The following is a 230,686-nucleotide window of genomic DNA, read 5'->3' on the forward strand; positions in this document are numbered from 1 at the left end:
TGTTACAATGAGCTGGGTAATGTCGTGCTGGCGCATTATTTCCAGTGCGCTAACCGCGAGTTCAGTTTCCTCAATAGTTTTGGGTCCCCGGGTTAAGATATCCACTGCTTTCAGATCTGCCGGACTTGTATCCTTTTCCAGCATACGGCGGATGTCTCCGTCGGTAATGATACCTGCAATATTTCCATCGGCTTCTGTTACTACTACAGCCCCAAGGCGTTTGCTGGATATTTCATAGATGGCATCGCGAACGCTGCTGTCAGTTTTTACTTCAGGCTTTTGGTTGGTTTTGCTGAGGTCTCCAACTCGCAGGTACAACCTTTTGCCCAAGGCACCGCCGGGGTGGAAGCGCGCGAAATCCTGTGCAGAAAAACCTTTCAGGCTCAGCAGGCATACAGCCATGGCATCGCCCATTACCAACTGCGCGGTTGTACTGGTGGTGGGTGCCAGGTTATTAGGACACGCTTCTTTTTCAACTGTGGTATTAACAAAAAAATCAGCGTGTGTTGCCAGGTAAGACTGGTCGTTGCCACATATCGCGATAACCGGGTTGCCAAAATTTTTGATGAAAGGTACCAACACTTTTATCTCGGGGCTTTCGCCGCTTTTAGATATGATGATCACAACGTCATCGGGCTGTATCATGCCCAGGTCGCCGTGTATGGCGTCTGCGGCATGCATAAAGATGGCTGGAGTACCGGTAGAGTTGAACGTGGCTACGATCTTTTGTGCGATAACCGCACTCTTACCAATACCACTGACCACCACCCGTCCTTTAGAAACATGGATTGCTTCTATGGCATTAAGAAAATCTTCATTAATAAAACTCTTCAATTTTGCGACCGAACTGGCTTCCATTTCTATTGTATCCAGCGCCTGTTGCAAAACCGTGTCTTTTGAAAACATGGTGCAAAGTTAGCGCCATGTGCGATATCACACGAAAGTTTTATACTATAACGTTATCCAGCCGTATTTCTTTTCTGTATTTTTGACACGTATGAGCGAGCAGATCTCCACTTTTATTGCCAAAAGCAAGGTGAAAGCCAGCGACCTTGAGCATAAGCGCAAACTTGCTTTCAATATCCAGAAGTATGCCGAAACGGTAGTGAAGGGCAAGCAACAATTTTTTGATCTTGACCTGGCCCGCAGGCGCGCGAAGAACGTGAAGTGGAAGACCATGGAAAATCTCGACATGTACCTTGAGGAGTTTGAAAAGAACTTTACAGCACGCGGCGGCAAGGTGATCTGGGCCGAGACGGCTGACGATGCGTTGCAGGCAGTGTTAGATATCTGCAAGGAAAAAGATACAAAGCAGGTCGTGAAGTCGAAGTCGATGGTGACGGAAGAGATACACCTGAACGACTTCCTGGCCAAACACAATATCGAATCGGTTGAAACCGACCTTGGTGAATATATACAACAGCTGGATGGCGAAGCGCCTTACCACATTGTAACACCGGCCATGCACAAGAGCAAGGAAGACGTTGCGAAACTGTTTCATGAAAAGCTGGGTGTCGAGCCACATCTTTCTCCAGCCGAGCTGACACAAATAGCCCGCAAGAATCTCCGCGAAAAATATACCTCCAGCGAGGTGGGCATAACCGGTGGTAATTTTTTGATAGCTGATACCGGCGCAGTGTGCGTCAGTGAAAACGAAGGCAATGGCAGGTTATCTACCGCCTTCCCGAAAACGCATATCGCTATCGTGGGGATTGAAAAAGTATTGCCTTCTCTAAAAGACCTGTCGCTGTTCTGGCCTTTGCTGGCTACTTATGGAACGGGACAAAATGTTACAGTATATAATACCATATTTACTGGCGGCCGTCAGCAAGGCGAAGTAGATGGACCAACCGAAATGTATGTAGTGCTGCTGGACAATGGCCGCACAAATCTTTTGCGTAAAGAGGTACGTGAAAGCATGTACTGCATCCGTTGCGGATCGTGCCTGAATGCCTGCCCGGTATATAAGAACATAGGTGGCCACGCGTACGGTACAACTTATAGCGGTCCCATAGGTTCTGTGATCTCTCCGCATCTGAAAGAGATGAGCGATTTCAAGCACCTTAGCTATGCATCAAGCCTGTGTGGCAACTGTACTGAAGTATGCCCGGTGAAGATCAATATACACGAGATGCTGCTGGAGAACCGTCACATCGCTGTGGAAGAAGGTTATACAGATTTTAGTGAACGCGCCGCGTGGAAAGCCTGGAAGCTGGCAATGATGAACCGACCACTTATGAACATGGCAGGTGCAAAGGTGAAAAACAAAGTAGTGAATACACTGTTTGAGAAAAGCTGGGTGAATACGCGCGGACAGTTGCATTTTGGCAAAACGTTCAATCAACTGTGGAAAGAACGCAGTAAGCAATAGCCATAATGCAAGCGCCGATATACACAACTAAAAAAAGCAACCGGCTTATTTATGTGCTGGATTGGTTGTTTAACGAGCAGCTGAAAACCGGCTATAAGTTTATTGAAAGCGAGAACGAAGCCCGCGAAGAAAAATTTCTAATCTCGTACGGAGTAGAATTTCCAAACGCTCTTAACATACCTGATTCAGGTTTGCTTTGGGAAACAGATATCGCGCAGCAACAAATAAGAAAAGGAAGTAGGGAGAACACCCCAATTTTATTTGCAAGTGACGATGGTGCACACCAGTTGCCTTTCGATCTACTTTCCGCCATTTTTTTTCTTTTATCCCGCTACGAGGAATATTTAAGTTTCACGCCCGATAAACACGGGCGTTATCCGGCTACAAATAGCATTTTGTTTCGTGAAGGTTTGTTGGAGCAGCCTATTGTTGACGAGTGGGTTGAAAAATTCCGTCAATTGCTTCGGGCTCAGTATTCACTAGTCGTCGACGCACCGCGATTTAGCTTTCAGCCTAGTTACGATATAGACATTGCCTGGTCATACAAGTACAAAGGCGCGTATAGAACGCTGGGCGCGCTGGCAAAAAACATTTTGTCAGGAGACGTGGGCGTTGCCAAGCGGCAACTGAATGTCTTATCGGGCAAAGAGCAGGACCCATATGATAGCTTTGACTGGTTAGAGCAACTACACAAGCGTCTTGGCCTGTCGCCAAACTATTATGTGTTGGCATCTCTGAAAACAACTCCCTTCGACAAAAATATTCACCCGCAGCATCCGGAAATGCAGAAGCTCATCCGCTCACTTGCCGGTGAAGGCTCAATTGGATTACACCCTTCTTACTACGGTGATGAAAAGCAAGAATTGCTTGGAGAAGAAAAGGCGTCTTTAGAAAAGATCATTGGTAAAAAAATCACCAGTTCACGACAGCACTATATAAAGCTAACCCTGCCTGATACTTATCGTGCTTTGATGAGCATCGGGATTAGCAATGACTACAGTATGGGGTATGGAACCCACCTTGGTTTCCGTGCCGGCACCGGGCAATCATTTTTTTGGTTCGATATTCAATCAGACAAACAATCTCCGCTCCGCGTGCACCCGTTTTGTTTCATGGACACGACGGCTCATTTTGATCACGGATTGACTGTTGATGCGGCGTTTGAAAAGCTATATGAAATGGCGCAGCGCCTGAAGGCCTGCAATAGTCAGCTCACAACAATATTTCACAATTTTTCGCTGGGGACCGACAAACAATGGTCGGGTTGGAAAGAAGCATATTCGGCTTTTGTACAGAAAATTATTTCCTGATAACAACCTTTGTTCCTACACCCACGAAGGTGTAGAGTTCTTCAATATCCTTGTTCTTCAGCGCAACGCAGCCGTCTGTCCAGCCAACGCCCATCTCGATCATGTCATCACCACCTTTCCAGATGCCGTGTATGCCAATGTCACCACCTATCCTTGCCGACTGAGGAATTTTACCTTCTGCTTTTAGCTTATTGAATCTTATACGTGCTGAGTCATTTGGATAACTGAGTAACATGAATTTGTTATACTTCGAATTGGGATTTTTAGCTGAAATATGAAAAATGCCTTCCGGGGTGCACCTGTCGCCCTCCATACATTTATTCATCTTGGGATTGGGACCAAACACCGCGCGATAGTTACGCACCATGCGCTTCCTGTAAAAAACCTGGACGGTATACCTCGACTTATCGACCAGCACCATCACAGAGTCTTTGTTCAATGTATCGGGTGAGATCGGAACGCGGCGACCAACTGCCAATACTTTTGGAGTGATGGTAGTTTCGGTAATGCGCATCAAGCCCTGGCTGTACTGTATCTCGCGCACAATGTTGCCTTTGCCGTCACTATATTCTTTCAGGATCTTCAGATCGCGTGGTACATCTGTCTTCTTCTCCTGCGCCGTCGCGCAGAAAACAGTCATACCGGCAAGGACGGTAAATAATATTTTTAAGCCACTGTATTCTCTAATACTATGCTTCATAACCTAATAGCAGCGATAAAAACGGGATATACGAAACTAACGAAAAACCTTGAAAATTGCGGCGGCTGTGGCCGTTTTTAGGTTTTCTTTAGCAGGTGCGTTAAAGGCATGCGCTGTCAATTCGGCTATCTTTCTTATTTTCGATGATGCTTCCGCTGAGTTTTACAGAAGAGAATTACTTAAAGGCAATATATAGTATCCAACAACAGAATGGAATAGGTGAAGTTTCGGTGAATGAAATAGCCGAAAGGATGAATACAAGGCCGGCGACTGTAACCGATATGCTACGTAAGCTGTCGGAAAAACAACTGATCCATTACGAGAAATATAAGAAGGTGCAACTTTCTGCTACCGGCAAAAAAGAGGCGCTTGGTATCCTAAGAAAACATCGTCTCTGGGAAACCTTCCTGCATAAAAAGCTCAACTTTTCGTGGGATGAAGTTCATGAGGTAGCCGAACAGCTGGAGCATATCCATTCTCAAAAGTTAGTGGATAAGCTAGATGAATTTTTGGGCTATCCCGAATTCGACCCGCATGGCGACCCAATACCGAAGCCCAACGGCGACATGCCGTCTACTAGTGCAGTACCACTCTCAGATGCTGAGCCGAATAATCAATATAAGATAGTAGCTGTTCGCGATACCTCAACAGCTTTCCTCATGCAGTTGAAGAGATATAACCTGGAGATTGGGACACTTATTACCATATCGGAGAAAATGCCGTACGACAACAGCGTGCTGATTGAAAGCCAGGGAACCAATTACCAGCTTTCAGAGAAGATAGCGGGCAACCTTTTGGTCGTTTAGTTTTTGACTAACGGTTTTTTGTAAACAGGAACAGTAGAGCAGGGCTCTCCATACATCAGCGATTTTACCACAGGTCGAAGTTTGCTTGTAATGGCAACATAAGCCATATCAGGGATAGGCGTTTCGCCGCAGCCCTTTATCACAACTCGTTTGTCAGCATACTCAGTGACATCGATATCCGCGATACGTTGAATCAATACCTGTTTTTTCAGTTCTTCAGGAGTGCCGAAATTTACCGACGCCGCATGTGGCTGCAGGTAGGAGGCCGCCAGCATATAAGCCCACACTGGGATGATAGCATCTACAGAACAATAAAGAGATACATGCTTATTGGCGTAAGGACTCCAGTCAACCGTCTGCAGAGCCGTACGATAATCCTTTTCGCGCAATATCATCTCGCGAAACAAAAACGGCTTCAGATCGAAGGCTGCCGTTGCTTCATCTTTTAAAACGAACTCCGCAAGGTCCAGTGTTATTATCCCGCTTTCAGCGACTTTATTTACGATTGGTTCCATAAGACTCTACAAATTTACGAAAGGTTTTCGCGTCAATAACAAAACTGCCCCGGACATCCGGGGCAGTTTTAGTCAATACGGTCTTAAGATATTGTGATATTACAAATTCTGCGTATGGTATTTGATGGTTGCGGTTTTTCTAAGCACTTCCTGCATTACAGAAGCCAGCGTGTTTTTCGATTGCATATCTAACATTGCCTTTTGCTGGTTCAGGATCATTGGATCGTTAGGCATTGGTTTGTTGCCCCTCATAATAACACTGAGGTAGATAACACCGTCCTGTCCGGTAATGCCAGGTGACATTGTGTTAGGTTTGAAACCGTCGAAGAAGCAATAACCAACAGCTTTCGGCTCGTAACCGAGGTTAGGTGCAAATGGGCTAGCCAGGTTGAAAGAATCTGCTTGTTGTACAGGTTGACCAGCGGCTTGAGCTACAGCATCCAGAGATGTTGAAGACTTATACCTGTTTTTCAGCATTTCTGCTTTTTTTTCAGCCCGTACAGCTGCTTCCATGCCTGGACGCATAGCAGCGTCAAGTTTCATCAAACCTTTTTCTTGTTTGCTCGACAGTTTTGCTACAACATACCTGTTTTCCAATGCGAACACTTGAGATACATCCCCAACTTTCGCATCGTACATCCACCTGATGATCTCACGTGCAGAACCAAAGCCAGCGATCATGAAATCATTTGCTTTTACATTGTCGCCATTCCTCTTATTCAGGTTCTGCGTTTTAACTGCTTCATCAAATGCTTTTTCAGTATTGTTGCGGCCAGCAAATTCTGTGGCTTTTGCATAAGCTGCATTTTCAGTATTGTCGCCAGGATAAAGTGCCTTGCTAACCGTTGCGATCTTAACTGCAGGCTGCATACCTTTCCTTTCCAGTATTTCTATATAATGGTATCCCGCGTAAGCGTCGTTATCAACTTTCACTGTTTTTTTCTCCCCGGCACTTCCTTCAAAAGCGAAGTCAGCAAATTCTTTTGACAATTGACCTTTTTGCTGAAGGGTGAAGGTGTACTCGCCAGCTGTTTGCTTGCTGCCCGGGTCGTCGGAGTAACGTTCTACTACAGAACCAAATGGCGCACCACTTTTTATAGCAGCGATCGCACTATCCAGTTTCAGTTTTGCAGCGCTGTCGCTCAGCATTGGCTGGTTAGCATCTTCAATCTTTACAAGGATGTGCCTTACTTTAACTGAATCCGGCATGCTTTGTTTGTCCAGCACTTTTGTCATTTTGTACATACCGTTCTCGAAATATGGACCGTATACAGAACCGACAGGGGCGTTCATGATAGAGTCTGCATATAAAGACATAAATGATGCCTTGTTAACGAAAGCAGGATTGAATGGTTCTTCAGAATTGCGGTTCACAAAACTCTCTGCATCGGCAGTCGAAGAAAATTCTGTTTTGAGTTGATTCAATGATCCAAGTGCACGCGCAGTATCTTCAGAAGAAGGCGTCACGTCGAAAGAAATGTACTCAATGCTTCGTGTTGGTTCTTCAATAGTGTACTGTTTTTCTTTTTTCTTCATGTAAGCATTCAGGTCCTCATCAGTCACTTTTACTTCAGCGTCATTAATAACAGCATAAGGAACTTTTACAAACCTTGCGCTGGCAATAGTACTTTGCTCTACCAGTTGTTTGTCCAACAGGAATTTTGGAGTGTAAACAAAGTTGGTAAGCAGGTTGTTATATTTTTTATTCAGGTTATTCCTAAGCACATAAGCTTTGATAGCTTCCCATTCTTCACGGGCTTTACCAGTTGGATCGTATTGATCAACCTGTTGCTCAAAAGCTTTTACACGCTGAGGATCGAACATCCTGGTATCAGGATTTGCAAACACAGGGTATTGCTGAACGATAGGGTCTGGAGCTGCGCCATATATAAGGTCGCGCTCTTCTTCTTTAGTAGAAGCGATACCCAGTTTTTCACATTCAACCGCCATCAGCTTTTCATTGATCAGCTCACGCAGTGCCTGCTCGTTGATCTGTGCGCGTGTTGCATCGTCAAGGGTCCTTCCTTTAGAACTGTAATTATATAAGATCTCGTATTCTTTGATCCTTTGCTGGTATTCTCTGACGTCGATCTTCTCGCCATTAACGGTAGCAACACTCGAGTCCCGCCCAAACAGATCGCCGAATCTTCCGCTCGCAGCGTCCATTAATATGAAGCCCACCAATGCCAACACGATGATAAAAACCGTAAGCTTTCCGTATTTATCCCTGATTTTCTGAATTACAGCCATATAGGTTATGTATTAATTTATAAGGACGGCAAATTTAGAAGAAAAAACGACATTATGAAGCGTGGAGGCTTATTTATCAATATTATACGGATAATATATAATAAGTCGCTCTCATCAGGCTGATTTTTAAATCAGTCGAGAGGTTGGGAATAAATGTGGAATACTGTGGATTTCGTTGGTAAAAACAGGCTCATCTGCTGGAAATTTACCCAAGATGAGGTTGGCGCGATTTTTTTTAGTTGTTAATCGCTCGTTATTCACATCGGTTTACAGTATTCCCGTGGACGTTTTTACTAACGTGCACTACTATCCACATTTCCAGTATTTTATGTGAATATGCCCAACCAGCAAGGCTTTTCATTGTGAATAACCTTCGTCAGTGTGGGTATGAAATCAAAAACCTTAATTTGCAATAGGGATTCCGTTTTTGTTTCCCCAATTTCACACTGCTAATGATAATAGCTTCTTTTTAAAAAATCTTTTTATTCTTATTCTTATGGATGTGGATTTGAGAATTGCAGAGGAAAAAATCGACGAAATTGGATTTTTGAATGTGGAGATCGATCCGACTCTGGATCTTTTTGCAGAGATCGAAAAGTTGAAGAAAGAAAAGAATGCAGTGTTGTTAGCGCATTATTACCAGGAGCCGGATATCCAGGATGTGGCTGATTATATAGGAGATAGTTTGGGGCTAGCCCAGGAGGCTGCGAGGACCGAGGCAGACATTATTGTATTCGCCGGAGTTCACTTCATGGCCGAGACAGCCAAGATTCTAAATCCCAACAAAAAAGTTTTATTGCCAGATCTGAAAGCTGGATGTTCTTTAAGTGACAGTTGCCCACCTCCGGTTTTTAAACAGTTCAAGGAAAAGCATCCAGATCATTTGGTGATATCATATGTCAATTGTTCTGCGGGGATCAAAGCACTAAGTGATATTATCTGTACTTCTTCGAATGCACGCCAGATTGTGGAAAGCCTGCCGGAAGATCAGAAGATCATATTTGCACCAGACAAAAACCTGGGTGCATATATTAATAAGGTAACAGGTAGAAGCATGGTGTTGTGGAATGGAGCTTGCATGGTTCATGAAATATTTTCGTTGGAGAAGATCACCAAGTTAAAGAACCGACATCCTGACGCTAAACTTATTGCCCACCCCGAATGTGAGGATAGCGTTCTGAGATTAGCAGATTTCATAGGTTCCACGACGCAACTACTTAAGTATACACAAACCGACACCTCAAACAGTTTTATTGTTGCTACGGAAACGGGCATACTGCACCAAATGCAAAACAAGTCTCCGAGGAAAACCTTTATAGCTGCCCCGCCTGATAATGCTTGTGCATGCAATGATTGCCCGCACATGAAATTAAATACGCTTGAGAAGTTATACCTCTGTATGAAGTATGAACTACCCGAGATCGTAATGGAAGAAACAACGCGACTTGAAGCTAAGAAACCAATAGATCGAATGCTTGAAATGAGCAAGCAGCTTGGATTATAGCTGCTTGTTTAAAGTAATCGCAGTGTAAAGAATATTTACACTGTTGCTGGTATTTTGTTTTCTAAAGAAAAAATTTCTAATTTGGGTCACTTTTATCTGTTAATTTTTGTATCAAAAAAACGAGTATGAAAAAATCAGTTTTACTTAACTTAAGTCTATTGAGCATGGGCTTAACGGCTGCCGTTAATGCAGGTGCTCAAGGAACTCTTGCCTCAGACGCTGAAGTAATGGGTGCAAGGTTTATCGTAGATGCCCCGGCGTCTATCAGTGGCGTGAAAGATTTCACGTTCTCAAGCGACGGAACTACTCCCTGGGGTGGATCATTGAACACACCGGTTGAACACGTAGAAGTAGTTAAAGCTTCAGACAGTGAAGCTTGTACTTCGATCTCTCCAGTTGCTGCAGGTAAATGGGTGTTGATCTACAGGGGTAATTGTGAATTTGGTGTAAAAGCAAAGAATGCACAGACAGCTGGCGCTGCGGGTGTTATTATTTGGAACCACACACCAAACGAGTTGATAAACATGGGTGCTGGTGCTGTTGGTGCGACTGTTACTATACCAGTTACATTCGTTTCAAATGCTGATGGCCGTGCTATGACCAACCAGTTGTCAGCGGGTACTCCAGTTTTCGTTTCTATTTCTAAATGGGGTTTTAATAAAGCGCACGATCTGGCAATCGTTCCTGGTACGCCTGCACCTCCTCCAGGTCTTGCAGTGCCAATCAGCCAGTTTGATGGTACAGACATTCCTCAATACAGAGGTTATGTTGGTGGTTATGTAGCTAACACCGGTAACAATACCGAAAACAATGTTAAGCTGATTGCAAACGTTAGCTGGACTCCAACAGGCGGCAGCACTAGCCCTTACTACTCGGATACAGCAACTGCTGCTACATTCCCTACTGCAGATTCTATTAAATACGATCTGTTCTCTCCAGATCATTTTAGCTTCACTCCAAGCGGTACAGGTCGTTACGATTTCAACTACGCTGTTTCAGCTGATGATGCTGATGGATTCGCGTTCGATAATACGCATAATTTTTCTCTTAATATCACTCCGAATGCGTTCAGCCGTGGTCGTATCAATGTTCAAACACAAGAGCCGATCGTTACTAACCATAACAGGTTGGCTGATGCAGCTTCGAGCCTGACTTGGGGCCCGCTGTTTTACGTGAAGAAAGGTGGTTATCATATGAGCCACGTTATCTTCTCTGTAGCTGATCAGGATACTAGCGATCACGATCTGACTGACAGGAACGATGGTCTGGTGGAAGTATTTGTTTTCAAATGGACAGATGGTTCTAATGGCGGTCCAGCCGACGAAAGGATCCAGTCTGAAGAGCTGACTATTAAAGGTATCGCTGTTAAGAAGTTTACTACTCTCGATTCTAACAAGACTATGCTGAGCGCTTACATAGGCGATGCAGTTAGCGGTGCACCTGCACAAATCGTTACTGAGTCTAACTCTTACTATTGGTTTGCTGCGAACCTGAACACAGTATTCGCATTGAGCTCTGACAGGAACGCAAATTACCACGCTCGTACAGCTGCTGCTATGAAGTATGCTACAAGTAAAACTCCGGACTTCTGGTCGCCTGCTTTTATCGGTAGCGCTACCGATATCGCTCAGAACCCAGGTACCGATATCCGTATGTTCCCATTCGGTTTTGCTACCAGCAACATCGATTCTTTGACGGTTCCAAATGGTTCTGCTGTTCCTGCGATGACGTTCATCCAAGGTGTGTTCCCGGTAAATGTAAAAGAGACTGCTAAGGTTTCTGCTGATCAGTTCACTGTTTACCCTAACCCAGCTGTATCAAACGTTACTGCTAAGATCGGCCTGGCTAGCGCTACTGAGAAACTGCACATCAAGATCATCGATGGTCTAGGTCGCCAGGTTTATTCTGAAGTTCGTAAGAATGTACAGAATACTGAAGTTACTCTGCCTGTTACAAACTTGGCTGCAGGTAACTACTACATGATCATGATTTCTGATAATAATGCAATGGCAAGGCCTTTTACTATAGCAGGTAAATAAGCTAAGCTTAAAAAAGGATAAAGGCGGATCAATTGATCCGCCTTTATTTTTTGTATACCACTTTGCCTTTTACAATTGTGTAGAGAACCTTGGCGGTTCGAATGTCTTTTTCGCTTGCAGTAAGTAGGTCTGTATCCAGAATAGTTAGGTCTGCGTCTTTTCCTGGCTCAATACTTCCTTTGTCTTTTTCAAGAAATACACTTTTTGCTGCCCATATGGTCATACCTCTCAGTGCGTCTTTTCTGCTTAGTGCGTTCTCTTTTTGAAAACCATTCTCAGGGTTGCCTGAATTGTCTTTTCTTGCCACTGCCGTATAGAATGTAGCAATAGGACTTATCGCTTCTACAGGGAAATCCGTTCCTAATGCTATCCAACCATTTTGTTTTAGCAGATCATTGTAGGCATATGCTTCGTGTATACGATGAGGGCCCAATCTTGTTTCTGCCCAAGGCATATCTGAAATTGCATGTGTGGGCTGAACAGAAGGCACGATAGAGTAGTGGCCAAACTTATCGTAGTCTGACAGGTTTACAACCTGGGCGTGTTCTATCCGCCATCTTTTGTCGTTTTTTCCCAGGAGATGGTGACCATACATATCCAGGATAATTCGGTTAGCGCTGTCTCCAATAGCATGTGTACACAATTGCCAGTTGTATTTCATTGCGAGTGCTGCTAGTTTATCCAGTTGCGAATAAGAGGATAGGAGCATTCCCTTATGGCCAGGCATATCGGAATATTCTTTAAGCAGGCATGCACCTCTAGATCCAAGCGCACCATCAGAATATAGTTTGATGCCGTTTATCTGGAGCTGTCCCTGTTTAAAGGGGCCTTTTGCGGCGAAGGAGGAGAGGGTTGATTCATCCTGTGACAGGAGTAGGCTGTTGCCAATTGATAGCTTTCTGTCATTGTATAAGGTAAGTAGAAGATTAATAACGTCTGTTTTCACCCCGCAGTCGACCACCTCGGTCAGTCCTTCTGCGTAACATTCTTTCTCTGCATCCACCAGGTAGGTAGTAGCGATATCTTTTGGGAGCAGTGGAATAAGGCTTTCTACTGGTTCTGAAGCATTGTCTATCAGTATTCCGGTATGGCTGTACTTTGGTTTACTCCAGCCAGGTCCAAGGCCTTCTGATTGGCTAAAACAGCATGGCCATCTATTCTTTTCAATATCACAGGTTTATCTGGGAATAGCTTATCGAGGGTATCTTTTGTAGGGAATTGTTTGTTTGTCCAGTCATTTTGGTCCCAGCCTCTGGCGTATATCCAAGTGAGTTTGTTGGTTTGTTCGTAAGTAACCAATCGTTTTATAACATCATTAAAGGAGGTAGTGCCTACAAGGTCACATTTATAGGCATCCAGGGCATATCCGCTAAAGTGGCAATGGGCATCTATAAAGCCGGGGTATATAGCGGCATGAGGTAGGTTTAAGGTTTGTTTTGTTGCGTATTGTTGTGTGATAACTGTTTTATCGCCTGTGAAGACAATCTTTCCCTTGTCTATGACAACACCATCTGTTTGGTTGAAGGATGAATCTGCGGTATAGGTTTTACCATAAATAATAAGGTCCACCGGTTGTTGACAGTAGACTGCGGCAGATATTAGTGAAATAACGGTGGTCAGTAAGTATTTCATAGCTTAAAGATATAAGGTTCCACGTGAAACAATATGATTAATAAAGAGCCTTATGTTTCACGTGGAACTCTATTAGCGTTAGTGCACAATAGAAGTTTCACGTGGAACAATATGGAGTGTTAAAATGATAGCAATGTTCCACGTGGAACTATTATAACAATTCTATAATAGCTTACCAGTTCGTACCTTTGCACCCTTATGTTTCCAAAGTACGATGTTATTGTAGTAGGTGCCGGCCATGCAGGTTGTGAGGCTGCTGCCGCTGCTGCTAATATGGGTTCCAAGGTCCTGCTTATCACCATGAATATGCAGATGATTGCGCAGATGAGTTGCAACCCGGCAATGGGTGGTATAGCTAAGGGGCAGATTGTTAGGGAGATCGATGCATTAGGTGGGTATAGTGGTGTCGTTAGCGATAAGAGTATGATCCAGTTCCGCATGCTTAATAAGTCTAAGGGGCCGGGCATGTGGAGTCCCCGTACGCAAAACGACCGCATGTTGTTTGCATCTACGTGGAGGGATATGCTGGAGGCTACTCTAAATGTTGACTTTTGGCAAGATATGGTTAAGTCCCTCATTGTTTCACGTGGAACAGTTGAAGGAGTGGTGACCGGAATGGGGCAGCATATCTATGGTAAAACAGTGGTCCTGACAAACGGTACTTTTCTAAACGGGGTAATACATATCGGAGAGAAACAGTTTGGCGGTGGCCGTATGGGTGAAAAAGGAGCAACTGGACTTACTGAGCAGCTTGTAGAATTAGGTTTTGAAAGCGCAAGGCTTAAAACCGGAACACCTCCAAGAGTAGACGGGCGTAGCCTTGACTATTCAAAAATGGAAATACAGAATGGAGATGAAGAAATAGTAGGGTTCTCATACCTGCCTATCGACCGAATCAAACCTAGTCAGCAGCGTCATTGTTGGGTAACCTATACAAATGAAGAAGTACACGGCATTCTGAAAACCGGCTTCGAGAAATCCCCCATGTATCAGGGGAGGATAAAAGGGAGTGGCCCAAGGTATTGCCCAAGCATAGAAGATAAGATCAGCAGGTTTGCAGAACGTGAACGCCACCAGCTTTTTGTTGAGCCAGAAGGGTGGAATACAGTAGAGATCTACGTTAACGGGTTTAGCACATCTCTTCCGGAAGATGTTCAATACAAAGCAATAACAATGGTGCCCGGTTTTGAGAACTGCAAGTTCTTTAGGCCGGGTTATGCTATCGAGTACGACTATTTTCCACCTACACAGTTGAAGTTCACCCTGGAAACTAAACTCATCAGGAACCTTTTCTTTGCTGGACAGATAAATGGAACGACAGGATATGAGGAAGCTGCCTGCCAGGGATTGATGGCCGGCATCAACGCACACCAAAATGCACTAGATGCCGAACCTGTTGTTTTACAGCGAAGCGATGCATACATCGGGGTACTGATAGACGATCTGATAAATAAGGGAACAGATGAGCCTTACCGCATGTTTACCAGTAGGGCAGAGTTCAGGACGCTATTGCGACAAGATAATGCAGACCTCCGTTTGACTGAGCTTGGATATAAACTAGGACTGGCTAAGGAAGACCGGGTGGCGCTGGTTCGCGAGAAGAAAGAAAAGATCGAAAAAATAAAGGCCTTGCTGGCCGAGTTCCCTATAGAACCCGCACAAGTGAATGATTTCCTGGAGGCAAATGAATCTACGCCTTTAATTGAAAGAGCCAGGGCTATGAAGTTGTTGCTTCGGCCCGGCATAGGTTTGAAAGAACTGATGACGGCTATTCCTTCGCTGGAGGAAGCAATAAATGAAAATGATCAGTTGGTTCTGGAGCAGGTTGAGATACAGGTGAAATACGACGTGTATATCGAAAAAGAAAAAGAGCTGGTTAAAAAGATGGCGACCCTCGAGAATCTAACTATACCAGAGAGCTTTAATTATGATAAGCTGACAGCTTTATCGATGGAAGCCAGGCAAAAGCTAACTAAGATAAAACCCGGAACACTGGGACAGGCTAGCCGCATCAGTGGTGTCAACCCCAGCGATGTGCAGATTCTAATGGTTTACATGGGACGGTAATGGATATTCTGGCATCTATAACGCACTATTGTAAATACCAGGAACGCTGCCATAGCGAAGTGCGGGATAAATTGTTTGAGCTTGGATGCAGAGGGGCTGAGGTGGACGAACGCATAGCCGACATGATCGCTGGCGGTTTTCTGAATGAAGAACGATATGCGCGAGCCTACGCAAGGGGCAAGTTCCGCATGAAACAATGGGGACGCGTAAAGATCACCCAACAACTAAGGTTGAAGAAGGTATCAGATTACTGCATAAAAAAGGGGCTTACAGAAATCGATGCAGAAGAATATGAAAACGTGATCGTAAAAGTTCTGGATAAAAAATTGACAGAACTTAAGTCGGAAAAAAACATTGTAGCGCGGAAAGGAAAGATGTACCGTTATGCAATTCAAAAGGGATACGAATCGGAAATCTCACTCAGCATCATCAACGAAATGATCAGAAGACCAAAATAGGTAGAGCTCCAACTATTAAGTATATTTACAAAAAAGCCGAAAGATGGTACAGCAGGTTACAGAGGGGGTTAGCATTACTGTCGAAACATTTTATCAGCCGGCGCAATCAAACCCTGTCGGTTCTGAGTTTCTCTTCGCATATCGCATAACTATCGAAAATCTGAGTGACGTCCCCGTGAAACTTCTCCGTCGTCATTGGTATATTTACGATAGCAATGGCTCCTTCCGCGAGGTAGAAGGTGAAGGGGTTGTAGGGCAACAACCTATCATTGAATCTGGTCAAAGCTACCAATACGTATCGGCAGCTAATCTTAGAAGTGAAATAGGGAAAATGTACGGTAACTACCAAATGGAAAATCTGTACAACAAAAAGCTTATCACTGTGGCCATACCTGAATTTCAGCTCATGGCGCCTTTCAAGCTTAATTAACAATTTTACATCATTTTATTGAATTATTGGCAATAATTCCATTGCGGCATTTTTAAGTTCCACGGAGAGGGTTAAAAAATTATGTCCATGGTATTCTTTTGTAAGTAAATGGAATGTATATTTAAATTAGAATTTAATATACATGACACGTATTTACCGCTTTGCGCTGGTGCTTATCGCCTTGATAAGTATCAGACCGCACGTATCTGCTCAGTGCGACCCAATCTTAAGAACCGACAGCACCCAATGGCTTTTCAATGGTGCCGTATTAGCCAGCGATAAAGTTGGCAATACATTATATGTTGGTGGCAATTTTACAACAATGTCGAGGTACGCAGGAGGCTTCGTAAACATTGATGCAGCTACTGCAAATCCGCTGGCGCTTGGCAGCTGGCCAAAAGTAAACGGCGTTGTTAATACTGTTATCTCTGACGGTACCGGTGGTTATATCATAGGTGGCAGCTTTACGCAGGTGGGCACGACCTCGCGTAGCAATATTGCCCAGATCAATTCAAGTGGGCAGGTTACATCATGGAGCCCTACTGCTGATGGTGTTGTTAATACGCTTGCACGTTCTGGCAGCACTATATATGTAGGTGGTGCCTTTTTTAATATTGGTGGACAGCCACGTAACAGGATCGCTGCCATAGACTTGGCTTCCGGAGCAGCGACCAGCTGGAATCCTTCATCAACCGGTGTGGTTAATACTATTGCTGTAAGTGGTACTAACGTGTATGCAGGCGGAAGCTTCGCAAACATAGGTGGACTACCAAGAAATAATATCGCTGCACTGGATGCAACTACAGGTAATGCTACAACCTGGGATCCATCAGCCAGCTCTTCGGTAACTAAAATAATGATCAACGGCACGACCGCATACGTGGCAGGTAATTTCGCTATCATCGGCGGTCAGACCAGGAATTTCATAGCCGCAGTAAGCACTACTACCGGCCTGGCAGGCACGTGGAACCCTTCTCCAAACAGCCCTGTAATGGATTTCGAAATGAACGGTTCCAACATTTTGGTAGCCGGTTCTTTTTCGTCAATAGGCAGCCAGTCACGTAATGGTTTTGCAGAAGTAGATCCGAGCCTTGGTAACGCAACAAGCCTCAACTACTTGTTGCCCGCATCAACAGCTGTGTACGATATCAAATTATTTGGGAATGACCTGTACCTGGGGGGTACCTTCACGCTTACCTCAGGCCAGTCAAATCTAATTAAGATAAATAAGGCGCTTGGTACTATTACGCCATGGGAATGCAATCTCACAAGCGCTCCTGTGCGTGCAATAGAAGCTACAGCGACAAGAGTAGTAGCAGGCGGTTCGTTTAGCAACTATGTAAAAACAAGACAACGTATTGCAGCTATCGATTTTCTGACTGATACATTGATCAACTGGAGCACGACGGTAAACAGTACTGTAAACGCGATCGCTGCCACTCCAACTACCGTATATATCGGCGGTGCCTTTACCACAGTTGGTGGAACAACTAGAAACAGACTAGCCAGTGTGGATGCAACCACGGCGGCGCTCAGCACCTGGAACCCTGCACCGAGTAGCACTGTAAACGCTTTGAAATTAAATGGTAACACGCTTTATGTTGGCGGTGCGTTTACTTCGATAGCAGGAAATACGAGGATCTGTGCTGCATCATTCGACATTACCTTAAATACTTTGTTGTCGTGGAATCCACAGTTCAACAGCGGTGCTGTAAACGCAATCCTTATTAGTGGGTCAGAAGTATATTTTGGCGGTACGTTTACACAGGCGCAAAGCGTTACAAGAAACAGGCTGGCTTCTTTCAACCTGTCAACAGGTCTTGTGAGCGGTTGGAATCCTAATGCTGATGGAACAGTAACCTCGCTTGCACAGAATGGATCCAGCATTTATGCTGCGGGTTCATTCAATAATATCGGTTCACAATTTGCTCCCAGATTGTCAGAGATCAGTCAATCTACAGGCGTTGCAACAACCTGGGCTCCTTATCCCAGCGGTACTGTTAACTCGATAGCTATCGATGGCGGAAGGGTATTTGTCGGAGGTAGCTATGCTAACAACGGTGGTGTTGCACGTACCAATCTGTCTTCCGTTGAAACTGCTACAAGCAATGCAACAAGCTGGGATCCTGCAGCAAGCAGCACAGTGAATTATATAGGTATTCATAGCGGCAGAATGATCGTTGGCGGTTCGTTTAGCACTATTAGCGGTAGCAGCTACCCTAACGCAGTGCAATACAATTTGAAGGAAACTGCACCAGTTGTTAGCATTACTGGCAGATCAGTAATATGTGCATCAACTTCTGTAACGTTTACAGCATTCACAGATGTGGCTGGCGCTACTTATCAATGGAAGCGCAATAGCCTGAATGTAGGTACTAACAGTGCTACATATACGGTAGTCCCTGCGAACAACGACCAGATACAGGTAGTGATAACTGCGCCTGTGGGTAGCTGCTACAGCCCAACCACAGCGACAAGCAATACAATAACAGTTACGACAACAAGTGCGGTGACACCAACTGCCAGTGTAACAGGAAACTTTACGGTTTGCTCAGGAACTTCAACAACATATACTGCAAATACGAACGTTGCTGGTGGAACTTATGTATGGCGAATCAATGGAAACCCAACGGGTACCAGCGGTTCAACTTTCACGTATGTTCCATCTAACGGCGACCAGATATCGGTGCAGGTATTTCCGCCAACAAACGGGTGCTTCACACTGGCATCGGTAACAAGCGCAACTCAGACCATCACAGTAAATGTTCCTGTAGCACCAACCATCAGCATCTCAACACCAAACACTACGATCTGCGACGGAACTTCAGTTACATTTACGGCAACAACGAATGTTACAGGTGGTACATACCAGTGGAAAGTAAACGGCGTTGGCGCTGGCACTAACGCAAGCACATTCACCACATCTACACTGACCAACGGTGCAGTTGTTACCTGCGATATCACAATACCTGTTGGCGGATGTTTCACGGCAAACTCTGCTACCAGCAGCAGCATTACCATGACGGTGAACCCAAATGTTGTACCTACGCTTACCATTTCAGGAAACACATCTCCTTGTACCGGTTCTTCTACAACTTACACAGCAACAACAAATGTTACAGGTGCTTCGTACCAGTGGAAAAGAGGAGCCGCTAACATTGGCACTAATAGCTCAACGCTCACGTATGTGCCAACATCAGGCGACGTGATCACATGCGTAGTAACAAATCCACTGGGAAGTTGTTATACAACAGCAACTATTACCAGCAATGCGCTCACCATTACTCCTATGACTACCCTAACGCCGACAGCCAGCATTGCTGGTAGTACAACGGTATGCCAGGGTACTACTGTTACTTACACAGCTACTACTAACGTGGCAAATGCCACTTACCAATGGAAAGTGAATGGCATTAACGCGGGTAGCAACAGCTCTACGTTCTCCTTTACTCCTGCAAACGGTAACACGGTGCAATGTGTAGTTACACGCCCTGTTGGTCAAGGGTGTTATACTGTTAACTCTGCAAACAGCAACATCTTAACGATTACAGTAAACGCACCGGCAACACCAACATCAACTATTGCTACAGTACCAGCAGGTAATACTTCGGTATGCTCTGGTACACCGGTAGATTTCGCTGCAGCGACAAATGTTCCAGGCGGCACTTATCAATGGAAAGTGAACGGAGGTAATATTCCGGGCGCGACAGCTAGCACGCTCACATTTACACCGTCGAATCTTGATGTTATTACATGTACGGTAACTGTTCCATCCGGCGCATGTTTTGCTCCGTCGTCCGCAACAAGCGCCGGCATCACGATGAATATTATTACATCTACCGTTCCAACCATATCGATCGTTTCGGGTGGGAATAACGTTTGTGCTGGTACTACTGTGACGTACACCGCAGCAACAAATATCGTCGGCGGTACTTATCAATGGAAAGTGAATGGAGGAAATGTCGGAACCAATTTCAATACGTTCAGCTATACGCCAGTTAACGGTGATATTGTTTCATGCGTGATCAACGTGCCTGCAACCGGATGTTTCACATCGCCTACTGCAGCTAGTAACAATATCCTGATGCAGATCGAAACCCCGCTGAACCCAACCGTGACTGTTACGCCGAGTGCAACCACGGTTTGTGCGGGTGCAACTGTAAACTATACGGCTACTACAAATGTTACTGGCGCCTTCTACACATGGAAAGTAAATAGCGCAACAGTCGGAACTAACTCGCCGGCGTACAGCTATCAACCAATAGACGATGATATCGTACTCTGTATCGTAACAACACCTCCAGGCTGTTTCACAACAAACGTTGCTGGTAGTGTCATAGTGGTAATGACTGTAACTCCGCCAAACAGCCATCCTTTCAATATCGGAGCTCCAGGCATTGCTGAGGTAGGTTCAACAGTTAACGTTGGTGCAAATGTTCAATCTGCCGTAAGCAGCTACTCGATTAAGTGGTATAACAAAGGCGTTCTGTTTGCGACAACAAATACCAACACTACTTCTTATGTGAAAGGCCAGGGTATCGATACCATCACTGCGGTAATTACGCCTACAGATGCTTGTTATGCAGTTACTACCTCTGTTCCGGTATATGTATACTCTGTTGGAACAGGTGTAAATGATATAACAAAAGGTTTGATCAGCATCTATCCTAACCCATTCCAGGACAAAGTGACCATTGCAGGCACTAAGGCCGGAGACAAAGTCGTACTTTACGATGTGACCGGTAAAAAGCTCATGAACTGGGAAATAACTGAAACTCAGCCAGACCACGTGCTGAACATCGGAGATCTTCCAGCAGGGTCATATATGCTGCGTGTTACTGATGCAAACAATCAGCCGAAGATCAACCAGACATTGCAAAAGATGTAATTATTGATTTTTATAATAAAAAGGGGCGGATATCCGCCCCTTTTTCGTTTAAATACGGTGACGGCGGGTATTATTAACTTATTAATAATGGCTTTAAAGCTTTAAATCCGTACCTTTGCGCGACTTTTTAATAAAATAGACTGCACAACAGTACGAGTCTGAAGGGTTAGGTACTGGGGCGGAGACAAACAACGCACATGAATATTCGCAATATAGCCATCATCGCGCACGTCGATCACGGCAAAACAACACTGGTAGATAAGATATTACATGCCACAAAGGTATTCCGCGACAATCAGGAAACCGGTGAGCTGATAATGGATAGCAACGACCTGGAGCGTGAACGCGGTATCACTATCTTGAGTAAGAACATCTCAGTTACATATAAAGACGTTAAGATCAACGTTATCGATACTCCAGGCCACGCCGACTTCGGTGGTGAGGTAGAGCGCGTACTGAAAATGGCTGATGGCGTGATCCTGCTGGTGGACGCCTTTGAAGGCCCGATGCCGCAAACAAGGTTCGTACTTCAGAAGGCATTGCAGCTGAATCTTAAGCCAATCGTTGTTATCAACAAGGTTGACAAACCAAACTGCCGTCCTGACGAAGTGCACGATGCAGTATTTGAATTATTCTTCCAACTGGACGCTTCTGAAGAACAGCTGAATTTCACTACGCTGTATGGTTCTTCAAAGCAGGGCTGGTTCAATACTTCGTTAGATCAAACCGACAGCATCACTCCGCTGCTGGATACTATACTTGAAAAAGTACCCGAACCCAAAGTATCCGAGGGTAACCTGCAAATGCAGATCACCTCTCTGGATTACTCTACATTCCTTGGCCGTATCGCCATCGGTAGGGTTGTTCGCGGAAGCATCAAAGAAAACCAACCAGTTATGCTTGGCAAAACTGATGGCTCGTTTGAACGCAGCCGTGTGAAAGAGCTCTATGTATTTGAAGGCATGGGCAAGAAAAGAGTGGCTGAAGTGGGCGCCGGTGATATTTGCGCTGTTGTTGGTATTGAAGGTTTCCAGATCGGTGAAACGATCGCAGATGCTGAAAATCCTGAATCATTGCCTATGATTCCAATTGATGAGCCGACGATGAACATGCAGTTCAGCATCAATAACTCGCCATTCTTCGGCCGTGAAGGTAAGTTCGTAACAAGCCGCAACCTGCGCGACCGCTTAACCAAAGAACTGGAAAAGAACCTGGCACTGCGCGTTAGCGATACAGACGATGCCGATAAATTCCTGGTGTATGGCCGTGGCATTCTTCACTTGAGCGTACTGGTAGAAACGATGCGCCGCGAAGGCTACGAGCTGACTGTAGGACAGCCGCAGGTAATTGTAAAAGAAATTGACGGCCGTAAGTGCGAGCCATATGAAATATTGGTAGTAGACGTTCCGTCTGAATTCAGCGGTAAAGTGATAGACCTGGTGACACAAAGGAAAGGAGAAATGATGGTGATGGAAACCAAAGGTGAAATGCAACACCTGGAATTCGATATGCCATCACGTGGCCTGATAGGTCTGCGTTCGCAAATGTTGACCAATACAGCCGGTGAAGCTGTAATGGCACACCGTTTCAGCGAGTACAAGCCATGGAAGGGTGTGATCCCTGGCCGTAACAATGGCGTGCTGCTGGCGAAAGGTGCCGGTAGTTCAACAGGGTACTCTATTGATAAATTACAGGATCGCGGATCTTTCTTCATAGACCCAGGAGAGGAAGTATATGCTGGTCAGATAATCGGAGAACATATTAAACCGGGAGATCTTGTGGTGAACATCGTGGAAGGTAAAAAGCTGACCAACATGCGCGCCAGCGGTAGCGATGATGCAACCCGTATTGCGCCGAAGATCCAGATGACACTCGAAGAATGCATGGAATATATCCAACAGGATGAATGCATCGAGGTAACTCCTCAAAGCATCCGCCTCCGTAAGATCATGCTGGACGAAGAAGACAGGAAGAAATACCAGAAAATGTTGAAAGCAGAAGCCTAACAATATAAATAGCCCCGCAAGGGGCTATTTTTTTGAAATGAGTCGATAGGCAAGAAGTCTGCATCATTCCTTAATTTTGAAGTATGAATACCGAACAGAAGCTGCGTAAAACCCTCTCGGAGAGAATAATGATACTGGATGGCGCCATGGGTACCATGATACAGCGCTATAAGCTGCAGGAAGAAGACTACCGCGGCAACAGGTTCAAGGATTGGCATGTGGACGTGAAAGGCAACAATGATCTGTTGGCGCTTACCAAACCCGAGATACTGGAGGAGATCCATTACCAATATCTCAACGCTGGTGCGGATATAATTGAAACTAATACCTTCAATGCACAGGTAATATCGCTGGCCGACTACGAAATGCAGTCGCTGGCTTACGAGATAAACGTAGAATCTGCAAAGCTCGCAAAGCGTGCTGCTGCTAAATACATGGCCGAACACCCCGGTACAGAAAAATTTGTAGCCGGTGCCATTGGTCCGATGAACAAAACACTGTCGCTTTCGCCCGACGTAAATAATCCTGGTTATAGGGCGGCTACTTTCGATGAAATTGCTAGTGCATATTACGAGCAGGTGAAAGGATTGATAGATGGCGGCGCTGATATCCTGATCATCGAAACCATTTTCGATACGCTCAATTCAAAAGCTGCGATCTACGCGGTTAACAAATACTTCCGCGATACTAAAAAAGAACGTGTTCCGGTAATGATATCAGGAACGATCACCGATGCGTCAGGTCGTACGTTGAGCGGCCAAACGCTGGAAGCGTTCATGATATCGGTTATTCATGCCGAGCCACTGAGCATTGGCCTGAATTGCGCCCTCGGTGGCGAACAAATGCGTCCCTATGTAGAAGAGCTGGCCAATATTGCTCCCTGCTTTATAAGCTGCTACCCTAACGCCGGTCTGCCAAACGCTATGGGCGAGTACGATGAAACGCCGGAGCATACAGCTTCTGTTGTTGGCGAATTCGCCAGCCAGGGCTGGATCAATATAGTAGGTGGCTGCTGCGGTACCACTCCGGATCATATCCGCGCTATTGCGATAGAAATGAAAAAACACCAACCAAGACCATTACCGGTTCTGGAAACTGCATAAAGAAAAAGGGCTGCAACTGCAGCCCTTTTTTTATTTGCCTTTAAAAACCGGTTTTCTCTTTTCGAGGAAGGCATTTACACCTTCTTCAAAATCTTCTGAAGCTCCTGCCTGCACCTGCAGTTCTTTTTCCATCGCCAGCTGTTGGTCAAGGTTATTGCTGTATGACTCATTCATCAGGCGTTTTGTAAGGCCCAATCCTTTTGTCGGCATTTGTGCCAAGATCGTAGCGATCTTTTTTGTTTCTGCTTCAAAAGTATCGTCAGCAAAGCTTTTATAGATCATGCCCATGCTTACTGCTTCTTCAGCACTTACTTTGTCACCCAGCATAGTAAGTGCCAGTGCTCGCTGCATTCCTACCAATCGGGGTAGGAAGAACGTCCCGGCGCTATCTGGTATTAAAGCGATCTTACTGAACGCTTGTATGAAGCTGGCGCTGTTGGTTGCCAACACGATATCACAGGCCAGCGCAATATTAGCGCCCGCACCCGCCGCTACCCCATTCACCGCTGCTACGATTGGTTTCTCGATCTTGCGCAGGCGCTGAATAATTGGGTTGTAATGCTCCCGCACGATCTGTTCCAGCTCTGGTCCGTTTGGATCTATCGCCTCTCCCAAGTCCTGGCCAGCACAGAATGCCTTGCCGTTACCTGTTATGTAAATACAGCGAATGCTTTCGTCGTTTTCGCAATTGTCCAGCGCTTTTTGAAAGGCCAGCGCCATTTCGCGGTTAAAACTGTTGAATTTATCGGGGCGGTTGAGCGTGATGTACGCCACTCCGTTGTCTGTTGTAAAGAGGATCGAGCTCATAGCGGCAAAAATAACGGGGATTTTAATAATTAACTATATGCCTATTGCTTGCTATCTTCATAGCCGATTTCCCAGACGGTTATGTTAGTAAAAGTATTTGGCAGTGCTGTGCATGGTGTAGACGCTATCACGATCACCATAGAAGTAGATACCCCTGGCGGGAAAACAGACTACGTTATCGTGGGGCTGCCCGACAATGCGGTAAAAGAAAGTATTGAGCGTATTATATCGGCCATCAAAAATGTCGGCTTTGAGCGGCCGCGGATGAAAGTAGTGGTCAACATGGCGCCCGCTGATATAAAGAAAGTTGGCGCAGCTTACGATCTTCCGATCGCTATTGGTTGGCTCGCCGCAAGCGATCAGCTTGCGTCAGAGGAACTTGGCCAGTATATCATGATGGGTGAACTGTCGCTAGACGGCTCGCTACAGCCAGTGAAAGGTGCGTTGCCTATCGCCATACAAGCAAGGAAAGAACAATTCAAAGGATTGATATTACCAAAAGCCAATGCGCGCGAAGCAGCGTTGGTCAATAATCTCGACGTGTATGGTGTAGAGCATATTTCAGAGGTAATCGGCTTTTTCAACAAGACGACCGAGCTGAAGCCAGTAACCGTAAATACACGAGAGGAGTTCTTCGATGCCCAGGCTCATTTTGAGTTTGACTTTAACGATGTAAAAGGACAAGAGAATGTAAAACGCGCTTTGGAAATAGCGGCAGCAGGCGGGCATAATGCTATCCTGATAGGACCTCCGGGTGCCGGTAAAACTATGTTGGCCAAGAGGCTGCCTACGATCTTGCCACCCCTTACTCTGCACGAAGCACTTGAAACAACCAAGATACACTCGGTAGCAGGCAAACTTGCGTTCAATACATCCCTCATAGCCCAGAGACCGTTCCGTTCGCCACACCATACTATAAGTGATGTGGCACTGGTGGGTGGCGGCGGTACACCGCAACCTGGAGAAATTTCCTTAGCTCATAATGGTGTTCTTTTTCTCGACGAGCTACCTGAATTTAAACGCACGGTACTAGAGGTAATGCGCCAGCCAATGGAAGAACGCCGCGTTTCGATATCACGCGCCAAAGTCAGCATCGATTTCCCAGCCAGCTTTATGCTGATCGCGTCAATGAATCCCTGTCCATGTGGATATTTTAACCACCCGGAAAAAGAATGTACCTGTGCGCCGCCAATCGTGCAACGATATCTAAACAAGGTATCCGGTCCGCTCCTCGACAGGATAGACCTGCATGTGGAGGTCACGCCGGTGTCATTTAACGAACTCTCCTCAAAACAAACATCCGAACCAAGCGTTGATATACGGGACCGCGTAATAAAAGCGCGCGAGCTGCAGGCAAAACGGTTTGAAGACCAGACAGGCATTTACTGTAATGCGCAAATGAGCAGTAGACAGCTCAAAGAGATCTGTACCATAAATGCAGTTGGGCAAACGCTGTTAAAAACTGCAATGGACCGGTTGAACTTATCGGCCCGTGCATACGACAGGATATTAAAGGTTTCAAGGACAATAGCTGACCTCGCAGATAGTGCGGACATCAAACCGGAACACCTGGCCGAAGCAATACAATATCGAAGCCTTGACCGTGAAGGCTGGGCGGGGTAACCTAAACCTGGATATGAAAAAAGCACACTGGGGCTATTTGATCGTTGCAATGATCATTGCCGTTCCCCTATTTGGCAACCTGGATAGGCTGCCATTATTAGAGTGGGATGAATCGCGCCTCGCAACAAATTCCCTTGAAATGTTGGGCGGATCACGGAACCTGCTGGTGCCTACATTCGGCGGGGTACCCGACATGTGGAATTGCAAACCGCCGTTTCTTATCTGGATACAGGCCTTGTCAATGAAAGCATTCGGCATCAACGAGCTCGCATTGAGGTTGCCGTCAGCTGTGGCTGCAAGCATTCTATGCCTTTTTCTTTTCTGGTCTGTAGGTCTAAAATTGCGCAAGCCCGTACTCGCAATTATTGCTTGTGCAGTACTGGTAACTTCAGAAGGATATGTAAGCACGCATGGAACAAGGACCGCAGATTATGATTCTATGCTGACGTTGTTTACTACAATGTATGGCATGTTGTTCTTTCTTTTTTTTGAGGAAAGAAAACTTAAGTATCTATATGCGGCATTTGCCTGTCTCGGTCTTGGGGTTTTGACAAAAGGAGTTGCAGCAATGTTTTTTACTCCTGCAATTTTCATGTATGCACTGGTTAGTCAGAAACGGCGCTCAATATTTAGGAGTAGGCATCTATATATAGGTGCGTCACTGTTCTTAATGGTCTCATTAGGGTACTATCTGCTACGCGAGCACTACAATCCGGGATACCTGAAAGCAGTTTATGATAACGAATTAGGAGGAAGGTTTGCAAAAGTTAACGAAGACCATGTGGGCCCATGGGACTACTACCTGGAGTTTATGATCAGTTGGCGGTTTAATTTTTGGATATACACGTTACCCTTTGGAGTAATAGCTGGCGCCAGGAGTAAAAGCCCCACGATACAAAAGTTGACACTCTATACCAGCTTGTTAGTACTCTTCTTCTTTACTGTGATTAGTACAGCCAAAACAAAACTTGATTGGTACGACATGCCCATGTATCCCTGGTTGTCGCTCATTGTTGGCTTTTTCATTTATGCTGTTTACCAATACCTCTTGGTAGCGGCTGGGCGGCTGAAGGACGCAAAATGGCTAGCACCGCTGTCGTTCCTGGTGTTCGTTTTTATCGTGCCATACCGTGCTATATACCATAGTATTGTAAATCCCGCGATCGACTTCTGGTCGGTAGAGAACATGAACATGGGGTACATGCTGAAGGACGCAAAAGACAAAAAGATCAATATTGACGGGTATAAACTTGTTTGGGATGACTACGCCCCCAATCTCGAATGGTATCTTATGGCTTACGATGGCAGGGTCTGGGTATCACACCTGCGCAGCGACCAGATTCAAACCCAGACTAAATCCGGAGATAAGATCGCAATATTTAAAACTGGCACAAGGCGCCATGTCGAAGCGCAAGACTACCCGCTGAAGCCGGTTGACTCGTACCACGGCGTGATCATTTACCAGGTCTATTAGCGAGAAAATCTTTGTAGAGAATGCTAATTTTGCGCTCGCATGAAAATTTCCGCTACAACAGGATTCTTCATTTTACTGCTTATTATAGCCTATCCCCTATTCGGGAATCTGGGATATTATCCTATTAGACTTTGGGATGAGTCCCGAGTTGCTATCAATGCCTATGAAATGTTCAAAACAGGCGACTGGATCGTAACACGCTTCGATGGCGCTCCGGATATGTGGAACACGAAACCTCCCCTGCTTATCTGGATACAGGTAGGATTTATAAAGCTGCTGGGTTTGAATGATCTTGCGATACGGATCATATCTCCTATCGCTGCATTGTTTACCTGCATTTTTCTCTACTGGTTCTTCTTAAAAAAATTTGCTCAGCCTTGGTTAGCGATATTGGTATGTTTTGTTTTGGTCACATCGCAAGGCTATGTTAGAACGCATGGTACGCGAACGGGCGAATACGATTCGCTGATGGTGATGTTTACCACCATGTATGTGTTGTATTATTTCCTGTTCCTGGAAGATAGAAAGACAAAATACCTGTATGCATCGCTGATCACTTTAACGCTGGCTGTTTTGACCAAAGGAGTTGCTGCCGTAATATTCTTACCTGTACTCTTCATCTATACTATTTACAGAAGGCAGCTATTATCTATCCTTAAAAACGGACATTTCTACATAGGCATTTCCATTTTTTTAATTTTCGGCATCGGCTATTATTTCCTGCGCGATCACAACAACCCCGGTTTTATTGAGCAAGTACACATGAACGAATTGGGTGGCAGGTACATGGAAACAGATCATCCGGAGTTTGGCTATAGCTTTTATTGGCATTTTCTTACTTCCCGCAATTTCATTCGATGGTTAGTGTTGATGTTTGTTGGCAGTATACTAGCGTTTTTTTCGCTAAACAGGTTAATAAGAGAACTTACCATTTACAGCGCGTTGGCTGGAGGCTTTTACTTCCTGGTCGTATCTGTAGGCAAAACAAAAAACACCTGGTACGATATGCCCTGTTATCCGTTCTTTGCCATAATCACGGCATTGGGCATTTACATTATTTGCAAAACCATCCTGGAGTTCCCATCAACTAAAAGATATCTAAACGTTGGCGTAGTTACGATATTCCTCGGCATCATTAGCTGGCTGCCCTACTACGAGATCATAAAAGAGGCGATCAGGCCAGACTACCAGGATTGGTCGCAGGAAAATGACAGCATAACTTTTTACATAAGGGATATATTACACGGGAAAAGGAATGCTCAAGGGCTCGCGATAGCTAATGAAGGCTACCAGGCGGATATGGATTGGTACCAGCTGCTTTTGGCTGAACAAAACCGCACTATTCCCAAAATTGACTATAAAGCGATACCAGCCGGTCAAAAGGTTATTGCTTTTCAGCAAGCTGTAAAGCAGTATATTGCAACACATTACAATACGCGGATCATTGATTCGTTTAACACCCTGAGAGTTTACGAAGTAAATGGCACTAACTAATAACATAAAGCTTTCTATTGTTGTACCGGTATTCAATGAAGAACAGATCATTGAAGAGTTGGTAAGGCGTATGGTAAATGCCGCTGTCAGCGTAACGCCCGACTATGAGATCATTTTTGTAAATGACGGTAGTAAAGACCGCAGCCTGGAAAAACTAAAGCTCGCGAGTCAAAGCAACGAACGTATACATTATATCAGCTTTTCAAGAAACTTTGGCCACCAAATAGCCATCAGCGCAGGCATGGATAAAGCCCGCGGAGAAGCTATCGTTACCATTGATGGCGATCTGCAGGATCCGCCTGAGTTGATCAAGGAAATGTATGAGCAATTCCAGGCTGGCTACAAAGTAGTGTATGCTAAACGCTCAAAAAGAAAAGGAGAAACCTTTTTCAAACTTTTTACTGCCAAGATGTTCTACCGCCTCATGGCCCGCCTCGTTTCATTTGAGATACCGCTGGACGTGGGCGACTTCAGGCTGATAGGCCGCGATGTGCTGGACTACCTGAAGCGTATGAAAGAATACGATAAGTACATCAGGGGACAGATAGCATGGCTGGGTTTTAAAAGCACCTATGTAATGTTCGAGCGCGACGAGAGGAAATTTGGTACAACCAACTATCCTTTCAAAAAAATGTTGCGCCTTGCGTTCAACGGTATTACTGCGTTTTCCGATTCCCCGCTTAAAATGGCAACAAAGCTGGGTTTTGCAGTCTGCATTGTTTCTTTCTTGATATTGGTATATGCGTTGTACAGCTACTTTGTAGGGAAAACTGCAATACCGGGGTGGGCATCAACAATTATCAGCATCACCTTCCTTGGTGGTGTTCAGTTGCTATCGCTCGGTATTATCGGGGAATATATTAGCCGCATCATTAACAATGTGCGCGACCGACCGCTGTATGTAATAGATGAAACAACCTTATAGAAAAATAGGCGCTTATAATAAAGCGCCTATTTCTTTTACCAGTTCGGTGCGTGTTATCGGCACCCCTTTTATTTTGTTGTAGCCTACTGCGTCAATCATGTATTGATCGCGGATGATCTTCACCAGCTGGCCATTGTTTATTTCAGGTATCAGAACTTTCTTATAGTTCTTCAGCATTTCACCAAGGTTGCGTGGGAATGGGCGAACATAACGCAGCTGTGCATGTGCAACAGTTTTGCCTTGTGCCTGTAGTTCAGCTACGGCGCTCTTTATGGCACCATAAGTAGAGCCCCATCCGAGTACCAATAAATCACCTGTTTCAGGACCGCTATCCAATGTTTGCATCGGAATGTAGTCCGCGATGCGGTCCACCTTGGCCTGGCGGGTTTTCACCATGTGCTGGTGGTTATCCGGGTCGTACGACACGTTACCGGTAACGTCTTCCTTTTCCAGGCCACCTATGCGGTGCTCAAGACCTGCAGTACCCGGAACTGCCCATGGACGAACCAGTTTTTCGTCTCTCAGGTAAGGCAGGAATTTTGCTTCTTCGGCCGCCAGTTCTTTCTTAAAGTTTACAACGATCTCTTCGAGATCTGCGCTCTGTGGAAAGCGCCATGGCTCGGCGCCATTTGCAATGTAACCATCGCTCAGCAGGATAACCGGCGTCATGTGCTGCACAGCAATGCGTACAGCTTCAAAAGCTGCATCAAAACAATCGGACGGTGTAGACGCTGAGATAATAGGCATCGGGCATTCACCGTTGCGGCCATAATATGCTTGCAGCAGATCGCTTTGTTCTGTTTTTGTGGGTAGCCCTGTAGAAGGACCGCCACGTTGTATGTTCACGATCACCAGTGGGATCTCCAGCATTACTGCCAGACCCATGGCTTCAGCTTTCAATGCCATACCCGGACCAGATGTACTGGTAACCCCCAGGCTGCCACCATAAGAAGCGCCAATGGCAGAGGTAATGCCAGCTATCTCATCTTCGGCCTGGAAGGTGCGAACGCCAAAATTCTTATAGCGAGACAATTCATGCAGGATATCTGATGCAGGCGTAATTGGATAGGTACCAAGAAACAGAGATAAGTTTGATTTCTGGCCGGCAGCAACAAGGCCGTAAGCCAGTGCCGTATTACCGGTTATGCTTCTGTATTTACCTGCGGGTAGTTTTGCTTTTTCTACTTTATAGCGGGTAGTGAAAGCTTCCACAGTATCGCCATAGTTGTAACCAGCCTGCAGAGCCTTGATATTGCTTTCGAGGATGTCTGCGCGCTTACCGAATTTATCATTTAGGAAGCTGATGGTAGTGTCGAGATTGCGGTTGTACAGCCAGTACAAGAATCCCAATACGAACATGTTCTTTGCACGATCCTTCTCCTTAGTGCCCAGCTGGATCTCTTTCAGCGCTTCGCGCGTCAGTTTAGCAATGTCCATCTTGTGCAACTCGTACCCGGTCAGTGAGCCATCTTCCAATGGATTAACACCGTCAGGATAGTTAGCCAGGCGAAGGTTCTTATTATCGAAACCATCGGTATTGGCAATGATGATACCACCAGGCTTTAACGCCTTAAGGTTCACCTTGAGGGCGGCGGCGTTCATCGCCACCAGCACATCACAGCTATCACCCGGGGTGAATACCCTGTTGCTGGAGAAATGCAGCTGAAAACCGCTAACACCCGGCAGGGTTCCCTGCGGGGCACGGATCTCAGCCGGAAAATCAGGGAACGTAGACAGGTCATTGCCTATCAACGCAGTATTGTTTGTAAACTGGCTGCCTGTAAGCTGCATACCGTCACCACTGTCACCTGCAAATTTTATAACAACATCGTCTACTGTCTGGGTAGGAACTGGCATAATAAAAAAGTACGCCGCAAAGTTAGTTGTTTTTAAGCAGGTAGCCCTGAGTTGGAGCGGCTTGGCCTGTTTTTTATAAGGTTATTTAACTATTTCAAACTATCCCTATATATGGTACAGTTCAGTCAATTAACGTACGTTTGTATATACTGATTTTAAATGCGGCTTTCCCTTCTGATTTTTGGACTATTGTTGCTCGTTCGTGCGGATAGGTGTATCGGACAGGTACAGGAAATTAAACAACCCCGGATACTGATACTTTTAGACGGATCATCAAGCATGCTACAACCGTGGCAAAAGGACCAAACGCGCTTTAAAACCGCCGCACATATTATCACCACCCTCATGGATAGCCTATATAAAGTAAACAACCAGGTGGAGTTTGCTTTGAGGGTTTACGGGCACCAATATCCGGCCCAGCAAAATAACTGCTACGATACCCGCAGAGAGGTGATGTTCAGCAAAGACAATCTTACCCAAATGACCCTGCGCCTGGCTAACCTGCAATCGCTCGGGGTGTCGCCGATCGCTTTTTCGCTTAAAGAAGCCGCCGAATATGACCTGGTAGAACAATGGAAATATAATTACAGCCTGATATTGATCACAGACGGGGGAGAAAGCTGCGGAGGCAATATCTGCGACGTTGTAAAAACACTACTAGACAAAAAGATCAATTTTAAGCCTTATATCGTAAGCCTGGTGGATTATGCGCCATTAAGGGATCAGTACACATGTCTTGGCAACTACCTGCTGACTACTAAAGAAAACGATATACCAACTACTGTTGGAACTATTGTAGATGCCTACAAGCCAATGTTGCTGCTGAAAACACCGGTACAGAAAATAGAGCAGGTAACACAGAGCACTCAGCCTATTCCAAAGGCGGAAGTTCCCAAAGTAGTGATCAAAGCACCAGTTGAAGAAGCGCCACCAAGAACAAAAGAAGCAGTTGTGTTTCTGAATGCGCTCAGAGCAGCCAGGATAACCAGGCCGGATCTTGTAATACCAGCGCCCAAATATGCAAAAGTCGACAATCTGACCGTTCCCCGCGCACAACCGGAGCCGGTAGAGAAGCCGGTGGTTATAACTCCTCCGCCACCACCACCGCCACCCGTTGAGGTGCCAAGGCAAAAAGAGCAAGTTGTTTATCTGAATACTGGGAAAATAGCTTCTATCAAAATGCCGGAGCCGATTATCACCAAGCCACAGTATGCCCGCGTTGAAAAGATCATTGTACCTGCTTTAAAGCCAGAACCTGAAGAGCCACCTGTAGTTGCTGCTGCACCAAAACCAACCCCGCCACCACCGCCACCTGTGCAGCCCAAACCCGCACCGAAGCCTCCTGTTCAACCCGCGCCAAAACCAACCCCACCACCACCGGCCAACGAGCCTCCGTCAAAGCCGAAAGAGCCTAAATACAACATTGAACGCGAAGAGCAGGCAGAAACTACGCTTGAAGTCTATTTCACAGACGGCAAAGGCAAATTTTATCAAACTGCACCACAGATCATCCTGATAGACCCGAAAACAAACAACCCGGTCCACAAATTTTATCGCGCAGTGAATGTTGCTGGTAACCCACAACCTCAAAAGCTGCCTGAAGGTACTTATAACCTGACCGTGGCGGGGAAGAGCAACTTACTTATCCGTAATGTAGAATTAAAACCGAAAACCAAGAATAAGGTGTTGATCCAGGTGGGTAAAGCATCGCTTCGGTTTGAGTATGAAGATGACCCCAACCAGCCCGTGAAAGAGTACTCAGCGCGTGTAAAAAAGAATTTTGAACCAGGGCCGTTGTTTACACAGCTGTGTACACAAGAGCTGGAATATGATCCGGGTAACTATCATATCGAGATCAGCACACAGCCCCGCGACCACAGAAGCGTAGACCTTGATTTTGATGCCCTTGTTGTGATAAAAGTGGAAAAACCCGGCTTTGTACAGATAGCTAATACTAACACTATAGGAAAGGTAACTTTGTATTACGAACTAGGAGACCAGTTTGTGCCATTTTTTAAAATGGATGTAAATGGGGATATAAGCAAACAGAATCTTAGGTTACAACGCGGCCATTACAAAGCGGGCTATAATAGAACTCCGAATGTGCCGTATGCGCAGGAAACGTTGAAAGAGTTTACCGTAAAAACCAACCAAACAACAGAAGTTACACTGGATTGATCTATGAGTGACATCACAACCAGAACCATATCTGTAAAAAATACCGCGGACTACCAGAAGGTGTACGAGCTGCGTGAAGAAGTGTTGCGCAAACCCATAGGGCTTTCGCTGAAAGACGAAGACCTGAGCGGCGATGACCTGGATAAGATTATTATTGCTGAATCGGGTTCAGAGTTGTTGGGGTGCGTTATGATACACCCTACTCACGAAACTACTGTATTGAAGCTGCGCCAGATGGCGGTACAACCCAGCCAACAACGAAAAGGTATTGGCCAGCTGCTTATATCCGTAGCAGAGAATGAATGCAGGAGCGCTGGTGCGACAAGAATAATCTTACATGCACGCATTGAGGCGGAAGGGTTTTATAAAAAGCTTGGTTATGCAACCGTAAGCGATATTTTTAATGAAGTGGGTATACCTCACGTAGTAATGGAAAAACCACTTTAGTGAGATACTGCAAGCGAACAGAAGCAGGGCGCACGTTAAGGCTATTTAATAGTGCGGCCACCCTCCCCCCTGATTGGGATACATTGATCCCACCAGGTCATTTCCTGCGGTCTGACCAACTTCGGGTGTCGGAGCTATCGAAGCTGCCTGATCTGCAATTTTTTTACGTCCTGATATCGGACGGTGAAAAACCATTAGCTGCAGCCTACTTCCAATTGCTATCGCTCGACAATAAGCATATCAACAGTAAACTGGTCACTAAGCAGCAGGCAATTCTCTGGTCGTTGTTCACCAATGTGGCGCGGCCAAAAATGTTGGTAGCCGGTCATTTGTTCCGACACGATATCTGTTCTTTTTATTGGCAGCCCGAACTCACTCCTTTTGAGGCGTACCAATGTTATAAGCAAGCCATCGACTATACGTTAAAACAGTCGTGGGCAATGGCGGTATTGCTGAAGGACGCTGCATCGGAACTGACAACATATTTCCAGCACCTTTCGCCCGAATTTATTTTTCTGCGCAATGATATTTCCATGGAGCTTGAGTTGCCATCGGGGTGGAGCACTATGGCTGATTATGAGAAAGCACTGAAGCATAAATACGCCCAGCGCTTCAGAAAGATAAGATCAGCCTGGAACGAACTGGAGGTGAAAGAACTTTCAGTGCGGGAAGTAACAGAACAGAAAGACAAGCTCTTTTGGCTATATAACCAGGTAACAGAAAATCAGCAGGTCCGTTTGGGATTGCTGAGTGCCGATTTCCTGGTGCAGCAAAAAATGTTCTACAAAGATGAACTGCGTATCTGGGGTATTTACGAGGTCGGCAAAATCATCGGTTTTTATAGTGCATGGGTGAAGGACGATGTTTTCGACATGTTCTACATCGGCTTCGATTATTCCCGTAATGCCGATCTACAATTGTACTTTAATATACTTTTCTTCAGTATTGAGCAAGGGCTGAATTTCGGCAAAAAGAAAGTTATTCTAGGTCGCACAGCATTGGATGCAAAAGCCCGCCTTGGCTGCAGTCCGCATTACCTATCTACTTTTCTGTACATCCGCAATCGTTTTTTGCGCAATAGGGTGTTGATACTAAATAACAAGAGTTCTGCTAAAGAAGGTGCGTGGGAAGAGCGCCACCCGTTCAAGCCTGTTGCACAATCTTAAGATTGTGTTCTATTTTTAAAGCATAAAGCACACACATGACCCGGAAAGCACTGCTCAGTGTTACCCTATTTATAATTATCCTGTTCTTTTTTTGCAGTACCTACTATCACGAAATGCTGCACATGTGGCCGCGGGGTATACACGACTGGGCCCAGGCCGATCGACTTTCGCTGGCCATAAATTTTTACGATCGTGGGATGAATTTTTTTCTACCGGCTACACATAACCTGTGGCCTATAGATGGTATCACCGGGGTTGAGTTTCCGATACAAAGTTATGTAGCTGCTATTGGGGCCAAGATATTCGGGCGTAATCATATCAGTACTCTTTTCCGTTTGCTCGATGTGCTCATATCGTGTACGGGTCTTCTGTTTCTTTTCCTTGCGTGTTACCGGGCTACAAAAGACTTTGTCTTTTCGTTGGTGCCTCCGCTGTTCATGTTTTGCTCCCCTATCTATATCTACTATACCTGCAACTACCTTCCCGATGCCGCTGCCTGCTCCATTGCATTTATGTCGTTTTATTTTCTGCTCATCTACCTGGACAAACCAACAACCAAACCACTATTGTTCGCCATTGGCCTATTGACACTTGCCAGCCTTATCAAAACTTCTATTGCGCTGTATCTGTTCGGCTTTCTTGGCTACGTATTTTTACAGCGGGTGTTGCGCAAGCATGATTTTACAAAACGATCTAATTTCATTTACGCTCTCGCTGCTCTTCTTTCCGTTGGGGCATTGTCGTTTTACTACTTCTATAATCAATACCTGAACAATAAATACCACAGCGACATATTTATGTCGGCTCCACATCCTTTTGATTCGTGGCAAGAGGTGAGTTATTATTTTAATTCAGCATTCAAACAACTATGGCTGCCGGAATACTTCGTACTGCCGCAATACCTGATGTTTTTTGTGATCGTAACTGCAGCCATCCCGTTGCTATTTGCTACCCGCGATGGCAAACGCAGGATATTCATGTTGCTGATATTCCTGGCAGGTGTACTTTGTGTTGGAGCGCTGATGGGCGGCCAGTTATTGATACACGATTATTATGTTGTTTCTATATTCTTCCCTTTGGTTGCCTTTGCAGTATTGGTATCAGTAATTGCCATTCGAAAAGCCATTATCTATGAGGATGCATTACGGTCGATGCGTATTGCGATGGGTGCATCGGTACTCATCATTTTCTTCTTTGCCGATTTCCACATACACAAACGCTTAAAGCCGGACTACGGTGAGTTTAAGCCTGGTATTCCCTGGGCGGAAAACGGCGCATGGATACTGCAGGAAGCGAACGTACCGAAGAATGAAAAAGTAGTGGTGTTGAATGAAGATGCCCCGAACATAGCCTTGCTTTACCTGGACAGACGTGGATGGACTATCCCAAGCAAACAACGGGAAAACATGGCCGAGCTCAAGGCCATTATGAGGAAGCTGGATGCTACCGTTGTGGTGTGTGAAGAAGGATTGGGTCGCAGCATAATGGAAAACGATACAGCTGTTGCTTCTCTGTTTAAAACACTCGCTTTGAAAGACCGAGTTGCGGTTTTTCAATTGAGATAGCGCAAGGTTTATTGGCAACGATTTATTTTAAACTAAAACACACATGAACCGCAAGACGCTCATTAGTGTCGTACTGTTTTTGTTCATTATTCTATTTTTCTCCCTCACCTACTTTCGCTGGTTGGTCTACCAGGGGCCGTGTGGTGTACATGATTGGGCACAGGCAGACAGACTTTCGCTTGCTATCAGCTTCTATGACCGTGGGATGAATTTTTTTCTGCCGGCAACACAGAACCTGCATGCTACCGATGGAATAGTCGGTGTAGAGTTCCCATTACAAAGTTACCTTGCTGCTGTATTAGGCAATATATTTGGCCGTAGTCAGATCAGCATATTGTTTCGGCTGCTGAACACGGTGATCAGCTGCGTTGGGTTATCGTTTTTGTTCGCTGCATGTTTCAGGGCAACGAAGGACTTTGTGGTTTCCCTTGTGCCACCAATATTTATTTTTTGCTCTCCGGTATTCATCTACTACACCTGCAATTATTTACCCGACACGGCATCGGCATCGGTTGTCTTTGTGGGCTTCTACTTTATCCTGAAATACCAATACAATGCAAGGGTAAAAGACATGCTTGCTGCGATGGCGGTGTTAACGCTGGCAAGTCTCATCAAAACATCGGCCGCGATCTACCTCCTGTCATTTATGATGTATGTTGCCGTTCAAAAGATTTTCAGACCAAGCCTGGGCCGGAAACACAATGCCGCTTTCGTGTTTTCGGTTATTCTGTCGATAGCCGTATTAGCCGGGTATTACCAATACAATCAATACCTGAACGCGCGTTACGAAGGAGTGCTGTTTCTCGCAAAAGCCCGGCCGTTTTCCGGCTTGGACGAAGCAATGGCGTTCATAAACGGACCTTTGAAAAACAATCTGTTCAACGAATACCTCACAGAAGTGCAGTACCTCGTTTGGATGGCTATTGTTGCGGCAGCAGTACCGATACTGGTGCGAACAATGGAAGGTAAAAAACAACTCTTTTACCTGTTCATAAGCGCGGTAGGCGCTCTGGCTGTTGCCTGGCTTATGGGGAAGCAGCTGGAGGCGCACGACTATTACATCATTGTTATTTTACTCCCGGTAATAGTGTATAGCATCGTCATATCTGTGATCGCCATCCGAAGTGTTCTTGTATCAGGGGATAATTCATTCCCATTGAAAATTGGTACGGTTGCGCTGTTGATCATTATGTTTTTCTTTGCCGATTTCAGGCTACACCAACGGCTCAAACCCGGGTATAAGAACGGTTATACAGGCGAAATGCCTTGGGCAATTGGCGGTGATAAGTTATTAGACCAACTGGGGATACCGAAGTCGGAGCATATACTGGTGTTGAATGAATTACCACCTAATCTCGCGCTGGTATATTTCGATCGTCGGGGGTATCATCTTGATCCGGGCAACTGGAGCAATATGGGTCAGGTGGCCGCCCATATGGATGGATTTAAAGTAGACGTTGGCGTGTGCAGTGAGGAACTTGGGCGTAGTTTCCTTACCGACACCCTGTTTAAAAACAACTTTACCATGCTTGCTATAGAAGATGGTAAAGTTGTTTTCAGAGCTAAGAAATAGATTAGTGTGCTTCCAGCCAGTTAGCGCCTGTGCCTGTCTCTGCTAATACAGGTACACCGTTAGGTAGCGGCATGGCAGCTTCCATGCTTTCTTTGATGATCTGTTTTACCTGGTCCACTTCGTTATTTGGTACATCAAATACCAATTCATCGTGCACCTGCAATACCATACGGGTTTGCAGTCCGGATTTCTTCAACGCTTCGTGTACGCGTATCATGGCCAGCTTAATCATATCGGCCGCGCTGCCCTGTATAGGGGCATTGATGGCGTTGCGTTCCGCATAGCCACGTACGGTCTGGTTGGCCGACTGTATATCGCGCAGATGACGCTTGCGGCCTTTTAATGTCTGTACATAACCGAATTCGCGCGCAAAGTTGATGGTATCATCCATGTATTTTTTGATACCGCTGAAGCGTTTGAAATAGTTGTCGATGATCGTCTTTGCTTCAGTACGGCTGATCCCCAGGTTCTCGGCAAGACCGAAAGCAGACTGTCCGTAGATGATACCGAAGTTCACCGCTTTTGCTGCGCGGCGCATTTCGAAGGTCACATCTTTTTCTTCTACACCGTATACGTTTGCCGCAGTAGCGGTATGGATATCTTTATTTTCAACAAATGCTTTGATCATTTCTTCATCGCCGCTGATGGCCGCCACGATGCGTAACTCTATCTGTGAATAGTCGGCAGAAATGAGACACCAGTCTGCACTGCGTGAAGTAAACGCCTTGCGTATCTCACGTCCCCTGTCGGTGCGGATAGGAATATTCTGGAGGTTAGGATTGTTACTGCTCAGCCTGCCGGTAACGGCTACCGATTGGTTAAAGCAAGTGTGCACACGTCCCGTGCGCGGATTGATCAGAGTTGGTAGCGCGTCTACATAAGTGCTCTTCAGTTTGGTTAGCTCGCGGTAAGTAAGAATGTCATCTACTATTTGATGCTTGCTACGTAGCTTCTGCAACACATCTTCGCCGGTAGCGTACTGGCCGGTTTTAGTTTTCTTTCCGCCACCTTCCAGTTTCATCAGTTCAAACAACACCTCTCCCAGTTGTTTGGGTGAGCCTATGTTGAAACGAACACCGGCATGTTTGTAAATATTTTCTTCTGCCTGTTGTATGTCTTTTTCCAGTTCTTTCGAATAATCCTGCAGGAAGTTTACATCGAGTCCTACTCCTTCAAACTCAATATCGGTCAGCACCTGTACCAGCGGATTCTCGATCTCGTCGAGCACCGCTTTTACTTCATTTTTTACGAGCAACGGGTCGAATGAGTGTTTGAGCTGCAGCGTTACATCAGCATCCTCAGCCGCATATTCTTTTACTTGTTCCACCGGCACATCACGCATGTTCAGTTGGCCTTTGCCTTTCTTGCCAATTAGCGCTTCGATAGATACGGGCACGTAGCTCAGGTATTTAGCGCTCAGTGCATCCATGTTGCGTTTGCCCTCTGGCTCTACTACATAGTGCGCCAGCATAGTATCGTATATCTGTCCCTTCAGTTCAAAACCATACCATTTCAGCATGGTCATATCATACTTTATGTTCTGTCCAACCCAAGTGATATCTGCTTTGTCAAACACAGGTTTGAAACGCTGCAGCATAGAAACAACACCCTCGCGGTTATCGGGAACTGGCACGTAGTAAGCCTCTCCCTTCGTCCAGCAGAAACTCATGCCGATCATGTCAGCGAGATTGGCATCGATATTAGTTGTCTCTGTATCGAAAGAAAGCTCCGTTTGTTTCAGCAGGTTAACGATCAGCTCCTCTATTGCTACATCATCAGTCACCAGCTGATAAGTATGCGGCGTATTCTCGATATTGTTGGCAGCCAGCGGCACCAGGTCTTCGGCCTCTTCTACCAGTACTTCGTTTTCTACAACGGCAGCACCATTTTTAGTGGGGGTCGGTTTAGTTTTCTGAGCTACAGTATTACCGAACAGGTCGGTTGGGCCTGATTTATCAAAAGCGTTGAACCCGTCGCCCAGCAGGCGTTTGCCCAGCGCGCGGAATTCAAGCTCCGTAAATACTTCTGTCAATGCATCCGTATTCCATTCTTTTACACGGAAATCTTCCTCGTGGAAATTGCATGGCACATCGGTAATGATAGTGGCCAGTTTTTTCGACATGATGGCGAGCTCTTTACCGTTGCGTACTTTTTCGCCCAGCGCGCCCTTGATGTTATCGGCGTTTGCCAGGATATTTTCGAGGTTGTCGTATTCTGCCAGCAGTTTGGCTGCGGTTTTTTCACCTACGCCCGGTATGCCCGGTATATTATCAACCGCATCGCCCATTAGGCCCAGTATATCTATTACCTGTTCAACTCTTTTAATGTTCCATTTCGCACAAACTTCCGTAGGGCCCATGATCTCCACATTACCTCCCTGGTAGGCCGGCTTATAGATAAACACATTGTCCTTCACCAGCTGGCCATAGTCTTTGTCCGGTGTCACCATGTATACGGTGTATCCCAGATCGGCTGCTTCATGTGCCAGCGCACCGATCAGATCATCTGCCTCGTAGCCGTCGCATTCCATGCTGGGCAGGTTAAAGCCTTTGATGATACGCTTAATATCGGGTATCGCCGACAGGATATCCTCCGGGGCTTCCTGCCTATTGGCTTTGTATTCGGCAAAATCGGTATGACGTTCCGTAGGCGCATGAGTATCGAAAACCACTGCCAGGTGCGTCGGTTTTTCCTTATTAATAAGGTCCATCAACGTGGTGGTAAAACCAAACTGCGCATTCGTATTTCTACCGGTGCTGGTTATGCGCGGAGCACGGATCAATGCATAATAAGCGCGATAGATAAGTGCCATCGCGTCAAGCAAAAACAGCTTTTTCTCAGACATAGAGCTAAGTTACGCCAATGTCCTGTAGCAGCAATATGTAAATGAGTTTAATGCCTACCACTCATACTCTTTCTCCACCTTTTTCATCAGCCTGTCCACCAGGGTAAAAGTGGCCGGGCAGCGGTGCAGGTTCTGGATAAAGGTATCGTTGTAGAGATCGAATGGTTTTTTATTATGATGCGGGAACTCGGCGCAGTCTTTCGGGCGCACCTCGTAAATGGAACATTTATTATCTACCAGGAACTGGCAGGGCTGCTGTTTGTTTACCCAGTCGCCATCTTCTTCTTTCTCCAGCCATTTGTTCACAAATTCCTTTGGTTTCATGCCCAGGTGGGCCGAAATACGGGTAATGTCTGAACGCCTGAACGTAGGCGTCATGGTCTTGCAGCAGTTGGCACAGGCCATACAATCAACCTCCTTCCACATAGAAGCATCGGCTTCGGCCACTAGTTTTGGCATGTCTTCCGGCACTACATCGTCCAGTTTGTTAAGAAAAGCTGTCAATTTGCCCTTTTTGCGGGCTGCCACTACGCGAAAACGTTTCAGATCCATACGAAAGGTAAATATAATAGATTGCCCCAAAGGTTTGTACCTTTGCGTACTTTTTTCAAATTCAGGTAATCATAAGTTGTTGTGAAAGCGTATACGAGGCCGGCGGTTCTTCTTGTTGTATCACTCATTTTGGGAGGTGGTTGGCACAGCCATGCCCAAACAACAGACAGCCTGAAACAAGCGACTGATTCCGCCGTTGCTATTGCGCCTTCGAAAGCGCCACAGAAAGGCAGCTTCCGGGTGGCGGGCAAGGTAGTAGATAAACAAAGCGGCGAGCCTGTACCTTTTGCTACAGTATTTTTCCCTTATTCATCGGTAGGTACAGCTACAGAGGCTGATGGCAGCTTCAGCATAGATTTTGAAGAATGGCCTCATGACACCCTGCGAGTGCAGCTAATGGGTTACATGACGCAGAACAAACGTATTAGCCGCCAGGCACAAAACGACCAGCTCATTTTATCCCTTGAGAGAAACAGCGCCATACTGAACGAGGTAGTGATCAAAGCCGGCGAAGACCCTGCCTTGATACTGCTTAGAAAGATAGTTGAAAGAAAACCGCAAAATGACCCGGAACAGGCTAACAGCTATAGCTGCGAGACTTATAATAAAGTAGAGATCGACATTTTGCGGTTGAGCAAGGAGGAGTTTGAAAAGCTGCCGGTACCCTTTATTAAGAACCTGAGCTTTATTTATAATAACCTGGACACTGTTTCTGGTAAAGAGCCGTTCCTGCCGTTCTTCCTGGTAGAAACGCTTTCCGACTATTACACCCAGAAGGAGCCAAAGAAAACGCGCGAGATCATTAAGGCCAACCAAATAAGAGGTATCAACAACGAAAGCATTACCCAATACATGGGTAAGATGCACCTTGCCATAAATCCTTATGATAACTATGTGGTGTTTTTCGACAAACAGTTCGTTAGCCCGATCAGCGGCGCGGGTGCTGTGTTTTATAAATACCGGATATTAGATACGACTGAAATAGAAGGACACAAAGTAATATCAGTAAGCTTCCGTCCCCAACGACCTGGAGAGAATTGCTTTACAGGGATCTTTAAAGTGGTTGACTCTGTCTATGCCCTGCAGTATATCGAAGCCGAAGTTCCTGCCACCGCTAATATCAACTGGATAAAGAACGCTACTTTTTATAAGCAATATGCACCGGTTGCCGACTCCGCCTGGTTTTGTGTAAAAGAGAACCTGACAGCAGAGATCGTAGTTTCGCCTGATGTGATAAAGCTTCCCGGCTTTATTGGTCGCAGAACAACTATGTACCGAAACGTCAAGCTTAATGACGAGCGCGTTCATGAGATAGTTGAAAAGAACAAATTGGACGTGATCGTTAGCGACACAGCCCGCGGCAAATCGGAAAATTTTTGGTCGACGGCGAGGCACGAAGAGCTTAGTAAAAATGAACAGGCCATTTATGGCATGTTCGATACGCTGGAAAGCACCCCGACGTACAAACGGTTTAAAAATCTTGCGAGATTCTTTGTTACCGGTGGTGTGTTCGTCGGCCCGTTCGAATTTGGCCCATACTGGAATGTGTACAGCAAAAACGTTGTTGAGGGTAGCCGCCTCTGTTTTTCAATGGGAACAAATAAAAAGTTCTCAAAACAAGTTTACCTCAACGGCTATCTTGCTTATGGCACAAAGGATGAGAAGTTCAAATACAATCTGAGCGCACTCTGGTTGCCTAAGCGCCTGCCAAGAACATACTTATTCGCTTCGTATACCAGCGATATTGATAAAACCGTGAATTATTATGACGATGTAAGCTTTGACAACATTGTGAGCATGGCCATTCGCAAAAAAGGCATTCCGTACAAGTTTGTATTCAGTAGGGATGCGCGAGTGGAGGTATTTAAATCATACCAAAGCGGGTTTAGTCATAAGGTAACGGCAAAACGGAAAGATTACGATCCATATGACCCCCTACCATCAGTAACCATATTCACAGATAACCTCGGACAAACTAAAAGCACGATCACCAATACTGAGGTTGACATTGCCCTGCGTTATGCATATCGGGAACGTTTCCTGGAGGGTAACTATTACCGGGTAAGTCTTGGTAGCAAATACCCTATCGTGGAAGCGCACTATGCTAAAGGATTAAAGGATGTTCTGAATGGCGGATACAACTATCATAAAGTCAGTTTCACTGTCTCAGATGATGTGAGAATAGCGCCTTTTGGAGCTTTGTATTTCAACGTTTTTGGCGGCAAATACTTTGGTACGCTGCCCTACCTGCTGTTGGAAAATCACCCCGGCAACGAGAACTACTACTACAATAAGTACGCGTTCAATATGATGAACAAGTACGAGTTCCTTAGCGATCAGTATATCGGCGCCAATATTGAGCACTCTATAGGCGGGGGTATATTCAAATACATACCACTCATCAAAAAGGCACACCTTCGCCAGTTCTGGACAGCCAAAGGCGTTATCGGTAGCCTGAACAATGCAAACAGTGCGCTTAACCTTAACAAGGGCTATGCATTCAAAACGCTGGAGAGCGCCCCTTATGTAGAAGTAGGTACGGGTATCGAAAATATCTTCCGCTTATTCCGCGTAGACTTTGTGTGGAGGGTGTTACCTGAAGCAAGGCCAAACGAGCCGAAGCAGAAGTACTTCGGCATATTTGGCAGCATGAAGATCGACTTCTAGAGTTTCCAGTTGTCTAATATTTGTTGTGCGTGGTTTTTAGAGCGCACGCCTTTGATGATGTGAAAGATGTCTCCTTTTTCATCGATGAGGAAGGTAGTTCTTTTCACGCCCATGAATTTATGGCCGTATAAGTTCTTTTCCGCCCATACACCATATGTCTCGATGATCTTTTTATTTGGATCAGCCAGCATAGTGAACGGAAGCGAAAATTTCTCTTCAAATTTTTTGTGCTTGGTTACATCATCGGGACTAATACCGATGACAGTGATACCCTTTTGCTTCAGCAATGCATAATTATCGCGCAGGTTGCAGGCCTCTACTGTGCAGGTAGGAGTGTCATCTTCCGGATAGAAGAACAGCGCTACTTTTTGTCCCTTATAGTCGCTCAGCGAAACGGTGTTCCCGTTTTGGTCTTTTGCCTTTATTGCGGGCGCTTTGGCCCCTGGTTGTAGTTCCATGATCAGCGCGTAAAGTTATAGCGCAAAGTTCGACTATTGTCGTTTTCGTCCGAAACTGTAACCACCAGTGTATGTTCGCCTGCGGGGCAGTGTTCATCGAATTCGTAGAACCAGTTGTTGCCGCGCTGCTCAAACAACAGCCATTTGCCATCCAGCTCACCCCTGAAATTTTTTACAGACGTTATTTCATCTTTTGCCGTAAAACTGATGCGCGAAGCTTTGCTCAGGTCGGCACCGTCTTTTTGTGTTGGAGTTAATACAGGTGCTTCTGAGTCCACAACTAGCTTGTAGTCGCCAAAATTCCTGATAGGTGCCGTATACGCACCGTCTTTATAGGTTGCAGCTTTGCCTGTTTGCTCTTTTCCATCTATATATACCAGTGCCACCTTGCTGCGCCTATCGGCGGGTATGTTGTTATCGGGTGTTATGTATAGGTCAGTCCACATATGCAGTGGTACGTAGCTTTTATGGATATGGTGTATATCAGAATACCCGTTGGCGTGCGAGGTTTTGCTATATGTAAAACATATATCATCATACAGCGTGTTTTCCTGAAGGCGGAGATTAATGTTTTTATTGTTGAACTTATTGGGCTTGCCGGCAGTAAACGGTGTTTTGCAGGCGCCTGCCATTGTATCAAGAGGTTTGTATACCAACATACCGGTTATCGTGGTTGCGTTTCCTGCTGCATCTGTGAGTTCTATGGTGATCTCTTTCGTTAACTTGTCGTCAAAACTTATCGTGCCTCGTTGCGCTTTTAGTACGTCCGAATAGTCATAAATATGATTCAGCCGGTTGTCTTTGAGTTGAAATAACAGTTGTATCCACTTGTTTGTCTGTTTGCGCGCTTTATAGTCTACATAAGCATGCAGGTAGCGGGTTACGTCATACCCGATATCATCCAGGCGAATGCGCAACAATCGTTCATGGTCAGCAGTCAAGGTAGCCGTATAAAAATTCAGCGTATTACTGCTGCCATTCATGAAATCATTAGCATGTACACCAAGTCCGGTTTTGAGGGAATAAACAGCAATAGTATCGAAAGTATAACCTTTCCCTTTCTTTCTTATTGGCACTAACTCCACTTGTTGTTCATAAATGCTCTGGTTGGTACTGTATACCGCCAGTTCTATCGGCCTCGGCGCAATCGTATCTTCAATATCAAATCCAAATAGCTGCGGGTTAAGCGGATGCTCTGTTTGCGTATTGCGTATCTCAAAATGCAGGTGCGGCGCTGTTGAACTGCCTGTGTTGCCCGACCATGCTATTTGCTGTCCTTTTTTAACCGGGAACATGTCTGCTGGCACAGGCACATCTACTGCCCAATTTTCTTTTTGGTACTGCTGCTGCCTTATGAATTTCTGTACTTCCGGAACGAAATCATTGAGGTGAGCGTATAAGGTTGTGTAACCATTAGGATGGGTCACGTACAAGGCATGACCAAAGCCGCCGGTCTCCATTTTTATCCTCGAAATATAGCCGTCAGCTGCAGCATATACTTTTATATTTTCCTTGCCCTGGGTTTTTATATCCATACCACTATGAAAATGGTTTGGCCTGCATTCGCCAAAATTACCGGCCAGCGATATGGGTATATCCAATGGGTTGCGGAAATAGTTTTTGGGATATGCCTGGGCTTGAGCTTCGGCAACAATACCGGTAACACAAAGTGCCACTAACGTCAGGTATTTTTGAAACAGCATACAGCAAATTAAAACATCTGTGCAACTATATGCTTATAACTAGGAGCTAAAAATACCTTGGTCGAAATGCCGTAGCTTTGCCGCGGCCGATCCAGGCCAGTGTTATATGTTCGACAAGCTGAAAGATAAATGGAAGGTAAACGGTATACAGCTTCTGCTGATACTGTGTACGTTCGCTATTGGCGGCAGTTTGTGCGGCTACCTGGGGCGTAAAGTGCTCGAATATTTTGAGTTTGAAAAAGGAGCAGTGTGGGTGGCCCTGTATATTGCACTGATCACCATTTTTTGGCCGTTTTGTGTACTCATAGTAAGCATTCCGCTCGGCCAGTTTCCCTTCTTTAAAAATTATCTGGCCCGTATCGCCCGCAGAATGCGCATCACAAAATGATGCTTAGTGCAGTATCGCGCGCAATACCTCCAGAGACCTGACATTGCCAAAGTGCTGGGTGTGCCGGTGCAGGAATTCAAGATACCAGTCCAGCAGGTTGAACCGCATTTGCGAATTAATGCCCACTGTTTTCAGGGCTTCCATATCAGTACATTGCAAAAGCTGCGACAACGCCTTTGACTCGGCATCACTTAAGTATGGGGGTATTGCCGGCGGATTGGAAGCGAATACGCCTTCCTGTAAATGTAAGTGAGGGGTCTCGCTGCTGTAGTTTCCACTAATGTCAAACCCCATCAGCCGGCCGATGGCCACCAGGAAAAATATCGGATAGTTTGCTACATCCGACATCGGCTTTACATCCAGCTGTTTCAGGTATTCAAAACTGAAATCGTACGCTTCAGGCATGGAGGCATGCTCCGGCAATATGCGCAATAGCACTTCTACCGAGAACAATGCGATGCTATTTTTAACTATCTGCTCATGCAGCGACTGGTAGATATAAGCAGGCTGAAATTCTTTGATGCGCTGCAGGTTCTGCTGCTTCTGGTACACCACCATATCAAGCAACATGCCGGGCTGTAACAGTCCGGCACGTTGTTGCTTTTGTTTGGCGCTTCGTACTCCCTGTACCAGGTAGCTCTGTACACCATATAAGCGGGTGAATATGTTTACTATCAGGCTTGTTTCACCATATTTCAGCGCGCGTAAAACAAGCCCCTGTGTTTTTTGCACCATATTTACTCCATGAACACCATTTTGCCTACGTGCGTTTGCGATCCGTCACGGTTGGTAACGAATATCAGGTAAACACCCGACTGAGGACGCCTGCCTGTGTAGTCTTTACCATCCCATGTAGCCTGGCCACCATTTGCCTTTGTCCTGAATACCAGCTGACCAGAAATGTCAGTGATACGCACATCCGCATTCTCAACTAATCCTGTTATAGCGATAGTGCCATTGTAGCCACTGGGTACTGGGTTCGGGAAGGTTAGAACGTTAGTATTTTCTGCGCTGCCCTCTGTAGCCGTACCCCTAAAGCTTACCAAGCCTTCTTCAGTGCTTATATAAACGTCGCCGGTAATTGGGTCTATCGATATTGTCTGGATATTATTAGATGGCAACGGGCTGTTTTCTGCAGTAAAACGCATCAGTATCGCATCACCTTCCGGCGACAGCAGCCAAACGCCATTGTTAGTGCCTACCCATTTCCTGTTGCCACCGTCTACAGCTATGGCGCGTACCTGCTCATTCTGGAACAGGTAGCCGGCAAACTCGTCAAATTGTACTACGCGCAATTCAGCCTCACATTGCCTGCTCATCACAGAGCCCGGGCAATTAACTATACCTATACCATTTGCCGTGCCTATCCAGATCGAGTTGTTCTGGTCTTTGGCGAGCACGAAGACTTCATTGTCGGGCAGGCCGCCGCTTCCTTTTCCTGACACCAACTGGATATGTTGGTCGTCAACAGTATTATCGAGTGTTCCGTTATCGTCATACACGATAACACCACCACCACGAGGGGATGCCCACCATTTCTGGCCATTATCGTCGATGATGACATTCGCTGCGGCATTAGGATAAGGCCTTGAGTAAGGCACTGAATACTGATACCAGTTGCCGTCTTTAGCTTTCACCACGAGCTCGTGTACTCCGCCAAAAACATTCATCCACAGGTTGCCTTTATTATCGAATGCCAACCCCGATACACGGTAAGTACCACCGGCGCCAAAGCTTTCGTCAAAATATCCTTGTTTGAAGATCTCGTACGTTCCGTCGCCTTTTAGCACGAACAGGCCGCTTTGGTTCGAACCTGCGTATACGTTTCCATCTGGGCCCTTCACAATTTTTACAAAGTCAAAAGTGCTGTCGCCAAACGGAGGGTAGTCAAACATTTTATAGGGTTTCCACTTCTCGTCTTTGAACTGTGAAAAGCCCGAACGGTTGAAAGTGTATATCCAGCGCTCATCGTATCCGCCGTGCGCAACCCACAGTTCTTTATTCTTCGCGTATATATCAAATGAGGTATGCGTGGTAGGACCTTCGGGAATATCAGTGTTGAAATAGCTGCCGTTGGTCAGGTTGCGTCTTTTCAGTCCGCTGAGTTCATCGGCAATGTAAGTCGCGCCACCTTCGATCTCGACTACCTGTTTTGAGAATCCGTCTGTCGTGAATGAATCAACCAGCACGTAATTCACATTCATGCGCTTAACAGCGCCATTAAATGTCTTGAAGTTCTCGCTGATCCAGATACCGTCTTTGGCAGGGTCTATATGGCGGGTAAGTGTATCTGTGCGGTAAACAAACTTCAAACTGTTGTTCTCAACGGCAAACAGGCTATCAGCAGCGGTAACAAAAACCTTGTTTTGCGAAGAGGCTATGCTGATAAAATTCCTGCTCGTATCCAGCTTATTCCACGAAGCGAAATTCTGTATCGCAAGACTTTGTTTGCCGATAGAATAGAGGCCCTTTGGAGTGGAGGCGAATATTTCATTGTCGGTAGTAGTAACGCCGGTAACCGGTATCACCTGGTTGTTTACCGAGAAGGTGTAACTCTCCTTGATCTCACGGTCATCCAGGTTGATCACGATAATGCCCACATCCGTACTTAAGTAGGCAAGGCCGTTCTCAGTGAATATGTGGTTGATGTTTTTCGAACCCGTAACCGACTTTAGCTTCAGATCCGGGATATTATAAAAACTGCCATCCTGGAAGAGGTCGATGTTGCTATTGGCATAGGCAAGCACGGCTGTTTTTGTCTTGTTATCATAACCGATATAAGCCATACCTACATCCGACATGCCTTCCACCTTGCTATATGGGGTGATCTCGTTGGTAACGGTATTGCTGGTGTAAAAGCTTTTTTCGGCAGCTACGTATATTGTCGTGCCATCGTAAGCCACGCTCACGGCCTTATTGTAAGGCATATGCGCTCGCCAGTAGCCAATGGGACGATCCTGCGAAAATGCCGGGGAAAATGAAGACACGGCAAGAGACAATGCTGCCAGGCGTATATTCCAGTTCATAAGTGTAGAATGCAGTTATCAAATGTACTGAAATAAACGTAGGACGGCCTTCCTATATTGCCCGGCGCGCTATTTGCCTGCGTTAGCTAGCAAAAACTCTATCGTCCTTGGGAAGAAGAAGTGTTCCAGTTTATGGATGCGACCGGCAAGATCTCCGGCACTTTCGCCTTTGTTTACCAGGCAGCGGGCCTGTACTATGACATTGCCACTGTCGTATACTTCGTTCACATAATGTATGGTAATGCCTGACTCCATATCGCCCGCTTCGAGTACGGCGTTGTGTACATGGTGTCCGTACATGCCTTTGCCGCCAAATTTTGGCAGTAGCGCAGGGTGAATGTTGACGATCTTATTGGGGAATGCGGCAACTAAAGCATCAGGTATTTTCCACAGGAACCCGGCCAATACGATCAGCGCCGGAGTATGCGACTTTATCTCATCTATTAGTTCAGGATCGTTGAAACGCTGCCTATCAATAACGATTGATGGAATGTTTTCATTGCGGGCGATGTTCAGTACACCTGCCTCTGCTTTGTTAGAAACTATCAACGAAACCTTCGCGATGCCGGTGGTTTTGAAGTAGTCGATGATGGCCTGTGCGTTGGTACCTGTACCCGATGCGAAGATGACTAAGTTGTGCATACGAGTGGCAAAGGTACTAAGTACAGGCAATTTCCTAACTTCGGCTCATGAGCAGCGAGAAATTGCGATTGGACAAATATTTGTGGGCGATCAGGGTATTCAAGACCCGTACCCAGGCCACCGAGGCCTGCGACGAGGGTAAGGTAAAACTCAACGGTGCAAACGTAAAACCGGCTCGTGCTGTGGCCATCGGCGACAAGTATGACATCAAAACCCCTGCCCGCAAGTGGACCATTGAGGTGACCGGCCTGCTGCACAATCGTATGGGCTACGAGGAGGCAATAAAGAATTATGTGGACCTAACCTCAGAGGAAGACAAACAACTTAACCAGCGTATCAGCTCCAGCTTCTATACCGGAAAGCGCTTAAGCAAAACAGGCCGCCCGACTAAAAAACAGCGGCGCGACCTGAATGAATTATTTGACGGAGATACCGACGATCAATAAACCGAAACGAAATTACCTTTTCTTACCAGTATCCAGTTCCTGCCTATGTCCATGCTGCGATACAGGCCGAAGTCTGTAGCTGCATATACATATTCAAGCACCCTATTGTTCTTGTAAAAATCACTTTTAGCTGACAGTGAGCGAACATTAATACTTTGGTTAAGTCCTGCGCTTACGTTCTGGAATTGTGTGCTATTCAATGGTACCATATAGATACCATGAGCAGCTGTACCCACCAATAACAAGCGTTCAAACGGTGCTGTCATGCAGGTAACTTGTGCACCAGCAGGCAGGTCGGTATACTTGTCCCAGTTAGCGCCAAGGTTGTTGCTGTACCAAACACCATTCGTGCCGGTAGAGTCGGCAAGTACAACGGTGTTATTTACGTGCGAGAGGAAGAACTTACCCCCGGTAGGCAGTCCTGCCATAGGTTTGGTTTCCTGCCACGCAGCATCTCTGCCGGTTTTGAAGAAAATTCTTGAACCGGTGTGGTCAAATCCTACCACTTTGCCGTCTGCCAGGCGGGTAAATGAAGTAACAATTGGTAATGGGCTGACAGATCCCCAATTTGGATCTTTTTGCCACGTATTTCTTTTACCGCTTGAGTCACTGTAGATAACCCCACCAGGCACATTGCCTGCCATGTATATCCTGTCATGTTCAGGCACGTTCAGCATCATTGACTGCCACGGCGTATTGATAGCTGCCGATACACTGCCACTAATGGGGTTGAAGTTATAGTTATCGCCACCTTTCAGCTCCTTGCCAGCTGCAACAAATGCATCTGAGCCTACGGCAACGATAAGGTTGGTATCAGAAAAACTCATAGCCCTTATTATCGAACCATTTGATCCAAATGCAGTCCTCCAGTTATCACCATCATTGGTATACTCGATCTGTCCGCTTGAGTCGGCCAGGAACAGGCTGTAAGGCTTACTAATTATCTGGTTATTGTCTATTCCGTTATTCGGCTTTTTACAGCTTTGGGCCGTAAAGGCCAAAAAAGCTGCTGCTGCAAGTTTATAGACAACAGAAATATTGCGCATCGACGAAAATTTCATCAAGTTTATAAAAAATAGTTAACAAATCAAAGGCTTATGGTTAATACAAAGACAGTATTAATCGCCCTCCGGGTTTGTTCGGCTATTTCTGCGCGGTCAGCGCTTCGCTGCGGGCTTTGTTCATACGCATGGCAAAATCCATGATCTGCAACAAGCTGTTTTCCGACTGGTTGATGAAATTGATAGACATTTTATAGCTAAAAGCCGAAGAACTGAAGCTTCCGCCGGTAAAATGCACGTCTTTTAGTAGTTTTTTGCTTTCGGCGAGTGCTCTTTTGTCGGCGGTTGAAGGTACTAGGTCGTCGCTCAGGCTGTTCATCATGCCTTGGGCGTTGAAAAATATCCCGAAAGGATTGCCGGCAATTTCGGTTGCCCCGGCCTTGGACTGGCCCTTAAAGCTGCCTTGCAGGAAGCCGGTGGCGTTGGCAGGATGGTTGGCAATGACGCAATATTTATCGTCTATCAACAGCGTAGCCGTCGATCCGTCGGTCTTCAGGCTATAGCTATTATTCCCCGTCGCCTTAACAGAGCCACTCTTCACGGCCAGTTGCAGTAGTTTATTGAAGCTTTCCTTTTTCCCGATCTTCAGCGCGTATGTAAACTGCATATCGCCAGAATACTGGTATTTGCTGGCGGTGGTGTCGGGGGTATTTGTGGAATCGGTTACCACCACCACTTTATTTTGGGTGGTTGTATCCGCTCCGCTATGTTTGGTGGTATCAACGGTCAGCTTGAAATTGTTCAGCGATACGGCCATATCCCCGCTAAAAGCGCCCAATATCTCGTCGACCGACAGGTTTTGTCCAGACAGGGCCAGGTTGAGGAATCCCAGTATGCCGGTTTTGTCCAGCAGGCCCTTTACGCCCTCGGGCGCCAAGTGCCAGGCCATCAGCATGTCCAGGTTTTCGCCCGGCAGCCTTTCTATCATTTCTTTATCGGCATCAGTTTTACCCAGTTCCTTGGCTACAGGCTTCAGGCCCTCAGGTACATAATACAGGATATCACCGCCTATTTTGCCTGTTTCAAAATCAAATCCCGCCGATAATGCTGCATCTTTCCATAATGTATTCGACAGCGACAGCCCCATCATGTTGCCGGCGCCGGCAAACTCGCCCATCATCCGGTCATAGTTTATCCAAAGGGTAATGTCGTGGTCGGCGTTTTCCATTTTTGTGAAACGGTTATTGCCAGTAAGACTATTTTCTTTGGTAATGGTGAACGCCGTCGCCATCTCCGCCGCCAGTTGGGTAACATCGGTAGCTACCTGCTTAATGGCAAACGAATCAGGAAGCGTAGAATCCAGCGAAAGCTTTACGTCCGGCAGCTCTATTGAGTTCATAAGCACCAACAGGTCTTTGGTCCACCCGGCATACATACCCTCGGCCAGCAATGCTTCTTTATATTTTTCCTGGGGCTTGATCGCTGCTTCTGGAAAGTTCTTTGCTACGAAAGCCTCCCATTTAGCGGCATCCTCCAGCGGTACGAGCGCGGTTACGCGGTTGCCGTTTTTGAAACGTTTATCCTCCTTTATGTACACGTAGCTGGTGCTCATCATCTCGATGCCTATCTCTGCGGGGTCGGAGATCGCCGAACCGGTTTTTTCCTTCTGCATATCTTCCAGCAGCTTGCTCCCCATGATGGCATTCCAGGCCATCTTTTTGCCTATTTCTTTGGTGTTGAGGCCCACCACCACCAGGGCGTCTTTAGGAATATACTTTGCATGGTCGGGCATGCTGCTGCAGGCAGAGAGGCCAAGCACGATAACTAGTAATAGAGTACTCAAACGGTTCATAAACAGTAGAATTTACGCGGCAAAAATAGTTATGTTTTAAAAAAAATATCCCGTCCACTTTGGGACGGGATATTTTATATATCGGCCGCGGGCCGGAAAGGTTACAATTAATATTAGAATGGCAGGTCGTCTACATTCTCAGGAGAAGGATTGTAGAAGTTGTTAGGGGTGCCTTGTTGGCCGCCATTGTTATTGTTGTAAGAGTTGTTGTAAGCCGGTGCAGCCTGTGGAGCAGCCATGTTGCTACCTGCAGCAGCGCTTTCAATCCTCCATGCGTCCAGGTTAGTGATGAAGTTCACTTTACCATCACGTTCCCAACGGTTGCCTTTTATATTGAAACTTACTTTTACGCTATCGCCTTCGTTAAAACGGTCCAGGATGTCGCATTTCTGCTGCACCAGTTGCATCTTCGCATAGTTAGTATACACGTTGCCGTTGATCTCTTCTGCCAGTTCCAGTACAAACTCACGTTTCTTAAAGCGGTCATTCACCTGTTGCGCATCGTACTTAACCAATAATTTGCCGGTAACTTCTAAGCTCATTTTAGAAAAATTTAATTATAAAACAAATAATAGTATACTGTTGTTGAGGTTTGCAAATATAAAGGTTAGCCCAAATAAAAAGTGCCTTGTAAACAAGGCACTTTAAAAAGAAGGGAGGCTAAAGGGGCTCGAACCCTCGACCCTCAGAACCACAATCTGATGCTCTAACCAACTGAGCTATAACCTCCGTGTTCGAATGGGAAGCAAAGGTAGGGTAATTTCATGATTTCTCAATGATTTGGTCCTGCAAAAACTCAATTTTGTTTGACCCGGATCCGATACCTATCTAGCCAGGCACTTTTCATCACCGCCAACTCTACTACAGTTTTAACAAAAATTCCATAACCAAGCCATTATATTTGCGCTCTAATTTCCATCTATGATCAAACGTTTAGCCCTTGCAGCGGTCTTATTATTACCGGCAACCCTGCACGCACAGGATGTTGTTAAGGGCAGCTCTAATACTGCAGTACAGGTAGAAAAACCCGCCCGCGATTTTGTAATGCTGCAGGTAGCATACGAAGGATGGAAAGCGCCGGATAGCGTTAAAACCACAGGTTTCGGCAGGGCGTTCAATGCTTATATCTGTTACGATTTCCCTTTTAGTCCTAAATCTAACTTCAGCTTTGCAGCTGGTATCGGTATCGGTTCTTCAAACGTTTATCTCGACGACCAGCAGATAATTCTGACGGACACCATTGCCAAACAGGCGCGTTTCATTGCCGAAACAGACAACTTTAAAAAGTACAAACTGACCACTGCTTATGTGGAAGCTCCTTTTGAACTGCGCTTCTACGGCAACCAGGCGAACAGGAACAAAGGCTTCAAAGCTGCCGCTGGTCTGCGTGTAGGTACCCTGGTAGGTGCGCACACCAAAAGCAAGGACGGCGATACCAAAATTGTAGAGAAGGTAAATACCAAAAACTTCCTCGAAAGCTGGCGTTTCGCGACGACGCTCCGTTTAGGCTGGGGTAATTTCTCGGTATTCGGTGCGTACAACCTGACCGACCTGTATAAAGAAGGCCAGGGACCAAAGATCACTCCTTACCAGGTGGGTCTTTGTATCACAGGTCTCTAAAAAGAATAAACTTAATATGGAAAAAGCCGGCGACAGCCGGCTTTTCTATTTAATGTCACAAAGTTTAAATCTCGTAAGCTGCGCCTTCTATCGTCACCTGCACATTAGGGAAGATGGGCTCAGCTTCTGTCCTGAAAGGTTCCAGGTCGCGGTACTTCGAAGAAAAATGCCCGAGTAGCAATTGTTTAGCGCCAGCCATTTGCGCTACCAGTGCGGCCTGGCGAGCCGTGCTGTGAAAACGTGCCTCCGCTTTTTGCACGTCTTCGTCCAGGTAGGTGCATTCATGGTATATGGTATCCACACCTTTGATGTACTCCATGAATGATTCGGTAAATCCTGTATCGGCGCAGTAGGCATAGCGCTTCACTGCAGGTCCTTCTGCTGTCACCCAACCGTTCCTGATCACCCGGCCATCCTTGTGTATATAGTCTTCGCCGTGTTTCAGCCGGTCGTAGAAATAGGCTGGTATCTCAAATTCCCTGCATTTGTCGGGCAGTATTTTGCGGCCGCGGGTTTTACGCTCCACCAAAAAGCCATGGCATTGTATACGATGCTGAACCGGGAAACAGGTAACGGAGAAATTTTCTGTCTCCACCAGTTTGGCCGCACCTTCCGGCAGCTCGTGAAAATGGAACTCGTAACTCAATACCGTATCTGCTACGGTCAGTATCTGATCGAGTATCGGCTTCAGCTCTTTTGGCGCGTACAAGTGCAATGGCGCCGTGCGGCCCAGCAGGCTCATACTATTAATAAGTCCAGGCAAACCAAAATAATGGTCGCCATGCATGTGGCTGATGAATATGTGTTGCGTTTTCCGCCACTTAAAACCAAACCGCTGCAATTGTACCTGCGTGCCTTCACCACAATCCAGCAACAAGTCATCGCCATACACCGACACGACCTGTGCGGTAGGATGGCGGCCGAAAGCCGGCAGCGCAGAATTATTGCCGAGTATGGTGACCTTCATTACTATTCTTCATTAAACAAGTCCCGTTCCAGTATCTCCATACTGATGATGTCCACGGCTTCCACTTGTGTTGGGGCTATGTTAATGGCCATATCGATCTCGGTATCCTTCATCAGCTGCAGCACACCGCCCTGCACGCCGGTAAATACCAGCGACTGGCCGTTGCTATAACATTCTGCATGCAACTCTACCAGTTGTTCCAGTCCATCTTTATCTGCCGTTGTGCAGTTGCTGAGGTCGATAATGAAGTTTTGACTGCCGGATTGTGTAAGTTCTGTCCACTTTTCGCGCAGAGAACCTGACAAATTAGCATTCAGCGAGTTGAAAACCGGCGTAATCTGTATATATGTGGGGTTGGTATCAATTTTGAATTCCATACGGATGAGAATGTTTTAGTAGTTGGCTAAGCAGGGTTTAAAATTAACACATCGTCCGTTCTTTTTGGTCGTATATTGTATGTACACCTAAAATGAAAAACGAGAGCTAATAGAGAATACCGATATAACCAAACGCAATACTGAACCACCACTCTTTATCGTTAACTTTATTAAAACAAGGACTTACTAAATGGACTCAAATTTTTCACCCAAGGTCAAAGAGATCATCTCCTACAGCCGCGAAGAGGCGCTGCGGTTAGGTAATGATTTCATTGGCACAGAGCACCTGCTGCTTGGCCTGATACGCGAGGGCGAAGGCATTGCCGTACGCGTGTTGCAAAGCATGCAGGTAGACCTGTTTGACCTGCGCAAAGAACTGGAAATGGCGATAAAGGACAAGAGTAATAAGCCCCTTTCCAACATCAACAGCCTCCCACTTACTAAACAAGCAGAAAAGGTGATCCGTATAACTGTTCTGGAAGCGAAAGCACTGAAAAGCGCTACCGTTGAAACGGAACACCTGATGCTATCTATCCTGAAAAACAAAGAAAACGTGGCTACACAGATATTACATCAGTACGACGTTGACTACGAACGTTTTAAAAATGAGCTCGGCCTCATGCAGGGCGAGAATCCGCGTGCCGACTACGGTAGCGATCCAGGTTCGGAAGAATTCGAGGAGGATGATGAACGTCGCCAGTTTCAGCAGCAACGCCGCCAGGCTGGCAACGCTAAATCAAAAACTCCTGTACTCGACAATTTCGGTCGCGACATTACCAAGATGGCAGAGTTGGGGAATTTAGACCCCATCGTCGGTCGTGAAGAAGAGATCGAACGTGTATCGCAAATTCTCTCTCGCCGTAAAAAGAACAACCCGATCCTGATAGGTGAGCCGGGTGTTGGTAAAACGGCGATAGTAGAGGGTCTTGCACTGCGCATCGTACAGCGCAAAGTATCGCGCGTACTGTTCGACAAGCGCGTTATCAGCCTCGACCTCGCAGCGCTGGTAGCTGGTACCAAATACCGCGGCCAGTTCGAAGAGCGTATGAAAGCGATCATGAACGAGCTGGAGAAGAACAAAGACGTGATACTGTTCATCGATGAAATACACACCATCGTTGGTGCGGGTGGCGCTTCAGGTTCGCTCGATGCGTCGAACATCTTCAAGCCTGCGCTTGCCCGTGGCGATCTGCAATGCATCGGTGCATCTACCCTCGATGAATACCGTATGTACATCGAGAAGGACGGCGCTCTTGACCGCCGCTTCCAGAAAGTACTGGTTGAGCCACCAAGTGTTGAAGAGACTATTATCATACTGAACAACATTCGTTCGAAATACGAAGACTTCCACAACGTGACCTACGATCAGGATGCGATAGAAGCCTGCGTAAAACTGAGCGACCGTTATATGACCGACCGCCTGCTGCCCGATAAAGCAATAGACGTACTGGACGAGGTTGGCGCACGTGTGCACCTGAAGAACATCAATGTGCCGCAAAACATCCTCGAGCTAGAGAAGAAGATAGAAGACATCAAGCAGGAGAAGAATAAAGTGGTGAAGAGCCAGCGTTTTGAAGAAGCAGCCGCGCTGCGCGACAAAGAAAAACGCTTTGGCGAAGAACTGGAGAAAGCAAAAGCGGAGTGGGAAGAAGAAAGCAAGCACAAACGCTACCCGATACACGAAGAGCACATTGCTGAAGTGATCAGCATGATGACGGGTATACCGGTAATGCGTATGGTGGAAGCCGAAAGCGCAAAACTGCGCCGCATGGGCGAAGACCTGAAAGGTGCTGTGGTAGGTCAGGACGAAGCGATAGCAAAAATTGTAAAAGCGATACAACGTAACCGCGTAGGTCTGAAAGACCCGAGGAAACCAATTGGTTCCTTCATCTTCCTGGGTCCTACCGGTGTGGGTAAAACCGAGCTGGCGCGTGCACTGGCACGTTACATGTTTGATAGTGATGACGCGCTGATACGTGTGGACATGAGTGAGTACATGGAAAAATTCTCGCTCAGCCGCCTGATAGGGGCACCTCCCGGATATGTAGGTTATGAAGAAGGCGGACAGCTGACTGAAAAAGTACGCCGTAAGCCATACTCTGTGGTGTTGCTCGACGAGATCGAAAAAGCGCACCCGGATATCTTCAACATCCTGCTGCAGGTACTGGACGATGGTCAGCTGACCGACGGCCTGGGCCGCAAGGTAGACTTCAAGAACACGCTGATCATCATGACGTCTAACATTGGTGTACGCCAGCTGAAAGACTTCGGTACAGGTGTGGGTTTTGCAACAGCTACCAAAGTGGAACATGCGGAAGATCTTGGTCGCGGTGTGATAGAGAAAGCGCTGAAACGCACCTTCTCGCCAGAGTTCCTGAACCGTATCGACGACGTGGTGATCTTCAACGCACTGACAGAAGAACATATCGGCGTCATCATCGACATCATAATGAAAGACGTGCTGAAACGCCTGAACACGCTGGGCTTCTCGCTCGAGTTGATGCCAGGTGCCAAGAAGTTCATTGCTGAAAAGGGTTACGATCCGCAGTTCGGTGCGCGTCCGCTGCACAGGGCCATCCAGAAATACCTGGAAGACCCGCTGGCAGAAGAGATCCTCAACGGACACATCAAGGAAGGCGACGTTGTACATGCTGACTACGATGAGAACGAGAAGAAGATCACCTTCGCTATCGACCACTCAGCTGCTAAGAAAGAACCCTCAGCTCCGACTGAGTAATCATGTGGAATTGTTTTAGAGATACAACGGGCGGTGAATTCACCGCCCGTTTTTTTATTTTTAACCCATGAAACCCAAGACCAGCCTGCCTACCGTGCCGTTGACCGAAGAAGAGCGTTACCACCTGCAAACTATTTACGGGACAAGGATGAGAAATTTTGGGGGCGTAGCCCTGTTTCTGATGATGATGGGCTTGTATGGCAGCATCATGGGTTTTGGTAAGTCGAGCAGCTCACATAGATCTCATAGAACAGGATCGGAGTATAAAGCGTACGATTATGAGATCGCCGGCGTTGTATTAACGAAAGAACAAACGGGCTTTTTAATAGCAGGTTTGATGCAGGTGGTTATTTTAGGAAGCTGTGCGAGGATCTTCTTCAGACGCGTGCTACCGTTTAAAAAAGACCTTCGTTTAGGCGAGAAAGAAGTGGTGAGTTATACCATCGTCAAAAAGCGCTATTTCGAACATACTGGTCAGTGTTTCTTCAGCTTGAACGATCCCAACTATTTGCACCACGAAGTAGATACTGACGTGTATAATTCGATGAACGAAGGCGATACAGTGAACGTGTATAGAGGTGTCTATTCAAAGTATGTTTTTCAGAAGGACGCGAGGTTTTCGTTTATTTAACTTGGGAGGGGTCGAATTGTTTAAAGCTTGTTAGCATGCAAAAAATTCTTTTTGTTCAGGAAGTGGGCAACGATCAATTTGAAATTGAGTCATTGTGGTGCGAGGAGAAAGGAGAACATTACGTGGTTGATAATATTCCCTTCATCGCTAAAAACATAGCGCTGGGTGATATTATTATAGCCGAATACGATCAGGATGAAAAAGCATTTTATTTTGAAGATTTTATTGAGTTTTCAGGGAATAGTACGATCAGACTGCGTTTCCCCGATAGCGAAGAAATTGAAGAAGTCAGAAGAGAATTAGAAAGTCACGGCTGTTCAACAGAAGCTTTTTTGGAGAGATTGATAGTTTCCGTCAACGTTCCCAAATCTATTCAATATGCGCCGATAAGAGAATTTCTGATGGACGGAGAGCAAAACAATCGGTGGGAATTTGAAGAAGCGTGTTTAGCGCATGATTATTGAGAAGAAAAATTTCTTAGTGGTGTCAGGTGTTTCCACCTGACACAATGTAACGCCTACGTCAAATCTTCCAGCATAGGGGCAATCAGGTCCAAACACGTTTACTTTTATAGTAACTACACTGTCTTTATCCTTAAAACCGCCCGCATGCTCAGATATACCCTACTGGTTTGCCTTTTATCGGCGTCGCTAACCGGCTTCGCCCAACACACCAACATACAGATCGACAATGTCGATTTTCCGGAAGAGCCTTCTATCGCGATAGATCCCAAAAATCCTGCAGTACTGGTGGCAGGTGCCAACATTGCCAAAGTCTACGTATCAACCGATACCGGCAATACCTGGTCGGTCAATTACCTCACCTCTACCTATGGCGTGGGTGGCGACCCCATGATCATGGTAGACACTGCGCAGAAGTTTTATTTTTTCCACCTCAAAGGTTTCATGCAGCCATCGGAGATTGACAGGATTGTGTGCCAGCGCCTAGATAACCCTACAGGCACCTGGAGCAGCGGAACCTACTTTGGCGTGAACGGTACTAAAGTGCAGGATAAAGAATGGGCGATAGTAGACCGGAAAACAAATACCATCTATGTTGGCTGGACCCAGTTTGATGCCTATGGTAGCAGCAATACTGCTGATAGCTCTATCATCCGGTTTACAAAGTCGACCGACCAGGGACAGACCTGGACTACGCCTGCGCGACTGAATACTGTTGCCGGCGATTGTAAGGATGAATCGAATACAGTAGAAGGCGCTGTGCCGTGTATTGGTCCTAATGGTGAAGTATACGTGGCCTGGGTGGGGCCGCTGGGCCTCCTGTTCGACAAGTCGCTGGACCAGGGGCAGACATGGATGGCCAACGATAAGTTTGTATCAGCCATTGGCGGTTCAGGCTGGGATTACGACGTACCGGGCTTGATCCGCTGTAATGGGTTGCCTTTTATAGCCTGCGACCTGAGTGGCGGCGCTTACAACGGCAATATCTACATCAGCTGGAGCGACCAGACCAACGGGCCTAATAATACAGATGTTTGGTTGGTACGCTCTACCGATGGCGGCAACACCTGGCAGCCTAAAACAAAAGTGAATACGGATGCAGGGATCAGTCACCAATTCATGTCCTCCATGACCATCGACCAGGCAACCGGGTATATCTATGTGCTGTTTTACGACCGCAGGAACCATACAGGTACTAATAACACCGATGTTTACCTGGCAGTATCAAGAGACGGCGGCCAAACCTTTGTCGACCATAAGATAAGCCAGACGCCGTTCGAACCATTTACCAACCTCTTCTTTGGCGACTACACACACATCACAGCCCACAACAACATCATCAGGCCAATATGGGCAAGGATGGACCTGCCTACACTCAGTGTATGGACGGCAAAAGTGGATACTTCTTTATTGTTTCCCGAGGTGGACGTTCCCGATATCTATTCCGATAACGGAAGTGTATACCCCAATCCGTTTCAGAACACAACCTATATAGCGTTTAAGCTACGTGTACCAGCGCCGGTCTCGCTGGTAGTAACAGATGTCTTCGGTAAAAAAGTAGCCGTTCTCAAAGACAATGAATTGCTGGCAGCCGGCAAATACACCCTCGAATTTGATGCCCGTAGATACGGCGTACCTCCCGGCATTTATTATTTCAACCTGCGCAGCAGATCAGTGAATAAGGTGCAGAAGATCGTGCTTACGCAGTAGCCGAGCCCGAAGGACAACAAAGCTGAGTTGGTCACAATTTATTGCCGCGATGCTAAAAAGGGTGTTTTAGCGGTATGCATTAATATAATGGATTATATTTATGTAAGTTTAAATTGATCGATATGAGAGGAGTGTTACTTATCGCCGCGCTAGTAGTATTTGCCGTGGGCTGTAAAAAACCAACCGAAAAGCCAGCAAATCCTACGGAACCACAAATGCCAACAAGCACTGAAACAGGTGCAAACACTGTCGCGTGCAGAGTGAATAGTGAGGTGCATATTTATAAAGGAGTGCCAACATATTTAAACGCAGACGGGGTACTGTTTGGTCTTTATCCAGATCGCAATGAATACTTTTTGCAAGTAACGGCGGGCGGGATAGCGGAATATAAGGATAATATTTGGTTGCTATTATATGATACAGCAGTGCAATTGAACACACAATATCCTTTTTCAGTTACTGAAACTGACAAAAACCGAGCAGAATATTCAGTTGAAGCGGGGAGCTACTCAAAAATATATAAAACTAAAGGAAGTAGTGGGTTCATTAAATTTACACGGTATGATAAAACTGTTGCAGCAGGTACGTTTGAATTTGCTGCATATAATGATCAAGGTGAAAAAATTGAAATAACAGAAGGTTTTTTTGATATATCACGACCTCAATAGACACTCCCAATCTTGTACTATGAGACGTGCTCCTTTTAATGGCGCAAAGCACATTAGTCCTTTTCATTAATTTGTCGTATATTTGCTATAGATAAATATCTGCAAAAATGGTGGACACCAAGACGGACCTCACCGAATTTCTTTGATGCATCTGCCGCAGTCCTAAAACCCAAACCGAAAAAACTATCAAACATGACAACAAAATGCAACAAAATTTTTCGCGAGAACGCCTGTCAATACTATAACATGATTAATTGGCTGAATTTGATCTGAGGCAAAAAAACACCGGCGGCTACCAGATTAAAAGATTTATAAAAAAGGTTACAAAAGGTAGCATCGACACGGTTTAATCCGCTCAATATCAGCTCATAACAAAATTTTACGCAACCGACATTTTACAACACCGAAACACTCTGAATGTTACGCATTACCCTTGCTTCCCAACATATTGTAACTTAGTTCTGTCTATTAAAGACCTAACCGGTTAACTACAATGCGGAATTGCCTGGCTTCATTATCAGCACTGCTGGTAGTGTTCTTATTACCCTTTACAGCTAGCAGTCAAAACCTGGTACCCAATCCCGGTTTCGATAATGTGAACACCTGCCCCAACGGTTCCGGTTGCATCCTCTATGATCCCAGCTACACTACTTTCCAGTTCGTTCCCGGTTGGATATCGCCAGTCGCCTCACTTACACCCGATGCCTTCCATTCCTGCGCTCCGCCCAACAGCGGCGTCCACACACCGGAATCGGACTTCGGCTACCAGAAACCGCGCAGCGGCGGTGGGTATGCAGGCCTCATCATGTGGCAGGCCGAAAAACTGGGTTCCGGCTGGACCAATGACCAACGCGAATACCTGCAGTGCAAACTGCAGCAGCCGCTGACGGCGGGCCAGCGCTACTGCGTCACTTTTTATGTCAGCAATGCCATATCAAGTATAGCGGCCCTTAACCAGTTCAACTTTGTAGCCCTCGATGCTGTGGGCCTCAATCTTTCGTCCACCAGGCCTTCTACGCTTTCGGGTTCGGTAATGCCGCTGGCATCGCACGTAGCAGCTACCCCGGGCAATTTTTATACAGACTCTGCCGGCTGGACCAAAGTGCAGTCGGTTTATACCGCCGCCGGTGGCGAGCAATGGCTCACTGTTGGTTGCTTCAACCAGTCGGCCGCACCTAATTACCAGCTGCTTTTTCCGTCGACTCCAAACCCGGCTTTCAGGTACCGCTCTTACCTCTACTTCGATGATTTCAGTGTGGTGGCCATCACTCCCGGAGATACCATCAAACGTAGCTTCGATTCGCTGAGCTGTAAAAAAGACAGTGTCAATATGGTCCTAACCGCTCCGGATGATGAAGGGGTTTATTGGAACAATGGCAGTACAGGCCAGACGCTGACAGCAACGAAGCCCGGTACTTACTGGGTAAGGGCGCAACACAACTGCCAGGTGTACGTAGATACGTTTCATGTTAAATACGATCCTGCCAAAACCCTATACCTCGGTAGGGATACCGGCAACTGTATAGACCAGCCGTTCGTGATAAGGACAAACCCCGGGTTTACCAGTCATGCCTGGAGCACAGGTCAAACAGGCGATAGTATTACAGTAAGCAAATCGGGTGTGTATTATGTATCGGCCCAAAACGAATGTGGCCTGCAGCACGATACGATCAAAGTATTCATACAGCCGCCAACTGCCCCCCCTGTCGTATCAGACACTACAGTTTGCCAATTCAGTCCATCACCCACGTTAAATGTAAATGGCCCGAATATAAATTGGTATACCTACATCAGCGGTTTATTTGGTTTCCCGTACCAGCCAGAGATCACCACCTCGCAGCCAACAACCTTCACCTTTTATGTCACGAGTACTATTGACTATTGCGAGAGCGAAAAGGTACCCATGAACATTACGGTAAGGTATACACCGCATAAATCGCTACCCGAAGTAGCCGAGATGTGCGCGCGCTTCCCTGATTCGATAGGCACTTATTACCCTGACGTAACCTATAAATGGAGCACCGGCGAAATGGCCTGCTGTATCGTGCCTCAATACGACGGGGAATATCGTTTGGCTACTATCAATGAGTGTGGTACTTATTTTGACACGACCTTTGTTGAATTTTCTGCCTGCGACACCTGCATCGTAGTTCCCAATGCATTCATGCCCCACGGCGATTATAGCACCCGATTGTTCAAGGCTATTGTTACCTGCCCGATCCAGGATTTTGATATGAAGATCTTCAACCGCTGGGGTCAAATGGTATTTACCACCCAGGATGTAACTAAAGGATGGAACGGGTATTATAAAAATATACCCTGCGACCAGGGAACTTTTATTTATCTCATACAATACCACTCCCTGGCTTCGGGCAAACCACAGATATTAAAAGGCAATGTGACCCTGCTGCGGTAATATTTCTTTCATTTTCAGGAAAATTTATGCTGATATCGGGCATTTTCATGGTTGGGGCGCCTATCTATTGGTAACTTTGCGCTCTCATTCATGCAGCGTCCGTATACGATAGCATTGGTTGGTAACCCCAACAGCGGGAAGAGCTCACTGTTCAACGTGCTTACCGGCCTCAACCAGAAGGTAGGCAACTTCCCGGGTGTCACCGTCGACAAAAAGACGGGGGTATCCCGTATCACCGATTCGCTGAGCGTCAATATCATCGACCTTCCGGGCACCTACAGCCTGTACCCCAAAAGTGCAGACGAGCAGGTTACCTACGAGGTGCTGATAGACCGGAACAACCCTGACAGGCCAGATCTTATAGTAGTAATAGCCGACGCCTCCAACCTGAAGCGCAACCTGCTGTTCTGCTCGCAGATCATGGACCTAAAGATACCGGTGATCATTGCACTCACGATGAATGATATCGCCCGCAGGAAAGGTATTACCATAGATACCACCGGTCTGGAAAGGCTGATGGGCGTGCCTGTTGTGGCGATCAATCCGCGAAAGAACAAAGGTATCTCTGAACTCAAACGTGCCATGGCCGCAGTAAAGCAATCGGGACAGGTAAGAACCCCCGGCGACTTTATTGACGTAAAAGCCCTGACCGGCGAATGGCTGGAGGAAGTGAAGGAGATAGCATTGGTTGAAGGCAATTACAGTGCCCTGCACGTTGCTTGCAACTATTTGGAATTGGGGCATCTGAATGCTGCACAACGTATCCGCATAGGTGCCTTGCTGCATGAAGTGAATTTCCACAAAGCCAAAGTGCAGGCCGAAGAAGTGATGCAGCGCTACCAGAAGATAGCCGGCATTATGAACCAGTGTGTGGTAGAGGAGAGTCCGCTGAAACGTACCATCGTTAGCGAACGAATAGACAAGACCTTGCTGCATCCTTTGTGGGGCAACCTGATATTACTAACCGTTCTGTTCCTATTGTTCCAAAGTATTTTCTGGCTGGCCGAATACCCAATGACATGGGTAGAATCTGGCTTTGCATTTGTGAGCGAATGGCTTTCTGGAGTATTGCCCGATAACCTTTTCCGGGATCTGCTGATAAATGGTATTCTGGCAGGTATCAGCGGTATTGCTGTATTCATACCGCAGATCATGATCCTGTTTGGCTTCATCACCATTCTGGAAGACAGCGGTTATATGGCCCGTATCAGCTTCCTCACCGATAGATTGATGCGTAGCGTGGGATTGAATGGCCGTTCTGTGATGCCGCTGATCAGCGGCATGGCCTGTGCAGTTCCTGCCATCATGGCTACCCGTACCATTCAAAACCGAAAAGAGCGTCTCATCACCATCATGGTGACGCCACTTATGAGTTGCTCTGCGCGACTACCCGTTTATACTATTCTTATTGGCCTGGTGATACCCGATAAAAGCTTTGGGATATTCAACCTGCAAGGCCTTGTGCTGATGGGGCTGTATTTACTTGGATTCGTTATGGCGCTGATCGTTGCCCGCGTGATGAACTTCATCGTTAAGGTAAAAGACAAGACCTTCTTCCTGATGGAGCTGCCTGTTTACCGCGCACCACGCTGGAAGAATGTGGGCATCACCATGATAGAAAAGGCCAAGATCTTTGTGATGGATGCGGGCAAAGTGATCCTGGCGATCTCTATGCTGCTGTGGGTGCTGGCAACCTTTGGTCCACCGAAGCGTATGGAAAAGGTGGAGCAACAATACGCGGTATTAAAGCAACAGAATCCTTCACAGGCAGAACAGATAGACCGCGGCCACCAGACCGCCAAACTGGAAAACTCTTTTGCCGGCATCATGGGTCACGCCATAGAACCGGTTATTCGTCCCCTCGGTTACGACTGGAAGATCGGCATCGCCCTCATTACCTCCTTTGCGGCCCGCGAAGTGTTTGTAGGTACCATGGCTACTTTATATAGCGTAGGCAGCGAAGACGACGATGCCACTCTGCGTGAAAAGATGCGTAACGCCCGTTGGCCAAATGGGGAACCTGTATATACACTGGCCGCAGGTCTTTCATTATTAGTGTTTTATGTTTTTGCCATGCAGTGTATGAGCACAATGGTCATCGTTCGCCGCGAAACACGCAGCTGGGTGTACCCGCTTATACAGTTTGCTTATATGTTTGCCTTGGCTTATATCAGCGCCTTCATCATCTACCAAACGCTTCGTTAATGATTTTTAATTGGCTCGTTAACGATATTCAATCCTCTTGTTAAAGGCGTCAAACTCTGCCGCCATAAGCTGTTTTTAATAGACATTTGTTCCTTCGGGCCGGGGAGAGAGAACACCTGACCAATGCAACAAGTATCTGATTTCTTTAAAAAACTGCTTGACTCCGGCGATTTCATACCGCGCTGGCAGGACGGTAATTGGTCTGATTTTCATGGGTGGCTGCATATAGTTAGCGATCTGCTTATCTGGTCTGCCTACTTTGCTATTCCATTTATCATTATCCGTTTTATTACCGCCCGCAAGAATGCTGTGGCCTTCAACAATCTTTATGTTCTGTTTGCTGCATTTATCCTGGCTTGTGGATTTATTCAATTGATAGATGCCGTCATTTTCTGGAACCCGATCTATCGCGTAAGTACACTGGTCAAATTCATGACCGCTATAATTAGCTGGGTAACCGTTTTTGCACTCATAAAAGTTTTGCCGAAAGCATTTTCTTTAAAGACAGCATCCGAACTGCAGGCGGAAATTGACCTTCGTATTAAAGCAGAAAAAGAACTGGAGCAGAAAAATAAACTGCTTTCAGAAGCGGAAAAGATAGCAAAGCTGGGTTATGGCCAATGGGATATAGAAAGGGACAATGTTGTCCTCTCTGACGAAGGCTGCAGTATTTACGGTGTACCGAAAGGAAGCGAATTCTCATTTGCCGCGATCCTTGAAACGGTTCATCCGGAAGACAGGGACAAGGTTAAAGCTATCGTTGGCCGTATTATAGCCAACAGGCATTTTGAAGAATTCTCTTACCGGATAATTGTTGGAGATGCTATCAAATACCTGCGGGTGAACGGCGAGATGCGTTACAACAGCAATGGTGATATCGTGATGCTGATCGGTACGATGCAGGATGTTACGGAACGTCATCAGAGCCTTAGCCGTATCGAGCAGCAAAACAATGTTTTACTGGAGATCGCGTCCATCCACTCACATAATGTTCGTGGGCCGCTCGCTACCATCATGGGATTGGCGTCTATGTTCAACCAAAATGACGTATCAGACCCCGATAACGTGCTGATCATCGAAGGCATCAAAGTAGCCAGCGAGAACCTGGACACGATCGTTACCGATATTGTCCATAAAAGCTGGAATGTAGAACTGATGAGGCAACAGGAAAAATTAGCTTCAGAGATCGAAGCTGCTTAGAATTGTTTCTCCTCTTTTACTGTGTAGTAAAAGATGTGCTGAAGAATAGAAAGGACCAATTTCTTGCATTGCATTTTTACATAATGTAGCATACTATCCTCCTTCAAGTTTTTGTTATCAACAATGCAATGATAGACCTACGGTTTTTCCTCTGGTACAGTGTTTTCACGGTTTTTCGAAAAATGGGTGAAAACACGGTATGGCCTCTATCGGGCCACATACGGAGGTAAAAACTTAACTTCGCACCATGAATCTCCAGGCACCCGAACGTATTGCCAATTATATCGCCGGCGATCTGCAGGCTCCTATTAACGGAAAATATATAGATAACATCAATCCCGCTACGGGCTTGGTTTACAGCCAAACACCCGATAGCGATGCGAAAGATGTAGAAGAAGCTGTTGGTGCAGCGAAAGCTGCCTTTCCTACATGGAGCACTACCCCGCAGGAAGAGCGTTTTAAGATACTCAACCGTATAGCGGAACTTATTGATCAGAACCTCGATGCTTTAGCACTTGCTGAAACCAATGACAACGGTAAGCCACTTTGGTTAAGCAAAAAGGTAGACATACCTCGTGCTTCGAGCAACTTCCGCTTTTTTGCTACGGGCCTGATGCATGTTTCTACCGAAAGTCACAGCATGGAAGACAAGGCGATCAACTATACGCTTCGTCAGCCAATAGGTGTGGTTGGGTGTATCTCGCCATGGAATCTCCCATTGTATTTATTCACCTGGAAGTTAGCTCCTGCACTTGCAGCTGGTAACTGCGTAGTTGCCAAGCCTAGCGAGGTGACTCCAATGACAGGATACCTGTTAAGTGTTATCTGTCGCGAAGCTGGGCTGCCGGCAGGTGTTCTGAATATTATTCACGGCACTGGTCCTGATTGCGGTGCGGCAATAGTGGCGCATCCCGAGATCAAAGCCGTATCGTTTACGGGAAGCACACGTGCCGGTAAGGACATTGCTGCAACTGCAGCGCCAATGTTCAAAAAGCTGTCGCTGGAACTGGGCGGTAAAAACCCGAATATCATTTTCGCCGATTGCGATTGGGATAAGATGATGCGCACCACCCTGCAGTCATCTTTTGCTAACCAGGGACAAATTTGTTTGTGCGGTAGCCGTGTGCTGGTGGAAGAAAGCATCTACGAAAAATTCAAAGCTGAATTTATAGAGCGCGCCAGGAAACTCACCGTGGGCGACCCACTTGATGAGAATACAAGGCAAGGAGCTGTGGTAAGCAAAATGCATTTCGACAAAGTGATGGCTTGCATTGATCTTGCAAAACAAGAAGGTGGTAAGATACTGCTGGGTGGTAATGCGGTTAAAGGCAGTGGCCGAACCGAAAAAGGGTACTTTATTGAGCCGACTATCGTTGAAGGTCTTGGTCCTACATGTCGCACAAACATGGAAGAGATCTTTGGCCCTGTGGTTACGCTGCAGTCTTTCAAAACGGAAGACGAAGCTATGGCAATGGCCAACACAAGCGATTATGGCTTATCAGCAACCATATGGACACAGGATGTGAGCCGTGCTAATCGCGTAGCTGCAAAAGTGCACAGCGGCATCATCTGGGTGAACTGCTGGCTGCTGCGCGACCTGCGCACGCCATTCGGTGGATTTAAAAATTCAGGTGTAGGTCGTGAAGGTGGCTGGGAAGCTATGCGCTTCTTTACAGAACCCAAGAACGTCTGCATCGAGTTATAACTTTTTACTTTTACACTTTACTCCAAGATATGAGCGAACGTATTTCAACCGATAAAGCACCCAAGCCAGTAGGCTTGTATCCTCACGCACGCCGTGTAGGCAACCTGTTGTTCCTTTCAGGCATTGGCCCACGCACAGTAAGCGACGATATCCCAGGCCTGAAGCTGGATAAGAATGGCAACTTCCTGGAGTTTGATTTCGAAAAGCAGTGCCGCAACGTATTCGACAATGTGCGCATCGTGCTGGAAGAAAGCGGTAGCAGCTGGGATAAGCTGGTAGACGTAACCGTTTTCCTGGTAAATATGAAACGCGATTTCGCAGTTTACAACAAGGTGTATGCTGAGTACTTCAAAGACAATCAGCCTTGCCGTACCACGGTAGAGATCAACTCGCTGCCTACGCCTATTGCGATAGAGCTGAAGTGCATTGCAACTATCGACTAATAAAAAAGCCCCTGGCGGGGCTTACTAATAAATTATCCTGAGGGTGGAGTGCTGCTTACAGCGGCATATCCACCCTTACTTGTTTTGAGAATGATTTACCGCGGGCGTCTTTGCCATCTATCTTCCACATCACACTGCGCAATTCAACCGATAGAGGCTTTTGATTGGCAGAACGCACGTTTTTCACAGCAGCTAACCATTTTTGCTCATTCTTCCTGGTAGCCCTGCTGCTTCTTGCTTCGCGCGATACAGCGTTACGTATAGATGAAGGAGAGACCCTCGGCGCTGCCAGCCTGTTTTCGTTCAGTCCTGTGATTGTATAGCTATTACCTGCACTGCGCAGTGCTTCCCAGCCTGTGGTGGTGCTCAGGTTATCCAGCACCAGTGTACCCAGGTTGTTCTTAGCTACTACTACTGTCTGGTAGCGTTGTGAGATCTTATCGACTTTACCACCTGAAACGCGGATCTCCTTTCCATTTAGTGAACCGTTGCGCAGCGAGTATGATGTGCCTGAGCCTTTAGCCTCGACGCCGGGTATGAATAACGTCACGTCCTTCATGTCGATCTTCAAACCCTTGCCAGTTGGCGCTTCCGCTGGTTTTTCTTCAACACGCGCAGTTTTCGATTCAACCGGCTCCTCAACTGTTGCAGGCTTTTGGGCAGTATCGGTTTTAACGACTTCTGCTTCTTCTGTCGGCTCCGCAGCTTTTGCAGGTCTCATATCCATCACCCTATCTCCAAGGTATTGAGAATCTGTTTCCGTCACCATCATCGACGAATCGCCTAGCACGATGGCGCCGCTGCCGCCACTCGTGGTTTTGCTTTCAGAACATGATACAAACCCGGCTGAAGCAGCCAGCATCAACAAGAAAAGAGTACGCATATGGTTAAGATTCGGCATAAAAATAATAAACGACCCTAATAAGTCAGCAGCTTCTGCACGCTTTCATGCAGCCTGTTCTTTGCCAGGAAGTTTTGTTCGAGCTCTATAGCAAACGGCACTGGCGTATCAAGGCTTGCGCAACGAACTACCGGAGCATCTAATAATTCAAAACAATTTTCGCTGATCCATGCAGCTAGCTCACCGCCAATGCCACCTACCAGTGTGTCTTCGTGCAGCAACAATACCTTTCCGGTACGTTGTACAGATGCACGGATAGCATCATAGTCCAGCGGCAGCAGTGTACGAAGATCAACTATATCGAATGAGACATCCGGGTTCTTTGCTGCATATTCGGTAGCCCAGTGTACTCCCGCTCCGTAAGTGATGATGCTGACATCCTCACCTTCCTGCACTTGTCTCGCTTTACCTATCTCGATAGTATAATAATCATCAGGAACCATGCCGCTAATGCTGCGATAGAGTGCTTTGTGCTCGAAGAACATTACCGGGTTTGGATCTTCAATAGAAGCGATCAACAGGCCCTTCGCATCTTCCGGAGTAGATGGATAAACCACCTTCAGTCCCGGAGTATGTACGAACCATGCCTCGTTGCTTTGCGAGTGGAAAGGACCTGCACCTACGCCACCGCCGGTTGGCATACGTACCACAACATCAGCATTCTGTCCCCAGCGGTAGTGTATCTTGGCCAGGTTATTAATGATCTGGTTGAAACCCACGGTCACAAAGTCTGCGAACTGCATTTCCATCATCGACTTGAAGCCTTTGATAGATAAGCCCAGTGCAGAACCAACTATAGCGCTTTCGCAGAGCGGTGTATTACGCACGCGTTCTTTACCGAACTGTTGCACAAAACCCTCTGTTACTTTAAAGGCGCCGCCGTATTCAGCTATATCCTGTCCCATGAGCACCAGGTTCGGGTGGCGCTCCATGCATTGACGCAGGCCGTCGCTGATGGCTTGTATAAATTTCTTTTCTAAGCGCGTTGAAGAAGCAGGCGCAACAGCGGTTGTTTTCAAAGGTGCATAAACATCTGCTACTTCTTCTGCTGTATCCGGTTTTACCGGTTCTGCGGCAAAGCCAGTAGCCAAGCCATCTTCAATTTCTTTTTGAATAGATGCGCGGATCTGGCCGAGTTTATCCTGCGTAACCAGTTTTTCTTTTAGCAGGTACTGCTCGAAGTTGGCAACAGGGTCTTTTTTAGCCCATTCTTCAAACAGCTCTTTCGGTACGTACTTCACACCGCTGGCCTCTTCGTGGCCACGCATGCGGAAGGTCATACATTCAATCAGTATCGGCTTTTGTTTCTTGATACAGTATTCGCGGGCTTCGCTGATTGTTTTATATACTTCCAGTATGTTATTACCGTCAATGGTAATCCCCTTCATACCGTAACCAGCTGCGCGGTCTGCCAGTTGCTTGCACACAAACTGCTCGTTTATTGGGGTACTTAGGCCATAGCCATTATTCTCGATGATGAAAATAACCGGCAGGCCCCAAACAGCTGCCACGTTTAGCGCTTCATGGAAATCGCCCTCGCTGGTACCACCATCGCCGCTAAAGGCAACGGAAACCTTGTTTTCCTTCCGGAGTTTATGCGCCAGCGCCACACCATCAGCAATAGCGAGTTGCGGACCCAGATGCGATATCATACCGCAGATGTGGTATTCATTGGCCCCAAAGTGGAAGGAACGCTCGCGGCCTTTGCTAAAGCCTTCTTTGCGGCCCTGCCATTGCATGAACAGCTTTTCGAACGGCATTTTGCGGGCTGTAAATACCCCCAGGTTGCGGTGCAGGGGCATTACGTACTCGTCGCTGTCCAGCGCCATGGTAGCACCTACGGAAATAGCCTCCTGGCCTATACCGCTGAACCATTTGCTGATGCGGCCCTGCCTGAGCAGTACCAGCATTTTCTCCTCTATCATCCGTGGACGGAGGAGTTCGGTATATAGTTGAATGAGTTGGTCGTCGGTCAGTCTGCCCCGGTCGAAACGCATAAATGAGATTTGGCGCAAAAATAAGCGGTTAAATGTCTAGTTTAACGATTGCTGTTTTTCCCGATTGAGTTTTAGTTCCTATCTTTGTGCGACCGCTACAGCTACTTCCAAAGATTTATTGTAATATCAACTAGCTGCGCATACCGGTCTCAAAAACAGGTGCGTTATGACTAAATATATTTTTGTAACCGGGGGCGTTACTTCATCGTTAGGAAAAGGAATTATTGCAGCCTCACTGGCCAAACTGCTCCAGGCCCGCGGCTTTCGCACCACCATCCAGAAATTTGATCCATACATCAACGTCGATCCGGGCACGCTGAATCCGTACGAACACGGGGAATGCTATGTTACGGAAGACGGCGCTGAGACCGACCTGGATCTGGGCCACTACGAGCGTTACCTGAATACGCATACGTCTCAGGCCAACAACGTAACTACGGGTCGTATTTACCAATATGTAATTAATAAAGAGCGCGAAGGCGCTTATTTGGGTAAAACCGTGCAGGTTATCCCGCATATCACAGACGAGATCAAACGTCGTATGACCCTGCTGGGCCAGAACAACCAGTTTGATATCGTCATCACCGAGCTTGGTGGTACCGTAGGCGACATTGAATCTCTGCCTTATGTTGAAGCCGTTCGCCAGCTGAAATGGGAAATGGGCGATGAAAATGCCTTGGTGGTGCACCTCACACTGATCCCTTATCTGAAAGCGGCAAAAGAGCTGAAAACCAAGCCTACCCAGCACTCAGTGAAACTGATGAGCGAGAACGGCCTGAATCCGGATGTTCTGGTTTGCCGTACTGAAGAACCGCTGTATAAAGAGCTGAAAAGGAAGATCGCCCTGTTCTGTAACGTAACACAAGACGCGGTTATCGAAGCGCTGGATGCCGATACGATCTATGGTGTACCGCTGGAAATGATGCGTGAAAAGCTGGACCAGATATGCCTCCAAAAGCTGGAGTTGCCTATGGGCACTGAGCCAGACCTCAGCCGCTGGAAAGAGTTTTTGAACAAGCTGCGCTACCCTAAATCGAAAGTAACTATCGGTCTTGTTGGTAAATACGTAGAGCTGCAGGATGCGTATAAATCGATCCTGGAAGCACTGATACATGCGGGTGCGATCAATGAATGTAAAGTAGAAGTAAAGAATATACACTCTGAACACCTGACACCGGAAAATGCAGCTGAAAAACTGCAGAACGTGGATGCTATGTTGGTAGCTCCTGGTTTCGGTAGCCGTGGTATCGAAGGTAAGATCGATGCAATTCGCTATGCCCGCGAGAACAAGCTACCTTTCTTTGGTATCTGCCTCGGTATGCAAATGGCTTGCGTTGAATTTGCCCGGAACGTACTGGGTGTTAAGAACGCGCACTCTACCGAAATGGATCCTGATACTAAGGATGGTGTTATCGCGATGATGGAAGAGCAGAAGAAGATCACTCAGATGGGGGGTACTATGCGTTTGGGCGCATATGAATGCGAACTGCGTAGCGGTTCTAAAGCGGCTGATATCTATGGCTCAACCAACATCTCAGAGCGTCACCGTCACCGTTATGAGTTCAACAATGCGTACATGGACGCATTTGAGAAAGCAGGTATGATACCGGTTGGTAAAAACCCTAAAACAGGCCTCGTAGAGATCGTTGAACTGCCGGAACATCCGTTCTACATGGGCGTTCAGTTCCACCCTGAGTACAAGAGCACGGTAGAAAATCCGCATCCATTGTTCGTAGCCTTTGTAAAAGCTGCCAAAGAAGCACAGGAAAACCGCAACGGACACGGAGCACACCACAAGTTTGAGAAAAGCGGTGTAGCTGAAGGATAGTTAAGATAATCTTCAATAGAAAAAAGGCTCAACAGAATGTTGAGCCTTTTTTCTATATAGCCAAGTGGTTAGACTGCACCGGTCGGCCAAAGAACGCACTGGCATGTGCATTAAAATCATTAGCATCATCAGTTGTAAAAAACTGCATGGTGCTATTTTTTGTTAAGCGGCTTTCCATTTCGGAATGGCGCTGTAAATAATGCTCCAGGCTATCTGCTACTATATCGCCCTGGGCTACCACTTTAATATTTTCAGGGAGGTGGCTTTTGATCTTGTCGATGATGATGGGATAATGCGTACAGGCCAGCAATACTGTGTCTATCTGCGGCGCTTTTGTAATCAATTCGTCCAGGTATTTTTTGATAAAGAAGTCAGCGCCTTCGCTATTATGCTCGCCATTCTCTATCAGCGGCACCCATATTGGGCAGGCCTGCTGGTGCACTTCAATATCGGGAAACTGGTTGCTAATCTCTATTTCATAGGAGCCTGAGTTGATGGTGCCCTTGGTCCCCAGAACACCTACGTGGCGGGTTTTGGTGTAGTTGCCTATAACTTCGGCGGTTGGCCGGATAACGCCCAACACCCTTTTTGAAGGATCTTCCATATGAGGCAGGTCTTGCTGCTGTATGGTGCGGAGGGCCTTGGCCGATGCCGTATTGCAGGCTAAAACCACCAGCGGACAACCCATTTTAAAGAACCACTCCACACATTCCAGCGTATACTCATGCACCGTTTCGAATGAGCGGTTGCCATATGGCGCCCGGCCATTATCTCCCAGGTAGATATAATCATATTGCGGAAGCTTATCAGCTATCGACTTAAAAACGGTCAGTCCGCCATAACCTGAATCAAAAACGCCAATCGGATGTGTCGCCTGCATTAAAGCGAAGTTAACTGGAAATGTTAAAACGTTTATACTAAGGGCATTTAGGCGTAACTTTGCGTTGATTTTCAGAATATGAGTGATGTTGCAACGCCGCTGGCCGCTTCGGGCTCGGCGCCTCTTACAGCTAAAGATTTCGCTACAGACCAGGAAGTACGCTGGTGCCCCGGCTGCGGCGACTATTCGATATTAAAACAGGTTCAGACCATTCTGCCTCAAACGGGTATCCCGCGCGAGAATGTGGTGATCATTTCCGGTATCGGGTGTAGCTCGCGCTTCCCGTACTACATGAACACCTATGGCATGCACTCGATCCATGGCCGTGCTACGGCTATCGCATCGGGCCTGAAAGCCACCCGCCCTGAACTAAGCGTTTGGGTGGTGACTGGTGACGGAGACAGCCTGAGCATTGGCGGTAATCATACCATTCACCTGCTGCGCAGGAACTTCGATATAAACATCCTGCTGTTCAACAACCAGATATATGGTTTGACCAAAGGTCAGTACTCGCCAACTTCGGAACCGAACAAAGTGACCAAGTCTACCCCGATGGGCAGCCTGGATCATCCGTTTAACCCGCTGGCGCTGGCGCTGGGTGCAGATGCAACGTTCATCGCCCGCAGTATGGATCGCGATCCTAAGCACCTGCAGGCAATGCTGCTTCGCTCCAATGGCCACCATGGAGCATCGCTGCTGGAGATCTACCAGAACTGTAACATCTTCAACGATGGTGCATTCGAGATATTTACTGAAAAAGGTTCTAAAGCAGAAGAAGCCCTGTTCCTGGAGCAAGGCCAGCCGCTGCTGTACGGCGCCAATAAAGACAAGGGCGTAAAACTGGATGGCTACAAACCAACATTGGTAAGCCTGAACGACGGCCACAGCGCCGACGACCTCTGGAAGCACGACGAAAAAGATTTCTTCAAAGCGCAGATATTGACCCGCATGTTCGACAACCCGGAAGTGGAAGGTCACTACCCGCGTCCGTTTGGTGTGTTCTACGCCGCCGAGCGCCCGACATACGAAGACCAGATGCGACTCCAGCTCGAAGAGGCCATCGCTACAAAAGGCAATGGCAACCTTGACAAGCTGCTGGAAGGGAAAGAAACCTGGATAATAGAATAACCTAAAAGGCAAAAAGTAGAACGATACTTTTTGCCTTTTACCTTTTACATTTACCTCTGCCTGAAAAAATTGCAGATTAATTGGCCTCACTAAAAAAGCTAGCCGGACAAACGGTATGGTATGGAGTCAGCAACATTGCTGTACGGCTGCTTACCTACCTGCTCACCCCTTACCTAACGCACGTACTGACTGGTCCTAAAGGACAGGTCGTATTTGGTCAGCAGGGTTTTCTCTACTCCATTTTCCCTGTTATGAATATTCTCTATACCTATGGTATGGAGACCGCCTATTTCCGCTTCAGCACAACAGAAGATAAGCTCAAGCTATACAGAACACAGCTTACCTCTATGTTGGTGAGCACATTGTTCTTCTCTGCATTGCTTTGGATCTTCCGCGTGCCTGCTGCAGAATTTGCTGAGCTGGGAGATCGCACAGAATATGTTTGGTGGTGTGCGGCCATCATCGGTCTTGATGCGCTTTCTGCGTTGCCATACGCCCGCCTGCGCAAAGAGAACCGTCCACGGAAATATGCGGCTACAAAGGCAATAGGTATTGTCGTTTTTGTTTTCACAATCGTTTTCCTGTACAGCTTCGGTGACAACATTGCAAAAAGCGGAGGCATTTTTGCTGATTGGTATAACAGGCATTGGGGTATCGGTTTCATTCTGTTTGCCAACCTGCTGCAGGCCATTGTAACGCTGGTATTGTTAGCTAAAGAGCTGTTAGACTATCGCCCTTACATTGATAAAGCGATAATCAGAAAAGTATTGCCATATTCATTGCCAATACTCATAGCAGGCTTTGCGGGTACCTTCAACGATTCGCTCAACCGCGTGATGTTTCAGAAACTCTATCCGGCTTCATCTCAAGAATCACTGAGGTTGCTCGGTTTTTTTACGGCAGCTCTTCGCCTTTCTATCCTTATTAACCTAGCAATACAGGCTTTCCGCCTTGCTGCCGAGCCTTTCTTCTTTTCCATATCGCAAGAGAAAAATGCGACCGGCACATACGCACGAGTTATGAAATGGTTCGTCATCATCATGGCGCTGATGTTCCTCAACGTGACCTTGTACATCGATATCTGGAAGCATTTTCTGAGTGAAGAATATCGCGTTGCTATCGGGCTCGTTCCGGTGTTGCTGTTGTCATACATCATGTTCGGCATTTACACCAATCTGACTGTGTGGTATAAGTTGACTGATAAGACCCGCTTTGGAACTTACATCATGATCATTGGTGCGGTTGTGACAGTAGTCTTCAACCTGGCGCTGATACCAAGCTGGGGATATCATGCTTGTGCCTGGGGTATGCTGCTGACCAACACAGTGATGGTTGTTCTCTCTTATTCGTGGGGACAGAAATACTATCCGATACCGTACAATGTTGGTAAACTAGCCGCCTATCTTGGTGTTATGCTATTGCTATTCTTTATCCAGTATGGCATCAACAGTGTCACCACAAACCTGGCAATTCGCTTGTCAACCGGCACTGCATTATTCCTGGGTTATTTCTTTTTCATCTACACGCAGGAACGCGGGGAACTGCAACGTTTCCCTGTCATCGGTAAATTCATCAAATAGTTTAGCGTAACAACTCACAAGGCTTGAGACCTGTGGCTTTTTTGAAGGCAGTGCTGAAATGTGATATGCTGCTATAGCCAAGTGAGTTAGCCACGTCAGATACGGAGAAGCCCGGTTGTTGCAGCATGTCTTTGGCTTTCGCTATGCGCAGGTCTTGCTGGAATTCATGGATGGTCTTACCTACAAGCGCCTTAAATCCCTTTTTCAGGTAGCACTCATTCATTGCCACCCTGCGGGATAGATCTTTAATCGTAAACGATTGCTCGACGTTCTGCTCTATCAGCTTACGTGCCTCCAGTACCTTTTCACGTTCGCTGTCGAAAGCGAGGAAACGACAGGCGGGTACCGGGCAAACCGTGAATGGCATTGCAATGCAATCCAGCGCGCGGCGCAGCATTTGCAGGGCAATCTCTGTTTGCTGCAGGGCTTTGCGCAGTGCCGATGGTGACTGTACTTCCCTGATCTCAGTAAGCAGTTTAGTTGTTTGCGAACAAATGCTGAATTGCTGCTCCCTTACTTCGTCAAACCTGAAAGGCTCTTCAGCGCTTAGCATCGACAACGGATACTGGTCGAAAAACTCGGGCCTGAACTCTATCCAGCAAATATTCGCGTTGCCCGGCTCATCGGCGTACTGCAAATACAGCAGCTGCACGCAAAACTGGCCATCTCCAATGGGGAATAGGTTCAGGCGGGCATGTTCTTCCGGCCATGTAGCATCCGCAAAATTCACCTCGATCCATTCGGCATGTACAAAACTATTCATCGACACCTGCTCACGCGCTAATACGCGGGCCGGCTGGCCGAGGACACGTTCTATAGGCGCGTCGGTATGAACTTGTACTATGTCCGCAACAATTTTCAAGACAGGCGAAATTACGTAATTGAGCGCAAATCGGTATTTTGTACCGTCTTAAGATTATGTTGTTTCTCTATAGCCATGCCTAATTTTTTTGATAATGTCAGGTATGCCGTTGCAGGTATCCGCTCGTTCTTTTCAACCGAGCAGAATGGCCGTGCGCAGGGCATTATCGCTCTATTGGTGGTTACCGCGGGCTTCCTTTTCAGGATCACTGCCATGGAATGGGTGCTTGTATTAGGCTGCATTGCGCTGGTTATATGCCTCGAAATGGTCAATTCAGCCATCGAAAAGGTCTGCAACCTTATAACCTCAGAGTATAATCCCGCTATCAAGGTGATCAAAGACATTGCTGCAGGTGCAGTGCTACTGGCAGCTATTATCTCTGCTGTTATAGGCGCGATTATTTTCCTTCCCTATATCAATTCGATTTTAACGATAAAATAGTGTTAAAACGTTGCGAAAGCAATAGATATCCACTATGCTATCAAGCTGATGTGGATATTTAATCGAAACCTGTTGAAATGCCCTGTTTTCAAGGGTTTTGCGATAGGTTAAAACATGTCATTTTTCTTGGTCAAAGGGTCGTTTTTTGTTATCTTTGTAGGGTTATAAAGCCGGGTGATTTTTACCCTGAATAATTGGAAAATTTCATCACCTCCCGGCATCCATAAAAAAGGTTTCTCTAAAAGCATTTATGAGTACAGAAAACGAGGTTTTACAAGCTCCCCCCAGTTATGATGCTGGTAGTATCCAGGTATTAGAAGGTCTTGAAGCGGTGCGTAAACGCCCTGCGATGTATATCGGTGATATCGGTGTCAAAGGCTTACACCACCTGGTATACGAAGTAGTGGATAACTCGATAGATGAAGCACTTGCTGGCCATTGTAAAAATATCACCGTTACTATTCATACCGATAATACGATCAGCGTACAGGATGATGGTCGCGGTATCCCCACAGGCATGCACCCCAAAGAGGGCCGTTCTGCCCTTGAGGTTGTAATGACCGTGCTGCACGCCGGTGGTAAGTTCGATAAAGACAGCTATAAAGTATCAGGTGGTCTGCACGGTGTGGGTGTGAGTTGCGTAAACGCACTCAGCAGCCACATGCACACTACGGTTTTCCGCGAAGGAAAGATATTTGAACAGGAATACAGCTGTGGTGTACCGCTGTATGCTGTACGTGAAATAGGCACGAGCGATAAGCGTGGTACCCTGCAACATTTCAAGCCCGACAATACCATTTTCAAAGACACGGTATACAACCGCGAGATACTGGCAGCCCGCCTGCGCGAACTGTCTTACCTGAACAAAGGTATTCGCATCACCCTGACCGATGAGCGTGAGCAGGTAGAAGGGGAAGAAGTAAAAACACTGACAGAAGAATTCTACAGCGAAGGTGGTATCATCGAATTCGTGCAAATGCTGGACCGTAATGGTAAGCGTGATCCACTGTTGGGTACGCCTATCTTTGTTGAAGCACATGATAAAGAGTCTAACGTAGCGGTAGATGTAGCCCTGTCGTACAACACTTCGTACAACGAGCACATCTTCTCTTATGTAAATAACATCAACACCATCGAAGGTGGTACGCACGTTGCGGGTTTCCGCCGTTCTATCACACGTGTGTTCAAAGCTTATGGCGATAAGAACAAACTGTTCGAAAAAGCCAAAGTGGAGATCACGGGTGATGACTTCCGCGAAGGTTTGAGTGCTATCATTTCGGTAAAAGTTCCGGAGCCGCAGTTCGAAGGTCAGACAAAAACCAAGCTGGGTAATAACGAGGTGATGGGTGTGGTAGACGTTTGCGTTAGCCGTGTGCTGGACGCTTTCCTCGAAGAGCATCCGAAAGAAGCCAAGCTGATCATCGACAAAGTGATCCTTGCGGCACAGGCGCGTGCAGCAGCACGTAAAGCCCGCGAAATGGTGCAACGTAAAAGTGTACTGACAGGTGGTGGTATGCCTGGTAAACTTGCTGACTGCTCGGATCGCGATCCTGAACGTTGCGAATTATACCTCGTGGAAGGTGATTCGGCCGGTGGTACTGCTAAACAAGGCCGCGACCGTAGCTACCAGGCCATCCTGCCGCTTCGTGGTAAGATCCTGAACGTAGAAAAAGCGCAAGAGTATAAGATATACGAGAATGAAGAGATCAAGAACATGTTCACTGCCCTGGGTGTTAGCGTTGGTACGCCTGAGGATGCAAAAGCACTGAACATTACCAAGCTTCGTTACCACAAGATCATCATCATGACCGATGCCGACGTGGATGGTTCACACATTGCCACGCTGATCCTGACCTTCTTCTTCCGCTATATGAAAGAGCTGGTAGAGCAGGGTTATGTTTACCTGGCGCAACCACCTCTGTATTTGGTGAAGAAAGGTAAAGAAGCAGAATATTGCTGGGGCGAAGAGCAGCGTAAAGCGGCTGTTGACCGTATGGCGAATGGTAAAGAAGACAGCGTGAATATTCAACGTTACAAAGGTCTTGGTGAGATGAACGCAGATCAGCTGTGGGAAACAACCATGAACCCTGCAACACGTATCCTGAAACAGGTTACTATTGAGAGCGCTGCTGAAGCAGACCGCGTATTCTCTATGCTGATGGGCGACGAGGTTGCACCTCGCCGCGAGTTCATCGAATCGCATGCTAAGTATGCGAAGATCGATGTGTAATTGAAAGATTAATTAGCTCAAATATTTAGAAGGCTGGCCATTTGGTCAGCCTTTTTTAATTGATTGTCGCTTCCCATCGTTCGTAGAATATTACAAACAGGGTGAAGGAAATTAAGAAGACTGTTAGGGCAAACTGCCATATAGGGAAAGCAGCAAGAAATAGGATAGATGCAAAGAACAATACAGCAACCACTAGCATATATTTCTCTACTGTCATGCGCGGTGAGTATAGCAAAGATGAATACAGGCTCAGCTGTGCTGCGGCAATAGCATAGATGAGTAGCAGCATAGTTATCGGTAAGACGCTCTTCACATGCAACAGGAGGAACAATAGTTCAGGCAGCATGAGTACTGCATAACTAAGCAAAAACCAGCTATAGCGTTTTGTGAGTGATATTGGCATAGCGCGGACAAAGCGCAGACGTTCTTCAATAAACTCCCTCAGGTAAAACGGGAGTATCGCGTGCGCCGCGATCAGTCCCAGCATCAGGTATGAAACACTCTCGAGATTTAGATTCTTTTCATTGTAGGTAACCATTGCCTGTAGCAGTATCAATGATCCGATCTTAATGCCCAACAAGGCGGCCTTTCGCTGATGGAATAGATAATGCAGCAGCCAAAAACGAAAATTTTTTTCGGCAGAGCCGAAATCTAAAAACCTGTAGACACGCTCAAGCCTGATTTGTTTATAAGTACTATTAAGTGTGAGCAGATATAAATAGGAGGGAATGAAGATCAGTACGGTTTGAACAAGAAGTATGGTAATAGCTGCAAGGATGTGTCCATGCAGCATTTGAACGACTGCTGTAATGATGGCGTAAGCCAGGGCAGGCAGGTATATCATCAGTTGCAGTTCGGACAAAACTCGTAGCAATTTTCTGTCTGTTAATCCCTGAAGGTGGTATAAGAAGTTAGATGATAGTGGTGTCTGCAACACACGGAGCCCAAATCCCAAACATTTCACTGCGTATAGTAGCCATGCTCCACACAACAGTAAAAGCACGCGCGAAGTATGCGCCTGCTCCATGATGGTGTAATGGAAATACACCATGTCGCGGAAGCTCAGTATGCCGAAAAGGATGAAAAAGCAAACCAGGAAGAACCCAAGGTTCAGACGGTAGAACTGCTTTACGAATAGTGTGTTCAAGGTCTGCTTCATAACGCAGGTTGAATGAGTTCACTATTTTCTATTCGCAGCATGGAAGGTTTCGGCATTCCTTCGAAACTTAATTCCTGGTGTGAAGTGATAAGCACCTGCACCCCGTTTCTCAGGCTATTGCCGATCAGCACATTCAATTGTTCTATGCCTATCGTATCTATCGTGATAAAAGGCTCATCGAGCATGATCAACTTTGGATTGCCTATGAAAGCGAGCGCCAATGATAGCTTTTTGAGCATACCGCTGGAATAAGTACCTGTTTTAGTGTGAATAAACGATCCGATGTTCAGTCCTTCAACCAGTTCATCCGCCTGTAATTTGCTACCGCCGCGCGTTTCCACATAAAAATTCAACAGATCGCTACCGGTAAGAAATTCGGGGTACAACGGTTCGGCCTCAGCATAGCTCACGGCATTTCTGTAAGCCATGCGCTGCTTTTTTATGCTCATGCCAGCAACAGAAATATCGCCCCGATATGGTATTAGCCCTGTAACCGATTTTAAGAGCGTACTCTTGCCACTGCCATTACCTCCCTTCAGCCAGTAAAAGTTTCCGGGTAGCGAAAGATCTGCTTTGACGATAAGTCTATCGCCATAAAACTTTTCGAACCTATCAAACTGTATCATTTACAAGGGCGAAATAAATATGTTGATTGTTAACGATTTGAGAAATAATGTATGTAATAAAAAAAAGGAGGCCCTGCATGAATGCAGAGCCCTTTTTCATTTCACGTTCCTTTGCGCGAAAGCAAGAAGAACTTTTTACCCCTATTGAAACGAAATCGTTTGGTCAAATATAATTAGCTAATATACGGCATCCGAATTAAGAAAAATAATTATTTATGCTCTTTCCTAACCTTATTGACGAGTAAATGCGCCAACCGGGTAGGCTCAGGTATACGGTATCTGCGGGTACAGTGCTTTACGATATCAACACTTTCGTCCAGCGTAATGAGGTGGCCGGGCGATATGAATACCGGCTTACAATTCACCTTCGTACGGAGAGCCGTTCCGATCGTTTCTTCGCGATGAACCATAGGGGACGTAGAAAAGGGCACATTTTCCGGCATTTTGAAGCTGCCAGCGAGCAGGCTTTTGGCACAACCGATGGTTACTACCCCTTCCAGGATACCAAAATGCGATGCAACGCCCACACGGCGCGGGTGAGCAATTCCATGACCATCAAGGATCAAGGCGTCCGGCTTATGATTCAGTTGTTGCCATACTTGTTGCAGGGCAGGTACCTCGCGAAAGGCCAGCAGTCCCGGCACGTACGGGAAAGTTGTTTTAAATACAGTTGTCGCGCTTTCTATTATTTCAAGCTCGGGGTAACTGAGGACGATGATCCCGGCATACACCGTATCCGAATGTTTATTGAAAGAGATATCGGCGCCTGCTATTGTTTTGATCTCACGATCGAGCGGCACCAGGTTTACCTGGTTTCTGATCTCTTTTTGTATGGATATGGCTTCGCTAGGGGATACATGGGAATAATCTACCGGCATAGGAGTTGTCTAAATGGCAAAAAATATGTATATTTGTAGGGGATTATAAGTTGGCGCAAATTAGAACTTGTTTGGAGAATAACAATCACCCTATCGATGAAAGCATGTCATACCTCTGTTAGAAATTCCGCCTCTAAGACTTTTACTTTTCAGGATTGCGTCATTCTCGCGAATCAGAAAATTAGTAACAAAAGGTAACATTTACCTTAGTTAATAGGTTAAAAATCAACACGTAAGGAAAAAATACGCAAGTGACAATGTGAAATAGCATTGTTACCCAAAAATAAACCCGCGCCTTAAGCGCGGGTTGCATTAAAAGTTCTTTAAAAAATTGAGACTTATTTTTTCTTCGGCTGTTGCTGCATGCGATCCATCTGGGATTTTTGCATTTGCTCCAGGCGTTGCTGCCACTTTGATGGAGTAGCCGGTTTGTTCTTGTTCTCTTGTATCTGGGCGTGTATTGCCTTTTCGTTGATGATGTACTTCTGGATAATGAACTGCTGTGCGATGCTGATCATGTTTGAGAAGAAGTAGTAGAACGTCAGGGCCGCTGCCATCTTGTTGAATACGCCTATCAGCATGAAGGGGAAGATATAAGGCATGTATTTCAGCATAGGGTTGTTCGGATCCTGTTGCGTCATATTGCGGTTGTACAGTGCCAGGAACAAGCTTGATGCTGTCATCAGCAAGGTGAACAGGCTGACATGGTCGCCATAGAACGGTATGTTGAACGGCAGGGTAGCAATGCTATCGTAGGTCGAAAGGTCGTTTGCCCACAGGAATGGCTGCTGCCTCAACTCAATTGAAGTTGGGAAGAAGTAGTACATGGCGAACAGTATCGGTAGCTGGAATAACGTAGGTAAACAACCTCCCAGCGGGTTTACACCAGCCGTACGGAACAGTTTCATTTGCTCCATGCTAAATTTCTGTTGGTCTTCGCCATACTTCGCGCGCAGTTCGTCGATCTCCGGCTTCAGCACGCGCATCTTTGCGGCCGAGAGGTAGCTCTTATAGGTGAAGAAAGACAGTATCAACCTGATCATGATGGTCATGATCATGATGATAACGCCGTAGTTGGTAATGAATTGGCTGAGGGTATTGAAGATCGGGATGATGAGCCATTTGTTGATGTACTTAACAAACGACATAACACCGTAGCCCAACGGTACCATTTCATCGAGGTCTATTTTGTACGAGCGCAGGGTTTTGTAATGATTAGGACCGATGTACCAACGGAAACCTACCTGGTTGTTAGTTGTCTTCGCATCAATGGCTGTGTGGTTCTTGGCAACCACGTTGCTATCAGGAACATTGGTAGTGCTGTTGGTAGTGACTTTGTTAAAAGCATCGTCGGCGATGAAAGCCGTAGAAAAGTACTGCATGCGCAAGCCCACCCAGTGTGCAGGTTCATCCACTTCGATCTTCTCCTGGTTGTTGATGGTGAAGTAGTCGTGGTCGTTGTTCTTTTGGTGGTAATACACTTGTGCATTCTGACGCTCAGTAGCAAGTGTGCGTTCTGTATGCAGCGTTTGCGTCTGCCAGGTAATTGGCAGGCTTTGCACTTGCATTCCTGTCAGTTGGATGCTGCCTTTGAGCATGTAACCTTCTGCAGGCAGCGAATACAAAATATTTACAGCCTGTCCGTTGCCCATATCGGCTGTGAACTGGATGGTCTTGCTGCCATCAGGTTCTGTACGTTCGCTTGGAGTATAGTAAAGATCTGAAGTAGCAACAGCACCGTTGTTGATCGGCAGCACCGCAGACAGCTGGTTGTCCGCACCATTGAAAAGGTACAATGGTCCGCCTTGAGAGGTCTTATATTCGACCAACCTTGCACTGGTTGGATGAGCGCCTTTGGTAGTGAAATCAACCGACAGTTGTTTGTTCTCCAGTTTTACCGTTTGCGCCTGGCCTGTGTAAGCAGGAGGCATTGCAGCACGGAGTGAGTCGTTCAATGTATCAGCAGCTTGTTGCGCTTGTGCTACCAGCTTTGCCGAATCAACCAATGGCTTTGGATGTGCCTTGGCATACGCTATTGAATCTGCACGTTTCTGTTCGAGGTAAGCACTTTGCGACTGCTGGTTATACACAACATATCCTATCAGCAGCAGTATTAATAGGCCAAAGCCTATGACGGAATTACGATCCATGAATCAAAAATGAGAGTGCAAAGGTATGTAAATTGAAACGGACAGGAATATAAAACCCTATACAGCTCAATTTGTACTATATATCTTAGTGTTTATATGTTTTTGCCTGAAAAATAGGCTAATTCGTGCGATAGGTCGAGGTATGGATGTAGCCCGGTAAGGGTCTCGACTTTTTGGGCATATGATGCCAAAAACTTGCGATGGCCTTCCGTTTCTGGGAAACGGGGACGGTGCGAGCGGGCCGTGGCGATATCCTGCACTTCTTTCATCACCTTTTGGGTGCTCGGATCAATGCAGCTATTGACAAACTGCTCCCAGACAAACGAGGTGGCCAGGTAGTTAGGGTGCACATAGTCGATATCATAATATCGGTAATCGCGAAGGATATCGATGATCAGCTCATAGGCCGGAAAATAATAAGCCTGGGAAAATTCGCTGCATAAAAGGTGCACGGCTTCTAGCAACCTTGCTTTGCTACGGTTATTGTCGATCACACCATCCCGGATATGCCTGACCGGACTAATTGTGAACAGAAGCTTTACCGACGGATTTATGGCAATGAGTTTGCTAAGTGTATTGCTTAGTGTACCGGTGATGGAGTGTATGTCTAACAGTCGTTTTTCAAACCATTGAGCCGGTGCCCGGTGGTTGTTGGCAACATGCTTACCGGAGTCTTTTAGATAATATTGGAACGAAGAACCCAGTGTGATCATGACCCATCCGGCAGTTTTCACAAACTCAGACGCATGTTGCTGGGACTGATTAATATGGTCGAGTGCTGCCTGTTTGTCAATATCGGAGAAGCGGGTATGGTGGTCCCAGCTATTCCAGAGGTCGTTAAGTTGAAACAGATCGTTTTCGGTATAGAGTCGGTTATCTATATAGCTGTCAAGACTTTGTGCAACGCTCAGGGGATTGAAGAGGATACCGTTGGGATTCGAAAGCACTCTGAATTTATGCAGAGCCAGACGTTCTGACATGTTTTCCGTAAAGCAGGACCCTATTAACAGGATGCTGTTATGATAAGTTATTGGTTGCGGAAGTTGCGGTATGTCAAGTTGTAGCGTTAATTGCATAAACAAATGTCTGACCTTATAAGAGATATTGCTGATGGAGTTTAATAAGCATAAAGGTCGAAAACTACGAATAGTATGACGTTTTGCTAGATTTTGGTATTGACATCGAAAGGATTGATAGATTTATATGCCGTTATGGCACTATATTTATTGTGGTTTAAAAATTGTTTTACCCTCTTAAAACCGGATCTCAAAAATACGACTTATGAATTCAAACGAATTTCACAAATATGCCATTAAACATCATGGCATCAGCAGTGCCACACTGCACAACTATACTTCCTCAATGATACGCGTTCCGCAAGGCCTTACTCCATATATCATCGAAGAACGTCCGCTGAACGTTGCGTCTATGGACGTGTTCTCTCGTTTGATGATGGACCGTATCATTTTCCTGGGTGAAGCAATTAATGACTATGTAGCCAACATCGTTACGGCGCAATTGTTGTTCCTCGAAAGCACAGACCGAAACAGGGATGTACAGATGTATATCAACAGCCCGGGCGGTAGTGTATACGCAGGTTTAGGTATTTATGATACTATGCAGATCATCAATCCTGACGTGTCTACCATCTGCACGGGTATCGGTGCTTCTATGGCTGCGGTACTGATGTGCGCTGGTACTAAAGGTAAACGTACTGCCCTGAAGCATAGCCGCATCATGATACACCAACCACTTGGTGGAGCGGAAGGCCAGGCCAGCGATATCGAGATCACAGCCCGCGAGATAGCTAAGCTGAAAAAAGAACTGTATGAGATCATTGCATCTCACTCAGGACAAAAATTCAGCAAAGTGGAAAAAGACAGCGACCGTGATTACTGGATGACAGCTCAGGAAGCTAAGGAATACGGTATGGTAGACGAAGTGCTGGAACGCAACCCGCGTAAAGCAGGAGACAGTACCGAAACAAAATAACGAACGATTTAAAATAAATATCCCCGGCCTTGGCCGGGGATATTGTTTATTGTTCAGTTGTATTTGTCTCTGGAGATAGCACCCATTTCTTTTCATTCAGGTGCGTTACTGTTACCGGGATATTGTACTTATTGCTAAGGTAGGACGCCATTTGTTCAGCCGCATACACTGAGCGGTGCTGGCCGCCAGTGCACCCGAAGGCGATACTCAAGTGTTCAAAGCCGCGTGACAGGTAATCGTCAACATTATAAGACACCAGTCCATAAGCATGTTGCAGGAATTGCGGCATGTTAGTTTCATGCTCCAGGAACTGGCGCACATTTTCATCGTGACCAGTGTTATGCTTGTAAGCAGCAAAACGTCCTGGGTTTAAAATACCACGGCAGTCAAATACAAAACCTCCGCCATGACTTGATTTGTCTTTAGGGATTCCATTTTTGTAAGAGAAGCTGCATACCTGCACTTCGAGTTTTGCATTCTCACCGCGCGGCGGTTTACTATACCTGGATTGCATTGCCGGGGAAGATAAGCGTTCCAATAAAGAACGCATTTCAGGATATGCAGGTGCCTGCGGATTATCTGCCAGGAAATTTGCAAGGCTTTTCAGCGCAGGTCCTATGCTGCTTACAAAGTGTGGTTTGTTTTGCAACAGCCCGCGGAAGCCATAGGCGCCCAATACCTGCAGCAGACGCAATAATACAAATTGCAGGTACCCTTTGCGGAAGTGTATTTCTTCAACGCGGGAAACATGCAGCTTATTCATGCTGGCGATGTAGCCATTCAACAGATCCTCTTTCCATGCATCGGGTAGTTGGGCCTTCGCTTGCCATAGTAGTGAGGCGATGTCGTATTGCGGCGGGCCCTGCATAGCGCCCTGGAAATCGATGAAGAATGCTTTGCCATCATGCAACATAACGTTACGGCTTTGGAAGTCGCGGTACATCAGCATTTGGGGCTGTATGCGTCCCAGTTCCCTGCTCATTTGCTCCATTTCCGACATCAGTGTTGCCTTGTCGTAATGAAGGCCTTGCAGATCAGCGAAATAGTATTTGAAATACAACAGATCGCCCATGATGGCTTTCTCATCAAACTGGCGTGTGGCAAAGCACTGGTAGAAGTCTGCTTCGCGGCCTGCTACCCATTGTAGTTTTGCCAGTTGTTCGAGCGCCTGGTGATAGGACTTGCGCACTTCGTCAGTCAGGCCATCCTTCATCAGCTTGTCGAAGAGTGAAGTCGTGCCGAGATCTTGCTGTAGGTATGCTTTGCGATCCTTGCTTATTTTGAAAACTTCCGGAACATTGATCTCATGTTTGCGGAAGAGCTCGGTAAAATAGAAATAAGTATTGTTTTCGGCTGTGTTGGCATTATAAGTGCCAATTGCAGTATGACCTGCCCCATTCAAACGAAAATAACGTCTGTCTGAACCTGAAACAGGCAATAAGTCTACCTTTTCAGCTTCTATACCAAAATGATCTTCAAATAACTTCTCTAACGTGCTAATTGTCTGGGCCGATGATTTTACTGGGGTCATATATCTTTCTTAGGGTAATCAAATAGAAACACTTTCTTGTCTGCACCGTTAAACTCATTCCATTGCTGAGCATTAAAACTGCAAGCCACGATACCACATGTAGGCATAATATCGGTTTTGAACCTGCCAGATAAGTGGTTGACAAAATCGGTGATACCCGGATTGTGGCCAACGATAAATACCGTCTTTATATTATCATCAACTTCGTACAGCACTTCTTCAAACACAGAAGGAATGCAATGGTACAGTGTTTCGTTCCAGGTTATTTTGTCGTGGTCGTAACCAACTTCTTTGGCTATTTTCTTAGCTGTTTGCTTGGCACGTTTAGCCGTGCTTGCGATGATAAGGTCTGGTATCAGCTTGTTTTTTTTCAGGCGCTCACCCATCATTGGGGCGTCGTGCTCGCCGCGGTCATTCAAAGGGCGTTCAAAATCGCTTTGCAGTGGGTTTGCCCAGCTCGATTTTGCATGCCTGATCATTACTAAAGTCCGTTCCATAACAGGATCAGTTTCCTTTATAATATTGGAGTTTTAATTCTTTGCCGTCAAATACAGCATAGCTATCGTAGCGTATCCAGTCACCAAGATTTACATAGAGACTGTTTTGTGATAAGGGGTATTCAATAGCTATATGCCGGTGGCCAAAAATGAAATAGTCTATATGCTCGTCTTTCAACTTATCTGTTGCGAATTGTACCAGCCATTCTTTATCCGGTCCGAGAAATGGTTTTTCCTCTACCGAATGCTTAGGCCCCAACCTACTGAACCAGCCTGCCATGCCCACACCTGTATCGGGATGCAACCTACGGTACAACCATTGTGCAACAGGATTGCGAAGTACAGACTTCAATATTTTATAGCCATGGTCACCAGGTCCCAAACCGTCGCCATGTGCTATGAAAAATTTCTTTCCGTTAAACTCGCGTTGAATTGGTTCGTGATGAACGGGGATATTCAATTCTTCCTCGAAATAGCCGCGCATCCAGAGGTCATGATTACCAGTAAATGCTTCAATGTGTAAACCACTATCACTGAGTTCTGCTAGCTTACCTAGAAAACGTGTATAGCCTTTGGGTACAACATTCTTGTATTCAAACCATACATCGAAAATATCACCTACCAGGTACAGCTGTTCTGCATCTTTGCTGATGTCGTCCAGCCAGTTGCACAAACGTTTCTCGCGAGCGAGGCTGCTAGCCTTGTCCGGGATGCCCAGGTGGAAATCGGATGCGAAATAAATTTTCTTGCCTTCAGGTAGATCCATGAACTACGGCTAAATGGGGGTGCAAGTTACTTGAAAATGGATTAAGAGCCTATTAAAGCTACGTTTCAGCCCTTGAAAATCAACACGAAAAAAGTTTTTTTTGGAAAATTGAAAAGCCCGAATATATCTTTGCACCAGTTCTTTTAAACGTCGCTTATCAAGAAAGGCAGAGGGTAATGGCCCGATGAAGCCTTAGCAACCTCCTCAGCGAAAGCTGGGAGCTGGTGCTAATTCCATCCCACAAATGTGGGACAGATAAGTCAGATGCAATAGTTAAACCGAAACGGCGTAATGCCCCGACATAACTTGAGCTCTTCTGATTTATCGGAGGAGCTTTTTTTATTGCTGGTAACAGCAGTAAGAAGCCGATCCGGTAATGTTCTTTGGTAAGTGTGCGTATGAACAAAAATTCATTTGTCACTTAACAAAAACCAAAGAATAATGAGCAACGCAACAACACTCATCCACAGCATCCCGGTCGATCCTCTTACAGGTTCCATCTCAGTCCCCATTTATCAAACGTCTACTTACGTGCAGGAAGCACCCGGAGTAAACAAGGGTTATGACTATGCACGTAGCAACAACCCAACCCGCGAAACGCTGGAAAAAATCATCGCACAACTGGAAGGCGGTAAACGCGGTTCCGCATTTGCCAGTGGCTTGGCGGCTATTGATGCTGTAGTAAAGCTGCTGCAATCGGGCGATGAAATACTGGCAGTAGATGATATCTACGGAGGTGCCTTCCGCCTGTTCACCCATATCTATGCCAAGTTTGGCATCAAAGTGAACTACACCGACACAACAGACGTGGTGAACGTGATAGACGCAATTACACCGAACACCAAACTTATTTGGCTGGAGTCGCCTACTAATCCTACTCTAAAGATCAGCGACATTGCAGCAATAGCCAAGATTGCCAAGCAGAATAACATCCTCCTATGCGTTGATAATACATTTGCTTCTCCAGCGCTTCAAAGACCAATAGAGCTAGGTGCCGACCTAGTTATACACAGTGCAACAAAGTATCTTGGTGGTCATAGCGATCTTATTGCTGGCCTGGTTGTATCTGCCTCCGAAGAAATTGGTGAGCAGATCAAGTTTATCCAGAATGCAAGTGGGGCAATTCTGTCCCCGCACGATAGCTGGCTGGTAATACGTGGCGTAGAAACACTTGGTCTGCGTGTAAAACAACACTGTATCAATGCCCAAAGAGTAGCAGAATATCTTGAGCAACATCCTGCCATTGATAAAGTGTTTTACCCTGGCTTAAAATCTCACCCGAATCACGAAGTAGCTGCGAAACAACAATCCGCATTCGGAGGTATCGTTTCCTTCACGCTGAAGAACGATACGGAAGAAGCCGCAAAGAACGTGGTATGTGCTACTAAATACTTCAAACTGGCAGAAAGCCTGGGAGGTGTAAAAAGCTTGCTGTGCCACCCGGCAACCATGACACACAAATCAATACCCGCCGAAAAACGCCAAAGCGCTGGTGTGGCTGATAGCCTGATCAGGCTGAGTGTGGGTCTGGAGGAAGTGGAAGACCTGATAAAGGACATAGAACAAGCCTTGCAAAAGGCTAACACTTCTGCTGAAATAGCAGCAATTATCTAACAAACAATTTTCAAATAACTGTCTAAACAAAAACAGAAAACATGTCTATTCAACAAAAACAATTGAACATCGGCCTTTTTGGCTTTGGCGTAGTAGGATCGGGATTATATAAGGTATTACAGCAAACACCATCATTAAACGCGCAGATCAACAAGGTCTGCATCAAACACCCGGAAAAGAAACGTGAAGCCCCTGGTGACCTCTTCACCACTAATGCAGAATTACTGCTACAGGATGAAAACATAAACGTGATAGTAGAGCTGATAGATGATGCAGAAGCAGCTTATCACATAGTAACAACAGCGCTGAAAGCTGGCAAAGCCGTAGTCAGCGCCAACAAAAAACTTATTGCAGAACATCTGCCTGAGTTGCTGGCCTTGCAGGAAAAACATAACACACCATTCCTGTACGAAGCTGCCTGTTGCGCCAGTATACCGGTTGTACGGAACCTGGAAGAATATTATGATAATGACCTGCTAGCCGGCGTTACAGGTATTGTCAATGGCTCAACGAACTACATCCTTACCCGTATAGCCGAAGACAAGCTGGATTTTCAGCAAGCGCTGTTGCAGGCCCAGATCGAGGGGTTTGCTGAAAGCGACCCAACACTTGATATAGAAGGGATAGATGCAGTAAATAAACTTTCGATCCTGCTGGCTCATGCCTATGGCACCATCGAACACCCATCTGCTATTATTCATTCTGGTATTACACAACTGCAGGAACATGACGCAATATTTGCAAAAGAGAAAGGCTATAAGATAAAGCTAGTGGCTCAGGCCCGTAAGCAGCCCAACGGAGATATCGCAGCTTTTGTCCTGCCACAGTTTGTAGATCAAGGCTGCCAACTGTACGGTGTTGGCAATGAGTATAATGGAGTAGTAATCGAAAGTGGATTTGCAGACAAACAATTCTTCTATGGTAAAGGCGCTGGCAGCTTTCCTACTGCTTCGGCAGTGCTAAGCGATGTATCTGCACTTCGTTATGATTATAGATATGAGTACAAAAAACTGCGTACACAAAAGGTCAAGCTAACCACCGATTTCTACCTGCGGGTTTACGTAAGCTTTGAAGGCTTATTCCACGTACCACATGAACGTTTTGAGCGTATAGAAGAATGGAGCAGCAACGACAAGAGGTGCAGTGTGGTGGGCATTATACATTTCTCACAATTGCTCGATAAGGGCTGGTGGAAAAAGAAAAATGCATCACTGATACTATTGCCCGATGCATTTGTAGATAGACTGCCCGAAAAAGTGACCAAGAAGGAAGACGAGGCGGTATTCGCTTAGAAGCGTTCCGCCATACCAAGCCCAAACAAGGCATAATCATACACAGCAGGGTCGTCAGGGTTAAGCTGATGGAGATGATAGGTAAGTTGAAGTGCGTTGCTCCAGTTAGACTTATCATTTTCCAACAGTTCCAGCCTTTTGGCGACCCTCGCCACGTGTACGTCCAGTGGACAAACAAGCTGGCTGGGTTTGATCTTTTTCCAGATGCCAAAATCCACACCTGCATTGTCTTTACGAACCATCCAGCGGAGGTACATGTTGAGGCGTTTGCACGCTGATTTTCTGGCAGGCGTTGAAATGTGTTTTTTTGTTCGTTCGGGATGTTCGATTGAAAAGAAGTAGTTGTGAAAATGGATCAATGCCTGTTCCACTGTATCTTCTGTATAGGCCTTTGCCGGTACAAATGCTTCTTCCAGGGACTTGTGTTGCGAATAGTGGTATTGAAGAAATTCGATGAAATACAGTAGGTCTGTCGCGTTGAAGGTGCGGTGTGCAAAACCCAAAAATTTCTTCAGATCGGTGTCCTTGTGCTGAAGGATAAACTCGTAAGGAGCATTATCCATCCATTCCATGAGTCGTGAGCAGTTGTTGATGATAGAAGTGCGGTTACCCCAGGCAAGCACCGCGGCAAAAAGACCTGATATTTCTATATCCTGCTTTTTGCTAAAGCGGTGGGGTATGGAGATGGGGTCCTTAATAATAAAAGAAGGCTGATTATACAGCCTTACTTTTTCGTCCAATAAATTTTTTAATCGCTTCAGATCCGGCATCACTCATTATATTTTCTAGAACAGTAAAAACCTCTTTTTCTTTTTAATCCTTACTTTGATCATCTTGATATCCTTATCAGGCCTGTCCATGCTGTTGCGCGCTTCGGCAGAAATGCGGTCAACCACGTCCATCCCTTCTTCCACAATACCAAATACGGTATAGTTGCCATCGAGGTGTGGAGTACCACCCTTGTTTTTGTAGGCGTTACGCTGAACCGGGGTAAAATTACGGCCGGTTTTCTTTGAAATATTGTTCAGTTCCTCGTCAGTAAATTTTTTGCCAGTCACTATATAGAATTGGCAGGCTGAAGATGCTTTATCCGGGTTATTGTCCCGGGCCATACCCACGGCGCCACGTTGATGGTAGTCAACATTATTTATTTCAGCAGGCACTTTATAACCAAGATCGCCTTCTCCTAGTGCCTGGCCCGGATTCGCTTTTTTAGAATCAGGATCACCACCCTGGACCACGAAATTGGGGATGACACGGTGAAACAAAGTGCTGTCGTAAAACTTCTCTTTCACCAATTTGAACATATTGTCGCGGTGCTTTGGCGTATTCTCATAAAGTGCCAGCACTATTTTGCCGTACTCGGTTTCTATTACGATCTTGTCTTCGTTCTTTTTTTGAGCAAACAGGGTGGTAGCCAGGCACAAGCCAACTACTGCTAAAACAATTTTTTTCATATCTGGGAATTGTGTGCGCATAGTTACAAAAATCTGAGTTACTTAACAATAAGCTTGGTATATACAACCCGGACGCCTAGTTTTATGAAGTAATCGATTGAGATAAGCATGGGCGCACGCACACGCATAAAAGGTTTGGCAAAACTACTGCCCGAATGGACATGGAACTACACCAAGCGTCGTCCCATTACAACATACAACCCTACACGCGAAACGACCGCAAGGCATGTAGTCGTCGAGCCGGTTTACACGATGTTCAGGTACAGTGCCGGACAGTTGGAAGAGCGCCATGTTTCGTTTACTGAAGCTTGCGATAGAAGTACACAGAGCGATACGATCACCTGGCTAAATGTGGATGGGTTAAATAAAGGAGAAGTTGAAAAGTTATGTGCTTGCTATAATATCCACCCGCTGACAGTTGAAGATATATTGAGCATTGGTCAGCGTGCGAAAATGGAGGAGAGTCCCGAGATTATTTTCTGCCTGTTGCCAATGTTGTACTATAATGATGGTACAGGGCAAATTGAAACAGAACAGGTGAGTATTATTCTCGGGAAAAACTTTGTCATTTCCTTCCAGGAAGACCCCCAGCGTGATGTGTTCGACCCGGTGCGTGACCGACTTAGAAGCGCACAACCTAAACTAAGGGCCCGCCAAGCCGACTATTTATGTTACAGCTTGATTGACATTATCGTTGACAGTTATTTTGGCATTATAGATAAGATCAACGAACGCATCGAACGGCTGGAAGATGCCCTCCTGCTACAGAAAGAAAATACGGCTCTCGCCAGGATCAGTATTCTGCGTCGTGAGATAATGGTAATGCGACGCTCTATAGCACCAGTCCGCGAGTTGGTCAACGCGTTTATCCGCAGCGATAGCGATCTACTGGAAGAAAGGCACGAGAAATATTACAAAGACGTTTATGATCATATTGTGCAGGCAACGGAGTATGTGGAAAACCACCGTGATATGCTTATGAACTTGCAAGACCTTTCCATGAGCCAGATCAACCTGCGCATGAATGAGATCATGAAAGTTTTTACGCTCCTCGCCACCTTAATGGCACCAGCGACAGTGATAGGTGGCATCTTCGGTATGAACTTCGATATCATTCCGTTAGCACATCACGCTATGGGTTTCTATGCTACCGTTGCAATTATGCTAGCGGTACCGCTTTTAATGCTGATCTGGTTTAAGAGAAAAGGCTGGTTTTAATTCCACACAGTATGCACCATCCTAAGATTAGTATTATACTGGTTACTTACAACAGGGCCCAATATATCGAAGAAACGATTGGTAGCATTATTGCGCAGACATATAGAAATTGGGAGCTACTTATTATTGATAATGGTTCCGATGATGAAACTGCGAGTATAATCCAAGATATAGCTGATAGCCGGATCACCTATGAACAAACTAGCCGGTTAAAAATGGGGCCGGCTAAAAACATTGCCCTAAGAAAAGCTTCGGGAGATCTTATAGCGTTTATGGACGACGACGATCTATGGATGGAAACAAAGCTAGAAAAGCAGGTAGAGGCCTTGCTAGCATATCCAGATGCAGGTTTTTGTTATACAAACGGCTATAATTTTCGAAATGGAGGAGAGATAGTCGAATATCCGATGACAAGGAAGGAAGGGATGGACTTTGGATACATTTTTGAGTCCTATTGCAAAGGTGAAAGGGGTATTTATACTATTGCAGTCATTTTTTGGAAAGAATGCCTGAAAAAAACCGGGTATTTTACTGATAGTTATTTTTTTACCGATAACACCTTCATTAGTTGTCTGACATACTATTTTAAAGGCGTTACTTTATATGAACCACTTTTTAAAAGGAGGTTGCATGCACACAATACCAACTCTATTGTTGCCAATGAAAACAGGAGGGAGCACTTGGATTATTTAAAGAGCTATAAAGCTAAAGGATGGTTATCGGCAGACATTGCCGAAGACGCTTCGTTTCTTGTATACATTAATTCCGGCAACGAGTTGACAAATGAGCATAACCATAAAGAAGCAATAGTAAATTATCTAAATGCGTGGAGCGTCAAGCCTCTTAGTATAATACCCGCCAAAAAGCTACTGCGACTTTTTCTTGCATATATTAGGCGCTGATCCTTTTCATGCGCTGAAATTACTGCTACGTCGCATTTTCCGCTGGTTTATAGGCGATAGTTACGTATTTTTAGAGCAGCCTAAAAAGGGATGCGCGTACTATTTACACATTCATATTTCTTGCGATTTGACCCCAAGCAATGGGGAATTATGCAACCATATGCCCCATTAGGGACTATGTATGCGGCTGCATGGCTAAGGCACCATGGTTATGAAGTACGATTGCATGATGTGATGTTCGCGGAAGGACCGGATAGTTTGAAACCGGTTTTAGCGGACTTCAGACCTGATATTTTGGTTATCTACGATGATGGCTTTAACTACCTCACCAAAATGTGCCTTACAAATATGCGTGAGGCTGCATTTCGTATGAGTGAAATGGCAAAAGGAAGTGGATGCAAAGTGATTGTTTCTTCATCCGATTCGACAGATCATTTTGATAAATATCTCGATCATAATGCAGACTATGTCATTATTGGAGAAGCCGAACAGACATTACTTGATCTTGTAAATTCAATTCAGTCTAGGGCTGGTGATCCAATTAGTATTACAGGTATTGTAACGAGAATTGATGGTAAAACGATCCGGACTGCTTCCAGAGCGGTAATGACCGATTTGGATACCTTGCCTTTGCCTGCATGGGATTTAGTGGATATTGAACAATACAGGGCGGGATGGCTGAGAAGTACTGGGTATTTCTCTATGAATATTGGGACCACGCGCGGTTGTCCATTTAAGTGCAACTGGTGTGCTAAGCCGATATATGGCAATAGGTACAATGCACGCAGCCCCGAGAATGTAGTTCAGGAATTGAAGCTGCTGAAAGAGAATTATGGTGTTGATCATATTTGGTTTTGCGATGACATCTTTGGATTGAAGCCTGGGTGGGTGAAGAAATTTTCAGAATTGGTTCACAGCGAGAATTTGCGCTTCAGGTTCAAGATACAATCGCGTGCAGATCTGCTATTGAAGGATGAGCAGATTGAACCGTTGGCTAATGCAGGTTGCGAGGTTGTATGGATGGGAGCTGAAAGCGGCTCGCAGAAGATACTTGACGCAATGGACAAGGGCACGACCATAGAGCAGATCAGCCAGGCAACAGCCGGCCTAAAAAAGCACGGGATAAAACCTGCCTTCTTTTTGCAATTCGGATACCTCGGAGAGACAGCTGATGACATCCGCAAAACATTGACCATGATAAAAACACTAGTGCCCGCCGAAATAGGTGTGTCGGTGTCCTATCCCTTGCCCGGAACAAAATTTTATGAAAAGGTGCGTGAGCAATTGGGAGATAAAACTAACTGGACCGACAGTGACGAACTGGCGCTGATGTTTGAGAATACTTATCCGCGCGAGTTCTACAAGCGCTTGCACCGATATGTCCACAGCTTTTATCGTAAGATCAGAGCGGTTGATCAATTAAAAAAAGGTTTTTCGCACCGCAGCTTTTCACGCCAGCATTTGCTGACACTGATGAAGTTGCCTTTTTATACGGTTAGTGCAGCGCAGCATAAATTGAAATTTAGGCTTAAGTTCAAGTTATAACTCAAAAACTAATTAAAGGCGAAGTATTTGGTAGCAAGACCTGAAAATTGTCGTACCGAGATGTGAAAGAAATAGAGATGGCTTTTTTTGACGACATAGCAATATCATATGATCAGACATTTTCCTATTCCAATATAGGATCTCAGCTACGAAGTCTGGGCTGGAAAATGTTTGAGAAGGAGATAGCCGGAAACGGCCTGCATATATTGGAGATCAATTGCGGGACGGGTGTGGATGCTTTGTATTTTGCTTCGCAGGGTCACATGGTTACAGCTACAGATGCATCACCGAAAATGATCCGGGTGGCAAGCGGTAAATGTTATCTTTCCAATCCAAAATTTGTGGTATCGAGTTTTGATGATTTGCAGTTGAACTTTCGCGACGAATTGTTCGATGTTATTTTTTCGAATTTTGGTGGATTGAATTGCGCAAGTTCGGATGATCTGGAGAAGATATTTGCCGATGCTAGTTCGTTATTAAAACCTGGGGGTCAATTTATAGCTGTTGTGATGGGGTCAGCCTGCGCTTGGGAAATGGCTTACTATCTTTTAAAGAGAGACAAGCGCGCATTCAGGCGAGCACGCAAGAGTGGGGCAAAAACGGTTTTAGGCAGCCAGACATTTACCACGTATTATCATTCACCAAATCAGCTGAAACGGTTATCAGAGAAATTCTTTCAAAGTACAAGGCTGGCTCCGCTGGGTCTCATCTTGCCGCCGACATATGTTGAACATTATTTCGCAAAACGTCCGAGAACTTTAAGATTATTGTCAAAACTGGAAAGAAAAATAACGTCGTTTAGCATTCTTTCCAATTTTGCTGATCACTACATGATTGTTTTGAAGAAGATATGAAAATATTGCTGACACACGGATATTTTTTGGAGGAGGATCCCAAAGAATTACTCATAATGAAGCCCTATGTGCCTCTGGGAATTCTGTACATATCGGCCTACCTCGAAAAGTGTGGTTTTGAGAACGAGGTTTTTGATTCCACCTTTCGATCTTTCAAAAGCCTTACAGAGACGATTATCAAAAACAGACCAGATGTCATCGGCATTTATACAAACCTGATGACGAAGATAAATGTGCTCAAAATTGTTAAGTTTATAAAGTCGAACGAAGCTTTAAAAGATACAAGGATTGTATTGGGTGGTCCTGAGGTGAGAAATCATGCAAATGATTTTCTAATGTATGGTGCGGATGTTATTGTGTTTGGTGAAGGGGAACAAACAATGCTTGAACTTGTAAAGTGTTATGCAGAAAAAGGCCTGTTGAGCGACGTTAATGGGATTGCATATAGAGACGCCAGTTTGGCAATCGTGAGAACTCCTGAGCGTACGTTGAACAAAATGTTAGATCAATTGCCGGCTCCTAACCGAAAAAAGATCGACTTAAATGCATATCTCACTGCTTGGAAAAGCAGGCATGGATATAGCGCTATTAATTTAAGTTCTATGCGTGGATGTCCTTACACATGTAAATGGTGTAGCCGGGCGGTATATGGGCAGAGCTACCGACGTAGGAAAGCGGCCCTGGTAGTAGACGAAATAGTACAACTGCAGTCTCAGTATAATTTTGATAGTATCTGGTTTGTTGATGACGTATTTACCGTTAGTCACAAGTGGCTCGAAGAATTTGCTAAAGAGATAGCTGAAAGAAAAGTCGCTGTTCGTTATGAATGTATTTCGAGAGCCGATCGTTTGAATGACCATGCAATTGAACTGCTAAAGCAAAGCGGTTGCTTTCGCGTTTGGATAGGTGCTGAAAGCGGCTCGCAACGAATAATTGATGCTATGGATAGACGAGTTGATGTAGAAGAAACCAGGCAAATGATCCAAAAGGTAAAAGCTGCAGGTATGGAGGCCGGTACTTTTATTATGTTAGGATATCCTGGTGAAACCGAAGATGATATCGTTGCAACAATGAAGCACCTAAAGAGTTCGCTTCCGGATCAGTTTACGATCACAATTACTTACCCAATAAAGGGGACTCCATTATATGCGGAGGTTGAAAAGGATTTTTTGACACAGCTGCCCTGGCATGAGTCAACAGACCGGGATATAGATTTTAAGCGTGAATTTCCGAGGTCATACTATGAGCATGCAGTAAAATGGGTGTCGAACGAAGTTTTGTCGCAAAAATTTGCGAAGAATAGGCAGTTTAAAAAAGCCATTTTTTGCAAGATCACGGCATGGAAATACAAATACCTTATGGAGAAACTAAAAACTGCTTGACGCGCATGTCGTTCTCACATTTGCTAATAGTAACGCCGGGTTTCGCTGCCAACGAGGAGGATACGACTTCTGTGCCCGCAGTTCAGCAATTCCTGTTGAGTTTTAGAAAGATATTTCCTGATATAGTTCTTAGCCTGATAAGTTTTCATTACCCATGCAGAAACGATAGTTACGACTGGCATGGTATAGATGTTCACACGATCGGAAACAAGCACGCCGGTGGCTTGAAAAAGTTGTTTTCTTTTTACAGATTCCTGAAAATCGGCAAAAAGATAAACAGCAAAGTACCAATAGATGGTGTGCTGTGTTTTTGGCTGACAGACAGTACGCTAGCAGCAAAATTGCTTGCCCGGAAACTAAATGTTCCATCGTTTGTATGGATGCATGGGCAGGATGCCAAAGCTGATAATAAGTATGTGCGCATAGTGCGTCCTTCAATGGAACACCTGGCCGCTATATCAGAGCCGCAGAGTCGGTTGTTTGAACGTAATTTCGGTCAACGTCCTGGACATATTGTTTCAAATGGTGTCGATCCCTGTATATTCCCACCATTAAATGCAGGAAATAGGCAGACCGACCTGCTGTCGGTTGGGTCACTTATTCCGTTGAAACAACAACATCTTTTTATAGAATTGGTTCGCGATCTTAGAGACACTGGCTATCTGCATATTAAAGCTATGCTCGTGGGAGAAGGCAAGCTACAGCAAGAGCTGGAGGATCTGGTGAAGAAATACGGTCTCGAAGATATGCTTTGTCTTAAGGGCCGATTACAACACAATGAAGTATTAAATGAAATGAACAATGCGCGAATATTAGTGCATCCTTCCAGCTACGAGGGGCATAGTACAGTGATGCTGGAGGCACTCTATTCGGGTTGTCAGGTTGTGTCTTTTTTACCGGCCGGGCAGGGCTCAATCGATAACTTTACCATGTGTGAAGACTTCGAGGAGATGAAGCGGGTTAGCCGGAAGCTCCTGTCTGCACACAATAGCTGTGAAAGAATAGAAGTCAACCGTATAGAGACCAGCGTCTTGCAGGTAAAGCGAATATTTGATCAGCTTAAATTAAAGTAGCTATGATGATAGTGACAGATCCATCGCGATACAAGGAGAAAGAGGATCTTTACATACAAGTTCGTGATACGGAAGGTCGTATTGTAAGTGACGAGTTGTTGCTGACTTTGCCAGATGTGCCGGAAAATAACTCGTATAACACCGAGTGGAAAATGCGGGCCAATAGCTTTAGCCGCTTCAGAGCCTATTTGGAAAAAAGATATAACAGTCGCTCTTTGAACATCCTTGATATTGGCTGTGGTAATGGGTGGATGTCATATAATCTCGCGAAGGGTGGACACACGCTTGCGGGTGTAGACCTAAATATGGCAGAACTACAGCAAGCTGAAAGAGTATTTAGCATGGGTAATAACCTAAAGTGGTTCTATGCCGATGTAATGAAGGATGATATTCCAGGTGGGCCGTTCGACATTATTCTGTTTTCGGCTAGTTGTCAATATTTTTCCAACATTAAAGACCTGACTGGACGAACGGAGAAACTTTTGACACCAAATGGTGAGATACATCTGCTTGATTCTGTCTTCTATAAGCGTTCGCAGATATACGAAGCAAAAGCCCGCAGCATGGACTACTACAGTCGCTTAGGTTTTCCATTGATGGCTCAATATTATTTTCATCACACCACTGACGATCTAAAGAGCTGTGGATACAAAAAATTATACCCGGGGCCCCTATCGTACAAAAAGCCTTTGCAGTGGTGGGTATGGCGGAAAAACTAAGCGTTGAACTGAAGTTTTAGCTGATGCAATACTTTTTTCTGATAATTAGCAGGATGGTTTTTTGACACGAACCAGCGTGTTTTCATAGCAAGATCGTAATCCTCCATCGGATAATTCTTTCGTTGCCATTTATATCTCCACCAAGTGTCTGTTAAAGACATTAGTGCTTGGTTTAGCGCGCGGGGTGCAAGCAATTCCAAAAAGCTTTCAGCCAGTTTTTTAATAAATACCTTAAAGTTCGGTATCGGCTTCACAGAGGTAAAATTGGGGAATAGCGGCTCAACCCAATTATTATTTGCTTCTATAAAACTAGCGAAGACCCCTTCATCATATAAAGGAATCAAAGTAACGATCTCGGTACCTGTGAATCTATTCTGTTCCTCGAGGCATGGTTTTGACTCATCCAGAAAGTAGTTCATGCAGTAAGAGTGCTGCGTATTATTAAGAAAAGTAAACTTCTTGAAAATATGCAACAACGATCGGCATATCCACAACCTGTTCTTTTCGGTAATGATAAAAAAGTCGATGTCAGATCTATCGTCCGCATAGCCTTTTGACAATGATCCGGAGATGCAAACCGCTTTTACAAAGGGGAATCTGGAAATGATTGCACCTGAGCGATAGGCCTCTTTCATTCTAATCGCAGCTTTTTTTATGCTTTTCAGCCGCGCATCAGCCAATGAGCGGTCGTTTTCCAGCATATATAGGTCTTTATATACAAACAGTTCCCGGGAGGCCACGAGTTCATGCAGAACAACTTTAAGCTCTTCGATTGTTATTCTTGTTCCAAGATATTTTTGCAGTTCTCCAATAAACAACGGGAACCTAAATATGTGAAAATATCTCAAGGCATCAATAATGTGAGTTTTGACGCAAATCTCCGTTGTATAAACCTGCATAGGCATTCAATTGAACAAACACTAATCTGTAAGAGGTTATAGCAAAGGAGTAAAAGAAGTATAAACGGCTTATAAAGATAAATAAAAATCTCCCAACAAAGGCATTAGCCAAACATAGTTTTGTAAGTTTTTCTATTTAAATACTATTTTTGAAAAATTCTTCAAATACTATTATGGCCCCTGATACAGGACGAAATTTCGGTGCAAGTTTTTATCACTCAACTATAGAATTATTACGAAAAGGCTTCAGTGCGGTAAGATCTAATTTTATATTGCTGCTTTGCTGCATTGCGGTGGCTTTAGGCATTTTTAGTCTTTACAACATACCAAAGTCAAATCAATTCAAGGCTTCATTCACAGTGGCATATGATGACCTGGTCCGCAAAATATATGGCGATCGACTATATAAGATCAATCTGCTTGTAAACCGGGGCGATTTTGAAAAAGTGGCTTATTATCTAAGTGTCGATAAACATACCGCAAGCACTTTGCGATCAGTTAAAGGAAAAAATATTGTTGGCGAAGATTTGACAGACGACATGAATACCGACCGAATTCCGTTTGTAATAAAAATAGAAGTAACAGACAGCGCTGCTATTTCTAAGTTGCAAGCGGGGTTGGTGAGCTTTTTAGAAGAAGGCAATGCTTATTCAGCAACAACCAAGGCATTGAAAATCAAAGAAATAAATGACGAATTGCAGTTTATCGACGAACAGCTTCGAATGATGGATAGCTTGAAAAGGAAGTTTAATGACGGTGCTGTAGCCACAACTAACAACCAAAACAGCTCAGCTACAAACATATACGATTTTTCATATGAACTATACAATAAAAGAAAAGACCTTTTAAGAAAAAAGAGTATGCCCGGAACCATCCAGGTGATTGACGATGCTATTGTTGCACAGGCAAGCGGTTTTCCAATGATCGTAATGGTGATTTTGGGAGTTATCGGCGGTTTTCTGCTGTTTATTGTGACCGCGCTGTTCATCAAGCCAGCGCTTAAGAGGTAGTTAGCTCCTGGCAAAGTTCAATTAGTACCCCGTTCGTGTTCTTAGGATGTAAAAAACAGATAAGCTTGTTATCAGCCCCTTTCTTAGGATGTTCGTTCAATATTGTGAACCCAAGAGCTGCCAAACGTTTCATCTCTGCCTGAATGTTTTCGACTTCAAAGGCGATATGATGTATCCCCTCTCCCTTCTTTTCTATGAATTTGCTAATAGGGCTTTCAGGCCGAGTAGATTCTAGTAACTCTATTTTTGATTCGCCAGTTTGAAAAAAGGCAGTATTTACGCCCTCAGATTCAACAGCTTCTGTTTTATAGCAGGGGGTATTAAGTAGCTGTTCATATGTTGAAATTGCTTCATCAAGATTTTTTACGGCAATTCCGAGGTGCTCGATCTTTAACATATTATAATAGCTTTTACAAATGGCTTTATTTAAAGCCCCAATGCATTTAACGTTCTAAAGTACTGCAATTGGCTTAACTTTGTGCGACAATACTTGTGACTTATTATGGAATTGAAATTGCCGATATATCTGGATAATAATGCTACGACTCCGTGCGATCCGCGTGTGGTGGAAACTATGCTTCCTTATTTTACCGAAAGATTCGGTAATGCTGCCAGCCGCAGCCACTCTTTTGGCTGGGTTGCTGAAGAAGCAGTGGACTATGCGCGTGAGCAAGTAGCGAAACTGATAAATGCTGACCCAAAGGAGATCATTTTCACTTCAGGAGCTACAGAAGCTGATAACCTTGCGATAAAAGGCGTGTTTGAAATGTATGCGTCTAAAGGTAATCATATTATTACCTGTACTACCGAGCACAAGGCGGTGTTGGATACGTGTAAGCACCTGGAAAAAATGGGCGCTGAAGTAACCTATCTGCCTGTGCAGCCAGATGGTCTAATTGACTTAGCTGAACTCGAAAAAGCAATAACCAGCAAAACAATTCTTATTGCCATTATGTATGGTAATAACGAAGTTGGTGTAATACAGCCTATAAAAGAGATCAGTGCCATTGCACGCAAGCATGGTGTACTGTTCTTTACCGATGGTACGCAGGCAGTAGGCAAAGTACCTGTTGACGTAATGGCTGATGGTATCGATTTGATGGCTTTCAGTGCACATAAAATGTACGGGCCTAAAGGTGTTGGTGCATTGTATGTACGCCGCAAAAACCCGCGTGTAAAGGTGACGGCCCAAATGGATGGCGGTGGCCACGAGCGCGGCATGCGCAGCGGTACTATGAATGTGCCGGGCATTGTGGGTTTTGGTAAAGCTTGCGAACTGTGCATGAACGAAATGGAGGCTGAAGCTAAACGCCTAAGTGTTATGAGAGACAGGCTGGAGAAAGGGTTGATGGAATTGGAAGAAGCTTATGTAAACGGCAACACGCAGCACCGTCTGCCGCACGTTGCAAACATATCATTCAAATACGTAGAAGGTGAAGGGTTAATGATGGGTTTCAATAAAGATATCGCTTTATCAAGCGGTTCTGCTTGCACATCAGCATCGCTCGAACCATCGTATGTATTGAAAGCTTTGGGTCTTGGTGACGATCTGGCCCATAGTTCACTTCGTTTCGGTTTGGGTAGGTTCACTACAGATGACCAGATCGATTATACGATCAATGCAATTAAAAATACAGTGTTGAAACTGCGTGAAATGAGCCCCCTGTGGGAAATGTATAAAGAAGGTATCGATTTGAATACCATCGAATGGGCGCATCACTAATTAACCACTTTAATAAAAGACATCATGGCATATTCAGAAAAAGTTATCGATCACTACCAGAATCCTAAGAACGTAGGTACTCTGGATAAATCAAAAACGAACGTAGGTACCGGCTTGGTTGGCGCTCCTGAATGCGGCGACGTTATGCGCCTGCAGATCGAAGTAGATGAAGCTACTGGCGTTATCAGCGACGCGAAATTCAAAACTTTCGGTTGTGGTTCGGCTATAGCCTCGTCATCTCTGGCTACAGAATGGCTGAAAGGTAAAACTGTTGACCAGGCACTGGCAATCGACAACATGGACATTGTTGAAGAATTGAATCTCCCACCGGTGAAGATCCACTGCTCTGTTTTGGCGGAAGATGCGATTAAGGCTGCGATCAATGACTACCGCGTGAAAAATGGTCTTCCTGAATTGGAGCTTGAAGAGAAGAAGCATTAATAGCGAAATGAGTTTTGTATGATCAGCATTAGTGAGAAGGCAAAGAATAAGATTACGCAGCTAAAAGCAGACGCCGGTCTTTCCGACGATTATTTTCTGCGTGTAGGTGTTGTGGGCGGTGGATGCTCAGGTCTTTCGTACAAACTCGACTTTGATAATGAATCCCAACCCAATGATCAGGTGTTTGAAGACCAGGGCGTGAGGCTTGTTACCGATTTGAAGAGTTTTCTTTATCTGTGTGATACGACGCTTGATTTTTCCGATGGCCTCAATGGCAAAGGATTTCATTTTATCAATCCTAATGCCAGCCGCACCTGCGGTTGCGGGGAGAGTTTTGCGGTGTAAAAAAGATTCATTGAATTTATATAAAAGAGGCGATGCACTGCATCGCCTCTTTTTTTCATCTCCTCAATTACCTGTCGCTCACGCCGCCATCGTTTGCCGGTAGCTCAACGCTTGTATCCAGGTAGTTAATATTTCTGGCTTTATTTAGCTCTACTCCGTCATTTATCATGCTTTCTTTTCCCTCGTAAGGAGCTTGTGGATCATCGATCGTCACTCTAATGCGGGGGTTGCGCCTATTGCTGGGTACCATCCCGCTAAAGCTCGGGAATGGACTGCTATAACCAAGATAAACACTAGTATCCATCATTCTCAGGACACCTTCCGGATTCTCAATTGTAGAAGTTCGACCAAGATCGGATTTCGCGCTCTTGGGGCAAACCTGGTATTTTGAGTCTATCAGGCATATCCGGTAGTTCTTCGCGAAAGCACTTTTTTTCTGTGCGCTAGCGCCATAAACTGTAGCGCCAATCATTGCCAATGCTAATAATATCTTTTTCATAATCGCTAATTTTCATTCACACTCACCTCAGCCGGTTAAAAACTGTTCCTCTTAGACTTAAAGAAATGTGAAAAAGGTATTTACCAATTGTTTCTATCTGAATATGAACTATTTATAACATTTCGGGGTATAATAATCGTGTTATTGTTCTCTGTGTTCAAATTTTCTTGTATGTAGTAGTTGATAGGGTCCGATTGCACCGGATTAATACTCGTGTTTGGCGCAGCGCCGTTTTGAGTGTTGCGCTCGCGATTAGCAGGGTTACTGTACCCTGGTGTCCAATACGTACCATTGCTCGTCAAATATGGTTTACTGTTGTCGAACTTGTTGTCTTTGTTAGTGAATTGACTATTATTCTGGTACATTTCGTTGGCCGTCTGTATATGAGTTGACGGGAGGTTCGCAAACTCGCCCGTTATTTGTGCATTGGCGGCAACCCCTGCTATAAGAGCTCCTATCAAAAGAATCAAAGTTTTCATACCATTCGTTTTACTCCGCTATAGATTTACGAAAACCTTTCCTCAAACAGCCAAAAAATTGTGAAAATCAATTAATATTCAACTATATATGAATTATTGAACCTGTCTAGGCAGATATTAACGTAATTGATTAGTCAAAGCCTGTTGAATTAAGTATTTTTGTGAAAAATCTGACCGAAAATGTTGAAGACAGGTAATACCATTGTTAGTATATATACTGAAATGACTCCCAATCCGGAGACGATGAAGTTTGTAGCCAACAAGCTTCTCTATCCTGGCAAAAGCATTGACTTTCCAGAAGAGTCATCTGCTACTCCATCGCCATTAGCTAAAGAATTATTTGCATTTCCTTTTATACGTAGTGTGTTTATCGCCAGTAATTTCGTTACTCTGACGAAAACTCCTGAAACTCAATGGGAAGAAGTTATTCCAACTGTGCGCGAGTTTTTGAAGCAATACCTGGAAGAAGGCAAAGTAGTGATCAATGAAGACCAGATCGTTGTTAAAAAAGACACCAATACAGTAAACGCCGATGACAGCGATGTAGTAAAGCGTATTAAGGAGTTGCTGGAGAACTACGTAAAGCCGGCGGTTGAAATGGATGGCGGCGCTATTAGTTTTAAAGGTTATGAAAATGGCGTGGTTAAGCTGATGATGCAGGGTTCCTGCTCGGGCTGCCCATCATCAATGATTACCCTGAAAGCTGGTATTGAAGGAATGATGAAACGCATGATCCCTGAAGTACAGGAAGTAGTGGCAGAGGCAGAATAACAAAACAAATTGTCGTATAAAAACAGCGGGTCCTCGGGCCCGCTGTTTTATTTTATATAATGTGCTGATTATACTATTTTTAGCGCCGTATCATGAGTATCAAAAACAATTACGTGGCCATTATGGCCGGTGGAATAGGCAGTCGTTTCTGGCCAGTGAGCAGAACAAAACACCCTAAGCAATTTCTTGACCTATTGGGTACCGGGCGGTCACTTATCCAATGGACATACAATCGTTTTCAGCACATCTGTCCTAAAGAGAATATTTACTTCATCACTAACCAGAGCTACATCAAAACACTGAAGGAACAGATACCTGATATTAACGATGCAAACATTATCAGTGAACCTTCACGAAAAAATACGGCTCCATGCGCTGCATATTTTGCGCACAAAATGATGGCGCTTAATCCAAATGCAAACATCATCATGTCGCCCGCCGATCACCTGATAATGGATGAACGCGCGTTTGAGCGTACCGCATATGATGCTTTGGATTTTGTGTCTCGCCATGATGCACTGCTGACATTAGGTATTAAGCCTACAAGGCCTGATACTGGTTATGGTTATATTCAGTATGATGTAGAAGAAGAGTTGGATAAAGTTTATCGTGTAAAAACTTTTACAGAAAAACCATCGCTTGAGCTCGCCAGGACATTCCTGAAGAGCGGCGACTTCCTTTGGAACTCAGGCATTTTTGTTTGGAATGTAAAGACGATCATGAACGAGCTGGAGAAATATCTACCGGAAATGCATGAGGTCTTTTTGCAGGCAACTGATGCCTACAACACGCCACGCGAATTTGAAGTGATCAATGAGCTTTACTCGCAGTGTACTAATATCTCGATAGACTATGGTATAATGGAGAAAGCAAAGAATGTATACGTTATTCCATCGTATTTCGGTTGGTGCGATCTCGGCACGTGGGAATCCGCTTACGAAAATTCAAACAAAGATTATTTGGGTAATGCTGTGTATGGCGACAACGTAATGGTTATTGATGCGACTGAATGTATGGTAACAGCACCTAAAGAAAAGTTGGTAGTGTTGCAGGGATTAGAGAAGTTCATTGTTGTAGATACAAACGATGTTTTGTTGATCTGCGAACGTAATCGTGAGCAGCAGATAAAAGAATACGTTGCTGAAGTAAAGCGAAATAAAGGCGATAAATTTCTATAGGCATCATGATGTTACCACGAAAACACTCGGCAGAAGGCACTACGATATTTACAACAATGTCGGCGCTTGCGCAACAGCACAACGCTATTAACTTGTCGCAGGGTTTTCCTGATTTTTCTATTGATGAAAGATTGAGTGAACTGGTATTTGAAGCAACAAATAATGGGTTCAATCAGTATGCACCTATGCCGGGCTTGCCTATTCTTCGCGAGGCTATAGCGAAAGACTTCGCTAAGCGTTATAATATTGAGGTGAACCCTGATACCGAAGTTACAGTTACACCCGGTGCAACCTATGCTATCTATGCGGCTTTCACTTCAATTCTGCAGGCAGGAGATGAAGTTATTGTTTTAGAGCCGGCCTACGATAGTTATATACCTAATATTGAAACCAATGGCGCGAAGGCTGTTGTTGTATCGTTGACTGCTCCGTCATTTACCGTTGATTGGAATAAAGTAAACCACGCGATCACGGCTCGTACCAAAGCTATCATAGTTAATACACCTCACAATCCTACGGGTGCAGTTTGGACCAAAGAAGACTGGGATAAGCTGGCAGACTTGGTTAGAGATACTGAAATATTTATTCTTTCTGACGAAGTGTATGAGCAACTGATTTTCGATGGCAAACAACACTATACCGTTTTACAACACGAGGAATTACGGAAACGCAGTTTTGCGCTTTACTCGTTTGGTAAGGTTTTTCATAACACCGGTTGGAAGATCGGCTACTGCATATCTTCTCCGGAACTGACACAAGCTTTCAGACGTATACACCAATTTCTTTGTTTTTCTGTGAATACACCTGCGCAATACGCTTTGGCTTCATACATGTCGCAGGGCCAACTGCCAGTGGTGAGTAGTATGATGCAACAGAAGAGGGATTTTTTCCTCCATCTTCTGAAAGAAACAGACTTTTTCATTCATCAGCCTGCTTGTGGTAGCTATTTCCAAACGGTAAGTTACGCAAGCGTAAGTGATAAGCCTGACTTTGAGTTTGCACAATGGCTTACGAAAGAATATGGGGTAGCTACTATTCCCATTAGTGCATTTTACAGTAATAAGAAGGACGATAAGTTGATTCGTTTTTGCTTCGCTAAAAAAGAAGAGACGATCAAACAGGCTTTTGAAAAGCTTGCTCGCCTAAAACCGATGGCAGCGTTATAATTACATGTAGTCATAGCTTAGCTTGATGATGAGCGCCAGTACTACCACAATAAAAAATACCCTGATAAAACCGCTTCCTTTTTTCAAGGCCATATGCGCACCGGCGTAGTTTCCTAACATGTTGGCTAAACCGACGGGTACAGCTATAGCCCAGACAATGTGACCTTTAAAGAAAAAGAACAGTAGCGCCGAGATGTTGGTGATGCAGTTGATAATCTTGGCATTGGCTGAAGCGTTCAAGAAATCGAATCCAAATAGTGTAATAAATGCGAATACCAGGAAGCTGCCTGTTCCCGGACCGATAAGACCATCGTAAAAGCCAATGATGGCTCCGGTTGCTATCGCGTAAGCATAGTATTGTCTATTTGACAAGCTTTTGGCATCGTGTAGCAATCCAAAGTTTCTTTTTATCACGGTGTACAGCAGCACAAGTAAGAGCACGGTAATAATTACCGGCATGAACTGTTCCTTATGCACATAGCTTACCAATAGCGCACCACTAAATGCTCCTACAAATGCGGCAATGATAGCGGGGGTAAGGTAGCTCCAGTTGATAGGCACTTTCCTGGCGAACTTTATTGCAGATACGGAAGTGCCGAAAAAAGACGCGGTTTTGTTTGAAGCAAGGGTTTGTGCTAGTCCCAACTGAGGCTGCAGGATGAACATAGCGGGTAACTGTATCAATCCGCCCCCACCGACCATGGCATCGACAAAGCCGGCCATGAATGCGAAGCAACAAAGTAGCAGCAGCGAAAGCATAACTGCTAAAGTAAAAAAGAAAGAGAGAACTGCTTAGGTTAATAAGTGATCACCTGCTCCTCTATCTGCTCAGGCATCTTACGGAATTCATATTGCTGGTTGCGCAGTTGCGGTTCAAAACCAGCCTCGCGTATAGCTTGCTGTATACCGTTAGCTGTAAAGCGATGCGGTGCTCCTGCGGCGCTCACAACATTTTCTTCGATCATGATCGAACCGAAGTCATTGGCACCTGCATGCAGACATATTTGAGCAATATGCTTTCCAACTGTAAGCCATGATGCTTGTATGTTCTTGACATTCGGCAACATGATACGGCTCATGGCAATCATGCGGATATATTCTTCGCCGGTAGTCAGGTTTTTCGTGCCACGTATGCGCCTCAATAGTGTGTCAACATCCTGGAATGTCCAGGGAATAAATGCAACAAAACCTTTCGCATCTTGGGGTTTCTTAGCCTGTACCTCGCGTATTTTTACTAAGTGCTCAAAGCGTTCTTCTAATGTTTCCACATGTCCAAACATCATGGTCGCACTGGTAGTCAGGCCGATCTTATGCGCTTCATGCATGATATCAAGCCATTCCTGCGCACCGCATTTGCCTTTCGATATCAGCCTGCGTACGCGGTCGTTCAGTATTTCAGCGCCGGGGCCGGGCATGCTGTCCATACCTGCTTCTTTCAAGGCAAGTAAGGCTTCGCGATGTGTAACGCCAGAGATCTTGCAGATGTGGGCTACTTCGGGCGGCCCTAATGTGTGCAGTTTCAGATTAGGGTAAAGCTGTTTCAGCTGGCGGAACAGGTCAGTATAATAATCAAGGCCCAATTCGGGATTGTGACCTCCTTGCAGCAACAGTTGCTCGCCACCGTATCTGAATGTTTCTTCAATTTTGACTTTGTAGGTCTCAATGTCAGTAACATAAGACTCAGGATGGCCCGGGATGCGGTAAAAGTTGCAGAATTTGCAGTTGGCAACACAAACATTGGTGGTGTTCATGTTACGATCAATGATCCAGGTAACTTTACCATGCGGCACCTGCTTCTTACGCAGCTCATTGGCTACATACATTAGCTCGGTAAGCGGTGCATGTTCAAAAAGAAAAACCCCTTCTTCAATATTCAGGAAATCAAACTTCAAGGCGCGTTCGTACAGCCCGGATAATTGCATCTGCTATCTGTTAGACCCACAAAATTAGCGTAAAAAGCCATCCGGAACTTAATTTATCATGATGTTGGGATAGCGAAATTGAATATCTGAGCCACTTTCAGGCTATTTAACGGGAACGCGTTTCAAATTTTTGTTACTTTGTATAAATGAGTACGGTAGTCCTTTCCCTTTTTGGCGACGAGATCATTCCCGAGCAGATAAACGCCGTGGGAAAGAGCAGGGCTGCGCGTAAAACACAGTCTGCTCCAAAAAAAGAGGAAACGGAAACTGAGGTAGTCGAACCCATTCCGGAAATAAAGCACGAAGAAGCTGCTCCGGCTGCACAAGTTGCGATAACAGAGCCTGAGATCACAGGGGCCGAATTTGAGACGCCGTCAGTAGATAATATCCTTCCCGTAGTAGAAGCGGCGCAAGTGATAGAAGAGGAAATTGAAGCGCCTGAGGCAACTATTCAACCTGAAGTTGTGCCGGAACAGGTAAAAGACGTTTTACTGGCAATAGAAATAGTACCTGGGGCAAAACAGGAAATTGTAGATCTCATAATCGAGAGAACTCCCATCGAACCGGAACGGATGCCAGTGGAAACTACAGCGAATCCCGTTGACCCGGCACCTATAGCAACATTTGAGCAACCTCTTTCTATAGCGGAAGTTATACCCGAAAGGGTTGAAGCTGTGTCCGTGGTTATTGAAGGAGCTCCTGAAGTTGTGAAAACAACCCGCAGACCCGCAGCAAAAAAAGCCGGACCAGCGGCTAAAAAAACGGCTGTAAAAAAGGAAGTAGTTAAAAGAGAAAAGCCTGAAGGCCATATCATACTTGAAGGCTGGACACCTGACAAGCAATATTATTCTATAGGTGAGGTGGCTGGTTTATTCTATGTGGCTACGTCACACATACGTTTCTGGACGAATGAATTTGCCCTGAAAGTGCGTACCACCCGCAAAGGTGACCGCTTATATTCGCCAGAGCAGATAAATGAACTGCGTACTATTTACCATCTTGTAAAAGAAAAAGGCTATACGATAGCCGGAGCCAAAGCTCGTCTGAAGGAAGCTAAGAAAACTCCGGTCCATACGCTAGACCTGAAACAATCTCTTCTGCAGCTTAGAAATAAATTAGTAGACATCAAGAACCAGCTCTGATGAAAAAAATATTTGTGATAGCAGCTTTGATGATGATGAACCTAACCATAACAGCACAGGACAAGTACGAGACAACAGTTGACGAAAAAAACGGATCGGTAGTGTTTCGTGGCAATATCGGTTTCGATGACCTGGAGCATGAAAAAACATTTGACTGGTTACAGCAGGGCGCGCAAGCCTACAAAACTGATGCTGCCAGCATCGCGTTTTTAAAGGAAAATATTTCGCAATACCGCCTGATAACTTTCATGGGCACCTGGTGTGACGATTCGCATATTCTCATCCCGCAACTGTATAAAGTGCTTTCCGAAGCCAATTTCCCAATGGGCGAGCTAACTATGTATGGCGTCGATCGCACAAAAACAACCGCCGACGGTGCGCATTTGACTTATGGCGTCAGCTTTGTGCCCACAGTTATTGTACTACATAATGGGAAGGAGGTAGGACGCATTACGGAAAGCTCCCGGAAAAGTGTAGAAGCTGATCTCGCCAATATTATCCGTTCAGAGAAATAAGGACATTCCTTAATCCTTTAGCCTGTGACCAGTTATGGTTACATTTGCAGCCAAATTTAGCTGCATGCAATTACCTGAGCATATATCCATAGACATACTGAAAAGCTGGGGCGATAACCTCGGTTTATCCGCCGGTGCCAATGAGCGCATATCCACCAACCGTGCGTACCTCGAAAATATTTTGAAAGGTGGTAATACCTACTACGGTATCAATACTGGTTTTGGGTCACTATGCAATGTTCGGGTAGAGCCCCATGAACTGGCGCAGCTGCAGGAAAACCTGGTATGCTCCCACGCTTGTGGTATGGGCGATGAAGTACCTGAGGAAATTGTTAGGTTGATGCTGCTGCTTAAAGTACACGGACTGAGCCAGGGTTACAGTGGTGTACGTACTGAGATTGTGCAAAGACTGGTTGATTTTTACAATCTCGGTATTCATCCTGTAGTTTTTGAACAAGGTTCACTAGGCGCGTCTGGCGACCTTGCTCCTCTGGCACATTTAAGCCTGCCGCTGTTTGGTAAAGGCAAAGTGCGATACAAAGGCCAAGTCCGCGATGCTGCTGAAGTATTGAAAGAAACTGGTCTTGAGCCAATGCCGCTTTCTGCTAAAGAAGGCCTTGCTCTGTTGAACGGTACCCAGTTTATGAGCAGCTATGGTACATGGGCACTGATGGCAGCCAAAAGGCTTTCTATTTGGGCTGATGTGATTGGCGCTCTGTCTGTCGATGCATTCGCGTCTAAAAACGAACCTTTCCGTCATGCTATTCACCGCGTGCGACCGCACAAAGGCCAAATAGACACAGCAGCGCGTATGTTGCAGTTGTTAGAAGGCAGCGGTATCCAAACGCTCGAAAAGAAACAAGTACAGGATCCATACTCTTTCCGTTGCATCCCCCAAGTGCATGGCGCAACCAAAGATGTTATCGACACGGTAACTAGGGTGGTAGAAACCGAGATCAATGCAGTAACTGATAATCCGATCGTATTCCACGATGAGGATGCGATTGTAAGCGGTGGTAACTTCCATGGTCAACCATTGGCATTGCACCTGGACTTCCTTGCAATCGCGATGGCTGAACTCGCCAACATTTCTGAGCGCCGTACTTATCTGCTGATAAGCGGCCAACGCGACCTGCCGCCTTTCCTTGCCCCGGATGCCGGTTTGAACAGTGGTTTTATGATCGCCCAGTATACGGCCGCTTCTATCGTAAGTCAGAACAAACACCTCTGTATGCCTGCTTCTGTCGATAGCATTGTGAGTAGCAATGGCCAGGAAGATCATGTAAGCATGGGAGCAAACGCTGCTACCAAACTGCGTAGAGTGATACTGAACGTACAACGCGTATTAGGTATCGAACTACTTACCGCAGCGCAGGCACTCGATTTTCGTCGCCCAGGTAAAACATCACCTGTGTTGGAACAGGTGTATGCAGCGTTACGTAAGGAAATCACGTTTATGCAGCAGGACAGGATATTGCACGATGACCTTGTTGCTGCTGAGCGCTTCTTAGATAAAGATGCAGAAGTGTTTACAGGTAAGCTGTAATCAGATCAGTTTATAATTCTTATAGCTGAAGTTCAAGCCGAGGTATTTACCGGCAAAGGACTTCAGCTTTTCTTTTGTAGAAAGGTTGTTGAAGGATATATCGTAGTCGAACTTCCAGTTTATTTTGTTGATGCGCTCCTGCATCACTTTTGGGTGTGTGCTTTTGAATAATTCGAGGGCGTCGATATTACGTGCATAGTCAAATTCATTAGCTTTCACAACGTTCTTCTCCACCCATTCATCTTCATGCCAGAGCTTATTGAATTGCTCCTGCTTGCGCTGCATGGCTCGTGGGTCCTTTACCCAGCCGTAGTGATACATGTATGCGTCAATAGCTTTTACTCTTAGCTTTTCATTATTGCCTTTGCGGAAACCCTGAGCATCACGGTATGAATAAATGTCCTTGTTGTTGCGGATGATCCTGATCTCATTAGGATACCAGGTGCTGGAGGTGCCAACATAGTCGTAGGAACCATAAAAATGCAGGTATTTGAACAAAAGGCCGTCTACCTCTTTATGATCCTTCCATTTGTTCATTCCTTCAATAATGGCAGGATGATATTTTTCATGCACTACTTCATCTCCCTGTATATAAAAGCACCAGTCGGTATCCTCGCCTATTGCACGGAAAGCTTTATTTGTTTCTTCGGCCAATACCTGACCGCCGGTACGCAGTGAATCATCCCATACAGTTTCCACTATCCTGATTTTATCTGGCGCAATGCTTCGGATAAGATCCAGCGTTCCATCTTCTGAGTTCCCGACAGCCACTACGAAATCATCGCATACCGGCAGTATCGATTTAATGGATTCTACAATTGGGTAATCAAATTTTATGGCGTTTCGGATGAAACTGAAGCCGGTAACTTTCATGAAAGGTTATTGTACCGGCGTAAAATTAACGATTGCATCGTTGTTGTTCAGTAATGAAAGGAAGGATTGCGCGCCTTGTTGGTTTTCTATATTATAGATCGAGTTTAATATGTCAGCTTTTTCCTTGCGGGTAAGGTGGAAATTCAGGGCAGCTGCTTCTTCTCTTTCTTTAGGAATGTACTGCATGCTCACATGATGAAGTTTTCCATCGAGAAAATACGGCGCAAAGTCTTTGATATAGCTTTGAGTGTACGATTGGAAAGGTTCCCATTTATGCTGTATCACGAACAGCGGGCCCATTACCATTGTACCTAAAGAATTCATATCTGTATGCGGGAAAACCTCATGTTCACGGGTGTCACGTATTTCAAGCAATACTACCTCGCGATTGTTCCGTTTTATCCAGTCACGCATAGTATGCAGGTAACGAGTTGCGATCTCAATACCAAAGTTGTCGCGCATACCTGCGTCCATAATATCCATTGCAGGTTGAGAAGGCAATTTTACCACCGGTAAAATGAATGGGAATGTGGCATTCATCCTGAGCGCTGTAGCTATGCGCAAATTGTAGGGGTTTTGCTCCTTGAAAAATGTTGTAAAGTCTATGGCGTCTACAGGTGGATGCAGGCTATCCTGCAGCGCGTATGCCGGTTGAGTCAGGTAGCTTACCGGTTGTGCAGCTACCAGCAGCTTCCTGCCGTCGTTAACAATAGTATTACTGATTATCATCGCAGGGATATCAGCATTTGCCTCATGTTCGCGGTAGTCGCCGATCTTTTTATCCATCATCCCTTCGGTATTGCGGATCAGCTCCTGTTCCATTGCATAGCCACGGTCTTTGGTGTACGAATAGCCGGCGATAGAAATATTGTTAAACGGCGAGACAAGGTCTACGCTGGCAAACGAAAAGATGATGGCGTTCAACAGGTCTTTACCGATATTGTTCTGAAATTTTTTGTCGTATGGATCAGGTATCCTCTTTTCGGCAGCAGCGTTATGCACTTCACGCCAATAAGCAGCACCGATCATTCCGCCGGAGGCGCCCGTCACCAGCACGGTATTCTTAAACAGTTTGCCACTAGACATGCTGTCCAGGTATTGCAAAGTTCTGAACGTCCAGAATGCGGCCCGCGAACCACCACCGCTTACAGTAACAACTACCAACGGTTCCTTGGACGCTGCGGTATCCTTTGCTGCCCATTTATCCAGCCGGGATTCTTCTAACTTTTTATCCTGCTCATACTGGCGAGGATTGAAAACAGCTTTCAGGTTATTGTAGTCAAATTGCGGTTGCTTGTCGCCTGTCTTATAGTCCATACCATAGGCGATGCTGCGCAGATCGAAGACACGTTCTTTGGCCATCCAACCCAATAGCAAAACGATGAGCACCCAGCCCAGCATTTCCCAGCTACGAAGAAAATATTTCATAGCTCCAACTATTCCCAGTATGATCGAGAAGAGTATGAGGAAGCTACCCCCTGCAGGAATCCTTAGTCGCGGGTCTTCCATGAATATGCCGGAAAGTAAAAGGAGTACTATCGCAAAAATGGTGGCAGTGGTGGCGTTGCGGTGGTGTTTACGTAACACCGTCTGCAATAATCTTGGGTGATAGGACTCCAGATCAGCACAGCGGCGAATCTTCAGACGACCCGACAGGTAAGTATCGGCACGGATAATATCTACATCAAAGTCCAGTGTATCGTAGGGGATGATCTGCCTGATGCGGGCGGGATTTGTGATGCGCGACAGAACGACTTTCAACAGATCACGGTCTACACGAAAGAAATAGGCGAAGGACATGATAAAGACCAGTACCACTCCTATATAAAAGCCCAACTGGTACCTAAGAATTTTGGTTACGTCGGCATGTTCATTCGTCCACTGAAAGCGTACACTCACGATGGAATAAAATATCAGGAAGACTAGTGGCAGCAACGCGTTATTGATGCAATATTTGAGGAAAGCATGCCTGGTTGCACCCATGAATGGCACGCGGTGGCTATTAATAATAAAGGTGGTGATATTCCATGCCATAATAAATATGGCCATTGCACCACCTAGTAGCAGCATGCTGATGAAATTGATCTCACCAAGATATTCGGGCGAGAGGAACAGCATAGACGCACCAAACGTAGAGGCAAAATGCCCGGTGATCGTTGCGATCAGTATTAACCAAAAGATGAGTAGCAGCTGGTATTTGCGAAAATGGAGGAATAATAGCTGGACAGGCAAAAAGCCATAAACATCCCTAACGACCTGGTATATCTTCTCTCGGCGACTCATACTTTAATTTACGACAAATACCGCGTTGTTTAGCAGTAGTACATGCTAAACATAATCCAATAATTGTTCCAGAAAAGTTAGCGACGCGCCGGTTTGACAATATACAGACCAACCATAAGTGCCATCAGGAAGAACATAGCAACCAGTTGATGCATCTCTGCCAACGTTTCGAACTGGCCAAACTTTCCAAACGTGATTTTTGGCGCGCTCAAAACTGTAAAAATGCCCAACAGTAGCTGCACTATAATGAGCATAAATGGGCACCAGCGTGCTTGGACTAGCAGTGTTGAAGGTTGCATTTTAACGATCCTGCCAGCGCGAATAAACCAGGCAATAGTTGCAACGACAAGAATATAAGCCAGCGTACGGTGAACAAAATGCACATTAATAGGATTATTGATCCAGCTGTGGGTGCCAAGTGTATCAGGCAACCACATACCGTTGATGGTTGGCCAGGTTACGGCAGACATCGCCGCTTTCAGGCCCGCCATAAATGCACCGTAAACCAGCTGGAAACTTAATAGGATTATGAGGATAAGGGTGAAATTATACAACCCTTGATCAGCTGCTTTTCGACTATCGGGAATAAGAAGCTTCAACGCAAACCATAATGTATAACACAATAAAACTAAGGCAGCAATGAAGTGCATAGCCAGCTTGATGTGGTTAACATACAGGTTAGTATCATTCAGTCCGCTAGCCACCATGATCCAGCCGATCAGGCCCTGTGCAGCGCCGAGAATGAATAGAATAACAAGTGGTAAAATCATTTCCCGATCAAAATATTTCCTCACGAGGAAATAGATGAAACCCACAGCAAACACTACTCCAAGCAGCCTTGCCCACAGTCGGTGAAACCATTCCCAGAAGAAAATGAACTTAAAATCGTCCAGCTCAAAGTGGCTATTTATATACTTGAATTGGGCTATTTGTTTGTACTTGGCGAAGGCAATACTCCACTCCTGTTCTGACATGGGCGGGATAGCGCCCATTATTGGTTTCCATTCTGTTATTGATAATCCTGAACCGGTTAACCGGGTTATACCCCCTAACAACACTTGTACTACGATCATGAACACGCCAGCTAATAACCAATAGGCCACTGCTTTATGTCGGGAGTTTTGCTGCACCGTTGAAAAGTTTGGCGCAAAATTACGGGATGCACTGCTATAAAATACTGAAATGGATGAGTTTGAATCGCGTTTAATGGCAGCTGAATATGTATCTGTTTTTCTACAAATTCATATTGGTCTGTGTATAAGTTGGGTATTTTTCGCCCCATTACGCATGCGTCAAATCCATATTTATAAAAAACTTTAGCTCATCTGTTTGTTATTTTTCCATATAAAATATAAAAATAACGAATTTCAAAATATTATGTATATAAGTATTTCAGGCTATTCCAGCCTTTTTAAGTGTATTCTTTTGATTACTAATCACATAACAGACCGTTCTAATAAACCCATGACAAAAAATTTAGGTCTGATAATTGTAGTACTTTTGGTATCTGGTACAGTTTTTTTCGGTTAAAGCTGTATTCCTTTTATAAATTTTTCGATGTTATAGGTTAGTAATAACCTAATGTGTGGAAGCGATTCTTTTTTGTTTTAACCATTCTGAAACTCATTTTTTAATTTTTAAAAACCACCATTATGAGAAAAGCCGATGTGGTAAGCAGTATTGCCGAGAAAACAGGCATTCCTAAAGTTGACATCCTCGTTGCTCTGGAAGCCTTCTTTAAAGAAGTGAAATCTTCATTAGTTGAGGGAGAGCCAGTGTACGTTCGTGGTTTCGGTAGCTTTATTCTGAAGAAACGCGCCGCTAAGATCGGTCGCAACATCAAGAAGAATGTAGCTGTTGAAATACCTGAGCATTTTATTCCTGCATTCAAGCCAGCAAAAGAATTCGTTCAGGCTGTGAAGGAATCTAAGCACGAGCTGGTTGAGCATAAGGAGTCTGACCTGATGATCGAGCAATAAAGATGAGCCTGCCATAAGCGGATTTGCGCTACCTTTGCGGAAATTTCAAGTTTCTTGCGATCAGCACATTATATCACGCTTACGGCCGCAGCCGGACTGTTAGCTCTTTTGTACTGGGGAATGAATACGGTGCCTCCTAAAAAGGAAAGTGCGCCGGGAGCCAGTCCTGAGCAGGGAGCGATGACCGCTGCACCTCATAATACTATACAAGCTGCTTCATTCGATTCTATTTACACGGCCGTGCGCCAGCAACTGCCGGCACACGCCAAAGGTGAAGTAGATTCGGTTGAGAAAATAATAGGAGCCATCCAGGATTCTGCCCGGATGGCTCCTGTTTTTACAGACCTGGCTAAGGTCTGGCAGGAGCACAAGCAGCTTCCGGTGGCAGCTTATTACTATGCAAAAGCCGGTAAGTTGGAGAATTCCGAAAAAAAGCTGAACTTCGCAGGCCAATTATTTTTGGACCTGATGCACGAAACCAATTCGGCTAGTGTGCAGGCCTGGGAAGCGCAGCAAGCTATCGAATGTTTTAAACGGTCTTTAGAGCTGAACCCTGCTAACGATACCACCAAAATGGCTCTTGCGGCCAGTTATATTGAAGGTGCCGGAGAAACAATGCAGGGCGTGCAGTTGCTGTTAGGTATCACTCGCGAAAAACCTGATAATGTACCCGCCAACCTTATGTTAGGAAGGCTGTCGATGCAGTCAGGGCAGTTTGATAAAGCAATTCAGCGCTTTGAAACTGTAGTAAAGCTGGAACCGAAGAATACCGAAGCGTTGTACTTCCTGGCCGAGGCCTACAAAAGTAAAGGGGACAAAAACAAAGCAATAGAGCTGTTTGAAAGGGTGAAGACAATAGTGAACAAGCCGGAATTCAGCAGGGATATTGATCAGTACATAAATTCATTTAAATAACTAATAAATTTTCGTGTTATGCCTTGTGGTAAGAAAAGAAAAAGACATAAAATCGCTACTCACAAACGTAAAAAGCGTTTGAGAAAGAACCGTCATAAGAAGAAGTAAGGCTATTTAGCCCTGCTTTTCCCCCTTTCGTTTATTGTAAGGCAATTCCTTGCACCTTTTGCCTGTGCTATCAAATAATAGCATTGGTGAAAGGTGTAAGTTGTTGTTATACATCCTACCTAATGCTGAGTGGCAGGGGAATCGATTAAAGACGGTAGAATGAATAAAGAATTAATTATCAATTCTTCAGGCGAAGGCGTTGAAATAGCCTTGCTTGAGGATAAGAAGTTGGTTGAACTGCACTATGAACGTGGGCAGGATGAGTTTGCAGTAGGCGACCTCTACCTGGGCAAGGTGAAAAAACTGATGCCGGGTTTGAATGCTGCGTTTGTTGATGTTGGATACGAAAAGGATGCGTTTCTTCACTATACCGACCTCAGCCCCTATTTCCGCTCGCTGCTGAAGTTTACGAAGCAGTCGCTTGAAGGGAATACACCATGGGGTAAAGACTTCGGGAAGTTTCAGAATGAAACGGAGATACTGAAGACGGGTAAGATCACTGAGGTGGTCAATCACCGTCCAGAAGTTTTGGTCCAGATTCTAAAGGAACCAATCTCTGCTAAAGGCCCACGCCTTAGCTGCGAGATATCTTTGCCCGGACGTTTTGTTGTAGTCACTCCTTTTAATGATGTGGTTGCTATCTCGCGAAAGATACACTCTGCCGACGAGCGCAAACGCCTGCAGCGCATAGTAGAATCAATCAAGCCAAAAAATTTTGGTGTGATTGTTCGTACAGCCGCTGAAGGAAAAAATACAGCTGAACTGCACGCGGATATACTGGAGCTGGCTGAAATGTGGCAGACCATTCAAACCAACCTAAAAGGCGCCAAAGCTCCACAGATCATTTTGAGTGAGCAGGATAAAACAACGTCCATCCTCCGCGACCTGCTGAATGAAAGTTTTCAGCGCATAGTGGTGAACGACAAGAAACTGCTGGGCGAAACCAAAGATTATATTTCAAGGATCGCTCCGGAAAAGGAGGAGATCGTTACCTACCATAGCGCCGGTCAGCCTGTATTTGACACCTACGGTGTAACCAAACAGGTAAAGTCTTCATTCGGTAAAACAGTTAACCTCTCAAGCGGTTCTTACCTGATCATTGAGCACACCGAAGCATTGCACGTAATTGACGTGAATAGTGGTACGCGTAGTGCAGATGCAGGCCAGGAACAAAATGCTTTGGCAACTAACCTGGAAGCTGCGCATGAGATTGCCAGGCAAATGCGTCTACGCGATCTTGGCGGTATCATCATTATCGACTTCATCGACATGAAGCTGCCGGAGAATAAGAAACGAGTGCTGGAAGCTATGGAGGAATTGATGGCGAACGATCGTGCCCGTCACACTGTTCTTCCAATATCGAAGTTCGGACTGATGCAGATAACGCGACAGCGCCTGCGTCCGGAACTGAATATTTCGACTGCCGAAGTATGTCCTACGTGTAAAGGAACTGGCAAGATCGGTCCGTCGATACTCATCGCCGATGATATTGAAAAAGACCTGCAGTACCTTATTAACCAGGGACATCGCAAACTGGCTTTGCATGTTCACCCGATAATGGAAGCTTACCTTACAAAAGGCGGTTTCTTCAAGTCGATACAGTGGAAATGGTACTGGAAGTTCAAGATCAAGGTGCAAATTGTTGTCGATAACAACTCACCGCTTACACAATACCAGTTCTACGATCGTAAGACCGATGACCTGATAAAACTTTAAAGAAATTGAAAACGGGACCAATAGGTCCCGTTTTTCGTTTGAGTCTATTAATATCTTATTGTTCTGACTGTGGTTTTGAGCGGATGATGCCGTCCAGGAAGTTTTGCACGGCACTCATGTTTTTCACATTGTCTACTATCAGCAGGAAGTTTTTACCCACCTGCTTCAGCCGGGCATTATTCGTACGTCGTTGAATGTACGCGAGTATATGGTTGAATATCTCTGATTCGAAATATGGAGAATCGGGATTGTTGATAAAGTAGAACCTCAGTTGTTCATTCTTCAATATCAGTTTCTCAAAGCCCAGTTCACAAGCCATGCGGCGGCAACGAATGGTAGTAAATAGCTCTTCCACTTGCGGAGGGATAGGGCCGAACCTGTCCCGGAACTCTTCTGCAAACATCTGCAGCTCTTCTTCGTTTTCAATGTTATCAAGCTGTGTATACAGCGACAAGCGCTCCGTGATGCTTTCTACATAGCTGTCAGGTATCAATATTTCAAGATCGGTATCAATCGTGCAATCATTTACATAATCCTGCTTACGTGCCAGTTCTTCAGAAAATACGTCTTTGAAGTCCGTTGTCTTCAGTTCTCGTATCGCTTCGTCCAGTATCTTATGATACATCTCGAAACCGATCTCTGAAATGAAACCACTCTGCTCGCCACCAAGCAAATTACCTGCCCCGCGTATATCCAGGTCGCGCATGGCTATCTGGAAACCGCTGCCAAGCTCGTTGAATTGCTCCAGCGTTTGCAGTCTCTTGCGGCTATCGTTGGGCAGTGTGCTCATGGCCGGCGCCATCAGGTAACAGAAGGCTTTTTTATTGCTACGACCCACGCGCCCACGCAGCTGGTGCAGATCGCTCAGGCCAAACTGGTGTGCGTTGTTGATGATTATTGTATTGGCATTAGGTATGTCCACGCCACTCTCTACGATGTTAGTACAGCACAATACATCGTACTGACGCTCTATAAAGTTGAACAAAGCTTCTTCCAGCTTGTGTCCCTCCATTTGCCCGTGTGCCATACCTATCTCCAGGTCAGGACAAAGATTACGAAGAAGAGTTACCATTTCGGGCAGACTCTGTACACGGTTGTGTATGAAGTAGACCTGGCCGCCACGTTCCGTTTCGTAATAGATAGCATCCCGTATCGCATACTCGTCAAACGACAGTACTTCGGTATGCACAGGTTGTCTGTTAGGGGGCGGGGTATTGATGATACTTAAATCACGCGCATTCATTAGTGAGAATTGCAACGTACGAGGTATCGGGGTAGCTGTGAGCGTCAACGTGTCTACGTTCGCACGTAGTTCTCTTAGCTTTTCCTTAGCCGATACACCAAACTTCTGTTCCTCATCTATTATCAATATACCAAGGTCCTTGAACTTCACATCCTTACTAAGCAGGGCGTGCGTACCAATGATGATATCTACTTTGCCCTCTTCCACTTTCTTCAGCGTCTCTTTCTTTTCCTTTGCTGATTTGAATCGATTCACATAATCAACTGTGCAAGGAAAATCTTTCAAACGCTCTTTGAACGTTTGATAATGTTGAAAAGCAAGAATGGTAGTAGGAACCAATACCGCAGCCTGTTTGCTATCGCCAACGGTTTTAAATGCCGAACGTATAGCTACCTCAGTTTTACCAAAGCCCACGTCGCCGCACACGAGCCTGTCCATAGGCGATGGTGATTCCATATCGCGTTTCACATCGGCTGTTGCCTTGCTTTGGTCGGGCGTGTCTTCGTAAAAGAACGATGCTTCTAACTCCGTTTGCAAATAGCTATCAGGGGTGTGTGCAAAGCCTTGTGAGGCTTTACGTTTGGCGTACAGTTTTATCAGGTCGGTAGCGATGTCTTTTACCTGCTTCTTTGTTTTGTTCTTCAGTTTCTCCCAGGCATCGCTACCTAGTTTATTCACTTTTGGTTTAGTGCCTTCCTTGCCTGTGTACTTGCTGATCTTGTGCAGCGAGTTGATGTTGACATACAGCACATCATTGTCGCGGTAAATTATGCGGACAGCTTCCTGCATAGCGCCATTTACTTCTATCTTCTGTAAACCGCTGTACACGCCCACACCGTGGTCTATGTGTGTCACATAGTCGCCCGGCTGTAGCTCTTTCAAGGCACGTATGGTAATGGCTTTGCCCTTGGTATAGGCCTGTTTTACCTTGTATTTGTGGTAACGCTGGAATATCTGGTGATCAGTATAGCACAACGCCTTCTTCTCATGGTCTATAAAGCCCTTGCTTATAGAAGAAGGTATGGGCACAAAGTTCAGTTGTGCATCCAGGTCTTCGAATACACTGCGTAAACGCTCCAGTTGTTTTGGATTCTCAGCAAATATGTAAGGCACATACTGATCCGTACTGCGTTTCTTTAGGTCTTCGATCAACATGTTGAACTGGCGGTTGAACACCGGCTGTTCATCAGTAGCGAATTGTAACACGGTCGTTATCTCATCGCCCGTTATTCTTTCCAGAGAGTGATTATACCATTCTATTAAATGGCGTTTCTTTACTTGTTCGGTCCAACCTTCGCAAGTCTCGAAATCATCCTTAGTAAACTCCTTAAGCCATTCTTCTTCGTGATCTATAGCTACCTGGCCTATCTTCACCTTATCGGGCAGGTCCATTTCCATCTTGCCGATTTTACCAATAGTAAAATCGAGGTCCTTGGCCCAGATGACAGTATTTTCAGGAAGATAGTCGAGCAGTGATATCTTCTCCTGTGTGTCAAAATTTGTTTCGATATTCGGCAATATTGATACCTGCAGCAGCTTGCGTTCTGACAGCTGCGTTTCTGGATTGAATATCCTGATACTATCCACCTCATCTCCAAACAGCTCAATACGATAAGGATGCTCGTTGCCGAATGAATAGATATCGAGGATGCCTCCGCGCATAGCAAACTGCCCAGGCTCGTAAACAAAATCCTCGCGCTTAAATCCCAGTCCCACGAATTTTTCCAGCAAAGCATCTACTTGTAGCGATTCACCCACCTTAATGCCGATCATATTGCCCGATAGTGCAGTTGGATTGACCACCTTCTCAAACAGAGCTTCAGGATAAGTTACCAGTACTTTCTTGCGCACGTTACCATTGAACTTGGTCAGCGCTTCTGTACGCAGCATTACGTGGCTGCTGTTCAGATCTGCGAAGTTTCCGGGACGCTTAAATGAATCGGGGAAAAAGCAGATATCCAGCGCCCCCGTCAGTTGTTCCAGGTCGTTGTGGAAGTAGGCTGCCTCTTCTTTGTCATTGAGGATGAAGACATGGTTGACATCAGCCAGCTGCCAGATAGTTGCAGCGATAAAATTGATGGAAGACCCGCGAAGGTTTTCGAGATATACCCGAACCTTCGGGTCGGGCAACGAGATGCCGGCCGCTATTTGTTTTAAGCGGATATCATTCTGATACAAACCCAGCAACACCTGCAAATTCATGCGGTAGCAAATTTAAGGGTAGAATGCGCACGCACCAATTACTTTTTCCTGGCGTAGAGTTGCGCCCAGGTCTCGATAAGTGTAGTGTCTTGCAAACGAACGAAGACGGAATCCAAACTGGTCTGTACAGCGCTGTCAAGATGCGGGTCGCCATGAGCACCTACTACCCAGAAGGTGTCAGTGGTAGCAAAAGAGCCATCCCTGCGGATGATTGAATCAATAGATGCATCCCTCCATCCTTCGATCAGGCGGCCACGGTAGCCGAATTTTTGAAGATAATAGCTTTGGTGCCAGCCGGTTAACCCGTTTATCAGCAGGTGATGAGATGGTTGTGATGTCACAACTTGTGTAACCTCGCGAAATTGCTCCTTTTCCGCATTGGAATAATAATGACGCACTTTTACGAGGTGAAACACTGAAAACGATACAAACAGCGTCAAAAATATATATCGTACAATTGGTGTTTTGATCAGTTGTATACCGAATGCAATGGCTAGTATCAGGGAAGGCACCATAATGATCGTATACCTGGTTACGAGCATGGGTACTACGAGCACGCCACGTATATACGGTATGGAATATGATAGGAAAATAGAAATGAAAACAAAGATAAAACTGAAAATAACAGGGTTGGATTTCAGGTCATTTGTTGGTGAATATTCCAGCATCACATTCACGATAAAAGATATCACGAACAGGTACAGGAAAAAATTCAGAAAGGCAGAGTAGCCAAAATATTCATTAAAATAAAGCAGGTAAAAATTTTGCTCTACCGGGGCCGACCAAAATGACTGGATCTTACTTGCCGCTCTCATTGCTGGTATCCATGGGCTATAAAGCACAATTATGGCTACTGCGGATATAGCAAAAATGGTAAAAAAGCGTTTTTTATTTTCCTTTTCAGTAAAGAAGAAGATCGCAAACAATACACCCTGGCATATCAAAACGATCAGTGAATAATAATGGCTATACAATAGCAATACAGTTGAGATGACCCACCAAATGGCATCTATCGTTTTAAGTCGTTTACACAGTTTCAGGAAAAAAAGGTAGGACAAAGTGGTAAACAGCCATAAGAATGTATAATCTCGTGCTTCCTGCGAAAACAGAATGTTATAATAGTTGACTGCCAAGACCGCAGCAGCTATCAGCCCAAGGCTTTTATTTAAGATCTCCTTGCCCAGCAGGTAGATTGCCCAAACGCAAAATATGCCGGCTATAGCCGGCAGGATACGGGCTCCCCATTCATCAAAGCCGAACATCTTTAATGATAGCCGCTCCATTACATAGAATAATGGTGGATGAACATCTGATGTTTGCAACGTATGTATCAAGTCGCCCCACGAACCACCGTTGGGATTGGTTTCTTTCATGGTATGCAACTCATCCAGCCAGAAACTTTCGGAAGCTAGCGTATACAACCGAAGCACAGCCGCAACCACAAGGATGATAAAAAGAATAATGTTGGCTTTTGTAATAAGATTTTTGGACCGCATTATAGTTGTGAAAATCAGGCAATAAAGGTAAACACTAATATTTACTTTCCTTTTTGTACCTGTGTAGAAATAGCGTCTACAAACCACAGGTATTCCTTCACAAAATGCTGAATACTCTTGGATAAGGCTTCGTTTTTTGGCTGACCTTCTTCATCCAGAGCCAGCTGAAGTTCTGGAACCAGCAATTTGTATGGCATTGGGAATGCTCCTATGGCTAATACCAATAACTGAAGCAGATTAGATGCGTTAAGCCCACCTTGTTTTCCATCCGACCCGCAAACAATGCCAATGGGCTTTTTAGACCACTCCTTAGTAAAGTAATCCACCGCATTTTTCATGGCGCCGCTATAGCTATTGTTGTATTCAGGAGTGACAAATACTATCCCATCTGCAGTTGCCAGTTTTTGGCTAATGTCGAGTAAACCATCTGGTGGGTTTTCCATATCCTTCAGGCGAGCTTCCATCACAGGCAGGTTGTAGTCCTTTATATCAATAAAGGTGATCTCAGCTTTACCGGAAGCTTCCAATGCCGATTTTATAGCCTTGGCAGCGCGGATACTAAGCCGTCCCTCGCGTATCGCGCCATATAGAATAGTTATCCTGAACATTGGTTGTAACGCTTTATTGCCATATATTACAAATCGCAACCAAGTTAGAATTTTTATCCTTGTCAAATCCGTTTTATGAAGCATTCTTCACTGGCTTTAGCGATACTGCTCATCTTTACTGCGTCCTGCGATAATACCTGGGATAGCGAGGCAAAAGATATGTTTCATCAAAGCTGCATGGAGGATGCTCTTACATGGGCTCCAAACCAGGATAAAGCCAGCCAATATTGCGATTGCGTGCTGGAGCGTACCATGGCCAAATACCCTAAAATGGCAGATGCCCTGCAGAATATAGATAGCGTCATTTCCGATCCGAAGATAAAAGGGTGCAAAGAAGAAATAGCCAGGTGATATTGTTAAAATATTTTATGAACAATCCCTAGCGGTTTCGCAGTATCTTTGCACAGGTAAAATGCGGCCGGTTTTGCCTTCGCGCGATACCCACCATTTTACCCACACCTGTGTATTACTTTTCAAACTAAAGTAACCGGGCTGTACTACTTTCGATGTGTACCTGAAAAACGAGGACCGTATGGATATCGAACAATTAATGCCCCATGTTGAAGCGCTGATATTTGCCAGCGAACGTCCACTGACAATGGTGGAGATGGTGGAGATGCTCTCCAACGCCTTTGAACTTCCGATAGAAGAAAACCGTGTAGCTACTTGTATTGAGGCTGTGCGTGAAAAATACGATGCATCTTATTATCCTTTCCAACTTAGAGAAGCGGGCGGCGGATACCAATTCCTGACTAAAAAGGAGTATCACCGCACTGTACTGCAGCTCAACGGTGACAAACACATCAAAAAGCTATCGGCCGCCGCTATGGAAACACTGGCGATCATTGCATACAAGCAGCCGATCACTAAATCTGAAATAGAATTCATTCGCGGTGTAAGCGCCGACTATTCGATACAAAAGCTCCTGGAAAAAGAACTCATTGTTATTACCGGGCGTAATGAAGAAATGGTAGGCAAACCGCTTACTTATGCTACTTCGAAGAACTTTATGGACTATTTAGGTATAAATAGCTCTATTGACCTGCCACAACTTAAGGATATTACGAATATCGAGATCGTAATGCCTACCAGCGGGAGCGAGGCCCAGCCTGAGGGGGAGGGCCTGCTGATGGTGACAGCTGATGGCAGCCTGGAACAGACAGCAGATTAAATACACATAGATCGATCAGAGCCCGTTTCGTTTCGCCGAGACGGGTTTTTTTGTTTAAGGGGTTTTGCATGCTAATTTTACACGTCCAATCTGATGTACATGCGTAATATATCCATCGTGCTGGCAATAGCCGGCCTGTTTGTTCATAATAATATAGTTGCTCAAAGCCGGGCCGACAGGAGGGTAGTCAGGCAGCTAAAAGAGGATATAGGTTACCTCGCATCCGATGAATTGGAAGGTCGCCGCGTAGGCTCTGAAGGAGAGCGCAAAGCCGCCGCTTATATAGAGAAAAGGTACAAGGACCTGGGCATCGGCGCATATAAAGGCAAATACCAGCATGAGTTTACCTATATAGATGGTAAGAAAATAGAAGATGCCACCCAGATAAAGCTGGGTAACGACCTACTTCGTATCAAAGAGGAAGCATTCCCACTTGCCTTTAGCGGCAATAAAAAAGCCTATGGCGAGGTAATACCAGACGTGTTTGAGTCAGGCAATATTTGGATGATCCCTATGTATGCTGACAAAGAGGAGGCTGCGGACGCACACTTTGAGTGGGAAAAGAAAGCTTACGAGCGCGCCAGCGAGGCAGAAAAGCAAGGTGCAACGGGTGTTTTGTTCTACGACAACTACAATGCAAAGTTCCCGCCTACTTATAACGCGAAGACAGAGTACGAATCACTCGAAATCCCTGTCGGGTTTCTGAATTTCAATGCATTCCAGGAATACACACCAAAATTCAAGGACAGGAATGAGATGCCGGTGGAGATAAATGTGCTTTTGAAACGCTCGGACCTTATTGGACATAACATCACGGCGTTTATTGATAATAAAGCTCCGTACACTGTGATATTAGGCGCGCACTACGATCACCTCGGTTTTGGGCAAGATGGGAATAGCCTGCATGCCGCAAAAGACGGCCAGGTGCACAATGGTGCGGACGACAATGCCAGTGGAACAGCAGCTCTGATGCAGATAGCAGAATCGGTAAAAAAGAGCAGGTTGCGCAACTACAATTATCTATTCATAAGTTTTTCTGGCGAAGAGGAAGGTTTGATCGGATCTAAGGCCATTGTCCGCGATATGGGCTTCGACAGCAACAAGATCGCCTATATGGTGAACATGGACATGGTAGGTAGATTGAATGATAGTACCCATGCACTAACTATTGGTGGTATTGGCACGTCTCCCGCATGGGCACAATTTACCCAGCCAAAAAATTTCAAGGTTAGTGTCGATAGCTCAGGGGCTGGTCCATCCGACCACACATCTTTCTACCGCGCGGGTATACCGGTTCTGTTCTTCTTTACCGGCCTGCACACCGACTATCACAAACCATCCGACGATGCTGACAAAATAAACTATGAAGGTGAGGCGCAGGTAATACACTATATCAACGAGGTAGTGGCCAAAATGGACAAAGAACCTAAGCCAGGATTCAGGACTACGAAAGAAGCTGCAGTTGGTAAGGTGCGTTTTAAGGTAACACTGGGTATCATGCCCGATTATTCTTTCCAGGAGGGCGGCGTGAAAGTAGATGGCGTAACAGACGGCAAACCCGCAAAGAAAGCAGGTATCCAGGCGGGAGACATTATTACCCAGCTTGGAAGCCATAAGGTGAATGGCATGCAAACTTACATGGAAGCGCTAGGAGCCTTTAAAGAAGGTGACAAAACTGAAGTAACCATTATTCGAGGAGAAGACGAAATAAAACTCCCCATAGAATTCAAATAATAAAAAGCCCGGTGACTATCACCGGGCTTTTTTTAGCTATGGCTCATTTCAGTTTGATGTCTATATAGCGCCGCATATTTACCGTTTTGAGACATCAATTCTTCGTGCGTTCCTTGCTCAGCTATCCTGCCTTCATCCAGCACAATTATCTTATCAAATGTCCAGCTAGTAAATATTCTGTGTGTAATGATAATCGTTGTCTTATCGGCCAGGTAATCTTTCAGGTTATATAAAATGGTCTTTTCGGTTTGTGTATCCACTGCCGACAGGGATTCATCCATCAACAGCACAGGGCTATTCTTCAGCAATGCTCGCGCCAGCACCATACGCTGCTTTTGTCCGCCTGATAGCATCACACCTCTTTCGCCTATGATGGTATCATAGCCTTTTTGCAGCGTAACAATATCTTTCTCCAGGTCGGCCATGCGCGCTGCTTCTTTCACCTCTGCTTCCGAAGCGCCAGGTTTCCCAAACCGGATGTTGTTAAAAACGCTATCCGAAAACAGGAAGGCTTCCTGCGGTGCATACGCTATTTGCGAACGTAGATTTTGCAGGTCAAATTGCTTTATGTCAATGCCATCAAATAGAACCTGGCCGTTTGTTGTGTCATACATGCGCAGCAATAGATGTGCAAGGGTCGATTTGCCAGATCCGGTCTTTCCGATAACAGCAATTTTTTGCCCCGGTGTTATATTCAGGCCCAGATCTTTTAGTGCATGTATACCAGTATGCGGGTATACGAAGTTTACTTCTTTGAAAGTGATGTGTCCCTGTAGTGTATGTTGTAAGCTACTGCTTGGGCTGGTAATCTGGGGCTTGGTATGCAAAAACTCATCTATCCGCTTTTGCGATGCGCTGGCGCGTTGTATCATCGATGCTACCCATCCAATGCTGGATATAGGAAACATCAGCAGGTTGATATAGATCACAAATTCGGCAATATTACCCGCCGTTATTTGTCCTTTGATAGCCAGGTAGCCACCTATCAGCACAGTGCTCAGCATACTCAGGCCGATGAACAGGTTCATGGTGGGAAAGTAGATGGCTTCTGTAAGGGAGAGATTGATGGCGCTTTTGCGGTATGCTTCTGATGTGTTGTTGAAAAAGCCCATCATGTTCTTCTCCTGCACGAACGACTTGATAACGCGAATACCCGAATACGATTCTTGAGCTGTAGTGGTTAGGTCAGATAGCTGCGCCTGTATTTTTTCACTTTTCCGGAATATGACCCTGTTGACGATATAGATAGATAAAGCAAGCAATGGCAGTGGCGCTATTACGTATAGGGTCAACATAGCATTCACCCGAAGCATGCCCCAGATGCACATGATGGAAAGCACAATAAGGTTGACGCTGTACATCAAAGAAGGGCCGGTATACATGCGCACGCGCGACACATCTTCCGACATGCGATTCATCAGGTCGCCGGTAAAATGGGTTTTGTAAAACTGCGTGTGCAGCTCCTGGTAATGGCTATATATCTCGTTTTTCTGGTCATACTCAATATGCCGCGACATGACGATAATGGTTTGCCGCATAAAAAACATAAAAATGCCTCTGAGGATAGCAAGACCTAACAGCAGCAGTCCGTTTAACAATACCAGTTGAAAAATATAGTTCTCAATGCCGGCTTTCAGTATTGAGTTGCCCAACAGATGGTAGCTATTAATGTTAAGGGTTACTCTGTCCAGCACATTTCGTACAACAACGGGAGACAGTACAGCAAAAACGTTGGAGACAGCTATGAACAACAATCCAAGTAACAATCTCCATCTATACTTGATAAAATACTTATTCAGCGATGCCAGGTTCTTCATATAATCCCTTCAAAGTTCGGGGATAAAAAGCAAAAAGCGGGCGCCCGTAACGCCCGCCTTGTAGTTGCATGTGTGGCAATAAGTTAATCCTTCACAATGCGTGAGCGGTACACGCTTGTGCCATTTACTACTTCTATCATGTAAACGCCTTTGGCTTCTTTGGTCATATCGAAGCTCAGCTTACTGCTGCCATCAAAGACTTTTGTTTGCAACTTGCGACCCGCGATATCCATCAAAACAGCTTCATGGGCGTTAACACCGGCTGGCAGTTCAACTGTAACTATACCAGTCACTGGGTTTGGATAAACAATGATCTCGCTAACAGTTGGAACTGCTGCTGGTCCATTTTCTGTGTAAGAGCCTTTGGCAGCCGTACCGCATTGTACATCCGTGCATTTACCCAAGAGGTCGCCCACATGTCCAAGAAAATGGCTTGGAACGGCGTTTACGCTGATAGAGATCGTCTGCGGGTTACCTGCGTTATGGCACATGAATACTTTGTTGGGATGATTTGGATCCCTTATGTCCAGTACACAGAACGTGATATCGCAGGTAGTGCTGCAACCATTGCTGTTCGTAGCCGTCAGCGTAAAGGTGTAGGTGCCACCAGCAGTTGGACTGAATACAGGATCTTCACAATTGCTGCAGCTCAGGTTGGTTGATGGCGACCATGAATAAGTAAAGCCGCTGCCACCTGTTGCTGTGGCATTCAATGTAGCTGTTTGTGGACCATAACCCAGGTATATGTTGTTGGGGTTACCACCTGTATACACGTTGTTTTCGGGAACGGAAACAATGGAACATGTTGGCTGGTATTGTACGGTAACGGTAGCATTGCAGGTAGATGAGTTACCATGAATATCTGTTACAGTAAGTGTAACCACGTTTTCGCCGGCATCTTCGCAGGTAAAGCTGTTAGGACTTACACTCATGCTCTGGATCTCACAATTATCGCTGCTGCCGTTGTTAACATTTGCAGGAGTAACAGTACCCATGCCATTTACCAGGTTCAAAGTGTAGTTCTGGCAAACTGCTGTAGGAGGTGTATTGTCTACAACGGTAACATCAAAACTGCACGTGCTGGTGCCACCTATATTCGTAAAAGAATAGGTAACTGTGGTTGTACCCACTGGAAACACATCGCCGGGGTTGTGTGTAGAGCTGACCTGTACATCCAGGCAGCTGTTATCGGCTGTGGGTGGTGTCCAGCTCGCCTGTGCACTGCAGGTTGTAGCAGCGGCGCCTGTATTAACACTGATATTTGAAGGGCAACCAACAATAGCCGGTGGCAGCACTGTTAGACTACCTTCCTCGATAAATACACCAGAAGTGAGTATTCCATCGCTGGCATCGGCCACACCTAGTTTAAAGTGGTAGGTCTCGCATGGAGTAACTGCGGCTTTGGCAGAAAATACCATTGTAAGTCCGTCATACACTGGAGCAGGGCCGTTTTGGTTGTTGATGAAATACGCAGGGAATGGAGAACCTGGTCCCATGCCGGTACAGTTGCTAAGAACACCGGCACCTGTAGGGGTACCACCGTTTACACTGTTGATGGCTACAGGTATGTTTGTACCCGGTACCAGGGCGATATTAGTTGGTCCTGAGTAACCCGGTCCGGATATGAAAAATCCAAACACGTCGTTGAATTGGGTGCAGGTAAAATTGGGATACTCTTCAGACCCGAATTGATAATCGAATTTGATAGAATCTCCCAATGGCACGAAGTCAAATTCCAGTACACAGGCATCAAAGGTTGCGTTGCCGCTTAATGTTGACAAGTTGGCGTCGCCTCCAGCACCATTGTCCTCGCTTGAGAAGGTAGAAGCGCTACTGGCTGCTACAGTGGCACTACCACTTGTAAGGATGATACCGCTACTTATGTCGAGCGCATTGGCGCCACCGGTAAATGTACCATTAGCTCCCGACGGGCAGGTCAATGTAGCATTTGATATTGTAACGCCCGTACCAACCATGGCATTTGCCAGTTGTGAGGCAGTTTTATTGGCGCTTACTGACAATTGCGCATTCATTTGGAATGGCATAGCAGCCACCAGTGCGGCAAGCGTCAGCTTGCGCAGGGCAAGATATTGTGTTTTCATATCTGGTTTTGTGTTTTAGGTTGATAATGTTTTGCGGATGATGATCAGGATTTGCTGAATGGGATCTTCAGGCTTTCTTCTGTGTTGTCGCTTTTTATTTCAATGAAATAATTGCCGGCGCCAAGTGAAGAAATGTTGATGCTGTTAGCATACCTGAGATGGACTGTTGCGGCGTCTATCTTGATAAGTTCTTTGCCGCTTTGATCTACTATGTGTGCATTCAGCGTAAATTCTGCTGAGGGGCTCAGCTGCAAAACAATATTATCCGGGGCTGCCGGCATAATGCTGTAATGACCCTGGATAGGTGCTCCGTTTTGTGTGATGGTGAAATTGCCGGAGGCATTATTGGTTTCCTGCCCATAGCTGGAGATATTTAACAGGCAGAGGAATACCAATGAAAGAATGATTGTCTTTTTCATGTGTTTTCGTTTTTATGAGTGATAAAAAATAGGTGGATTCATCAGTGTCGGGAAGAATCTATGGAGGTCGGTTGCTGACCTGCCAGGGAGGAAGTCCCCGGAGGTGAGACAGCCGTGCAGTACACTTTGGCGGGTGGAGTGTATTTTTCACGGGTGATGTTTTTATAAACGTTCGGGCAAGGGCATAGCTGTAACACGCAAATACTTTGCGCTTTTAAATAACAACTACGGGCTATTTGTCTTAACTCATCGGTTGCCGGCTACAGAAGTGCTGATCTCTCTTTCTAATCTGGTTTTCATGATTCGGGTGGCGCCGGTGGTTTTATCCTCTTGTAAAATGAATTATCCCTTTTCACATACAAAGTTTGATAAATAATCTTGAATAAAACGGGGTGTTTTCACGGTAATTGTAATATTTAAATTTTATCAAGTCTTATTGTATTGAAAGATAAAATGCTGTTGCATAAAAAATCTAATTAATTTAATGTTATCAGTTATGTTTGATAGGTAAAAAATTGTATTTTTGTAATTGAAAAATGCGAGTTAGGATACTCAAATTATATGGCGATAGCCAAAGGTTGGCCTTGAACTGGTCAGAAAGGCTTTCAGGCCCGGTTTTGATGTCCTTTAAATTCGACAACATTCTGTAACAAATTCGGGCGCAAAGCCTTTCCGGAATTGGGTTTATATTTGCGCTTCAAAATTAAAAAGATACAATGCGCGTAGCAGTAGTAGGTGCAACAGGACTGGTAGGAAGTACCATGTTGCAGATCCTGGAAGAAAGGAATTTCCCCGTAACTGAACTTATACCGGTGGCTTCAGCAAGGTCTGCTGGCCTGAAGGTAAAGTTCAAGGGAAAGGAATATCCAGTGGTAACTGCTGACGTCGCTATATCTATGAAACCTGCGCTGGCTATCTTCTCAGCCGGTGGTAGCGTATCGCTGGAGTGGGCCCCGAAATTTGCGGAAGTTGGCTGCTATGTAGTAGATAATTCTTCGGCCTGGCGCATGGATCCTACCAAAAAGCTGGTAGTCCCAGAAGTAAACGGCGACGTTTTGACCAAAGACGACCTGATCATTGCAAATCCAAATTGCTCTACCATACAAATGGTAATGGTACTGAAGCCATTGCAGGACAACTACGGTATCAAACGTGTGGTGGTTAGTACCTACCAATCGGTAACCGGTACAGGCCAGAAGGCAATAGCAGAACTGCTGGACGAACGTAGCGGTGGCAAAGGTCACGGCGTTTACCCCCACCCGATCGATATGAATGTCATACCTCATATTGATGTTTTCCAGGATAACGGTTACACCAAAGAAGAAATGAAGATGGTGAAGGAAACCTGTAAGATCATGGGCGATGATGATATTAAGGTAACTGCTACCACTGTTCGTGTTCCTGTTATGGGTGGCCATAGCGAAAGCATCAATGTCGAGCTGAAACGCGATTTCAAAGAGAACGATGTACGCGAAATGCTCCAGAATATGCCGGGAGTGGCCGTTATCGACAATCCTACCGAAAATGCCTACCCGATGCCAATACATGCTTACGGCAAAGACGAGGTATTTGTAGGCCGTATACGCCGCGACTATTCTCAACCTAACACCCTCAACTGCTGGGTGGTGGCCGATAATTTGCGCAAAGGTGCTGCAACCAATGCAGTACAAATAGCCAAATACCTGCATGCACAGGGTTGGATCAAGTAATTTATTATGTCATAAAATTGTAAAGAGTTGATTTTCGGAGAATTGACGAAATATGTCAATGTACCTTTGAATATCAAAATAATCCCCGATGAGATTAAAATCTTTACTCTTTATTTCGGCACTGGCTGCCGGCGTTCAGGCAAACGCTCAAACTTGGGTCACAGACTCGGTTGAAATGGGCGCTGGCTATGCGAACGACATATTTTATAACCTGTCGACTGGCGACTCTGTTGGTCAGCCGGCTAACAATTGGGACCTCGCTTTCCAGATCAACAAGTTTGGCGATCCGATGTTCAATGCCTCGATCAGGGCTAACCACATCAAAAGAAAAGTAGAGGTTTATTCACTGCACATGGCTGTAAACGCTACTTCTTTCGCAGCAATCTCTGCTTCTGATACCGTTGGTAAAACAAGCAGAACAATGCAGTTAATGAACATCGACACCAGCTGGGGCGAAGGTGCATTCACGCAAAACCGTGATCTGACCGACCCTTTTGATTTTGGCTGGGGTAAATACCAGGGTGCACCGAACCATGACTTACTGGGTGACTCTGTTTACCTGGTTAAGGTAAACGGTACGCCATATAAAATGTGGGTACAGCAATACATTAGCATGGTAGATACCCTGATAGGCTACAAATTCAGGATAGCTAACTGGGATAACACAATGGATAACTCGGTTTATTTAAAGAAGAAGGATTATCCTGATCGCGTATTCGTTTACTATGACATTGCGAGCAACACTTTTGTAAACAGAGAGCCAAACCGTTATAACTGGGATATTCTGTTCACTCAATACGCAAAAAAAGATCCTAACGGCGGTCCTATGATGGGTGGCCCATCACCGATCGCTTTCACGGGCGTTCTGCATAATCTCCGTATTACGGTTGCCGAAGTGCAAAACGTAGACGCTGATACAACTCATTATACAAACTATCTGTCATCGTTCTCTCCTGAGATCAATACGATTGGTGACGACTGGAAAACACCTGCGGGTAGTCCTCCCACGGGTTATAACCTGGCTAATACAACTTACTTCGTAAGGTCACATAACTCACAAGAGTATATACAGATCAAGTTCACGCAGTTCACCGGCACTATAGGTGGCGCACCTGCTAAGACCGTGTTCAACAAGAGGGTTGTAGGCGTTACGTCGGTGAAAGATGTAAAGAGCAATGTAAGTAACTATGCTATTGCCCCGAACCCGGCTACTAATGAAGCTAGCTTCGCTGTTGAGGCAAAAGAACAAGGTGAAGCGCGCTTTATGGTAACTGATATCACAGGTAAGGTAATGGTGAATCGCTCAGTTAACCTCAAAAAAGGTTTGAATGCATTCGGAATAAATACAGCAGAATATGCTGCCGGTACTTATATAATAACACTGGGTAACGGAAGTTGGAAAATATCAGATAAGCTGATCGTTCAGCACTAATTATACGGATATCCGTAGTTGGTAAAGGGTTCAGCTATCAACTGTATAGCTGAACCCTTTATACTAAAATGAGATTTGAGATGAAGTTGAGATTTTTTCTTTCGGTCGTATTGGTGGTGTTGCAGATGAAGGCATTTGCACAGCAATTAGTGGTGTCGGTGACCGATGACGAAAAGAAACCAGTGGAGCTGGCATATGCGAACCTATACTCCATCGAAAAAACGTTACTGCAAACTGTGCAAACCGATGAGGATGGTTTTGCAACTCTGAACATAACAAAGTATCCGGTAGTTCTGGAAGTAGTAGGACAGGGTTATGAATCATTTTCAAAACGGATCGACCAAGCTCCAGCGGTGGCAAGCTATTCGGTTTCCATCAGGAAGAAATTTACTTCACTGAACGAAGTAGTCATTACAGGGGTCGCCCAACCGGAGAAACTAAAAAATGCCCTAGCAAACTACCAGGTAATCACTAAAGCCACTATGCAGGCGCAGGGTGCGGTAACGCTCAATGATGCGTTGAAAAACCAGCTTAACATGAATGTTCGTAGCGATAATATTCTAGGTTCGAGTATTCAGATGCAGGGCATGACCGGCAATAAAGTAAAGGTATTAATTGATGGTTTACCAGTAAATGGTCGCGAAAACGGCAACATTAACCTCTCTGAGATCAATCTCAACAACGTCGAGCGCATAGAAATCGTTCAGGGGCCAATGAGTGTTGTCTACGGAACTGACGCACTGGGTGGTGTTATCAATGTTATCAGTAAGAAAAACCGCAAACCTTTTTCGTTAAGTGTAGGTACTTACCTGGAATCCGTTAACAAATACAATTTTGACGGGGCGCTAACCTTCAGGCTTAAAGATAAACATCAGGTAAGCCTGGCAGCTGGGCGTAACTTTTTTGAAGGCTACAAAAATATTGATCAGCCTATAGCATTTGGCGACGATACCTTATACACTAAACGCAGCTTTTTCTTTAAACCCGATGAGCAATATTTCAGTAATATTGGTTACGGGTATTCTGCTAAGTCTGGTTTTGCCTTGCAGTTTAATTCAGACTATCTGAATCAAAAGATCACGAATAAGGGAAGTCTTCGTGTCTGGGACCCGTTCTTAGGAGCATATGCGTTTGATGAATATTATCGTACGAAGCGTATCATGAACCGTTTGTCGATGAATGGCAAATTAGGAAGCGGAACCTGGCAAAGCCAGAATGGATACTTTGTATACTTTCGGAACAGAAGCCGCGTAAACAAAAACCTCAGCGATCTGACAGAAACTCTCACAACTGGAAAGGGCGATCAGGATACTTCGGTATTTAGCAATGTTTATCTGAGGAGTAATTACAGCAACAAGTTTGGCAGTTTGCAATACACAGCGGGCTATGATATCAACATGGAATTCGCGAACAGCAACAAGATTGAAGACAGGAAAAAGCAAATACATGACTATGCTACCTATGCTTCGGCTTCTTATCCTTTAGTGGGAAATAAACTAACCACGCAAATTGGTTTGCGTGTTGCTCACAATACATCTTATAAAGCGCCAATGATCCCGTCGGTCAATCTGCTGTATACGCCTTTTGACAAATTGCAGATTCGAGGTTCCTACACGCAAGGGTTTCGTGCTCCTTCCTTAAAAGAGCAATACCTGATTTTTATTGATAACAATCATAACATTATTGGCAATCTTGAACTGATTGCGGAAAAAAGTGACCATATACAAATCTCGGCGTCATATCAGATATATGAAAAGCAAGCCAACTATCTTCAGTTTATCGCGACTGGTTATTACAACGACGTGCGGGACGGTATCGTATTAATGCCCGTTAATCCAAACGATTCCAATAGCATCAATTACATTTACGGCAACATAAAACGCCAGGAAAATATGATCACCTCTCTGCAAGCCGATGGCCAGGTGAAGAATTTCCATTTCCAGGTAGGTTATTCTTACAATAAGACGTTTGCACAAGCGGGAGATTATAATGCGTTTTCAGCGCAGGAGGCTACTGCCAATTTGCAGTATAGCTGGCGGCAACCCAAGTTAAACTTCAATGTGTTTTACAAGTATTCAAGTCCGCAGCCGTTCCTGCTGCCGTCAATTGATGGGAACGCCACTTTCAACGGCAGGATAGAAGCAGTCCACAGTTGCGATGCATCCGTCGAAAAAAAGCTGTTTGAAAATAAGCTTCAGTGGATAATAGGAGTGAAGAATGTATTTAACGTTCAGAGAGTGAACATTTCGGGTATGCAAGTTTCCAGCGCCCATGGCGGCGAGGGTACAGGAATTTTATTGCCCCGCAGTGTGTTTACTACCCTTCGGGTTAACATAGACAAATAGATAGCTCGATGATAGAAATAACAAAGCCCTCAGTTCTGAGGGCTTTGTTGTTTATGGTTAGTTGTTGCTGATCTTATTGACGCGCTTTTCATGTCGTCCGCCTTCGAAGGCTGTTGACTGGAATATGTCAACCATTTTCTGAGCTACATCTAAAGACACAAAGCGGGAAGGTATACAAAGCACGTTTGCGTTGTTATGCTGTCTTGCCAGCGCTGCCAGTTCTTCGTTCCAGCAAAGAGCTGCGCGTATGCCTTTGTTTTTGTTGGCTGTCATGCACACGCCGTTTCCGCTGCCACATATCAGGATTCCGGCAGCAGCTTTTCCATCGGCAACCATGTTGGCTACTGCATGGGCGTAATCAGGATAATCTGTGCTCTCGTTGCTGTGCGTGCCTTTGTCTTCTACCTGCCAGCCTGCAGCTATCAATGTCTTTTTTACTTCTTCTTTATACTCGAAGCCGGCGTGATCGCAGCCGATTACCAGTGGAAGATTCTTGTCGAATATGGTTGCCTGCATGTTTTGATTTTTTTAATTGTCAAATTGTCTTCTGCGACGTTCTTTCACCGCACGCTCACTGATGGTGATACCTGCTTCATATAAAATTAGCAAAGGAATTGCTACCAACCATATGCTAAACCAATCAGGTGGAGTGATAACTGCCGCCAGTACGAATATGATGAGTATGGCATAGTTGCGTTTGTCACGCATCAGTTTAGGTGTGAGGAACCCGATCCTCGACAGGAAGAATACAACTACAGGTAACTCAAACACTAAGCCCAGGCCTAGTATCAGGTCACTCATTGTATCGTAGTAGTTGGAAATGGTAATAATGTTCTTGAACGAAGGGCTGAGTTGGTAGGCCGCGAAGAAGTTGATAGTGAACGGGGCTACAACATAATAAGCGAATAACACACCGGCAAAGAACAGCAGCGAGGTCCAGAAAACAATGCCGCGCGCATATTTCAATTCAGAGGGTTTTAGTGCTGGTTTGATGAACTTCCAGAACTCCCAGAATACATATGGGAAGGCAATGATGAAGCCGATCATGAACGAAACAGAAAAGCTCATCATGAACTGGCCAGAAAGTTCAGTATTCTGAAATTCTAATTGAACATCCTGAAGGCAAAGGGCGTCTACATGTATCAAAGCCCCTAGCTTGCAGAGTATGCGGTACGAAATGAAATCAGTGTGCGCTGGGCCAAGTATGATACGGTCGAAGATCCACTCAATGTTGAAGAAGATGATGACACCACCAATCAGTATCGCAAGGAGCGAGCGGATAAGATGCCAGCGCAATTCCTCAATATGGTCCACAAAGGCCATATCGGCGGTTGAGTTTACGGGCTGCCTGTTTTTGAGGAATTTGTCTACGATGCTCACCTTTAGCGCTTAACGGTGCGCAAAGTTAGGTAAATTAACGCTTTGCGACTGTTCTGATGCATGAAAAAAGCAGCCATCCGGCTGCTTCAAATTATTTTTTATAGACTTTGATAGAACAGGTGTAATCTTCCAGTCGTTCTATTTGTTGTTCGCGGTTAAGGCTACCCAGCTTGTTGCCTTTGGGCAGTCGCAGGCGGTTTTCTGCAGGCAGGCTTTTTATCAGCTGGATGAGTGCCTTAGAGCTAACTGCGAAAGTAGTGCCCTGGCTTTCAGTCTCCTTACCGGTAATGATACCAATAACAGTCCCGTCTGCATCTATAACAGGAGCACCGCTCTGGCCGGGGTTGGCAGGCAGCTCCAGCATATACTGCATAGAGTCGCCGTTGTAACCGTTTTTCGAACTTATATAGCCTTCATTATATACGATCTCGTCCTGCGGATAGCCCAGGGTATACACGCGTGCTCCTAGTCCTTTCTTCGTTTTTTCAAACGTATAAGGAACCTCGTTCCTGCTGAAGCGGAAATGTTTATGATCTACTTTCAGGATGGCGATGTCGGCGGCAGGGTCTATACTTTTTACAGTGGCTTTGAAATACTCGCCGTCCCTGTTTTGTATATATATGGAGTCTGCACCGTCTATTACGTGGTAGTTGGTCACCAGGTAGCCATCGTTAGTGAGGGCGAAACCGGTACCTGTAAAATTTGCGGGCGCTACCGGAGTGGTAGTAGCCTGCGCTTTAATATTATTGATCAGCTGATGCTGCGAACGCTTGTATTGTTCCAGGTCGCGTTTCAGCAAGCTGTATTCAGAAGCGATCTTCCTATTGTTATTCTGTACCAGCCAATAAGTAGAAAGAGAGGTAAGTATTGCGATACCGGCTGCGATAGCACCTGTGCGCCAGTATTGCGGCGCCAGAGTGATATAGCGTTTCGCTACTTTCTTCACTGGGCTTTCTGCCGTGGCATTTGCTTGGTGAATATCGGCCAGCATATTGCGGAACTGCTTTTGCTTGCCGCCGGCACGTAAAGCACGTACCATATTTACGCTATCATGAAACTCGTCGGCGAAGGCTGGGTCGGTAGCCAGCATGTCTTTCAACAGCACTAACTCACTTTCAGGCAGGGTCTGTTCGACGTAGCCTTCAGCAAGTTTCCATATGTTCATCTCGTTCGACATCTTTATATCTTAGCCTGTACGCCGTAGAAGAGCTTCCTGAGGCGGGTGAGGCATTTATATTTTTGTGTTTTGGCGTTATCCGGGTTGGTATACCCAAAGTCTGCCGCGATCTCCTGCATGCTTTTATCATGCTGGTAAAACGCTTTAAGTAAAGATCTGCAAGGCTCGCCTATTTTATCCAGGGCCTCGTTTAGCTGGCCGAAGTGCGTTTCCCGTTCGTGGTGGGCTTTGACATCGTCTTCATATGCCCCGTCCCATGTATCGGGAAGATTGATCGGGTCTTTTTGAAGTTTTTGCAGCTTTTTGAACCAGAGGTTCTTACTTACCGCAAACAAATAGGTCCCGATCCTGCAACTTAGCCTGAACTCCTCGTTTTGCGCCTTCTCAAACAATATCACCATGGCTTCCTGGTAGATATCTGCTGCATCCGGTTCTGAGCCTCCATTCTTTTGTATCCATTTGGTTACAATAGGGTAATGTTGGCTATAAACCTGTTCTGTAGCAGACCTTTTACCTGCCGCCAGCTCCATCAATAACTCCTGTTCCGTGTTTGAGCCGTACACTTATTAATACTGTTTTATTGGAAAAGTAACCCTGTCGTTGCGTGAAAAATATCGCCTTCGTTGCCAAGAATTTGTAAAGATACTTACCAAAACCGAGGCTCAGACCAACGGTTTCAGTTAAAATATGACATTACTCAAAAAAAAATTTTAAAAACCCCGGGTTACCTTTTTCTGAACGAGGTATAAATGTGAAATAACTTTTAAAAACAAAGTCATGAAATTCGTAAAATTCAGCATCCTTGCCCTGGCTCTGGGCGTATTCGTAGCTTCTTGCGGTAACAGCGAAACTACTGAAGAAACAACTACTACTGACACTGCAACTATGATGCCTGAAGCTACTCCAGCTCCAGTTGACACAATGACTGCTGCTCCTGCTACAACTGATACAACTAAAGTTGATACAGCTGCTGCTGCTCACTAATCATTAGTTTAGTACTAATATTATAGAAAACCATCCTTTACGGGATGGTTTTTCTGTTTTTTAGTCCTTTCCGGCTATTACGATAACGATCTCGCCTTTGGGTGCTGTGGCCGTATAGTGTTTGGCCAGCTCGCCCAGGCTTCCTTTCCTCGTTTCTTCAAACATCTTGGTCAGCTCGCGGGCCACGGCGGCCTGGCGGTCGGCACCTAGGTAGGCGGCCAGTTCTTCCAGCGTCTTTACTAGGCGGTGGGGTGATTCATATAATATGATGGTCCTTTCTTCCTCTGCCAAAGCCTTCATAGCCGTTTGGCGACCTTTTTTAAGGGGGAGGAACCCTTCAAAACAGAACCTGTTGCTTGGTATGCCCGATTGTACAAGCGCGGGCACAAAGGCCGTAGCGCCGGGCAGGCACTCTACCGGGATGTCGTTGCGCAAGCACTCTCTTACCAATAGGAATCCGGGGTCGGAAACGCCGGGGGTACCTGCGTCTGTAAGTAACGCAAAGGTTTTGCCGCCCTGCAGCTGTTCCACCAGGTGGTTGAGGATCTTGTGCTCGTTGTGCTGGTGGTAAGGGGTGAGCGGTTTCTGGATATTGTAATGGCGCAACAATACCGAGCTGGTGCGGGTATCTTCACACAGAATTACGTCTGCGTTCTTCAATACTTCAACAGCCCGGTAGCTAATATCGCCGAGGTTACCAATGGGAGATGGCACCAGGTATAACCGCATCTTATCCGGCTACGAGTGTAAAATCAAAAGCTTCCATTACTGGGTTGGCCAACAATTTTTTGCAGGCATCCTGTGTCAGCTGGCGGGCTTCGTCTTCGCTGGCAGCTTCAATTTGCAGGCTGATGTGTTTGCCCACGCGTACATCCTGCACTTGGCCGAGACCCAGGTTGTGCAGGTTATTGGTTACTGCCTTGCCTTGAGGATCCAGCAGTTCTTTCAGGGGCATTACGTTGATATGAGCGGTATATTTCATATTATGATTATGCTTCTTTCGGTTGATAAACGAGCGACAAAATTATGTAGATAATAAATGCCAACGGTATGGCGGCTACATTAATAAATGGAATTGCAACAAGCGCTACTGCTATAACTACCAGCTGAGGCCACATACTAGCGATGTTCCATTTGGCAGGGATGAACTTGAAGAACCTCACCTTAGAAACCATTAGCCAGCACACCAGGGCAATGACTGCATACAATAACCACGGTTGCTGGAACATAACGCCGAGGCCCATAGGGTTGAACCAGTTGATGAGCGGGAAAGACGCTACCAGCAGGCCTGCGGCTGGTATTGGCATACCGATGAACCAGGCTTTTTGCTCGTTGCTGCTGATATTGAACCTTGCCAGCCTGAGCGCGCCGAAGCAGGCTACCAGGAAGGCCGGGCTCATGGCCAGCATGCTAACATCGAGCGCGCCGGGTTTGCCCATATAGGCTGCCCACAACATTTTGAACAGGATCATAGAGGGCGCTACGCCAAACGATACCACATCGGCCAGCGAGTCGAGGTCTTTGCCGATGGGCGAGAATACCTTGAGGGCGCGGGCGGTAAAGCCGTCCAGCACATCGAAGATGGCGGCGAGGGCAATAAATACGCTGCCCCAGTAAGCCTGCTCGGTGGCTGTAACCCAATACTCTTCACCGTTGAACGAAGCCAGGTAAGGCTGGGAGTTGAGGATGAAGACGATGGCTATACAACCGCTAAACAGGTTGGCGAGCGTCAGCAGATTGGGTAAATGCTTCATGAGGGCACAAAACTAGCAATTTTCCCGGTTGGCTGTGAGCCTGTTACAATTGTTACAAACGGGTGTTACAAGAACGGTTTTCATGGGATTTATGGTGTTTTTTTTGTTACAATCTCGTTTTTAGAAGTTGGCAGAAACTTTGTCTGTATCGGGTTTGACGGCCAATCTGTGTCAATTTGTTGCCATACCCCCACCCCCTATCGCTTTTTTGGATGTCATCCCGAGTTGTTGCTGATAACCGGAGCGATGTAGTTATCCCGAGAGGGCCCAAGCAACGTGGGTTCCCTCGCGATAAGTTTTTTCTGATCATCCAGCTGTGGTAGCTCGGGATGACATTCGGTGTTGTGTACAATTGTGCATGGGCTGTTTGAAAAAGTACACGCCCGTTGTTAACATTTGTTGACGTTGTTAGCGCTTTTTTCAAAAAGTGCAAAATGTTAACAAGCGTGGGAAGCATTTTGGCAACAGTGTTCATGGCTTTACGCTTCTATCTAGTTATAGCAAATATACTATAATTCAATCATTTTATCAAATAAAACTCGAATGTGCCAACTGAATGCTAGTCAGATGCCGGGTTATTATTTGCTGGCACAAGCCATCCTGCGGAAGACTTGTGCCAACGAGCAATGGAGATTTTATATATTTGGGTATACCTGAACAATGAAACCGCACTTGGCAAAGATTCTATCATTTCTTATTGCAACAGTATGGCTTTTGAACGGGCTGTGTAAGATCTTTGATATTGTCCCCAGGCATGAAATGATCGTTTCGAGGATTTTAGGAGTTCAATATGCCCATGTAATTACAATAGCTATTGGTTTTGCTGAAGTTGGAATGACCGTGTGGATCATCAGCGGTATTATGAGACGTTTGAATGTCATAACACAAATAGTGATTATCGCGGCGATGAATATTCTGGAGTTTGTTATTGCGCCGGACCTTTTGCTATGGGGCAGGTTTAATTCAGTTTTTGCTTTGCTATTTATATTATTAATCTATTTCCATGCGACATTAAATAAAAGACTTGTATCCTATTCGAACTAACCATGTTTCAATTTCTGCGCAACCACCCTTTTGCCGTCGAAGCCTTTTTCGATAGCTCTATCGTTTTGACTTTTGCCTTTCCCAAAAATGACCTTCAATCCTTAATTCCAGAATGCCTGAAGTTAGATTGTTTTGATGACAAATGGGCTTTTGTTGCGGTGGCGCTGGTGCAAACTAGCAAATTGCGTCCCAAAGGTTTTCCTGAAATAATGGGAAATGATTTCTTCCTTATAGGATATCGTGTTTTTGTGCGATACAAGAACAATAGTGGAAAGAGATTGAGAGGGTTGTATATCCTGAGATCGCAAACAGATAAGAAAAGGATGGAGCTGCTGGGTAACACGTTTACTCATTATCGTTATTCTACCATTGATATCACGCAGACGAAAACCGAAGATGAGGTTCAGGTCAGTTCCCTAAAAGGTGGATTAAAAATTGAATTGGGAATGCCAGGAATGGATATACCATTACCTGAAGGTTCTCCATTTGCCGATTGGAAAGAAGCGCGGCGATTTGCTGGGCCGTTACCCTTTACATTTAGTTACTTGCCAGATGCAAAAAACGTATTGATCGTTCAAGGAGTAAGAAGCAATTGGGATCCAATGCCTATAAGGGTCAATAGGTGGAATGTTTCGATGTTGGCAGAACTCGGATTGAATGATGCGGTTTTGGCGAATGCCTTTGCTGTTAGTGACGTCCCATACCATTGGGAAAAAGGAAAACTGGAGTCATGGAACGGATAAGAAAACCTCTGCAGGGAGTACTCAATATTGTAAGGTTTAACTGGCATTTGTATGCTATTTCGGGTTTTATAGCAATCGCACTACTTGTATGTGGATGTTTTGCGGGCAGCATGGTTCAGTTCTACGCTACAGTCCTCGCCTCTTTGATTTTGGGGACCACCTTCGTATCTCTTTTAGTATCCTGCTATATCTATGATCTGTCAGATTTGTATAAACTATCCTGGCTGGATTTCCTGAAACTTAGTTCCGGTAGCCAGATCGTCAATGTACATGCGGGTTTTGACGAAACAAGCGCGTTGTTGTGTGGCAAGTTTAGCAATACGCAGATAACGGTCCTGGATTTTTATGATCCTAAAAAACATACGGAGCCTTCGATCAAAAGAGCCAGAAGGGCTTATGCGCAATTCCCGGGCACGCAAAAAGTAAATACTGCTGCGCTTCAGCTAAACGATAAATATGCCGAGGTGGCATTCATAATACTGTCCGCACATGAAATCAGAAACCCGGAGGAACGCGTCTCTTTTTTTGCTGAGGTTTCCAGGATATTAAAACCCGGGGGGATCATCGTTGTGACGGAACATTTGAGGGACACTGCAAATTTTCTGGTTTATAACATCGGATGCTTTCATTTTCATTCGCGCAAGTCTTGGTTGACCACCTTTAGGTTGGCGGGCCTGGGAGTAGAAAGAACGATCAGGATAACGCCATTTATCACAACTTTTATCCTTAAAAACGATGGAATTACATCTTAAAATAACTGGAACGCTATTGATATTGCTTTCAATAGTTCATGTCATCTTCCCAAGGTATTTTGAATGGAAGAAGGAATCGATGCAGCTTAGCCTGATCAATCGGCAAATTCTATACGTTCACACGTTTTTTATCGCTTTCGGTGTCTTGCTGGTCGGCGTGCTATGCGTTACTTCTGCAAAGGAGGTAGTGGAGACGCCGCTTGGAAGAACTTTGTGCCTGGGCCTGTCCTGCTTTTGGGGTGCAAGGTTGCTTGTCCAGTTTTTTGGCTATTCGCCGACACTATGGCGTGGCAAGTTATTTGAAACAGTCGTCCACGTGGCCTTCGCTTTATTGTGGACGTACTTGACAACTGTCTTTATACTAGTATACTTGTCCTAACAATTTTATAGACACAAGTCATCCTGTGGAAGACTTGCGCCAGCAGGTGGGGGAGTTGCATTTATTTTTCCGCAGCAATAAGTTTACCGACGTACCTGGTAAAAGCGGTGTCTTCCGGATATGACGGATTTTTGAGATAATTTCTCATTACTCCGCGGTTGAAGTAGGTTATCTTGCCGGTATGAAGATCGTACAGGTAGTGAAATAACACTTGGTCGTCGCTTGCAGCCATTGCGCCGTTGGCACCGCTTGCAAGCACGGCATCTACCACGCCAGCGTAGTTCTGGTTGTCTACGTAAGGCGACGGAATGCCGAAAGTGTTGGTACGTCCTGCCCTGAAGTGCAAATAGTTTGCAGAGCGAAAAAGTATGTAGGAATAGATATCGCGCTCAAACGTGATCTTCCTGCTGGAAGGCAATCCTTTATTGGTCTCACTCGTTCTGAAGATCTTGTTACAATTCACGAACAGTGAATCATTCCGTTCCAGTGCCCAGCAGCTTTGAACCTGCTTGTTCAATTTAAAGTTGGCTGAAGAAATATGGAAAATGAATTCACCGGGTACGTTGGGTAGTTTACCCTTCCTTATTTTGACGTCTGCCAGCTGGCTAGCATTCCCGGCTGTGTAGTTGGTAGCTGAAAGGAATCCTTTGGTTTCTTCTTGGGCGTTTAAGTTAGTAGCTGCAAGCAGCAGAAAACAAGCAAATAGTGCGCGCATGGGTTTATGTGTGTTCGAGACAATGATAAAAAATTTTCAGTTATTGAAGACCTGCAGTAGTCCGAAATTTTACTCCAGCTTAAACGCAACTGTTTCTTTAAACTCCTTGAAAATGTCCACTCTGTCTGGTACCGGTTCGCCGATTACATTCCCGTCAAGATCAATATAATAGATGCTTTGTTTGGACGCTTTTATCTTATCATCAGGTTTAAGGTCTACTACATGTGTTGGATATGCGTATTGAGTTTCGGATACTTTTATTCTGTCCTTCTCAAATTTGTAAACTACAGTGGCCTTGCCCATTTCGCCATAGATGGTTGTAGTGCTTTCGGATATCTCACCATTCACATACTTCACTTCTGCCCGGGCACCTTCTGTACTTACACCTTCTATATCGTAGGTGATCGTAGTATCTTTTTGCGCTGATTGAGAGTCAGGCACGCTGGCTAATTGAGTAACGTTCTTATCCTGCGCATTAGTACATGCAGCAACAAACAAACTGAAGAAAGCATTTTTGATTATGGCCGTTTTCTTTTTCATGGGCTGTCACATGCTGCTTACCACACTATTGATCTTCCACTTACCATTCTCATTTACTACGTGTACATCAAGGCAGTGTTTTTGATTGTCGTATGTGTCTACATAACAAACCTGGTAGCCATCGCCACCATTCTTTTGAACGGTAAGTGTTTTTATCCAGCTTTGGTCAAAGTCCTGTGCATCTATAATAGGATCGGCTTCTAATTCGCCGTGCGCGTACACACGGTCCAGGTGCCGTGTAAATGAATCTGTACAATACTCCCGGAAAAGGCCGCTTATCCTTCCCGTATCCTCAGCGGCTTTTGCTTTTTCGGCGATGTAGGCTGAATAAAAATCATTTAACCGGGTAGCTGGGTCGCTTGCGGGACTGCTTGTCGCGGGTGATGTTTGCTGGTTCTTCGTTTCATTGGAGTTGCAGGCGCTGATGCCAATGATGGAAAGAAGAAGTAGTAATAGTGTTAGTCTCATTGTAGGTTATTATCAGGTGAAACATGCATAGCGAAATTAAACAGCATTTGTATGAAACCATAAGTCATCTGCAGAAAAGCTATTGGCATTCAATCCGAAATCTATATAGTTATTGAGCTCATCATAATCTAGTTGGAATTCTGGTTGAGTCATGCTGCTCACCTCAATGAAGTCAATGTAGTGATACTCTTTCAAATTGTCCTTAAGATCTTGGGCATACTTAGACGCTATCAAACCAGTGGATGCTTGCGCCATATGTAGCCAACTGTTTCGTTATTTGCAATAATACCTGCCCAGTTTTCTTCTCCCTCCCAAAAAGAAATAGTCAGCCTTTCATTACGTACCTTTTCAATAACCGAAAAAAAAGAATCGACTGCCCAAGCTACATCTTTAGATATGGCGTTCTTAATAACGTTTGTGATATCTCTCATTGTGTTCATGTGGTCGCAGGTGGAAATACCGGACGCTTTAAAAAAAACGATAACTGCTACTTTTTGAATTTTTCCAACTCCCTGATCTCACGAATTGATTCATCGACTATTTTTTGCGCCATTTTTTTCAGCGTGTCACTCATGCCATTAGCCAGCTCTTTTTTTGCCATGTCGATAGCCCCATCGTTGTGCATTCTCATCACTAGCACAAAGTCCTTATCGGGGTAGGCTGTAGTTGTAAGGCCTTCCAGCCTATGTTCCATGTCCGACATAGATCGCTGCAGTTCGCCTGCTCCATGCTTTTTTCCTGATCCCTGGTAAGTCTGCACGAAATTTTGAAGTTGGCTGACCTCATCCGGTCGTCCATCAACGATCTTCCGCGCCACCTCCCTAAGCTCATCGTTTTTGCCGGTATTCAACTCAATATCACTGAGCTTAATAGCACCCTGGGAATGCTCTATCATCAATTTCGCAAAGTCTACATCAAAGTCCCCGGTCATTTGCGCCGCTTTCATTTTTTTCATCATCGCGTACATGGCACCTTCGTAGGTATCCGCACTCAACCCGTCTGTACTATGGTCGGTAGTATCAAATGTTGGTGGCGGTATGCTGTCGCTCGTAGTATCAGCATTATTTGCGGTATTTGAACGACATCCTGCGCTAAGCAATGAACATGTGACAATAGCGCTGAAAAGAAAGTTTTTTAAAAACATAGCAGGATCTTTGAGTTGAAACCTGGGAAAGCCACGCTATTGAAAGGTACAATTTTAAACCTGAACATGACCTGCAGCTTACAATCCGTTGCATGTCAATGGGAGCACTCTCACACTACGTTTAAGGAAAACATCGTTAAATTAGTAGAAGCGATACCAAGGGAATTAGGACTTTGAAATAGGGGACACAGTTTGATCGATCGCTAAGCAAAAATTACTACTTATGAGCAGTTATCCCGTTCGTGACGTGGCAAACGATCATTTGCTGACACCAGCTAATACGACCCTGTTAATTATAGATTATCAGCCTGTGCAGGTGAATTCTATCAATTCGATGCCGAGAAAGCAGCTTGTGTCGAACATTGGTATAGTTGCTGAACTGGCTATGGCGTTTAAAATACCTGTTGTGCTTTCTACGGTAAATGTGGCTACGGGTATTAACAAGGAAACAATACCATCGCTCAAGAACATACTGCAGAACATTCCTTCTATAGACAGGACCACCATCAATGCATGGGAAGATCAGCAGTTTTATGAAGCTGTAATGGCTACAGGAAGAAAGAAATTACTGATGACAGCTTTGTGGACGGAAGCCTGTCTTACATTTCCAACGTTGGACGCTATAAAGGAGGGGTTCGAGGTTTATCCTATCGTGGATGCGGTTGGAGGGACTTCGGTTCTTGCACATGAAACGGCGTTGAGAAGAGTAGAACAGGGTGGCGCCCGGCTGATTAGCATTGCTCAATTGGCGTGTGAACTGCAGCGGGACTGGAACAGGCACGACACCGCCGAACATATGGTGAAGGCACTTACTGAAGTAGGGGCATTTTTAAAGCTATAGACTGTACAATCTTCCCATTGCTGCCAAGCCTTGGTTCAGAACTCAGTTGAAGGATCCTTGATCTCGGCGAGATCCTATGCAGGAGACGCTACGCTGAAGTAAAAGATACACAAAACTTGCGTCAGCGAGATTATGTTTTATCAATCGTAAATCGCCTTGCAATAATATTTATGAGGCTGCCTGTTGAATTAAGGTTTATGTGAAAAGTTTTCAGCGGTACGCTATTCATTAATCCTTTCCAATTTGAATAAAAATTCACTAGATCTTCGTTATTATCATCCAATTGACACGCATCCAAAATTGTTTCACTAGCGATAATACCAAAATTTAGATTGAACATAGCCCAATACACCTCTTCAAAAGAGAGCACAGACTTTCCATGACTTTCCGACCATTCTATTTCAAACTTAATGGTGTCCTCTTTCCCTGGATTACTCCTGTCTATTTGAATATTTTCTATTATTGAGTCGTGCCAATGATATTCATTAAAATTCATAGCTACAGTTGCTTCGTGATGTCAGGTATTGCGATTACCCCGGATATTACTTTCCGATACAAAATGTAACTTTTGGCCATGGTGGCCTATTCTGAAGGCTTGAGGTACAAATAGGGGCCAAATGCACATTCGCATTGGTATAAAGATACCACTAGCTAAATGGGGCAGAAAAATGGCAGACCTGTAGATTCATAGTCATCATATCGCTCTAAATTTCTTCCTGCTTAACATAAAATTTGTTGATTATCTGCACTTCCTTCTCAAAACCTTTGTCATTAAGAAGAGCTATTAAATCTACCCGCGAATATCCAGTGCTTAATGCTCTCGGCTTAAGCTTGCCTTTGTTCATCAAAACAATGTAATCCTGGGCCTCCTTCCAAAAATTAGCAGTAGTCATATAGATGCCTTTTAGAGTCATTCCATCTGCGATTTTATCCTTAAAAAACTTTCCTGCAAATGGCAATGTGCGCCTGAAGAACCACCCTAGGGTCGATTTTGTATTCTTGTCCCCTACAGATATTGCGGCGGCAGAATTGTAGCCCTTCAATTCAATTACCACTAGCTCCTTTGGTCGGTTTGAGTGCACTATGTAGTCATATTCATAATACTCTTTTTCGCCATTGGCAGGTTGAATGGCCAGAGTGCGTCCTCTTTCTATCAACGCGTCTGGATAAAGGTTTTTTATTAAAGGGTACATCAGCGCTTCAAATAAGACACCTTTTAAGTCTTTTAAAGCATCCTCTTGTCCTGCATCTCGTATGTCTTGTAATATGGCCTCAACAGTCGTTTCAACGTTATTAGATGAATATAGTAGCTTATCATCTATTTCGCCTAAGCGTTGTATTACGGAATAAATTTTTGCTCCGAAAATTGACCCGATATCAATAGCAAGAATGCCAAGCTTTTTCAATTTATTCAGCACTAATTCAGAAATATCATTATAGACCACTATCGGAAAGATTTTTCTCTTCGCGCCTTTGACCGAATTACGATTGATTTGAATTCTGCTCAAAAAGCCATCAAGCATAAGTTCGCTATACTCACTTGATAATACTATATCGAGCGCAACCATCGTTTGTTTGTCAGTTGTATTAGCAGCAGCACCGAGTATGTCGTTAATCCCGGTGGTTTTTGTATAGCAATATGCATCCCATAAAATATTATTGTGACTTGCGCCAACGGCAGGCATTTTCTTATTTCTGTAAATCGGCACGCTTGTCTTGTTATCAAATAAATTTATGCTATTCATCCATCTCAAAACATCTGGTATGAGACTGCAGTCCATCGTCATACGGTTATAGTATGATTGCATTAATTCCTTTTCATTTGATTCCGGCAGACGTACAAAATCCTCTTTCTTGATTACGTAAGTTATATCTCTATGATCCTTCGCCTCATAGACGAAGTCCATACGCGATAAGAGTTTTAGTATATCATCAATTGTTTCAACCTTGGTTGAACTCTTACCTTTTGGTGCACCAGTAATTTTTATGGCGTCATATTTTGATACTATTCCGCTGTTTTTTCTGATGCTTGCCATTAGCCTGTACATTGGCGGTTTAGACCTCTTGCATATTTCCATTACCTGGTCATATTCCAACTCATTGTTTGGTAGTACATATATATATTGGCCCTTACCAAAGGTATAAGGCTTGGAAGATTTTAAAATTTTCGCGGTCGAAGCTCGTTGAACAATTTTTCTAGCATACTCACTTGAGATCTGAAATTGTGAAACTAAAAGCTCAGACAATTGACTACCTGACGCAAAAGCAGTTTTCCTGATCACTGCAATCAGAAACTCATTGAACCTAAGTTGTTCGTTTATCGTTTGATTAGTTGTCACGCTGCCCTTATAAATTTTATTCCTTACTAGTAAATGGCACTTCTCATTTTTTGCGTTTCAATTGACGTGGTCGATAATTGTTTGATAATCAATATGTTAAAAAGGACAATTCTAATCAATTTCAGCATTTATATAAATGTCCTTGTCACTACCCACTAAAATTTTAGGACAAAACGTTTTGCCTTTATCAATGCCCGCTACGCGGCTGGAACACCTACATACCCAGCATATCTACCCTTAAAAAAGTTAAACAATACATCGGTCTTGCCTGCAATGTCTGTTTCACTATAAGCTGGGTAAGGCAATGTTTCAAACAAGTAGTTTTGAATAGTTACACGCACAGCTGCTGCAGTTTGAGGTTTATCTACCCAGTGTTCCACTTTAAACTCTTCGTCTTTCAACCTGGCCAGCAATTGTTTCGCTGTATCTTTCAACGCTACTTTGTCCTTGTCGGTTATTTTCTTGCCTTTGCCGAGCATATCGAATACCGCTAGCTCGTCCTCCTCCAGGTTTTCGCGTTGCGCGCGCTTGCCTTCTTCATCCAGGCTGCCGTACAATGCCAGCAGCTGATCGAATATTTCCTTTATGGCTTTATACTCTTTACCGTTGTTGTATTCAGCTATTATCTCCTGATAGCGTTCATGAAAGTCGATACGGAAAGGATTTTCGGCCAGCATGCGGCGTAGGCGCTTTTCCACCCGGTCTTTTAATGATTGTACAGCTACATGCTTCTTGCCTTCTAGCTTTAAAAACTCCTGCTCGATCTTGTTGAAGTCCAGCCCGCTGAGGTCTACCTTATTGCCATACCCTTCTACTGGTTGCATAGCAATGTTTAGGCTTTCTATCGAACGATTTACAACGTCCTGCACCTGCTTTACAATGCTCGTCACGTCGGCTTCGTCCCTATTGTCGGCAATAACTGCGTATATGGCATTTATTGCGTCTCTTTGGGGCTTAAAACCGTAAATAGCGTCATTAGGCATCAGGGCTTTATATTTTTTGAATACTTCCCTGCCCAGCACCCCATACTTGTTTTTTGTTTCGTCGTTCAAATACACTGCATTAACGCCTTTCTCGATGGCAGCAATGCGTTCGAGCCCGTCGCTTTTAATGATAGTATCAAGATCAAAATTTACTTCATCCTTCAAAAAACTAACTGTTGCGTCTATTACTTCTTTGAGGTCAGCCACCAGGACTTCCAGCGGTTTTACTGGCATTTCTAGTTCCAATGGTTTCTTCTTATTGCCACCTATGGCATAAATGGCCAATGCATCCAGCAACGCTCTATACGTCTCTATGTAGTCAACAATCAGGCCGTTATTCTTGCCTTCATGCACCCTGTTTGCCCTGGCTATGGTCTGCATGAGGGTGTGGGACTTCAGCGGCTTATCGAGATAGAGGGTAGAGAGGCTTTTTACGTCGAAGCCGGTTATCCATTTGGCACAGACTACTGCAAACCGGAACGGATTCTTTTCGTCTTTAAACTCTGTTTCCAAGTCGCGAGTATTCATTTTCAACCTGTGCGCCTCAATATCTAAACCCCAGTCTTCAAATTTGTCAATCTCGTTTTGTTCGTGGCTAACGATCACCGATATTTCGGTATCGCGGCTCCATTGCCAATTCTTTTTTTCTGTTAGTTGCTCCTGCAAATCGTTGATAGCATCTATTTCTTTCTCACGTCGCTCCAGGTATTTTTCCCATTCCTCAGTAATATAATTGTACATGCGCACTGCTGTAATCTTATCCAGCGTTACGAGCATGCCTTTACCTTTATATCCCCGGGTGTTAAAATGTTCGACTACATCTTTGGCAATAGATCGCAAGCGTTTTTCTGCGGTGAGTATAGGGTAATCTTTGGCAAACAGCCGTTTCAACTTTTCTTTCTGGTCGCTGTCGGCATCTGCAGCTTCAATGGCGTCGCGTATCTCGTCATTTATTTTAGGATTATCCAGCTTTAGCTTTTCGCCGCGATTCTCGTAGTAAAGTGGTACAGTCGCCCCGTCCTCAATGGAGCGCTTGAAATCATATATCGATACATACCCACCGAATATCCTCTTCGTCATTTCATCGTCTTTAAACAGTGGCGTGCCGGTAAAGCCGATAAAAGATGCATTGGGTAATGCCTTTCGCATATTCATTGCCATGGTGCCCCCCTGGGTACGGTGGGCTTCATCAGAAATAACGATAATGTTACTCCTCTCAGTGGCTACCTCATCAAAGTTAAATTTGTGTATAAGAGTGAAGATGTATTTTTCGTTGGTCTTCAGCAAGCGTTTTAGATCGTCACCGTCTTCTGCACGGGTACTATCGTCTCTAACTGCGCCAACCCCAGCAAATGTCCCATATATCTGCTTATCAAGCTCTACACGGTCGGTAACCAGGATGAAGGTGTAGGCGCCCCCGAGCTTACGATTGATTTTCCGACAGAGAAAAACCATTGAATATGATTTGCCCGAGCCTTGCGTATGCCAGAACACACCAAGGCGCTGCGCGTCCTGTTGGGCTATCTGTCCTTGTTCTACACGCTCCTGCTGGTGTACAAAATGATTGATGGATTTGTTGACGCCAATAAACTGGTGGTTGCGCGCTACTAGCTTCACCACTCCACCTACACTGCTATCAAAGAGTACGAAATTTTCAAACAGGTCAATGAACCTTACTTTTTCGCATACACCGCGGATGATGGTTTCGAGACTTATGATGCCCTTTTCATCCTCCTCTATTCGCTTCCATTCGTGAAAATGCCCAAAGTCGCTGGTGATAGTGCCAATCTTACTTTCAATGCCATTGCTCAGAATTATGCAGGCGTTGAAATCAAATAGTCGCGGGATGGTTCTTTTATAATCGTTCAGGTTTTGCTCGTAGGCAACCTTTAGCTTGCGGTGATGGGCCTTCAGTTCTATAAACAGCAGTGGTATGCCATTGACAAAGCCGATGATATCGGGCCGTTTCCTGCGTTTCGACCTACCCTCTATCCACAGTTGCTGCACAGCAAGGAAGTCATTGTTGGTAGGAGAGTCAAAGTCAAAGACACGCAGCTTCTTGTTTTTGACCACCTCCCCTTTTTCATTTTTGTAGGTGACCGGAATGCCGTCTATTAGCTGGTTGTATTTCTCGTTGTTGATTTCTGCCGGGCCTTTTGAGCTGCTATGGCTGGTGAGCTCCTCATAAGCCGCATCGTAGGCCTGTTGCGGCAAATTAGGGTTCAATTCTCTTACACTTGCATAAAACCGGTCTTTCAGTATCACATCAGCCTCAGAATCTCTGCCCAGCAAACTACCAGCGCCGAAGGTTTCACCTTTCTGCGCATTTAAGGTTTGCCAGTTCAATTTTTTGCCGAACAGCGTGATACATGTTTGCTCTATGAGCTTGTCTTCTGAGTAGCCGCCCATTATTTTAATAATTTAAAACCCTCGTCACCTTGATACGCTGCAAATTGCTTTTTAGGCACCGCCTCCCCTTTGCTGACTCCGGTCAACCTTATCGCATATTTGCCAATGTCTTTTCCAGAAAGCGCTATGTGGGCACAAGAGCCATCGACCTCTGCCAGTCTGATAATTTCTTCTGACGGCAATACCCAGTATTCATTTGCCTTTTCCGAATAAAACACGAAAAAATGATTATCTCTATTGGATGGTACATTCAGCAATGGAAAATAGCCGTAGTTTTTGGCCTCAATCTTTGCTGAGCGCGCTTTTATTTGGATATCAAGATAACGTTGATCGCTTTTCCTAATAATGCAATCTATTCCTTTGTCGTCAACCAATGTTAAATACACGTCAAAGCCCCTGCGTATTAATTCAGCTACGGCCATGAATTCCTGTCGTTTACCGTAAGATGCGTTGCTAAGGATAGTTGAGGTCGTCATAGGTTATAGTTTTTTCAGTAAGCTGCTTCAAATTCCTCCACAGCTGCATCTACTGTTATGGTGCCGTTCATTAAGCGCGGCAAGAGAATGTCGCGGGCTTCTTTCAATAGCTTATTCTTATCAAGCAACAAAAGCAGTTTCAATTGAAATGGGTCGATTATATTCTCAAACAAACGAGATTTTTCAAGCTCGGGAACAACGACATTCATCATTTCTAGATGCTTTGGGCCAAAATTCAATTGGGCCGAACCTGTTGCCATTGACCTCATTTCATTAAGAAAATTGTCACTCCTGATCATCTCTCTTATTAGCCATTTACCATATCGTTCGCTTTTTTGTCGCATTCGAATAATGCTTGTATTTAAGCATAATGGCAAATGTGACTTTCGTATTGTAACAACCTTTCCGAGCGTTCCTGAGGTACTTATCACATGATCAAACTCATCTAGTAAAAAGTGTTTGTATTTCGCCTCTACTTCACTTTCTTCTAAATAGTTAATGTCAGTGAAATCAATTTCTCCGCCATTCAATACTCTGATGTTTAGAAATGGAATGCCATCGTTCCTGTATTGCCAATTTCTCAGGCCCGGCCCTTCTTTATAATCAATAACATCTGCTAGTGGCACAACATTCCACCCTTTGGGCAATCCATTTTCAAACTTAGCGTTCTCATACCCCGGAAAGCGAAAGTTGACAAACCACTCTTTGTAGATATTCTGCGAGGCTTCTTCTAGCAGTTTTATCCGTTTGGTGTTGTTTTCTAATAAGTCGTCATACCCAGATAAGATGGAGGCTATTTTTTGCTGATCGATCTTGTCGACAGGCACTGACAAGGTCAAATTTGAAAAATTGCTTTTGCTCACATTTTCCCGACCAGATGACGCCCCGGTATCCGCAGCCTTTACTCTATGCAAAATGTTTTTCAATGCATAAAAGACAAAATATGGATCAAAATTGGCAGTGTCGGGAACAACAGCATTTACTGCTTGGTTGACAAAACAGTAGTCGTCGGTTAAGGTGATCTTTTTCCCAATACTGCCAATAGTAACAACACAAGTTGATAACGGTGGGATTAACGATTTTTTGTACTTCTCGTGGGCTAATTGCGAATAGCACTCCTCTGTGAACGGAGTATAACGCATTCCAACTTCCATATCTGTTGGCTTAATGAATTTATATTCACAGCCGTAATATTCCAGATTATTTTTTGGGGGAGTATTCCCAGTTATTACCGTCCCAAAGTCGCCGACTCGTATTTGATGCCATTTCATATTCCCAATTCCTCAAATTTTTGGTTTAACACTTTTTCAAGCTTAACGGCTTCCGCATTCAAACTTTGTAGTTCATATTTTATCTCACCCATGCGCTCTTCGTAGTCGAAATCTTCGTCAATAACAGATGCTACCCCAACATAACGCCCTGCCGTCAGGCTATAGTCGTTAGCAGCGATTGTTTTGCGGCTTACTACTTTGCACAACCCAGGGACGTCGTTGTACTCTCCATTCGGGAAACGGGACATAAGCCATGTATATTCTTTATGGAAGTAGGTGGCATGGTCAAGGCCCTCAGCCAGCTCGCTCCAAATAGTGTATGCCTCGTCAAGGTAGTCTTTGGTAGCATTACGGCGTTGGCGGTCTTTTTTCACCTCGTCGCTTTGCAGAAGCGTTTTGGCTTCGGCTTCCAACTGCTTGAAAGAGGCAGCCATGTTGCGTTTTGTCTTTTTTAGCGCTTCTGGCTTAAATGCAGGCTTATCAAAAATTACGGAAAGCTTTTCAGTTTTGAGCTTGTGTGCTTGCAAGCGTGTGGTGGCATCAATAGCTTCCTGCAGCCCTATCTCGATTTGCTCCTTATAGTCTGCCACCAATTGCTTAAAATATTTCTTCTCGCCGCGGTACAGGTGCACAATGGCTTTGATATTTTGCAGTTGTTCGTCGGTAAAATCGTGTAGGCTGCTCGATACTTTGCGGTACACATCACGCAGGTCTAGCATGAGCGTCCGGTCGCGGCGCTCTTTGTCTTTTTCCTTTGCCCGATCGAAAAACCAGAGGTTACAAGGTAACGAACGCGTATAGAAGAACTTAGTACCGATGGACACCATGACATCTACGGCACCTGTTTTCACTAGCTCTTCGCGTATCGCTTTTTCAGTATGGCCGGCATCTGATGCCGAAGAGGCCATTACAAAGCCGGCACGGCCCGCTTCGTTCAGGTATGCATAGAAGTATTGTATCCAGAGGTAGTTAGCATTATCATTCTTCGGCAGACCAAACGGCAGCCGCTTGTCCTCCTTCACAGCCTTTTTGCTTTTATCTACACCATCTACGTTGAATGGTGGGTTGGCCATTACGAAATCGCAGCTACTCATCAGGCTGTGGTGGTCTTCATAAAAACTATTTCCCTGTACAATTTTGGCATCAAGCCCGTGCACGGCCATATTCATTTTAGCTAGACGAGTATTGGTATCTGTTTTCTCTTGCCCGTAAAAAGTCACCTTCTTTGCCGGATCAAGACCTTCGCTTTCCAGGAAATGTCCAGTCTGCACAAACATACCACCCGATCCGCAGGCCGGGTCAAATACCGTCCCGTGATCGGGTTCTATAATAGCCACAATGGCGTTTACCAAACTTGGCGGTGTGAAGAACTCCCCACCCTCCTGTGCGCCCTTCTTGGCAAACTCGTTAAGGAAGTATTCGTAGATTCGCCCGAATACATCACCGGTCACATCGTCAAGTTCTTCGGTGTTGAAGATGCGCACTACCTCTGTCATCAAATCTTTCTCGAACAGGATATAGTTTTTCGGCAGCACACCGTTCAAGGCTTCGTATTCGTACTCTACCTGACGCATGGCTTCGTCGAGCGCTTCACCTATATCGGCACCCTCAGGGAGGTGCGCCAGATAATCCCAGCGAGCCTTCTCTGGTAGGTACAAAGCCCTGGCATTTTCAAAATCATGTTTAGTAAGCGTCCGTATACCTCTTTGAGGGTGGCGCGGTAATGTTTTCTCTATCTCTGCTTTCGCCGTAATAAAGCGGTTATAAGCATGACGCAAGAAAATGAGTCCTAAAACAGGGAAGGAATATTCTGTAGCAGTAAGCTTCGAATTCGCCCGCAGTTGATCTGCAGCTTCCCACAGCTTCTTCTCCAGGGCAGCGAGTTGTTGTCCAGTCATAGTAATGAAAAAAAAGGGCTAAAGTACGCTAATTGCTCATGGAAGACATAGTCCATAAGCAGGAAACGCAGCGATAAAATAGATAATATTTGGGTAAAAAGGAAATTGTGGCCGCTCATGAAGTGGGAATTAAGTGTGTATTACCCCAGTTTTTCACTTATAAGTAAACCGCCAGTATTCGCAAAAACGTGAACTTCGTTGGGTTGACGAATGTGGAGTAATCCGCCAGTAAAAAATGAGTTTTACGTAATGCCTGAACATTTTATCCAGATAGAAGCAGATCATTTTACTTTCAGTCCGTTTGATACGAAACCACTCGATGGTTATAATGCACCCGACAAGTTTCCTAATTGTTGCGAGTTCCACCGTAGCGTCATCAAAGACTCTACGGACTTTTATAACAAGTTCCCCAACTGTTGCCCCGGCCACAAGAAACTGTTGAAGACAAAACAGTTTGCAAAGGAATTGTACAGGAATTTGCCAACAAAAATAGTAAACCAGCTTTCCTACACTGAGCACTTCATAGTTAATAAGATCGAGGAGGATAATTGGTTTGAAGATATTGCTAACTACATTGATTATAACAATCACAGTTTTGGGCATCCTGGTATTGGACAGCATGTATTTGAAAACGCTTTAGTGCACTGGCTGAAGGGAAGGCAGATGCAAGGAATGACAGAAACAAAGCGTGATAAGTTACTGGGCTTGTTCAAAGACAATAAAAAGGACGGCGCTGATATGCAGCGTTACACGGACATTAATCTGCTAGTAGATATCTACAACAGATGGCTTAAAACATTTCCGTTTGAGCTAACCGCTTTCAGCAACCTGCGTGCTCATTTTGATAAAACAGTTCCGATATTGTCAGGGCGGACAGTGTATAACCCTTATTTAGGTACTGCAAAAGCAAGAATCGCAAGTCAGGACGAACTGCTAGCATACTTAGTGGAAGTAACTAAAAAAGTATTGGGCTATATAGACAGTACGAAGCTTATTGAAAAAGGAACAGTTTCGGATATACGCGGGCGCCAAATTGAAGTTGTGAATGAAAGCCACAGGATAAGACAAAATGAGCTGCTTGTTACTTATAATAATGGCGAAAGCCAGTATGTGCAAATAATTAAAAAATGGCTTCAGAATGAAAAATCCTATTTCAAAGAACTTGCATTACTGCTTACTGAACAAACAATCGTTCATCAGCGTCCCGTCAGTACTATATCCGTGGAGGAAATATCCACACATGAAAACGCATTTTGGAAGGGAATACCAATCGCGATTGCAGCTGAACATTTTATGGTACTGACGCGGAGGAAAAGTAAAAACGGACGCCCCTATCTAACAGAAACGCAATTTTCCCTATTCCTGCAAAAAGCCTTTTTGAACCACACTTATATTCCAAAGCAGACATTGAATTTTGCAACAGGAGAAAAGGGCTTCATAATAAAAAGATTTTATGAGTTTTACGAGCTGGCTGTTACCCAATATAATGACGTTAACAGGAAGCTCAAATATATAAAGCTGGTAACTGATTGCTTTGACAACTGGGACCAGAAGGGTGTGGAGTCTTATTTCAAACCAAACAAAACAAAGCAAAACTGGTAAATTCTTTTGCCTGTTTTGCCTGTCTTTTTGCCCGCTTTGCCCGCAAATTAAATAAGGCTCATCAACGCAATAGTATTGCTGGAGAATTAAAAACTCATAGCAATGCAAGTAACAACATTCGACCAATTACCTAGAGCGATCTCAGAGCTTTTTAACCGCGTAAACAACATTGAGCTTTTATTACGCGCGAAAGACGAGAAAACGCACGAAACCGACGAAGTGCTGACAATCCAGTATGCAGCTGAATTGCTATCACTATCTGTACCCACCATTTATGGCTTGGTAAGCCGAAAGGATATACCGTATTCAAAAAAGGGTAAAAGGCTGTATTTCTCCAGGCTGGACCTGCTCGACTGGATAAAGTCGGGCAGACATAAAACGAATACTGAAATAGCATCGGATGCCGATCAGTATGTGTCTACAAGAAGGAGGGGTAACCATGCATAATCGCCCGCTACCCAAAATCAATGTAATTGGTCTCTACCCCGGTGCTTTCTATGAGAACTTTAGAGAGGACATGTTCCAGGTGCCCGGCTATCATCCGAATTACTCTTCGCAGTTTGAAAACCAGAAAAAATTAGAGCTATGTTGTTCACAGTTCATTTAGATATTTCAAGGGAGGATGGCTACATCATTGTTGAGGCGATGAATAGTAATATTTTGAGGCTATACCTTAAACATGAAGTTTACGGTGGTCAACATGGCGGCGATAAAATTGAAATCCGCATAACAGACGAAGCGTGTACTATATGGGAAACTACAGTACAGCCCGATGGGGTGAAAATAGTTGTAGATGGTTACAGTGAGGTTTACACCTTTTGCATACTGCTACGCTGCGCTGCGGAGGCAATCGAGTTACGGCATATGGGCATGAGTGAAGACGAATTGTTTGAGTTTCTAAAAACTGATTTTTCCCGGCGGTATGGCTGGAATACACCTAAAGATTTTTAATCCATGTCCAAAATATCAATATTCAAGAACACGTTCGATACGTGCTCAGAGGATAGTCTTTCCATAGGTGAATTTATAGACAGGATACGCGATGGCTACTGGCAAGATTATGTATTGCCAGTGCGAGCGATAGCAGATAAAAAGCAACGCGATGAAGCCAAAAAGAAGGTTCCATGTGTGACAATGGGTGGGTTGTTTGGGTCCGGGCGCACGGACGATACGATAACGAGGAGTAGCGGGTTTATAGGTATAGACATTGACGACGTTGACGCCGAAAAAACGAAGGCCCTACTAAAATGCGACGAGCACATTTATGCAGCTTTCACCAGCATAAGCGGCCGAGGGCTGTGTGTGGTATTCCGCATATGTGCCGGTAAGTATAGGCAGGCTCATGCCGGTCTCGAACAATATTTGTTCGACACCTATAGCATTAACATTGACCCTACCAGCGTTAATCCTTCTCGATTACGTTATGTGAGCTTTGATCCCCATCTATACATAAATAAGGAGGCAACCAAATTCACCAGGTATGTAGAGGTGACACCTGTCACGCAGGACAGAACTACCATCTTCGCAAAAACAGACTTCGACCAAATTATCCTTGAAATACAGCAACGGCGTGTGAACTTATGCGAAAGCTACCACAATTGGTTGCGTATCGGCTTCGCGCTTGCCGAGGAGTTTGGCGAAGCAGGTGAACATTATTTTCATATAATTAGTAGCTATAGCCAGAAGTACAATCCCCAGCAGTGCGATAAACAGTGGCAAAACTGCCTGAAGGGTAGTCGAACTAGTGTTAAGCGTGCCCACATGGCAACGTTCTACTATTGTTGCAAGCAACATGGAATCGAGACCTATAGCGAGCGCACGCGCGATATTATTGAGGTAGCATATGCAGCTAAGCGTAGCGGCAAAAGTAAAGAGCAGGTAATACAGCAAGTAGGCAATGATCCTGACGGCATTGTTGAACAAGTATTTAATGCCAATGAAATTGTTCTGTGTGACGAATCCTTATTCGGTAGATTAAAAATATGGATGAAAGCAAATTACCCTGGCCTACGGCAAAACTGCATTACACGTTATATAGAACTTGGGGGCAAACAACTTGACCAAAACGATTTTAACAGTATATACATTAAAGCAAACACAGACATGAAAAAAATTAATTTCGAAAATGTTGATAGGTTAATTCGTAGCGAATACACTGAAGTGTACAATCCGTTATTGGATTTTTTTGCAGCATACCAGCATAGACGGCCCTCCGGTCTCATAGACCGGTTGTTTGAGACCATACAAACCGATGAAGACAAACGATTATTCAGTAAGCATATCGGCCGGAAATGGCTGGTAAGCATAATTGCCAGCGCACACGGTATCCACAGCCCTTTAATGTTAGTGTTGAGTGGCAGCCTACAAGGTACTGGTAAAACGGAGTTCTTCCGTAGGTTATTACCCCCGGAATTGCAATGTTATTATGCTGAGAGCAAACTGGACGCGGGCAAGGATGACGAGATATTGATGACGAAGAAACTGCTTATTATGGATGATGAAATGGGTGGCAAAAGCAAAAAGGATGAACGCAGGCTAAAGGAGCTATTGAGTAAACAGGTTTTCAGCCTACGGGAGCCTTATGGTCGCAATAACGTAGACTTGAATCGTCTTGCTGTGCTATGTGGTACAACCAACGATAATGAGATACTGAGCGATCCCACAGGTAACAGGCGCATCTTGCCGATAAACGTACAGAGTATAGACCACCAGGCATATAATGCGATTGATAAAATTGATTTGATTATGGAGGCCTACCACCTGTACAAAGCTGGGTTCGACTGGCAACTTAATAGGGAGGACATCAATATGTTATCTATACATAGTAGTGAGTTTGAGAACTACAGCATAGAATACGAGCTAATAAATAAATACTACGTCTTGCCGATGGCGGGTGAATGCTTGGAGTTGACTGCCAGTGAGATATTGATAGATTTGGACCAGAAAACGGGGATGAAGCTCCAACTAAATAAATTGGGTAAGGAGTTGAAACGCATCGGTTTTGAACAAGTTGTAAGGCGCACCGGCAAAACAACCCAGCGAAAATGGAAGGTGCAAGCGTTCACAGGGTTTACACCTCCAGGCATAGTATGATCGCTCACCCGTTGATTAGGCACAAGCTCATCAACCAACATGTTACATGTTTACATGTTTACACTGTAGTTTCTTTTAGGAGCTATTGTTATTTAACAGGGTAGTATAAGGACGGGGAAGTTAGTCACAACATTAATTCTTATTAGAAAAACCGGTGTAAACATGTAAACACTGTTCCGTAGGACGCAAAGCCCTATTAAAAAGTATTGAGCTGTTACACGCTACTTCGACTAATATTGTAAATTTGATACTATAAATACATTCACCATGTTGGAAAGCAAAATAGGCAATGATGGTTTAACTGAAAAGCAGGAACTGTTCTGCCAGGAATATCTGGTTGACTTAAACCAAACCAAGGCGTATCAGCGGGCATTTGATGTTGCGAATATAGGCACAGCGGCCGCCGAGGCTTCACGTTTAGTTACAAGAAACCTTAAGGTTTCCGCGCGTATAAAGCAATTGATGAATGAGCGCGTTGAGCGGATAAGCCTAAACCAGGACTGGGTCCTGCTGAGGCTACAGCAGATAAGTGACCGTAGTATGCAGTGCGAGCCAGTAATGAAGTGGAGTCACGAAGAAAAGCGCATAATAGCAACTGGAGAGTATGTGTTTGATAGTAATGGTGCCAACAGAAGCACTGAACTGATAGGGAAACACATGGGCATGTTCAAAGAAAAGCTGGAGGTTGATACAAACATTAACGTGGAGCTCATTATACAGGGGCAGAAGTTTGCTAAAAAACCTACCGACGGTGCAGCCTGACCGAAAACGAACAATGCGTACCTTATTTGTACCTGGGGTCGCTGAAATGTAGGCAAAAAACAGACAGTTACATTTTGTTATAGAATGTACTTGGTTACAAATCTCACTTTAGTACCCTCAAAGGGGAAACAACAAAAGTGTTCGATGTGGGTGAAACCGGTATAAATAAGAAAAGCTATACCAGCGCCTTCGAAATTTGTCACAACATTGCAATAAAGCTCCCGTCTGGATGAAAAACCAGGGGATTTTTCCATTCTTACTGACAGTTACATGACGATGTCAGCAGGAATGAATTCACCGAAGTTTATACGAACCGACAAAGTGCGAGCTAAGTCCGATAAAAAAACCGTCATGTCCATTGCTAAATACAAGTACATTCTCTCCGGAGATAGGCGGCAATACACTGGACTGATATATTGCTTTTGGTTCGTCGATGGCAAACCGCGGATGGAGATTTTTCACGAAGATGAATTAGAATTGGCAACGCTTTAAAATACCAGCCATGACAGAAGATACGGGTAATGATTACAAAAAGCTTTTTTTCAACAGCCCTGTACCCATGTACATCTACGAGCGTGGCACGTACAAATTTCTTGCTGTTAATCGGGCAGCTCTTGAGCAATACGGCTATACTCAGGAAGAGTTTTTGTCGATGACAGCACTGGATATTAGGCCTGAAGAAGATTGGGAGAAGTTTAGCAAGATAATCAAGTCCCTTGCCCTGGAATATTTGAATGCTGGCACCTGGCGCCATATCAGGAAAAACGGGGAGTTGTTTTTTGTGCGCATCCATGCACACCAGGTAAATTTCAATGGTACCGAGGCTGTTGCCGTATTCGCCATCGACATAGACGAAACTATTAAAACGCAAAACGCACTGCAAGAGAAATCCAGGGAAGTTGAGGATATGCTCGATAGTATAACAGACGGTTTTTTCGCTCTGAATAAAAACTGGGAATTTACATACGTAAACAACCAATCCGAGAGAATTCTACGCCATCCAAGGGAGTACCTGATCGGGAGACATATTTGGGACACATTTCCAGAAGCTTTAAATACGCAATTTTTTCCTCGATACGTTACTGCTATGAATGAGCGGGTAAGTGTACATTTCGAAGAATATTACGCCCCCCTGGAGGTATGGGTTTCCGTAAATGCATATCCGACAAAGGAAGGGATAGCTGTGTATTTTCTTGATATTACTGAACAAAAAAAATCGCTCGAGAAAATACACCACGCAGAACAAAGACTTCGCACGATCATCAACAGCACACAAGATATTATATGGTCAATTGACAGTGACCTAAATATTGTCGACGCGAACAATTCGTTCTGGAGACGAGTGGAAAGTATCACAGGGAAAACACTGAGTACTTCTGACCCGAAAGAACTCAGCGCCGACCTGGTTAAAAGATGGCAAAAATTTTATCAAAAAGCACTTGATGGAGAAGCTTACAAAATGATATGGCAGGACAAAGTAAGCGACAATACTGTTTTTAAGGAAGTGACGTTTAATCCAATATACGACAGAGACAAGAAAATCAACGGCCTAGCCTGTTATTCAAGAGATGTAACTGACGAATATCTATATAGGGAAATGATAGAACGCCAGAATGAGCAGTTAAAGAACATTGCATGGATACAATCTCACAAAGTACGAAACCATGTAGCAACTATATTGGGACTTTCACAATTGTTCGACTATGAGCACCCGGATAGCCCGGTAAACTGTGAAGTAGTACACGGCGTAATCGCAAAAGCACGGGAATTGGATGACGTTATTAAAGAAATCAACGACCTGACGTTGAGTATAGATAGCATCTCGCGTCCTGGATAACTGCCTATGCCTATTTGTATAAACTGAAAATAGGTCGAATTTAAATCATCGATGTAGCATCAGAAATACACCAACAGCTGTTAATAGCATAGGCAGGGGTAAAATCATACTCACACCTCTATAGTTCTAAAGGAACAGTTAGTCTGTGGCCGCTTCCTAAAATGAACAGGTATAGTTTACTATACTGACCCTTAATCTTCGCACAGTTACCCCGTACATTTCTACATGCTTTGGCACACATTTATTGTGAACCTGTACGAATACCCGGAGTAGCTTTCGTCCCGTTTGAACGGTTAAAATTATTTCCTAAAGAAGGCTCTTAGCGGCGCAAATACATCTTTACCTCCCTCGTTGAACTATTTATTATGAAACAGCAATTAAGAGAAGAGCAATTCTTTATGTCGACAGAAGAACCTGACGATATATTTGTGGCGCGCACAACGGATGAATTCATATACGACCAACACGGAAAGCGCTATATTGATTTCAATGCGGGCTGGTGTGTGGGGAATCTCGGCTGGGCAAAAAAAGAAATACGATCAAAAGTAAAGGCTGCAAAGGTACCGGACTATATCGCTCCGGGGTACCATTATCGAGGTTGGGGGGAGCTTGCTGAATTGCTGGCATCCATTGCTCCGGGCGAATTGCGAAAAAGTGTTCGTGCCACGGGCGGTACCGAGGCTGTAGAAGCCGCTATGCAAATAGCTATGTTGTATACAGGTAGAACAAAGTTCCTTTCGATAGAAGGAAGTTATCATGGCAACTCTATAGGTACATTAAGTATCGGAGCTTCAGAAAACAGGGAGCAGTTCACAAACCTTTTGCCGAATTGCATAAAGATCAAACCTCCTTTGGATGATAAAGCCGCAGAAAAGGTAAAAGCCAGATTGAAGAATAAAGACGTTGCCGCCCTAATAATGGAACCCGTTATCTGCAACCTAGGCGTAATGATACCAGAGCACGCTTTTATGAAGAGTGTCAGTGCCTTATGCCGGCAATATGGAACCCTGCTGGTAATAGATGAGGTAGCATGCGGTTTTGGGAGGACGGGGAAGTTGTTTGCCTGTGAGCATTTTGATCTAGAGCCAGATATTCTTTGCCTCGCTAAAGCAATCACCGGCGGATTTGCACCTTTGGGTGCGTGTATGACAACAAAAAAGATCGCCAGCAAAGTGGTGAAGAAAGGATTTCAGTTTTATTCTACTTATGGTTGGCATCCTTTGGCGGTAGAAGCCGCGCTTGCTAATATTCGCTATTGGAAAAAAAATCAGGCAAAAATATTCGGCAACGTCGCAGCATTAAGCCAGGTCTTTACAGACGGACTCAGTCAAATGAAATTTAAAAAGGGAGCTAACCTGCGAATTTTAGGACTGGCTATTGGTATAGAAGTCAGCGACGCACAATACGCCGATCGCATTCAGAAGAAAAGCCTCAAAAAAGGACTGTTGTTTACGACTGAAAGCAAAACGCTTACTCTTTTCCCTCCACTTACGATGAAGCGGGCAATAGCAAAAGAAGGATTGGAAATATTGGAAAGTTGTTTGTAAGCGAATCCTATTGTCCTTTGTGTCTAAAGCCAACTCAACGCCGACCATTCCGAAGGACTTAATATATTATCAACTGTCATATTATATTATTTTTTGACAGGCGTGAAATCTGAAATTTTTTCAATTTCTGTGACAGTTTTTCAGAAATTTTTGCGTGGCATTTTGTTTGAATTATTTAGGGTAAAAAGGAGGACAATATGAACACTCTAATGAAAAGAAATGGTGGCAACGGCAACGTACCGGGCACATCTTTCAGCGGTTTGGTTGATAAAATCTTCCAGGACAACCTGAACCGCTTCTTCCACGACGATTCCTGGGGCCTCGGCGGCCCGGACCGAGCCACAAATGTGCCGGTCAACATCAGGCAAACCGACAAAAGCTATGAGCTTGAGTTAGTTGCGCCCGGCCTCAAGAAAGAGGATTTCAAGATCAATGTAAGTAATGATGTGCTTACGGTGAGTCTTGAACACAAAGAAACGTCCGAACAGCAAAGTAAGGATGAAGGTTGGCTACGTAAGGAGTATAAAACACGCTCCTTCAGCCGCTCCTTCAACCTCGACAACGACGTGGATGCCAACAAGATAACTGCTAAATACAGCGATGGTATCCTTTACGTGACGCTGCCGCTGAAAGAAGGTGCAAAACCGATAGCCCGTAGTATTGAGATCCATTAATAATTGACAGGGGCAAAATGGCGACAGGCGGCTAATTCAGTCGCCTGCCCCGCCATTAATTATCTAACGGGTTCAAAACGAAAATCTATGAAAAATATATTGTTATTGCTGCTGCTCGTAACAGGCACATACAGTTGTAACGCGCAGCCTAGACAAAGCGAAAAACAACAGCAGGCCACAACCACGGAAGAAAACAAGCCACAGGCCAGATGGAAAGTAAATAAAAAGTATGACGATAAGGGGAACCTCATTGGCTACGACTCGTCTTACGTTTGGACGTATTCAAGCAAAGGAGGCAATATACATAGTGTGGAGGCTGACAGTGTAATGGAGGCCTTCAGAAAGCAATTCAATATGGAGTTTCCTTCATTTTTTAATAAAAGGTTCGACAACCCAGTTTGGTCTGATAGTTTGTTTCGCCAGGATTTTATTGCTCCCGACTATTTCATGAAAAGATGGGACGAGCACCATTCTGACATGAGACAAATGATGCAACAAATGGATTCGTTACGAAACTGGTTCTTAAAAAACAATTATCCGGGCCTGAACAGCGAGAACAAGAGATTGTAACTGTGGCATAATCATCGAATTTTTAAAAATGGACACACAGTATAATGTCATAATTAGCATAAAGACACCTGAAGGAATGCAGGAGATCGGCAATTTTCTAATAGGAGACGATGCGGATTTTGCGCTTGCAACCTTTAATAGCTTAAACGGCTACAGCGATACGGATGAAAAGAGCGTGCTACGGATTGAACTAGTTAAAAAGGTGGGGCTAACACCTGTTCAGTACCTAGCAAGTATAAGTTGTACGCTTGACCAATATGTGGAGAATTGCCGTATTGTCACTCGCGATGCGTTTAAATTTTTCACATTGGAACGCTAACCCGTAGCAAAAAATAATATTTGGCTTAGGGTGAGGACATAAATTTTAGCGAAAGATTGGAGAATCATCATTGCAAAACTTAATAAAAAAGGAGGTACGATAGAACCAGAGGCCTCGGAGCAGTTGATAGACAACGTGGCACGCCTACCCAAAATGCACCTATTGCATTCTGGCATAACTTTTAATATTTTTAGTTTAGTATCTCGTCGCTCATCGATGTCCTGCGATGCACCGACAGCAAATTCTACATCTCCGCAGCCGTTTAGGCTGATAGGCCAAGGAGAACAGCACATACAAATACAGTTTTTGAGATCGAACGGGCTTGGTTGCGTTTCCGGGTTACGACCGAATTGGCGCCGGATGCTGCTGGAATTTCTAGCCCGATCCAAATCTTGTCTTTCAATCGATTAATAATCTAAAAATGGATATTATGCAAATTAGCTTAGAGAGTGACAACGGGAACAATGCACGCAAAACTTCAAAACGCGGTTTTGCTTCTATGGATTTAGAAAAGCGACGCGAGATTGCTAGCAAGGGTGGAAGAGCAGTTAGTAGCAACAATGAACACATGGTAGAAATAGGCCGCAGGGGTGGCGCAGCCTCTGGCGAAACCCGTCGCAGAAAGGCGAATCAGGCCTAGGCTAGACCATAGAATAACCCAGTTTGAACAGATAATACGCTTTAGTTAAATGTGAAAGAAGGGCTTCCACGTCAGTGGGGGTCCTTCTTTAGATGATTGATTATCACAGAGTTGAGTTCTATTTGCTAACGGCGAAGCAAAAAGGACCGTGCATATGCGCACTTGAATCCATTCATAATTACTCAGTAAAACTTACCGCGCAGAACCTTTTGCTCGTGCGATACGATCGGTTTCCACTGGTTTGGGGACGTGATCTTGCAAATTACCTTTCCAGGGCGAAGCGCCTTATGAGGCTCATCAATTATCGAATATTATCATCTGGATGAAGGCATGAAGAGTAGCGCTGTTGTGCGGTCTTCGCCGTAAATTGCGCTAAAGAAAAAGGATGCTAAAAAGCATCCTTATCGTTAACCATAAAACTCATCATAACCACCAGTAAAATAATTAAAAAGGTATGCCAATCATAAACTGGTATGGTTTTTTTAAATGAAATCGCTGAGAAGCAAGACATTGTGTACTGAAAACGACCATAAATGAAGAGGGTTTTTAAGGTAGTTTTTGCGAGGAATGAGGTGGTGTTGTGCAAAGAGACATCCGCAACACTTCCTGATGATATTGAAATAAGATATGAGCAGTCTAACGGGCAACTTATCTACGCTTTCGTTGCTGCTGATGATTTGTCTGAGGCAGTAGACAAAGCCAATCAAATAATCCCCCGTTTTGCTACTCAAGCAATTCAGCCGCCGATAGGTGATCCTAGTGCTGAACAACTCTAATGGCATTCACACTATAGGTATAAATTCAAAGGGCTACAGCAGCTTCGCAGTAGCCCTTATTCACAACCTTGTAGAGGGAATCGAAAGAAAGGGTAATCTTTCATTAGCGTCTGGAGGCAAAAAGCAGTAAGACTTTGTCAGTATATCTCTAATCAAGAGCTTCTTACACTTTACCCATAACAGAGTAATTTTCAAAACTTATAGCTGAGCATTTTGAAAAACTATTTCAATGCCTGTCATGAGTTACAATGTGCATAAGTGTGCCGGAAGTTGTTCGGGCGTATTGTTTTGCTATCGTCCCGTTGCGCCAAAGAACATCAGTAAAGTTTCAATTCAAGAATGAGATTGCGAGAGGTATCATTTTCTGTTACGATATTGTTACTTAAATCGAGGAGATGCATTATTATTGGCTATTAGTTACTTTCTGTATCGGAAAGTGACCTCACAGCTAAAATCACCTCTTTTACACTAGTAATGCGGATTTGAGCGGATTCTCATTTGCCGTTTACATGTCTTTTCTTGCCGTTATTAGCCATTTTTTTGTTACAAAGTTGATTACTAACAAAAAAGTCAGGGACTTTATGGTCACAAGGCGAAATAACGACTGAAAGATGATGGAAGATAATGGTAAATGATGGTAAATGGTGAGCAAAACAACATTAATAGTGATCAAAACAGAAAGTGACTATGAGCAGCAACATGCGCATCCCAAAAGTGTGTGAATTCTGTAAGAAAGAATTCATAGCAATGAAATTGACCACTAAATTCTGCTCCCTACAATGCGGGCAGAGAAACTACAAAAAGACGAAAAGAGATGAGAAGATAGGACTGGCGCATCAGCAATTCAAAGCCACAAGAAATAACATCGCGTCTAACATCGTCGAAAGGCGACCTAATGAGAAACCCTATTTGAGCATCAAAGACGCTTGTACACTATTAAACGCTTCTGATACAACGATTAGAAGAGCTATCAAAGATGGCAAGCTAAAAACAATCAGGATTAGTAAAAAACATATCATACGGCGTGAGGATATAGAACAGCTATTTAAATTGACATAATTGGCAAATGGCAAGTTGGCAATCTTAGCAAATTCATTCAGTTTCTCTCAAAAAGAAGTAATTCACCGTTGATTTTCGAGTAAATCAGCGGTTTTTTATTAAAGGTTGTTGCCCATTACGATTATCAGGCGGAAGGTTACATAAACAATTAATAACCAAACGTTTGACATCTATGAAAGTATATCTTTTGAGAAGAAAAGGGCAGATTTCTAAGGACAAGGAAAGCCAGGGGAAAACCAATAAAATCAGCCTATATCTCGTTTATTACTACGGACCAGCCGAAAAGAGGGAGTACGAGTTCTTGGGGCTCTATCTCTTCGAAAAAGCTAAAACTCAACTCCAAAAGGATCACAACAAAGAAACTATTCAGCTAGCAGAGTCTATTAGGGCTAAAAAAGTATTGGCAGAACAGTCAAGTCGATATGGATTCAGAAGCAATGCGCTTCAGAAGATGAGTTTCCTAGATTTCTTCAAAAAACAGGCTGAAATACGAAGAGAAGGCTCGGACAGCAATTATGAAAGGTGGATGACGGTGTATAGGATCATGCTTAAATACACTAAGGGAAGGGATGTAACAATGGAGGCAGCTAACGAAGAGTTCCTGGAAGGTTTTAAAGAGTTTCTCCAGTCAGATCAGGCAGCAATAAGGCAACAAGGCAAGAAACTGGGTAAAAACTCTATTGTAGCTTACTTCAATATCGTTAAAACAGCCCTGAAGGAAGCCTTTAGAGCGAAAATCTTAAAAGAAAATCCATCCCTAAGAGTAAAAAGTCTAAACGGCGAAGAAACCAATCGCCAGTATTTAAATCTTGAAGAGCTAAAGGTCTTAACGAAAACACCCTGTGACAATCCAAAGCTCAAAAAAGCCTTTTTATTCAGCGCTTTGACAGGTTTACGGTGGTCGGATGTGACTAGTTTAGTTTGGGGGCAGATAATATTTAGCGAAACAGATGGGTGGGCGATCAATTACACTCAGAAAAAGACTAAAAAAGCAGAAATTCTGCCGGTTTCCGAAAATGCTATTAAGTTCTTAGGCGATCGAAAGGAAGAAGACAAACTGCTTTTCCCAAACTTGGTTTACAGTTCGCATAATAACGGTTTATTACAAGACTGGATTTCAAGAGCTGGCATCAATAAGAAGATTACTTTTCACTGTGCGAGGCACAGTTTCGCCACTCTACAGCTGAGCATGGACACGGATATTTATACCGTATCAAAGCTCTTAGGCCACAGACATCTGCGAACTACGGAAATCTACGCTAAGGTTATAGACAAAAAGAAAATAGAAGCGGCAAGAAGAATTCCGCAGATACAGCTGTAGCTTATATTTGCACATGGGCAAAGTACTTTTATACAGCGACATACAGGCTTTAGTTGCTGATATTTCAAAGCAGCCAGATGCAGCTATTATCTGTGATTTCGTCAATTACTGGCGTGTTGAATATGAAAAGGTGCTGGGCGATGGCTTTTTGTATTATTTAAAGAGAGAAATAAACAAAAAAGAAGCTCAGAATGTTTCAGAGGACGATCTTGGAAACTGGGGAGAACTGGAATTGAGCGACTATTCAAAAAACAACAATACACCACAGCTTCTATTTGCGGCGACCTATATCGAGTATTTAATTATTACGGAGGTTGAAGGTTATTTGTTTTCAGAGTTTGAATTTACGCCTAATGAACCAGCCTCATTGACTAGTTTACCTGTAGACAACAATGTTGGCAGATTTCAAACAATAAGTTTTCGATTAGCGGAAAAAAATAAGACTTATCTAGAGCAAGTGTTAGAGCAGCTGACAGCAACAGTGGATTTCCTAGAAGATAAAGCCAAAATTGACCAATTGGTAAAAATATTTCTAGAGAAAGATGTAGCTGACATTAACCGGGAAATTCAAGTTGGATGCAATACTCAAACTGCGGCATACATCCTTTACAAACTAAAAGACGCCTTTGGTGTCAACTTGAAAGGGACCGTGAAAGTTTTTAGGACGAAGCAGCAAGGACGCGCGTTGACAGATACCAACCTTAGGAAAAGCCATCACAAATCGTTACACAAAGATTTCAGTGATAAGAAGACGATTGACCAGATTTTCAACGAACTCAAAGGGAAAATGAGTAAGAAGAGTAATTCAGTTACTCTATAGTTACTCATTGTTTCTCTCGACTTTGAGTCGCTTTGCATCTTGCGGCAAAATTTAATTATGCTAAAAGATGTAATTACACTTCTAAGTGAAATCAAATGCTTGTTAAGCCTCAGCAAAGAAGTCTTGACAATCGACGAATTTGCTAGTTACTCGAGCCTATCCAAACAAACCATTTACAAGTATACGGCTGATCAAAAACTGCCATTCTATCGGGTGGGGAAATCTATTTTCTTTAAAAGAGAAGATATAATCGACTTTTTGACCTCAAACGGTATCGCGTCATCTACTGAATTGAAAAGGAAAGCTTTAAGACATTCTCAAAGATTTTAAAAAGCATTTTTCAGCTTAAAATTTTCCACTAAAAAAGGTAGATAATGACTAGCATTAATAACATCAGTATTATAAAGAATCACAACAACGTTGTAGAAAATGCAACACTACAGGCAATCTGGGCTAAAATAAAAGGGAAGGGCTACCTATCAGAAATTGCCGAATTGAGGAAGTTAATTGCGTTAGGTAAAGATGAGGAAGCTCAAAGAGTAAAAAACTCTTTAACTGCATTTACCACTTCTGGAACATTTAAAGAAAAGAGAAAATCAGGCAATCTTATAGACTATTCACAGTATGTAATGCTTGATATCGATAAACTGGATGGTTTACAAGTAGAGTCAATTAAGCAAAAGGCAATTGCCATTAAACATACGAAAATGTGCTTCATTAGCCCGTCGGGGAATGGACTTAAGATTGTCGTTAAAGTTAACACCCCTGCAACTTTACATAAAGAAGCCTATAAACAAGTTATTGATTTTTATAAACAGAGCCTGCACATCGATTTTGATGAAAAGACTTCTGACATTACTCGACTGTGCTACTTTTCACACGATCCAACCGCGTATTTTATTGATAATGAAGAAGTTTTTGAGGTGTCTGTGCCAGCTGAACCTAATAATGATGAAGAATTGTCCGTCGAAACTGCATTTAAGAAGGCCATTGAGTTTACGGAAAGAATTAGTGAATACCGAAAGGGGAACCGTAATAATTTTTTATTTCAATTGTTATGTAATTGCAATCGGCTAGGAATAACTCAAAGCAATACTTTAATTCTTGCTCTGAGACATTATGAGAAAACTTTTGACAGAGCTGAGATAGCAAACCTGGTGAGTTCGGTGTACAGCAAATACCATAATGATTTTGGTAATTATCAAGAATATGAAAATGGAAAGGATTTGGATGGGTCTAGCGAGAATGAGGTAGCCAATTTACCATTCATTCCGGATGAAGTAATAGATAGTCTCCCAGAGTTCATGCAGTTCGTTGCTAATAGCAGAACGTGCCAAAGAGAAAGGGACGTCTTAGTTATATCAATGCTTGTTCTCTTTAGCGGTGCATTTTATAATGTAACCTCTCGTCACGATGGCCAAACTGTGTTTCCCAACTTGTTTTCTTTTATTGTTGCAGGCGCAGGCAGTGGCAAAGGTGTTGCAAAGATTGCTCGCAAGCTATTTGAGGAGTTCAGTGATGAATTGGAAGAACGATGTAATCGTAGTCTTGCTGAGTACTTATCGAGCAATTCTGAACAGCCCGATGAAAAGAGCTATCCACAGTATATCCAGTTTTTTGTCCCGGGTAATTCCAGTACCACTGCCATTATAAACACCCTAAAGCGAAGTGATGGTGTAGGTGTCATATTTGAATCAGAAGCAGATGCATTAGGGAACAATTTGTCAAACGATTGGGGCGACTTTTCGTATATTTTAAGGTGTGCATTCCATCAAGAATCAATCAGCATTGGGCGAGCTAATAGTAAGGCTCAAACAGTTAAAAAAACAAAACTCGCAGCGTTGCTTTCGGGAACACCTGGTCAATTGCCCACAATAATTCGTTCGGCTGAAAATGGTCTGTTTAGCAGGTTTACTTACTATGTTTTTTCTTCACGAAACTGGAGAAATACGTTTGAAAAAAGCGAAAATGATATACGCCGTTTTTCCAAATACATATCGTGGAACATCAATCGAATAGTTCAGTATGCAAACGCAAATCAAATAGAGGTAAGGTTATCTGAAGAGCAATCAAAGAAATTATCTGATCATTTTGAATTGAAATTTAACCAGCTAAAACAACATTATTCTGAAGATATTGATTCGGTGGTAAAAAGAATGCCTTTAATGGTATTGAAACTATGCATGGTGCTAACAGCGATAGACAAATGGGAGATTCGCGGTTCAAATAAGGCTATTTGTTCGGACAATCACTTCGACGCTTCGGTGCGACTTGTTGATGTATTCCTGGATCATGCGCTATATATCTACGAGCTTCTTCCTCAAAAGAGCGTGCAGGTTGGACGTAATAGTAACCGACTAAATGAGTTCCTCGATTATTTACCTGTTAACGCCATTTTTTCACGCGCTGACGCTCTCCCAGCAGCGAAAAAGATGGGTGTGCATCATAAGAGCATATCTAACTATCTGTTTCAACTAGTTAAGGCGGGGCTATTGCAGAAACTTGGTCATGGGAAATACCAAAGAGCGAAAAATAAGTGATTGCCAATTTGCCAATTTGCAAAAACTCGATTGTTGGTTTGCGATATTATAGACTAGCTAAAAAGCCGCCCTGTAGTGCGGCTTTATTTTGTTTTTGCCGGTAATTCAGCCTCTTACAGACTTGAGCATGTTCTTTAACCATGGTTGGAACAGAACAGCGCAATTTCCTCTACGGAAATTCGGTTCAGCTTTTCTCGTAAGTGTGAGCCCATATTAAAGCTACTACCCAGCCTACGAACGTCCATCCAAGAAATAAGTTGAGAATGAAGATAGAAGTGCTGTTTCGTTTGCCGTTTGCGATTGCCGTAATTGCAGGCGTGAAGTAGATTATCACCGCAACGGCGATAATTAGAATAGTGATTAGCATCGTGGTAATTTGGAGTGTTATCAAAATAAAAGAGCGTAACTGGAGGTCCAAGCTGCTCCAGGCTTACCACAGCCTCTCACGCAAAGACACAGCTACGCCTTGTCGGCGTACTATATCCATAAGCGCGTGAGTTCTTGTTGTGGTAATTTGGAACAGCGACTCTATGTTATAATACAACTATTTTAACGAGGTAAATTTACTCATTCCTTTAGGTATTCTCCCTGTATTATTGAAAAATAATAGATTCTAAAATTGGCCAAAAAGGTGGTGAGACCATTTAAACACGGTAATAATCGGCAACTGACTGCCCATAATAGTATCGACTTTTAGCCGCCAGTTGCACTTATAGAAAGCAAAAAAGACGGTGTATAGTATACCAGGTGGGTTTGTTGAAATTAAATCAAGACTTTACTGTTATTAGGAGAATAATCACCTTTTTACAGACGGTTCAAAGCACTTTACTATTATGTCTTCGATTATTATTAATAACCTGAATACAGTTTTATACAAGCATTTTAAACGGCAAATTTTCGAAGAAGTTTACTAATCCATCTATATTTTAGTATAAACGTCGATTTTTTGCCCATAGGGACTTTTTGGTTGAGAAAGTGACCTAATAAAAAGGGTCAGCATCGACAATAATAGCTGGTCTTTGGGATATCAACGTCGCCTTCATGGGAGTTGGTAGGAGGTTATGCTGTATTTTGTTTCCAGCTTTATTTTGAGACGGTTTTTCCCTCCTTTTCAACCGAAAACCACTGAAAACTAAAGCTGGTTTTAATTTTGCAGGACAGGCAATTTTATATGGGTTTTACTCAAGTTGAACCATGACAGAGTTGGAATGTACTTTTTGGGAGCTCAAGCGAACGACATGGTATAAGGACTGAAAATCCTTGTGTCGCCGGTTCGATCTCGACCCACACCACCACAAATATCAAGCCTTCCAGATTTCTCTGAAGGCTTTTTTGTTTTTTTGGTTGGACGAATTCCAATCTTCGTATCTATAGCACTTTAGTCCATAGAACTCGAAAGCCGCCATGTGTAAAATACAAGGAAACAATAGTGAATAAATATCTATATTTCGGATGAGAAATCATGCCCATGAAACTAGCAACTGTAGAACTAACTGGCTTTAGAAATTTCAAAAGTTCTGTCATTAATTTTCAAGAAAAGTCTTTGGTGATAGGGGCAAATGATGTCGGTAAAACTAATCTAATTTGGGCTATCCGCTTGTTATTGGATAAAGGTCTTACCGAGTATGACATCGAGCCAAGGGATTCTGACTTTTACGCGTACGAGGAAACAAACAACTTCACTATAAAGTTGCGGTTCACCGAAGTTACGGAGGACTGCGTTGTATCTAAACTTAAAGGACAAATTAGCGACCAAGATGAGTTGCTGCTAGTATTTGAGGGAGTACGGGATCCTGTTACAAAAGCAAAGAAGTATCGCCTGCTGGCGGGGCCGTCCGATGCAGGGCTCGAAGAAATTCAAGAACGCTTTTACCGAAAGGTGTTAAACCTCAGGTATATAAGCTGTAGACGTGACTTTCATAGCTACATTAACAAGGAAAAACACAACTTGTTATATCAGGCCAAAGAAAATAGGACTGAAGAGCAGGCGGCCGATGATAATCGATTAATAGGAGAAATTTCAACTAACTTGAAGGGGATAGATGAAAGAATTCCGCAATTAAGCTTTGTCGCCAATGCAACCCAGACAATCAATGCAGAGCTAAACAAATTGTCTCTACACCACCAACGCCAAAATATTGTTTTCAACGCTGGTACGTCCAACATTGATAATTTTATAGACGATGTATCTATTTCTTCTAAACGTGGTGATAAAAATCTATTGATTGGCGGCGACGGGAGATTAAACCAGGTATATTTATCATTGTGGGCGGCACGCAACGAAATATCCGAAGAAAATGTTCAAGAAGTGTCAATCATTTGCATTGAGGAACCGGAAGCTCACCTTCACCCACACCAGCAGAGAAAATTATCAGAATATCTTTCAACCTCTATCCATTCACAAGTAATAATTACATCACATTCTCCGCAAATTGCCAGTGAGTATTCGCCAAATTCAATTGTCCGACTTGTTGATCGTGGCGCCGGTGCATATGCAGCATCAAAGGGTTGCTCAGACATTATAGATGAAGCCTTTAGTGACTTCGGCTATCGTATGAGTATTATTCCCGCCGAAGCATTTTTCGCAGATGTCGTGTTATTAGTAGAGGGTCCGTCGGAAGAACTATTGTACCGTACTTTAGCGAAACAGATTGGAATTGACATTGATCGGTTGAATATGAGTATTTTAATGGTTGATGGAGTCGGCTTCAAAACCTTCATCAAAATATTGGCGGCATTAGAAATTGAGTGGGTTGTAAGAACTGACAATGACACTTTTAAGATTCCAAAGAAAGCAGAATATCGACGTGCTGGGGTTCAGCGCCTGATAAGTTTTTACAGACAAAATGGAAAGCCTGATGCAGCTTTCGAGGCCGTCTTGGCAGCGAACGAGGTTGCTTTACACGGCTTTGGATTGCCGGAGCCGCCTGCTACTACAAATAGTGCAAATGCTGTAATACCTGAATTGGAAAGGTTGAATCTTTTTCTATCAGTTGCAGACTTAGAAAATGATCTATATGCCAGCGAAATTAAGGCTGAACTGGACGAGTATTACGGAACAGGTAACGATGATGACGATGAAGAAATTTCAGATGATGACAATGTCGTCAGTAGAATGCAAAAAAAGAAAGCCATTTTCATGTATGAGTTTCTGAAGCAACACAAAACAAGTTTAAGTAAACTCAAAGACAATGCTATTGCAAATCCGCTGCATAGGTGTGTCGAAATTGTAAGCAGGTATCATGGAGCCGACTGAGCAACAGACAGAAATAATCAATCATGATGGAAATTCAGTTATCATTGCTGCGCCCGGTAGCGGTAAAACTTTCGTAATCTCGGAAAAGATCAAGCTAATATTCGAGAGTTTAGAGGGCTATCAGGGTGTGGTTGCGATTTCTTATACAAACAAGGCATCTAACGAATTACAGTCGAGATGCTTGGTAAAAGGAATAGATCCGAAAAGCTCATTTTTTGGTACGATAGATCGCTTTTTCATCGGTGAAATTATTATTCCGTTTGGGAAGCAAATTTTCGGTATTCCTAGTCGTCAAATTGAAATTATCAAAACAGATAGGTTGCCACAGGCGGAACAAGATAACCTCGATTGGCTCCACCGCAATCTGAAGTATATAGATATTGGCCAGAATGAGATTGAGGAACTAGCTAAGTATTTCAGGAACGGTCTGATATTAATGGAAGCAATTGGATTATTGTCCAACTTCGTGTTTCATAACTCTTTGGCATGTAGAAAATATCTAAGCTCACGTTATAAGTATATTTTTATAGATGAGTATCAGGATTCAGGGTCAAACCAACATGAAATATTTCTAGCAATAAATGCGCTTGGCATTGTCGGTATAGCAGTAGGAGATCTAAACCAGTCTATTTATGCGTTTTCAGGTAAAAGCTCGATCCACCTGGATAATTTGGCTGGGAATGAGGCATTCACCGTGTTCAAACTGGACAAAAATCATAGATGTCATACATCCATAATTAATTATTCCAATTACTTGCTTGATCCAGGAACAAAAATGCTGCCGACAGATTCAGAGCAAGTGTATTTTAAAAGAATAGACGGATCGGAGGTGGAAATTTCGCGATTTATTGACAGTAAGATAGCGGGTATCAAAAAGCACTTTGGCATAATAAATAATTCGGAGGTCGCAATCCTTGTAAGGGGAAATCGAACTCTGGAAATCATAGATGCTAGTCTACAGACACCGCACAAAATTTTTATTACCACAGATTTAGATACAAGCCTTAACGTGTGGTCTTCAATTTTTTCAAAGTTATTGCACTTTTCTTATGATGTGAATTATCGGTTTATGCAAGTCATAGAGGAGTTCAAGCTAATAGAAAAATTAAGACGTGCTGAGCTTGTATCATTGTTGAAATTGAAGAATGAAATTCGACAATTGTTTCAATGCAATCCTATCGACAAAAATGCAGTGATCGAGCGATTTGTAAGTGTTGCAAAAATTATTGCCCCGGTTTCCGAAAATGAAACATCTGTTGAGTTGTTGGATCAAGTATTATCGACTCCCAACCTATTAGCTACGTATAATCCAGCACTGAATAATGAACTGAGCATAATGACAATTCACAAGTCAAAGGGTCTTGAGTTCGAATTTGTTTTCCATTTAGATTTGTATGAATGGGTATTGCCGCAAAAAGGTCCTGGCCCAGATAACGATTGGGATCACCCTGTATATGATGATTGGGCACAGGATATTAATCTACATTACGTAGCAATTTCACGTGCAAAAAAGGCATGTATGTTAGTCTCCAGCACGCAGCGCACAAGGCGAGACGGTAAAGTAGTCTCGGCAAATGATTCTGAATTTCTCGCCTTCAACAATATTCAAAACTTATGGTATAAGCAACCTAAAGGGAAACCTTAACCTAATCTATACTTTTAGTAGCATGCACGAATACTGAGCATCCCTTAGGCTAACGCTGACATTATCAATTGGCAATACCAAAGGCGATTTGCCTATAACTTCTCTCATTTACGGGCGACAACTTGAGAATAGTTTGCTTTGGCCTTATCACCATTCTTTTACTGATAATCGTCTAGGTTTTGGTTGGTTAATGATATGCGGTGACGTAACTACCCAAGGCAGTATTGCCCTAGGCCATCTTATCATGACCTTGCAGGATAGATTGCAGTTAAACCCACCATATGACGGATTTTTTACGACAATATCGTAGTTTGGTTAATATCTCCAATTTATGACTGAACGCACTTGTAGATATTGCTCTTTAGATTATCCCCTAACCAAAAGGGGAAAACATGTTTTCCCCAAGGGGCTCGGTGGACAAGATGTGTATATGGATTGTGTGTGCGGCAATTGTAATCAGCTGTTCTCGACAATCGAAAGAGAGCTTATTCAAAAATCGCTTGTTGGTTTGATGCGAAGCGTTGAAGGCTTGAAAGGGTACGCGAGGGCTAGCGACAAACAAACTCCCTTTAAAGCACAGATATTGTTAATGGCTGATGAAACGAACTCTTATCTTTATGAAGTTGGCCAGTACCTTCAAATGCAAGTGTTTGTAAGAGCACAGGTAATTTTGTACCGAGATACCTTTCATATAGAGGCTGACTCAGAAGAAGGCAGAAATAATCTCCTAAAGACCTACAACAGTTGGAAGACTACCAATCTCAAAATGATAACAAGATTGCCAGATAAGGCTGGCGAAGATTTTGAATACGTCGAGTTTGGGCTTGGAAGCAGGGTTACCGCAGAAAAAAGAAAAAGTGAGAAGGCTATAAAAGACGCAATTATTTACCTCACGCTACCAAGCAATCATGACCTTTATCCAATATTAAGCCCAAGAATTTTCATTGACGATGATAAAAAGCTTCGCGTTAGGGCAAAAAGCGAACAAGAGGCCATTGCCTTTATAGAGAAGCTATTGACCGCCACGATGTCAAAGTTAGTACTGCATAGTTTCCCCGGTGAGATAAATAGGCAATCAATCGTGAATGTCGGATTTAGTTTTGATGCCTTTAAGTTCGAGCAGGCGATGGTCAAAATCGGTATCAATTGCTTGATTCATTATTTCAGAGAAGCTAGAAACAACACTGCAATCGACGATGCAATAGGTTTCATAATGAATGGGCACCCGTTGATAGAAAGACGCATCGACACTAAAAATTCCATTATTGACTCACAGCCGGAGACACATAATATCTTCTTTTTTCAACTTGAAAGAGCGTTTGACGTTAGGGTAAGTATGTTTAACGGCAGCCTTATTTTTGCCTTTTCGATTCCCGACCTACACCTTTTGAAAAAAGGTGAGTACAATAGACTTGTAATTGATTATAAAAAGCATATCAATAAATTTGAAACTCAGGGCGACTTTTTTGCTTCGTTTAAATGATTACAGTTACTGATAAAGGGTTGTTTTCATAGACATAAATTCTAGCAAAATGCAAATATTCGATCTATCAGCCAAGCCTGATGCAGCTTATAAGCTTGCAGAGACGATTAGCGAAGTGTTGATTTCCGATATTACGATTTACGAATTTCATCAAGAGGTAAATCCAGAAGGAATATTGAATTGCGAAAACGGCCATAGGCTATTTCGTGAAAAGACATCTAACTTTTACCAGAGATTTGTCTCTTTTGGCCTGTCCAGTCTTGATGAATTTCCAGCTATTATTCATATAGCGGTAAAAATTGGCGATCAGTGGTTTCTTGCAGAAGATTGTGGTAGCAATTATTACATGGGATACGGCCCTGGTGGGATTTACAGACTAAGAGAAGCAGCCTGCAAAAAAGGTGCATTATTGTTACACACAGACGCTGACTTCAGAAAGTGGGTAAACGGTATATCCCCAAAGAAGCATCTTAAAGAAGCACGCAAAGACAAGGAAGAAAATGATTTTAACAGAATAATAAAGCAGATGATGGTGTTCGCCTACACCGCTCAAGATCAACGGCAGACTTTTCGGCAAATGAAAGAGGAACAGTTGCGCGATTACATCATTCCGATCTTCACCTCAAGGTTCAAGGCGTATGGCGAAGTCAAATGTGGCGAAGGTAAAACCGACATTCGAATTGACGTTAAAAACTCTGACCATTCCTACATTTTTGAACTTAAAATTTGGAAGGGCGTAAAAACACTTCAGGATGCCATAGACCAATTACAACGGTACATCTCTTGGCATCATCACTTCGGGGGTATTGTAGTTTTTTACAAAGAGAATCAATTCACACAGACCTATAAAACAGCGACCGAATATTTAAAGGCAAATTACCAAACAATCGAACTTGACAACAGCCGAAAACAGGAATTGGCAGTTAAGTGCGCTTATAATAGTGATTCACAGAAGTTAATAACAATTCACTTTATCTTTATTTGCCTTAGCTAATCATAAACGACGACATTGGTAGGTATAAATCAACGATAATGGATGAAAACATCAGGTGGAAAGGGTACTTCTACCATCCATCAAACAAAAATGACCAGCTTCCGGGCTTGTTAACGTTCAATCAGAGCGATGGTATTGAGTTGGAGTTATTCGGCCACTTTGAAACTGTACGATCTGTATCATCCAGGGAACAGACGATTTTGCTTGGATTTACTTCCGAAGGCAAAAAGCTAACGCTGCTAAATTGCTTTGAGGACTCTCGCGGAATGAGCTTACCTGGGTTTCCTACTTCAAGCTACTCAGCTATATATCTATTCGTTGGTCAACATTTTGAGGGCGTAGATCAAATAGAATTCAATAGTTGTGCAATTGAATATCAGGATTTAAATTACTGGCTCGATATAAGCGGTTTTGAAGTTCCAAAATATAACTATGAAATAAACGAGTTAAACGTTACTTACCGCCAGCCAGATCGCATAACTTTTATGCTTAAAGAAGATTGGAAGGCTGAGTTTGAATTCGTATTCAATAGGCCATTCGAGTATTGGCAACCTCACTCTGAAGTTCGAATTCGCCAAGCACCTATATTTAAATTGATACCTAGTTCTTTAACATCGTTTAACGATTTTCACGAAACATACTCCAGCTTCAATTCATTCTTATCAATAAACTACTTTTCATACCCGAAGCAACTGTCCGTTACATTCTACATCGACAAAGAAGCCGACGATAAACATGGGGCAAACTTTATTAAAGTTGATCTATACTTTCAAAGAGGGGTCGACTTCAAAAACAAACGTCATGATAGCCGGCACCGATTCTTATTGGAATACAAGAACTATGGAGAACATTTTGATCAATTTGTAACACGGTGGTATGAACTGGAGGAAATTGTTGAGGCATCCATAAGTATTTTGACCGAAACATTGATGAATCGTGGAAACCCAATGGAGTTGCACTTCATCAGTTTAGTTCAGGCGCTTGAAAACTATCATCGCCGCGTAATCGATTCAAATAAAAAGAGTCTGAATATACGACTGGATGAAATTGTTAGCCGTCTTCCGTCAAAAGTTGCCGATGTGTTGCTTTCGAGCGAAATTGATTTTACTAAAAGAGTAACTAAAAATAGGAACTACTATACTCATTACTCGGAAGACCACAAAAAATTTGCACATTCAATTAGCGAATTGTTTGTATTATCTGAGAAATTGAAATTGATTTTGATTGTTTCGTTAATGATCGACCTAGGTCTTGCAGCCGAGAAAATTGAATTATATGTGCTCACTAAAGGCATGTATAATTTTAACCATATAATTGATGCAAAAAAGTACACAGAATTCATTCGCGAGAACGCGTGATCCATGAAAAACCTGGAACATATATTCTATCACGGGACGTCATCCATATTTCTTGATTCTATCAAGGCACATGGCCTTGGCGGCGTTAATCCCAACAAAGATTACCTCCTTCTAGAATTGTTGAAGTTTCTATTTGATGCTTGTGAAAAATTCTTGTTAAATGAGCCAGAATACTTAAAACTTAGACAAGCAACCCAAGCCATGGTTTTGCAGGCCTTTTTGCACATCCCTGATGGACCTAGGCCAGTCACTCACAACTTTAGACATGATAATATCTATTTAGCTTACAGCAAGCACAGGGCATTAGCGTATGCCATGCTAAATGAATTTGGCAGTGAAATTTTGACGCGTGCAGTTACGTTATACCGTCTGCTTGAGAAGGGCAATCGAAGTATCTATATTCCCGATGACATCAATCAAATACAGCTTGAAAAAGTAGCGGGTAGTAAGTACTTTCCGATATTAATCGAAATTTCGTCTGTTGACGAAAGTAGCCTTCGATTAGAAGACGGAAGGCAGCTTCAAAGCGTACTAAGTGAATTGTTATACGGTCGTTACTTTTACACTGATGAAAAGTTTCAGGCCCTTTCGCAACAACGCAACTTTGAGTTAGTACGCCCAGTTTCCCCAGAGAAACTCAGGTTTTTTCAAGTTTCTTTTCAGGGAAGCATCCACAATCAAGAGACCTTCTCCTACGAACTACTCGCAATGCACTAACAAGGGACATACCAAGCCAACTTCAACCTGCGCGCCAAGGGCTTTTCTACTCAACTAATACAGTCTCAAAAATGTTAGCCTCAGATCAATGATGTCTCTATGTAAACGAGAAAAGGAAAGCAGGGAATGTTGGTGCTTAAAGAACATCTATTATTCCGAAAGAGCCTCAATTATAGCTGGCGAAATTTATTTCCCAGGAGGAACAATCCTTTGAAAAGCAATTGGTTCGTTGTATGGCAAATCCATTTGTACGCTATTGTTGAATCGATGTTTCATCGTGTTAATTAGCTATCACATTGAAACAATATGATTGTTCCTATTCTGGAGAAATCGCATAAACAATAATCTACAGCTGCTGAGATAAATTTGAACGGCGTGAGTTGTTCGTAATTCTGTAGCCGAATATCTGATTTCGTCGTTGAAACTAGAGTGATACTTTCTGTTATAGCATGTATCTTGGAGCTACAATCTTCATTGCCTTAACAATGCACGACGAGCAGTTTGCTATCGCGCTCGGTAGAAAAATTATCCCCAGAGATTGTTGGTTCGTATTTCAACTAAATTCCATCTGAAGAAATGCAATATATGCTCCTTTTTAATATTTTTATGTAAATTGCAATACTTGAAAAGAGTCCTTGCCATATTGGTTCTGTGTTGCTACATGCTCTGCGCATTTGGCATCACGTTCTCATTTCACCACTGCAGGGGCAAGCTCAAATATGTAAACATACATTCGGAGAAGAAGAAGACGTGTTGCAAGAGCAAGAAGAAGATGCCGAAGAACTGTTGCAACACAGTGAAGATCGCTTTCAAAAAAGGCGACGACAACAGCCAGTCGTTTTTTTCATTCAAAACCAAACCCGCCGATCCTGTAAAGGGATTTATCCTCTACCAGGTTCCATTCCAAATTACCACACTGGGCGCGCAGATTGCTCCGCGAATAAACCCATTGCTGCGTCCGCCTCCATTACGAACGGGTGGCCTGCCATTATATATCGCCCATTCAGTCTACCGCATCTGATCAGTGTGGCTCAAAGCTCCGTGAGCTAACATTTTCGTATTGCCTCAACGGTAATACTCAATTCGCATTCATTGATCATACTTCATCCTTCAAATCTTAATAATGAAAAAGATATTTACAGCTGCCATGCTTGTTGCAGCATCTGCCATAGCCAATGCACAAACTACTGCTCCCAACTGGACTGCCAACGACTGTAGCAGCGCCAGCCACACATTGCATACCGAACTCGACAACGGTAAAGTGATAGTATTCGTATGGGTGATGCCTTGCGGATCTTGCGTGAATGCTTCCAAAACAGCATTTACAGCCGTGCAGAATTTTGCGACATCGCACCCGGGCAGAGTGCTTTTTTACCTGGCTGATGACCTGGGCGACGCCAGTTGTTCAGCGCTGAGCAGTTGGGCTACCAGCAACAACATTGGCGACGTTACCAAGATGACCTTTTTTGACAACGCCGGCAATGCCATTAACATGAATGGGTTTGGCAGCACAGGAATGCCAAAGGTTGTTGTGATGGGTGGAAACGACCACAAGATATTCTTCAACAAAAATAACAGCGCAGCAAACGATGCCACCGGCATCAACAACGCCATCGCGTCTGCTATAGATGCTGCAACAAGTGTTTCTGAGGTGGCATCGGCCATCAAATTTTCTGTGTCGCCAAACCCTGTAGCCGACAGGCTTACTATCAACTACAACAAACCAGTTAAGCAAGTTGTCATCACGGCGGTTAACGGGCAAGTTGTAAAGCAACTGGAGTTTGGCAGCAAGATGGATCCGGCTGTTGATATGACAGGGGTGACACCTGGCGTGTACCTGGTGAAAATAACAGGCGCGAATGGCGAATCAGGAATCCAGAAAATAGTAAAGCAGTAGTTATGAGGAAGAGACAGATCATAACAGGCACTATTGCGGCAAGTCTCGTTTTATATGCCTGCAAAAAAGAAAAACAGGACCCAACATACAACCCCACCGCCGCAACAGTTGAAGTGCCGGCGTATGTAAAAACGTACGTAGGTGAAGTGCCTATTCCTGCCGATAATGCGATGACGGCTGAGGGAATTGAACTGGGACGGAAGCTGTTTTATGAAAAAATGCTGTCCGACAATAGCACGATGAGCTGTGCTTCTTGTCACAAACAGGAGAATGCGTTTGACGATCCGCGTCCGTTCAGCGAGGGTACGCATGGTGCGTTTGGCGACCGGAACGCAATGGCCATTGTCAATGCAGCCTGGGATAAACACTTCTTTTGGGATGGCAGGCGCGCCAGCCTTGAGGGGCAGGCGCACGACCCGGTTAGCAACCCGATAGAAATGGCCAACAAATGGCCTGAAGTAGTAAAAAGGCTACAGAACAGCGAAGAATATCCCGACCTGTTCTTCAAAGCGTTTGGTACGAGCACTATAGACAGCACACTGGTGACCAAGGCCATTGCGCAGTTTGAACGCACACTGGTTTCTTTCAACAGTCCTTTTGATAAGTACTATTACAAAGGCGACAGTGCAGCTTTAACGCAACAGGAGAAGAACGGCTTTATGCTATTCACGGGCAAGGCAATGTGTAACAACTGCCACCTTACCAATACGCTGTTTACCGACAGGGAGATCAAAAACAACGGGCTCGACGAAAATCCGAAAGACCCGGGCCTGATGAAATTCACCGGCAACGCAGCCGACCGTGGCAAATTCAAGGTGCCGACGTTGCGTAACATCGGCGTTACGGCGCCTTATATGCACGACAGCAGGTTTGCTACGCTGGAAGAAGTGGTAGATTTCTACAGCAGCAAGGTGAAACAAAACAGCCCTAACCTGGACGAGCACATGCCGGATTTTGGCTCGGGTATTAACCTCACCCAGCAGGAGAAGACCGAACTCATAGCGTTTCTAAAATCGCTGACCGATAAGGAGTTCATCACTAACCCCAAATTCAGCGATCCAAACAACTAAAAAAAGAGCCGTATTTACTACGGCTCTTTTTTATTAATGTTTTTATTGATTGTAGTAAAGATTGTGAGGGTAATTAACACGACTTATGAAACAAACACTTAATTAAAACACTTTTATAGGTCTATGTGTTCTCCGTTTGCTGAAAGGAATTGTATAAACCTTTTCCAAAGTTCTGTAACAGTGGGAGCACTCGTGTGCAAGAACTTTGCTTATGAAACCATAGTTTATGGAAGCAAATACTAAACAGAAATATTATATTCCATTATCTGGCGTCGACAGCGAGCATTGTGCACTGATAGTAGATAAAGGCTTGGGTGAAGTTACCGACCTTCTGGACCACAAAGTGGAACTTAATAATCGTCGGGCGGTGATCACTACTGACAACGTCGAGGATGCAATCCCTAAGGCAGTTGCAACAATACGTGATCTGGGCTACGATGTAGAGACAGTCAAGAAAACCTACCCAGTCACCGGTATGAGTTGTGCCTCATGCGCAACTAGCGTTGAAAGCATGCTCAAGGCGCAACCAGGTGTCCTGAATGCATCCGTTAACTATGCGAATAGCACAGCTAGCGTTGAATATGTGCCTACAATTGCCCATGTTGAAGATTTTAAAAAGACTATTCAATCTATTGGGTATGATCTGGTGATTGATGAAAGTGACGAAGCCGCAGAAAGTTTAGAAACCATGCAGGCTGAGCATGCTAAAGCGTTGCGCAATCGAACCATCCTGTCACTTGTCTTTTCTGTGCCCTTGGTAATAATTGGTATGTTCTTTATGGATATGCCGAATGCTAACTATATAATGTGGGTTTTGGCTACGCCTGTGATATTGGTATTCGGCCGGCAGTTTTTCATCAATGCATGGAAACAGGCTAGACACCGTTCGGCAAATATGGACACGCTGGTGGCAATGAGCACGGGTATTGCTTATCTGTTCTCCGTGTTCAATACGCTGTACCCAGAATTCTGGCATAACCGCGGACTACATGCCCACGTATATTTTGAGGCTGCTGCGGTCGTGATTGCATTTATTCTATTAGGCAAGATGCTTGAGGAACGCGCCAAAAGCAACACCTCCTCTGCCATTAAAAAACTAATCGGATTGCAGCCTAAAACTGTCACAATTATCCATCAGGGTGGCCACCAGATGGAAATCCCGGTTGCACAGGTTAAGATTGGCGATTTGCTCCTTGCTAAACCTGGGGAAAAAATTGCGGTTGACGGAGTGGTGAGTTCCGGTAGTTCTTTTGTTGATGAAAGCATGCTGACCGGTGAGCCAATTGCAGTTAAAAAGGAATCTGGAGCCAAAGTGTATTCCGGAACCATTAACCAGAAAGGCAGTCTGCAATTTACTGCTGAAAAAGTCGGCGGCGATACTGTTCTGGCGCACATCATCAAAGCAGTGCAAGAAGCGCAAGGAAGCAAGGCGCCGGTGCAGAAGCTTGTTGATAAGATTGCTGGCATTTTCGTGCCGATTGTGATAGGCATTTCAGTTCTCAGTTTGATCGCCTGGGTGATCTTAGGCGGTGATAATGGTATTACTCAAGGCCTGATGGCTATGGTTACAGTGTTGGTTATCGCATGTCCTTGTGCACTGGGGTTGGCCACTCCCACAGCGATTATGGTCGGAGTAGGCAAGGGTGCTGAAAATGGTATCCTCATTAAAGACGCTGAAAGTCTGGAGCGCGCTTATAAGCTCGATAGTATTATTCTTGACAAGACAGGTACTATTACAGAAGGCAAACCGGAAGTGACAGATATCGTTTGGAAGGAAGGTGCTGAATCAAATGTGCTGTCCGCCATACTTTATAGTTTGGAGGCACAGTCAGAGCATCCTTTGGCTGACGCAGTAACACGTTATTTCGACAAATACAACGTTGCAAAAGTCGAAATCAATCACTTCGAAAGCATTACTGGCAAGGGCGTTTCCGGCATGTATCGCGGGAACCATTATCATGTTGCCAGTCTTAAGGCGATCAAAGAACATGGTGTCAAGGTCAATCCTGCCTTACAGCAAAAAGCTGATGCATGGCTCAAAGATGCTGCAACCGTTATATGGTTTACTGATCATACCCAAGCCCTGGCAGCCATTGCCATCGCTGACAAGATCAAGGAAAGCTCAGCAGAAGCCATTAAACGTTTACAAGAATTAGGTATTACGCCTTACATGCTCACTGGTGACAACCCGCAAACCGCGCAAGCAGTTGCCAGGAAAGTCGGTATTGAGCAATTTAAAGCAGAAACCTTGCCGGAAGACAAAGCAGCATTTATCAAGACATTGCAAAACCAGGGGCACGTTGTGGCTATGGTGGGGGATGGAATTAATGACAGCCAAGCTCTGGCACGGGCCGATATCAGCATTGCCATGGGCAAAGGAACTGATATTGCTATGGATGTTGCCCGTATGACGCTGATCTCCTCTGACCTGATGAGTATTCCGAAAGCAATTGCCCTCTCACGTAAAACGGTAGGGGTAATTAAGCAGAACCTGTTCTGGGCATTTATCTATAATGTGATTGGTATTCCGATAGCCGCAGGGTTGCTTTATCCCGTAAATGGCTTTTTGCTTAACCCCATGGTGGCAGGTGCAGCTATGGCACTCAGTTCAGTAAGTGTCGTAACCAACAGTCTCCGCCTCAAATGGAGTAAACTCTAGTCTGAAAATCTTGTAAACTTTTGTAGAAATTTTATAACAAGGCCTTTAATCAAATTCTGGAATTTTAAAGATTGAAAAATGGAAAAACTAACATTTAAAACGAACATCAATTGTAGTGGCTGCGTGAAAGCTGTGACACCGCACATGGAAAAAGCCAAAGGCATCAATATCTGGAAAGTTGATACCGACAATCCGAACAAAATTTTGACAGTGGAAGCAGAAGGTATTGATGCTGATGATATGATAGAAGTTATCGAAAAAGCAGGCTTCAAGGCAGAAACAATTAAATAGTCTATGAAAAAGGTGCTTCGTTGGTTTTCTAAGTTCTTTACGAAAAGCTGTTGTTCTTAATGGTATGATTTTTCTGCTGTTGCGCTAAACTTCATCAACATATGAAAAAAACAATTTTGCCGATATTACTTTGTCTGCTTCTTGCTGCCTGCAGTGACAATAGTAGTCGTACAGAGGAAACAAGTACCACCACTGACACGCTTGTGGCACAGTCTGCGCAGACAGCGCCAACCGACATCCCTGGCGCGATGAAATCCAGTATGGATAAAATGACTAGCGAGTTGAAAAGCTATCAACCGAGTGGCGATCCGGATCATGATTTCGCATCGATTATGCGGATCCATCACCAGGGTGCCGTGGAAATGATGCAGGCGTATCTGCCGGGTGCTAAAGATGAGATGTTGAAGACTATGACGCAGAACGGTATATCAAAGCAACAAAGCGAGATTGGTGAATTGGGGACATTTCTGAATGGTCATCAGCCAGGAACGCAAAAAAGCTCCTACGGTAAAGATGCAGCGCAGATGGTGACGGATATGATGGTGATGGAGACTACGCCACAGGATCTAGATAAAGCTTTTGCAACGATGATGGCGCCACATCATGAAAGCGCTGTTCATATCAGCCAGATGTTTCTCAATCATGGCAAAGATGAGAAGTTGAAAGCAATGGCAAAGAAAATAGCCAGTGAGCAACAAAAGGAAACTGACGAACTGAAAAAATGGCTGCAAGAGCACCCATAATAAACTAAGTACGATGGAAAAGCACACATCATCATTGGCACATCAGACTCATTATCCGAAGCTTGCGCTCATGGTGGTGCTGTCGTTCATCGCAATGTATGTCCTGATGTATGCAATGGTTGATAGGTTGGATAATGTGCTACCTAATATTAACCAGTTTTATATGGCAGGGCTAATGACCAGCGCAATGGTTCTTATAGAGATCGTCATCATGTCCATGATGTATCACAATCGTAAGCTAAATATTATCATTGTCGTTCTAAGCCTGCTTGCCCTTATTGGCTGCTATGCGGGTATCCGTCAACAGATTGGAGTATCGGACAAGCAATTTCTGAAATCAATGATCCCGCATCACGCAGCAGCGATTTTGATGTGCAAGTCTGCTGATCTGTCTGACCCGGAAATCAAAGAGCTTTGCAAGGATATCATGGCAGGACAACAAAAGGAAATCAATCAAATGCAGACTAAATTGAAAACCTATTAAAGGAATATCTGAAACGTTTTATCTCCATATTACTTGCAATCAGCATCCTGTTTGCTAATACTGGTTGGGCATTAACGGCGCATTACTGTATGGGCGAAAAGGTGAGCACCAATTTGCGCCATGCAGGCTTACCAGATCAGGAGAAGCACAAATGTTCGAAATGCGGCATGGAGAAAGCCGACTCAGATAATGGCTGTTGTCATGATGAAAAAGTTGTGATCAAGGGCGCAAAAGAAGCTCTCTCTGGATTGCCTTTTATCCAAGTGACGCTAGGCATCGCCGATGTGCTGCCTCCTAATTTTACATTAAATTCCGATAGCCTTCCAGTTTACACGCCTTACCAGGTAACTTCTTTCCAGCCTGCTGGGCCGCCGGGATATTCAAGCCAACCGCTCTTTATACTCAATTGCATCTTCCTGATTTGATTTTTTGTTGAATGCCTATAATGAACATGACTACTTAGGTCGTGACAAAACTATTATTCAGCAACAAATCAAACGTAACAACATGAAATTCCTTCTTTTAGGCTTCACTGTCACGCTATTTTTTGTCTCCTGCGGTAATGGAGATGCTTCAAAAACTACAACCAAAGACCAGGCTATGCCTCCCGTTGCTGCCGACGCAAACTACATTCCACCGGCTGGCGTCGACGCCAAAGTAAGTGCATCACTCAATCCGCTGATGAACGGCTATTTGGAGATGAAGAATGCTCTGGCTGCTGATAACAGCGAGGACGCAGCGAAAGCAGGTCAGGTCATGGTGGATGCACTCAACAGTGTAGATACGACGGGCATGACGCCAGAACAAAAGGCCAAATACAATAGCATCGCCGGCGATATTCGCGAACACGCCGAGCACATTGCCGACAATGGTGGTAAGATTGACCATCAGCGCATGCATTTCAATATGTTGAGTGACTACACGTATGAGATCGCCAAGATGTTTGGCGGGGGCCGTAAACTATACTTAACACATTGCCCAATGGCACGCGAAGGCAAAGGGGCAAGTTGGCTCAGCGAATTTGAAGCTATCAAAAATCCCTATTTCGGCAATGAGATGCCGGAGTGCGGCGAGGTGAAAGAAGAATTGAAGTAATCGATTAATTCAAAGACAATTAATTAACTCTTCAAAAGCTTGCCGCGATGAGAATGATTTTGCTAGGAAATGACATGAAAAGAAGTACAATGAAAATCAGTTTTTGGTTTATCTGCGTGATAATTGCTCTGCTGCCGGTTTTTGCACTTGCACAAGGCACAAAGACAATCTATACTTGCCCAATGCATCCTGAGGTGCAACGGGCCGGTCCTGGTAAATGCCCAAAATGCGGAATGACACTAGTCAAGAAAACTGTTAAGGTCAAAGCACCTGCGGCAACGCCTAAGCCCAAAGCTACGCCAACACAACCCAAAGCTCAACCCAAGCCTGCTTCTAAATCTAAGCCAAAGGCACCTGCGGCAAAGCCGAAAGCTCAGCCTAAGCCCGCTGCTAAGTCGAAAATAGAAACTCCAGTTGATCCTCATGCAGGTCATAAGATGGAAACTAAACCGGCGACAAAAAGTGTTGACGAAAGTGCAGAAACTGATCAAGCTGATGAGCAGCAAGGGACGGAACAAATGCCTAAACTAGTCGGTGTCGTAAGTGCTCCTCCTCGTCGCTTAGTACGCTATGATCTGCATGTACAGGATACTATGTTACCCAAGATTTCTGGTAAAGGTATGCGCCACGCCATTGCAATCAATGGCACTATTCCAGCACCTACACTCTACTTTAATGAGGGCGATACAGCAGAAATTTGGGTTCACAATCACATGCACCATGAAACTTCAATTCACTGGCATGGCTTGATTCTCCCAAATACAGAAGATGGCGTGCCTTATTTGACTACCGCGCCGATCAAGTCGCATAAATCACATAAGTTTTACTTTCCCATCGTACAAAGCGGCACTTTCTGGTATCACTCCCATACGATGAACCAGGAACAAGATGGGATGTATGGCATATTCATCATTAATAAGCGTGAAGAACCTGCTTATGAGCAATTGCCTATTCTGCTAAGCGATTGGTCTGACTACCAAGGAGATGAAATTGAACGTAGTCTGCATAATCAAACTGATTGGTTTGCTATCAAAAAGGGCTCGGTACAGAGCTATTCGGAAGCCATCGCTGCGGGACATTTAAAAACCAAACTGACGAATGAATGGAAACGCATGTTAGCAATGGATGTAAGCGACGTCTATTATGAACGCTTCTTAATCAACGGGAAATCCAGTAATGAACAACCCCAATATAAGGCAGGTGACCAAATCCGATTGCGTGTTGTTAATGGCAGTTCTTCTACCTATTTCTGGCTAACCTGGGCGGGCGGCAAAATAACCGTGATCTCCAATGATGGCGCAGATGTTGAACCCGTCGAAGTTGACCGCCTGATTATGGGTGTTGCGGAAACGTATGATGTGTTGGTAACGATTCCCGATGATGGGCATAGCTATGAGTTTCTGGCCACATCGGAAGACCGCACCAAGAGTGCCTCACTCTGGCTCGGCAGCGGCACAAAAGTCATTGCCTCCCACCTGCCCAAGCTGAAGTATTTTGAAGGAATGAAGATGATGAACTCCATGATGAAGGTAAATGGCGATATGAAGCCGATGGAAGGCATGCAGATGACTAACCAGGTGATGGATATGAATACAGTGATGTACCCGGAAATCACCGGGGGCTCGGATGATAAATACAGCAATGTTGTCAGCGAAAGCACTGGGGAAGAAGAAAGCGAGGATGCAGCCTCTGAAGCTGCCGATCCGCATGCCGGCCATGGAGGACATTCTGGACATGACATGCAAAATATGGCAGAGGGTGAGCAAGAAACCGATAGCGCTGACCACGCTACTATGGGACATGGTCAATATGTTGACGGCAAGTGGCAGGATATGAATAGCGGTCCCGATGGTATCAAGACACTCAATTATGGCATGCTTAAAGCGCCAGAGAAAACCACTTTACCAAGTTGGCCGACACGGACAATTCATTTTGAATTAACAGGCAATATGAATCGGTATGTTTGGTCAATGGATGGCAAAACCGTTTCAGAAGCTGATGTGATCAAAATACGTAAGGGTGAAAACATCCGCATGGTAATTGTCAACAACACTATGATGCGTCACCCCATGCACTTGCACGGACACTATTTCCGTGTGCTTAATGAGAATGGTGAATATTCCCCGCTGAAGAACGTCCTCGATATTATGCCGATGGAAGTAGATACCATCGAATTTGCAGCGACCGAGAGTGGCGACTGGTTTTTCCACTGCCACATTCTTTATCACATGATGAGTGGCATGGGCCGGATATTTTCCTATGAAAACTCACCTCCTAATCCACAGCTTCCTGATCCTAAATATGCCCGCCGGAAACTGTTTCACGATGACCGTAAATTCTACCTAAAAGCGAATGTGGGTCTTGAGACAAACGGAAGTGACGGTGAAATTCAATACGCAAACACGCGATGGATAGCGGCAACACAATGGCGATTAGGCATTAAGCCTGAGTATGGCTATGAGAGCGAAACCTATGTAGGTCGTTATTTAGGCAGGATGCAATGGTGGCTACCATTTATTGGCTTCGATTATCATCATAACAGCCGCGTCAAAAAACCAGGTCAGCCTGGTTATGAAGAGGAACTCAATCTTTTCGGGCAGGAAAGCAATCAGGCTAACCGCCAAACAGTAATGGCCGGCATTCGCTACACTCTACCAATGCTGGTTAATGCAGAGGCCCGTGTGGACGGCTTGGGTAAATTTCGCTTCCAGTTAGAGCGCGAGGATATTCCGGTTACCAGTCGCCTGCGTCTCAATCTAATGGCAAACACCGACAAAGAGTATATGGTAGGCTTTCGTTATGTAGTTGGCAAGTATTGGTCACTTTCAACGCACTATGACAGCGATATGGGTTTAGGCGCGGGTATTACAATAACTTATTAGCAAACAACTTTTAACGATTAAAAACTATAGCATGAGTCATGAAAAGAATCAGAAATTGATCGACGCACTATCAAAGTGCGTAGCTGAGTGCAACCATTGTGCGACTGCCTGCTTACAGGAACAAGATGTAAAGATGCTGGGAAGATGTATCCGCCTTGATCTGGATTGCGCCAAAATCTGTGAAGCAGCACTAGGGTATGTTTCAAGAAGATCTGAGTTTACCAGTGCGGTTATAAAGCTATGTGCGGAAATATGTTTGGCATGTAGTCAAGAGTGTAGAAAACACAGCCATCAAATGGAGCATTGTAAGCGATGCGCAGACGCATGTGAAGCTTGTGCTGCAGCTTGCAACCAAGGATAGGGAAATAATATTGTCTGTATATTATTACTTCTGTTTCATCGCATAAAACACTAAACTATGTTTTCAAAAAGTTGTTTATTTAGCACAATTCTCATTTGTAGCCTGTTTAGCACAGGATGTAGCTCAAATACGCAAAACAATTCTGACACCGCGGTTGACACTATGGCACAGCCGATATTAGATACAACTGATCATCGCATGGATGGGTTGAGTGCAGACACCTATACTGGTGCTATATACTCAATGATGAAAAAAATGAAAGCAGTGCAAATGACCGGAGATTTTGATATAGACTTCGCAAAAACAATGATCGAACATCATCAGGGAGCTATTGACCTTAGCAAGATCGAGTTGAATACGGGCAAAAACGAGGAACTTAGGGCTATTGCACGAAAGATCATTGATGTACAATCAAAGGAAGTCACAGAACTCAAAAACTCCCTTCAGGGTTACCAGGCATCAGGGATGAAGCATGGAGAAGGAGAATTGAAGCAATCTATGACCGCCATGGAGCAAAAGATGAAGGATCTTAGGACTACAGCCGATCCAGATTCGGATTTTGCAATCATAATGACGATGCATCACCACGAATCTATTGACATGGCTAAAAAAGAGCTTACGAACGGAATGAGCGAGAAGCTAAAGCAAACGGCAAAGAAAATTGTGGATAGTTCCAGTCGCGAAATCAAAGAGTTTGAGAAATTCGCGAAGTAGCGCTGTTGTTTAATTGTCTCGTTAAAACGTCATTTCCGCACAACATGTTGTGTTCCAAATAAGTATAGGTTTTTGACTAGTGTCAGATAAAGCTTGATCGTCAGCGTAATATTTTTAAAGGTCGTCTTAACAACGACCTTTTTTGTACTTGTGATCAGCGTCATTAAGTGAACTAATAAAGGTCATCAGTCAAAAACAATATTGTTTCAATTTTTGGACATTGGCTGTCGGCCATGCCTAAAAGCAGCAGTTACAATAAGCTATACTATGAAACATGTTAGGCTAAGTCTCTTGATTTTCTCCGCATACGTCGCCGTTATGGGGAGCGTGCTGTTATTTGCGCCTTTGGCAATTTTACCAATTTTTGATTTGCCAACTGCCGGGGATGTTTGGATTAGACTGTTGGGATTTGTGCTATTATCCTCATCGGTATATTATATCGGTGCCGCGCGTTTAGGCTTTACACCTTTCGCATGGTGGACGGTATACACACGAGCCTTTGCACCTGTATTAATCGTAATTTTAATTGCTATGAAACTTGCGCCCATTCAGCTGATCTCTTGTGGGATCGTTGATGGTCTGGGCGGTTTGTGGACCTATTGGGCGTTAAAGAAAGCACAGGATGATTAGCAAAGCAATTACATGGGCACTTGCAAACCGAGTTGTTGTTCTGATAACTGCAGCTGTTCTTATTATTTATGGCATTTATGCAGTTCAGAAAACGCCTGTTGATGCGATACCGGATTTGTCCGAGAACCAAGTGATTATTCTTACAGAATGGATGGGGAAAGACCCATTGATCATTGAGGATCAGGTAACATACCCTTTGGTGAGCAATTTGCAAGGTGTACCCCGTGTTAAGAACATCCGTGCCAATAGCATGTTCGGCATGAGTTTCGTTTTTGTGATTTTCGAAGACGATGTAGATATATACTGGGCTCGAACACGTGTACTGGAGCGGTTAAATTATGCTCAACGATTATTGCCAGAGGGAGTGACCCCAACCTTAGGTCCTGACGGCACAGGATTAGGCCATATTTATTGGTATACGCTCGATGCCCCTGGCTATGACCTTGGCGAGCTTCGTGCCTTGCAGGACTGGTACATTCGTTTTGCCTTGCAAACTGTAGAGGGCGTCAGCGAGGTGGCATCATTTGGTGGTTTTCAAAAGCAATACCAGATTGCCATTGATCCTATAAAGCTCACCTATTACGGCGTAAGTCTGATGGAGGTCGTTGCAAGAGTTGAGGCAAGCAACAGCGCTATAGGGGGTAGGAAAATTGAGCAATCTGACATGGGTTATATCGTCAGAGGCACAGGATACATTAGGGACATCAAAGAAATAGAGAATATAGCTGTAAAGGTTAACAATTCGGTTCCGGTACGAGTAAAGGATATAGCAGACGTGCAAATGGGAGGGGAATTAAGGTTGGGCATAGTTGAAGAAAATGGCGAAGGAGAGAAAGTTGGTGGAATTGTAGTTATGCGGTACGGTGAGAACGCCAAAGATGTTATTGACCGCATAAAAGAGAAAATTGTCGATGTTCAAAAAGGCTTGCCACCGGGAGTGAAATTTAAAGCGGCTTATGATCGTTCTGACCTGATCGAAGCCACAATCGCTACATTAAAGGATGCAGTTATCGAGGAAATCATTGTAGTCGCTATCGTGTTGTTCCTGTTTTTACTCCATATACGAAGTGCTTTGGTTGTAGTGATCACTATTCCAATGTCTGTTTTAATCTCATTTATCCTGATGAAATTGTTTGGCATAACCTCAAATATAATGTCTCTGGCAGGCATAGCACTTGCTGTAGGTGATTTGGTGGATGCTGGGATAGTCATGGTTGAAAATGCAATGAAATCAATAGGCGAAGACATTTGATATATGCTTACTAACGAGGAACGGGAATTACGCATAGCCAAGTCGTCAAAGCTGGTCGGGAAAGCAGTTGTAAACTCGATATTGGTTACTCTAATTTCTTTCAGTCCTATTCTGTTCCTGACCGGGCAAGAACATAAGCTGTTTTCACCACTGGTATGGACGAAAACGTTCGCCATGATCGGCTCCGCGTTTGTCGCAGTATTCTTAGTGCCTGTTTTGATGGTATTTCTGTTGAAGGGCAACATCCGTCCGGAAAGCAAGCATCCCGTTTCCAGATTTTTTATCCGGCTCTATTCTCCCGTAATTCGATGGTGCCTCCGACGAAAACTCTTAACACTGTTGCTAAGCTTGCTGCTTGTAGTTGGAAGTATCCCACTTGTCATGAATTTGGGCACTGAATTCATGCCCTCATTAGACGAAGGTTCGTTACTTTTTATGCCCGTTACACTGCCTGACGTGTCGAACTCGGAAATAAAAAGGATTATGCAGGTTCAGGACAGGATAATTAGGCAAACACCTGAGGTAGTTGAGGTTCTTGGAAAAGCTGGCAGAGCTAATACGGCTACTGACAATGCGCCCATGAGCATGATTGAAACCATAATCCTTCTTAAGCCGCAGTCAGAGTGGCGGACGGGGATGACAAAAAATGACATCATCAACGAACTTAACAGCAAGTTGCAAATTCCGGGCGTTATTAACGGGTGGACACAGCCGATAATAAATCGCATAAACATGCTTTCGACCGGCATTAGAACTGACGTCGGGATAAAGATCTACGGACAAGACTTAAACACAATTAACGAGCTCGCTCAGAAATTCAGAAAAGAACTTGAAGGACTAGAAGGAGTGGTTGATTTGTATGTAGACCCGATTGTAGGCGGAAAATACATAGATATCGACGTGAATAAAGCTGAAATCGGACGATATGGGTTGACCGTAGATGAAGTGAATATGTTTATCGAAGCAGCGGTTGGTGGTGTCAATGCAACAACTACCATAGAAGGGAGGCAACGTTTTTCCGTAAATGTGCGGTTTGCACAAAATTTCCGTGAAAGTATTGAGGACCTAAAGCGGATGCCAATTCAAACAATGGAATATGGACCTGTTCCGTTGGGTGCTGTTGCTGATGTGTCTATTGCAGATGGTCCACCTATGATTACATCCGAAAATGCGATGCTGCGTGGCACGCTATTGTTTAATGTGCGAGACAGAGATTTGGGCAGTGCCGTTAATGCTGCAAAACAGCGTCTTGAGACGTCTTTAAAGGCTTTGCCTAAAGGGTATTACATACAATGGAGCGGTCAGTATGAAAATCAGGTAAGAGCAGAAAAGAGACTCATGATAATAATCCCTATTGTGCTGTTGGTTATAATGGTCATTTTATATTTCACGTTTCATACCATACGCGAAGTCCTGATTGTCCTTACAAGTATACCAGTTGCTTTAGTCGGCGGAGCGTACTCCCTTCATTTTTTTGGCGTCAACTTCTCAGTAGCAGTTGCTGTGGGATTTATTGCGCTATTTGGAGTGGCAGTGGAGACCGGTGTTCTTATGCTGGTATACCTTAACAATTCCCTGTTCAAAAAGAGCCTCGCCGTAACAACCGAAGGACGCACAATCACAAAAGAAGATATCGAAGATGCTGTTTACGATGGAGCAGTACTGCGGCTAAGGCCAAAGCTGATGACAGTCGTAGTCGATATTGTTGGTCTAATGCCGGTGTTGCTAGCTACAGGAACAGGAAGTGACGTTATGAGGCCAATTACAATACCATTTGTTTTTGGACTGATTACGTCAACGCTTTTTGTTTTGATTGTTCTCCCGGTAATGTACTCGATGTTTAGAGAACGGGAACTGGAAAAATACGGGACGCTAAAATTAGCTGAGTTGAATGATTAACAGAAAACGATATCGATTATGCTTGCGAACGGCAATTGTCGTGGTTACGGTCTCACTTGCCGGCACGGGTTATGGACAAACAACATTGTCTCAACTGCTCGATTCTATTGAATATTCAAATCCCTCGCTAAGGATGTATGATTATGACATTCGGTCGATGGAAGAAGCTGCCAAGGGTGCACGTAGCTGGATGCCTCCCGAAGTTGGGGCTGGCTTTTTCATGACCCCATATAACCCTAAATACATAAAGGGCATGGAAGATGACATGGGTAATACTGAACCGGGTATGGGACAGTTTATGATTAGCGCTCAGCAGATGCTACCCAATAGAAGAAAACAGAATGCCGAAGCAGCGTATATGAACGCCATGCCTCGGGTTGAAAGGGAACGGCGGTTGAACACGTTAAATCAACTACGGGCGGATATAAAGAAGAACTACTTTCAATGGGCTATCGAATTGCGGAAACTCAGGGTTTTGGAGGAGAATGAGAAGCTTTTGCAGTTCATGATCCAAAGCGCAGAATTGCGCTATAAGAACGGTTTGGACAAAATAAGTGCTTATTACAAGGCCAAAGCTGCGCAAGGGAATGTGCAAACTATGCGTGTGATGACGGAGAATGAAATCGAGCAGCGGAGAATTACAATTAATACAATTCTTAACCGCGACAAAAGCATGAAATTCAATATCGATACCACGATACAACTTCGGGATTATGGAAATTATCAAATAGACACAGCCGAAATCGCTGTTTCCCGAAGTGATATACGAGCGATAGATCGTGATATTCAACTTAATGACCTGCGTATTTCTAGTGAAAAGGCAAAGCTCCTGCCGGAATTTGGCATAAAGTATGATCACATGATTGGACTTGCTCAACAACCGGCACAATTTACTTTAATGGGAATGATGCGTGTCCCGATTGCGCCCTGGTCTTCCCGAATGAACAAGGCGAATATTGAAAGCTATAAATGGCGTACTCAAAGTTTGCAGCAGCAAAGGCAGATGTTACTAAATGAAGCAACGGGCATGACACAGGGAATGTTGAAAGAACTTCAAGCCAGGCAGAAACAGATTGCCTTGTACGAACAGAAAATTATCCCGGCTCTTCGGAATAATTACGCAACATTCCAGATTGCCTACGAGCAAAACACTGAAGAGCTGTTTATGCTTTTCGACGCATGGGAAACTTTGAATATGACACAAATCGAGTATTTAAACACTCTTAAAGAACTATTCAACACACAGGTTGAATTGGAAAGAATTTTAGAACTGAATAATTGATGTCTCGCCTAACTCACATTGGGATTTTACTCGTCGTTCTCTTAGGGACGATCACGGTCGCGTGTAAACGCACCACAAAAACTACCCATTCGGAGCATAGTGACGAGAAAGTGCAATATACTTGTCCTATGCACCCACAGATAGTAAGGGATGCACCAGGTTCTTGCCCCATTTGTGGAATGGACCTTGTCAGAAAAGAAACAAAAGCTAGAAAGCACACCGACATCACACTAACTACTCTTCTCAAACCTACCAACGAGTACGTGATAGCAACTATTCCAACAACCACGGTGCAGTATCGGTACGAGCCAATGGAGATTGACGCTGTTGGATACACGGCCTATAACACATCTTCTATCGGCATTATCTCTTCGCGAATCACCGGTAGAGTTGAACGGCTTTACGTCAAGTATAAATATCAACATGTTTCTAAAGGACAGAAAATAATGGACGTATATAGTCCTGAACTTTTGACGGCACAGGAAAATTTGCTATTCCTGGTTAAAAATGACAGGTCGAATCAGAGTCTTATCAACTCTGCCAAACAACGCCTATTACTTCTCGGAATGTCTCAGGCTCAGATAAACAGTATTATCACGGCACGAAAGACGATTTTTCGTGTGGCGGTTTTTAGCAACTACAGTGGTCATATCCACGAAACTCAAGTAGAAAATGCCTCTATGGGATCATCATCTCAAGGAACTGAGATGTCGCAACGGCAAATAACGGATGAATTGAGCCTTAAAGAAGGGATGTACGTTGAAAAGGGCAAGGCAATATTTTCAATATTTGACCAGTCAAGACTTTGGGGTGTGCTCAATATTTATCCTGCAGACCAGCCATATATAAGGATTGGTCACAGCGTTCGCGTAACACCGGAATCTGCTCCAGCTAATGATTTTAGAACAACAATTAAGTATATCGAGCCATTTTTTAGAGAAGGAAGCCAGACTGTCACTGCTAGAATCGATATACCAAACGTTGGACATGCCATTCCCGTTGGTAGTCAGTTGAAGGCTACCATTTTTACGCAACCACACGCCGGCTGGTGGTTGCCCAAGGCATCTGTCTTATCTCTTGGTATCGACAAAATAGTTTTTGTCAAAAAAGGGCCAGGCTTTGCCGTTCAGAAAATAGTTACGGGACACGAGCATCCGAACTGGATTCAGATAGTAGAAGGCGTTGATGCAAGGGACTCAATTGCAACAAATGCACAGTACTTAATTGATAGTGAAAGTTTTATCGAAATAGAAAATGAGCAGTAATAGATATATCGCAGTGGTAATCTTGATTTTAGTCGCTTTGTTGTCATGTAAGACAAAAAAGACTACTACAGTCACACAAGACATTTATTACACCTGTTCGATGCATCCACAGATAATTTCTGACAAGCCTGGTAAATGTCCTATTTGCCATATGGATCTGATTGCTGTGTCTAAATCAAAAAAAGATGCAACCGATGAGATAATGTTATCGGATCAGCAAATTCAGTTGGGAAATATTCGGGTAGACACGCTCAAACGAAGAATGTTTGGCAATCAGGCTGTATTCACAGCGGTCCTCGCAATTGACCAAAATAGGCTGAATGCGGTGAGTTCCAGAGTAAAGGGCAGGATTGATAGACTCTATTATAGAAATGTTGGAGATTATATCGCGAAAGGTGCACCAGTTTATGAAATTTATGGCGAAGACCTAAATAACGCAAAGCAAGAGTATTTATTAACCTTGGAAAAAAGGAGGGTGCTTGGCAATAGTATTGTAGATTTTGAAGACCTCATTCAAAGTGCGCGAAACAAGCTGGTTTTATGGGGAATGACTGACGGACAAATAAGGCAATTGCAACGAACAGGGAAGAGTTCGCTAACCACTACTTTTTACAGTCCATATGCGGGTTACGTAACTGAAGTCTCAGCCTTAGAAGGACAATATGTTATGGAAGGTGGCACTATTTTTCAATTGGCTGAATTATCAAACTTATGGGCCGAAGTTCAGGTTTACACCGCACAGTTGGCACAAGTAAATCGAAACGCAGCAGTAGAGATAAGAATACCAGGAATGCCAGATCTTTTGATATCCGGGAAACTAGAGTTTTTCAATCCAGAAATTAAGGGTGTGTCCCGCATGACACTTTTACGTGTCTCAGTTCCCAATTATTCACACAAGCTTCGACCTGGAATGCCTGCGTACGTTTTTATAAAGGGGCGCTCTACAAATTCGATCACCTTGCCCTTAGACGCAGTTATCAAGGATAGTCGTGGGGCTACTGTTTGGCTTCAGAAGGACAAAAACACATTTAAAAGCCGAATGGTAACTCTTGGCACTGAGGGTGAGGGCGTAGTGGAGATAAAGGCCGGCCTCGACACGAATGATGTTGTCGTAACCAGCGGAGCTTATCTTGTCAATAGCGAGTTTGTATTTAAGATGGGTGCTGATCCGATGGAAGGGCACAAACATTAATTTCTCTTTGTGAAGCAACCAGGTACACTACCGTCGACCAATATTAACTAAAGCCTCCGGCGAGCGCTGCCGTTTTTCTGTCATGGTTGTAGTTTCATGAACAACAGGACTTGTTTTGCTGAATAGGCGGGCATTTTACGGTGCCGTTACTACAAAATACACAACAATCACCTTTTATCGGCTTAAGACGAGTTTTGCACTGCTCGCATTCGTAAAAGAACTGACACGCATCAGTCGGCATAGTTTCTTCCTTCTTGTGGCCGCAAATGGGGCACGTAATTACTGATTGTAAAATTATAGTTTGTTCCATTGTATTTGTTTAGTTACAGGCAGACTCTTCACATTGTTGTTTTATAGTAGCGGCTATCATAAGTCTATCTTTATTGCATTCGCCGCAGCCTGTTTCCTTTCATCAATTACCTTCGCATAAACCTGCGTTGTTTTAAGATGTTTATGGCCGAGCATTTTTTGAACAGTGTATATTTCAACTCCCTTCGTCAGTAACAATGTTGCATAGGTATGCCGAAAATTATGAAAGGTGATGTCTTTTGTTACGCCTGCCTTGGCCACCCATTTTACTAAATGGGCATTCATATAGGCGGAGTATTTCAAACCAGTAAAGACTTTGACATCTTTAGCGCCTCGCTCCCCTAAGAGCTCAAAAGCCTGGTCGGAAATGGGTTGCGTTTCTACGCCCTTCGTCTTTTGTTGCCTGAACTGGATAAAATATCCTCTGTCTTTACTATGCTGGACTTCACCCCAAACCAGCTTTTCAATGTCGGAAAAGCGCAAACCGGTTAAAGCTGAAAAGATTGCTGCTTGTTTAAGAACGGGTACTGTGCATTCAGTTTTTGCCAGCTTGTTTAACTCTTCTATAGTAAGATATTGCCGGTTTGTTTCTTCCGGTTTAATGCTTTCTATTTTGCCATTAATGTCCGTTTCCAGATATCCATCTTTAAAGGCCTGCTTCAGGGCTGCTTTCAACTTATTGAAGTATGAAACAGTTGAATTGACAGACAGGTTTACCTTATGGCTGCGCTTTGATTTGACATTTGAAAGAAACTCTTTGAACTCATTACAAAAGTCTACGGTCAGGTCAGAAAATTTGAGCTGGCCTCCCGTAAAATCTACCAAGTAGTTCAAAGCTGAAAACCAGTTATCATAGTTGGTACCCGCTCTCTTTTCGGCCAACGCCTTGAAATACGCAACAAAGTCAGCTTTTTGTTTAGTACCTGATAAAAAGCCATACTCACCTTTTACAATCTCCAGTTGCCTTTTGGCCCTGATATTCTCGGCTAATTCTAAGGTTTCCCTATTGTGTTTTTTATCCACCGGTGTTTTCGCCTTATCATATATATACATGCCCAAAAACTCCCTTCTGGTTGGTTTGCCGTTTCCCGGGTTCGGTATTGCAGGATAGAAGTCAAGGTAAAGGCTTTGCCTTGCCCCAGATATTGGTTTTTGCCTGAGAGTTACTTTAGTTGCCATTACGCGAACAGTTTATCAATTTCAGAACGTTTAATCAATGTTTTCCTTTGTGAGATGTTCACAGCTTTGATATCGCCGCGATCAATAATATTATAGGCCGTGCGAATGGAGCAATTAAGCAGAACCGAAAGGTCTTTGATAGTAAGGAACTCTTTTGATTTCAGATCTTCGATTGGCTTTACTTTTATCGCTAACGTTTCCCGGTTACTCACTTCTATTTTTTCAGCTCGTTTCTTCCGCTTATAGTTCATTTTAGCGCAATGCTCCGAGCAGGTTTTCGAGGTTGTCTTCCTGGCTACAAACTCGTTGTTGCAGTACTCACAAATGCGGTTAATCCTGATGTTTGAACTCATAATTAGTGTCCTTTAATGTCATTAGGCGGCAATAAGTGTCATTAAGTGCAGTTATTTGCCCCACCATGTACCTGAAGTACAAACCCCCAACAATAGGTACAAACAAGGTACACAAAGGTACAAAATAAGCGAATAGCTTTGCAGACAAACTAAAACTAAAAGACACGAAAAAAGCCCTATTCACAGGGCTTTCGTTCGTTTTGCTATGGTTTTATTTATCGATGTTTTGCAGTAGTTACTTTCCAATACAAAACTTACTAAAGATGTAATCAAGTTTGTCCTCTGTCGTCACCTGTCCCGTGATGTCCCCGAGATAGTGCAGGCAACGGCGTATATCCAGCGCTATTAGGTCGCCGGAGAGGTGGTTGTCCATGCCGGCTTTTATATCGAGCAGTGATTTGAGCACTTCCTGTAGTGCCTGGTAGTGGCGGGCATTGGTTACTATCGTTCCTTCCTGTTTTATCTCTCCCTGCACGGTCATATCGTACACGCGTTGTTTCAGCTCGCGTATGTTGTCTTTGTTTTTGGCAGAGATATAGATGGTATTCTCTTTCTGCTGCCTGCCTGCATCAGCAAGATCTGTCTTATTGGCCACCAGCAGGTATTTAATGCCCTCGGCCTGCATTTTCGTTGCCTGCTCGTCGAGCGCGGTAGAGCCTTCGGTATTTACATCAAACAGGTACACCACTATGTCCGCACGCTTCATGGTTTCCATGCTGCGCTGTATGCCTATGTTCTCGATCACATCGGCGCTGTGCTCGCGTATGCCGGCCGTATCTATCAGCCTGAATAATACGCCGTTAATGTTCAGCGTTTCTTCTATGGTATCACGGGTAGTACCGGCTATATCGCTCACTATCGCGCGTTCTTCATTCAATAGGGCATTCAGCAGCGTGCTTTTGCCTGCATTTGGCTTACCAATGATAGCCACGCTCACGCCATTGCGTATAGCATTCCCCAAGCGGAATGATTGTACCAGTTGCTGTGTAACAGCCGTAAGTTGTTCCAGCAGTGCATACAGTTGTCCGCGGTCGGCAAACTCTACATCTTCTTCGCTAAAGTCCAGCTCGAGCTCAATCAGCGCGCTGAATTTGATCAGCTCTTCGCGCATTTCTTTCAGCTCATGACTAAAACCGCCACGCAGGTTGTGCATGGCAGCATTGTGCGCAGCACCCGAGCGACTGGCTATAAGATCAGCCACGGCCTCAGCTTGGGTCAGATCCATTTTACCATTCAGGAAGGCACGCTGAGTAAACTCTCCGGGCTTAGCAATGTGCGCCCCATTAGTAGTACAAAGGTCTATTACTTGTTGTAACACATAATGCGAACCGTGGCAGCTGATCTCCACCACGTCTTCGCCGGTATAGCTCTTCGGTGCCTTATACAGGCTGGCAACCACCTCATCAATATCTTTTGTACCGTCTGTGATCTTGCCAAAATGTATGGTATGCGAAGGCTGGTTAGCCAGCTTCTTGCCTTTGAATATCTTATCCGCTATCGTTATCGCATCCTTACCGCTCAGGCGTATCACTCCTATCGCCCCCTCACCGGGAGGCGTAGCGAGCGCTACTATCGTCTCATTGATCTGGTACATTGTTCAAAAGTAGAAATTCAAAACCATCCACGGTTTTTTGCCTTTCTAATTTTTTACTTTTGGTATATATGCGTGCAGTTATACAAAGGGTTTCTACAGCCAGCGTTACCATACACGGAGAAATGAAAGCAGCCATAGGCGTGGGCTTTATGGCACTGCTGGGCATAGAAGCCGACGACACCGAGGGAGACTCGGACTGGTTATGTGCTAAGATCGCCCAGCTGCGGGTGTTCAGCGACGAAGAAGGTAAAATGAACCGCGACCTGAAGGAGGCAGATGGTGAGGTGTTGGTGGTGAGCCAGTTTACCCTGCATGCATCGTATAAAAAAGGCAACCGTCCTTCGTTTATTAAAGCGGCAAGACCAGAGCAGGCCATTCCCTTGTACGAGCACTTCATTAAAACGCTGCAAGGCATGCTGCATAAGCCGGTACAGTCGGGCGAGTTTGGTGCAGATATGAAGGTGGCGCTGGTAAACGATGGTCCTGTTACCATTTTGATGGACACCAAGAATAAGGAGTAACGCCAATTATCTACTTTTGCCCCATGGTTTTCGACGATGAATATTTTATGCGCGAGGCGCTGCGACAGGCTAGGCTGGCTTACGATGCCGGCGAGATACCCGTAGGAGCAGTGGTGGTATGGGGCGATAAGATCATTGCCCGGGGGCACAACCAGGTAGAGCAACTGAACGACGCTACGGCTCATGCCGAAATGATCGCACTGACTGCCGCGTTCAATGCACTGGGCGCGAAATATCTGCCCGAAGCGCGGTTATATGTTACGCTGGAACCATGCCTGATGTGCTGCGGCGCCATGTACTGGTCAAAGATCGGGGCTATTATTTACGGCGCGTCGGATGAGAAGAACGGCTACCATAAAACCACCGAAGGCAACTGGCCTTTCCATCCCAAAACTACACTCACCAACGGCGTATTGGCCGAAGAAGGTGCGCAACTGATGCGCGATTTTTTTGCAGCAAGAAGATAAGCATGTACACCTGGCACAAAGCAGACATCACTCCCGAACATTTGCAGGAAAACAAATTTGTGGAGATCCATCTCGCCGAAAAAAACATCGGTCTGCTGAAGCGTGCCGACAAGGTGTTTGCGTTCTCTGCAAAATGCCCTCATGCCAGCGCTAATCTTTGTGAGGGCTGGCTGGATGCACAAGGGCGTATTGTTTGTCCGCTACACAGTTATCGTTTTGATCCCACCAATGGACGAAACACCAGTGGCGAAGGTTATAAACTAAAGACCTATCCCGTAGAAATAAGAGAAGGCTATATTTATATCGGAATATTATAAGCAAATGCAACAGCCACCATTCCTCAAGCAAGGTTCAGTAATTGGTATCACCTGTCCGGCCAGCTACGTGTCGGCAGAACAAGTGGAATATGCAGCAGGTATACTCAGAAGCAAGGGTTATGAAGTGAAGCTGGGTAAGACAGTAGGACCGGAACAACCGGTCTATTTTTCAGGAAATGACGATGCTCGTTTGCAAGATTTGCAGGAGATGCTGGATGATGCTTCGATAGATGCGATACTCATGGGACGCGGTGGTTATGGGATGAGTCGCATCATCGACCGGTTAGATTTTACAAAATTCAGGCAACGGCCTAAGTGGGTTTGCGGCTTTAGCGATATCATCGTGTTGCACAACCATATACAGAACAACTTCGACATACCGGTGCTGCACAGCCCTATGTGCAATGCCTACAAACCAGAGACGATCGCTACGCCACACCTCGAGAGTTTTTTTGCGGCGATATCAGGAATTAAACTGCGTTATGAAACGTCTGCATCTCCCTATAACAAACCCGGCAAAGCAACTGCAATACTAACAGGTGGCAACCTGGCTATACTGGCTCACCTTACAGGTTCTGCATCAGAAGTTGATACTACAGGGAAGATCCTGTTCATCGAAGATATTGGTGAAGTACTGTATAATATAGATCGCCTGATGCTCAACCTGAAGCGTGCTGGCAAGCTCGACAATTTGGCTGGTTTGATAGTAGGCGGCTTTACCGATATGCAGGATACTACACGACCTTTTGGTCAAACCTGGGAAGAGATCATTTTCGATAAAGTGAAAGAATACAACTACCCTGTGTGCTTCAATTTCCCTTGTGGTCACCAGGAGATCAATTTTACACTGATGCTTGGTGCGCAACATGAATTGACGGTAACGGAAAGCGGCGGGGTGCTGGAGCTGTTGAAGAACGCCTAATCTTTTTTCCAGGCGCTCATACCGCCGGTAAGGTTGATCAGGTTGTGGTAGCCCATCTGCTCCAGCCGTTGTATTACCAGCGTGCTACGTATACCTTTTTCGCAGTACATCACCACATCGCCTTCTTTTGGTATTTCATCTTTGCGTTCCAGTATTTCGCCAATGGGGATATGGATGCCGCCGATATTGTACAGTTCATGTTCCCAATCTTCCCGTACATCTACCAAAACAAACGGTTTGTCTTCTAATACCCACTCTTTTAGCTCGGCTGGCGTAATTTTTTTCATGATATCCCGGTAAAATTAAAAGAGAAATTATTAACCAAAGCAGTTTATATGAAAAGAAGGATCATGGTTATGTCGTTGGTACTGGCGGCATTTACAGCGTGTAATAATTCGCCGGAAGCCGACAAAGCGGTAACCACCGAAGCACAGGAAGTAAACACCGCCGCACCAGCCGGTGAAAGCTATGCCGTAGATACTACTCAAAGCAAGGTAGAATGGATAGGAACTAAGCCAACAGGCCAACACCATGGCACTTTCAAAATAAAGGAAGGCACGCTGACAGCTAGCAACAATGAGGTCACCGGTGGTAAAGTAACTATCGACGTTGCTTCGGTGAATCCCTACGACCAGGATGCTGAGAACAATGCCAAGCTGCAGAAACACCTGAGAAGCGCGGACTTTTTTGATGTAGAGAAATATCCGACTGGAACTTTCGAGATCACATCTGTGAAAGCGGGAGCGCCAACCGGTGGTGACGCAGTGATGAAAGATGCGACACACACCGTAACAGGCAACCTTACTTTAAAGGATCAAACCAAAAGCGTTTCGTTCCCGGCAAAGATCAGTGCCAATGCAAATGAAATTGTGAGTGATGCCAGTTTCAACATAGACCGCACCCAGTGGGGTATCGTCTACCGCAGCGATAAAAGCTTGGGCGATAAATTCATTGGAACAGATGTAAACATCGCGCTACACATCGTAGCGAAGAAATAAACAAAAAGCCCCGCAGCTGCGGGGCTTTTTTATGCTTCGTTAGTTTCTGTAAGTGCGTTCCAGAGCGCATCCTTTAGTTGCGTGATACCCTGGTTCATTACCGATGCAATGAAGAAATGCGGTATACCTTCGGGCAGAGTTTTCGATATTTCTTCTTTTAGCTCGTCGTCCAACATGTCGCTTTTGCTTATAGCTATCAGCATTCTTTTATGCAACAGGTCAGGGTTGTATTGCTCCAGTTCGTTCAACAATATCTTGAACTCTTTAGCATGGTCATCGCTATCAGCTGGTATCACGAACAGCAACACGGCGTTGCGTTCGATATGACGCAAGAATCGATGCCCCAAGCCTTTACCTTCGGCAGCACCTTCAATAATACCAGGCAGATCGGCCATGCAGAAAGACTTATTGTCCCTGTAAGGCACCATACCCAGCTGAGGTGTCAGCGTAGTAAAAGCATAGTTTGCGATCTTGGGCTTAGCGGCACTAACTACCGAGAGTAGGGTAGATTTACCCGCATTTGGGAATCCAACCAAACCTACGTCAGCAAGTATTTTTAGTTCCAGGTATTTCCAACCTTCGAGGCCCATTTCACCTGGCTGCGCATATTCAGGCGCCTGGTTGGTTGCTGTAGCAAAATTGCTGTTGCCAAGTCCGCCGCGGCCACCAGGCAGCCAGATCACTTCTTGTCCGTCTTCCAGTATTTCTGCTTCCACCTCACCCGTTTCTTCATCGCGGGCTATGGTGCCAAGAGGTACTTCAATGATAATGTCCTCGCCATCCGCGCCGGTACAATTATTCTTGTCTCCCCTCTCTCCATCATCTGCAAGCACGTTCTTATAATAACGCAAGTGAAGCAGCGTCCACAGCTGTGTATTCCCTCTCAGGATGATATGGCCTCCGCGGCCACCATCACCGCCATCAGGACCAGCTTGCGGGTTGAACTTGGTACGTGCAAAATGCATACTGCCGGCTCCTCCTTTCCCGGACCGGGCAAATATGCGTATATAGTCTACAAAATTTCCTTTCTCCACTAGGCGGGCAGCAAATATTTATCTACTTCTTTGCTAAGCAGTTTGAATGTTTCGTCAATTGTTCCGTCGCCTTTTATGCGCTCCAGTTTGCCTTGAGCAAAATAGTATCCGGCAACAGGTTCTGTTTTTGCGTGGTATTCTTTGATGCGTTTTACGATCACTTCTTCGTTATCGTCGCTGCGACCAGAAGTGGCGCCACGGCCAACCAACCTTTTGATGAGTTCTACTTCAGGAACTTCCAGCGCCAGCACCAGGTGTATCTCTGTGTTTTTAAACTCAAGCAGTTTATCCAGCGCTTCAGCCTGGGCTTTTGTGCGTGGGAAACCATCGAAGATGAATCCACGTGCTTCAGGTGTATCATCTATTTTGCTGCTGATCATACCGATCACCACTTCATCAGGCACCAGGAGGCCCTGGTCCATATATTTTTTAGCTTCTACTCCCAGTGGAGTCTTGCGGCTTACCTCATCACGCAATAAGTCCCCGGTTGAAACGTGTTGCAGTTGGTAGGTATCGGTAATATTAGCCGACTGAGTACCTTTTCCGCTGCCCGGAGGACCAAACAAGATCAAATTAAACATATCGTTCTACAAAGATTGAAGGCACAAAAATAAGTATACTATTGGATTAGTACCGTAAAGTATTAAAAAGAAACTAATAATTAATGAAAAACTAACCGTCGGCGCTACGTGTTTTTGACAAATAGCTGGTCTTTTTCGCGTGGTTCGAGCTTTTTGAATTGCCCCGGTTGTAATTCTCCAATAGTGATACGGCCTATGCTGTAACGGATCAACCGGAGCGTTGGGAAACCAACTGCTGCGGTCATTCTTCTTACCTGCCTGTTCTTACCTTCAGTAAGCGTAAGCGATAACCACGATGTCGGAATGTTTTTTCTGAAACGGATAGGAGGGGTTCTTTCGGGCACCACAGGTTCGCCTTTTATAGACTCCGCGATGGCAGGTTTTGTTTTGTGTTGTTTGCCATTGATGTTGATGAGCACACCGCTACTCAACTGTTCGATAGCTTGTTGTGTTACTTCACCTTCTACCTGTACCCAGTATGTGCGCTGATGTGCAAACTTCGGATCGAGTAATCGATGTGTAAGCGCCTTATCGTTTGTTAAAAGCAGCAGACCTTCGCTGTCATAATCAAGTCTGCCGACGGGGTAAATATCTTTCGGTATTTCTTTAAAAAAATCTGCGAGCGTCGATTTTTCACCTTCAGGTGAGAATTGCGAAAGAACATTGAACGGCTTGTAAAAAATGTAGTAGTGCAACATAAGCAACTTCGTTCACCCGCTGAAACACTTAACAGTTAAGGCTTTCCAGAGAAAAGAAAAAGTCCGGCCGCTTTTTTCAAACGCCGGACTCTTATAAAGGATGGGTTAGTAAGTACAATCCTAACACAATATTAAAAATAATTTCTTCTACTAAAAAAAATAATTCAACTTTTTTTTAAAAGATGTTGAAAAACTGTTGACAACCGAAAACGATTTTTCAAGTCAACCGAAACTGAATGAGTGATCACAACGTTCTGCTTCTTGAAAATTCTTACCAGTCTTTTTCAACTTTCACAGGCGTTGCTTTTCCTTTTTGCATTTTATCCTGTAGCTTTTTTTCTTCCTGTTGCAATGCATTCAGCAGTTGTTCTGCTTGTTGTTCTGATAGTTTGCTCGGTTGTGGTTGCGGACGTTTATCTTGTTTGTCTTGCTCTTTGTCCTGTTGATCTTTTTGATCCTGCTGTTGATCCTTCTTGTCCTGTTTATCCTGTTCGTCTTTTTTATCGCCGTTCTTATCCTGATCTTGTTTGTCTTTATTCCCTTTGTCGTTTTTATCCTGTTTGTTTTTGTCTTTGCCACCGCCGCCGCCGCCACCATTCTTTTTCATCATAGCCAGGGCGTACGACAGGTTGTATTTTGCATCAGCGTCTTGAGGATTGGTACGCAACGCCTGCTTGTAAGCATCAACTGCTTCCTGCCATTTCTGTTCTTCCATGTAGGTATTACCCACATTATAATTCGCTGCAGATTTTACTGGTTGTTCTTTGGCCACCTTTGCCGTAGCGGTCATCGCTTTCCTGGTAGCATCAAACTGCTTTTGCTTGTACAGAGAGTTGCCAAGGTTGAACATACCCGGTGTATAATTAGGATCTTTCTGTAGCGCACGCTGGTAGGCAGCAGCAGCTTCTTTATACTTCTGCTGTTCGTAAAGTTTGTTACCCTCTCGCACTGCTTTTTTTACCTGCGCGGTAGCAGCGCAAGTAGCCAACAGGCAAACTATATTCAGAATAATGAACCGCTTTCTCATGTCGTCTTTGTTTTCATCTTCAAATTAGAACCCGGCAATAACCACTCGATAAATAATAAGATAAGCCCCGCCACAAGGAACCATTGGAAATAACTATTGTAATCGGTGAATACCATAGCGCCGAGGCTTTTCTGTTCCATGCCATCTATTTCATCCACCAGTTTATCAGCGGCATCATCAGCATTGCTCAGCAGTGTGTAAGTACCACGTCCGGCAGAAGCTATCGAACGCAACTCTTCCTCGTTCAGCTTGCTGATAACCGGGTTGCCATTTTCATCCAGCTTTACTGCCCTTGTTTCAGGATCGTATAGCGTAGTGCCCTGCGGAGAACCGATGCCGACGGTGTGTACGATGATGCCTGTCTCAGAAGCTTGCTTTACTTTGGCAGCTGCATGCTCATCATGGTCTTCACCGTCTGAGATGATGATCATTGTTTTGTACTTCTTTTCTTTTTGCGAGAACGATTGCGTTGCAAGGTCTACCGCTTCGCTGATAACTGTACCCTGTGTAGGTACCAATGATGGCTTAACGTTTTGCAGCATCATCTTCATCGCGCCGTAATCGATAGTGAGCGGTACTTGCAAATATGCCCGCCCGGCAAATACGATCAGTGCCACGCGGTCGTTCTGCATCTTGTCTATCATTCGCATTACCAGTTGTTTGGCGCGCGTCAGTCGATCAGGTTGAATGTCCTGCGCCAACATGCTCTTGCTCACGTCCAGGGCTATCACCACATCTACGCCTTTGCGCTGCACTTTTTCCATCCCGCTACCCATTTGCAGGTTGGCCCAGCCCACAATAATGGCACCCAGGCCCAAAGCCGCCAATATAAACCTGGTTGTATTACGGCCAGGGATGAAGCCTCTTATCTGGTCGTTCACCAGGCGCTCGTCGCCCAGTGTCTGCAGGCGTTTCTTCCGCCAGTAGATCATCCAGATAAAAAGCAGCAAAAGCACTGGCAATATGCCGAGCGCAAAAAGATGGGATATGTGCTGAAACCGGAGCATGGATAAATATAAGTACGTCCGCAAATTTAAACGCCTGCAACTTTCCTGATCCATGAAAAATTATGATTTTTAAATTCTTTAACAGCCTTTGCCCCACCCTGTTTTTTGAGGCCCATAACGTAGATTTGCAGACTATGCAAGATTATCTGAAGGGTTTAAATGAGCAGCAACGACAGGCTGTAGAACATATTGACGGGCCGTTGATGATCGTTGCGGGTGCAGGAAGCGGAAAAACAAAAGTGCTCACTACCCGCATCGCACACCTGATGCGCAATGGTGTAGATGCGTTCAACATACTGGCGCTGACCTTTACCAATAAGGCGGCGGCTGAGATGAAAGAGCGTGTGGAGAAGATACTAGGTAATACCGAAGCACGTAATTTATATATAGGCACCTTCCACTCGGTGTTCGCACGCATTTTAAGGGCTGAAGCCAACAAACTGGGATACCCGAACAACTTTACTATATATGACACTGACGATGCTAAGTCGGTGATCAAGTCTATCGTCAACGACATGAACCTTGACGATAAGCACTACAAGCCTTCTTTTATATATAACAGGATATCGGCTGCCAAAAACGGCCTGATAGACCCGGCGACCTACAAACAGGATCATCATATACAGACCGAAGATGCGCGCAGTAACCGTCCGCTACTGGGCGATATATACGATGCCTATTCCAAGCGTTGTTTCAAGAACGGCGCTATGGATTTCGACGACCTGCTGTTCAAAATGTACATCATTCTGACGCATTTCCCCGATGTACTGGCTAAATACCAGCACCGCTTTAAGTATATATTGATCGATGAGTACCAGGATACCAACGTAGCCCAGTACCAGATCATCAAAATGCTGGGTGCTGTGCACGAGAACATCTGTATCGTGGGTGACGATGCCCAGAGTATCTACTCCTTCCGAGGCGCTACCGTACAGAACATCCTGCAGTTCCAGGACGACTATGATGATGTGAACGTGATAAAGCTGGAACAGAACTACCGCAGCACGCAGGCGATCCTGAATGTTGCCAACCAGATCATCTCAAACAACCAGAACCAGATACCTAAAAACCTGTGGACTGATAACAGCGAGGGCGAAAAGATAACCCTGGTGCGTACGCTGACGGATAATGATGAAGGTCGCTTTATTGCAGACGCCATCACCGAGATGAAACTGCGCAACCATTATCATAATAAGGACTTCGCGATCCTGTACCGCACCAATGCGCAAAGCCGCTCTTTCGAAGAAAGCCTGCGCAGGATGAACATTCCGTATAAACTGTTTGGTGGCGTATCGTTCTATCAACGCAAAGAGATCAAGGATTTCCTGGCCTATTTGCGCCTGATAGTGAATACCCGTGACGAGGAGAACCTGAAACGCATCATCAACTATCCGGCAAGGGGCATTGGTAAAACCAGCATCGAAAGAGTACTTATAGCTGCCAATCAGCACGATAAAACATTCTGGGAAATGCTCCACTACCCGGATGCAGCTGGGCTGAAAGGCGCCGCTGCATCGGCTATCGAGAATTTCGTTACCATGGTCAAAAGTTTCCAGGTGATGCTGGAAAAAAGTAATGCTTACGACCTGGCTTTTGCCGTGGGTAAACATACCGGCCTGGTGCAGGAACTGTATAATGATAAATCGGTAGAAGGCCTGGCGCGTTATGAGAACGTGCAGGAGCTACTCAACTCGATAAAAGAATTTACCGAGACGCCTGACGAAGAGGGTGAACTGGTTGATAAAAGCCTGGGCAGTTACCTGCAACAGATCACGCTGCTGACAGATGCAGATACCAGCGACGATGAGAATGCGGATGCGGTGAAACTGATGACCATACATGCGGCCAAGGGACTAGAATTCCCCTGCGTATTTGCAGTCGGTTTGGAGGAAAACCTTTTCCCCAACTCAATGAGTCTTTATGACCGTGCTGATCTGGAGGAAGAGCGTCGCCTGTTTTATGTTGTGATCACTCGTGCAAAAGATAGACTTTGGGTTACCTACGCAAATAGCCGTTACCGTTTCGGCAGCCTGGTGCAGAATGAGCCCAGTCGCTTTATTGAAGAAATACCCAGCGCCTACCTTGATCGTACGTTTACGGGCATTGGCAGCCGGGGTGGGCAAGGTTCAGTTGGCGGCTTTGGCAATATGATGAACCAGTCGTTCGAGCGTATGCCATCATTGAAAAAACTGGCTGAGAAACTACAAAAGCCTGCAACGAGTGCGCACACGCCTTCTGTCGATTTCAAAGCCGATGACCCAATGACTATGGAGGTGGGCATGAAGATCGAGCACCAGAAATTTGGTTTCGGTACTATTACCTCGCTGGAAGGAGGTGCCAACAACCGCATCGCTACTATTCAGTTCGATGGCGGACACGGACAAAAGAAGATCATGCTGAATTTCGCGAAGCTGCGAATAGTACAATAGAAGACAATAAAAAAGCCCCGGTCATCGGGGCTTTTCAAATCTTATCTCGTGAAGAACGAAGGTAGTATTATCCTTACTTATCTTTAATAATATATATAGCTGGTAGGTGCCGTTTGAGGTATTGAGGTTACCAATGGCGTAGCGGGAGTTGTTGTTTGGGGCTGTACCGTTCTGCATTACTACGAATTCCTTCACTACATTTTTTGCGAAAAAGTCTTTCAGGATCATTTCAGCCTGGGTCTTGCTGTAGGCAGACTGGTTGCTATTCATGGTGATCGTAACAATATTATCGAAATACTTCGACATCGAAGGCACATCTCCGTTTCTTACATAGTTAACCACGTCTTCAATAGCCTGTGCTTTGGCACCGGCGTTGAGGAAAAAGGTTAATATGGTAATTAAAATCGCGCTTTTGTAAAGTTTCTTCATCGGCAAATCAAAACAGCAAATAGTTATACATCAAAAAACCTGCCAAACTACACCGCTTTTAACTTTCTTTTGACAAGTTAAGGATAAATCAAAGATTAAAAACAATTTTTTCTCAATTAAATAACCTGCAGGAATTATTAACTCGTAGTTAAATGATTAATACTGAGATGTATTATTCCCGCTGAGTTGTTTCGAGGTTAGTTAATTTTGCGCCATGTCGAAAAAAGCGATGCTTATAATAATGGACGGCTGGGGTCATGGGCAGGTAAAGTCTGCCGATGCTATTGCCAACGCCAATGTTCCATTTGTAAAGTCTTTATATAATAAATACCCCAATACGGAACTCATCACTTGTGGTGAGGCTGTCGGACTTCCCGAAGGCCAGATGGGGAACTCAGAGGTGGGCCACCTGAATATTGGTGCCGGCCGTATTGTTTACCAGGAGTTGCAGCGCATCAATGTAGCCGTCCGCGAGGGCGAGCTGGAAACGAATGCTACGATAAAAGCAGCACTTGAGGCAGCTAAAGCCGGAAAGACCCTGCATTTTATCGGGCTGGTGAGCGATGGCGGCGTGCATTCACACATCGACCACCTGAAAGCCCTGTGCAAGCTGGCAACTGACAAGGGAATACAAAACGTTGCCGTTCACGCATTTATGGACGGGCGTGACACCGACCCAAAGAGCGGGTATGGCTACCTGGCCGAGCTACAGGAGGCTATCCAAAACACTCCTTGTAAAATAGCTTCAGTTTGTGGTCGATACTATGCGATGGACCGAGACAAACGTTGGGAAAGGGTAAAGCTGGCGTATGATGCACTTACCAAAGGAGCAGGAAAAGCAGCAACCGATCCGCTGAAGGCCATCCAGGAATCGTATGATGAGGGTGTCACAGACGAATTCATAAAGCCCATCATAATTACTGATCAGAATGGTTCACCACTGGCGACAATTAAAGATGGTGATGTTGTCATCTGCTTCAACTTCCGTACAGACAGGTGCCGTGAGATCACTATTGCGCTGACACAACAGGCGTTTCCAGATTACGATATGCAACCGCTCAACCTGCATTATGTAACCATGACCGAATACGATGCTACTTATAAGAACGTAGGCGTGGTCTTCACCAACGACAACCTGACCAACATCATGGGGCAGGTACTGGCTGAGAACGGGAAAACGCAGATACGTATAGCCGAGACGGAAAAATATCCGCACGTTACGTTCTTCTTCTCTGGCGGTCGCGAAGAACCCTTCCAGGGTGAACGCCGCATCATGGCACCATCGCCTAAGGATGTACCTACATACGACCTGAAACCGGAGATGAGCGCTAACGAGATAACAGAAAAAATTCTCCCTGAAATAGAAAAAGAAAGCGCCGATTTCATCTGTCTGAACTTCGCCAATGCTGATATGGTGGGTCATACAGGTGTTTGGGAAGCCGCTATCAAGGCCGCTGAAACTGTAGACAACTGCGTGTCGCGAATTGTGCCGCTGGCGTTGCAGCATGGTTATGCAGTGTTCCTTACTGCAGATCACGGCAACTCTGATTATCTTGTTAATGAAGATGGTTCGCCCAATACAGCTCACACGCTGAACCCGGTGCCGCTGTTCGTTATTTCGAACGATTATAAAGGAACAGTGAAGCCCGGCAAACTTGGCGACCTCGCGCCAACCATGCTGCATTATATGGGCATACCGATACCTAAGGAAATGACAGGAAACATCCTGATAGATTAAAAAAAAGCCCCGCAACTGCGGGGCTTTTTTTTTAATCTAAAGTTTTATCGTGCTATCCAGCCGGCGGGATCAAGCTTGTTGCCGTCCTTCCATATCTGGAAGTTCATCATTGTTTCACCCTGGTCATCGGCGCCTACGGTACCAATAGCCTGCTTGGTATGAACCTGTTGGTCTTTCTTTACAGTTACATTAGTGAGACGCGAGTATAGCGTATAATACCTACCATGGTTGATTAGTACGTTCCAGCTCAGCCCATCTACAAAGAACACCTTAGTTACAGTTCCTTCAAACACTGACCTCGCCGTTGATCCGGGTGAGGTACGTATGTCTACACCATAGTTCTCGACTGTTACTTTTTCAGCAACTGGGTGCTGGTGTTTCCCAAAGCCTTCAGAGATAAATCCTTTTTCAACCGGCCATGGCAGCTTGCCACGATTAGCCTCAAAGCTGTTAGACAACGCAGCTACTTCTGGTGTCATGCTGTAGCTGTAAGAGCTGGCAGCCGGTTTAGGGGCTGGTGTAGTATTAACAGCTACTGGAGATTTTGAAGGCGTTGTTGATGGCCTTGAAGGTGTTGTAGATGGAGTGCTCGCTCCACCCGGACCAACCTTGATGCCGGGAGCTCCGCGAGCAAGAGCTTCCCTGCGGGCTGCTTCTTCCTGGCGTTTGCGCTCTTCTTCCGCTCTGCGACGCGCCTCCTCTTCTGCTTTCTTGCGCGCCAGTTCCATTTCGCGGCGAATGATATCTGCCACTGCCCTATCCAGCTGGCGGGCAGCTTTCCTATCGCGCTCTATAGAGGTTACCAATTCTTTTTCGCGGCCTTTCAGTTCTTTTACTACGTCGTTTGTTTCATCGGTCTCTTTCTGCAGCACTTGTTTTTGCTGCATCTCAGCGGTGAGCAGCATGTCTTTTTGCGTCCTTTCAGAGTTCAGCACATCAATCTTCCGGACGATCTCCCCCTGTGTGACACGTATCTTATCGGCCTGCTGCTTGCGGTAATCGCGGTATTTTTTCAGGTAGCGCATGCGGCGAAGCGCTTCGTTGAAGTCGTTTGACGAGAACAGGAAAGCCAGCATGTCATAAGAGCTGCGGGTCATGTAGGCATACCTCAGCGACTGTGCATAGCGCATCTTGAGTGTAGCCAGGTTCTCTTTCAAATTGCTTACTTCCTGGTTTGACTTGCTGATGCTATTGTTAATGTGGCCGATCTCATCATTGATGTTGCGTATGAGTCGTTGGCGTTCGGTCAACTTGTTTTGCAAGGCACGCAGCTGACCCATAGTGGCATTCTTATCCTTCTTGGTCTCCTCGAGCTGCTCCTGTGTTTGCCTGATGGACTCCAGGATAGACTGCCGACGTTTCTCCAGGTCAGCACGGGTTGGCTGCGGCTGCGCAATAGTTTTTAGGGAAAACAGTAAAGTGATGATAGCCAACGCTATTACTCGCATGCGTCTTTTCGTTTTACGTGAGAAACTGTAGAATGACAAAAATAGCTAATAATCGCTGGCTAATGAAGTCGGCAAAGGGAGTTTTAAGAGTATTTTATGTTACATACGTGGCAAAAATTCCGTGGCGCATTTTTCCTATTACAAGCCCAATGTTCTTTCTTTGTTCGAAAGTAGATAGCATATGCTGTATTCAATGACCGGCTTCGGAAGGGCAGAAGCGACAATAGGTGGAAGGCAAGTGGTTGTAGAAATGAAATCGCTGAACGGTAAACAATTTGAGATCGTTATCAAGCTGCCACCTATTATCCGACTCTATGAGCTCGACGTTCGTAATATGCTGAACGCTACTTTGATGCGCGGTACCATAGATCTGTCGATATCTATTAAGCAGGAAGGCGCTACCAAACCAAT

The 230,686-nt window shown here is 44.8% G+C and carries 198 protein-coding genes, 1 tRNA gene, 2 pseudogenes and 1 riboswitch (2 of these 202 only partly in view); of the genes and pseudogenes, 121 read left to right on the plus strand and 80 right to left on the minus strand.

Annotated features, from left to right (window positions below):
* Window positions 1–906, minus strand: the 5' portion of a protein-coding gene (locus P2W83_RS06585) for a KpsF/GutQ family sugar-phosphate isomerase (protein ID WP_276132914.1). 63 nt of this gene lie to the left of the window's left edge; only the first 906 of its 969 coding nucleotides appear in the window; it begins with the start codon at window positions 904–906; its stop codon lies off the left edge, out of view.
* 91 nt (window positions 907–997) lie between these two features.
* Here P2W83_RS06585 and P2W83_RS06590 point away from each other — a divergent pair, with 91 nt between their 5' ends.
* Together P2W83_RS06590 and P2W83_RS06595 are read left to right on the plus strand one after the other, a co-directional pair.
* Complete coding sequence (locus tag P2W83_RS06590; protein ID WP_276132915.1) at window positions 998–2,371, plus strand: LutB/LldF family L-lactate oxidation iron-sulfur protein; 1,374 nt, start codon at window positions 998–1,000, stop codon at window positions 2,369–2,371.
* A 191-nt stretch (window positions 2,372–2,562) separates the two neighbouring features.
* Window positions 2,563–3,681, plus strand: coding sequence for a polysaccharide deacetylase family protein (locus P2W83_RS06595; protein WP_276132916.1), 1,119 nt, complete (start codon window positions 2,563–2,565; stop codon window positions 3,679–3,681).
* Here P2W83_RS06595 and P2W83_RS06600 read toward each other — a convergent pair.
* Window positions 3,671–4,381, minus strand: coding sequence for a L,D-transpeptidase family protein (locus P2W83_RS06600; protein WP_276132917.1), 711 nt, complete (start codon window positions 4,379–4,381; stop codon window positions 3,671–3,673). The genes P2W83_RS06595 and P2W83_RS06600 overlap by 11 nt on opposite strands.
* Before the next feature lie 143 nt (window positions 4,382–4,524).
* On the opposite strand from P2W83_RS06600, the gene P2W83_RS06605 reads away from it, so the two are divergent.
* Window positions 4,525–5,187 (plus strand): metal-dependent transcriptional regulator, encoded by a 663-nt coding sequence (locus P2W83_RS06605; protein ID WP_276132918.1) that lies wholly within the window; start codon window positions 4,525–4,527, stop codon window positions 5,185–5,187.
* On the opposite strand, the gene P2W83_RS06610 is transcribed toward P2W83_RS06605, so the two are convergent.
* Together P2W83_RS06610 and P2W83_RS06615 are read right to left on the minus strand one after the other, a co-directional pair.
* Window positions 5,184–5,702: a DUF2480 family protein gene (locus tag P2W83_RS06610; RefSeq protein WP_276132919.1), complete on the minus strand. Its 519-nt coding sequence runs from the start codon at window positions 5,700–5,702 to the stop codon at window positions 5,184–5,186. The genes P2W83_RS06605 and P2W83_RS06610 overlap by 4 nt on opposite strands.
* Window positions 5,703–5,801: 99 nt before the next feature.
* A complete protein-coding gene (locus P2W83_RS06615; protein WP_276132920.1) occupies window positions 5,802–7,952 on the minus strand; it encodes a peptidylprolyl isomerase in 2,151 nt (716 codons plus the stop codon).
* Between the two features lie 502 nt (window positions 7,953–8,454).
* On the opposite strand from P2W83_RS06615, the gene nadA reads away from it, so the two are divergent.
* On the plus strand, window positions 8,455–9,456 hold the full coding sequence (gene nadA, locus P2W83_RS06620; protein WP_420831770.1) for a quinolinate synthase NadA: 1,002 nt from the start codon (window positions 8,455–8,457) through the stop codon (window positions 9,454–9,456).
* Window positions 9,457–9,581: 125 nt separating this feature from the next.
* On the plus strand, window positions 9,582–11,495 hold the full coding sequence (locus tag P2W83_RS06625) for a PA domain-containing protein (RefSeq protein WP_276132922.1): 1,914 nt from the start codon (window positions 9,582–9,584) through the stop codon (window positions 11,493–11,495).
* A 43-nt stretch (window positions 11,496–11,538) separates the two neighbouring features.
* On the opposite strand, the pseudogene P2W83_RS06630 reads toward P2W83_RS06625, so the two are convergent.
* A pseudogene (locus P2W83_RS06630) lies at window positions 11,539–13,127 on the minus strand (amidohydrolase).
* A gap of 198 nt (window positions 13,128–13,325) precedes the next feature.
* Between P2W83_RS06630 and mnmG the strand changes: the two are divergent.
* The 6 genes from mnmG (at window position 13,326) to P2W83_RS06660 (ending at window position 24,079) form a co-directional block, all read left to right on the plus strand.
* The gene (mnmG, locus tag P2W83_RS06635; RefSeq protein WP_276132923.1) at window positions 13,326–15,194 is read left to right on the plus strand and encodes a tRNA uridine-5-carboxymethylaminomethyl(34) synthesis enzyme MnmG; all 1,869 of its coding nucleotides are present in this window, start codon (window positions 13,326–13,328) and stop codon (window positions 15,192–15,194) included.
* On the plus strand, window positions 15,194–15,652 hold the full coding sequence (locus tag P2W83_RS06640; protein ID WP_276132924.1) for a regulatory protein RecX: 459 nt from the start codon (window positions 15,194–15,196) through the stop codon (window positions 15,650–15,652). The genes mnmG and P2W83_RS06640 overlap by 1 nt, the downstream gene beginning before the upstream one ends.
* A 43-nt stretch (window positions 15,653–15,695) precedes the next feature.
* A complete protein-coding gene (apaG, locus tag P2W83_RS06645) occupies window positions 15,696–16,082 on the plus strand; it encodes a Co2+/Mg2+ efflux protein ApaG (RefSeq protein WP_276132925.1) in 387 nt (128 codons plus the stop codon).
* A 142-nt stretch (window positions 16,083–16,224) separates the two neighbouring features.
* Window positions 16,225–20,970 carry a T9SS type A sorting domain-containing protein gene (locus P2W83_RS06650; protein ID WP_276132926.1) on the plus strand — a complete coding sequence of 1,582 codons (4,746 nt, stop codon included), beginning with the start codon at window positions 16,225–16,227 and terminating at the stop codon, window positions 20,968–20,970.
* 197 nt (window positions 20,971–21,167) lie between these two features.
* Window positions 21,168–22,976, plus strand: coding sequence for a translational GTPase TypA (typA, locus tag P2W83_RS06655; RefSeq protein WP_276132927.1), 1,809 nt, complete (start codon window positions 21,168–21,170; stop codon window positions 22,974–22,976).
* 83 nt (window positions 22,977–23,059) lie between these two features.
* On the plus strand, window positions 23,060–24,079 hold the full coding sequence (locus P2W83_RS06660) for a homocysteine S-methyltransferase family protein (protein WP_276132928.1): 1,020 nt from the start codon (window positions 23,060–23,062) through the stop codon (window positions 24,077–24,079).
* A gap of 30 nt (window positions 24,080–24,109) precedes the next feature.
* Here the strand turns inward: P2W83_RS06660 and P2W83_RS06665 are convergent, their stop codons facing one another.
* Window positions 24,110–24,886, minus strand: coding sequence for an enoyl-CoA hydratase-related protein (locus P2W83_RS06665; protein WP_276132929.1), 777 nt, complete (start codon window positions 24,884–24,886; stop codon window positions 24,110–24,112).
* Between the two features lie 81 nt (window positions 24,887–24,967).
* On the opposite strand from P2W83_RS06665, the gene P2W83_RS06670 reads away from it, so the two are divergent.
* The 4 genes from P2W83_RS06670 to P2W83_RS06685 are packed head-to-tail and all read left to right on the plus strand — an operon-like array spanning window position 24,968 to window position 30,402.
* On the plus strand, window positions 24,968–26,509 hold the full coding sequence (locus P2W83_RS06670; protein WP_276132930.1) for a YifB family Mg chelatase-like AAA ATPase: 1,542 nt from the start codon (window positions 24,968–24,970) through the stop codon (window positions 26,507–26,509).
* Between the two features lie 13 nt (window positions 26,510–26,522).
* Window positions 26,523–27,983, plus strand: coding sequence for an ArnT family glycosyltransferase (locus tag P2W83_RS06675; protein ID WP_276132931.1), 1,461 nt, complete (start codon window positions 26,523–26,525; stop codon window positions 27,981–27,983).
* Window positions 27,984–28,022: 39 nt separating this feature from the next.
* Complete coding sequence (locus P2W83_RS06680) at window positions 28,023–29,477, plus strand: ArnT family glycosyltransferase (protein WP_276132932.1); 1,455 nt, start codon at window positions 28,023–28,025, stop codon at window positions 29,475–29,477.
* Window positions 29,464–30,402: a glycosyltransferase family 2 protein gene (locus tag P2W83_RS06685; RefSeq protein WP_276132933.1), complete on the plus strand. Its 939-nt coding sequence runs from the start codon at window positions 29,464–29,466 to the stop codon at window positions 30,400–30,402. Before P2W83_RS06680 ends, P2W83_RS06685 begins: the two co-directional genes overlap by 14 nt.
* Window positions 30,403–30,414: 12 nt before the next feature.
* Here the strand turns inward: P2W83_RS06685 and P2W83_RS06690 are convergent, their stop codons facing one another.
* Window positions 30,415–32,259, minus strand: a complete 1,845-nt coding sequence (locus P2W83_RS06690; protein ID WP_276132934.1) for a 2-oxoacid:acceptor oxidoreductase subunit alpha — start codon at window positions 32,257–32,259, stop codon at window positions 30,415–30,417.
* 159 nt (window positions 32,260–32,418) lie between these two features.
* Between P2W83_RS06690 and P2W83_RS06695 the strand changes: the two genes are divergently transcribed.
* Genes P2W83_RS06695 through P2W83_RS06715 form a run of 5 tightly spaced genes read left to right on the plus strand, consistent with a single transcriptional unit; the run spans window position 32,419 to window position 39,188 of the window.
* On the plus strand, window positions 32,419–34,437 hold the full coding sequence (locus P2W83_RS06695; RefSeq protein ID WP_276132935.1) for a VWA domain-containing protein: 2,019 nt from the start codon (window positions 32,419–32,421) through the stop codon (window positions 34,435–34,437).
* 3 nt (window positions 34,438–34,440) lie between these two features.
* A complete protein-coding gene (locus P2W83_RS06700) occupies window positions 34,441–34,884 on the plus strand; it encodes a GNAT family N-acetyltransferase (protein WP_276132936.1) in 444 nt (147 codons plus the stop codon).
* Entirely contained in the window at window positions 34,884–36,050 is a 1,167-nt protein-coding gene (locus P2W83_RS06705; protein ID WP_276132937.1) for a hypothetical protein, read from the plus strand. Before P2W83_RS06700 ends, P2W83_RS06705 begins: the two co-directional genes overlap by 1 nt.
* Before the next feature lie 35 nt (window positions 36,051–36,085).
* Window positions 36,086–37,615, plus strand: a complete 1,530-nt coding sequence (locus tag P2W83_RS06710) for an ArnT family glycosyltransferase (protein ID WP_276132938.1) — start codon at window positions 36,086–36,088, stop codon at window positions 37,613–37,615.
* Between the two features lie 43 nt (window positions 37,616–37,658).
* Window positions 37,659–39,188, plus strand: coding sequence for a glycosyltransferase family 39 protein (locus tag P2W83_RS06715; protein ID WP_276132939.1), 1,530 nt, complete (start codon window positions 37,659–37,661; stop codon window positions 39,186–39,188).
* A gap of 1 nt (window position 39,189) precedes the next feature.
* Here P2W83_RS06715 and polA read toward each other — a convergent pair whose 3' ends face one another.
* Window positions 39,190–42,033: a DNA polymerase I gene (polA, locus tag P2W83_RS06720; protein WP_276132940.1), complete on the minus strand. Its 2,844-nt coding sequence runs from the start codon at window positions 42,031–42,033 to the stop codon at window positions 39,190–39,192.
* Between the two features lie 54 nt (window positions 42,034–42,087).
* Window positions 42,088–42,585 carry a YkgJ family cysteine cluster protein gene (locus P2W83_RS06725; RefSeq protein WP_276132941.1) on the minus strand — a complete coding sequence of 166 codons (498 nt, stop codon included), beginning with the start codon at window positions 42,583–42,585 and terminating at the stop codon, window positions 42,088–42,090.
* An 81-nt stretch (window positions 42,586–42,666) separates the two neighbouring features.
* Between P2W83_RS06725 and P2W83_RS06730 the strand changes: the two genes are divergently transcribed.
* The gene (locus P2W83_RS06730) at window positions 42,667–45,252 is read left to right on the plus strand and encodes a DUF5686 and carboxypeptidase-like regulatory domain-containing protein (RefSeq protein ID WP_276132942.1); all 2,586 of its coding nucleotides are present in this window, start codon (window positions 42,667–42,669) and stop codon (window positions 45,250–45,252) included.
* On the opposite strand, the gene bcp is transcribed toward P2W83_RS06730, so the two are convergent.
* Together bcp and P2W83_RS06740 are read right to left on the minus strand one after the other, a co-directional pair.
* Entirely contained in the window at window positions 45,249–45,710 is a 462-nt protein-coding gene (gene bcp / locus P2W83_RS06735; RefSeq protein ID WP_276132943.1) for a thioredoxin-dependent thiol peroxidase, read from the minus strand. The genes P2W83_RS06730 and bcp overlap by 4 nt on opposite strands.
* Window positions 45,711–45,712: 2 nt before the next feature.
* Window positions 45,713–47,413, minus strand: coding sequence for a M23 family metallopeptidase (locus P2W83_RS06740; RefSeq protein ID WP_276132944.1), 1,701 nt, complete (start codon window positions 47,411–47,413; stop codon window positions 45,713–45,715).
* 106 nt (window positions 47,414–47,519) lie between these two features.
* Here P2W83_RS06740 and P2W83_RS06745 point away from each other — a divergent pair, with 106 nt between their 5' ends.
* On the plus strand, window positions 47,520–47,801 hold the full coding sequence (locus P2W83_RS06745) for a DUF6787 family protein (protein WP_276132945.1): 282 nt from the start codon (window positions 47,520–47,522) through the stop codon (window positions 47,799–47,801).
* Window positions 47,802–47,804: 3 nt separating this feature from the next.
* Here P2W83_RS06745 and recO read toward each other — a convergent pair whose 3' ends face one another.
* The 3 genes from recO to purN form a co-directional block, all read right to left on the minus strand.
* Entirely contained in the window at window positions 47,805–48,536 is a 732-nt protein-coding gene (gene recO / locus P2W83_RS06750; protein WP_276132946.1) for a DNA repair protein RecO, read from the minus strand.
* A gap of 2 nt (window positions 48,537–48,538) precedes the next feature.
* The gene (porZ, locus tag P2W83_RS06755) at window positions 48,539–50,827 is read right to left on the minus strand and encodes a type IX secretion system anionic LPS delivery protein PorZ (RefSeq protein WP_276132947.1); all 2,289 of its coding nucleotides are present in this window, start codon (window positions 50,825–50,827) and stop codon (window positions 48,539–48,541) included.
* A 69-nt stretch (window positions 50,828–50,896) separates the two neighbouring features.
* A complete protein-coding gene (purN, locus tag P2W83_RS06760; RefSeq protein WP_276132948.1) occupies window positions 50,897–51,469 on the minus strand; it encodes a phosphoribosylglycinamide formyltransferase in 573 nt (190 codons plus the stop codon).
* Window positions 51,470–51,516: 47 nt separating this feature from the next.
* Here purN and P2W83_RS06765 point away from each other — a divergent pair, with 47 nt between their 5' ends.
* The gene (locus P2W83_RS06765) at window positions 51,517–51,915 is read left to right on the plus strand and encodes an RNA-binding S4 domain-containing protein (RefSeq protein WP_276132949.1); all 399 of its coding nucleotides are present in this window, start codon (window positions 51,517–51,519) and stop codon (window positions 51,913–51,915) included.
* Here the strand turns inward: P2W83_RS06765 and P2W83_RS06770 are convergent.
* From P2W83_RS06770 to P2W83_RS06785, 4 genes are all read right to left on the minus strand, one after another.
* Window positions 51,909–52,976: a beta propeller repeat protein gene (locus tag P2W83_RS06770; RefSeq protein WP_276132950.1), complete on the minus strand. Its 1,068-nt coding sequence runs from the start codon at window positions 52,974–52,976 to the stop codon at window positions 51,909–51,911. The genes P2W83_RS06765 and P2W83_RS06770 overlap by 7 nt on opposite strands.
* Before the next feature lie 82 nt (window positions 52,977–53,058).
* Window positions 53,059–54,768: a DUF4836 family protein gene (locus P2W83_RS06775; RefSeq protein WP_276132951.1), complete on the minus strand. Its 1,710-nt coding sequence runs from the start codon at window positions 54,766–54,768 to the stop codon at window positions 53,059–53,061.
* Between the two features lie 113 nt (window positions 54,769–54,881).
* A complete protein-coding gene (locus P2W83_RS06780; protein ID WP_276132952.1) occupies window positions 54,882–55,310 on the minus strand; it encodes a DUF3127 domain-containing protein in 429 nt (142 codons plus the stop codon).
* Window positions 55,311–55,423: 113 nt separating this feature from the next.
* Window positions 55,424–55,497 (minus strand) — tRNA-His (locus P2W83_RS06785).
* Between the two features lie 192 nt (window positions 55,498–55,689).
* Between P2W83_RS06785 and P2W83_RS06790 the strand changes: the two genes are divergently transcribed.
* Window positions 55,690–56,388 carry an outer membrane beta-barrel protein gene (locus P2W83_RS06790; protein WP_276132953.1) on the plus strand — a complete coding sequence of 233 codons (699 nt, stop codon included), beginning with the start codon at window positions 55,690–55,692 and terminating at the stop codon, window positions 56,386–56,388.
* A 64-nt stretch (window positions 56,389–56,452) separates the two neighbouring features.
* On the opposite strand, the gene P2W83_RS06795 is transcribed toward P2W83_RS06790, so the two are convergent.
* Window positions 56,453–57,355, minus strand: coding sequence for a ribonuclease Z (locus tag P2W83_RS06795; RefSeq protein ID WP_276132954.1), 903 nt, complete (start codon window positions 57,353–57,355; stop codon window positions 56,453–56,455).
* A 2-nt stretch (window positions 57,356–57,357) separates the two neighbouring features.
* On the minus strand, window positions 57,358–57,732 hold the full coding sequence (locus tag P2W83_RS06800) for an STAS domain-containing protein (RefSeq protein ID WP_276132955.1): 375 nt from the start codon (window positions 57,730–57,732) through the stop codon (window positions 57,358–57,360).
* Between the two features lie 190 nt (window positions 57,733–57,922).
* On the opposite strand from P2W83_RS06800, the gene P2W83_RS06805 reads away from it, so the two are divergent.
* The 10 genes from P2W83_RS06805 (at window position 57,923) to P2W83_RS06850 (ending at window position 71,908) form a co-directional block, all read left to right on the plus strand.
* Window positions 57,923–60,469 (plus strand): ATP-dependent Clp protease ATP-binding subunit, encoded by a 2,547-nt coding sequence (locus tag P2W83_RS06805; protein ID WP_276132956.1) that lies wholly within the window; start codon window positions 57,923–57,925, stop codon window positions 60,467–60,469.
* Between the two features lie 67 nt (window positions 60,470–60,536).
* The gene (locus P2W83_RS06810; protein ID WP_276132957.1) at window positions 60,537–61,100 is read left to right on the plus strand and encodes a hypothetical protein; all 564 of its coding nucleotides are present in this window, start codon (window positions 60,537–60,539) and stop codon (window positions 61,098–61,100) included.
* A gap of 35 nt (window positions 61,101–61,135) precedes the next feature.
* Window positions 61,136–61,564, plus strand: a complete 429-nt coding sequence (locus P2W83_RS06815) for a DUF4265 domain-containing protein (protein WP_276132958.1) — start codon at window positions 61,136–61,138, stop codon at window positions 61,562–61,564.
* Between the two features lie 144 nt (window positions 61,565–61,708).
* A complete protein-coding gene (locus P2W83_RS06820; RefSeq protein WP_276132959.1) occupies window positions 61,709–63,271 on the plus strand; it encodes a T9SS type A sorting domain-containing protein in 1,563 nt (520 codons plus the stop codon).
* Between the two features lie 122 nt (window positions 63,272–63,393).
* On the plus strand, window positions 63,394–63,939 hold the full coding sequence (locus tag P2W83_RS06825) for a Riean_0653 family protein (protein WP_276132960.1): 546 nt from the start codon (window positions 63,394–63,396) through the stop codon (window positions 63,937–63,939).
* A gap of 493 nt (window positions 63,940–64,432) precedes the next feature.
* Window positions 64,433–66,355, plus strand: a complete 1,923-nt coding sequence (locus tag P2W83_RS06830) for a T9SS type B sorting domain-containing protein (protein WP_276132961.1) — start codon at window positions 64,433–64,435, stop codon at window positions 66,353–66,355.
* Between the two features lie 90 nt (window positions 66,356–66,445).
* Window positions 66,446–68,560, plus strand: coding sequence for a ferrous iron transport protein B (gene feoB, locus P2W83_RS06835; RefSeq protein WP_276132962.1), 2,115 nt, complete (start codon window positions 66,446–66,448; stop codon window positions 68,558–68,560).
* A gap of 123 nt (window positions 68,561–68,683) precedes the next feature.
* Window positions 68,684–69,760, plus strand: coding sequence for a PAS domain-containing protein (locus P2W83_RS06840; RefSeq protein WP_276132963.1), 1,077 nt, complete (start codon window positions 68,684–68,686; stop codon window positions 69,758–69,760).
* A gap of 247 nt (window positions 69,761–70,007) precedes the next feature.
* Entirely contained in the window at window positions 70,008–71,465 is a 1,458-nt protein-coding gene (locus tag P2W83_RS06845; protein ID WP_276132964.1) for an aldehyde dehydrogenase, read from the plus strand.
* A 29-nt stretch (window positions 71,466–71,494) separates the two neighbouring features.
* Entirely contained in the window at window positions 71,495–71,908 is a 414-nt protein-coding gene (locus tag P2W83_RS06850; RefSeq protein ID WP_276132965.1) for a RidA family protein, read from the plus strand.
* A gap of 55 nt (window positions 71,909–71,963) precedes the next feature.
* Here P2W83_RS06850 and P2W83_RS06855 read toward each other — a convergent pair whose 3' ends face one another.
* Window positions 71,964–72,791, minus strand: coding sequence for a hypothetical protein (locus P2W83_RS06855; protein ID WP_276132966.1), 828 nt, complete (start codon window positions 72,789–72,791; stop codon window positions 71,964–71,966).
* Window positions 72,792–72,826: 35 nt separating this feature from the next.
* On the minus strand, window positions 72,827–74,806 hold the full coding sequence (locus P2W83_RS06860; RefSeq protein ID WP_276132967.1) for an alpha-ketoacid dehydrogenase subunit alpha/beta: 1,980 nt from the start codon (window positions 74,804–74,806) through the stop codon (window positions 72,827–72,829).
* 166 nt (window positions 74,807–74,972) lie between these two features.
* On the opposite strand from P2W83_RS06860, the gene P2W83_RS06865 reads away from it, so the two are divergent.
* Window positions 74,973–76,634: a CTP synthase gene (locus tag P2W83_RS06865; RefSeq protein ID WP_276132968.1), complete on the plus strand. Its 1,662-nt coding sequence runs from the start codon at window positions 74,973–74,975 to the stop codon at window positions 76,632–76,634.
* A gap of 52 nt (window positions 76,635–76,686) precedes the next feature.
* Here the strand turns inward: P2W83_RS06865 and murI are convergent, their stop codons facing one another.
* Window positions 76,687–77,514 carry a glutamate racemase gene (murI, locus tag P2W83_RS06870; RefSeq protein ID WP_276132969.1) on the minus strand — a complete coding sequence of 276 codons (828 nt, stop codon included), beginning with the start codon at window positions 77,512–77,514 and terminating at the stop codon, window positions 76,687–76,689.
* Between the two features lie 78 nt (window positions 77,515–77,592).
* Between murI and P2W83_RS06875 the strand changes: the two genes are divergently transcribed.
* On the plus strand, window positions 77,593–78,642 hold the full coding sequence (locus P2W83_RS06875) for a 2-oxoacid:ferredoxin oxidoreductase subunit beta (protein ID WP_276132970.1): 1,050 nt from the start codon (window positions 77,593–77,595) through the stop codon (window positions 78,640–78,642).
* Window positions 78,643–78,722: 80 nt separating this feature from the next.
* On the plus strand, window positions 78,723–80,222 hold the full coding sequence (locus tag P2W83_RS06880; RefSeq protein WP_276132971.1) for a lipopolysaccharide biosynthesis protein: 1,500 nt from the start codon (window positions 78,723–78,725) through the stop codon (window positions 80,220–80,222).
* 1 nt (window position 80,223) lies between these two features.
* On the opposite strand, the gene P2W83_RS06885 is transcribed toward P2W83_RS06880, so the two are convergent.
* Entirely contained in the window at window positions 80,224–81,084 is an 861-nt protein-coding gene (locus P2W83_RS06885) for a helix-turn-helix domain-containing protein (RefSeq protein WP_276132972.1), read from the minus strand.
* 75 nt (window positions 81,085–81,159) lie between these two features.
* Between P2W83_RS06885 and P2W83_RS06890 the strand changes: the two genes are divergently transcribed.
* Window positions 81,160–81,525, plus strand: a complete 366-nt coding sequence (locus tag P2W83_RS06890) for a diacylglycerol kinase family protein (RefSeq protein ID WP_276132973.1) — start codon at window positions 81,160–81,162, stop codon at window positions 81,523–81,525.
* Window positions 81,526–81,775: 250 nt separating this feature from the next.
* Entirely contained in the window at window positions 81,776–83,755 is a 1,980-nt protein-coding gene (gyrB, locus tag P2W83_RS06895; RefSeq protein ID WP_276132974.1) for a DNA topoisomerase (ATP-hydrolyzing) subunit B, read from the plus strand.
* Between the two features lie 55 nt (window positions 83,756–83,810).
* Here gyrB and P2W83_RS06900 read toward each other — a convergent pair whose 3' ends face one another.
* The 5 genes from P2W83_RS06900 to P2W83_RS06920 form a co-directional block, all read right to left on the minus strand.
* A complete protein-coding gene (locus tag P2W83_RS06900) occupies window positions 83,811–84,914 on the minus strand; it encodes a hypothetical protein (protein ID WP_276132975.1) in 1,104 nt (367 codons plus the stop codon).
* Window positions 84,911–85,540, minus strand: coding sequence for an ABC transporter ATP-binding protein (locus tag P2W83_RS06905; RefSeq protein ID WP_276132976.1), 630 nt, complete (start codon window positions 85,538–85,540; stop codon window positions 84,911–84,913). The genes P2W83_RS06900 and P2W83_RS06905 overlap by 4 nt, the downstream gene beginning before the upstream one ends.
* A 209-nt stretch (window positions 85,541–85,749) precedes the next feature.
* Complete coding sequence (gene nfi, locus P2W83_RS06910; RefSeq protein WP_276132977.1) at window positions 85,750–86,418, minus strand: deoxyribonuclease V; 669 nt, start codon at window positions 86,416–86,418, stop codon at window positions 85,750–85,752.
* Window positions 86,419–86,756: 338 nt separating this feature from the next.
* Window positions 86,757–88,568: a membrane protein insertase YidC gene (gene yidC / locus P2W83_RS06915; RefSeq protein WP_276132978.1), complete on the minus strand. Its 1,812-nt coding sequence runs from the start codon at window positions 88,566–88,568 to the stop codon at window positions 86,757–86,759.
* 92 nt (window positions 88,569–88,660) lie between these two features.
* The gene (locus tag P2W83_RS06920) at window positions 88,661–89,644 is read right to left on the minus strand and encodes a GSCFA domain-containing protein (RefSeq protein WP_276132979.1); all 984 of its coding nucleotides are present in this window, start codon (window positions 89,642–89,644) and stop codon (window positions 88,661–88,663) included.
* A gap of 205 nt (window positions 89,645–89,849) precedes the next feature.
* Between P2W83_RS06920 and clpP the strand changes: the two genes are divergently transcribed.
* Window positions 89,850–90,560, plus strand: coding sequence for an ATP-dependent Clp endopeptidase proteolytic subunit ClpP (gene clpP / locus P2W83_RS06925; protein WP_276132980.1), 711 nt, complete (start codon window positions 89,850–89,852; stop codon window positions 90,558–90,560).
* A gap of 46 nt (window positions 90,561–90,606) precedes the next feature.
* Here the strand turns inward: clpP and P2W83_RS06930 are convergent, their stop codons facing one another.
* The 3 genes from P2W83_RS06930 to P2W83_RS06940 are packed head-to-tail and all read right to left on the minus strand — an operon-like array spanning window position 90,607 to window position 93,354.
* Entirely contained in the window at window positions 90,607–92,091 is a 1,485-nt protein-coding gene (locus tag P2W83_RS06930; protein WP_276132981.1) for a RapZ C-terminal domain-containing protein, read from the minus strand.
* Entirely contained in the window at window positions 92,088–92,588 is a 501-nt protein-coding gene (locus P2W83_RS06935) for a SixA phosphatase family protein (protein WP_276132982.1), read from the minus strand. The genes P2W83_RS06930 and P2W83_RS06935 overlap by 4 nt, the downstream gene beginning before the upstream one ends.
* Window positions 92,589–92,595: 7 nt before the next feature.
* Window positions 92,596–93,354 carry a UDP-2,3-diacylglucosamine diphosphatase gene (locus tag P2W83_RS06940; RefSeq protein WP_276132983.1) on the minus strand — a complete coding sequence of 253 codons (759 nt, stop codon included), beginning with the start codon at window positions 93,352–93,354 and terminating at the stop codon, window positions 92,596–92,598.
* A 151-nt stretch (window positions 93,355–93,505) separates the two neighbouring features.
* Window positions 93,506–93,616: riboswitch (SAM riboswitch) on the plus strand.
* Between the two features lie 179 nt (window positions 93,617–93,795).
* Between P2W83_RS06940 and P2W83_RS06945 the strand changes: the two genes are divergently transcribed.
* A complete protein-coding gene (locus P2W83_RS06945) occupies window positions 93,796–94,968 on the plus strand; it encodes a trans-sulfuration enzyme family protein (protein WP_276132984.1) in 1,173 nt (390 codons plus the stop codon).
* Window positions 94,969–95,009: 41 nt separating this feature from the next.
* A complete protein-coding gene (locus tag P2W83_RS06950; RefSeq protein ID WP_276132985.1) occupies window positions 95,010–96,260 on the plus strand; it encodes a homoserine dehydrogenase in 1,251 nt (416 codons plus the stop codon).
* On the opposite strand, the gene P2W83_RS06955 is transcribed toward P2W83_RS06950, so the two are convergent.
* Together P2W83_RS06955 and P2W83_RS06960 are read right to left on the minus strand one after the other, a co-directional pair.
* Entirely contained in the window at window positions 96,257–97,030 is a 774-nt protein-coding gene (locus P2W83_RS06955; RefSeq protein WP_276132986.1) for a TIGR02757 family protein, read from the minus strand. The genes P2W83_RS06950 and P2W83_RS06955 overlap by 4 nt on opposite strands.
* A 15-nt stretch (window positions 97,031–97,045) precedes the next feature.
* Window positions 97,046–97,717 carry a peptidylprolyl isomerase gene (locus P2W83_RS06960; RefSeq protein WP_276132987.1) on the minus strand — a complete coding sequence of 224 codons (672 nt, stop codon included), beginning with the start codon at window positions 97,715–97,717 and terminating at the stop codon, window positions 97,046–97,048.
* Window positions 97,718–97,825: 108 nt separating this feature from the next.
* On the opposite strand from P2W83_RS06960, the gene corA reads away from it, so the two are divergent.
* From corA to P2W83_RS06995, 7 genes are all read left to right on the plus strand, one after another.
* Complete coding sequence (corA, locus tag P2W83_RS06965) at window positions 97,826–98,935, plus strand: magnesium/cobalt transporter CorA (protein ID WP_276132988.1); 1,110 nt, start codon at window positions 97,826–97,828, stop codon at window positions 98,933–98,935.
* Between the two features lie 11 nt (window positions 98,936–98,946).
* On the plus strand, window positions 98,947–99,837 hold the full coding sequence (locus P2W83_RS06970; RefSeq protein WP_276132989.1) for a glycosyltransferase family 2 protein: 891 nt from the start codon (window positions 98,947–98,949) through the stop codon (window positions 99,835–99,837).
* 150 nt (window positions 99,838–99,987) lie between these two features.
* Window positions 99,988–101,382 (plus strand): B12-binding domain-containing radical SAM protein, encoded by a 1,395-nt coding sequence (locus P2W83_RS06975; RefSeq protein WP_276132990.1) that lies wholly within the window; start codon window positions 99,988–99,990, stop codon window positions 101,380–101,382.
* 62 nt (window positions 101,383–101,444) lie between these two features.
* Complete coding sequence (locus tag P2W83_RS06980; RefSeq protein WP_276132991.1) at window positions 101,445–102,236, plus strand: class I SAM-dependent methyltransferase; 792 nt, start codon at window positions 101,445–101,447, stop codon at window positions 102,234–102,236.
* A complete protein-coding gene (locus P2W83_RS06985; RefSeq protein WP_276132992.1) occupies window positions 102,233–103,618 on the plus strand; it encodes a B12-binding domain-containing radical SAM protein in 1,386 nt (461 codons plus the stop codon). Before P2W83_RS06980 ends, P2W83_RS06985 begins: the two co-directional genes overlap by 4 nt.
* A 5-nt stretch (window positions 103,619–103,623) precedes the next feature.
* Complete coding sequence (locus P2W83_RS06990; RefSeq protein ID WP_276132993.1) at window positions 103,624–104,691, plus strand: glycosyltransferase; 1,068 nt, start codon at window positions 103,624–103,626, stop codon at window positions 104,689–104,691.
* Between the two features lie 2 nt (window positions 104,692–104,693).
* Complete coding sequence (locus P2W83_RS06995; protein WP_276132994.1) at window positions 104,694–105,410, plus strand: class I SAM-dependent methyltransferase; 717 nt, start codon at window positions 104,694–104,696, stop codon at window positions 105,408–105,410.
* On the opposite strand, the gene P2W83_RS07000 is transcribed toward P2W83_RS06995, so the two are convergent.
* Complete coding sequence (locus P2W83_RS07000) at window positions 105,407–106,309, minus strand: nucleotidyltransferase domain-containing protein (RefSeq protein ID WP_276132995.1); 903 nt, start codon at window positions 106,307–106,309, stop codon at window positions 105,407–105,409. The two genes, P2W83_RS06995 and P2W83_RS07000, sit on opposite strands and share 4 nt — an antisense overlap.
* 149 nt (window positions 106,310–106,458) lie before the next feature.
* Between P2W83_RS07000 and P2W83_RS07005 the strand changes: the two genes are divergently transcribed.
* A complete protein-coding gene (locus tag P2W83_RS07005) occupies window positions 106,459–107,319 on the plus strand; it encodes a hypothetical protein (protein WP_276132996.1) in 861 nt (286 codons plus the stop codon).
* Here the strand turns inward: P2W83_RS07005 and mce are convergent.
* On the minus strand, window positions 107,309–107,716 hold the full coding sequence (gene mce / locus P2W83_RS07010) for a methylmalonyl-CoA epimerase (protein WP_276132997.1): 408 nt from the start codon (window positions 107,714–107,716) through the stop codon (window positions 107,309–107,311). The two genes, P2W83_RS07005 and mce, sit on opposite strands and share 11 nt — an antisense overlap.
* A 105-nt stretch (window positions 107,717–107,821) precedes the next feature.
* On the opposite strand from mce, the gene P2W83_RS07015 reads away from it, so the two are divergent.
* Genes P2W83_RS07015 through P2W83_RS07025 form a run of 3 tightly spaced genes read left to right on the plus strand, consistent with a single transcriptional unit; the run spans window position 107,822 to window position 109,828 of the window.
* Window positions 107,822–109,042 (plus strand): IscS subfamily cysteine desulfurase, encoded by a 1,221-nt coding sequence (locus P2W83_RS07015; protein WP_276132998.1) that lies wholly within the window; start codon window positions 107,822–107,824, stop codon window positions 109,040–109,042.
* A gap of 24 nt (window positions 109,043–109,066) precedes the next feature.
* A complete protein-coding gene (gene iscU, locus P2W83_RS07020) occupies window positions 109,067–109,483 on the plus strand; it encodes a Fe-S cluster assembly scaffold IscU (RefSeq protein WP_276132999.1) in 417 nt (138 codons plus the stop codon).
* An 18-nt stretch (window positions 109,484–109,501) separates the two neighbouring features.
* Window positions 109,502–109,828: a HesB/IscA family protein gene (locus P2W83_RS07025; protein WP_276133000.1), complete on the plus strand. Its 327-nt coding sequence runs from the start codon at window positions 109,502–109,504 to the stop codon at window positions 109,826–109,828.
* A 67-nt stretch (window positions 109,829–109,895) separates the two neighbouring features.
* On the opposite strand, the gene P2W83_RS07030 is transcribed toward P2W83_RS07025, so the two are convergent.
* Together P2W83_RS07030 and P2W83_RS07035 are read right to left on the minus strand one after the other, a co-directional pair.
* Window positions 109,896–110,327 (minus strand): hypothetical protein, encoded by a 432-nt coding sequence (locus P2W83_RS07030; RefSeq protein ID WP_276133001.1) that lies wholly within the window; start codon window positions 110,325–110,327, stop codon window positions 109,896–109,898.
* Window positions 110,328–110,407: 80 nt separating this feature from the next.
* Entirely contained in the window at window positions 110,408–110,806 is a 399-nt protein-coding gene (locus P2W83_RS07035) for a hypothetical protein (RefSeq protein WP_276133002.1), read from the minus strand.
* A 180-nt stretch (window positions 110,807–110,986) separates the two neighbouring features.
* On the opposite strand from P2W83_RS07035, the gene P2W83_RS07040 reads away from it, so the two are divergent.
* The 3 genes from P2W83_RS07040 (at window position 110,987) to P2W83_RS07050 (ending at window position 113,921) form a co-directional block, all read left to right on the plus strand.
* On the plus strand, window positions 110,987–111,577 hold the full coding sequence (locus tag P2W83_RS07040) for a NifU family protein (RefSeq protein WP_276133003.1): 591 nt from the start codon (window positions 110,987–110,989) through the stop codon (window positions 111,575–111,577).
* A 92-nt stretch (window positions 111,578–111,669) separates the two neighbouring features.
* Window positions 111,670–112,755: a mannose-1-phosphate guanylyltransferase gene (locus tag P2W83_RS07045; protein ID WP_276133004.1), complete on the plus strand. Its 1,086-nt coding sequence runs from the start codon at window positions 111,670–111,672 to the stop codon at window positions 112,753–112,755.
* A 5-nt stretch (window positions 112,756–112,760) separates the two neighbouring features.
* Window positions 112,761–113,921, plus strand: a complete 1,161-nt coding sequence (locus P2W83_RS07050; protein ID WP_276133005.1) for a methionine aminotransferase — start codon at window positions 112,761–112,763, stop codon at window positions 113,919–113,921.
* On the opposite strand, the gene P2W83_RS07055 is transcribed toward P2W83_RS07050, so the two are convergent.
* Together P2W83_RS07055 and mqnC are read right to left on the minus strand one after the other, a co-directional pair.
* Window positions 113,922–114,680, minus strand: a complete 759-nt coding sequence (locus P2W83_RS07055; RefSeq protein WP_276133006.1) for a sulfite exporter TauE/SafE family protein — start codon at window positions 114,678–114,680, stop codon at window positions 113,922–113,924.
* Between the two features lie 38 nt (window positions 114,681–114,718).
* On the minus strand, window positions 114,719–115,843 hold the full coding sequence (gene mqnC / locus P2W83_RS07060) for a cyclic dehypoxanthinyl futalosine synthase (RefSeq protein WP_276133007.1): 1,125 nt from the start codon (window positions 115,841–115,843) through the stop codon (window positions 114,719–114,721).
* A gap of 146 nt (window positions 115,844–115,989) precedes the next feature.
* Between mqnC and P2W83_RS07065 the strand changes: the two genes are divergently transcribed.
* From P2W83_RS07065 to hutH, 3 genes are all read left to right on the plus strand, one after another.
* A complete protein-coding gene (locus tag P2W83_RS07065) occupies window positions 115,990–116,985 on the plus strand; it encodes a MerR family transcriptional regulator (RefSeq protein ID WP_276133008.1) in 996 nt (331 codons plus the stop codon).
* Window positions 116,985–117,500, plus strand: coding sequence for a thioredoxin family protein (locus P2W83_RS07070; RefSeq protein WP_276133009.1), 516 nt, complete (start codon window positions 116,985–116,987; stop codon window positions 117,498–117,500). Before P2W83_RS07065 ends, P2W83_RS07070 begins: the two co-directional genes overlap by 1 nt.
* Window positions 117,501–117,564: 64 nt before the next feature.
* Entirely contained in the window at window positions 117,565–119,046 is a 1,482-nt protein-coding gene (gene hutH / locus P2W83_RS07075) for a histidine ammonia-lyase (RefSeq protein ID WP_276133010.1), read from the plus strand.
* Here hutH and P2W83_RS07080 read toward each other — a convergent pair whose 3' ends face one another.
* The 3 genes from P2W83_RS07080 to P2W83_RS07090 form a co-directional block, all read right to left on the minus strand.
* Entirely contained in the window at window positions 119,047–119,919 is an 873-nt protein-coding gene (locus tag P2W83_RS07080; protein ID WP_276133011.1) for a glycosyltransferase family protein, read from the minus strand.
* A 6-nt stretch (window positions 119,920–119,925) separates the two neighbouring features.
* Complete coding sequence (locus P2W83_RS07085; protein WP_276133012.1) at window positions 119,926–122,202, minus strand: patatin-like phospholipase family protein; 2,277 nt, start codon at window positions 122,200–122,202, stop codon at window positions 119,926–119,928.
* A 77-nt stretch (window positions 122,203–122,279) separates the two neighbouring features.
* Window positions 122,280–123,332, minus strand: coding sequence for a COX15/CtaA family protein (locus P2W83_RS07090; protein ID WP_276133013.1), 1,053 nt, complete (start codon window positions 123,330–123,332; stop codon window positions 122,280–122,282).
* Window positions 123,333–123,854: 522 nt separating this feature from the next.
* Between P2W83_RS07090 and P2W83_RS07095 the strand changes: the two genes are divergently transcribed.
* The 3 genes from P2W83_RS07095 to P2W83_RS07110 all read left to right on the plus strand — a co-directional run bounded on the left by P2W83_RS07095 (window position 123,855) and on the right by P2W83_RS07110 (window position 126,920).
* Entirely contained in the window at window positions 123,855–124,181 is a 327-nt protein-coding gene (locus tag P2W83_RS07095; RefSeq protein ID WP_276133014.1) for an HU family DNA-binding protein, read from the plus strand.
* A 54-nt stretch (window positions 124,182–124,235) separates the two neighbouring features.
* Window positions 124,236–125,096 (plus strand): tetratricopeptide repeat protein, encoded by an 861-nt coding sequence (locus tag P2W83_RS07100; RefSeq protein ID WP_276133015.1) that lies wholly within the window; start codon window positions 124,236–124,238, stop codon window positions 125,094–125,096.
* A 267-nt stretch (window positions 125,097–125,363) separates the two neighbouring features.
* A complete protein-coding gene (locus P2W83_RS07110) occupies window positions 125,364–126,920 on the plus strand; it encodes an Rne/Rng family ribonuclease (RefSeq protein ID WP_276133016.1) in 1,557 nt (518 codons plus the stop codon).
* Between the two features lie 55 nt (window positions 126,921–126,975).
* Here P2W83_RS07110 and mfd read toward each other — a convergent pair whose 3' ends face one another.
* The 3 genes from mfd to P2W83_RS07125 are packed head-to-tail and all read right to left on the minus strand — an operon-like array spanning window position 126,976 to window position 132,469.
* On the minus strand, window positions 126,976–130,365 hold the full coding sequence (gene mfd / locus P2W83_RS07115) for a transcription-repair coupling factor (RefSeq protein WP_276133017.1): 3,390 nt from the start codon (window positions 130,363–130,365) through the stop codon (window positions 126,976–126,978).
* A 38-nt stretch (window positions 130,366–130,403) separates the two neighbouring features.
* Window positions 130,404–131,861, minus strand: a complete 1,458-nt coding sequence (locus tag P2W83_RS07120) for a glycosyltransferase family 39 protein (protein ID WP_276133018.1) — start codon at window positions 131,859–131,861, stop codon at window positions 130,404–130,406.
* A 41-nt stretch (window positions 131,862–131,902) separates the two neighbouring features.
* On the minus strand, window positions 131,903–132,469 hold the full coding sequence (locus P2W83_RS07125; RefSeq protein WP_276133019.1) for an NADPH-dependent FMN reductase: 567 nt from the start codon (window positions 132,467–132,469) through the stop codon (window positions 131,903–131,905).
* 75 nt (window positions 132,470–132,544) lie between these two features.
* Here P2W83_RS07125 and P2W83_RS07130 point away from each other — a divergent pair, with 75 nt between their 5' ends.
* The 3 genes from P2W83_RS07130 (at window position 132,545) to P2W83_RS07140 (ending at window position 135,374) form a co-directional block, all read left to right on the plus strand.
* Entirely contained in the window at window positions 132,545–132,820 is a 276-nt protein-coding gene (locus P2W83_RS07130) for a hypothetical protein (protein WP_276133020.1), read from the plus strand.
* A 181-nt stretch (window positions 132,821–133,001) separates the two neighbouring features.
* Window positions 133,002–133,640 (plus strand): SMC-Scp complex subunit ScpB, encoded by a 639-nt coding sequence (gene scpB / locus P2W83_RS07135; RefSeq protein WP_276133021.1) that lies wholly within the window; start codon window positions 133,002–133,004, stop codon window positions 133,638–133,640.
* A gap of 99 nt (window positions 133,641–133,739) precedes the next feature.
* A complete protein-coding gene (locus P2W83_RS07140) occupies window positions 133,740–135,374 on the plus strand; it encodes a M28 family peptidase (protein WP_276133022.1) in 1,635 nt (544 codons plus the stop codon).
* Between the two features lie 32 nt (window positions 135,375–135,406).
* Here the strand turns inward: P2W83_RS07140 and P2W83_RS07145 are convergent, their stop codons facing one another.
* The 3 genes from P2W83_RS07145 to P2W83_RS07155 form a co-directional block, all read right to left on the minus strand.
* A complete protein-coding gene (locus P2W83_RS07145; RefSeq protein ID WP_276133023.1) occupies window positions 135,407–137,191 on the minus strand; it encodes an ABC transporter ATP-binding protein in 1,785 nt (594 codons plus the stop codon).
* 83 nt (window positions 137,192–137,274) lie between these two features.
* Window positions 137,275–139,293 (minus strand): choice-of-anchor L domain-containing protein, encoded by a 2,019-nt coding sequence (locus P2W83_RS07150; protein ID WP_276133024.1) that lies wholly within the window; start codon window positions 139,291–139,293, stop codon window positions 137,275–137,277.
* A 44-nt stretch (window positions 139,294–139,337) separates the two neighbouring features.
* Window positions 139,338–139,712, minus strand: a complete 375-nt coding sequence (locus tag P2W83_RS07155) for a T9SS type A sorting domain-containing protein (protein WP_276133025.1) — start codon at window positions 139,710–139,712, stop codon at window positions 139,338–139,340.
* 716 nt (window positions 139,713–140,428) lie between these two features.
* Between P2W83_RS07155 and P2W83_RS07160 the strand changes: the two genes are divergently transcribed.
* The 3 genes from P2W83_RS07160 (at window position 140,429) to P2W83_RS07170 (ending at window position 145,198) form a co-directional block, all read left to right on the plus strand.
* Window positions 140,429–141,421 (plus strand): aspartate-semialdehyde dehydrogenase, encoded by a 993-nt coding sequence (locus P2W83_RS07160; protein ID WP_276133026.1) that lies wholly within the window; start codon window positions 140,429–140,431, stop codon window positions 141,419–141,421.
* Window positions 141,422–141,509: 88 nt separating this feature from the next.
* Window positions 141,510–142,853: a T9SS type A sorting domain-containing protein gene (locus P2W83_RS07165; protein ID WP_276133027.1), complete on the plus strand. Its 1,344-nt coding sequence runs from the start codon at window positions 141,510–141,512 to the stop codon at window positions 142,851–142,853.
* A gap of 80 nt (window positions 142,854–142,933) precedes the next feature.
* Window positions 142,934–145,198 (plus strand): TonB-dependent receptor plug domain-containing protein, encoded by a 2,265-nt coding sequence (locus P2W83_RS07170; protein ID WP_276133028.1) that lies wholly within the window; start codon window positions 142,934–142,936, stop codon window positions 145,196–145,198.
* 57 nt (window positions 145,199–145,255) lie between these two features.
* On the opposite strand, the gene rpiB is transcribed toward P2W83_RS07170, so the two are convergent.
* From rpiB to P2W83_RS07190, 4 genes are all read right to left on the minus strand, one after another.
* Window positions 145,256–145,714 (minus strand): ribose 5-phosphate isomerase B, encoded by a 459-nt coding sequence (gene rpiB, locus P2W83_RS07175; RefSeq protein ID WP_276133029.1) that lies wholly within the window; start codon window positions 145,712–145,714, stop codon window positions 145,256–145,258.
* 12 nt (window positions 145,715–145,726) lie between these two features.
* Entirely contained in the window at window positions 145,727–146,578 is an 852-nt protein-coding gene (gene tatC / locus P2W83_RS07180) for a twin-arginine translocase subunit TatC (RefSeq protein WP_276133030.1), read from the minus strand.
* Window positions 146,579–146,669: 91 nt separating this feature from the next.
* Entirely contained in the window at window positions 146,670–147,755 is a 1,086-nt protein-coding gene (locus tag P2W83_RS07185) for a S1 family peptidase (RefSeq protein WP_276133031.1), read from the minus strand.
* Between the two features lie 2 nt (window positions 147,756–147,757).
* Complete coding sequence (locus P2W83_RS07190) at window positions 147,758–148,318, minus strand: RNA polymerase sigma factor (RefSeq protein WP_276133032.1); 561 nt, start codon at window positions 148,316–148,318, stop codon at window positions 147,758–147,760.
* A gap of 214 nt (window positions 148,319–148,532) precedes the next feature.
* Here P2W83_RS07190 and P2W83_RS07195 point away from each other — a divergent pair, with 214 nt between their 5' ends.
* A complete protein-coding gene (locus P2W83_RS07195) occupies window positions 148,533–148,739 on the plus strand; it encodes a hypothetical protein (RefSeq protein WP_276133033.1) in 207 nt (68 codons plus the stop codon).
* Between the two features lie 60 nt (window positions 148,740–148,799).
* Here P2W83_RS07195 and rsmI read toward each other — a convergent pair whose 3' ends face one another.
* The 3 genes from rsmI to pssA are packed head-to-tail and all read right to left on the minus strand — an operon-like array spanning window position 148,800 to window position 150,493.
* Window positions 148,800–149,468 (minus strand): 16S rRNA (cytidine(1402)-2'-O)-methyltransferase, encoded by a 669-nt coding sequence (gene rsmI / locus P2W83_RS07200; protein WP_276133034.1) that lies wholly within the window; start codon window positions 149,466–149,468, stop codon window positions 148,800–148,802.
* A 1-nt stretch (window position 149,469) separates the two neighbouring features.
* Window positions 149,470–149,721, minus strand: a complete 252-nt coding sequence (gene purS / locus P2W83_RS07205) for a phosphoribosylformylglycinamidine synthase subunit PurS (protein ID WP_276133035.1) — start codon at window positions 149,719–149,721, stop codon at window positions 149,470–149,472.
* 7 nt (window positions 149,722–149,728) lie between these two features.
* The gene (gene pssA, locus P2W83_RS07210; RefSeq protein ID WP_276133036.1) at window positions 149,729–150,493 is read right to left on the minus strand and encodes a CDP-diacylglycerol--serine O-phosphatidyltransferase; all 765 of its coding nucleotides are present in this window, start codon (window positions 150,491–150,493) and stop codon (window positions 149,729–149,731) included.
* Window positions 150,494–151,153: 660 nt separating this feature from the next.
* Here pssA and P2W83_RS07215 point away from each other — a divergent pair.
* Genes P2W83_RS07215 through P2W83_RS07225 form a run of 3 tightly spaced genes read left to right on the plus strand, consistent with a single transcriptional unit; the run spans window position 151,154 to window position 153,032 of the window.
* Window positions 151,154–151,537 carry a DoxX-like family protein gene (locus P2W83_RS07215; protein ID WP_276133037.1) on the plus strand — a complete coding sequence of 128 codons (384 nt, stop codon included), beginning with the start codon at window positions 151,154–151,156 and terminating at the stop codon, window positions 151,535–151,537.
* Window positions 151,538–151,539: 2 nt separating this feature from the next.
* Window positions 151,540–152,280, plus strand: a complete 741-nt coding sequence (locus P2W83_RS07220; protein ID WP_276133038.1) for a DUF2071 domain-containing protein — start codon at window positions 151,540–151,542, stop codon at window positions 152,278–152,280.
* A complete protein-coding gene (locus tag P2W83_RS07225; protein WP_276133039.1) occupies window positions 152,268–153,032 on the plus strand; it encodes a class I SAM-dependent methyltransferase in 765 nt (254 codons plus the stop codon). The genes P2W83_RS07220 and P2W83_RS07225 overlap by 13 nt, the downstream gene beginning before the upstream one ends.
* A gap of 440 nt (window positions 153,033–153,472) precedes the next feature.
* On the opposite strand, the gene P2W83_RS07230 is transcribed toward P2W83_RS07225, so the two are convergent.
* The 5 genes from P2W83_RS07230 to P2W83_RS07250 all read right to left on the minus strand — a co-directional run bounded on the left by P2W83_RS07230 (window position 153,473) and on the right by P2W83_RS07250 (window position 156,278).
* Complete coding sequence (locus P2W83_RS07230) at window positions 153,473–154,126, minus strand: hypothetical protein (RefSeq protein WP_276133040.1); 654 nt, start codon at window positions 154,124–154,126, stop codon at window positions 153,473–153,475.
* Window positions 154,127–154,195: 69 nt separating this feature from the next.
* Window positions 154,196–154,666 (minus strand): hypothetical protein, encoded by a 471-nt coding sequence (locus tag P2W83_RS07235; protein WP_276133041.1) that lies wholly within the window; start codon window positions 154,664–154,666, stop codon window positions 154,196–154,198.
* Window positions 154,667–154,672: 6 nt separating this feature from the next.
* On the minus strand, window positions 154,673–155,134 hold the full coding sequence (locus P2W83_RS07240) for a DUF3828 domain-containing protein (RefSeq protein WP_276133042.1): 462 nt from the start codon (window positions 155,132–155,134) through the stop codon (window positions 154,673–154,675).
* Between the two features lie 230 nt (window positions 155,135–155,364).
* On the minus strand, window positions 155,365–155,565 hold the full coding sequence (locus P2W83_RS07245; protein WP_276133043.1) for a hypothetical protein: 201 nt from the start codon (window positions 155,563–155,565) through the stop codon (window positions 155,365–155,367).
* A gap of 56 nt (window positions 155,566–155,621) precedes the next feature.
* The gene (locus tag P2W83_RS07250) at window positions 155,622–156,278 is read right to left on the minus strand and encodes a DUF305 domain-containing protein (protein WP_276133044.1); all 657 of its coding nucleotides are present in this window, start codon (window positions 156,276–156,278) and stop codon (window positions 155,622–155,624) included.
* A gap of 223 nt (window positions 156,279–156,501) precedes the next feature.
* Between P2W83_RS07250 and P2W83_RS07255 the strand changes: the two genes are divergently transcribed.
* Window positions 156,502–157,119 carry an isochorismatase family protein gene (locus P2W83_RS07255; protein WP_276133045.1) on the plus strand — a complete coding sequence of 206 codons (618 nt, stop codon included), beginning with the start codon at window positions 156,502–156,504 and terminating at the stop codon, window positions 157,117–157,119.
* A gap of 130 nt (window positions 157,120–157,249) precedes the next feature.
* On the opposite strand, the gene P2W83_RS07260 is transcribed toward P2W83_RS07255, so the two are convergent.
* From P2W83_RS07260 to P2W83_RS07285, 6 genes are all read right to left on the minus strand, one after another.
* Entirely contained in the window at window positions 157,250–157,615 is a 366-nt protein-coding gene (locus P2W83_RS07260) for a death domain-containing protein (protein WP_276133046.1), read from the minus strand.
* 208 nt (window positions 157,616–157,823) lie between these two features.
* Window positions 157,824–159,458, minus strand: coding sequence for a hypothetical protein (locus tag P2W83_RS07265; protein ID WP_276133047.1), 1,635 nt, complete (start codon window positions 159,456–159,458; stop codon window positions 157,824–157,826).
* A gap of 197 nt (window positions 159,459–159,655) precedes the next feature.
* A complete protein-coding gene (locus P2W83_RS07270) occupies window positions 159,656–162,850 on the minus strand; it encodes a type I restriction endonuclease subunit R (RefSeq protein ID WP_276133048.1) in 3,195 nt (1,064 codons plus the stop codon).
* Complete coding sequence (locus P2W83_RS07275; protein WP_276133049.1) at window positions 162,850–163,326, minus strand: DUF4365 domain-containing protein; 477 nt, start codon at window positions 163,324–163,326, stop codon at window positions 162,850–162,852. The genes P2W83_RS07270 and P2W83_RS07275 overlap by 1 nt, the downstream gene beginning before the upstream one ends.
* Window positions 163,327–163,340: 14 nt before the next feature.
* A complete protein-coding gene (locus P2W83_RS07280; protein WP_276133050.1) occupies window positions 163,341–164,597 on the minus strand; it encodes a restriction endonuclease subunit S in 1,257 nt (418 codons plus the stop codon).
* The gene (locus P2W83_RS07285; protein ID WP_276133051.1) at window positions 164,594–166,495 is read right to left on the minus strand and encodes a type I restriction-modification system subunit M; all 1,902 of its coding nucleotides are present in this window, start codon (window positions 166,493–166,495) and stop codon (window positions 164,594–164,596) included. The genes P2W83_RS07280 and P2W83_RS07285 overlap by 4 nt, the downstream gene beginning before the upstream one ends.
* Window positions 166,496–166,933: 438 nt before the next feature.
* On the opposite strand from P2W83_RS07285, the gene P2W83_RS07290 reads away from it, so the two are divergent.
* The 17 genes from P2W83_RS07290 to P2W83_RS07360 all read left to right on the plus strand — a co-directional run bounded on the left by P2W83_RS07290 (window position 166,934) and on the right by P2W83_RS07360 (window position 184,055).
* The gene (locus P2W83_RS07290; RefSeq protein ID WP_276133052.1) at window positions 166,934–168,097 is read left to right on the plus strand and encodes a hypothetical protein; all 1,164 of its coding nucleotides are present in this window, start codon (window positions 166,934–166,936) and stop codon (window positions 168,095–168,097) included.
* Window positions 168,098–168,199: 102 nt separating this feature from the next.
* Complete coding sequence (locus tag P2W83_RS07295; protein WP_276133053.1) at window positions 168,200–168,544, plus strand: helix-turn-helix domain-containing protein; 345 nt, start codon at window positions 168,200–168,202, stop codon at window positions 168,542–168,544.
* Between the two features lie 138 nt (window positions 168,545–168,682).
* Window positions 168,683–169,048, plus strand: a complete 366-nt coding sequence (locus P2W83_RS07300; protein WP_276133054.1) for a hypothetical protein — start codon at window positions 168,683–168,685, stop codon at window positions 169,046–169,048.
* Between the two features lie 3 nt (window positions 169,049–169,051).
* Window positions 169,052–171,190, plus strand: a complete 2,139-nt coding sequence (locus P2W83_RS07305; protein WP_276133055.1) for a VapE domain-containing protein — start codon at window positions 169,052–169,054, stop codon at window positions 171,188–171,190.
* A gap of 267 nt (window positions 171,191–171,457) precedes the next feature.
* Entirely contained in the window at window positions 171,458–171,952 is a 495-nt protein-coding gene (locus P2W83_RS07310) for a terminase small subunit (protein ID WP_276133056.1), read from the plus strand.
* Between the two features lie 502 nt (window positions 171,953–172,454).
* Window positions 172,455–173,789: a PAS domain S-box protein gene (locus P2W83_RS07315; protein WP_276133057.1), complete on the plus strand. Its 1,335-nt coding sequence runs from the start codon at window positions 172,455–172,457 to the stop codon at window positions 173,787–173,789.
* Window positions 173,790–174,154: 365 nt separating this feature from the next.
* Window positions 174,155–175,336, plus strand: coding sequence for a class-III pyridoxal-phosphate-dependent aminotransferase (locus P2W83_RS07320; RefSeq protein WP_276133058.1), 1,182 nt, complete (start codon window positions 174,155–174,157; stop codon window positions 175,334–175,336).
* A gap of 197 nt (window positions 175,337–175,533) precedes the next feature.
* Complete coding sequence (locus tag P2W83_RS07325) at window positions 175,534–176,010, plus strand: Hsp20/alpha crystallin family protein (RefSeq protein ID WP_276133059.1); 477 nt, start codon at window positions 175,534–175,536, stop codon at window positions 176,008–176,010.
* Window positions 176,011–176,097: 87 nt separating this feature from the next.
* Window positions 176,098–176,580, plus strand: a complete 483-nt coding sequence (locus P2W83_RS07330; RefSeq protein WP_276133060.1) for a hypothetical protein — start codon at window positions 176,098–176,100, stop codon at window positions 176,578–176,580.
* A 76-nt stretch (window positions 176,581–176,656) separates the two neighbouring features.
* Window positions 176,657–176,899 (plus strand): hypothetical protein, encoded by a 243-nt coding sequence (locus tag P2W83_RS07335; protein WP_276133061.1) that lies wholly within the window; start codon window positions 176,657–176,659, stop codon window positions 176,897–176,899.
* Window positions 176,900–177,329: 430 nt separating this feature from the next.
* The gene (locus P2W83_RS07340; RefSeq protein ID WP_276133062.1) at window positions 177,330–177,539 is read left to right on the plus strand and encodes a KGG domain-containing protein; all 210 of its coding nucleotides are present in this window, start codon (window positions 177,330–177,332) and stop codon (window positions 177,537–177,539) included.
* 533 nt (window positions 177,540–178,072) lie between these two features.
* Complete coding sequence (locus P2W83_RS07345) at window positions 178,073–178,315, plus strand: hypothetical protein (RefSeq protein WP_276133063.1); 243 nt, start codon at window positions 178,073–178,075, stop codon at window positions 178,313–178,315.
* A 747-nt stretch (window positions 178,316–179,062) separates the two neighbouring features.
* A complete protein-coding gene (locus P2W83_RS18670; protein ID WP_420831784.1) occupies window positions 179,063–179,374 on the plus strand; it encodes a helix-turn-helix domain-containing protein in 312 nt (103 codons plus the stop codon).
* A gap of 172 nt (window positions 179,375–179,546) precedes the next feature.
* Entirely contained in the window at window positions 179,547–180,695 is a 1,149-nt protein-coding gene (locus P2W83_RS07350) for a site-specific integrase (protein WP_276133064.1), read from the plus strand.
* Between the two features lie 13 nt (window positions 180,696–180,708).
* A complete protein-coding gene (locus P2W83_RS07355; protein WP_276133065.1) occupies window positions 180,709–181,515 on the plus strand; it encodes a DUF6617 family protein in 807 nt (268 codons plus the stop codon).
* Window positions 181,516–181,572: 57 nt separating this feature from the next.
* Window positions 181,573–181,845, plus strand: a complete 273-nt coding sequence (locus tag P2W83_RS18675) for a helix-turn-helix domain-containing protein (RefSeq protein ID WP_420831775.1) — start codon at window positions 181,573–181,575, stop codon at window positions 181,843–181,845.
* 44 nt (window positions 181,846–181,889) lie between these two features.
* Window positions 181,890–184,055: a DUF3987 domain-containing protein gene (locus tag P2W83_RS07360; RefSeq protein ID WP_276133066.1), complete on the plus strand. Its 2,166-nt coding sequence runs from the start codon at window positions 181,890–181,892 to the stop codon at window positions 184,053–184,055.
* A gap of 184 nt (window positions 184,056–184,239) precedes the next feature.
* Here P2W83_RS07360 and P2W83_RS07365 read toward each other — a convergent pair whose 3' ends face one another.
* The gene (locus P2W83_RS07365) at window positions 184,240–184,422 is read right to left on the minus strand and encodes a superinfection immunity protein (RefSeq protein ID WP_276133067.1); all 183 of its coding nucleotides are present in this window, start codon (window positions 184,420–184,422) and stop codon (window positions 184,240–184,242) included.
* A 1,101-nt stretch (window positions 184,423–185,523) separates the two neighbouring features.
* On the opposite strand from P2W83_RS07365, the gene P2W83_RS07370 reads away from it, so the two are divergent.
* The 23 genes and pseudogenes from P2W83_RS07370 to P2W83_RS07480 all read left to right on the plus strand — a co-directional run bounded on the left by P2W83_RS07370 (window position 185,524) and on the right by P2W83_RS07480 (window position 213,224).
* Window positions 185,524–187,311 carry an ATP-dependent nuclease gene (locus P2W83_RS07370; RefSeq protein ID WP_276133068.1) on the plus strand — a complete coding sequence of 596 codons (1,788 nt, stop codon included), beginning with the start codon at window positions 185,524–185,526 and terminating at the stop codon, window positions 187,309–187,311.
* A complete protein-coding gene (locus P2W83_RS07375) occupies window positions 187,298–188,956 on the plus strand; it encodes a UvrD-helicase domain-containing protein (RefSeq protein WP_276133069.1) in 1,659 nt (552 codons plus the stop codon). The genes P2W83_RS07370 and P2W83_RS07375 overlap by 14 nt, the downstream gene beginning before the upstream one ends.
* Before the next feature lie 331 nt (window positions 188,957–189,287).
* Entirely contained in the window at window positions 189,288–190,439 is a 1,152-nt protein-coding gene (locus tag P2W83_RS07380) for a hypothetical protein (protein ID WP_276133070.1), read from the plus strand.
* A gap of 49 nt (window positions 190,440–190,488) precedes the next feature.
* On the plus strand, window positions 190,489–191,433 hold the full coding sequence (locus tag P2W83_RS07385) for a hypothetical protein (RefSeq protein ID WP_276133071.1): 945 nt from the start codon (window positions 190,489–190,491) through the stop codon (window positions 191,431–191,433).
* A 38-nt stretch (window positions 191,434–191,471) separates the two neighbouring features.
* Window positions 191,472–192,791: an ApeA N-terminal domain 1-containing protein gene (locus tag P2W83_RS07390; protein ID WP_276133072.1), complete on the plus strand. Its 1,320-nt coding sequence runs from the start codon at window positions 191,472–191,474 to the stop codon at window positions 192,789–192,791.
* A gap of 3 nt (window positions 192,792–192,794) precedes the next feature.
* Window positions 192,795–193,508 (plus strand): hypothetical protein, encoded by a 714-nt coding sequence (locus tag P2W83_RS07395; RefSeq protein WP_276133073.1) that lies wholly within the window; start codon window positions 192,795–192,797, stop codon window positions 193,506–193,508.
* A gap of 622 nt (window positions 193,509–194,130) precedes the next feature.
* Window positions 194,131–194,529 carry an HYC_CC_PP family protein gene (locus P2W83_RS07400; RefSeq protein WP_276133074.1) on the plus strand — a complete coding sequence of 133 codons (399 nt, stop codon included), beginning with the start codon at window positions 194,131–194,133 and terminating at the stop codon, window positions 194,527–194,529.
* 102 nt (window positions 194,530–194,631) lie between these two features.
* Entirely contained in the window at window positions 194,632–195,405 is a 774-nt protein-coding gene (locus P2W83_RS07405; protein ID WP_276133075.1) for a T9SS type A sorting domain-containing protein, read from the plus strand.
* A gap of 2 nt (window positions 195,406–195,407) precedes the next feature.
* Entirely contained in the window at window positions 195,408–196,475 is a 1,068-nt protein-coding gene (locus tag P2W83_RS07410) for a cytochrome-c peroxidase (RefSeq protein WP_276133076.1), read from the plus strand.
* 226 nt (window positions 196,476–196,701) lie between these two features.
* Window positions 196,702–199,134: a heavy metal translocating P-type ATPase gene (locus P2W83_RS07415; protein ID WP_276133077.1), complete on the plus strand. Its 2,433-nt coding sequence runs from the start codon at window positions 196,702–196,704 to the stop codon at window positions 199,132–199,134.
* Between the two features lie 78 nt (window positions 199,135–199,212).
* Complete coding sequence (locus P2W83_RS07420; protein ID WP_276133078.1) at window positions 199,213–199,425, plus strand: heavy-metal-associated domain-containing protein; 213 nt, start codon at window positions 199,213–199,215, stop codon at window positions 199,423–199,425.
* Window positions 199,426–199,526: 101 nt separating this feature from the next.
* Window positions 199,527–200,168: a DUF305 domain-containing protein gene (locus P2W83_RS07425; protein WP_276133079.1), complete on the plus strand. Its 642-nt coding sequence runs from the start codon at window positions 199,527–199,529 to the stop codon at window positions 200,166–200,168.
* Between the two features lie 13 nt (window positions 200,169–200,181).
* Window positions 200,182–200,652, plus strand: a complete 471-nt coding sequence (locus P2W83_RS07430) for a DUF305 domain-containing protein (protein WP_276133080.1) — start codon at window positions 200,182–200,184, stop codon at window positions 200,650–200,652.
* 20 nt (window positions 200,653–200,672) lie between these two features.
* Window positions 200,673–201,077 (plus strand): HYC_CC_PP family protein, encoded by a 405-nt coding sequence (locus P2W83_RS07435; protein WP_420831785.1) that lies wholly within the window; start codon window positions 200,673–200,675, stop codon window positions 201,075–201,077.
* Between the two features lie 82 nt (window positions 201,078–201,159).
* Window positions 201,160–201,747 (plus strand): DUF3347 domain-containing protein, encoded by a 588-nt coding sequence (locus tag P2W83_RS07440; protein ID WP_276133082.1) that lies wholly within the window; start codon window positions 201,160–201,162, stop codon window positions 201,745–201,747.
* A gap of 47 nt (window positions 201,748–201,794) precedes the next feature.
* The gene (locus P2W83_RS07445) at window positions 201,795–204,629 is read left to right on the plus strand and encodes a multicopper oxidase domain-containing protein (protein WP_276133083.1); all 2,835 of its coding nucleotides are present in this window, start codon (window positions 201,795–201,797) and stop codon (window positions 204,627–204,629) included.
* Window positions 204,630–204,660: 31 nt separating this feature from the next.
* Window positions 204,661–204,990, plus strand: a complete 330-nt coding sequence (locus P2W83_RS07450; RefSeq protein WP_476704312.1) for a four-helix bundle copper-binding protein — start codon at window positions 204,661–204,663, stop codon at window positions 204,988–204,990.
* A gap of 162 nt (window positions 204,991–205,152) precedes the next feature.
* Entirely contained in the window at window positions 205,153–205,704 is a 552-nt protein-coding gene (locus P2W83_RS07455) for a DUF305 domain-containing protein (RefSeq protein WP_276133084.1), read from the plus strand.
* A gap of 267 nt (window positions 205,705–205,971) precedes the next feature.
* On the plus strand, window positions 205,972–206,334 hold the full coding sequence (locus P2W83_RS07460) for a hypothetical protein (RefSeq protein ID WP_276133085.1): 363 nt from the start codon (window positions 205,972–205,974) through the stop codon (window positions 206,332–206,334).
* Window positions 206,327–209,485: pseudogene (locus P2W83_RS07465) on the plus strand (efflux RND transporter permease subunit). Before P2W83_RS07460 ends, P2W83_RS07465 begins: the two are co-directional and overlap by 8 nt.
* Complete coding sequence (locus P2W83_RS07470) at window positions 209,478–210,767, plus strand: TolC family protein (protein ID WP_276133086.1); 1,290 nt, start codon at window positions 209,478–209,480, stop codon at window positions 210,765–210,767. Before P2W83_RS07465 ends, P2W83_RS07470 begins: the two are co-directional and overlap by 8 nt.
* Window positions 210,767–212,032: a heavy metal-binding domain-containing protein gene (locus tag P2W83_RS07475; RefSeq protein WP_276133087.1), complete on the plus strand. Its 1,266-nt coding sequence runs from the start codon at window positions 210,767–210,769 to the stop codon at window positions 212,030–212,032. The genes P2W83_RS07470 and P2W83_RS07475 overlap by 1 nt, the downstream gene beginning before the upstream one ends.
* Entirely contained in the window at window positions 212,022–213,224 is a 1,203-nt protein-coding gene (locus P2W83_RS07480; protein WP_276133088.1) for an efflux RND transporter periplasmic adaptor subunit, read from the plus strand. The genes P2W83_RS07475 and P2W83_RS07480 overlap by 11 nt, the downstream gene beginning before the upstream one ends.
* A 94-nt stretch (window positions 213,225–213,318) precedes the next feature.
* Here the strand turns inward: P2W83_RS07480 and P2W83_RS07485 are convergent, their stop codons facing one another.
* The 4 genes from P2W83_RS07485 to mnmE form a co-directional block, all read right to left on the minus strand.
* Entirely contained in the window at window positions 213,319–213,534 is a 216-nt protein-coding gene (locus P2W83_RS07485; RefSeq protein WP_276133089.1) for a GDCCVxC domain-containing (seleno)protein, read from the minus strand.
* A 56-nt stretch (window positions 213,535–213,590) separates the two neighbouring features.
* Entirely contained in the window at window positions 213,591–214,712 is a 1,122-nt protein-coding gene (locus tag P2W83_RS07490) for a tyrosine-type recombinase/integrase (RefSeq protein ID WP_276133090.1), read from the minus strand.
* Window positions 214,712–215,065, minus strand: coding sequence for a helix-turn-helix domain-containing protein (locus P2W83_RS07495; protein ID WP_276133091.1), 354 nt, complete (start codon window positions 215,063–215,065; stop codon window positions 214,712–214,714). The genes P2W83_RS07490 and P2W83_RS07495 overlap by 1 nt, the downstream gene beginning before the upstream one ends.
* 235 nt (window positions 215,066–215,300) lie before the next feature.
* Entirely contained in the window at window positions 215,301–216,659 is a 1,359-nt protein-coding gene (mnmE, locus tag P2W83_RS07500; protein WP_276133092.1) for a tRNA uridine-5-carboxymethylaminomethyl(34) synthesis GTPase MnmE, read from the minus strand.
* 68 nt (window positions 216,660–216,727) lie between these two features.
* Here mnmE and dtd point away from each other — a divergent pair, with 68 nt between their 5' ends.
* From dtd to P2W83_RS07520, 4 genes are read left to right on the plus strand one after another with little or no spacing between them, the layout of a single operon-like run.
* On the plus strand, window positions 216,728–217,180 hold the full coding sequence (gene dtd, locus P2W83_RS07505; RefSeq protein WP_276133093.1) for a D-aminoacyl-tRNA deacylase: 453 nt from the start codon (window positions 216,728–216,730) through the stop codon (window positions 217,178–217,180).
* 23 nt (window positions 217,181–217,203) lie between these two features.
* Window positions 217,204–217,647, plus strand: a complete 444-nt coding sequence (locus tag P2W83_RS07510; protein ID WP_276133094.1) for a nucleoside deaminase — start codon at window positions 217,204–217,206, stop codon at window positions 217,645–217,647.
* Window positions 217,648–217,649: 2 nt separating this feature from the next.
* Window positions 217,650–217,964 carry a Rieske (2Fe-2S) protein gene (locus tag P2W83_RS07515; RefSeq protein WP_276133095.1) on the plus strand — a complete coding sequence of 105 codons (315 nt, stop codon included), beginning with the start codon at window positions 217,650–217,652 and terminating at the stop codon, window positions 217,962–217,964.
* Window positions 217,965–217,968: 4 nt separating this feature from the next.
* The gene (locus P2W83_RS07520; protein ID WP_276133096.1) at window positions 217,969–218,886 is read left to right on the plus strand and encodes a S66 peptidase family protein; all 918 of its coding nucleotides are present in this window, start codon (window positions 217,969–217,971) and stop codon (window positions 218,884–218,886) included.
* Here the strand turns inward: P2W83_RS07520 and P2W83_RS07525 are convergent.
* Window positions 218,883–219,173 carry a rhodanese-like domain-containing protein gene (locus tag P2W83_RS07525; RefSeq protein WP_276133097.1) on the minus strand — a complete coding sequence of 97 codons (291 nt, stop codon included), beginning with the start codon at window positions 219,171–219,173 and terminating at the stop codon, window positions 218,883–218,885. The two genes, P2W83_RS07520 and P2W83_RS07525, sit on opposite strands and share 4 nt — an antisense overlap.
* A 48-nt stretch (window positions 219,174–219,221) precedes the next feature.
* On the opposite strand from P2W83_RS07525, the gene P2W83_RS07530 reads away from it, so the two are divergent.
* A complete protein-coding gene (locus P2W83_RS07530; protein WP_276133098.1) occupies window positions 219,222–219,884 on the plus strand; it encodes a YceI family protein in 663 nt (220 codons plus the stop codon).
* 29 nt (window positions 219,885–219,913) lie between these two features.
* Here the strand turns inward: P2W83_RS07530 and obgE are convergent, their stop codons facing one another.
* The 5 genes from obgE to P2W83_RS07555 form a co-directional block, all read right to left on the minus strand.
* On the minus strand, window positions 219,914–220,918 hold the full coding sequence (gene obgE / locus P2W83_RS07535; protein ID WP_276133099.1) for a GTPase ObgE: 1,005 nt from the start codon (window positions 220,916–220,918) through the stop codon (window positions 219,914–219,916).
* On the minus strand, window positions 220,918–221,499 hold the full coding sequence (locus P2W83_RS07540; protein ID WP_276133100.1) for an adenylate kinase: 582 nt from the start codon (window positions 221,497–221,499) through the stop codon (window positions 220,918–220,920). The genes obgE and P2W83_RS07540 overlap by 1 nt, the downstream gene beginning before the upstream one ends.
* 104 nt (window positions 221,500–221,603) lie before the next feature.
* Entirely contained in the window at window positions 221,604–222,197 is a 594-nt protein-coding gene (locus tag P2W83_RS07545) for a pseudouridine synthase (RefSeq protein WP_276133101.1), read from the minus strand.
* A gap of 271 nt (window positions 222,198–222,468) precedes the next feature.
* A complete protein-coding gene (locus tag P2W83_RS07550; protein ID WP_276133102.1) occupies window positions 222,469–223,224 on the minus strand; it encodes a tetratricopeptide repeat protein in 756 nt (251 codons plus the stop codon).
* Entirely contained in the window at window positions 223,221–224,231 is a 1,011-nt protein-coding gene (locus P2W83_RS07555; RefSeq protein WP_276133103.1) for a VWA domain-containing protein, read from the minus strand. Before P2W83_RS07555 ends, P2W83_RS07550 begins: the two co-directional genes overlap by 4 nt.
* Before the next feature lie 134 nt (window positions 224,232–224,365).
* Between P2W83_RS07555 and P2W83_RS07560 the strand changes: the two genes are divergently transcribed.
* A complete protein-coding gene (locus P2W83_RS07560; RefSeq protein ID WP_276133104.1) occupies window positions 224,366–226,660 on the plus strand; it encodes an ATP-dependent helicase in 2,295 nt (764 codons plus the stop codon).
* 21 nt (window positions 226,661–226,681) lie between these two features.
* Here P2W83_RS07560 and P2W83_RS07565 read toward each other — a convergent pair whose 3' ends face one another.
* A complete protein-coding gene (locus P2W83_RS07565) occupies window positions 226,682–227,089 on the minus strand; it encodes a DUF4783 domain-containing protein (protein WP_276133105.1) in 408 nt (135 codons plus the stop codon).
* A 214-nt stretch (window positions 227,090–227,303) separates the two neighbouring features.
* On the opposite strand from P2W83_RS07565, the gene gpmI reads away from it, so the two are divergent.
* Window positions 227,304–228,827, plus strand: coding sequence for a 2,3-bisphosphoglycerate-independent phosphoglycerate mutase (gene gpmI, locus P2W83_RS07570; protein WP_276133106.1), 1,524 nt, complete (start codon window positions 227,304–227,306; stop codon window positions 228,825–228,827).
* 44 nt (window positions 228,828–228,871) lie between these two features.
* On the opposite strand, the gene P2W83_RS07575 is transcribed toward gpmI, so the two are convergent.
* On the minus strand, window positions 228,872–230,275 hold the full coding sequence (locus P2W83_RS07575) for a murein hydrolase activator EnvC family protein (RefSeq protein ID WP_276133107.1): 1,404 nt from the start codon (window positions 230,273–230,275) through the stop codon (window positions 228,872–228,874).
* A 181-nt stretch (window positions 230,276–230,456) separates the two neighbouring features.
* On the opposite strand from P2W83_RS07575, the gene P2W83_RS07580 reads away from it, so the two are divergent.
* On the plus strand, window positions 230,457–230,686 hold the 5' end (the start) of the coding sequence (locus tag P2W83_RS07580; RefSeq protein ID WP_276133108.1) for a YicC/YloC family endoribonuclease. Its footprint extends 646 nt past the window's final position; the window shows 230 of its 876 coding nt (coding positions 1–230); its start codon is at window positions 230,457–230,459; its stop codon lies off the right edge, out of view.

The sequence above is a fragment of the Polluticoccus soli genome, assembly GCF_029269745.1.
Classification (GTDB): domain Bacteria; phylum Bacteroidota; class Bacteroidia; order Chitinophagales; family Chitinophagaceae; genus Polluticoccus; species Polluticoccus soli.

Excerpts from the sequence above, each read along its gene's own strand:
- P2W83_RS06590 (WP_276132915.1), top strand. The coding sequence starts at position 998 with ATGAGCGAGCAGATCTCCACTTTTATTGCCAAAAGCAAGGTGAAAGCC.
- P2W83_RS06600 (WP_276132917.1), bottom strand. The coding sequence starts at position 4,381 with ATGAAGCATAGTATTAGAGAATACAGTGGCTTAAAAATATTATTTACC.
- P2W83_RS06605 (WP_276132918.1), top strand. The coding sequence starts at position 4,525 with ATGATGCTTCCGCTGAGTTTTACAGAAGAGAATTACTTAAAGGCAATA.
- P2W83_RS06610 (WP_276132919.1), bottom strand. The coding sequence starts at position 5,702 with ATGGAACCAATCGTAAATAAAGTCGCTGAAAGCGGGATAATAACACTG.
- P2W83_RS06615 (WP_276132920.1), bottom strand. The coding sequence starts at position 7,952 with ATGGCTGTAATTCAGAAAATCAGGGATAAATACGGAAAGCTTACGGTT.
- P2W83_RS06625 (WP_276132922.1), top strand. The coding sequence starts at position 9,582 with ATGAAAAAATCAGTTTTACTTAACTTAAGTCTATTGAGCATGGGCTTA.
- mnmG (WP_276132923.1), top strand. The coding sequence starts at position 13,326 with ATGTTTCCAAAGTACGATGTTATTGTAGTAGGTGCCGGCCATGCAGGT.
- P2W83_RS06640 (WP_276132924.1), top strand. The coding sequence starts at position 15,194 with ATGGATATTCTGGCATCTATAACGCACTATTGTAAATACCAGGAACGC.
- apaG (WP_276132925.1), top strand. The coding sequence starts at position 15,696 with ATGGTACAGCAGGTTACAGAGGGGGTTAGCATTACTGTCGAAACATTT.
- P2W83_RS06650 (WP_276132926.1), top strand. The coding sequence starts at position 16,225 with ATGACACGTATTTACCGCTTTGCGCTGGTGCTTATCGCCTTGATAAGT.
- typA (WP_276132927.1), top strand. The coding sequence starts at position 21,168 with ATGAATATTCGCAATATAGCCATCATCGCGCACGTCGATCACGGCAAA.
- P2W83_RS06660 (WP_276132928.1), top strand. The coding sequence starts at position 23,060 with ATGAATACCGAACAGAAGCTGCGTAAAACCCTCTCGGAGAGAATAATG.
- P2W83_RS06665 (WP_276132929.1), bottom strand. The coding sequence starts at position 24,886 with ATGAGCTCGATCCTCTTTACAACAGACAACGGAGTGGCGTACATCACG.
- P2W83_RS06670 (WP_276132930.1), top strand. The coding sequence starts at position 24,968 with ATGTTAGTAAAAGTATTTGGCAGTGCTGTGCATGGTGTAGACGCTATC.
- P2W83_RS06675 (WP_276132931.1), top strand. The coding sequence starts at position 26,523 with ATGAAAAAAGCACACTGGGGCTATTTGATCGTTGCAATGATCATTGCC.
- P2W83_RS06680 (WP_276132932.1), top strand. The coding sequence starts at position 28,023 with ATGAAAATTTCCGCTACAACAGGATTCTTCATTTTACTGCTTATTATA.
- P2W83_RS06685 (WP_276132933.1), top strand. The coding sequence starts at position 29,464 with ATGGCACTAACTAATAACATAAAGCTTTCTATTGTTGTACCGGTATTC.
- P2W83_RS06690 (WP_276132934.1), bottom strand. The coding sequence starts at position 32,259 with ATGCCAGTTCCTACCCAGACAGTAGACGATGTTGTTATAAAATTTGCA.
- P2W83_RS06695 (WP_276132935.1), top strand. The coding sequence starts at position 32,419 with ATGCGGCTTTCCCTTCTGATTTTTGGACTATTGTTGCTCGTTCGTGCG.
- P2W83_RS06700 (WP_276132936.1), top strand. The coding sequence starts at position 34,441 with ATGAGTGACATCACAACCAGAACCATATCTGTAAAAAATACCGCGGAC.
- P2W83_RS06710 (WP_276132938.1), top strand. The coding sequence starts at position 36,086 with ATGACCCGGAAAGCACTGCTCAGTGTTACCCTATTTATAATTATCCTG.
- P2W83_RS06715 (WP_276132939.1), top strand. The coding sequence starts at position 37,659 with ATGAACCGCAAGACGCTCATTAGTGTCGTACTGTTTTTGTTCATTATT.
- polA (WP_276132940.1), bottom strand. The coding sequence starts at position 42,033 with ATGTCTGAGAAAAAGCTGTTTTTGCTTGACGCGATGGCACTTATCTAT.
- P2W83_RS06725 (WP_276132941.1), bottom strand. The coding sequence starts at position 42,585 with ATGGATCTGAAACGTTTTCGCGTAGTGGCAGCCCGCAAAAAGGGCAAA.
- bcp (WP_276132943.1), bottom strand. The coding sequence starts at position 45,710 with ATGGAACTACAACCAGGGGCCAAAGCGCCCGCAATAAAGGCAAAAGAC.
- P2W83_RS06740 (WP_276132944.1), bottom strand. The coding sequence starts at position 47,413 with ATGCTGTTTCAAAAATACCTGACGTTAGTGGCACTTTGTGTTACCGGT.
- P2W83_RS06745 (WP_276132945.1), top strand. The coding sequence starts at position 47,520 with ATGTTCGACAAGCTGAAAGATAAATGGAAGGTAAACGGTATACAGCTT.
- recO (WP_276132946.1), bottom strand. The coding sequence starts at position 48,536 with ATGGTGCAAAAAACACAGGGGCTTGTTTTACGCGCGCTGAAATATGGT.
- porZ (WP_276132947.1), bottom strand. The coding sequence starts at position 50,827 with ATGAACTGGAATATACGCCTGGCAGCATTGTCTCTTGCCGTGTCTTCA.
- purN (WP_276132948.1), bottom strand. The coding sequence starts at position 51,469 with ATGCACAACTTAGTCATCTTCGCATCGGGTACAGGTACCAACGCACAG.
- P2W83_RS06765 (WP_276132949.1), top strand. The coding sequence starts at position 51,517 with ATGAGCAGCGAGAAATTGCGATTGGACAAATATTTGTGGGCGATCAGG.
- P2W83_RS06770 (WP_276132950.1), bottom strand. The coding sequence starts at position 52,976 with ATGAAATTTTCGTCGATGCGCAATATTTCTGTTGTCTATAAACTTGCA.
- P2W83_RS06775 (WP_276132951.1), bottom strand. The coding sequence starts at position 54,768 with ATGAACCGTTTGAGTACTCTATTACTAGTTATCGTGCTTGGCCTCTCT.
- P2W83_RS06780 (WP_276132952.1), bottom strand. The coding sequence starts at position 55,310 with ATGAGCTTAGAAGTTACCGGCAAATTATTGGTTAAGTACGATGCGCAA.
- P2W83_RS06790 (WP_276132953.1), top strand. The coding sequence starts at position 55,690 with ATGATCAAACGTTTAGCCCTTGCAGCGGTCTTATTATTACCGGCAACC.
- P2W83_RS06795 (WP_276132954.1), bottom strand. The coding sequence starts at position 57,355 with ATGAAGGTCACCATACTCGGCAATAATTCTGCGCTGCCGGCTTTCGGC.
- P2W83_RS06800 (WP_276132955.1), bottom strand. The coding sequence starts at position 57,732 with ATGGAATTCAAAATTGATACCAACCCCACATATATACAGATTACGCCG.
- P2W83_RS06805 (WP_276132956.1), top strand. The coding sequence starts at position 57,923 with ATGGACTCAAATTTTTCACCCAAGGTCAAAGAGATCATCTCCTACAGC.
- P2W83_RS06810 (WP_276132957.1), top strand. The coding sequence starts at position 60,537 with ATGAAACCCAAGACCAGCCTGCCTACCGTGCCGTTGACCGAAGAAGAG.
- P2W83_RS06815 (WP_276132958.1), top strand. The coding sequence starts at position 61,136 with ATGCAAAAAATTCTTTTTGTTCAGGAAGTGGGCAACGATCAATTTGAA.
- P2W83_RS06820 (WP_276132959.1), top strand. The coding sequence starts at position 61,709 with ATGCTCAGATATACCCTACTGGTTTGCCTTTTATCGGCGTCGCTAACC.
- P2W83_RS06825 (WP_276132960.1), top strand. The coding sequence starts at position 63,394 with ATGAGAGGAGTGTTACTTATCGCCGCGCTAGTAGTATTTGCCGTGGGC.
- P2W83_RS06830 (WP_276132961.1), top strand. The coding sequence starts at position 64,433 with ATGCGGAATTGCCTGGCTTCATTATCAGCACTGCTGGTAGTGTTCTTA.
- feoB (WP_276132962.1), top strand. The coding sequence starts at position 66,446 with ATGCAGCGTCCGTATACGATAGCATTGGTTGGTAACCCCAACAGCGGG.
- P2W83_RS06840 (WP_276132963.1), top strand. The coding sequence starts at position 68,684 with ATGCAACAAGTATCTGATTTCTTTAAAAAACTGCTTGACTCCGGCGAT.
- P2W83_RS06845 (WP_276132964.1), top strand. The coding sequence starts at position 70,008 with ATGAATCTCCAGGCACCCGAACGTATTGCCAATTATATCGCCGGCGAT.
- P2W83_RS06850 (WP_276132965.1), top strand. The coding sequence starts at position 71,495 with ATGAGCGAACGTATTTCAACCGATAAAGCACCCAAGCCAGTAGGCTTG.
- P2W83_RS06855 (WP_276132966.1), bottom strand. The coding sequence starts at position 72,791 with ATGCGTACTCTTTTCTTGTTGATGCTGGCTGCTTCAGCCGGGTTTGTA.
- P2W83_RS06860 (WP_276132967.1), bottom strand. The coding sequence starts at position 74,806 with ATGCGTTTCGACCGGGGCAGACTGACCGACGACCAACTCATTCAACTA.
- P2W83_RS06865 (WP_276132968.1), top strand. The coding sequence starts at position 74,973 with ATGACTAAATATATTTTTGTAACCGGGGGCGTTACTTCATCGTTAGGA.
- murI (WP_276132969.1), bottom strand. The coding sequence starts at position 77,514 with ATGCAGGCGACACATCCGATTGGCGTTTTTGATTCAGGTTATGGCGGA.
- P2W83_RS06875 (WP_276132970.1), top strand. The coding sequence starts at position 77,593 with ATGAGTGATGTTGCAACGCCGCTGGCCGCTTCGGGCTCGGCGCCTCTT.
- P2W83_RS06890 (WP_276132973.1), top strand. The coding sequence starts at position 81,160 with ATGCCTAATTTTTTTGATAATGTCAGGTATGCCGTTGCAGGTATCCGC.
- gyrB (WP_276132974.1), top strand. The coding sequence starts at position 81,776 with ATGAGTACAGAAAACGAGGTTTTACAAGCTCCCCCCAGTTATGATGCT.
- P2W83_RS06900 (WP_276132975.1), bottom strand. The coding sequence starts at position 84,914 with ATGAAGCAGACCTTGAACACACTATTCGTAAAGCAGTTCTACCGTCTG.
- P2W83_RS06905 (WP_276132976.1), bottom strand. The coding sequence starts at position 85,540 with ATGATACAGTTTGATAGGTTCGAAAAGTTTTATGGCGATAGACTTATC.
- nfi (WP_276132977.1), bottom strand. The coding sequence starts at position 86,418 with ATGCCGGTAGATTATTCCCATGTATCCCCTAGCGAAGCCATATCCATA.
- yidC (WP_276132978.1), bottom strand. The coding sequence starts at position 88,568 with ATGGATCGTAATTCCGTCATAGGCTTTGGCCTATTAATACTGCTGCTG.
- P2W83_RS06920 (WP_276132979.1), bottom strand. The coding sequence starts at position 89,644 with ATGCAATTAACGCTACAACTTGACATACCGCAACTTCCGCAACCAATA.
- clpP (WP_276132980.1), top strand. The coding sequence starts at position 89,850 with ATGAATTCAAACGAATTTCACAAATATGCCATTAAACATCATGGCATC.
- P2W83_RS06930 (WP_276132981.1), bottom strand. The coding sequence starts at position 92,091 with ATGACCCCAGTAAAATCATCGGCCCAGACAATTAGCACGTTAGAGAAG.
- P2W83_RS06935 (WP_276132982.1), bottom strand. The coding sequence starts at position 92,588 with ATGGAACGGACTTTAGTAATGATCAGGCATGCAAAATCGAGCTGGGCA.
- P2W83_RS06940 (WP_276132983.1), bottom strand. The coding sequence starts at position 93,354 with ATGGATCTACCTGAAGGCAAGAAAATTTATTTCGCATCCGATTTCCAC.
- P2W83_RS06945 (WP_276132984.1), top strand. The coding sequence starts at position 93,796 with ATGAGCAACGCAACAACACTCATCCACAGCATCCCGGTCGATCCTCTT.
- P2W83_RS06950 (WP_276132985.1), top strand. The coding sequence starts at position 95,010 with ATGTCTATTCAACAAAAACAATTGAACATCGGCCTTTTTGGCTTTGGC.
- P2W83_RS06955 (WP_276132986.1), bottom strand. The coding sequence starts at position 97,030 with ATGCCGGATCTGAAGCGATTAAAAAATTTATTGGACGAAAAAGTAAGG.
- P2W83_RS06960 (WP_276132987.1), bottom strand. The coding sequence starts at position 97,717 with ATGAAAAAAATTGTTTTAGCAGTAGTTGGCTTGTGCCTGGCTACCACC.
- corA (WP_276132988.1), top strand. The coding sequence starts at position 97,826 with ATGGGCGCACGCACACGCATAAAAGGTTTGGCAAAACTACTGCCCGAA.
- P2W83_RS06970 (WP_276132989.1), top strand. The coding sequence starts at position 98,947 with ATGCACCATCCTAAGATTAGTATTATACTGGTTACTTACAACAGGGCC.
- P2W83_RS06975 (WP_276132990.1), top strand. The coding sequence starts at position 99,988 with ATGCAACCATATGCCCCATTAGGGACTATGTATGCGGCTGCATGGCTA.
- P2W83_RS06985 (WP_276132992.1), top strand. The coding sequence starts at position 102,233 with ATGAAAATATTGCTGACACACGGATATTTTTTGGAGGAGGATCCCAAA.
- P2W83_RS06990 (WP_276132993.1), top strand. The coding sequence starts at position 103,624 with ATGTCGTTCTCACATTTGCTAATAGTAACGCCGGGTTTCGCTGCCAAC.
- P2W83_RS06995 (WP_276132994.1), top strand. The coding sequence starts at position 104,694 with ATGATGATAGTGACAGATCCATCGCGATACAAGGAGAAAGAGGATCTT.
- P2W83_RS07000 (WP_276132995.1), bottom strand. The coding sequence starts at position 106,309 with ATGCAGGTTTATACAACGGAGATTTGCGTCAAAACTCACATTATTGAT.
- mce (WP_276132997.1), bottom strand. The coding sequence starts at position 107,716 with ATGTTAAAGATCGAGCACCTCGGAATTGCCGTAAAAAATCTTGATGAA.
- P2W83_RS07015 (WP_276132998.1), top strand. The coding sequence starts at position 107,822 with ATGGAATTGAAATTGCCGATATATCTGGATAATAATGCTACGACTCCG.
- iscU (WP_276132999.1), top strand. The coding sequence starts at position 109,067 with ATGGCATATTCAGAAAAAGTTATCGATCACTACCAGAATCCTAAGAAC.
- P2W83_RS07025 (WP_276133000.1), top strand. The coding sequence starts at position 109,502 with ATGATCAGCATTAGTGAGAAGGCAAAGAATAAGATTACGCAGCTAAAA.
- P2W83_RS07030 (WP_276133001.1), bottom strand. The coding sequence starts at position 110,327 with ATGAAAAAGATATTATTAGCATTGGCAATGATTGGCGCTACAGTTTAT.
- P2W83_RS07035 (WP_276133002.1), bottom strand. The coding sequence starts at position 110,806 with ATGAAAACTTTGATTCTTTTGATAGGAGCTCTTATAGCAGGGGTTGCC.
- P2W83_RS07040 (WP_276133003.1), top strand. The coding sequence starts at position 110,987 with ATGTTGAAGACAGGTAATACCATTGTTAGTATATATACTGAAATGACT.
- P2W83_RS07045 (WP_276133004.1), top strand. The coding sequence starts at position 111,670 with ATGAGTATCAAAAACAATTACGTGGCCATTATGGCCGGTGGAATAGGC.
- P2W83_RS07050 (WP_276133005.1), top strand. The coding sequence starts at position 112,761 with ATGATGTTACCACGAAAACACTCGGCAGAAGGCACTACGATATTTACA.
- P2W83_RS07055 (WP_276133006.1), bottom strand. The coding sequence starts at position 114,680 with ATGCTTTCGCTGCTGCTACTTTGTTGCTTCGCATTCATGGCCGGCTTT.
- mqnC (WP_276133007.1), bottom strand. The coding sequence starts at position 115,843 with ATGCAATTATCCGGGCTGTACGAACGCGCCTTGAAGTTTGATTTCCTG.
- P2W83_RS07065 (WP_276133008.1), top strand. The coding sequence starts at position 115,990 with ATGAGTACGGTAGTCCTTTCCCTTTTTGGCGACGAGATCATTCCCGAG.
- P2W83_RS07070 (WP_276133009.1), top strand. The coding sequence starts at position 116,985 with ATGAAAAAAATATTTGTGATAGCAGCTTTGATGATGATGAACCTAACC.
- hutH (WP_276133010.1), top strand. The coding sequence starts at position 117,565 with ATGCAATTACCTGAGCATATATCCATAGACATACTGAAAAGCTGGGGC.
- P2W83_RS07080 (WP_276133011.1), bottom strand. The coding sequence starts at position 119,919 with ATGAAAGTTACCGGCTTCAGTTTCATCCGAAACGCCATAAAATTTGAT.
- P2W83_RS07085 (WP_276133012.1), bottom strand. The coding sequence starts at position 122,202 with ATGAGTCGCCGAGAGAAGATATACCAGGTCGTTAGGGATGTTTATGGC.
- P2W83_RS07095 (WP_276133014.1), top strand. The coding sequence starts at position 123,855 with ATGAGAAAAGCCGATGTGGTAAGCAGTATTGCCGAGAAAACAGGCATT.
- P2W83_RS07110 (WP_276133016.1), top strand. The coding sequence starts at position 125,364 with ATGAATAAAGAATTAATTATCAATTCTTCAGGCGAAGGCGTTGAAATA.
- mfd (WP_276133017.1), bottom strand. The coding sequence starts at position 130,365 with ATGAATTTGCAGGTGTTGCTGGGTTTGTATCAGAATGATATCCGCTTA.
- P2W83_RS07120 (WP_276133018.1), bottom strand. The coding sequence starts at position 131,861 with ATGCGGTCCAAAAATCTTATTACAAAAGCCAACATTATTCTTTTTATC.
- P2W83_RS07125 (WP_276133019.1), bottom strand. The coding sequence starts at position 132,469 with ATGTTCAGGATAACTATTCTATATGGCGCGATACGCGAGGGACGGCTT.
- P2W83_RS07130 (WP_276133020.1), top strand. The coding sequence starts at position 132,545 with ATGAAGCATTCTTCACTGGCTTTAGCGATACTGCTCATCTTTACTGCG.
- scpB (WP_276133021.1), top strand. The coding sequence starts at position 133,002 with ATGGATATCGAACAATTAATGCCCCATGTTGAAGCGCTGATATTTGCC.
- P2W83_RS07140 (WP_276133022.1), top strand. The coding sequence starts at position 133,740 with ATGCGTAATATATCCATCGTGCTGGCAATAGCCGGCCTGTTTGTTCAT.
- P2W83_RS07145 (WP_276133023.1), bottom strand. The coding sequence starts at position 137,191 with ATGAAGAACCTGGCATCGCTGAATAAGTATTTTATCAAGTATAGATGG.
- P2W83_RS07150 (WP_276133024.1), bottom strand. The coding sequence starts at position 139,293 with ATGAAAACACAATATCTTGCCCTGCGCAAGCTGACGCTTGCCGCACTG.
- P2W83_RS07155 (WP_276133025.1), bottom strand. The coding sequence starts at position 139,712 with ATGAAAAAGACAATCATTCTTTCATTGGTATTCCTCTGCCTGTTAAAT.
- P2W83_RS07160 (WP_276133026.1), top strand. The coding sequence starts at position 140,429 with ATGCGCGTAGCAGTAGTAGGTGCAACAGGACTGGTAGGAAGTACCATG.
- P2W83_RS07165 (WP_276133027.1), top strand. The coding sequence starts at position 141,510 with ATGAGATTAAAATCTTTACTCTTTATTTCGGCACTGGCTGCCGGCGTT.
- P2W83_RS07170 (WP_276133028.1), top strand. The coding sequence starts at position 142,934 with ATGAAGTTGAGATTTTTTCTTTCGGTCGTATTGGTGGTGTTGCAGATG.
- rpiB (WP_276133029.1), bottom strand. The coding sequence starts at position 145,714 with ATGCAGGCAACCATATTCGACAAGAATCTTCCACTGGTAATCGGCTGC.
- P2W83_RS07185 (WP_276133031.1), bottom strand. The coding sequence starts at position 147,755 with ATGTCGAACGAGATGAACATATGGAAACTTGCTGAAGGCTACGTCGAA.
- P2W83_RS07195 (WP_276133033.1), top strand. The coding sequence starts at position 148,533 with ATGAAATTCGTAAAATTCAGCATCCTTGCCCTGGCTCTGGGCGTATTC.
- rsmI (WP_276133034.1), bottom strand. The coding sequence starts at position 149,468 with ATGCGGTTATACCTGGTGCCATCTCCCATTGGTAACCTCGGCGATATT.
- purS (WP_276133035.1), bottom strand. The coding sequence starts at position 149,721 with ATGAAATATACCGCTCATATCAACGTAATGCCCCTGAAAGAACTGCTG.
- pssA (WP_276133036.1), bottom strand. The coding sequence starts at position 150,493 with ATGAAGCATTTACCCAATCTGCTGACGCTCGCCAACCTGTTTAGCGGT.
- P2W83_RS07215 (WP_276133037.1), top strand. The coding sequence starts at position 151,154 with ATGAAACCGCACTTGGCAAAGATTCTATCATTTCTTATTGCAACAGTA.
- P2W83_RS07220 (WP_276133038.1), top strand. The coding sequence starts at position 151,540 with ATGTTTCAATTTCTGCGCAACCACCCTTTTGCCGTCGAAGCCTTTTTC.
- P2W83_RS07225 (WP_276133039.1), top strand. The coding sequence starts at position 152,268 with ATGGAACGGATAAGAAAACCTCTGCAGGGAGTACTCAATATTGTAAGG.
- P2W83_RS07230 (WP_276133040.1), bottom strand. The coding sequence starts at position 154,126 with ATGCGCGCACTATTTGCTTGTTTTCTGCTGCTTGCAGCTACTAACTTA.
- P2W83_RS07235 (WP_276133041.1), bottom strand. The coding sequence starts at position 154,666 with ATGAAAAAGAAAACGGCCATAATCAAAAATGCTTTCTTCAGTTTGTTT.
- P2W83_RS07240 (WP_276133042.1), bottom strand. The coding sequence starts at position 155,134 with ATGAGACTAACACTATTACTACTTCTTCTTTCCATCATTGGCATCAGC.
- P2W83_RS07245 (WP_276133043.1), bottom strand. The coding sequence starts at position 155,565 with ATGAGAGATATCACAAACGTTATTAAGAACGCCATATCTAAAGATGTA.
- P2W83_RS07250 (WP_276133044.1), bottom strand. The coding sequence starts at position 156,278 with ATGTTTTTAAAAAACTTTCTTTTCAGCGCTATTGTCACATGTTCATTG.
- P2W83_RS07255 (WP_276133045.1), top strand. The coding sequence starts at position 156,502 with ATGAGCAGTTATCCCGTTCGTGACGTGGCAAACGATCATTTGCTGACA.
- P2W83_RS07260 (WP_276133046.1), bottom strand. The coding sequence starts at position 157,615 with ATGAATTTTAATGAATATCATTGGCACGACTCAATAATAGAAAATATT.
- P2W83_RS07270 (WP_276133048.1), bottom strand. The coding sequence starts at position 162,850 with ATGGGCGGCTACTCAGAAGACAAGCTCATAGAGCAAACATGTATCACG.
- P2W83_RS07275 (WP_276133049.1), bottom strand. The coding sequence starts at position 163,326 with ATGACGACCTCAACTATCCTTAGCAACGCATCTTACGGTAAACGACAG.
- P2W83_RS07280 (WP_276133050.1), bottom strand. The coding sequence starts at position 164,597 with ATGAAATGGCATCAAATACGAGTCGGCGACTTTGGGACGGTAATAACT.
- P2W83_RS07285 (WP_276133051.1), bottom strand. The coding sequence starts at position 166,495 with ATGACTGGACAACAACTCGCTGCCCTGGAGAAGAAGCTGTGGGAAGCT.
- P2W83_RS07295 (WP_276133053.1), top strand. The coding sequence starts at position 168,200 with ATGCAAGTAACAACATTCGACCAATTACCTAGAGCGATCTCAGAGCTT.
- P2W83_RS07300 (WP_276133054.1), top strand. The coding sequence starts at position 168,683 with ATGTTGTTCACAGTTCATTTAGATATTTCAAGGGAGGATGGCTACATC.
- P2W83_RS07305 (WP_276133055.1), top strand. The coding sequence starts at position 169,052 with ATGTCCAAAATATCAATATTCAAGAACACGTTCGATACGTGCTCAGAG.
- P2W83_RS07310 (WP_276133056.1), top strand. The coding sequence starts at position 171,458 with ATGTTGGAAAGCAAAATAGGCAATGATGGTTTAACTGAAAAGCAGGAA.
- P2W83_RS07315 (WP_276133057.1), top strand. The coding sequence starts at position 172,455 with ATGACAGAAGATACGGGTAATGATTACAAAAAGCTTTTTTTCAACAGC.
- P2W83_RS07320 (WP_276133058.1), top strand. The coding sequence starts at position 174,155 with ATGAAACAGCAATTAAGAGAAGAGCAATTCTTTATGTCGACAGAAGAA.
- P2W83_RS07325 (WP_276133059.1), top strand. The coding sequence starts at position 175,534 with ATGAACACTCTAATGAAAAGAAATGGTGGCAACGGCAACGTACCGGGC.
- P2W83_RS07330 (WP_276133060.1), top strand. The coding sequence starts at position 176,098 with ATGAAAAATATATTGTTATTGCTGCTGCTCGTAACAGGCACATACAGT.
- P2W83_RS07335 (WP_276133061.1), top strand. The coding sequence starts at position 176,657 with ATGCAGGAGATCGGCAATTTTCTAATAGGAGACGATGCGGATTTTGCG.
- P2W83_RS07340 (WP_276133062.1), top strand. The coding sequence starts at position 177,330 with ATGCAAATTAGCTTAGAGAGTGACAACGGGAACAATGCACGCAAAACT.
- P2W83_RS07345 (WP_276133063.1), top strand. The coding sequence starts at position 178,073 with ATGAAGAGGGTTTTTAAGGTAGTTTTTGCGAGGAATGAGGTGGTGTTG.
- P2W83_RS18670 (WP_420831784.1), top strand. The coding sequence starts at position 179,063 with ATGAAATTGACCACTAAATTCTGCTCCCTACAATGCGGGCAGAGAAAC.
- P2W83_RS07350 (WP_276133064.1), top strand. The coding sequence starts at position 179,547 with ATGAAAGTATATCTTTTGAGAAGAAAAGGGCAGATTTCTAAGGACAAG.
- P2W83_RS07355 (WP_276133065.1), top strand. The coding sequence starts at position 180,709 with ATGGGCAAAGTACTTTTATACAGCGACATACAGGCTTTAGTTGCTGAT.
- P2W83_RS18675 (WP_420831775.1), top strand. The coding sequence starts at position 181,573 with ATGCTAAAAGATGTAATTACACTTCTAAGTGAAATCAAATGCTTGTTA.
- P2W83_RS07360 (WP_276133066.1), top strand. The coding sequence starts at position 181,890 with ATGACTAGCATTAATAACATCAGTATTATAAAGAATCACAACAACGTT.
- P2W83_RS07365 (WP_276133067.1), bottom strand. The coding sequence starts at position 184,422 with ATGCTAATCACTATTCTAATTATCGCCGTTGCGGTGATAATCTACTTC.
- P2W83_RS07370 (WP_276133068.1), top strand. The coding sequence starts at position 185,524 with ATGAAACTAGCAACTGTAGAACTAACTGGCTTTAGAAATTTCAAAAGT.
- P2W83_RS07375 (WP_276133069.1), top strand. The coding sequence starts at position 187,298 with ATGGAGCCGACTGAGCAACAGACAGAAATAATCAATCATGATGGAAAT.
- P2W83_RS07380 (WP_276133070.1), top strand. The coding sequence starts at position 189,288 with ATGACTGAACGCACTTGTAGATATTGCTCTTTAGATTATCCCCTAACC.
- P2W83_RS07385 (WP_276133071.1), top strand. The coding sequence starts at position 190,489 with ATGCAAATATTCGATCTATCAGCCAAGCCTGATGCAGCTTATAAGCTT.
- P2W83_RS07390 (WP_276133072.1), top strand. The coding sequence starts at position 191,472 with ATGGATGAAAACATCAGGTGGAAAGGGTACTTCTACCATCCATCAAAC.
- P2W83_RS07395 (WP_276133073.1), top strand. The coding sequence starts at position 192,795 with ATGAAAAACCTGGAACATATATTCTATCACGGGACGTCATCCATATTT.
- P2W83_RS07405 (WP_276133075.1), top strand. The coding sequence starts at position 194,632 with ATGAAAAAGATATTTACAGCTGCCATGCTTGTTGCAGCATCTGCCATA.
- P2W83_RS07410 (WP_276133076.1), top strand. The coding sequence starts at position 195,408 with ATGAGGAAGAGACAGATCATAACAGGCACTATTGCGGCAAGTCTCGTT.
- P2W83_RS07415 (WP_276133077.1), top strand. The coding sequence starts at position 196,702 with ATGGAAGCAAATACTAAACAGAAATATTATATTCCATTATCTGGCGTC.
- P2W83_RS07420 (WP_276133078.1), top strand. The coding sequence starts at position 199,213 with ATGGAAAAACTAACATTTAAAACGAACATCAATTGTAGTGGCTGCGTG.
- P2W83_RS07425 (WP_276133079.1), top strand. The coding sequence starts at position 199,527 with ATGAAAAAAACAATTTTGCCGATATTACTTTGTCTGCTTCTTGCTGCC.
- P2W83_RS07430 (WP_276133080.1), top strand. The coding sequence starts at position 200,182 with ATGGAAAAGCACACATCATCATTGGCACATCAGACTCATTATCCGAAG.
- P2W83_RS07440 (WP_276133082.1), top strand. The coding sequence starts at position 201,160 with ATGAAATTCCTTCTTTTAGGCTTCACTGTCACGCTATTTTTTGTCTCC.
- P2W83_RS07445 (WP_276133083.1), top strand. The coding sequence starts at position 201,795 with ATGAGAATGATTTTGCTAGGAAATGACATGAAAAGAAGTACAATGAAA.
- P2W83_RS07450 (WP_476704312.1), top strand. The coding sequence starts at position 204,661 with ATGAGTCATGAAAAGAATCAGAAATTGATCGACGCACTATCAAAGTGC.
- P2W83_RS07455 (WP_276133084.1), top strand. The coding sequence starts at position 205,153 with ATGGCACAGCCGATATTAGATACAACTGATCATCGCATGGATGGGTTG.
- P2W83_RS07460 (WP_276133085.1), top strand. The coding sequence starts at position 205,972 with ATGAAACATGTTAGGCTAAGTCTCTTGATTTTCTCCGCATACGTCGCC.
- P2W83_RS07470 (WP_276133086.1), top strand. The coding sequence starts at position 209,478 with ATGATTAACAGAAAACGATATCGATTATGCTTGCGAACGGCAATTGTC.
- P2W83_RS07475 (WP_276133087.1), top strand. The coding sequence starts at position 210,767 with ATGTCTCGCCTAACTCACATTGGGATTTTACTCGTCGTTCTCTTAGGG.
- P2W83_RS07480 (WP_276133088.1), top strand. The coding sequence starts at position 212,022 with ATGAGCAGTAATAGATATATCGCAGTGGTAATCTTGATTTTAGTCGCT.
- P2W83_RS07485 (WP_276133089.1), bottom strand. The coding sequence starts at position 213,534 with ATGGAACAAACTATAATTTTACAATCAGTAATTACGTGCCCCATTTGC.
- P2W83_RS07490 (WP_276133090.1), bottom strand. The coding sequence starts at position 214,712 with ATGGCAACTAAAGTAACTCTCAGGCAAAAACCAATATCTGGGGCAAGG.
- P2W83_RS07495 (WP_276133091.1), bottom strand. The coding sequence starts at position 215,065 with ATGAGTTCAAACATCAGGATTAACCGCATTTGTGAGTACTGCAACAAC.
- mnmE (WP_276133092.1), bottom strand. The coding sequence starts at position 216,659 with ATGTACCAGATCAATGAGACGATAGTAGCGCTCGCTACGCCTCCCGGT.
- dtd (WP_276133093.1), top strand. The coding sequence starts at position 216,728 with ATGCGTGCAGTTATACAAAGGGTTTCTACAGCCAGCGTTACCATACAC.
- P2W83_RS07510 (WP_276133094.1), top strand. The coding sequence starts at position 217,204 with ATGGTTTTCGACGATGAATATTTTATGCGCGAGGCGCTGCGACAGGCT.
- P2W83_RS07515 (WP_276133095.1), top strand. The coding sequence starts at position 217,650 with ATGTACACCTGGCACAAAGCAGACATCACTCCCGAACATTTGCAGGAA.
- P2W83_RS07520 (WP_276133096.1), top strand. The coding sequence starts at position 217,969 with ATGCAACAGCCACCATTCCTCAAGCAAGGTTCAGTAATTGGTATCACC.
- P2W83_RS07525 (WP_276133097.1), bottom strand. The coding sequence starts at position 219,173 with ATGAAAAAAATTACGCCAGCCGAGCTAAAAGAGTGGGTATTAGAAGAC.
- P2W83_RS07530 (WP_276133098.1), top strand. The coding sequence starts at position 219,222 with ATGAAAAGAAGGATCATGGTTATGTCGTTGGTACTGGCGGCATTTACA.
- P2W83_RS07540 (WP_276133100.1), bottom strand. The coding sequence starts at position 221,499 with ATGTTTAATTTGATCTTGTTTGGTCCTCCGGGCAGCGGAAAAGGTACT.
- P2W83_RS07545 (WP_276133101.1), bottom strand. The coding sequence starts at position 222,197 with ATGTTGCACTACTACATTTTTTACAAGCCGTTCAATGTTCTTTCGCAA.
- P2W83_RS07550 (WP_276133102.1), bottom strand. The coding sequence starts at position 223,224 with ATGAGAAAGCGGTTCATTATTCTGAATATAGTTTGCCTGTTGGCTACT.
- P2W83_RS07555 (WP_276133103.1), bottom strand. The coding sequence starts at position 224,231 with ATGCTCCGGTTTCAGCACATATCCCATCTTTTTGCGCTCGGCATATTG.
- P2W83_RS07560 (WP_276133104.1), top strand. The coding sequence starts at position 224,366 with ATGCAAGATTATCTGAAGGGTTTAAATGAGCAGCAACGACAGGCTGTA.
- P2W83_RS07565 (WP_276133105.1), bottom strand. The coding sequence starts at position 227,089 with ATGAAGAAACTTTACAAAAGCGCGATTTTAATTACCATATTAACCTTT.
- gpmI (WP_276133106.1), top strand. The coding sequence starts at position 227,304 with ATGTCGAAAAAAGCGATGCTTATAATAATGGACGGCTGGGGTCATGGG.
- P2W83_RS07575 (WP_276133107.1), bottom strand. The coding sequence starts at position 230,275 with ATGCGAGTAATAGCGTTGGCTATCATCACTTTACTGTTTTCCCTAAAA.